At 65.0% G+C, this 228,238-nt stretch carries 209 protein-coding genes, 2 tRNA genes and 4 pseudogenes (1 of these 215 running past the window's edge); 95 read left to right on the top strand and 120 right to left on the bottom strand.

Translation table 11 applies throughout. The features are described from left to right. Nucleotides 1–138: 138 nt before the first annotated feature. The 6 genes from IAG41_RS15905 (at nt 139) to IAG41_RS15880 (ending at nt 4,654) form a co-directional block, all read left to right on the top strand. On the top strand, nt 139–525 hold the full coding sequence (locus tag IAG41_RS15905; protein ID WP_187729624.1) for a DUF3606 domain-containing protein: 387 nt from the start codon (nt 139–141) through the stop codon (nt 523–525). 76 nt (nt 526–601) lie between these two features. Beyond that, complete coding sequence (locus IAG41_RS15900; protein ID WP_262408690.1) at nt 602–916, top strand: hypothetical protein; 315 nt, start codon at nt 602–604, stop codon at nt 914–916. A 424-nt stretch (nt 917–1,340) separates the two neighbouring features. After that, complete coding sequence (locus IAG41_RS15895) at nt 1,341–1,667, top strand: hypothetical protein (RefSeq protein ID WP_187729623.1); 327 nt, start codon at nt 1,341–1,343, stop codon at nt 1,665–1,667. A gap of 540 nt (nt 1,668–2,207) precedes the next feature. Beyond that, nucleotides 2,208–3,470, top strand: coding sequence for a DUF763 domain-containing protein (locus IAG41_RS15890; protein ID WP_187729622.1), 1,263 nt, complete (start codon nt 2,208–2,210; stop codon nt 3,468–3,470). 290 nt (nt 3,471–3,760) lie between these two features. Then, complete coding sequence (locus tag IAG41_RS15885) at nt 3,761–4,312, top strand: transcriptional regulator (protein ID WP_187729621.1); 552 nt, start codon at nt 3,761–3,763, stop codon at nt 4,310–4,312. Between the two features lie 87 nt (nt 4,313–4,399). Next, complete coding sequence (locus IAG41_RS15880) at nt 4,400–4,654, top strand: hypothetical protein (protein WP_187729620.1); 255 nt, start codon at nt 4,400–4,402, stop codon at nt 4,652–4,654. Here the strand turns inward: IAG41_RS15880 and xth are convergent. Together xth and ligD are read right to left on the bottom strand one after the other, a co-directional pair. Continuing rightward, the gene (gene xth, locus IAG41_RS15875; protein ID WP_187729619.1) at nt 4,624–5,445 is read right to left on the bottom strand and encodes an exodeoxyribonuclease III; all 822 of its coding nucleotides are present in this window, start codon (nt 5,443–5,445) and stop codon (nt 4,624–4,626) included. The genes IAG41_RS15880 and xth overlap by 31 nt on opposite strands. Then, nucleotides 5,442–7,259, bottom strand: a pseudogene (ligD, locus tag IAG41_RS15870) (DNA ligase D); the annotation flags it as partial. The pseudogene ligD and the gene xth, both read right to left, overlap by 4 nt. Nucleotides 7,260–7,414: 155 nt before the next feature. On the opposite strand from ligD, the gene IAG41_RS15865 reads away from it, so the two are divergent. The 5 genes from IAG41_RS15865 to IAG41_RS15845 all read left to right on the top strand — a co-directional run bounded on the left by IAG41_RS15865 (nt 7,415) and on the right by IAG41_RS15845 (nt 10,743). Next, on the top strand, nt 7,415–7,591 hold the full coding sequence (locus tag IAG41_RS15865) for a DUF3606 domain-containing protein (RefSeq protein WP_187729617.1): 177 nt from the start codon (nt 7,415–7,417) through the stop codon (nt 7,589–7,591). 174 nt (nt 7,592–7,765) lie between these two features. Next, nucleotides 7,766–8,596 carry an aldo/keto reductase gene (locus IAG41_RS15860; RefSeq protein WP_187729616.1) on the top strand — a complete coding sequence of 277 codons (831 nt, stop codon included), beginning with the start codon at nt 7,766–7,768 and terminating at the stop codon, nt 8,594–8,596. Nucleotides 8,597–8,798: 202 nt separating this feature from the next. After that, complete coding sequence (locus tag IAG41_RS15855) at nt 8,799–9,095, top strand: plasmid stabilization protein (protein WP_187729615.1); 297 nt, start codon at nt 8,799–8,801, stop codon at nt 9,093–9,095. Continuing rightward, nucleotides 9,092–9,871, top strand: coding sequence for a histidine phosphatase family protein (locus IAG41_RS15850; protein ID WP_187729614.1), 780 nt, complete (start codon nt 9,092–9,094; stop codon nt 9,869–9,871). Before IAG41_RS15855 ends, IAG41_RS15850 begins: the two co-directional genes overlap by 4 nt. Next, nucleotides 9,868–10,743 carry an NAD(P)H-hydrate dehydratase gene (locus tag IAG41_RS15845; RefSeq protein ID WP_187729613.1) on the top strand — a complete coding sequence of 292 codons (876 nt, stop codon included), beginning with the start codon at nt 9,868–9,870 and terminating at the stop codon, nt 10,741–10,743. The genes IAG41_RS15850 and IAG41_RS15845 overlap by 4 nt, the downstream gene beginning before the upstream one ends. Here the strand turns inward: IAG41_RS15845 and IAG41_RS15840 are convergent. The 3 genes from IAG41_RS15840 to IAG41_RS15830 form a co-directional block, all read right to left on the bottom strand. Then, complete coding sequence (locus tag IAG41_RS15840; protein ID WP_187729612.1) at nt 10,740–11,882, bottom strand: glycosidase; 1,143 nt, start codon at nt 11,880–11,882, stop codon at nt 10,740–10,742. The genes IAG41_RS15845 and IAG41_RS15840 overlap by 4 nt on opposite strands. Next, on the bottom strand, nt 11,879–12,661 hold the full coding sequence (locus tag IAG41_RS15835; protein ID WP_187729611.1) for an SDR family oxidoreductase: 783 nt from the start codon (nt 12,659–12,661) through the stop codon (nt 11,879–11,881). The genes IAG41_RS15840 and IAG41_RS15835 overlap by 4 nt, the downstream gene beginning before the upstream one ends. A 105-nt stretch (nt 12,662–12,766) precedes the next feature. Then, entirely contained in the window at nt 12,767–12,979 is a 213-nt protein-coding gene (locus IAG41_RS15830) for a hypothetical protein (RefSeq protein WP_187729610.1), read from the bottom strand. Nucleotides 12,980–13,157: 178 nt separating this feature from the next. On the opposite strand from IAG41_RS15830, the gene IAG41_RS15825 reads away from it, so the two are divergent. Then, complete coding sequence (locus tag IAG41_RS15825) at nt 13,158–15,383, top strand: hypothetical protein (protein WP_187729609.1); 2,226 nt, start codon at nt 13,158–13,160, stop codon at nt 15,381–15,383. 614 nt (nt 15,384–15,997) lie between these two features. Here IAG41_RS15825 and IAG41_RS15820 read toward each other — a convergent pair. Continuing rightward, nucleotides 15,998–16,531, bottom strand: a complete 534-nt coding sequence (locus tag IAG41_RS15820) for a tyrosine-type recombinase/integrase (RefSeq protein WP_222950723.1) — start codon at nt 16,529–16,531, stop codon at nt 15,998–16,000. A 525-nt stretch (nt 16,532–17,056) separates the two neighbouring features. On the opposite strand from IAG41_RS15820, the gene IAG41_RS15815 reads away from it, so the two are divergent. Together IAG41_RS15815 and IAG41_RS15810 are read left to right on the top strand one after the other, a co-directional pair. Continuing rightward, nucleotides 17,057–19,237 carry an ATP-binding protein gene (locus tag IAG41_RS15815; protein WP_187729608.1) on the top strand — a complete coding sequence of 727 codons (2,181 nt, stop codon included), beginning with the start codon at nt 17,057–17,059 and terminating at the stop codon, nt 19,235–19,237. 86 nt (nt 19,238–19,323) lie between these two features. Beyond that, nucleotides 19,324–19,911, top strand: a complete 588-nt coding sequence (locus IAG41_RS15810; RefSeq protein WP_222950722.1) for a PAS domain-containing protein — start codon at nt 19,324–19,326, stop codon at nt 19,909–19,911. 384 nt (nt 19,912–20,295) lie between these two features. Here IAG41_RS15810 and IAG41_RS23505 read toward each other — a convergent pair whose 3' ends face one another. Then, nucleotides 20,296–22,038 (bottom strand): putative bifunctional diguanylate cyclase/phosphodiesterase, encoded by a 1,743-nt coding sequence (locus IAG41_RS23505; protein ID WP_187729606.1) that lies wholly within the window; start codon nt 22,036–22,038, stop codon nt 20,296–20,298. 313 nt (nt 22,039–22,351) lie between these two features. Next, nucleotides 22,352–23,008, bottom strand: coding sequence for a hypothetical protein (locus IAG41_RS23275; RefSeq protein ID WP_262408689.1), 657 nt, complete (start codon nt 23,006–23,008; stop codon nt 22,352–22,354). Between the two features lie 11 nt (nt 23,009–23,019). On the opposite strand from IAG41_RS23275, the gene IAG41_RS15795 reads away from it, so the two are divergent. Together IAG41_RS15795 and IAG41_RS15790 are read left to right on the top strand one after the other, a co-directional pair. Further along, nucleotides 23,020–23,379 carry a PRC-barrel domain containing protein gene (locus tag IAG41_RS15795; RefSeq protein ID WP_187729605.1) on the top strand — a complete coding sequence of 120 codons (360 nt, stop codon included), beginning with the start codon at nt 23,020–23,022 and terminating at the stop codon, nt 23,377–23,379. Between the two features lie 337 nt (nt 23,380–23,716). Next, the gene (locus tag IAG41_RS15790; RefSeq protein WP_222950721.1) at nt 23,717–25,228 is read left to right on the top strand and encodes a mannitol dehydrogenase family protein; all 1,512 of its coding nucleotides are present in this window, start codon (nt 23,717–23,719) and stop codon (nt 25,226–25,228) included. On the opposite strand, the gene IAG41_RS15785 is transcribed toward IAG41_RS15790, so the two are convergent. The 11 genes from IAG41_RS15785 to IAG41_RS15735 all read right to left on the bottom strand — a co-directional run bounded on the left by IAG41_RS15785 (nt 25,140) and on the right by IAG41_RS15735 (nt 38,624). After that, nucleotides 25,140–26,627, bottom strand: a complete 1,488-nt coding sequence (locus IAG41_RS15785; RefSeq protein WP_187729604.1) for an FGGY family carbohydrate kinase — start codon at nt 26,625–26,627, stop codon at nt 25,140–25,142. The two genes, IAG41_RS15790 and IAG41_RS15785, sit on opposite strands and share 89 nt — an antisense overlap. 75 nt (nt 26,628–26,702) lie before the next feature. After that, nucleotides 26,703–27,845 carry a glycosidase gene (locus IAG41_RS15780; protein ID WP_187729603.1) on the bottom strand — a complete coding sequence of 381 codons (1,143 nt, stop codon included), beginning with the start codon at nt 27,843–27,845 and terminating at the stop codon, nt 26,703–26,705. Nucleotides 27,846–27,990: 145 nt separating this feature from the next. Next, a complete protein-coding gene (locus tag IAG41_RS15775) occupies nt 27,991–28,725 on the bottom strand; it encodes an SDR family oxidoreductase (RefSeq protein ID WP_187729602.1) in 735 nt (244 codons plus the stop codon). 23 nt (nt 28,726–28,748) lie between these two features. Beyond that, the gene (locus IAG41_RS15770) at nt 28,749–29,786 is read right to left on the bottom strand and encodes a lactonase family protein (protein ID WP_187729601.1); all 1,038 of its coding nucleotides are present in this window, start codon (nt 29,784–29,786) and stop codon (nt 28,749–28,751) included. Then, the gene (locus IAG41_RS15765) at nt 29,786–30,838 is read right to left on the bottom strand and encodes a zinc-dependent alcohol dehydrogenase (protein ID WP_187729600.1); all 1,053 of its coding nucleotides are present in this window, start codon (nt 30,836–30,838) and stop codon (nt 29,786–29,788) included. The genes IAG41_RS15770 and IAG41_RS15765 overlap by 1 nt, the downstream gene beginning before the upstream one ends. A gap of 37 nt (nt 30,839–30,875) precedes the next feature. Continuing rightward, a complete protein-coding gene (locus IAG41_RS15760) occupies nt 30,876–31,616 on the bottom strand; it encodes an SDR family oxidoreductase (protein WP_222950720.1) in 741 nt (246 codons plus the stop codon). A gap of 2 nt (nt 31,617–31,618) precedes the next feature. Next, nucleotides 31,619–33,838, bottom strand: a complete 2,220-nt coding sequence (locus IAG41_RS15755; protein WP_187729598.1) for a hypothetical protein — start codon at nt 33,836–33,838, stop codon at nt 31,619–31,621. A gap of 124 nt (nt 33,839–33,962) precedes the next feature. Next, the gene (locus IAG41_RS15750) at nt 33,963–35,636 is read right to left on the bottom strand and encodes an ATP-binding protein (RefSeq protein WP_187729597.1); all 1,674 of its coding nucleotides are present in this window, start codon (nt 35,634–35,636) and stop codon (nt 33,963–33,965) included. Continuing rightward, nucleotides 35,623–37,149 carry an ATPase domain-containing protein gene (locus tag IAG41_RS15745; RefSeq protein ID WP_187729596.1) on the bottom strand — a complete coding sequence of 509 codons (1,527 nt, stop codon included), beginning with the start codon at nt 37,147–37,149 and terminating at the stop codon, nt 35,623–35,625. The genes IAG41_RS15750 and IAG41_RS15745 overlap by 14 nt, the downstream gene beginning before the upstream one ends. A 233-nt stretch (nt 37,150–37,382) precedes the next feature. After that, nucleotides 37,383–37,628: a hypothetical protein gene (locus IAG41_RS15740; RefSeq protein ID WP_187729595.1), complete on the bottom strand. Its 246-nt coding sequence runs from the start codon at nt 37,626–37,628 to the stop codon at nt 37,383–37,385. Between the two features lie 831 nt (nt 37,629–38,459). Beyond that, nucleotides 38,460–38,624 carry a DUF6894 family protein gene (locus IAG41_RS15735; RefSeq protein ID WP_187729594.1) on the bottom strand — a complete coding sequence of 55 codons (165 nt, stop codon included), beginning with the start codon at nt 38,622–38,624 and terminating at the stop codon, nt 38,460–38,462. A gap of 350 nt (nt 38,625–38,974) precedes the next feature. Between IAG41_RS15735 and IAG41_RS15730 the strand changes: the two genes are divergently transcribed. Then, nucleotides 38,975–39,733, top strand: a complete 759-nt coding sequence (locus IAG41_RS15730; RefSeq protein WP_187729593.1) for a Crp/Fnr family transcriptional regulator — start codon at nt 38,975–38,977, stop codon at nt 39,731–39,733. Between the two features lie 433 nt (nt 39,734–40,166). Here IAG41_RS15730 and IAG41_RS15725 read toward each other — a convergent pair whose 3' ends face one another. Then, on the bottom strand, nt 40,167–40,679 hold the full coding sequence (locus IAG41_RS15725) for a CinA family protein (protein WP_187729592.1): 513 nt from the start codon (nt 40,677–40,679) through the stop codon (nt 40,167–40,169). After that, nucleotides 40,676–40,879: a hypothetical protein gene (locus IAG41_RS15720; protein ID WP_187729591.1), complete on the bottom strand. Its 204-nt coding sequence runs from the start codon at nt 40,877–40,879 to the stop codon at nt 40,676–40,678. The genes IAG41_RS15725 and IAG41_RS15720 overlap by 4 nt, the downstream gene beginning before the upstream one ends. Before the next feature lie 901 nt (nt 40,880–41,780). Here IAG41_RS15720 and IAG41_RS15715 point away from each other — a divergent pair. Next, nucleotides 41,781–42,248 (top strand): hypothetical protein, encoded by a 468-nt coding sequence (locus IAG41_RS15715; protein WP_187729590.1) that lies wholly within the window; start codon nt 41,781–41,783, stop codon nt 42,246–42,248. A gap of 73 nt (nt 42,249–42,321) precedes the next feature. Continuing rightward, nucleotides 42,322–42,546, top strand: coding sequence for a hypothetical protein (locus tag IAG41_RS15710; RefSeq protein WP_187729589.1), 225 nt, complete (start codon nt 42,322–42,324; stop codon nt 42,544–42,546). A 100-nt stretch (nt 42,547–42,646) separates the two neighbouring features. Here the strand turns inward: IAG41_RS15710 and IAG41_RS15705 are convergent. Beyond that, nucleotides 42,647–43,818 (bottom strand): annotated as a pseudogene (locus IAG41_RS15705) (Nramp family divalent metal transporter). Between the two features lie 642 nt (nt 43,819–44,460). Between IAG41_RS15705 and IAG41_RS15700 the strand changes: the two are divergent. Together IAG41_RS15700 and IAG41_RS15695 are read left to right on the top strand one after the other, a co-directional pair. Beyond that, nucleotides 44,461–44,859 (top strand): BLUF domain-containing protein, encoded by a 399-nt coding sequence (locus IAG41_RS15700; protein WP_187729588.1) that lies wholly within the window; start codon nt 44,461–44,463, stop codon nt 44,857–44,859. Nucleotides 44,860–44,940: 81 nt separating this feature from the next. After that, nucleotides 44,941–46,092: a mechanosensitive ion channel family protein gene (locus tag IAG41_RS15695; RefSeq protein WP_187729587.1), complete on the top strand. Its 1,152-nt coding sequence runs from the start codon at nt 44,941–44,943 to the stop codon at nt 46,090–46,092. A 190-nt stretch (nt 46,093–46,282) separates the two neighbouring features. Here IAG41_RS15695 and IAG41_RS15690 read toward each other — a convergent pair whose 3' ends face one another. Next, a complete protein-coding gene (locus tag IAG41_RS15690; protein WP_187729586.1) occupies nt 46,283–46,534 on the bottom strand; it encodes a hypothetical protein in 252 nt (83 codons plus the stop codon). Between the two features lie 771 nt (nt 46,535–47,305). Between IAG41_RS15690 and IAG41_RS15685 the strand changes: the two genes are divergently transcribed. The 6 genes and pseudogenes from IAG41_RS15685 to IAG41_RS15660 form a co-directional block, all read left to right on the top strand. Further along, a complete protein-coding gene (locus IAG41_RS15685) occupies nt 47,306–47,812 on the top strand; it encodes an arginine deiminase family protein (protein WP_316251173.1) in 507 nt (168 codons plus the stop codon). Between the two features lie 102 nt (nt 47,813–47,914). Continuing rightward, nucleotides 47,915–48,508, top strand: coding sequence for an SRPBCC family protein (locus IAG41_RS15680; RefSeq protein ID WP_187729584.1), 594 nt, complete (start codon nt 47,915–47,917; stop codon nt 48,506–48,508). Then, nucleotides 48,508–49,698, top strand: coding sequence for a zinc-dependent alcohol dehydrogenase (locus IAG41_RS15675; RefSeq protein ID WP_187729583.1), 1,191 nt, complete (start codon nt 48,508–48,510; stop codon nt 49,696–49,698). Before IAG41_RS15680 ends, IAG41_RS15675 begins: the two co-directional genes overlap by 1 nt. Before the next feature lie 2 nt (nt 49,699–49,700). Continuing rightward, nucleotides 49,701–50,471, top strand: coding sequence for an SDR family NAD(P)-dependent oxidoreductase (locus IAG41_RS15670; protein WP_316251172.1), 771 nt, complete (start codon nt 49,701–49,703; stop codon nt 50,469–50,471). Nucleotides 50,472–50,521: 50 nt separating this feature from the next. Continuing rightward, entirely contained in the window at nt 50,522–51,520 is a 999-nt protein-coding gene (locus tag IAG41_RS15665; RefSeq protein WP_187729581.1) for an SDR family oxidoreductase, read from the top strand. A gap of 116 nt (nt 51,521–51,636) precedes the next feature. Beyond that, nucleotides 51,637–52,056: pseudogene (locus tag IAG41_RS15660) on the top strand (low affinity iron permease family protein); the annotation flags it as partial. A 21-nt stretch (nt 52,057–52,077) separates the two neighbouring features. Here IAG41_RS15660 and IAG41_RS23270 read toward each other — a convergent pair. Continuing rightward, a complete protein-coding gene (locus IAG41_RS23270; protein ID WP_262408688.1) occupies nt 52,078–52,212 on the bottom strand; it encodes a hypothetical protein in 135 nt (44 codons plus the stop codon). A 211-nt stretch (nt 52,213–52,423) separates the two neighbouring features. Here IAG41_RS23270 and IAG41_RS15655 point away from each other — a divergent pair, with 211 nt between their 5' ends. Next, nucleotides 52,424–52,597, top strand: coding sequence for a hypothetical protein (locus IAG41_RS15655; RefSeq protein ID WP_187729579.1), 174 nt, complete (start codon nt 52,424–52,426; stop codon nt 52,595–52,597). A 10-nt stretch (nt 52,598–52,607) separates the two neighbouring features. On the opposite strand, the gene IAG41_RS15650 is transcribed toward IAG41_RS15655, so the two are convergent. Beyond that, nucleotides 52,608–52,901, bottom strand: coding sequence for a UvrB/UvrC motif-containing protein (locus IAG41_RS15650; RefSeq protein ID WP_187729578.1), 294 nt, complete (start codon nt 52,899–52,901; stop codon nt 52,608–52,610). Between the two features lie 189 nt (nt 52,902–53,090). Here IAG41_RS15650 and IAG41_RS15645 point away from each other — a divergent pair, with 189 nt between their 5' ends. From IAG41_RS15645 to IAG41_RS15620, 6 genes are all read left to right on the top strand, one after another. Continuing rightward, nucleotides 53,091–55,379 (top strand): FdhF/YdeP family oxidoreductase, encoded by a 2,289-nt coding sequence (locus tag IAG41_RS15645; protein WP_187729577.1) that lies wholly within the window; start codon nt 53,091–53,093, stop codon nt 55,377–55,379. Continuing rightward, nucleotides 55,376–56,155, top strand: a complete 780-nt coding sequence (locus IAG41_RS15640; protein WP_262408720.1) for a formate dehydrogenase accessory sulfurtransferase FdhD — start codon at nt 55,376–55,378, stop codon at nt 56,153–56,155. The genes IAG41_RS15645 and IAG41_RS15640 overlap by 4 nt, the downstream gene beginning before the upstream one ends. Next, a complete protein-coding gene (locus tag IAG41_RS15635) occupies nt 56,152–56,679 on the top strand; it encodes a molybdenum cofactor guanylyltransferase (RefSeq protein ID WP_187729575.1) in 528 nt (175 codons plus the stop codon). Before IAG41_RS15640 ends, IAG41_RS15635 begins: the two co-directional genes overlap by 4 nt. Next, nucleotides 56,672–57,880, top strand: coding sequence for a molybdopterin molybdotransferase MoeA (locus IAG41_RS15630; protein WP_187729574.1), 1,209 nt, complete (start codon nt 56,672–56,674; stop codon nt 57,878–57,880). Before IAG41_RS15635 ends, IAG41_RS15630 begins: the two co-directional genes overlap by 8 nt. A gap of 206 nt (nt 57,881–58,086) precedes the next feature. Beyond that, the gene (locus IAG41_RS15625; protein ID WP_187729573.1) at nt 58,087–58,344 is read left to right on the top strand and encodes a DUF6894 family protein; all 258 of its coding nucleotides are present in this window, start codon (nt 58,087–58,089) and stop codon (nt 58,342–58,344) included. Further along, a complete protein-coding gene (locus tag IAG41_RS15620; RefSeq protein WP_187729572.1) occupies nt 58,341–59,060 on the top strand; it encodes a Crp/Fnr family transcriptional regulator in 720 nt (239 codons plus the stop codon). The genes IAG41_RS15625 and IAG41_RS15620 overlap by 4 nt, the downstream gene beginning before the upstream one ends. A 25-nt stretch (nt 59,061–59,085) precedes the next feature. Here the strand turns inward: IAG41_RS15620 and IAG41_RS15615 are convergent, their stop codons facing one another. Beyond that, on the bottom strand, nt 59,086–59,838 hold the full coding sequence (locus tag IAG41_RS15615) for a Crp/Fnr family transcriptional regulator (RefSeq protein ID WP_187729571.1): 753 nt from the start codon (nt 59,836–59,838) through the stop codon (nt 59,086–59,088). A gap of 220 nt (nt 59,839–60,058) precedes the next feature. Between IAG41_RS15615 and IAG41_RS15610 the strand changes: the two genes are divergently transcribed. The 3 genes from IAG41_RS15610 (at nt 60,059) to IAG41_RS15600 (ending at nt 61,257) form a co-directional block, all read left to right on the top strand. Continuing rightward, on the top strand, nt 60,059–60,265 hold the full coding sequence (locus IAG41_RS15610) for a hypothetical protein (protein ID WP_187729570.1): 207 nt from the start codon (nt 60,059–60,061) through the stop codon (nt 60,263–60,265). Nucleotides 60,266–60,306: 41 nt separating this feature from the next. After that, a complete protein-coding gene (locus IAG41_RS15605) occupies nt 60,307–60,579 on the top strand; it encodes a hypothetical protein (protein ID WP_187729569.1) in 273 nt (90 codons plus the stop codon). A 138-nt stretch (nt 60,580–60,717) separates the two neighbouring features. Beyond that, nucleotides 60,718–61,257 carry a hemerythrin domain-containing protein gene (locus IAG41_RS15600; protein WP_187729568.1) on the top strand — a complete coding sequence of 180 codons (540 nt, stop codon included), beginning with the start codon at nt 60,718–60,720 and terminating at the stop codon, nt 61,255–61,257. Nucleotides 61,258–61,567: 310 nt separating this feature from the next. On the opposite strand, the gene IAG41_RS15595 is transcribed toward IAG41_RS15600, so the two are convergent. The 3 genes from IAG41_RS15595 to IAG41_RS15585 form a co-directional block, all read right to left on the bottom strand. Further along, entirely contained in the window at nt 61,568–61,750 is a 183-nt protein-coding gene (locus tag IAG41_RS15595; RefSeq protein WP_187729567.1) for a hypothetical protein, read from the bottom strand. Nucleotides 61,751–62,270: 520 nt separating this feature from the next. Then, complete coding sequence (locus IAG41_RS23500) at nt 62,271–62,642, bottom strand: PAS domain-containing protein (RefSeq protein ID WP_187729566.1); 372 nt, start codon at nt 62,640–62,642, stop codon at nt 62,271–62,273. 99 nt (nt 62,643–62,741) lie between these two features. Further along, nucleotides 62,742–63,029, bottom strand: a complete 288-nt coding sequence (locus IAG41_RS15585) for a hypothetical protein (RefSeq protein ID WP_187729565.1) — start codon at nt 63,027–63,029, stop codon at nt 62,742–62,744. A gap of 403 nt (nt 63,030–63,432) precedes the next feature. Between IAG41_RS15585 and IAG41_RS15580 the strand changes: the two genes are divergently transcribed. From IAG41_RS15580 to IAG41_RS15570, 3 genes are all read left to right on the top strand, one after another. After that, the gene (locus tag IAG41_RS15580) at nt 63,433–66,945 is read left to right on the top strand and encodes a chemotaxis protein CheB (protein ID WP_187729564.1); all 3,513 of its coding nucleotides are present in this window, start codon (nt 63,433–63,435) and stop codon (nt 66,943–66,945) included. Then, nucleotides 66,946–67,326 carry a response regulator gene (locus tag IAG41_RS15575; protein ID WP_187729563.1) on the top strand — a complete coding sequence of 127 codons (381 nt, stop codon included), beginning with the start codon at nt 66,946–66,948 and terminating at the stop codon, nt 67,324–67,326. It abuts the gene before it with no gap. 65 nt (nt 67,327–67,391) lie between these two features. Further along, the gene (locus IAG41_RS15570) at nt 67,392–68,366 is read left to right on the top strand and encodes a chemotaxis protein CheB (protein ID WP_187729562.1); all 975 of its coding nucleotides are present in this window, start codon (nt 67,392–67,394) and stop codon (nt 68,364–68,366) included. A gap of 560 nt (nt 68,367–68,926) precedes the next feature. On the opposite strand, the gene IAG41_RS15565 is transcribed toward IAG41_RS15570, so the two are convergent. From IAG41_RS15565 to IAG41_RS15535, 7 genes are read right to left on the bottom strand one after another with little or no spacing between them, the layout of a single operon-like run. After that, nucleotides 68,927–69,352: a c-type cytochrome gene (locus tag IAG41_RS15565; RefSeq protein ID WP_187729561.1), complete on the bottom strand. Its 426-nt coding sequence runs from the start codon at nt 69,350–69,352 to the stop codon at nt 68,927–68,929. Further along, nucleotides 69,342–70,247: a cytochrome c oxidase assembly protein gene (locus tag IAG41_RS15560; protein WP_187729560.1), complete on the bottom strand. Its 906-nt coding sequence runs from the start codon at nt 70,245–70,247 to the stop codon at nt 69,342–69,344. Before IAG41_RS15560 ends, IAG41_RS15565 begins: the two co-directional genes overlap by 11 nt. Beyond that, on the bottom strand, nt 70,235–70,549 hold the full coding sequence (locus IAG41_RS15555) for a hypothetical protein (RefSeq protein ID WP_187729559.1): 315 nt from the start codon (nt 70,547–70,549) through the stop codon (nt 70,235–70,237). The genes IAG41_RS15560 and IAG41_RS15555 overlap by 13 nt, the downstream gene beginning before the upstream one ends. Then, nucleotides 70,546–71,163 carry a heme-copper oxidase subunit III gene (locus tag IAG41_RS15550; RefSeq protein WP_187729558.1) on the bottom strand — a complete coding sequence of 206 codons (618 nt, stop codon included), beginning with the start codon at nt 71,161–71,163 and terminating at the stop codon, nt 70,546–70,548. The genes IAG41_RS15555 and IAG41_RS15550 overlap by 4 nt, the downstream gene beginning before the upstream one ends. Further along, the gene (ctaD, locus tag IAG41_RS15545) at nt 71,160–73,070 is read right to left on the bottom strand and encodes a cytochrome c oxidase subunit I (protein WP_187729557.1); all 1,911 of its coding nucleotides are present in this window, start codon (nt 73,068–73,070) and stop codon (nt 71,160–71,162) included. The genes IAG41_RS15550 and ctaD overlap by 4 nt, the downstream gene beginning before the upstream one ends. Beyond that, nucleotides 73,067–74,068, bottom strand: a complete 1,002-nt coding sequence (coxB, locus tag IAG41_RS15540; protein ID WP_187729556.1) for a cytochrome c oxidase subunit II — start codon at nt 74,066–74,068, stop codon at nt 73,067–73,069. Before coxB ends, ctaD begins: the two co-directional genes overlap by 4 nt. Continuing rightward, on the bottom strand, nt 74,065–74,502 hold the full coding sequence (locus IAG41_RS15535; protein WP_187729555.1) for a c-type cytochrome: 438 nt from the start codon (nt 74,500–74,502) through the stop codon (nt 74,065–74,067). The genes coxB and IAG41_RS15535 overlap by 4 nt, the downstream gene beginning before the upstream one ends. Before the next feature lie 355 nt (nt 74,503–74,857). Between IAG41_RS15535 and cphA the strand changes: the two are divergent. From cphA to IAG41_RS15515, 4 genes and pseudogenes are all read left to right on the top strand, one after another. Further along, a pseudogene (cphA, locus tag IAG41_RS15530) lies at nt 74,858–77,640 on the top strand (cyanophycin synthetase). Beyond that, on the top strand, nt 77,633–78,523 hold the full coding sequence (locus IAG41_RS15525; protein ID WP_187729554.1) for an isoaspartyl peptidase/L-asparaginase family protein: 891 nt from the start codon (nt 77,633–77,635) through the stop codon (nt 78,521–78,523). Before cphA ends, IAG41_RS15525 begins: the two are co-directional and overlap by 8 nt. Continuing rightward, on the top strand, nt 78,516–79,337 hold the full coding sequence (locus IAG41_RS15520; RefSeq protein ID WP_187729553.1) for a cyanophycinase: 822 nt from the start codon (nt 78,516–78,518) through the stop codon (nt 79,335–79,337). Before IAG41_RS15525 ends, IAG41_RS15520 begins: the two co-directional genes overlap by 8 nt. Before the next feature lie 13 nt (nt 79,338–79,350). Next, nucleotides 79,351–80,331 (top strand): methyltransferase, encoded by a 981-nt coding sequence (locus IAG41_RS15515; RefSeq protein ID WP_187729552.1) that lies wholly within the window; start codon nt 79,351–79,353, stop codon nt 80,329–80,331. A 44-nt stretch (nt 80,332–80,375) separates the two neighbouring features. Here the strand turns inward: IAG41_RS15515 and IAG41_RS15510 are convergent, their stop codons facing one another. After that, nucleotides 80,376–80,852, bottom strand: a complete 477-nt coding sequence (locus IAG41_RS15510) for an Hsp20 family protein (RefSeq protein WP_187729551.1) — start codon at nt 80,850–80,852, stop codon at nt 80,376–80,378. A 246-nt stretch (nt 80,853–81,098) separates the two neighbouring features. On the opposite strand from IAG41_RS15510, the gene IAG41_RS15505 reads away from it, so the two are divergent. Beyond that, nucleotides 81,099–81,737: a MarC family protein gene (locus IAG41_RS15505; RefSeq protein ID WP_187729550.1), complete on the top strand. Its 639-nt coding sequence runs from the start codon at nt 81,099–81,101 to the stop codon at nt 81,735–81,737. Here IAG41_RS15505 and IAG41_RS15500 read toward each other — a convergent pair. Both IAG41_RS15500 and IAG41_RS15495 read right to left on the bottom strand, forming a co-directional pair. Next, nucleotides 81,734–82,009: a GlsB/YeaQ/YmgE family stress response membrane protein gene (locus tag IAG41_RS15500; RefSeq protein ID WP_187729549.1), complete on the bottom strand. Its 276-nt coding sequence runs from the start codon at nt 82,007–82,009 to the stop codon at nt 81,734–81,736. The genes IAG41_RS15505 and IAG41_RS15500 overlap by 4 nt on opposite strands. 81 nt (nt 82,010–82,090) lie before the next feature. Further along, entirely contained in the window at nt 82,091–82,420 is a 330-nt protein-coding gene (locus IAG41_RS15495) for a hypothetical protein (RefSeq protein WP_187729548.1), read from the bottom strand. Between the two features lie 238 nt (nt 82,421–82,658). On the opposite strand from IAG41_RS15495, the gene IAG41_RS15490 reads away from it, so the two are divergent. Continuing rightward, nucleotides 82,659–83,168 (top strand): hemerythrin domain-containing protein, encoded by a 510-nt coding sequence (locus tag IAG41_RS15490; protein ID WP_187729547.1) that lies wholly within the window; start codon nt 82,659–82,661, stop codon nt 83,166–83,168. 435 nt (nt 83,169–83,603) lie between these two features. Next, nucleotides 83,604–84,656, top strand: a complete 1,053-nt coding sequence (locus IAG41_RS15485) for an IS110 family transposase (protein WP_187729546.1) — start codon at nt 83,604–83,606, stop codon at nt 84,654–84,656. 490 nt (nt 84,657–85,146) lie between these two features. Here the strand turns inward: IAG41_RS15485 and IAG41_RS15480 are convergent, their stop codons facing one another. Together IAG41_RS15480 and IAG41_RS15475 are read right to left on the bottom strand one after the other, a co-directional pair. Continuing rightward, nucleotides 85,147–85,863 (bottom strand): alpha/beta hydrolase, encoded by a 717-nt coding sequence (locus IAG41_RS15480; RefSeq protein ID WP_187729545.1) that lies wholly within the window; start codon nt 85,861–85,863, stop codon nt 85,147–85,149. Nucleotides 85,864–86,735: 872 nt separating this feature from the next. Continuing rightward, nucleotides 86,736–88,484 carry a chloride channel protein gene (locus tag IAG41_RS15475; RefSeq protein WP_187729544.1) on the bottom strand — a complete coding sequence of 583 codons (1,749 nt, stop codon included), beginning with the start codon at nt 88,482–88,484 and terminating at the stop codon, nt 86,736–86,738. Nucleotides 88,485–88,561: 77 nt separating this feature from the next. Between IAG41_RS15475 and IAG41_RS15470 the strand changes: the two genes are divergently transcribed. From IAG41_RS15470 to cobA, 9 genes are all read left to right on the top strand, one after another. After that, nucleotides 88,562–88,972, top strand: coding sequence for a MarR family winged helix-turn-helix transcriptional regulator (locus tag IAG41_RS15470; protein WP_187729543.1), 411 nt, complete (start codon nt 88,562–88,564; stop codon nt 88,970–88,972). A gap of 65 nt (nt 88,973–89,037) precedes the next feature. Further along, nucleotides 89,038–89,343: a hypothetical protein gene (locus IAG41_RS15465; RefSeq protein ID WP_187729542.1), complete on the top strand. Its 306-nt coding sequence runs from the start codon at nt 89,038–89,040 to the stop codon at nt 89,341–89,343. 352 nt (nt 89,344–89,695) lie between these two features. Next, nucleotides 89,696–90,277, top strand: coding sequence for an ANTAR domain-containing response regulator (locus IAG41_RS15460; RefSeq protein WP_187729541.1), 582 nt, complete (start codon nt 89,696–89,698; stop codon nt 90,275–90,277). Further along, entirely contained in the window at nt 90,274–91,491 is a 1,218-nt protein-coding gene (locus tag IAG41_RS15455; RefSeq protein WP_187729540.1) for a CmpA/NrtA family ABC transporter substrate-binding protein, read from the top strand. Before IAG41_RS15460 ends, IAG41_RS15455 begins: the two co-directional genes overlap by 4 nt. 198 nt (nt 91,492–91,689) lie before the next feature. After that, nucleotides 91,690–92,964: a nitrate/nitrite transporter gene (locus IAG41_RS15450; RefSeq protein ID WP_262408685.1), complete on the top strand. Its 1,275-nt coding sequence runs from the start codon at nt 91,690–91,692 to the stop codon at nt 92,962–92,964. A gap of 255 nt (nt 92,965–93,219) precedes the next feature. After that, a complete protein-coding gene (gene nirB / locus IAG41_RS15445; protein WP_187729539.1) occupies nt 93,220–95,748 on the top strand; it encodes a nitrite reductase large subunit NirB in 2,529 nt (842 codons plus the stop codon). Beyond that, nucleotides 95,745–96,080, top strand: coding sequence for a nitrite reductase small subunit NirD (gene nirD / locus IAG41_RS15440; RefSeq protein WP_187729538.1), 336 nt, complete (start codon nt 95,745–95,747; stop codon nt 96,078–96,080). The genes nirB and nirD overlap by 4 nt, the downstream gene beginning before the upstream one ends. A gap of 1 nt (nt 96,081) precedes the next feature. Further along, nucleotides 96,082–98,688 carry a nitrate reductase gene (locus IAG41_RS15435; protein ID WP_187729537.1) on the top strand — a complete coding sequence of 869 codons (2,607 nt, stop codon included), beginning with the start codon at nt 96,082–96,084 and terminating at the stop codon, nt 98,686–98,688. Beyond that, nucleotides 98,681–99,460: a uroporphyrinogen-III C-methyltransferase gene (cobA, locus tag IAG41_RS15430; protein ID WP_187729536.1), complete on the top strand. Its 780-nt coding sequence runs from the start codon at nt 98,681–98,683 to the stop codon at nt 99,458–99,460. The genes IAG41_RS15435 and cobA overlap by 8 nt, the downstream gene beginning before the upstream one ends. Nucleotides 99,461–99,653: 193 nt before the next feature. Here the strand turns inward: cobA and IAG41_RS15425 are convergent, their stop codons facing one another. Beyond that, nucleotides 99,654–100,085 (bottom strand): MucR family transcriptional regulator, encoded by a 432-nt coding sequence (locus IAG41_RS15425; RefSeq protein WP_187729535.1) that lies wholly within the window; start codon nt 100,083–100,085, stop codon nt 99,654–99,656. 201 nt (nt 100,086–100,286) lie between these two features. Between IAG41_RS15425 and IAG41_RS22980 the strand changes: the two genes are divergently transcribed. Together IAG41_RS22980 and IAG41_RS15415 are read left to right on the top strand one after the other, a co-directional pair. Next, nucleotides 100,287–100,532: an excalibur calcium-binding domain-containing protein gene (locus IAG41_RS22980; RefSeq protein ID WP_316251167.1), complete on the top strand. Its 246-nt coding sequence runs from the start codon at nt 100,287–100,289 to the stop codon at nt 100,530–100,532. A 1,199-nt stretch (nt 100,533–101,731) separates the two neighbouring features. Continuing rightward, nucleotides 101,732–101,926, top strand: coding sequence for a hypothetical protein (locus IAG41_RS15415; RefSeq protein ID WP_187729533.1), 195 nt, complete (start codon nt 101,732–101,734; stop codon nt 101,924–101,926). Nucleotides 101,927–102,002: 76 nt separating this feature from the next. On the opposite strand, the gene IAG41_RS15410 is transcribed toward IAG41_RS15415, so the two are convergent. The 3 genes from IAG41_RS15410 to IAG41_RS15400 form a co-directional block, all read right to left on the bottom strand. Beyond that, nucleotides 102,003–102,647, bottom strand: coding sequence for an HD domain-containing protein (locus IAG41_RS15410; RefSeq protein WP_187729532.1), 645 nt, complete (start codon nt 102,645–102,647; stop codon nt 102,003–102,005). A 368-nt stretch (nt 102,648–103,015) separates the two neighbouring features. Further along, nucleotides 103,016–103,897 (bottom strand): alpha/beta fold hydrolase, encoded by an 882-nt coding sequence (locus tag IAG41_RS15405; protein ID WP_187729531.1) that lies wholly within the window; start codon nt 103,895–103,897, stop codon nt 103,016–103,018. Nucleotides 103,898–104,038: 141 nt separating this feature from the next. Then, on the bottom strand, nt 104,039–104,941 hold the full coding sequence (locus IAG41_RS15400; RefSeq protein WP_187729530.1) for a LysR family transcriptional regulator: 903 nt from the start codon (nt 104,939–104,941) through the stop codon (nt 104,039–104,041). Nucleotides 104,942–105,088: 147 nt separating this feature from the next. Between IAG41_RS15400 and IAG41_RS23255 the strand changes: the two genes are divergently transcribed. Beyond that, complete coding sequence (locus tag IAG41_RS23255) at nt 105,089–105,214, top strand: hypothetical protein (protein WP_262408684.1); 126 nt, start codon at nt 105,089–105,091, stop codon at nt 105,212–105,214. A gap of 547 nt (nt 105,215–105,761) precedes the next feature. Here IAG41_RS23255 and IAG41_RS15395 read toward each other — a convergent pair. Continuing rightward, a complete protein-coding gene (locus tag IAG41_RS15395; RefSeq protein WP_187729529.1) occupies nt 105,762–105,920 on the bottom strand; it encodes a hypothetical protein in 159 nt (52 codons plus the stop codon). Nucleotides 105,921–106,421: 501 nt separating this feature from the next. On the opposite strand from IAG41_RS15395, the gene rsgA reads away from it, so the two are divergent. After that, nucleotides 106,422–107,456, top strand: coding sequence for a ribosome small subunit-dependent GTPase A (gene rsgA, locus IAG41_RS15390; protein ID WP_187729528.1), 1,035 nt, complete (start codon nt 106,422–106,424; stop codon nt 107,454–107,456). Between the two features lie 272 nt (nt 107,457–107,728). Here rsgA and IAG41_RS15385 read toward each other — a convergent pair whose 3' ends face one another. From IAG41_RS15385 to IAG41_RS15365, 5 genes are all read right to left on the bottom strand, one after another. After that, nucleotides 107,729–107,968 (bottom strand): SOS response-associated peptidase family protein, encoded by a 240-nt coding sequence (locus IAG41_RS15385; protein ID WP_187729527.1) that lies wholly within the window; start codon nt 107,966–107,968, stop codon nt 107,729–107,731. 478 nt (nt 107,969–108,446) lie between these two features. Continuing rightward, on the bottom strand, nt 108,447–111,167 hold the full coding sequence (locus IAG41_RS15380; RefSeq protein ID WP_187729526.1) for a M16 family metallopeptidase: 2,721 nt from the start codon (nt 111,165–111,167) through the stop codon (nt 108,447–108,449). Between the two features lie 82 nt (nt 111,168–111,249). Next, the gene (locus tag IAG41_RS15375; protein WP_187729525.1) at nt 111,250–114,687 is read right to left on the bottom strand and encodes a TonB-dependent receptor; all 3,438 of its coding nucleotides are present in this window, start codon (nt 114,685–114,687) and stop codon (nt 111,250–111,252) included. 163 nt (nt 114,688–114,850) lie between these two features. Beyond that, a complete protein-coding gene (locus IAG41_RS15370) occupies nt 114,851–115,843 on the bottom strand; it encodes a FecR family protein (protein ID WP_187729524.1) in 993 nt (330 codons plus the stop codon). Beyond that, complete coding sequence (locus IAG41_RS15365; protein ID WP_262408719.1) at nt 115,840–116,298, bottom strand: RNA polymerase sigma factor; 459 nt, start codon at nt 116,296–116,298, stop codon at nt 115,840–115,842. The genes IAG41_RS15370 and IAG41_RS15365 overlap by 4 nt, the downstream gene beginning before the upstream one ends. A 367-nt stretch (nt 116,299–116,665) precedes the next feature. On the opposite strand from IAG41_RS15365, the gene IAG41_RS15360 reads away from it, so the two are divergent. Next, entirely contained in the window at nt 116,666–116,839 is a 174-nt protein-coding gene (locus IAG41_RS15360) for a hypothetical protein (protein WP_187729522.1), read from the top strand. A 93-nt stretch (nt 116,840–116,932) separates the two neighbouring features. Here the strand turns inward: IAG41_RS15360 and IAG41_RS15355 are convergent, their stop codons facing one another. From IAG41_RS15355 to IAG41_RS15330, 6 genes are all read right to left on the bottom strand, one after another. Next, nucleotides 116,933–120,001 (bottom strand): efflux RND transporter permease subunit, encoded by a 3,069-nt coding sequence (locus IAG41_RS15355; RefSeq protein WP_187729521.1) that lies wholly within the window; start codon nt 119,999–120,001, stop codon nt 116,933–116,935. Further along, a complete protein-coding gene (locus IAG41_RS15350) occupies nt 119,998–121,041 on the bottom strand; it encodes an efflux RND transporter periplasmic adaptor subunit (RefSeq protein WP_187729520.1) in 1,044 nt (347 codons plus the stop codon). Before IAG41_RS15350 ends, IAG41_RS15355 begins: the two co-directional genes overlap by 4 nt. Next, the gene (locus tag IAG41_RS15345; protein ID WP_187729519.1) at nt 121,038–122,384 is read right to left on the bottom strand and encodes a TolC family protein; all 1,347 of its coding nucleotides are present in this window, start codon (nt 122,382–122,384) and stop codon (nt 121,038–121,040) included. Before IAG41_RS15345 ends, IAG41_RS15350 begins: the two co-directional genes overlap by 4 nt. Further along, complete coding sequence (locus IAG41_RS15340; RefSeq protein WP_187729518.1) at nt 122,381–123,715, bottom strand: sensor histidine kinase; 1,335 nt, start codon at nt 123,713–123,715, stop codon at nt 122,381–122,383. The genes IAG41_RS15345 and IAG41_RS15340 overlap by 4 nt, the downstream gene beginning before the upstream one ends. Continuing rightward, nucleotides 123,708–124,385 carry a response regulator transcription factor gene (locus IAG41_RS15335; RefSeq protein WP_187729699.1) on the bottom strand — a complete coding sequence of 226 codons (678 nt, stop codon included), beginning with the start codon at nt 124,383–124,385 and terminating at the stop codon, nt 123,708–123,710. Before IAG41_RS15335 ends, IAG41_RS15340 begins: the two co-directional genes overlap by 8 nt. Nucleotides 124,386–124,580: 195 nt before the next feature. Next, nucleotides 124,581–125,735 (bottom strand): carbohydrate porin, encoded by a 1,155-nt coding sequence (locus IAG41_RS15330; RefSeq protein ID WP_187729517.1) that lies wholly within the window; start codon nt 125,733–125,735, stop codon nt 124,581–124,583. A 132-nt stretch (nt 125,736–125,867) separates the two neighbouring features. On the opposite strand from IAG41_RS15330, the gene IAG41_RS15325 reads away from it, so the two are divergent. Beyond that, on the top strand, nt 125,868–127,226 hold the full coding sequence (locus tag IAG41_RS15325; RefSeq protein WP_187729516.1) for a putative porin: 1,359 nt from the start codon (nt 125,868–125,870) through the stop codon (nt 127,224–127,226). Between the two features lie 56 nt (nt 127,227–127,282). On the opposite strand, the gene IAG41_RS15320 is transcribed toward IAG41_RS15325, so the two are convergent. The 4 genes from IAG41_RS15320 to IAG41_RS15305 all read right to left on the bottom strand — a co-directional run bounded on the left by IAG41_RS15320 (nt 127,283) and on the right by IAG41_RS15305 (nt 132,341). Further along, entirely contained in the window at nt 127,283–128,059 is a 777-nt protein-coding gene (locus IAG41_RS15320; protein ID WP_187729515.1) for a transcription elongation factor SPT4, read from the bottom strand. 20 nt (nt 128,060–128,079) lie between these two features. Further along, nucleotides 128,080–129,150: a YncE family protein gene (locus tag IAG41_RS15315; RefSeq protein ID WP_187729514.1), complete on the bottom strand. Its 1,071-nt coding sequence runs from the start codon at nt 129,148–129,150 to the stop codon at nt 128,080–128,082. Between the two features lie 76 nt (nt 129,151–129,226). Then, the gene (locus IAG41_RS15310) at nt 129,227–130,891 is read right to left on the bottom strand and encodes a hypothetical protein (protein ID WP_187729513.1); all 1,665 of its coding nucleotides are present in this window, start codon (nt 130,889–130,891) and stop codon (nt 129,227–129,229) included. A gap of 136 nt (nt 130,892–131,027) precedes the next feature. Next, the gene (locus IAG41_RS15305; RefSeq protein ID WP_187729512.1) at nt 131,028–132,341 is read right to left on the bottom strand and encodes a CitMHS family transporter; all 1,314 of its coding nucleotides are present in this window, start codon (nt 132,339–132,341) and stop codon (nt 131,028–131,030) included. A 153-nt stretch (nt 132,342–132,494) separates the two neighbouring features. Here IAG41_RS15305 and IAG41_RS15300 point away from each other — a divergent pair, with 153 nt between their 5' ends. Continuing rightward, the gene (locus IAG41_RS15300) at nt 132,495–133,412 is read left to right on the top strand and encodes an ornithine cyclodeaminase family protein (protein ID WP_187729511.1); all 918 of its coding nucleotides are present in this window, start codon (nt 132,495–132,497) and stop codon (nt 133,410–133,412) included. Here IAG41_RS15300 and IAG41_RS15295 read toward each other — a convergent pair. Next, nucleotides 133,409–134,440 (bottom strand): ornithine cyclodeaminase, encoded by a 1,032-nt coding sequence (locus IAG41_RS15295; RefSeq protein WP_187729510.1) that lies wholly within the window; start codon nt 134,438–134,440, stop codon nt 133,409–133,411. The genes IAG41_RS15300 and IAG41_RS15295 overlap by 4 nt on opposite strands. 122 nt (nt 134,441–134,562) lie before the next feature. On the opposite strand from IAG41_RS15295, the gene IAG41_RS15290 reads away from it, so the two are divergent. Next, nucleotides 134,563–134,985 (top strand): Lrp/AsnC family transcriptional regulator, encoded by a 423-nt coding sequence (locus IAG41_RS15290; protein ID WP_187729509.1) that lies wholly within the window; start codon nt 134,563–134,565, stop codon nt 134,983–134,985. Here the strand turns inward: IAG41_RS15290 and IAG41_RS15285 are convergent. The 5 genes from IAG41_RS15285 to IAG41_RS15265 all read right to left on the bottom strand — a co-directional run bounded on the left by IAG41_RS15285 (nt 134,982) and on the right by IAG41_RS15265 (nt 139,258). After that, entirely contained in the window at nt 134,982–135,278 is a 297-nt protein-coding gene (locus IAG41_RS15285; RefSeq protein WP_187729508.1) for a putative quinol monooxygenase, read from the bottom strand. The two genes, IAG41_RS15290 and IAG41_RS15285, sit on opposite strands and share 4 nt — an antisense overlap. Beyond that, nucleotides 135,278–135,670 carry a cupin domain-containing protein gene (locus IAG41_RS15280; protein WP_187729507.1) on the bottom strand — a complete coding sequence of 131 codons (393 nt, stop codon included), beginning with the start codon at nt 135,668–135,670 and terminating at the stop codon, nt 135,278–135,280. The genes IAG41_RS15285 and IAG41_RS15280 overlap by 1 nt, the downstream gene beginning before the upstream one ends. Then, on the bottom strand, nt 135,667–137,031 hold the full coding sequence (locus tag IAG41_RS15275) for an NAD-dependent succinate-semialdehyde dehydrogenase (protein ID WP_187729506.1): 1,365 nt from the start codon (nt 137,029–137,031) through the stop codon (nt 135,667–135,669). Before IAG41_RS15275 ends, IAG41_RS15280 begins: the two co-directional genes overlap by 4 nt. Next, nucleotides 137,028–138,068, bottom strand: a complete 1,041-nt coding sequence (locus IAG41_RS15270; RefSeq protein WP_187729505.1) for an isocitrate/isopropylmalate dehydrogenase family protein — start codon at nt 138,066–138,068, stop codon at nt 137,028–137,030. Before IAG41_RS15270 ends, IAG41_RS15275 begins: the two co-directional genes overlap by 4 nt. 98 nt (nt 138,069–138,166) lie before the next feature. After that, nucleotides 138,167–139,258 (bottom strand): PepSY-associated TM helix domain-containing protein, encoded by a 1,092-nt coding sequence (locus IAG41_RS15265; protein WP_187729504.1) that lies wholly within the window; start codon nt 139,256–139,258, stop codon nt 138,167–138,169. A 178-nt stretch (nt 139,259–139,436) separates the two neighbouring features. On the opposite strand from IAG41_RS15265, the gene IAG41_RS15260 reads away from it, so the two are divergent. Further along, nucleotides 139,437–140,876, top strand: coding sequence for a serine hydrolase domain-containing protein (locus tag IAG41_RS15260; RefSeq protein WP_187729503.1), 1,440 nt, complete (start codon nt 139,437–139,439; stop codon nt 140,874–140,876). Nucleotide 140,877: 1 nt separating this feature from the next. On the opposite strand, the gene IAG41_RS15255 is transcribed toward IAG41_RS15260, so the two are convergent. The 5 genes from IAG41_RS15255 to putA form a co-directional block, all read right to left on the bottom strand. Then, on the bottom strand, nt 140,878–141,909 hold the full coding sequence (locus IAG41_RS15255; protein WP_187729502.1) for a proline racemase family protein: 1,032 nt from the start codon (nt 141,907–141,909) through the stop codon (nt 140,878–140,880). Next, nucleotides 141,906–142,868, bottom strand: a complete 963-nt coding sequence (locus IAG41_RS15250; protein WP_187729501.1) for an ornithine cyclodeaminase family protein — start codon at nt 142,866–142,868, stop codon at nt 141,906–141,908. The genes IAG41_RS15255 and IAG41_RS15250 overlap by 4 nt, the downstream gene beginning before the upstream one ends. Nucleotide 142,869: 1 nt before the next feature. Continuing rightward, on the bottom strand, nt 142,870–143,679 hold the full coding sequence (gene proC, locus IAG41_RS15245; RefSeq protein WP_187729500.1) for a pyrroline-5-carboxylate reductase: 810 nt from the start codon (nt 143,677–143,679) through the stop codon (nt 142,870–142,872). Between the two features lie 62 nt (nt 143,680–143,741). Continuing rightward, nucleotides 143,742–144,668, bottom strand: coding sequence for a GntR family transcriptional regulator (locus tag IAG41_RS15240; protein ID WP_187729499.1), 927 nt, complete (start codon nt 144,666–144,668; stop codon nt 143,742–143,744). A 116-nt stretch (nt 144,669–144,784) separates the two neighbouring features. Beyond that, a complete protein-coding gene (gene putA / locus IAG41_RS15235; RefSeq protein WP_187729498.1) occupies nt 144,785–147,862 on the bottom strand; it encodes a bifunctional proline dehydrogenase/L-glutamate gamma-semialdehyde dehydrogenase PutA in 3,078 nt (1,025 codons plus the stop codon). A gap of 125 nt (nt 147,863–147,987) precedes the next feature. Between putA and IAG41_RS15230 the strand changes: the two genes are divergently transcribed. Next, nucleotides 147,988–148,440, top strand: coding sequence for an Lrp/AsnC ligand binding domain-containing protein (locus IAG41_RS15230; protein WP_187729497.1), 453 nt, complete (start codon nt 147,988–147,990; stop codon nt 148,438–148,440). A 43-nt stretch (nt 148,441–148,483) separates the two neighbouring features. Here IAG41_RS15230 and IAG41_RS15225 read toward each other — a convergent pair whose 3' ends face one another. From IAG41_RS15225 to IAG41_RS15200, 6 genes are all read right to left on the bottom strand, one after another. Next, on the bottom strand, nt 148,484–150,625 hold the full coding sequence (locus IAG41_RS15225; RefSeq protein ID WP_187729496.1) for a TonB-dependent siderophore receptor: 2,142 nt from the start codon (nt 150,623–150,625) through the stop codon (nt 148,484–148,486). 162 nt (nt 150,626–150,787) lie between these two features. Beyond that, nucleotides 150,788–152,407 carry a dipeptide ABC transporter ATP-binding protein gene (locus IAG41_RS15220; protein WP_187729495.1) on the bottom strand — a complete coding sequence of 540 codons (1,620 nt, stop codon included), beginning with the start codon at nt 152,405–152,407 and terminating at the stop codon, nt 150,788–150,790. Then, on the bottom strand, nt 152,404–153,213 hold the full coding sequence (locus IAG41_RS15215; protein ID WP_187729494.1) for an ABC transporter permease: 810 nt from the start codon (nt 153,211–153,213) through the stop codon (nt 152,404–152,406). Before IAG41_RS15215 ends, IAG41_RS15220 begins: the two co-directional genes overlap by 4 nt. Next, nucleotides 153,210–154,154, bottom strand: a complete 945-nt coding sequence (locus IAG41_RS15210) for an ABC transporter permease (protein WP_187729493.1) — start codon at nt 154,152–154,154, stop codon at nt 153,210–153,212. The genes IAG41_RS15215 and IAG41_RS15210 overlap by 4 nt, the downstream gene beginning before the upstream one ends. Continuing rightward, on the bottom strand, nt 154,154–155,728 hold the full coding sequence (locus tag IAG41_RS15205; protein WP_222950718.1) for an ABC transporter substrate-binding protein: 1,575 nt from the start codon (nt 155,726–155,728) through the stop codon (nt 154,154–154,156). Before IAG41_RS15205 ends, IAG41_RS15210 begins: the two co-directional genes overlap by 1 nt. Next, nucleotides 155,721–156,869 (bottom strand): C45 family autoproteolytic acyltransferase/hydolase, encoded by a 1,149-nt coding sequence (locus IAG41_RS15200; RefSeq protein ID WP_187729492.1) that lies wholly within the window; start codon nt 156,867–156,869, stop codon nt 155,721–155,723. Before IAG41_RS15200 ends, IAG41_RS15205 begins: the two co-directional genes overlap by 8 nt. 216 nt (nt 156,870–157,085) lie before the next feature. On the opposite strand from IAG41_RS15200, the gene IAG41_RS15195 reads away from it, so the two are divergent. Continuing rightward, nucleotides 157,086–158,750, top strand: coding sequence for a tannase/feruloyl esterase family alpha/beta hydrolase (locus IAG41_RS15195; protein WP_187729491.1), 1,665 nt, complete (start codon nt 157,086–157,088; stop codon nt 158,748–158,750). Nucleotides 158,751–158,757: 7 nt separating this feature from the next. On the opposite strand, the gene IAG41_RS15190 is transcribed toward IAG41_RS15195, so the two are convergent. Then, a complete protein-coding gene (locus tag IAG41_RS15190; protein WP_187729490.1) occupies nt 158,758–159,831 on the bottom strand; it encodes a lactonase family protein in 1,074 nt (357 codons plus the stop codon). A 150-nt stretch (nt 159,832–159,981) separates the two neighbouring features. On the opposite strand from IAG41_RS15190, the gene IAG41_RS15185 reads away from it, so the two are divergent. Both IAG41_RS15185 and acnA read left to right on the top strand, forming a co-directional pair. Next, a complete protein-coding gene (locus IAG41_RS15185; RefSeq protein WP_222950717.1) occupies nt 159,982–161,298 on the top strand; it encodes an MFS transporter in 1,317 nt (438 codons plus the stop codon). Beyond that, the gene (gene acnA, locus IAG41_RS15180; RefSeq protein ID WP_187729489.1) at nt 161,295–163,880 is read left to right on the top strand and encodes an aconitate hydratase AcnA; all 2,586 of its coding nucleotides are present in this window, start codon (nt 161,295–161,297) and stop codon (nt 163,878–163,880) included. Before IAG41_RS15185 ends, acnA begins: the two co-directional genes overlap by 4 nt. On the opposite strand, the gene IAG41_RS15175 is transcribed toward acnA, so the two are convergent. From IAG41_RS15175 to IAG41_RS15145, 7 genes are all read right to left on the bottom strand, one after another. Next, nucleotides 163,864–164,895, bottom strand: coding sequence for an alpha/beta fold hydrolase (locus IAG41_RS15175; protein WP_187729488.1), 1,032 nt, complete (start codon nt 164,893–164,895; stop codon nt 163,864–163,866). The two genes, acnA and IAG41_RS15175, sit on opposite strands and share 17 nt — an antisense overlap. A gap of 63 nt (nt 164,896–164,958) precedes the next feature. Then, a complete protein-coding gene (locus tag IAG41_RS15170; protein WP_187729487.1) occupies nt 164,959–165,927 on the bottom strand; it encodes a threonine/serine dehydratase in 969 nt (322 codons plus the stop codon). Between the two features lie 15 nt (nt 165,928–165,942). Next, nucleotides 165,943–167,043 (bottom strand): aminotransferase class I/II-fold pyridoxal phosphate-dependent enzyme, encoded by a 1,101-nt coding sequence (locus tag IAG41_RS15165; RefSeq protein WP_187729486.1) that lies wholly within the window; start codon nt 167,041–167,043, stop codon nt 165,943–165,945. Between the two features lie 33 nt (nt 167,044–167,076). After that, on the bottom strand, nt 167,077–167,856 hold the full coding sequence (locus tag IAG41_RS15160; RefSeq protein WP_187729485.1) for a helix-turn-helix transcriptional regulator: 780 nt from the start codon (nt 167,854–167,856) through the stop codon (nt 167,077–167,079). Nucleotides 167,857–167,870: 14 nt separating this feature from the next. Next, a complete protein-coding gene (locus IAG41_RS15155) occupies nt 167,871–168,740 on the bottom strand; it encodes an alpha/beta fold hydrolase (RefSeq protein ID WP_262408717.1) in 870 nt (289 codons plus the stop codon). A 114-nt stretch (nt 168,741–168,854) separates the two neighbouring features. Continuing rightward, nucleotides 168,855–169,670 carry an NAD(P)-binding domain-containing protein gene (locus tag IAG41_RS15150; RefSeq protein ID WP_187729483.1) on the bottom strand — a complete coding sequence of 272 codons (816 nt, stop codon included), beginning with the start codon at nt 169,668–169,670 and terminating at the stop codon, nt 168,855–168,857. Beyond that, the gene (locus IAG41_RS15145) at nt 169,670–170,575 is read right to left on the bottom strand and encodes a dihydrodipicolinate synthase family protein (RefSeq protein ID WP_187729482.1); all 906 of its coding nucleotides are present in this window, start codon (nt 170,573–170,575) and stop codon (nt 169,670–169,672) included. The genes IAG41_RS15150 and IAG41_RS15145 overlap by 1 nt, the downstream gene beginning before the upstream one ends. 89 nt (nt 170,576–170,664) lie before the next feature. Between IAG41_RS15145 and IAG41_RS15140 the strand changes: the two genes are divergently transcribed. From IAG41_RS15140 to IAG41_RS15130, 3 genes are all read left to right on the top strand, one after another. Next, the gene (locus tag IAG41_RS15140; RefSeq protein ID WP_187729481.1) at nt 170,665–171,018 is read left to right on the top strand and encodes a RidA family protein; all 354 of its coding nucleotides are present in this window, start codon (nt 170,665–170,667) and stop codon (nt 171,016–171,018) included. 67 nt (nt 171,019–171,085) lie between these two features. Continuing rightward, nucleotides 171,086–171,796, top strand: coding sequence for a GntR family transcriptional regulator (locus tag IAG41_RS15135; RefSeq protein ID WP_187729480.1), 711 nt, complete (start codon nt 171,086–171,088; stop codon nt 171,794–171,796). Between the two features lie 69 nt (nt 171,797–171,865). Then, nucleotides 171,866–172,897: a proline racemase family protein gene (locus IAG41_RS15130; RefSeq protein WP_187729479.1), complete on the top strand. Its 1,032-nt coding sequence runs from the start codon at nt 171,866–171,868 to the stop codon at nt 172,895–172,897. 58 nt (nt 172,898–172,955) lie between these two features. On the opposite strand, the gene IAG41_RS15125 is transcribed toward IAG41_RS15130, so the two are convergent. Both IAG41_RS15125 and IAG41_RS15120 read right to left on the bottom strand, forming a co-directional pair. Then, on the bottom strand, nt 172,956–174,992 hold the full coding sequence (locus IAG41_RS15125; RefSeq protein WP_187729478.1) for a TonB-dependent receptor plug domain-containing protein: 2,037 nt from the start codon (nt 174,990–174,992) through the stop codon (nt 172,956–172,958). A gap of 78 nt (nt 174,993–175,070) precedes the next feature. Next, nucleotides 175,071–175,367, bottom strand: coding sequence for a PepSY domain-containing protein (locus tag IAG41_RS15120; protein WP_187729477.1), 297 nt, complete (start codon nt 175,365–175,367; stop codon nt 175,071–175,073). Between the two features lie 108 nt (nt 175,368–175,475). Here IAG41_RS15120 and IAG41_RS15115 point away from each other — a divergent pair, with 108 nt between their 5' ends. From IAG41_RS15115 to IAG41_RS15100, 4 genes are all read left to right on the top strand, one after another. Next, nucleotides 175,476–175,832, top strand: a complete 357-nt coding sequence (locus tag IAG41_RS15115; RefSeq protein ID WP_187729476.1) for a PepSY domain-containing protein — start codon at nt 175,476–175,478, stop codon at nt 175,830–175,832. Then, on the top strand, nt 175,832–176,497 hold the full coding sequence (locus IAG41_RS15110) for a response regulator transcription factor (RefSeq protein WP_187729475.1): 666 nt from the start codon (nt 175,832–175,834) through the stop codon (nt 176,495–176,497). Before IAG41_RS15115 ends, IAG41_RS15110 begins: the two co-directional genes overlap by 1 nt. Beyond that, nucleotides 176,494–177,861: a sensor histidine kinase gene (locus IAG41_RS15105; RefSeq protein WP_262408681.1), complete on the top strand. Its 1,368-nt coding sequence runs from the start codon at nt 176,494–176,496 to the stop codon at nt 177,859–177,861. Before IAG41_RS15110 ends, IAG41_RS15105 begins: the two co-directional genes overlap by 4 nt. 825 nt (nt 177,862–178,686) lie before the next feature. Continuing rightward, a complete protein-coding gene (locus IAG41_RS15100) occupies nt 178,687–178,926 on the top strand; it encodes a DUF6894 family protein (RefSeq protein WP_187729474.1) in 240 nt (79 codons plus the stop codon). A gap of 210 nt (nt 178,927–179,136) precedes the next feature. Here the strand turns inward: IAG41_RS15100 and IAG41_RS15095 are convergent, their stop codons facing one another. The 3 genes from IAG41_RS15095 to IAG41_RS15085 form a co-directional block, all read right to left on the bottom strand. Further along, entirely contained in the window at nt 179,137–179,538 is a 402-nt protein-coding gene (locus IAG41_RS15095; RefSeq protein ID WP_187729473.1) for an acyl-CoA thioesterase, read from the bottom strand. Between the two features lie 571 nt (nt 179,539–180,109). Next, on the bottom strand, nt 180,110–180,526 hold the full coding sequence (locus IAG41_RS23550; RefSeq protein WP_187729472.1) for a PilZ domain-containing protein: 417 nt from the start codon (nt 180,524–180,526) through the stop codon (nt 180,110–180,112). A gap of 437 nt (nt 180,527–180,963) precedes the next feature. Then, entirely contained in the window at nt 180,964–182,106 is a 1,143-nt protein-coding gene (locus IAG41_RS15085; protein WP_316251166.1) for a GGDEF domain-containing protein, read from the bottom strand. A gap of 620 nt (nt 182,107–182,726) precedes the next feature. Here IAG41_RS15085 and IAG41_RS15080 point away from each other — a divergent pair. Together IAG41_RS15080 and IAG41_RS15075 are read left to right on the top strand one after the other, a co-directional pair. Beyond that, nucleotides 182,727–184,283, top strand: coding sequence for a putative bifunctional diguanylate cyclase/phosphodiesterase (locus tag IAG41_RS15080; RefSeq protein ID WP_187729471.1), 1,557 nt, complete (start codon nt 182,727–182,729; stop codon nt 184,281–184,283). After that, nucleotides 184,280–184,996 (top strand): hypothetical protein, encoded by a 717-nt coding sequence (locus tag IAG41_RS15075; RefSeq protein ID WP_187729470.1) that lies wholly within the window; start codon nt 184,280–184,282, stop codon nt 184,994–184,996. The genes IAG41_RS15080 and IAG41_RS15075 overlap by 4 nt, the downstream gene beginning before the upstream one ends. A gap of 263 nt (nt 184,997–185,259) precedes the next feature. On the opposite strand, the gene IAG41_RS15070 is transcribed toward IAG41_RS15075, so the two are convergent. From IAG41_RS15070 to IAG41_RS15055, 4 genes are all read right to left on the bottom strand, one after another. Continuing rightward, nucleotides 185,260–185,637 carry a response regulator gene (locus tag IAG41_RS15070; RefSeq protein WP_187729469.1) on the bottom strand — a complete coding sequence of 126 codons (378 nt, stop codon included), beginning with the start codon at nt 185,635–185,637 and terminating at the stop codon, nt 185,260–185,262. Further along, complete coding sequence (locus tag IAG41_RS15065) at nt 185,634–186,707, bottom strand: sensor histidine kinase (protein WP_187729468.1); 1,074 nt, start codon at nt 186,705–186,707, stop codon at nt 185,634–185,636. The genes IAG41_RS15070 and IAG41_RS15065 overlap by 4 nt, the downstream gene beginning before the upstream one ends. Beyond that, the gene (locus IAG41_RS15060; protein WP_222950716.1) at nt 186,704–188,143 is read right to left on the bottom strand and encodes an ATPase domain-containing protein; all 1,440 of its coding nucleotides are present in this window, start codon (nt 188,141–188,143) and stop codon (nt 186,704–186,706) included. Before IAG41_RS15060 ends, IAG41_RS15065 begins: the two co-directional genes overlap by 4 nt. 928 nt (nt 188,144–189,071) lie before the next feature. Next, the gene (locus tag IAG41_RS15055; RefSeq protein ID WP_187729466.1) at nt 189,072–189,284 is read right to left on the bottom strand and encodes a hypothetical protein; all 213 of its coding nucleotides are present in this window, start codon (nt 189,282–189,284) and stop codon (nt 189,072–189,074) included. Nucleotides 189,285–189,981: 697 nt separating this feature from the next. On the opposite strand from IAG41_RS15055, the gene IAG41_RS15050 reads away from it, so the two are divergent. Then, nucleotides 189,982–190,164 (top strand): hypothetical protein, encoded by a 183-nt coding sequence (locus IAG41_RS15050; protein ID WP_187729465.1) that lies wholly within the window; start codon nt 189,982–189,984, stop codon nt 190,162–190,164. A gap of 741 nt (nt 190,165–190,905) precedes the next feature. Here the strand turns inward: IAG41_RS15050 and IAG41_RS15045 are convergent. From IAG41_RS15045 to IAG41_RS15010, 8 genes are all read right to left on the bottom strand, one after another. Further along, nucleotides 190,906–191,745, bottom strand: a complete 840-nt coding sequence (locus IAG41_RS15045; RefSeq protein ID WP_187729464.1) for a rhamnogalacturonan acetylesterase — start codon at nt 191,743–191,745, stop codon at nt 190,906–190,908. After that, a complete protein-coding gene (locus tag IAG41_RS15040; protein WP_187729463.1) occupies nt 191,742–192,482 on the bottom strand; it encodes an SDR family NAD(P)-dependent oxidoreductase in 741 nt (246 codons plus the stop codon). Before IAG41_RS15040 ends, IAG41_RS15045 begins: the two co-directional genes overlap by 4 nt. Then, nucleotides 192,479–193,768, bottom strand: coding sequence for an MFS transporter (locus tag IAG41_RS15035; RefSeq protein ID WP_187729462.1), 1,290 nt, complete (start codon nt 193,766–193,768; stop codon nt 192,479–192,481). The genes IAG41_RS15040 and IAG41_RS15035 overlap by 4 nt, the downstream gene beginning before the upstream one ends. Next, nucleotides 193,765–195,948: an alginate lyase family protein gene (locus tag IAG41_RS15030; protein WP_187729461.1), complete on the bottom strand. Its 2,184-nt coding sequence runs from the start codon at nt 195,946–195,948 to the stop codon at nt 193,765–193,767. Before IAG41_RS15030 ends, IAG41_RS15035 begins: the two co-directional genes overlap by 4 nt. After that, complete coding sequence (locus IAG41_RS15025) at nt 195,948–198,170, bottom strand: polysaccharide lyase 6 family protein (protein ID WP_262408679.1); 2,223 nt, start codon at nt 198,168–198,170, stop codon at nt 195,948–195,950. The genes IAG41_RS15030 and IAG41_RS15025 overlap by 1 nt, the downstream gene beginning before the upstream one ends. 30 nt (nt 198,171–198,200) lie before the next feature. Then, the gene (locus tag IAG41_RS15020; RefSeq protein ID WP_187729460.1) at nt 198,201–201,161 is read right to left on the bottom strand and encodes a TonB-dependent receptor; all 2,961 of its coding nucleotides are present in this window, start codon (nt 201,159–201,161) and stop codon (nt 198,201–198,203) included. Between the two features lie 243 nt (nt 201,162–201,404). Beyond that, complete coding sequence (locus IAG41_RS15015) at nt 201,405–202,157, bottom strand: FadR/GntR family transcriptional regulator (protein ID WP_187729459.1); 753 nt, start codon at nt 202,155–202,157, stop codon at nt 201,405–201,407. 559 nt (nt 202,158–202,716) lie between these two features. Then, a complete protein-coding gene (locus IAG41_RS15010) occupies nt 202,717–202,917 on the bottom strand; it encodes a hypothetical protein (protein WP_187729458.1) in 201 nt (66 codons plus the stop codon). A 333-nt stretch (nt 202,918–203,250) separates the two neighbouring features. Between IAG41_RS15010 and IAG41_RS15005 the strand changes: the two genes are divergently transcribed. The 3 genes from IAG41_RS15005 to IAG41_RS14995 all read left to right on the top strand — a co-directional run bounded on the left by IAG41_RS15005 (nt 203,251) and on the right by IAG41_RS14995 (nt 205,080). Continuing rightward, complete coding sequence (locus IAG41_RS15005; RefSeq protein ID WP_187729457.1) at nt 203,251–204,255, top strand: GSU2403 family nucleotidyltransferase fold protein; 1,005 nt, start codon at nt 203,251–203,253, stop codon at nt 204,253–204,255. A gap of 266 nt (nt 204,256–204,521) precedes the next feature. After that, nucleotides 204,522–204,662, top strand: coding sequence for a hypothetical protein (locus IAG41_RS15000; protein ID WP_187729456.1), 141 nt, complete (start codon nt 204,522–204,524; stop codon nt 204,660–204,662). 40 nt (nt 204,663–204,702) lie between these two features. Next, nucleotides 204,703–205,080, top strand: a complete 378-nt coding sequence (locus tag IAG41_RS14995; RefSeq protein ID WP_187729455.1) for a hypothetical protein — start codon at nt 204,703–204,705, stop codon at nt 205,078–205,080. A gap of 830 nt (nt 205,081–205,910) precedes the next feature. On the opposite strand, the gene IAG41_RS14990 is transcribed toward IAG41_RS14995, so the two are convergent. Both IAG41_RS14990 and IAG41_RS14985 read right to left on the bottom strand, forming a co-directional pair. Further along, nucleotides 205,911–205,986 (bottom strand) — tRNA-Ala (locus tag IAG41_RS14990). Nucleotides 205,987–206,069: 83 nt separating this feature from the next. Next, nucleotides 206,070–206,393: a TIGR02300 family protein gene (locus IAG41_RS14985; RefSeq protein ID WP_187729454.1), complete on the bottom strand. Its 324-nt coding sequence runs from the start codon at nt 206,391–206,393 to the stop codon at nt 206,070–206,072. 100 nt (nt 206,394–206,493) lie between these two features. Between IAG41_RS14985 and aroA the strand changes: the two genes are divergently transcribed. From aroA to cmk, 3 genes are read left to right on the top strand one after another with little or no spacing between them, the layout of a single operon-like run. Next, a complete protein-coding gene (aroA, locus tag IAG41_RS14980; RefSeq protein WP_187729453.1) occupies nt 206,494–207,819 on the top strand; it encodes a 3-phosphoshikimate 1-carboxyvinyltransferase in 1,326 nt (441 codons plus the stop codon). A gap of 53 nt (nt 207,820–207,872) precedes the next feature. After that, nucleotides 207,873–208,121, top strand: a complete 249-nt coding sequence (locus IAG41_RS14975) for a CBU_0592 family membrane protein (protein WP_187729452.1) — start codon at nt 207,873–207,875, stop codon at nt 208,119–208,121. Next, a complete protein-coding gene (gene cmk / locus IAG41_RS14970) occupies nt 208,118–208,750 on the top strand; it encodes a (d)CMP kinase (RefSeq protein WP_187729451.1) in 633 nt (210 codons plus the stop codon). Before IAG41_RS14975 ends, cmk begins: the two co-directional genes overlap by 4 nt. A 10-nt stretch (nt 208,751–208,760) precedes the next feature. Here the strand turns inward: cmk and IAG41_RS14965 are convergent, their stop codons facing one another. From IAG41_RS14965 to IAG41_RS14955, 3 genes are all read right to left on the bottom strand, one after another. Next, entirely contained in the window at nt 208,761–209,621 is an 861-nt protein-coding gene (locus IAG41_RS14965; protein ID WP_187729450.1) for an alpha/beta fold hydrolase, read from the bottom strand. A gap of 71 nt (nt 209,622–209,692) precedes the next feature. After that, a complete protein-coding gene (locus IAG41_RS14960) occupies nt 209,693–210,160 on the bottom strand; it encodes a DUF1348 family protein (RefSeq protein ID WP_222950715.1) in 468 nt (155 codons plus the stop codon). Between the two features lie 2 nt (nt 210,161–210,162). Continuing rightward, nucleotides 210,163–210,789 carry a pyridoxamine 5'-phosphate oxidase family protein gene (locus tag IAG41_RS14955; protein WP_187729448.1) on the bottom strand — a complete coding sequence of 209 codons (627 nt, stop codon included), beginning with the start codon at nt 210,787–210,789 and terminating at the stop codon, nt 210,163–210,165. A gap of 121 nt (nt 210,790–210,910) precedes the next feature. On the opposite strand from IAG41_RS14955, the gene IAG41_RS14950 reads away from it, so the two are divergent. The 7 genes from IAG41_RS14950 (at nt 210,911) to IAG41_RS14920 (ending at nt 216,537) form a co-directional block, all read left to right on the top strand. Beyond that, on the top strand, nt 210,911–211,816 hold the full coding sequence (locus IAG41_RS14950) for a LysR family transcriptional regulator (protein ID WP_187729447.1): 906 nt from the start codon (nt 210,911–210,913) through the stop codon (nt 211,814–211,816). Nucleotides 211,817–212,100: 284 nt separating this feature from the next. Then, nucleotides 212,101–212,346: a hypothetical protein gene (locus tag IAG41_RS14945; RefSeq protein WP_187729446.1), complete on the top strand. Its 246-nt coding sequence runs from the start codon at nt 212,101–212,103 to the stop codon at nt 212,344–212,346. A 136-nt stretch (nt 212,347–212,482) separates the two neighbouring features. Then, complete coding sequence (locus IAG41_RS14940) at nt 212,483–213,535, top strand: HWE histidine kinase domain-containing protein (RefSeq protein ID WP_262408677.1); 1,053 nt, start codon at nt 212,483–212,485, stop codon at nt 213,533–213,535. After that, complete coding sequence (locus IAG41_RS14935; RefSeq protein ID WP_187729445.1) at nt 213,528–213,914, top strand: response regulator; 387 nt, start codon at nt 213,528–213,530, stop codon at nt 213,912–213,914. Before IAG41_RS14940 ends, IAG41_RS14935 begins: the two co-directional genes overlap by 8 nt. Nucleotides 213,915–214,233: 319 nt before the next feature. After that, nucleotides 214,234–215,955: a 30S ribosomal protein S1 gene (gene rpsA, locus IAG41_RS14930; RefSeq protein WP_187729444.1), complete on the top strand. Its 1,722-nt coding sequence runs from the start codon at nt 214,234–214,236 to the stop codon at nt 215,953–215,955. Nucleotides 215,956–216,124: 169 nt separating this feature from the next. Further along, the gene (locus IAG41_RS14925) at nt 216,125–216,406 is read left to right on the top strand and encodes an integration host factor subunit beta (RefSeq protein WP_187729443.1); all 282 of its coding nucleotides are present in this window, start codon (nt 216,125–216,127) and stop codon (nt 216,404–216,406) included. A 44-nt stretch (nt 216,407–216,450) separates the two neighbouring features. After that, nucleotides 216,451–216,537 (top strand) — tRNA-Leu (locus IAG41_RS14920). Between the two features lie 16 nt (nt 216,538–216,553). Here IAG41_RS14920 and IAG41_RS14915 read toward each other — a convergent pair. After that, nucleotides 216,554–216,790: a hypothetical protein gene (locus IAG41_RS14915; RefSeq protein WP_187729442.1), complete on the bottom strand. Its 237-nt coding sequence runs from the start codon at nt 216,788–216,790 to the stop codon at nt 216,554–216,556. A gap of 165 nt (nt 216,791–216,955) precedes the next feature. Here IAG41_RS14915 and IAG41_RS14910 point away from each other — a divergent pair, with 165 nt between their 5' ends. Beyond that, a complete protein-coding gene (locus IAG41_RS14910; protein WP_187729441.1) occupies nt 216,956–218,422 on the top strand; it encodes an ABC transporter substrate-binding protein in 1,467 nt (488 codons plus the stop codon). A gap of 1 nt (nt 218,423) precedes the next feature. Further along, nucleotides 218,424–218,855 (top strand): DUF4112 domain-containing protein, encoded by a 432-nt coding sequence (locus IAG41_RS14905; RefSeq protein ID WP_410468091.1) that lies wholly within the window; start codon nt 218,424–218,426, stop codon nt 218,853–218,855. Between the two features lie 298 nt (nt 218,856–219,153). Here the strand turns inward: IAG41_RS14905 and IAG41_RS14900 are convergent, their stop codons facing one another. The 3 genes from IAG41_RS14900 to IAG41_RS14890 are packed head-to-tail and all read right to left on the bottom strand — an operon-like array spanning nt 219,154 to nt 221,714. Continuing rightward, nucleotides 219,154–219,870 (bottom strand): ribonuclease T2 family protein, encoded by a 717-nt coding sequence (locus tag IAG41_RS14900; RefSeq protein WP_316251165.1) that lies wholly within the window; start codon nt 219,868–219,870, stop codon nt 219,154–219,156. A gap of 10 nt (nt 219,871–219,880) precedes the next feature. Beyond that, entirely contained in the window at nt 219,881–220,729 is an 849-nt protein-coding gene (gene nadC / locus IAG41_RS14895; RefSeq protein WP_187729439.1) for a carboxylating nicotinate-nucleotide diphosphorylase, read from the bottom strand. Nucleotides 220,730–220,748: 19 nt separating this feature from the next. After that, nucleotides 220,749–221,714, bottom strand: a complete 966-nt coding sequence (locus IAG41_RS14890; protein WP_187729438.1) for a winged helix-turn-helix domain-containing protein — start codon at nt 221,712–221,714, stop codon at nt 220,749–220,751. Nucleotides 221,715–221,843: 129 nt separating this feature from the next. On the opposite strand from IAG41_RS14890, the gene IAG41_RS14885 reads away from it, so the two are divergent. After that, entirely contained in the window at nt 221,844–222,227 is a 384-nt protein-coding gene (locus IAG41_RS14885; protein ID WP_187729437.1) for a helix-turn-helix domain-containing protein, read from the top strand. Nucleotides 222,228–222,407: 180 nt separating this feature from the next. On the opposite strand, the gene IAG41_RS14880 is transcribed toward IAG41_RS14885, so the two are convergent. The 8 genes from IAG41_RS14880 to IAG41_RS14850 all read right to left on the bottom strand — a co-directional run. Then, nucleotides 222,408–223,112, bottom strand: a complete 705-nt coding sequence (locus tag IAG41_RS14880; protein ID WP_222950714.1) for an alpha/beta fold hydrolase — start codon at nt 223,110–223,112, stop codon at nt 222,408–222,410. Nucleotides 223,113–223,261: 149 nt separating this feature from the next. Next, a complete protein-coding gene (locus IAG41_RS22975) occupies nt 223,262–223,663 on the bottom strand; it encodes a helix-turn-helix domain-containing protein (protein WP_222950713.1) in 402 nt (133 codons plus the stop codon). Next, entirely contained in the window at nt 223,612–224,187 is a 576-nt protein-coding gene (locus tag IAG41_RS22970) for an AraC family transcriptional regulator (RefSeq protein WP_222950712.1), read from the bottom strand. Before IAG41_RS22970 ends, IAG41_RS22975 begins: the two co-directional genes overlap by 52 nt. Nucleotides 224,188–224,295: 108 nt before the next feature. Beyond that, nucleotides 224,296–225,306, bottom strand: a complete 1,011-nt coding sequence (gene nadA / locus IAG41_RS14870; RefSeq protein WP_187729435.1) for a quinolinate synthase NadA — start codon at nt 225,304–225,306, stop codon at nt 224,296–224,298. Between the two features lie 51 nt (nt 225,307–225,357). Then, the gene (locus IAG41_RS14865) at nt 225,358–226,128 is read right to left on the bottom strand and encodes a hypothetical protein (protein ID WP_262408676.1); all 771 of its coding nucleotides are present in this window, start codon (nt 226,126–226,128) and stop codon (nt 225,358–225,360) included. A 247-nt stretch (nt 226,129–226,375) separates the two neighbouring features. Continuing rightward, complete coding sequence (locus IAG41_RS14860) at nt 226,376–227,086, bottom strand: DUF4230 domain-containing protein (protein WP_316251164.1); 711 nt, start codon at nt 227,084–227,086, stop codon at nt 226,376–226,378. Next, nucleotides 227,068–227,925: an MBL fold metallo-hydrolase gene (locus IAG41_RS14855; protein ID WP_187729434.1), complete on the bottom strand. Its 858-nt coding sequence runs from the start codon at nt 227,923–227,925 to the stop codon at nt 227,068–227,070. Before IAG41_RS14855 ends, IAG41_RS14860 begins: the two co-directional genes overlap by 19 nt. Nucleotides 227,926–228,053: 128 nt before the next feature. Next, nucleotides 228,054–228,238: the end of a M56 family metallopeptidase gene (locus IAG41_RS14850; protein WP_187729433.1), read on the bottom strand. Its footprint extends 1,369 nt past the window's final position; only the last 185 of its 1,554 coding nucleotides appear in the window; the start codon falls outside the window, past its right edge; it ends in the stop codon at nt 228,054–228,056.

Raw genomic sequence — 228,238 nt, 5'->3', positions numbered from 1 at the left:
CCGGCGGAATTGGTGTCGATGGTCTCAGATCCTGGCTGACAGCGAATGCCCGTCGACGCAACCGTTTGAAAGGCGGCGGTTCTCCCGCCGCAGGAACCACGGCCCGCATGGACGGTTGGTCGAGCGAGGAGAATGCAGATGTCGGACCGAAACCCCGCCCATACAGGACCTGCCGATCCCGAACACGCCGCCGATCTGAGCGAACGAGCCGGCATCGCCGACGAAGGCGCTGCCTTCTCCAATGCGATCGAACGTGACCCAGGCGGTGACCAAGTTGGGAACGTCGAAAACGGTTCGTCCGCCGCAGGCGCGAACCACCCGGCGATCGGTGCAGGCACCGCGGGGGATCCGGGCATAGTCGACCGACCTTCTGCCGCAATCGACTTGGCGGACGGGGACGCAGTCGAGCGCTGGGCGGACCGCTATTCGGTGACGCGCGCGCAGCTCGAGGAAGCGGTTAGTGCAGTCGGCAACGACGCACATGCAGTTCAAACCTATCTGCGCGGTCAGGGTGGCGGCGACTAGGTCGCGGGGTCTGTCCTTCGAGTTGTCCGTTGTGACGCTCGGCAAGACGATTTCAGAAATGACGAAGGAGGCAGATATGGACATTGCATCGACTGGCGCCGTGGAGCGGATCGCGCGGGTACTGGCAGGTCAGCGGCTAAGTTCGAATGCGGACGGCGACGATGCTCATGCCGGGAGCGCGGTCGATGGGGCGTGGCACAACTTCCAGGACGACGCGATTGCCGTGCTCAAGACGCTCCGCGAGCCCGACGCCGAGATGGAGCGCGCGGGCGACATCGCGGTCTGGCAGCGCATGATCGCTGCGGCACTGGGCGAACCGATCGACGCCCTGCGCCCTAGCCTGGCCGAACCGCCCGAGCCCGGCACCGATCCGCGGCACGAGGGCCCTTGAGGCCCCAGCCCAGGGCGCTGAGGTCGGCAAGGCGGCGACGGCTTCGGGCCACCCCGCGCCCGTAGCGTCCCTAACCGGCCGCCCCTATAGGGCCGGCCCGTAAGCTTCGCATGAAGCTCAACTTCCCGGTTTCATTTTCGATGCTACCGGACCGCTTGGCGCCGCCGGGCGTTGGGACCCGGAAAGGCGTGACACTGCGCATCACCGGAGACTTTCACGACCGACACCATCGCCCCAGACGCCACTACCAAAGCTACTAACGGAAAGACCGCGCTGACTGATGCCTTCCGCGAGCATTTCTCCGGGGATGCGCCGCTGACGGAGAAGGCGAAGGGCTTCGCCAAAGCGCGTCCCTGGACAAGCGCGGCCTTTGTCGGGATCGCCGCGATCGCGCTGCTGAATGCCCTACGCAGGCGTAGCTGACATGACCGAGGCGAACTGGGGAGACGGCGCCCTGTCTCCCGAGATAGACTGGCGAATGAGCGCAGCGCTGGAAAATGTACCGCGCGGCGATAGCGATCTGGCAGAAGTGACGAGCCTCGCCGGGGCAGTCATCGCGTGGCTCGAACTTGACCCGACCCATCGGGCACTGGCGCTGTTGACGCCGGAACGCGCGCTCGTAGTTGATGGCCAGTCATTGCCGAAACTTTCGGGCGAGGCGATCGCGGCCCTGGCAGAACGCCTGCCGGCCGAGCAAGCTCGGGCACGGGGCAAGCGGACGCCCGCAAGGGAGCGGCAAGGTGAACCGTAAGGAACGCCGCACTCTGGCCGCGCAAACCAGGACGCCTGCTGTACCGCACTGCGCCTGCTGCAGTGGGGCGATGGGTCATAAGACGGTTGAGACGCTGCCCAAGCGGCGCAGGGAGCCACAGGCCGCACCGGATAGGCTAGATGCCGGCGCTGCTCGCCTTCACGCAGGACCGGCGAATCCAGCGCGATATAGCGCGTCGTGACACCACACTCCTCCGCCCAGGCCCTACCCGCGGCCTCGGCGCCGTCCCGGCTCCCATAAAGAGTGCCATCCACGATTGCGCGACTCCCTCGCCCGTGAGCAGAGAGCCGGTCAATCGGGAACTGTCTGATACGGTGTCGATGCTAATGCGGTCGCTATCGACCGGCGCGGCCTCGCCCGCCGGCAACCGTACATCTCCATCGCGGTGTCCCCGCCGTCGCGCCGCAGCTCGTTGTTCACAATCTGTTCCTGATCTATTATGCTAATGATCATGAACGCGTATCCGCCCGCTTGGATCATCCCCCTCGACGCCATCGGGTCCGGCCGGACAATCCTGGCATGAGCCGCCGCGCAGGCAGCGCCGATCTGCCCCTCCATAGCGGCCGCGTGCCGGCCTGGCTCGGCGAGCGGATGACCAAGCTCGGGACGATTCTCGTGGAGGCGATCGTCCTTGAATATGGTCGCGACGAGCTGCTGCGGCGTTTTGCGCACCCCTTCTGGTTTCAGTGCTTCGGCGCAGTGATGGGCATGGACTGGCACTCGTCCGGCATCACGACGAGCGTGATCGGCGCCCTCAAGCGCGGGCTCGCGCCCCGCGCCCACGAGCTGGGGATCCATGTCTGCGGCGGCCGCGGCAAACACAGCAGGGCGACGCCAGCCGAGCTATTGGCGGTGGGGATGCGCACCGGGCTTGACGGCGCGCGGCTCGGCCAGGCCAGCCGGCTGGTCGCCAAGGTCGACAGCGCGGCGGTTCAGGACGGCTTCGAGCTGTATCTCCACGGTTTCATCGTCAGCGATGATGGGCGCTGGGTCGTTGTTCAGCAGGGCATGAACGGCGACCGGAAACAGGCGCGGCGGTACCATTGGCTGAGCGAAGGCCTCGAAAGTTTCACTGACGCGCCGCACGCCGCGATCGACGGGCGCGACCAGGGGGTCATCGTCAATCTGGCGGACCGCCGGGCGGCCGCTTCGCGGGAGGGCCAGCTCGAGTTGCTCGGCTCGATCGGCCCGGATGGGATCGCCCGCGAGCTCGCACGCTTCGAAGCCCCGGCGGTGCCGGCTGCGCAGGCTTTGCTGCCGCATCTCGTCCTGCCCGATCATCATGACGTCCGCCCGGAGAACATCATCGGCCGCAGGCTGCACGGCGCGCTGGCCGCGGCCGCCGAGCGGGGGCCGAAGGACTTCGCCGATCTGCTGCTCGTGCCGGGCGTCGGCGCGCGTACGGTACGTGCGCTGGCGATGGTCGCGGAGGTCGTCCATGGGGCGCCGTGCCGGTTCAGCGACCCTGCCCGCTTCTCGCTCGCCCATGGCGGCAAGGACCGACACCCCTATCCCGTCCCGCTCAAGGTCTATGACCGCACGATAGCGGTGATGAAGTCCGCAGTCTGCAACGCCAGGCTCGGCCAGAGCGAGGAGCTCGATGCCATCCGCCGGCTGGACGCGCAGGCACGCCGTCTCGAAGCGACAGCCACAGGCCCGTCGGTTGAGGCCCTCATCGCGCAAGAGCGCCACAATTCGCACCGCTATGGCGGACGCAGCGTCATCGGCGAGGAGCCGCCACCCGGTCATGGGGCGAGCAACATTGAGCATAGCACGGTGTGAAGACCGGTCGGTCTGAGACCGGGGCTATATTCCTCGTGTTGCCAATGCCTTGCGCAATTGCAATTCCGTGATCGTGACCCCACGTTCGAATTCTCGTTCAACAACGGAAAGGAGGTGGTCTGATGTCTCATTGTCACTTGCCGCACGCGGCGGATTTTCTGAGCATGACCTCCACCGCGGGGGTCCGGCTCGCCTGAGCTGTCCGCGTTCGGATGACAATGGAAGGGCCGTCCCGAAAGGGTCGGCCCTTCGCATATGGAGCCTGGGCGCTCCACGGTAGTTTCGGCTCCATGCTGGTCTTTCTCGATTTCGAAGCCTCGTCGCTTGGCAAGGGCAGCTATCCGATTGAGGTCGCCTGGGTGTTCGCCGATGGCCGTTCGGAATCCCACCTGATCCTCCCCGCGCCCGGTTGGACGGACTGGGACGATGCTGCGCAGGCGATTCACCGGATCGATCGGCGAACGCTGTTGCTAGAGGGCATGCCGCACCAACATGTCGCGCAGCGAATGGTCGAGGTCCTCACGGGGCACGACCTGCTGGCCAGCGCGCCTTCCTGGGACGGCAAATGGTTGAGTGCGTTGCTGCGGGCTGCGGGCTTTCAGCGCCATGGCCTCAGATTACGTCGCAGCGACGAAGCGATGGTCGAATCTGCCCGTTCCATTCTATCTCCAGCATTTGCGGATACGCAGCTGGCGTCGGCAGCCGATGAGGTCATGACGCGCAGCGCAAGCCCGATGGCGAGCGGCGTTCCGGCGCATCGCGCTCTGCCCGACGCCGAGGCGGAGCGTGCCCGTTGGCTCGCCGTATGCGCTTCGGCCGGGCGCTTGTCGCGGCTCAGATAAGACGTGGCTGAGCAAACGCATCTTGCCGGCGGACATCCGGTCACGCCCGATGGTCGCTATTTCTTGGTGCGCGGTCGATTATGGCGGATGTCCGACCCGGCCCTTCCGCATGATCGCCGGGAAGGGCTGGTCCGGGAATTGATGGCGGCGCGGCGCGCGGTGGGCACGGCGCGCCGTAGCGGCGATCACGACGCCGAGGCGGCAGCGCATGAGGCGGTCGATCGCGCCAAGCACGCACTCGGGGAGCGCGGGCCGGTCTGGTGGGGCGACGGTGCGCCGGACCTCAACCGACACATGGCGCGCGCCACGCCTTATGCCACTTGGTTCGCTGACCTTGGCTGACGCTTATTCCGTTTCGGCGTGTCGCTAAGCTCGACCCACACCGGCGCATGGTCGCTGGTCTTCTCCCAGCCTCGGACATGACGATCGACCTGCGCATCGACCAACTGATCGGCGAGCGCAGCGCTCAGCAGGAGATGATCGATGCGCAGCCCCGCATCGCGGCCATAGGCGTTCCGGAAATAATCCCAGAAGGTGTAGATCGTCTCGTCGGGGTGAATCGTCCGCAACGCGTCGGTCCAGCCCTGGCCAATCAGCCGGAAGAAGGCGGCGCGCACCTCGGGCGCGAACAGCGCATCGTCGAGCCAGCGCTCGGGCTTATAGACGTCGCGCTCGGTCGGCATGACGTTGAAGTCGCCGGCGAGCATCACCGGCAGGCCAGACTCGAGAAGCCCGGCGGCATGTTCGATGAGCCGGTCGAACCAGCGCAGCTTATATTCGAACTTGGGGCCCGGACGCGGGTTGCCGTTGGGCAGATAAAGCCCTCCGATCAGCACACCGTTGACCGCTGCCTCGATATAGCGGCTGTGGCTGTCTTCCGGCTCGCCCGGAAGTCCGCGTCGCGTCTCGTGGATCTCGCCGACCCGGCTGAGCATCGCGACGCCGTTCCAGCTCTTCTGACCATGCCAGATCGCATCATAGCCGAGATCACGGATCGGGCCTTCGGGAAATTTCTCCTGCGGCGCCTTCAACTCCTGGAGGCAGACCACGTCGGGCTGTGCTTCGGCGAGCCAGCGTAGCAGTACGGGCAACCGGCCATTGACACCATTCACATTGTAGGTGGCGATCTTCACAGGTCGGGCAGGACCTGGTCGGCGCGGCCCCAACCGGACAGTGCCTTGGAAGCCGCGCGCCTCACCAGTTCGGCAGCATCGCCGATGTGGAAATGCGACGGCTTGGGAATCGTTTCCATTTCCTTCCAGGTGATCGGTGCCCCGACCGGCGCCTCCGGCCGCGCGCGCACTGAATAGGGCATGACCGCGGTCGCTCCGCGCTGATTGCGCAGATAATCGACGAAGATGCGGCCCTTGCGCTGCACTTTCGGCAAGGCGGCCGTGAAGTTGTCGGGATCGCTCTGCGCCACCGCCTGGGCGAGACGGTGGGCGAAGTCTTTCACCTCGGGCCACTCGGCCTTGGGCACCAGCGGCGCGATGACATGGATGCCCTTGCCACCGGTCGCCATCGGGAACGTCTCGAGCCCGATCGACTTCAGAATATCGCGGAAATGAAATGCCGCCTTGCGCACCGCCTCAAAATCGAGCCCCTCATCGGGATCGAGGTCGAACACCAGCCGGTCGGCCTTCTCGACGTCTTCGATCCGCGCACCCCAGCCATGGAATTCGATCGTACCCATCTGGACGCAGGTCAGCAGCCCATCGGCGGTGTCGACGAACAGATAGGGTTCCTCATGTCCGTCTTTCTCCAGGATACCGACATGCTTGACGGTGTCGCCGAAGCTGCCCGCATCGTGCTTCTGGAAAAAGCATTTCTTGGCGCGGCCCTGCGGGCAGCGCACCAGGCTGATAGGCCGACTACCGCACCAGGGCAGCATGATCGGGGCGACGGCGGCGTAATAGTCGGCGAGCTCGCCCTTGGTGATGCTCGATTCCGGGAAGATCACCCGGTCGCGATTGCTGATCTTGACGCGGGTCGCCGCAGGCACTGCCGCCGAGGCAACCGGCGCCTCCACTTCGAGCACGACCGCCTCGGGTTTCTTGTCCTCGCGCAGCCCCAGATAGCTCGGGTGCCGAAGCGTCCCTTCGTTGGTCATCTCCGTATAAGCGATCTCCGCGACCAGCTTGGGCTTCAACCAGTGCGCGCCTCGGACCTCTGCGCGCGGCGCCTGGACGGTCGGCTGCTTTTGCTCGAGCGGCGCCATGATCTCCATCAGGCGCAGCAACTCGGCAGTGTTGAAGCCTGTCCCAACCTTGCCGGCATAGCGCAACGCGCCGTTTTCATGGACGCCCAGGATCAGCGACCGGAAGGTCCGCGACTTGTCGGACGGCGTCCAGCCGATGACGACGAATTCCTGGCGCTTGATGCACTTGGTCTTGACCCAGCTGCCGCTGCGCGAGCCGACATATTTGGCAGTGGCGAGCTTCGAGATCACGCCCTCGAGATTGGCGCTGCAAAAGCTGGCGAGCAGCTTCTCGCCATTGCCTCGGATATGCTCGGAATAGCGCAGGTGGAGACTGTCCTCGGGCACGATCGCGCGCAGCCGTTCCTTGCGTTCGAGCAACGGAAGGTCGGTGAGGTCCTCTCCGTCCAATTCGAGCAGATCGAACGCGAAATAGTCGATGGTGCCCGGCGCCCCTTTGAGTGCGCCCTGTAGCGCCTGAAAGCTCGACCGGCCGTCGCCATCGAGCACCACCGCCTCACCGTCGATCAGTGCGGAGCGGACCTTGAGCTTGGCGACTTCGCTAAGAATTGCTTCGAACCGCTCCGACCAATCCAGTCCCGAGCGGGTATAGGCGCGCGTCTCTCCGCCGCCGACCGCGACCAATGTGCGATATCCGTCATATTTCATCTCGTGGAGCCACCGGTCGCCGGCGGGGACCGCGTCGACCAGCTGGGCTAGCTGAACAGGGCGGAAGGGCGGCGGGCCCCCACGGGATACGGCGGAGCGGGGACCGCGAGCAACGGACGCAGAGGTTTTCATCCTCGCTAGACTCGATTCGGGTCCAGTTCGTTCCCTTTGTGTCAAGCGTCGGGAAACTCTTGTGAATCCGGGACGTTGGAGGGCCGAACAAGGAGGAGGTCAGCATGGCAGACAACAAGACGCTGCGGGCACCGCAGGACAGCTCGCGCATCGCAATGGGCGAGGAGTATGAGGTCGCCTATTGGACCGAGAAATTTGGTGTTAGCCGCGAGCGGCTCCAGGAAGCGGTCGATGCGGTCGGCAACGGCGCCGACGCGGTCGGGGCCTATCTTACGCGCTAGAGCGTACCTTGGTCAGGTGACCGACCGTCAGGCTCATCGTGCGGTCGGCCACGCTGGCGAACTCGCATGACGTGTGGTCGGTCTAAATGGCCGGCAAATGCTCGTGAGTTACGGCTGGGGTATGGGGCCGTCGCCAGTTTCGCGCGTTGCATCCCCCAAGTCGAGGGCTGAAGAATGCGCATGATTGAGCTGCCCGGTGGCGTACAAGTGCCATGCCTGGGACAGGGAACCTGGAAGATGGGGGACCGGCGGGAACGCCGCGGCGAGGAGATCGCGGCGCTGCGTGCTGGCATCGATCTGGGCATGACGTTGATCGACACGGCTGAAATGTACGGCGAGGGCGCAAGCGAGATGCTGATCGGCGAGGCTATCGCCGGCATGCGCGACGAACTCTTCCTAGTCAGCAAGGCTTACCCGCAGAACGCATCACGCGATCGTCTGGCGCGCTCGTGCGAGGCGAGCCTGAAGCGGCTTGGCACCGATCGCCTCGATCTCTATCTCCTGCACTGGCGCGGCAATGTCCCGTTGGCCGAGACGGCCGAAGCAATGGAAACCCTCAGGACCCAGGGCAAAATCCGGCATTGGGGCGTCAGCAATTTGGATGCCGACGACATGGCAGAGCTAATCGCCGCGGGCGGTGCTGCCTGCGCAACCGACCAGATCCTCTACAATCTGACCCGTCGCGGTCCCGAGCATGGCCTCCTGCCCTGGCTTTCCAAGCGCGGCATCCCGGCCATGGCGTACAGTCCGGTCGAGCAGGGCCGACTGCCGGCAAATCCGAAGCTCGCCGCCATCGCGGCGGAGATCGGAGTAACACCGTCCGAACTCGCCCTTGCCTGGGTATTGCGCCGTTCCGGCTTGATCGCAATTCCGAAGGCGAGCAGCGTCTCCCATGTCCGGGAAAACCGGGCGGCGGTCGACATCACACTGGACGACGCGACGTTGGCGAAGCTGGACGTGGCGTTCCCGCCGCCCCGCGCGCCGCGCCCGCTCGAGATGCTTTAGGCGAACGTTTCGCGAGCCGTACCTTTTGGGTTCGACGCGAATGAACCAGTCGCTGGCGAAGATGGGCGACCGGCAGCTCAGGTCCGTCTGCCGGCTCCGACACCAATGCGCCCCTCTGACCGCTGCCGTGCGCGGCAGCGCCGCGGATCGTTCGACCGCCAGCGTCGTTGGACTGCCTATCCGGGCGTCGATGGAGTGGACCATGCCGCAGGGCGACAAGAGCGCATATACCGACAAGCAAAAGCGCAAGGCGGAGCATATCGAGGAAGGCTATGAGAATCGCGGTACGTCCAAGAAGGAAGCCGAGCGCCGCGCCTGGGCGACCGTGAACAAGGAATCCGGGGGCGGCAAGAAGTCCGGCTCGGGACGCGGGAAAAAGGAACACCACGAGAGTGCCCGCAAGGGCGGCCGCAAAAGCGGGTCGAGCCAGAGCGCCGAAACGCGCTCCGCCGCCGCCAAGAAAGGTTGGGAAACCCGTCGCCGGCGCGACACTGCGTGAGCGGCTCGGAAGCGGCCCGCTGGCCGGAACGGCTCTGGTTGGTCCGCCATGGCCAGAGCGCTGGCAATGTCGCGCGCGACGCGGCCCACGCCGCCGGCCTGGAGCGGATCCCATTGGACACCCGCGACGTCGATGTGCCGCTATCGGTGCTCGGCGAGCGGCAGGCCGATGCACTAGGGCGCTGGTTCGCCGAAGGGCGCGGAAACGGCCGACCAGACGTCATCCTCTCCAGCCCGTATGCCCGCTCGCGCGAGACGGCGCGGCGTTTTCGGGACGCCGGGGGCGCCGAGCCCGACGAACCGGTCTGCATAGACGAGCGGCTGCGCGAGAAGGAGTTCGGCATCCTCGACGGGCTGACCACCGCCGGCGTCGCGGCCCAGCTACCGCAACAGGCGGAATTCCGCAGGCTGCTGGGCAAGTTCTACCATCGTCCGCCGGGCGGCGAGAGCTGGTGCGACGTGATCCTGCGGTTGCGCAGCCTCCTCGACACAGTCTCGCTTCACTATGGCGGGCGGCGCGTAATGATCGTCGGCCACCAGGTCGTCGTCCTGTGCATGCGCACCATCATAGAGAATCTGAGCGAGGAGGAGATACTCGCGATCGATGAGCAAGGTGACGTCGCGAATTGCTCGGTGACCGAGTACCGTTTCGACGCATCGAAAGGTAAGGACGGCGGGCTCGACCTGCTCCGTTACAACGAGGTCGCCCCAATCGAGGAGGATGCGGTGGCCGAGGTCACCAGCGCGCCCGACACGCTGGTGGCGGCGCGCGGATGATCACGCTCGACGCAGATTGGCTCGCCGAACATCCGCTTCCCGAGATCGAAGCGGAGACCGACAAGAATGCGCGCGGACGGGTTCTAATCGCGGGCGGATCGCGCACGGTCCCCGGTGCGCTGGCATTGACCGGCGAGGCGGCATTCCGCGCCGGCGCGGGAAAAGTCCAGCTCGCGACCGTCGATCCAGCTGCCCTTCCCCTGGGCATCGCCATGCCGGAAGCGGCGGTGTTCGGCCTGCCGGCGAACGAAGATGGCGAGATCGCCGCGGAGGCCGCGTCCAAGCTGCTCGAACTTCTGCAAGCCTGCGATACCCTGGTGCTCGGCCCGGGCATGGGCCCACAGTCGGCCGCCACACCCATCGTCCAACGGTTGCTCGACGAGAACGAGAGGAGGCGCACCATTCTTCTCGACGCGGCGGCGATCGGTGGCGCTCGTGACTGCGCCGCTGCCGTCCGCACCCATGCCGGTCGCATCGTGCTGACGCCGCATCCCGGGGAGATGGTGCAGTTGATGGGTTGCGACGAGGCCGAGGTGCGCGACGGGCCCGAGGCGCTCGCGCGGTCGGCGGCGGAGCGGTTCGGCACGATTGTCCTACTCAAGCGCGCGGAGACCTGGATCGCTGCGCCGGGCGAGCAAGTGCTTCGTTACGAAGGTGGTGGGCCGGGCCTCGCCACGGCAGGATCGGGAGACGTTCTGGCCGGCATTTTGGGAGGGCTGCTTTCGCGCGGCGCTGAGCCTCGAGTCGCTGCCGCCTGGGCCGTATGGCTCCACGGCGAGTCCGGACGCCGCCGCGCTGCGGCATCCGGAAAGATCGGCTTCCTCGCCCGAGAGCTGCTTGGCGAAATCCCGCGGCTATTTACGGCGGACTAGGCCGCTTCCTCTATCCTCGCCGTCTGAAACACCGACTTCGGGATATGCGTGATGCGGCAAGCCAGGTCCGCCTCGCCCGACGCCACGATGTAATGGTCACCCCCGTCGGCAATCCCGGTGGTGAAAACCACGTCCCGGACGTACATCTTGTCCTCCAGCGGCTTGGTGAGATCGGGCGCGGGCTCGAGGAGCGGGCTATGCTCGGTCCGAACAACCTTGGCCGGATCGTCCCGGTCAAGGATAGACCAATAGGTACGGTAGATGCCGACAATCTCCTTGGGCTCGACACCGTGCCACAATGTCAGCCATCCGTCGTCCGTTAGGATAGGCGGCGTACCGCCGCCCATGCGCGCGGTGGCGATCGTCGCGGCGTGCGGACGGATTCCTGGCTCGCGGTGCGGCTTCCAGTGCAGCGCGTCGGGCGAGGTAGCCAGATTGATCGAGGGCCCGCCGCGCCATTCGCTACCTGGCGGATAGGTGAAATAGAGGTCGCCGAGCGGGCGCGTCTGCGCCCAATATTTGCCGTCGATCAGCCCCTCGAAGATCAGCATGTCCTTGTTCTGGTGGTCGAGGACGATGTCCTCGAAGCGGAAGTCGAGACCGTTGTCAGAACTGTAAAGGGTGGTCGAATGACGCTCCGGGCTTACCGAGCAGGTCGTCATCAGCCAGCGATCCCCGACCTTGGAGACACGAGCGTCCTCGATGCCATAGCATTGGAAACTGCCCTCTGGCGCGATTGCCTTGTCATAGTGAATCTCGACGATCTCCAACCCATCGGGGCTGAGCTCGACCGGCAGGATCCAGGATAGCGATGTCAGCGCCATGACTTTCCAGCGTCCACCGCGAAGTAGGAATTTGCGAGGATCCGCGGTGTCGACGAGCTCGAGGGACCAAGCGTCGAGAACAAACCTGCCGTCTTCCCAGCGGATCGCATGAATATATCCGTCATAGATCGGCCGCCGCAGCGCTTCCGCCACGCGAACGAAGATGGCGAGATTGCCATTGGGAAGGCGCGTCAGCGCGGGATTGAACGCGCCGAGAACATAGGTCTCGGCATCGAAGTGTCCCGCCAGCGGGGAGCGGGACAGGTCGATATCGTCCGGACCGAGGATCAAGCGATCGACGGGAAAGCCGCTCATTCCTCACCTCGCGCGCGCGGCGCGATCACCACCTGCTGGACGTTGGCGCGGCGCGCCTGAGTGAGGACGAAGTGGACCGCGACTGCGATGTCCTCCGCGCGCAACATCGTTTCCTTGCGATTTTCCTCCGCCTGCTCCTCCGCCGTGAAGCTCGGATACTGGAAGTCGGCGCCGGTCTTGGCAGGCTCGACGTTGCAGACCTTGATTCCCTTTGGAGCCAGCTCCTTGCGGAGCGCTTCGGCAAAGCCGGCGACGCCTGCCTTCATGCCGGCATAGACGCTGGAATCTCCACCCAGGATATGGGCAGCGACAGAACCGATGAAGACGATGTCACCTTTGTCCTTCAAAACCTCCGCTGCGGCATGGGCTGTCGTGAGATAGGCAGTGAAGTCGGTAGCGATCGCATAGCGGAGTTCGTCGGCGCTCATCTTGGTGACGCCCTGCGCCGGAATCGCAGCGTTCACGATTGCGATATCGAAGTCGCCGAAATAGTCCCTTGCCGCCTGCACAAAACGATCGACACCGTCTATCTCTGCCAAGTCGATCGCAATGCCATTGCCCTTGCCGACCTCACGGATGCGTTCGAGTCCATCCTGGAGGTGCTGGGGGTCTCGACCGCAGACGAAAACGTCAACGCCCTCGGACGCAAGCAGCGTAGCAATGGCCCGCCCAATCCCCGTGGTACCGCCGGTGACGATTGCCTTGCGCCCCTTGAGGCTCGGCATGGCGGTATGTGCGTCGGAAAGGCTACGGGCGGGCGGGTCGGCTAGGATTGACATGAAATTCTCCCTCGCCGCTCGAACCCCATGCCGCGTAAGGAGTTCCGACAGGAGCTGAGATCAAAGGGAATTACGCAGGAGAATGCCCGCGGCGGTCTCTCGGTGCTATTGATCGGAGCCGGTGGTGGCATTCGGATTTTCAGGACCTTCATAGTCCTTGTGGCTCTGCCCGCCATCGAAATGACCGCCATCGCCGCCGGTATGCGGATTGGGATACGCACCGCCCTGGCTCTCGCCCTTTGACGCTGGCGTTTCGACCCCATCGGGGGCGCTGCGCTTGGTGTCGCCGTCCGCCTGCATCGCCTGCTTGTCTGCCATATCCGCCTCCACTTTCCTGAGCGGAACAAACCGATGGCGGGGCCACCCGTTCCGGCAGCAGGCCATTCTCCGAAAGAAACTACCTAACCTGCGTCAAGGACGGCAGCCGCGCGTGGAACATCGGTCTCGAACCGCTGTTCTCCGGCTGCAATCGGCGGTGCTTTCAGGGGAACAAGAAATGGCGACGACTGCTCTCCAACCGAAGAACTTCAGCGCGACACCGTTTGTCCTCGCCTTGCGCCGAGCGCTCGCCGAGGGCTCGACCAAGAAGATTGCGAATTGCGCGGTCGGAGCGCTCGACGTTGAGATGGTGCGCAGCCGGGATTCGGTTTGGGCCTTGATCCGCCGCCCTGGGCGCGGTGGGCTTGCGCTCCGCGCTGCCTTTCTCGCCGATGACTACGAAGTGACGAAGCTAAAGCCCGGAGCGGGCGAGGCGATCCGCCTGCGCGTGTCGAGTGTAATCGGCGAACACATGATCACCCTGCGCACGGGCGGCGATGCGCTCGAGAATCTACGCCTGACGGTGACGCTCACCCCTTCGGCGTCCTTGCTTGTGCCGTTCCTGCCGCGTGACTTGTACCCGCTTGACAACGATGACGATCCGCTCGGCTCGGTCGGAACAGTGGAAGCGGGCCAGCGCGGTCTCAATTCGGGCCTGCTCTATTTCCGGTTGGAGGAGCCCGCCTTCGGGAATGTCCTCTATTTCCAGAACCTGACCGCGATGAATCCATTCTACCGCGCGACCAAGACCAGTCCGGATGGCGCGGTCGGAGGGGTGTGGCCAGAACTGGGCTACCTGCCACCTACGCCGACCCAAAGCGGTACGCCGCCGACCCAGCCGCTGGCCGCAGGCGTCGAACTGACCTTGTCCGATGCGATCCTGGTCTTCCGGCACGAGACCAACTCGGAGGAGCGGGAGTCGGCGCGCCAGTTCCTGCAGATGCTCGGCGTCGCCTATAAGATGCTCGACTTGCCGCGCACCGAGTATCGGGACTGGATCGATCGCGCCGAACGCACCTTGCGCGACCTGGACGAGGCGCCCGAGGCCACCATCCGCCACTATGGCCATCGCTATGTCCATCCCTACACCGCAGCCGAATATCCCGACATCATGGTCCAGATGTCGATCGTCGCGGCGATCCACGACTGGGGCAAGTGGTGCGGGGAGCCGCATCCGCTCGAAGCCGAGTTCAAGGCCGGGCTCGGCAAGTTCTACGATACCAAACTCGACACGCTTCGGCGCTACCTGCCGAACGTCGGCGACGACAAGGACGCCGATGCTGTCGACAGCTGGTACCTCTACCATCCGATGCTCAATCTCGGGCGGCTCGCGCTCGACGGCGACACCGAGGCGCGCGCCCTGTTTCTCAAGTCCATCGAGTTCGGCATCAAGGCCGCGCACCGATTCAAGTACCGGTGGCCGATCCAGTATAGTGTGAAAGACTTCTCGGTAATCACCGAGACTGCCGGGGCAGATGGGCGCGGCCAAACCGACGTTGGGGGCGTCTTCGCCTGGGTCATGCTCCAGGCTTTCGAGCTGACCGACGACAAGCGCTTTCTCGACGAAGCGCGTGCTGCGATCGACGCCGCGATGGGCCTGCGCTTCAACGTCAATTACCAGGCCAATCTCACAGCATGGGGCGCCGCGGCCTGCATGCGGTTGTGGCGGATCACCTCCCAGGACGTGTACCTGGAACAGAGCTATGTCTATCTCGGCAGCTTCTTCCACAACTGCGAGATCTGGGAGAGCGAGCTCGAGCTGGCCGTCCATTACCGCAACTTCCTTGGGGCGACCTGCCTGCAGGATGCGCCGTACATGGCGATCTATGAATGTTTCGACGCCTATACCGCCTTTGAGAATTATCTCGACGATAGTGGTCCCGACCTTGAGCCTGCGGCGCGCATGCTGATCGCCGAATATTGCAAATATGCCCTTGATCGCGCCTGGTTCTATTACCCCGACGCGCTGCCTCCCGAAGCAATCTCGCCAAAGCAGCGCGAAACGAACGGGCATGTCGACCGCAAGCTCTCCTTTCCGATCGAGGACCTCTATCCCGACGGCCAGCTTGCGGGCCAGGTTGGACAGGAAGTCTATGGCGCGGGCGCGGCAATGGTCTTCGCGACGCGCTCCTTTCATCAGGTCGAGGACGCACCCTTCCTCCTCTACTGCGACCATTTCGTGCGCGCCCGCGAACGTACCGGCGATAATGCCCTCACTCTGACCCTGGATGGTGGTGAGACCTGCACGGCGGGGTTGAGCGTCGTGCGCCGGAAACGCCGCAAACTCCCCACCGTACGGCTCGTCACCGTCGGTGGAGATGCGTTGCGGCCGCATACCAGCTCCGCGGATCGCATCGACTTTCGCGTTCCGGCAAATGGACGGGTAATTCTCACCTGGACCTAGTGTGGCGAAAGCTCGGGGAAGAGGTCTCAGCCTAGCGCAGGTTCAGATTGCGTTCGGCGTGACATGCATGCCGCCGAATTCCATTGCGGGGAACCGCCCTGTTCTCCCATAGCAATACAATGGGAGGGGAAAATTCGGTACTAGCTCGCGTGCGAGCACTCATCGCGCGGCTAGCGCCCAACGCAACATGTGACGAATGTATTGCGGAGAAGCTCGAGCTCCCCTGGCCAAGCCAGGCCAATCAGGCTGCGCGCGAACTTGCCGGTTCAGATGGCTTTGCGAGAAGCACCGGCCCGTGCGCGCTATGCGGCGCCTCTAGGATCGTGACCATACGCAAAGGTTAGGGTAACCCCGTCATCGCGCAGAACCATTCGGCCTGTTGTCCTGCATCCGACAGCGCCCAGGCGTCGCGGGAGCATTGGGACAACCGAGTGGTGGCTAAGTCACGAACTCTACCTAAGCTTTCGAGGCGCATCGAGCACGACCTAGGCGGTACTGCCTCAGCAAGGTCGACGTGCGGTAAAATGGAAGCGGGCAATGACGGCTTCAAATAACGGCGGTGACCTGGCGGGATGGTGGCATTCGGGTGCGTAGCGGCAAAATATGGAGGCGGCTCATGCCGCCTTGGAGACGATCGGAACCACAGCGCGCGCGATTAGCTCGTCAAGGCCTTCGGTAATCCAGCGCGAATAATGCCGTTCGATCATCGCGACCGACGTATCGTGGAGCGCCGCAACCAGCCGGATCGGCAGTCCGGCGCGCAGCCCCCGCACAATCGATGAATGCCGCAGCGCATAGGGGATGATCGCGCTGCTGAGCCCGGCATCCTCCACGGCCTTGTGGAACGGCCACAGCATCGCCGAGGACGAAGCCCAGGGACCGCGGTCCACCTGCTCCCACTGGTTCGGCCCGACCTGCTTGTGGCGCCAATGCTCAAGAAGCGGCGCGGACGGGCTGCGACCGCGCGTGGCGGGCTCGATCGCGGCGATCGTGTCGGCGCCTACGGGCACGCGGATATAGCTGAGCGTGCGCTTGCGACCCTTGAACGATTGCGGGATCATCAATCGTGACTGGCTCAGTTGGACGTCGCCGACGGTCATCCGGGCAATCTGGGAGAAGCGCGCGCCGGTGGCGGCAAGCAGCACCACCAGCCTGGCTCAGGACTCCCCACTGCTTCTCGAATAGGATAGCGTCTCCATGGTACATCCCTATCAATTCCGAGGAGGACGCGCGACTGCAAATCCGCACGTCAGGTGAAGGCGAGGCAGGACTTGGCGGGCCCGGCGCCAACCTACAACGCTTGGACGCGCAGTTCGCCAGGCCGAGCCATCGCCGAAATGGTAGCGTGGCGGTACGCGATGCGACCGTCCGGCGGCGACCCCTTCGAGAAGCGGCGGCTTTATGGTCGATTGGGCGGCCTATTGTTCGTCGGCCTGCGACGCTGCCATGCACGCTGGGGGCAATTCGGCCCAAGACACAATGCTCGACCCGTACGCTGATACGAGGTTCTCTCGGGGCCGCCATTCCGACGGGCACCCGGACGGTGTTGCAAAGCAGCGGACCCCGCGCCCATTATTCTCCGCGGCGAACAACCGTTTTCCGTTTTGAGCGTTGGGCCATGATGGTCGTGTCCATAGGACATCGAGCGGGTGCTGATTGCATGAACAATCTAGATGATTGAGTTGAACGCGAAGACGCTGTCGGCGATCCTCGATAGTGCGGTCGATACCGGGATTATCACCCTCGATCCGGAGGGTGATGTCGTCTCCTGGAACGCGGGGGCCGAACGACTTCTCGGCTGGACAGAAGCAGAGATGCGAGGCGAGCGCCTCGAGCGCTTGTTCGACGCCGAGGACATCAAAGCGGGTCGCCTCGCCGCTGAGTTCGAAGACGCCCGTCGCACAGGGAAAGGCGGCCAGGAAGGTTGGCGCATCCGAAAGGACGGAGAGCGAATCTGGGCGATCGGCGAGATGGCGCCGATCCGGGACGGCGACGGCCCAATTGAAGGCTTTGTCAAAATCGTCCGCGACCGGACCGACTGGAAGCGCGCCGAAAGTGCCCTCCATGAGGAAACCCGCATCTTGGGCATCTTGCAACGCGCTGGGTCGGCCTTGAACCGCGAGCCCGATCTGGACCGCCTCGTGCAGACCGTGACCGACGCCGGTGTTGAACTAAGCGGCGCACAGTTCGGTGCCTTCTTCTACAATGTCGAGAACGATGCCGGCGAGAGCTACACGCTCTACACCCTCTCCGGCGCGCCGCGGTCTGCATTCGAGAAGTTTCCAATGCCGCGTAACACCGCGGTGTTCGCGCCCACCTTCAACGGAGAGGGCATCGTCCGTTCGGACGACATTACGCAGGACGCGCGCTACGGGCATAACGCGCCGCGGTCAGGCATGCCCGACGGCCATCTCCCGGTACGTAGTTATCTCGCCGTCCCGGTGTTCTCGCGTTCCGGAGAGGTTCTCGGCGGTCTGTTCTTCGGCCACTCGTCCGTGGGCGTTTTCAGCGAGAGCTCCGAGCGCGGTATGATCAGCCTTGCCGCCGAGGCGGGCGTTGCGATCGACAATGCCAACCTGAGCCGATCTGCCCAGCGCGAGCTCGATCAGCGCCGACGCGCCGAAGCGGCCTTGCGCGAACTAAACGCAACGCTCGAACAACAGGTCGCCGAACGAACCGAAGCCTTGCGTCGCAATGAGGAGGCGCTGCGACAATCACAAAAGATGGAGGCGGTCGGTCAGCTGACGGGCGGCGTCGCGCACGACTTCAACAACCTCCTTCAGGTCATCATCGGCAATCTCGACATATTGAATCGCAATCTCGAGGATGGCTCCCCGCGGCTGCAACGCGCGGCGACTCACGCTATGAAGGGAGCCGAGCGCGCGGCCGCGCTTACCCAGAGGCTGCTGGCCTTTTCCCGCCGCCAACCGCTGGATCCGAAGCCCGCGAACCTCAATACTTTGGTCGGGGGACTGTCGGAGCTCCTACAGCGCACCCTAGGCGAGGCGGTGTCGATCGAATCGGTTCAGGCGGCGGGCCTCTGGCAGGTCGAGGTGGATGCCAATGAGCTGGAAGCGGCCATCCTCAACCTTGCAGTCAATGCTCGCGACGCGATGCCGGAAGGCGGCAAGCTGACCATCGAGACGGCTAACACGCATATCGACGAGGCCTACGCGGCCGTGCATACCGAGGTCGCTCCGGGCCAGTATGTCATGGTCTCCGTTTCAGACACCGGAGTGGGCATGAACGGCGCCACGCTCGACCAGGTGTTCGAGCCATTTTTTACCACCAAGCCGGTCGGCAAAGGAACGGGTCTGGGCCTCAGCCAGGTATACGGTTTCGTCAAGCAATCGGGTGGACATGTGAAGATTTATTCGGAGCTCGGTCAGGGCACGACGATCAAGATCTATCTGCCCAGGCTGATGCGCGCCGCAATCGACGTTGAGACAGAGAAAATTGGTCCGATTCCCGAAGGGGCCGCCGAGGAAACCATTCTTGTCCTTGAGGACGACGATGATGTGCGGACCTATTCGGTCGAATGCCTGCGCGAGCTAGGGTACCGCGTCGTCGAAGCCCATGACGGACCGTCGGCGTTGCGCCTGCTGGAGCGGCAATCCCGGGTCGATCTGCTGTTCACAGACGTCGTGCTGCCTGGCGGGATGACCGGCGCGCAGGTCGCCGTCGAAGCGAGAAAGCTTGTCCCGACACTGAAGGTGCTGTTCACAACCGGCTACGCGCGCAATGCAATTGTGCATCATGGACGTCTCGACAAAGGCGTCCAGCTGATTACCAAGCCGTTCACGTTCAGCGACCTTGCCGCCAGGGTCCGGGACACGCTGGATGGTGCCGGATAGGGAACCATCCGCGCGCAACAGGGTTGCGAGAGCGGAGCGAATGGATGCGCGCTTCTCCAGCTCGCGGTGGGCAGTCGGGGTTTGACATGGGCGTTGATTTCAGGAGCCCGGAGGACATCATCCATAGCGCGCTCGGCGTTCTGGAAAATGGGGATCCGCAGCTTCTGGTAGCGCTCGATGAAATCGCCGCGCCGCTTTATGTCACCGACGCCGACGGCTTTGTCACTTACTTCAACGAGGCTTGCATAGAGTTCGCGGGCCGCACCCCGGTCCTCCGTGCCGACCGCTGGTGCGTTACATGGAAACTGTTCACCGACGACGGCGAGTTCCTGCCGCACGATGAATGCCCGATGGCTGCGGCGATCCGCGAGCGGCGGTCGATCAGAGGCCTGACTGCCGTAGCGGAACGCCCCGATGGTACCCGGGTGCCCTTCATGCCCTACCCGACTCCAATCTTGAAAAATGGCGAACTGGTCGGCGCGGTCAATATCCTCGTTGACGTTACGGACGCGAGTCAGGCAGCGGAACTTTGGATGCAAGCCGACCGGGCGCACCGCCTGGCGCGCGCCGGCTTCGACAAGACGACCGCGGAAACGCTTGGACGCCTCGCGGACGAGTATGCGGCAAGGGCCCTCGCGCTCGGCGGGCCCCGCAAGCCGAGCGCGATTCATTGAGCAGGCGCGACGGATCCTTGCCGAGCCGCAGACTTTCCTGTCAAAGCCAATTGCCATCCAAGATCCAAGCCTCGCGCCCAGCCGCACCCCGTCCTCCGCAGCGACCTGGCGGGATAGCGCGGCCGGCGCCACGACGTCATAATGCCTCGTGCTCTGGTTAAGAGGCGCCACCCTCCCCGACGGGCCTCCAGCCGTCGCCAGAGACATCTTTCCAGGGACCTCCTCGCACGCTTCTGATTACGGCAGTTCCGCAGCGCAGGCATGGTGCTCGCCAATGGACCTTATCGCAGTTCGAGCTTGCCCACTTGCCCTTGTGGCCGAGCAGCCTGCACCAGGGATTTCTTGCAGCGGACCTTTCACTTATCATTGCGTCCCCCCCGGGATTCAGGTCCGTGGCGCAAGCCCGACGACCGAGCAGCGCTCGACATAGGTTTCAATTATAGCGGGCGCCGGCATCGCGCGCCCGTAGCGATATCCCTGTGCTTCCTGGCAACCCAGCCCGACCAATGCAGCTTCCTGCTCGGCGGTCTCCACACCTTCGGCGATAACAGCGAGGTCAAGGCTTGTCGCCATACCGATTACGGCCTTGACGATCGCTGCGTCTCCGAGCTTGCGATCGATACGGGCAACGAAGCTTTTATCGATCTTGAGACGGGTCAGCGGGTATTTCTGGAGGAGGCTCAGCGAAGCGAATCCCGTACCGAAATCGTCGAACGCGATGCCGACACCAAGCGACTTGAGTCTGCGCAAAACCTTGGTCGACTGGTTGTTGTGACGAAGGACGGTGTTTTCGGTGATCTCGAGCTCAAGCTGGTTCGCAGACAGCCCATGACGCACAAGCGCGGACGAGACCACGCCGAAAAGTCGGCCTGAGCGCAGTTGCGCAGCGAACAGGTTTACGCCGACACGAATTGACCCCAGGCCAATGCGTTTCCAATCGGCTGCAGCGGCGCAAGCCTCTTGCACGACCCAGTCGCCGACCCTTTCGGCGATCGTACTGTCTTCGAGCACGGCCAGGAACGCCTGGGGAGCGAGAAGCCCGTGCTCGGGATGGCGCCACCGCAGCAGCGCCTCGACGCCTGACAGGGTCAGGTCCGTCAGCGAGACCTGGGGCTGATACCAGAGTTCGAACTCGCTATCGGCCAGCGCCCGACGCAGCTCGGCGCCGAGACGGTGCCTTTGCTCCGAGGTATTCTGCATCGAACGCGCGAAAAAAGCCCGCGTACCTCCCCCATCACCCTTCGCGCTGTATAGCGCGAGGTCCGCGCTGGACAGCAGTTGCTCGACATCCGACGCGTCTTTCGGAGACATTGCGACACCAATGCTCGTGCCGACATATATGGACTGGCCTGCGAGTTCGAATGGCGGATGCAGAGCGTCGAAAGTCCGTTTTGTCAGCTCCTCGATCCTGAGCGGGTCGGCGCAATCCGAAAGCAAGATGGCGAACTCGTCACCTCCGAGCCGGGCGACCAGGCCGGACGGGCCCACAACTCCGGTAAGCCGGGCAGCGACCGCAGCGAGCAGTTGATCGCCAACCGAATGTCCGAGGCTGTCATTCACATGCTTGAAGCCGTCCAGATCTAGCAGCAGCAACGAACAGGGAACCCGGTCGATGTCCGCGGCGAGGCGCTCGTGCAGCGCATTGCGGTTGGGCAGCGAGGTAAGCGCGTCACAATGGGCGAGATGCTCGAGACGTCGCTGCGCCGTGTGCCGGTCGGTGATATCGCGCAGGAGCGCGCCGAACATCGGCATGCCGGCTTCGAACCACATTGACAGCGACAACTCGACGGGGAGTTCGGTGCCATCCGCGTGAAGGGCCAGTATCTCGACCGAACGCCCGGCAAGGCGCGCACGACCGGCCTGGACGGCCCGGGCCAATCCCGCATCATGGGCAGCACGATGCCTGCTCGGGATTATGATCGAGAGCGGCTTACCGATCGCTTCCGGTGCGCTATAGCCGAAAAGCTGCTCGGCGGCGCTGTTCCAGGACAGGATGAGGTTGTCGGGTCCGGCACAAATCGCAGCCGTCGCCGAGCTGGCGAGCATCTGTTCGTAGCGCCCCTGCGCCGCGCGACCGCTGGCCGAATCCTCCTGTCCTGCGTCGGTAAAGTGCTGTCGGCTATCCACGGGCTCCTCCGAGGCCCGCCATATCCCCGTACGGTTAAGGCTTTGGAATTGCCGACGGATTCATTTCGATTTGCGCCTGCACCTGAGGCACGTACATTCTTCGCGCGGCGAGCCGAACGGCTTCGTGATATCGGAACAATGCCGAGGGCGACTGCGATGGAGACCAGCGGTCAGAGCCTCGACGGTGATCGCGGCGCGTTCTCAGGCATCAGCGACCTCTTCATGCCGCACCTCCCCGTCGAGAAAAAGCGGTAGGCTGGTCGGCCCTATCAACGCCCTCGTCCCCCCGCGTCACAAGGGGTGGACGCCGACTCTAGAAAGGGAGACGCCGAATAACCTTTTTCTTACCGCAGCACATCGAGCAGGTATCGACCCGGCGCTCGAATCCGTTCATCCCGGCCAGCTCAACAATCTTACTGTTCGCCTCAAGCCGCGCATTTGGAGAGAGGCGCTCAATAACACATTCATGGCAGATCGGCTTGGGCGTGAGCCGCTCGATCAGAGCCCGAACCTGCTGCAACGTGGTGAGACTTTCGCCCATCAGCCGGACATAGCGGAAGCGCTCGAAGCGTACAGCGGCTTTGCGGTGGATCGAACCCACCAGGATCGGCTGGGCCAATCTAGTGCCGGTGGCGTTTGGGAGATTTAGCGGACAGATAATGTCGGCCCCGGCGGTTTGTAGACGCGGCCGGGGACTTTTACGGATATGAAGGTCCGGGTGAAAGTCCGGGCGGTGCCCGAAGGTGTCGACTCGCTCGATCTCGAGTTCCAGTTTCTTTCGCCGACCGCGCCCAGCCAGGGCCGCGTGACCGTTGGGTCCAGCCTGCTCGACCTTCAGTGGAATACGCTCATCCTGTATCCGGCGGGTCACTTCGCCCGGCAACTTGCCTGGCCAAATGATCCCTGCGCGGAGCCCGGCCGACGGGAGCGGCGTGGCTCTCCGCGCGTTAAGGCAGTCCTGTTCCGCCAAGGATTTTCTTCATGGCTGATAACGAGGTTGCGATCGACGAGACCCCGAGGCTGATCTCGAACAAGATCGAGAGGGCTGCGTACGAACGCGACGGCGGGAAGCTCGGATCGGTTAATAATTTCCTGGTCGGCAAGCGACCGGCGCAGGTCGGATATGCCGTGCTCCCGTTCGGCAGCGTCTTCGGGATTGGCGGCGATGATCACCCGATGCCCTGGGACATGGGCAGCTGCGCGCGCGAGCAGGGTGGCTATGGCGCCGACATCGCCAAGTTCGTGCTCGGGCAGGCGCAACGATATGAGTGCGACACCGAGCCCGCCTGTGACCATGATTATGGGCAAGCGACCCACCGATATTGCGGACCGACTTCCTAGCCGATGGGCAAGCTCCGCGCCCATAGCCAAAGGATTCGGGACCGCCATGGCCCCGCCCTTCTGCCTGGTTGCGTAGGTCGCGATGCCCGCCCCGCGACCTCGCCCGCCGGCCCCTTGACCCTCGGCCAATCAGGCCGGGCGGTGAGCGCTACGGCCGCCGCAGCGCCGTGGCATCGGGGGATAAACGGCCCCGCCCGCCGGGACCGGCTCTGCCGCCGGGCTTCTGCGCGCGCCTGGCGATCGGTTGCGATTCAGCGCGAGCTGGACGGTTGAGGTGCCCTGCCATCTCGGTCGCGGAACCGACCCTGACATTTTCTCGGCGCGTTCGGAGCGCGCTATGATGACCTCGGCCGATCAGGTTCTGCCGCTATCGACCTCGGCCGTGCCTTTCTTGCCGGTGCCCGCGCCGCGCTATGACCGCTCCGCGGTGAGAACAGGCATCGTCCATATCGGCGTCGGTGGCTTTCATCGCGCCCACGAGGCGATGTATCTCGACCGCCTGATGAACGCGGGCCTGGCGCTGGATTGGGGCGTGTGCGGCATGGGAGTGCTGCCGGGCGATCTGGCGATGCGCAACGCGCTCGCCCAGCAGGATTATCTCTACACGCTGGTCATCAAACATCCCGACGGCACTACCGATCCACGAGTGATCGGATCGATCGTCGACTTCGTCCACGCGCCGGACGATCCCGAAGCGGCGATCGAGCGGCTCGCCGACTCCGCGGTGCGGATCGTCTCGCTGACGATCACCGAGGGCGGCTACAATTTCAATCAGGCTACCGGCGCGTTCGATGCCGCCAACCCCGATGTGGTCCACGACCTCGCCGCCGCGCGGAACGGCGTCGGCGGGCCGCGCTCGGTGTTCGGCCTGGTCGTCGAGGCGCTCCGCCGCCGTCGGCAGCGCGGCGTCGCTCCGTTTACCGTGCTTTCGTGCGACAACCTCCAGGGGAATGGCGACGTCGCCCGGCGCCAGTTCACCGCTTATGCCAGTTTGATCGACTCTTCGCTCGGTGCCTGGATCGGGCAGGACGTCGCTTTTCCGAACTGCATGGTCGACCGCATCACCCCCGTCACATTGGATCGGGACCGGCAACAGTTGGAGGCGATGCACGCAGTGCATGACCGATGGCCGGTCATATGCGAGCCGTTCGCGCAATGGGTCCTGGAGGACCATTTCCCAGCGGGGCGGCCGTCGTTCGAGGAATCGGGGGTGCAGATGGTCGAAGACGTCAGCCCCTACGAGCTGATGAAGCTGCGCCTCCTCAATGCCAGCCACCAGGCGCTTTGCTATCCCGGCTATCTCGCCGGCTACCGCTTCGCCCATGAGGTCTGCGCCGATCCCGCCTTTGTCGCTTATCTGCTCGCCTATATGGACCGCGAGGCGACACCGACATTGTCCTTGGTTCCGGGAATCGACTTGGCCGCCTATAAATGCCAGCTGATCGAGCGGTTCGCCAATCCCGCGGTTGGCGACACGCTGGCCCGGCTGTGCGCCGAGTCCTCGGACCGCATCCCTAAATGGCTGGTACCCGTGGTCCGAGACAATCTCGCTGCCGGGCGCCCCGTTGACCTCTCGGCCGCGATCATAGCTTCCTGGGCCAGATATGCCGAAGGCAGGGATGAGCAGGGGGCGCCGATCGATATCGTGGACCGGCGCAGGGAAGCGGTCATGGCCGCGGCCGGCCGGCAGCTGACCGGAGATCCGCTCGCCTTCATCCGCGATCGCGACCTGTTTGGCGACCTTGCCGAGCGGCCCGAATTCACCGCTCCCTATCTGCGCGCGCTGGACTCCTTTCACCAGCTCGGCGCCCGGGCGACGATCGAGAGGCTGGTCGCAGCGAGTCGCTGACAAGCGCGTCGCGCAACCGCGCATAGCGATCGCGGTATGCCGCTGCGCCTGGATCCAGGTTGGGCTCGAGCACCGCCTCGATGCGGCGCCCCCAGCAGGGCAGCCGGCCGGTTGCAGCCCATGCCGCCTGCCGTCCCGCGCCCAGCGCCACATATTCGCACGTCGCGGGCAGGATCAGCGATGCTGCGAGCGTATCGGGAAGCACCGCGCGTAGCGCAGCCGACTTCGCGCCGCCCCCTATCAGCAGCAGCCGGCCCACCGGCGCATCGATCGCCCGGAGCATGCCCACGCAATCGGCCAGCGCGTTCGCGACGGCGAGTACCGCGCCGCGCGCCAGATTCTCCGGCGTAAACGCGTCGCGGGTGAGGCCGTGCAACTGCCCGGTCGCATCCGGCAGGTCCGGGGTACGCTCGCCATCGAAATAGGGAAGCATCGTCAAGCCGCCGGCATCGTCCTTCCCAGCCAGCGCCAGCGCATCGAACCTCGCCAGATCGACCGAAAGCAAGGCCGCGGTGGCGGTCATCACCCGTGCGGCGTTGAGGGTGCATAAAAGCGGCAGATGGTCCCCTGTCGCAGCAGCGAATCCGGCGGTGATGCCGCTGGGATCGCACACCGGCCTGGCCGCCCGGGTGAATATCGTGCCCGACGTGCCGACCGAAATAACGACATCGCCCGGCTCCAGCTCCAGGCCCAGCGCGGCGCCGGCATTGTCGCCGGCCCCGGCCGAGACCGGGATGGGCCGCCCGCGGCCGCCCCATCGGGGCAGCAGCGTCCCCGCCGCTTCGTCGGGCCGCAGGACCCTGGGAAGCTGCGGAACCGCGCCGAAATACCGCTCGAGCAGGTCGGGTCGGTAGCGGTTGGCCTCGGCGCTGAAATAGCCCGTGCCCGAGGCATCGGAGCGATCGGTGACGAACGCACCGGTAAGGTGCAGCACCAGCCAGTCATGCGGCAGCATCACGCGGTGCACCCGTGCCGCCGCCTCGGGCCGATGCTCGCGCAGCCAGGCAAGCTTGGTCAGGGTGATGGCTGCGACCGGCAGCACATTGACCGCCTCCATCCAGCCGGCAATGCCCATCTGCGCGACCATATCCCGGGCCTGCCCCGCGCTGCGCAGGTCGTTCCAAAGCAGTGCGTCGTGCACCGGATGGCCGTCCCGATCGACCGCGACCATCCCGTGCTGCTGCGCGCACACGCCAACACCCAGCACGTCGGTGCGCTCCGCGACGCCGGCTGCGCTCCAGGCTGCGCCCAGCGCATCGATCCAGGCCATGGGGTCGACCGCGGTGCCGTCCGGGTGCGGGGCGCTTCCCGATGCGACGATGACGCCCGTATCCGCATCAAGGACCAGGACCTTGCAGGACTGGGTGGAGGAATCCACGCCGACAAGGACCCCGCTCATCGCAAGCGCTCCCGCCTCTGGCGGTGGCGGCCACGGCCAAGACCCAAGGACGCGAGGGCATGGACCGAGGCCATTTCAGCCGAACATGGCCTTGGGGATATGGGTGATCCGGCATGCGAGATCGGCCTCGCCGGAGGCGACGACGAAGTGGTCGCCCGCCTCCGCGATGCCGGTCGTGAACACGACATCGCGGACATATAGCAGCTCTTCGAGCGGCCGGGTGAGCTCCGGATTGGGCTCCAGCAATGGCTGCTCGCGCGTCGCAAGGGCCCTGGCTGGATCTTCCGGATCGAGGAGCGACCAATAGGTCCGGTAGACACCGATGATCTCCTTGGGTTCGACGCCGTGCCACAGCGACAGCCAGCCGCGCTTGCCCGCGATTTCGGTCAGGATCGGCGGTGCGCCGCCGCCCATCCGGGCAGCGGCGACGGTGCCGGCATAAGGCCGGATGCCCGGCGCGAGATGCGGCCGCCAGTGGATGGCGTCGGGAGAGGTTGCCAGGTTGATCGAGGGACCGGCCCGCCATGGGCTGTTCGGGGGATAGGCGAAGAAATGGTCGCCCAGCGGCCGGGTCTGGGCCCAGAATTGCCCGTCGACCAGGCCTTCGAAGATCAGCATGTCCTTGTTCTGATGATCGAGCACGATGCCCTGGAAGGCCCAGTCCAAACCGTTATCGGACGTGTAGAGCGTCGTCGAATGCCGTTCGGGGCTGACCGAGCAGGTGGTCATCAGGTAGCGCTCGCCGACCTTGCTGATCCGCGCGTCTTCGACGCCATAGCATTGATAGCTGCCCTGCGGCGCTATGGCCTTGTCGTAATGGATGCTGATGACCTCTAGACCGTCGGGGGTGAGCTCGACAGGCAGAAGCCAGGACAGCGAGGTCAGCGCGAGGACCTTCCAGCCGCCGCCGTTGAGCCTGAACTGACGCGGGTCGGCGGTGTCGGCGAGCTCCAACGGCCAGGCATCGAGGACATAGCCTTGCTCCTCGTCCCAGCGGACCGAATGGACATGGCCGTCGAAGATCGGCGAACGCAGCGCCTCGGCGACACGCACCATCAAGAGCAGGTTGCCGCTCGGCAGGCGCGTCATGCCGGGGTTGAAGGCACCGAGGACATAGGTCTCGGCGCCGGCCCGGGCCATGCCCGCCGCAAGGGGAGAGCGGGACAAGTCGATATCGGCCGGTCCGAATATCAGTCTGTCCACGTCATAGTGATTCATTGCGGAACTCCCAGGGGGCGGCATCAGCGCCGGGTAATTGTCTGTCTTCGAAGCGAGATCCTGCGCCTCGAAAAGAAACGAGGATCATCGAATGTTCCCGCCCGCAGTGAGGCGCTCTGAGCCTGGCAGCCTGCCCAAGATCGGCTCAGAAGATCTTCTGCACGAGCGGTTCGATCCGGAGCGTAACCACGTCCACGCCCGGCGGACGCGTCGCCGCGAACAGGATCGCCTCGGCCACTTCCGCCGGCGGGAGCATCTTGTAGGCCTGCATCTCGCGGTCGCGTTCCTCCGCGGAATAAGGCTGCATCGCCGAGCCGATCGCGCCGGGCTCGATCAGGGTGAGGCGGATGCTCTCGGGGATGAGCTCCTTGCGCAGCGTCTCCGCGAACGAAGCGACGCCGCCCTTGGCGGCGTTGTAGACGCTTTCGCCGACCGCCTTGATATGCACGCTGATCGACCCGACGAGGATGATCATGCCATCCTTTGTGCCGCTTGCCTTGATGCGGTCGATCGCGCCCTTGGTACACGCGACATAGCTCATGAGGTTGCTTTCGATGACGTAACGCCAGTCGGCGTCGTCCATCTCCATGAGCGGCCCGGAGCCGACGCCGGCGCAGGCAACCAGGATGTCGAGGCCGCCGAGCCAGCCATCGACCCGGTCGAACATCCGCGACAAACCCGTGGCACTCGAGAGATCGGCCGTGACAGCTTCGATCTCGCCCAATTGCGCCAGCCCCTCCACGACCTCGCGGAGCTCGAGCTCACCGCGATCGGCGATCAGCACGCGCGCGCCGGCGGCCGCCATGCGCTGCGCGACCGCGCGGCCGACGCCGCCGGCACCGCCGGTTATCAACACGCGTTTGCCAGCAAGATCTGACATGGCAGTTCCTTTCTCCGTCAAGCTTATGAGGCGGCGAACACGAAGGCGGGCGCTGGCACCGCCACCTCGCCACACTGGCGCGGCGCCCCGTCGGGAGCGATGTCGAACACGGTGATATTGTTGCCGTCTTCGTTGGCGACGAGCATCCGGCGCTCTGCCTCGAGCAAGCGGAAGAAGCGGGGCGATGCGCCACCTGCAGGCGTATGGCCGAGGAGCGCCAGATGGGCGTTCGCGTCCAGAGCGAAGGTCGCGATGCTGTCGTGCCCGCGATTGGTGACATAGACGCGGTCGACGGCTGCGTTGATCGCGACATGGCCGCCCAGGCTGTCTGCGCCGAACCCGCCGGGGAGCGTTGAGAGACATTGCCGCTGGGCGAGCGCCCCCTGCTCGACGTCGAACACCGTGAGCGTGCTAGCCAGCTCGCTCACCAGGAATGCGATCGCCTTGTCGGGGTGAAAGACGAGATGCCGAGGCCCGGAGCCGGGCGGGGCCGTGAATGCCACTTGGCGGTCGCCGGGCCCCCGCTGTGCATCGAATGGGAAGGCCAGCACCTCGTCGGTGCCGAGATCGGTCTGGTACAGCCATTTGCCGTCCGGGCTGAACACGGCGCAATGTGCGTGCGGTGCGTCCTGCCGATCAGTAACAGGGCCGTGGCCGCCATTCTCGTGCACGACCATGGGGTCGCCGGCCAGACCGGTGTCCGCGTCAAGGCGGAACAAGACCATGCTGCCCGACCCATAATTGGTGACGGCAAGCCAGCCCTCGTCCGGGCTGAGCGCAGCATAGCACGGCAGCGCGCCTTGCGTCGGCAGGCGCGCAAGCGGCTGCCATATGTCCTCACGGCGGAGCACGCGCAGCGCACCCATCTCGCGTTCATCGACGAGATAATGGAGGCCAAAACGCGGCGAATAGGTCCCGAACGAGGCATTGGGCGCGCAGGGGCTAGGTTCCCCGAGCTCCCAGCCGCCATCGGCGTTGGGGTACAGCGGATAAAGGCCGCCGTCCCCACCTCGGGCATAAGTGCCGACAAAGAGCTGGGGCGCCCTGGTCCCTGCGCCCATCAGATCAGGACCGCGACAAACGTGGCGGCGGTCTCGTCCTTCGCGGCCGCCGCCTCGAAAGCTTCGTTGATCTGGTCGAGCCTGAAACGATGCGTGATCAGCTTGCTGGCATTGAGCTTACCCTTGGACAGCAGCTCGAGCGCCATGCCCTGTTCGGCGTCGAGGCCATGGAAGGAGAAGCTGGCGCTCGGGATCAGCTGAATCTCCGACATCTGGATGCGCTGCCACTCCAGGCCGATCTCGATCACGCCCTTGTCGAAGCCGCCGACCAGCACGACCTTGCCGCCGCGCCGCGCCATTCGGGTCGCCTGGGGCAACGTGGTCGGCATCTTCTCCCCGCCGCAGCATTCAAAGGCGATGTCGACGCCGCGTCCGCCGGTGAACGCCATAGCCGCCGCCACGGGATCCTCTCGGCCGCTGTTGAGCACGACATCCGCGCCGAGTTCGAGCGCCAGCTCCAAAGCACTGTCGACGACGTCGAGGATCAGCACATCGGCGCCGCTGGCCTTGGCGAGCATCAGCTGCCCTAGTCCGATCGGGCCCGCCCCGATGATGGCGACCTTGTCATTGATGGAGAGGCCGGACTTATGCTGGGCATGGAGGCACACCGAAAAGGTATCGATCAGCGCCGCTTCCTCGAAGCTGACATGGTCGGGCAGCTTGTAGAATTTCTTCGCCGGGCCGGTCACGAACTCGCCATAAGCGCGCGACACGCATTTGGTACGGACCTCGTAGAGGTTGGGACACAGGTTATATTGCTGGACGCGACACCATTCGCATTCGCCGTCGCCCATTACGCTTTCGATGACCACCCGGTCGCCGGACGCCACATTGGTGACCGCTGCCCCGACCTCGACGACTTCGCCGGCAAGTTCATGACCCATGATGTGATGCTCGAGCTCGGGTTCGTGCTTGCCCCAGTGGCGAAGATCGGTGCCGCAGATCCCGGCGACGCGCACGCGGGCCAGCACCCAATCGGCGCTGGGTATCTGCGGACGATCGACCTCGCTGACTTCGAACCGTCCTTCGGCGGTCTTCAACGCTGCCTTCATCAGTATGATTCTCCCTTGGGTTGGCCCACGGACAAGATCAGCTGGTCTTTTGAAGCCGCGGCTCGATGCGCAGGTTGAGCACATCGGCGCGCTCGGACCGGGTCAGGACGAACTCGATCGCCTCGGCGATTTCCTCGGCATGGAGCATCTCGTCATTGGCGATCGCCTCGCGCTTCTCGGCGTCGCTGCATTCCTGCATAGGCGTCGATACGGAGCCGGGCTGGACCACGCTCACCTTGATATGCTTCGACGCGACTTCCTTGCGCAGCGTCTCGGCGAAGGCCTGGATCCCGGCCTTGGTCGCCGAATAGACGCTCTCTCCCTCCGCCTTGATCTCGGTGCTGATCGATCCGACGAACAGCAGATGCCCGCCGCCCTGGGCCTCCATGCGTTTGATCGCCCCGCGTGCGCTCGCCAGGGTGCCGATCAGATTCGTCTCGACGACCTGGCGCCAGTCGTCGTCCGCCATCTCATGAATGGGCTGCGCGCCGATTGCGGCGCAGGTGACGAGTATGTCGATGCCGCCGAGCTCGGCGTCGACGGCGGCGAACACCGCCTCCATTCCTTCCTTCGTGGAAACATCTGCGGTGATGCCCTTGACGGTGCCGCGGCTGCCGCCTGTGCTTGCCAGGACATCGTCCAATCCGGCCTGGTTCCGGCCAAAGGTAAAGATCCGGGCGCCCTGGTCGGCGAGGAGCCGCACGGTCGCGAGGCCGATCCCCTTGGTGCCACCGGTCACGAGGATACGCTTGCCCTGAAGCGTGGTCCCGGCTTTCATCGTCATGTCCAATTCAGCACGAGGCGGCCATTCGCCGGGACGCGATATTCGATGCGGTCGGCGGAGGTGTCGCGCGGCCGCAAGACATCGCCGCCGATCGTGGTGACGCGGGTCTGGCACAGCTTGCGGCGTTTCAGGCGCACCAGGCTCAGGCCGGCGGAGCAGGTCTCTCCGCCATCGAGCGTGAGGGTGAGGGACTTGTCGCCGGTACGCTCCATCGAGCGTACGAACTGGTCGCAATACAGGCGAAACGGTGCTCCCTCGACATGGTGGAAGGCACGCGTGGCGAAGATGAAGGCGGCGCCGGCGCCATAGACTTCCTGTCCGACTTGGCCGGCCTGCTGGCCGTCGGCGTATAGGTCCTCGAGCGGGAAGGAGAGCTTGCGGTCGATATGCCCGTTCGCCTCGCGCTGTTTCGGCGAGAGCACCTCGGGCGGCAGCGCGTCGGGATAATAGTACCAGGCGCGGTCGAGCGCGTATTTGCAATATTCGGCGATCAGCATGCGCGCGGCGGGCTCGAGGTCCGGCCCGCTATCGTCGAGATAGCGCTCGAAGGCCACGAACGAGTCGAAGCACTCGTAGATCGCCATATAGGGCGCGTCCTGGAGGCAGGTGACGCCCAGGAAGTTGCGATAATGGACGGCGAGTTCGATCTCGCTCTCCCAAATCTCGCAATTGTGGAAGAAGCTGCCGAGATAGACGTAGCTTTGCTCGAGATAGACCTGCTCGTTGGTGATCCGCCACAGCCGCATGCAGGCGGCTGCGCCCCAAGCGGTGAGGTTGGCCTGGTAATTGACGTTGAAGCGCAGGCCCATTGCCGCGTCGATCGCGGCACGCGCCTCGTCGAGGAAACGCTTCTCGTCGGTGAGCTCGAATGCCTGGAGCATCACCCAGGCATAGATGCCGCCGACATCGGTCTGGCCGCGGCCGTCCGCCGCGACGTCCGTGATCACCGAAAAGTCGGTGATCTTGTACTGGATCGGCCATTCATAGTTGAAATGGTGCGCCGCCTTGATACCGAAGTCGATCGACTTCAGCAGCAGCTTACGCGCGTCCTTGTCCCCGTCGAGCGCCAGAATGCCCAGGTTGAGCATCGGGTGGTAGAGATACCAGCTGTCGACGGCGTCGGCGTCCTTGTCTTTCCCGACATTGGGCAGGTACCGGCGCAGCGACTTGAGCTTGGGGTCGTAGAATTTATCGAGCCCCGCCTTGAACTCCGCGTCGAGGGGATGCGGCTCGCCACGCCATTTTCCCCAGCTATGGACCGCGGCGACGATAGACATCTGCACCATGATGTCGGGATATTCGGCGGCGGTGTAGGGGTGGATGTAGCGATGGCCATAATGCTCGATCGTCGCTTCAGGGGCCTTGTCCAGGTCCCGCAAGGTGCGCTCGGCGCGATCGACCCAGTCGCGATAATGGGTGTGCGGCAGATCGATCATCTTGTAGGCGACGCCCAGCATCTGGAGGAACTGCCGGGCGGACTCGCGCTCGTGCGGCGGCGCCTCGTGGCGGAAGACGAGGATGGCGTCGGAGAGGGTCACTTCCTTGCCGGCGGGCAAGGCGTCGGTCGGCGGCGTTCCGCTCTGGTCGGGCGTCGGAAGCAGATAGCCCAGTTCGGGCCATTCGCCGCCCACCGCGCCGTCCGGCGTGGTTTTCGTGGCGCGACAATAGTCGTTCATTGCCGTGAGATTCTGGAAATAGAGGACGTTCCCGAAGGCGGGCTCATCGATGCGGAAATACAGTACGCCGCCGTTGAGGCCGCGCTGGGTGGCCTCCACGGTCCCGCGCGCGCAAAGCGGGTCGCCGTCGGCGTCGAGCGGGTACAGGTCGCGAGGCATGAACGGGATGGTGATCGGCGCGGCCGGCGTGAGGCGGACGGTCATCCGGAAATGCTCCAGCGCCTCGCCGCCCGTCCGGAACACGATCAGATGCTCGCCTTGCGCGCTGCTCACCGTCAACCGCGCTGCCTCGCCGGCCTCGGCGTCGACCTTGGACCAGGTGAAGTCTCCTGCGAGATACGCAGCGCGCAAGGCGAGGCCGCCCTGGCCAGTGCGGCGGATGAACGCCCAGACTGAATCGCCGCTTGCCCGAACCTCGATCTCCAGCTCGCCGACGGCGATCTTCGTAATCAGTTCGCTCGATCCCTGACTGACCTGGCGCAGCCCAAGAACATAGGGACTGATGCTCCGAATATTCGAATCAAGCGCAAGTGTCGCCATTTCCGTTCCCTGCCTTTTTATTGGCGTTTCGAACATCAACCGGGCCGAGGCCGCTATGTTCCAGGAAAAAACGGTGCCATTTAACTAGGTTAAACTGGCTTGATTAAACTGGCTTGCTCTGCAGCTAATGTGCGTGCTGGCGGCTCCCGGCCGAGCTCAGGGCTGCTGCGAGTTCGTCGAGACGGTAAGGTTTCGCCAAAATGCGCACGCCCAGAGCTTGGGCTGCCGCCCGGCCAGCTTCGGCGTAGCCGCTCGTCAGCAAGACCGGGAGACCCTCGTGGCGCATCCGTATCTCACGCGCAAGTTCAACACCGTCCATCCCGCCAGGCATCATGATGTCCGAGAAGACGACATCGACCGCGCGGCCGTCCGCAAGGGCGCCGAGGGCAGCGCGAGCGCTCGCGACCCGCGTGACGCCGTAGCCGAGCTGCTCGAGCATTTCTCGCACGAGCGCAGCCACCTCGTCATCGTCTTCGACCAGCAACACGTTCCCGCTACTTTCGGCCGCTTGGCGAGCGAAATTTAGGTCACCATAATTGTGCTGGGGTTCCTTTGCTGCGTTGCGGGAGCGCGGGAGGAAGATGCTCACGCTGGTACCGCGGCCGATCTCGCTCTGGATCTCTACCGATCCGCCGGACTGCTGCGCGAAGCCATGTACCTGGGGCAGTCCAAGCCCCGAACCCTTGCCGATATCCTTTGTCGTGTAGAACGGCTCGAATACCCGCGCCTGGACCTCCCGAGACATGCCGGTGCCGCTGTCGGTGATGGACAGCTGGACGCGATCGGCGCCGACATCATCGGGCACGTTTTGGGTCCGAACCAGGATGGTGCCGCCGCTCGGCATGGCGTCCCGCGCGTTCACCGCCAGATTCAGGATGACCAGCTCGAGCTCTCCGGGATCGACCTCGACCGGCCAAAGATCATCGGCAAAGTCGAAGTCGACGTGCACATCTCCGCGCAGCGTGCGGTCGAGCAGTTCCCGCATGCCGCCAATTTGGCGCGTAAGATCGATCGATTCCGGCTTGAGTTGCTGGCGCCGCGAGAAGGCGAGGAGCTGTCGCGTCAACCCTGTGCCACGCTCCGCAGCTTGCTGCATCCCCTCCATCAAGCGCTGCCGGCGCGCCGGATCGGCTTGCCGGTCGAGCATCGCCAACCCCCCGGAGATAACCATCAGCAAATTATTGAAGTCGTGCGCGACCCCGCCGGTCAGCTGACCGATTGCCTCGATCTTTTGCGCCTGGCGAAGCGTTTCCTCGACCCGGGCGCGCTCTTCGATCTCTCTGCGCAGCGCGCTATTAGCTTCCTCGAGTTCCTGGGTCCGGAGAGCGATCTGCACCTCAAGTTGCGCCGCGGCGTTCGCTTGGGTCTCGAGCAGCGCTCGGACCTCATACTGACGCGCCCGTGCGCGCAGCGCGGTCGCCACCGCGCTCGTGAGCGTCATTGCCTGGACTGGGCGCTCGAGCAGAGCCACGTTGCGAAGGGCGACGACGACCTTGCGCCTCCATTCCATGACGGCTGGCTGATCCTGGTTGCTGGTCAACAAGATGAACGGCAACTCGGACCAGCTCGGCTGGCGCCGCGCCCAATCGAACAAGGGCGCGGTACGCTCACCGAACAGCCCCTCTTCTGCGACGAAGACAGCTCCTGCACCCAGGGCAAGTTCCCGGGTGAGGATTTCGATATTGAGGCAGGTCTCGGCAGCTATGCCACTTCGACGGAGAAGCTCGGCGGAGGCCGTTCCGTCGCGGCCGATCGGAGCAAAGACGAGGACACGGCCATGCTTGTCAGCCGGGCGCATGTTCACCGTCTTCCATGAGGGGGAAGTCATCCCCGGTGTACCGCGGCGTGCCCGTAAAAACGCCACTGAACTTCCGCAGTGGGGGGCCTACCGTGACGCCGCCTGTGCTCAGACGAAATTCGCGGATGGTGTGCTCGTGATTTCCGCTGCGCTTCTTTACGACGGACAAAGCCCGGCGCACCGTCCCGCCGACCTCGAAATAGCGCAGCATGAGGACGGAGTCGCTGAGATAACTGATGTCCAGCGGAGTGTCCATCGGTCCGACCAGGCCGTGCTGGGCGAGGACCAGGATGGTTAGCACGCCGCGTTGGCCGAGATAGGTGAGCAGTTCATGCATCTGCAGGATCAAGAAGCGCTCGTCCGGCATGGCGTTGAGATAGCCATTGAGGCTGTCGATAACGATCACTCTCGCGCCCTGTGCCTCGACGCTGTGCCGGACATTGGCGGCGAATTCTCCTGGAGACATCTCTGCAGGATCGATCTGCTGGAAGCGGATCATACCGTTCTTGACCTGGTCTTCGAGCGGCAAGCCAAGTGACCGTGCCCGTGCGGCGACGGTCCCGCGCCCCTCGTCAAATGCGAACAGCACCGATCGCTCGCCCCTCTCAGCAGCCGCGATCGCATACGTGAGAGCGAGCGAGGATTTGCCCACACCGGCCGCTCCAAGCAGCAGGGCGTTGGTCCCATATTCCAGCCCGCCACCGAGAAGCGTGTCGAGTTCGACATTGCCGCTCGATGCGCATTCCGCGACGGCCACCGTGTCATGTTCGGATGCAACAAGCCGGGGGTAGATTGCCAGTCCCCCCTTCTGGATGGTGAAGTCGTGGTACCCGCCGCGAAATTGAATCCCGCGCATCTTGACGACGCGCAGCCGCCGACGCTCGGCGCCATAATCGATGGCGAGCTGTTCGAGGAGCACCACCCCATGCGCAATCGAGTGCAGCTGAAGATCATTCTGCTGGGAGGAGAGGTCGTCGAGCAGCACCACTGTGCAGGCCCGTGCGGTGAAGAAGTGCTTCAAGGCCAGCACCTGGCGACGGTATCGCAGGGGACTTTGGGCGAGCAGGCGCAGTTCGGAAAGGCTGTCGAGAACGACGCGCGCGGGATTGAGCTTTTCGACCTGGTCAAAAATCAACTTTGTCGTTTCGGTGAGCTCCAGCTCGGCCGGATGAAAGACGGTGAGTTCGCGCTCCGGGTCCAGTGTCGCCTCCGGTGGCACCAGTTCGAAGATGTCGAGCCCTTCGAGGGACCAGCCGTGGCGTCGAGCAACGAGCTGCAGTTCCTTGCGCGTCTCCGAAAGCGTAATGTAGAGAACGCGCTCGCCCAAACGGGCGCCTTCGAGCAGAAATTGCAGAGCGATGGTCGTTTTGCCGGTGCCCGGCCGCCCTTCGTAGAGATAGAGCCGGTCAGCATCGAACCCGCCGCCGAGGATGGCATCAAGTCCTTCACTGCCGGTTGAGATGCGTGGGGTATCCCGCACCTCTTGCTCGATATCATCGCGTGCGTCAGCCAATTGTACCTCCCGCAGGCCGTGGCAAAGACAAACGCCAGTGCAGCGGTTCGGTTGCTGAGCTCGATCGCATCCCTATTTGCGGAATGCTGGCCGCCTTGGCCGCTTCTCGCCGAATACTAAGCGAGGGAGCAACCCCAAGCCTGATCGCGGGCTTGGAACAACGTCACGCGCTTCGGTGGGCGCCTGAACATCCGGCTAAGGATTGCATCGCGCCCTTTCCCTGCATGATCTCCTCACCCGATTTGCGAGTCTGCAACCTCGGGCTCTGGCCGGCGCTTGCGCGGACCGACCGACAGGGCGGCCTCGTGGATCTGTGCCTCGTTCAGCGTCTCACCGGTCTTCAGATTCGTGAGCGTGACCCGCGTTTTCATATTCCGCTGTTCGATGAGTGCGAGGGAGAGGTGGATCGCGTCGTCGAACTTGTCCTCGACCCGCGGCGGCGCCTTGTCGGGACCCTTCTGCTTAATTTCGAATGCCATGGTTACTCCTGCGTTTCCAAGGATATGGGCATCACGCGGCGGCTATGAAAGGTCGCCGGCCGATTGCTGCCTCCCGTTCGGCAGATGGTGCGCGCACTCAAAATCGCTGATGTGCCGTATGCCGCCGGAGGACAGCGGCCCCCGTTTTGCCTGCCATGCTCTTTCAGGCGCTTTTGCAAGCGACGCTGCTCGTCGCCGCGCCGTCGATTCTTATCGCAAAATCGCGCCGTCGCCGCCCGGTCTCATCCTAGGCGGTTCGAGCCGAAAAGGAGGTACCCGATGCTGATTCGTCCAATTCTCTATCCGCTTCGTTTCTCGCCGCCGCGACCCTTGCCCAGCCTTGCCACGCGCAATCGGGCGGGCAGCTCGTGCACAGCCACGTCGACCTCATTGCGGCCGCCGCTCCGGCGGTCATGGCAATGACATTCATGGTCGAGGCCATGTGATTGAGCACCTTGTCCAGGGAATCTGATGCGGTGCCGGAAGACTGGCACGAGCCTTTCGAAGGTTAGGGTCCCGACTATGCAAGCCGGCGCCAGCTTCGCCGGCATTCGATCTAGTCCTGGGCCCCTGCGCTGTTGACAATGACGACGCATGGCGGTCGGCTCGACGATGCCACATCGGTGGGAAGAACCCGTCAAAAGCCGCAATGAGAGCCATGCGCAACGGACGGCCGCCGGCGTCTCGTTCGGATTTCGACGCCGGCTCCAGGCGTGGCCGGTGCGTTTTAGCGGTGCAGGGTCGTCAGACTGGCTCGGGGATTATGATAAAAGCATCTTTGAACGCCAGGGTATGCAGCACCTCGCCATCGCGATTCTCGGCTTCGATCCGCTATCGCAAGTCCAGGACACCCTTGCTCTTGAGCTCGCTAGAAAGCAGGTCGCGAGCGCTTTCCAGCACCATCTTTCCTAGCGCCTTAAGATCGCTCAGCTCCAAGCCTTCCGCATCGAGCATTTCATCGGTGTCATCACGCAAGTGAAGAAAATATCGATCCACGATGCGGCTCCCATCAGCAAGGCGGAGCAATCATGCTCTTAGCCGCCGAAGCCCAAAAAGCGTGTTTCGACGATGCCTGCGTGTAGCACGAAGACGTTGCTCCCGCACCATGGATACGGACTAACGCAGGTTTCCATTTCCGGATTCGGCTCCGCTGATATGGCCGACTCCCGAGTTTGATTTTCACATCTGGAGCTTCGGTCCGCGCCCTACGCTAGGGTAACGTAGAGCAGTTGTATTTCCGTGGGGGGCCTTGTCCGACTATGGTACAGGTAGCCGATCACCGGCTACGATTCGAGGCGCCGGTGGCTGCGAGACCTGTGCGCTCCCGCCTTTGGCCGGAGCTTCATATGGTTTTTTCACATGCGCCTGCCCTCCAACCATTCGTGAATCGACTTGCGTCGCGTTCGCTGCTCACCGACGAGGAGGCGAGCGCCGTCCTGAGCCTCAAGGGGCAAGTGAGGCAGGTCGCGGCGCACTCCGACTTCGTCCGGCAGGGCGAGCATGTCGATCACGCCTGTCTCGTAGTCGATGGGCTGGTCGGCCGCTTTGGCCAAAGCGGAGAGGGCGCTCGCCAGATCACGTGCCTTCACATTCCAGGCGACATGGCCGATCTGCCGTCGGTGGTCAGCCCGAAGTCCGCATGGGGACTGATGGCGCTTACCAACACGACGATCCTCCGATTGCCGCATGCCGAGGTTCGCCGCGTCGCTGCGAAGCATGCGGGTGTCGCCGAGGCGCTATGGCGCGACTGCGTAGCGGACGGATCGATCTTCTCGGAATGGGTCGTAAATGTTGGCCGAAGGGACGCACTCGCCAGACTCGCGCATCTATTGTGCGAGATGGCCATCCGGTGCGAGCGAGCGGGACAAGGCGACAGGCACGCCTTCGCGCTGCCAGCGACCCAGGCCGACCTGGGCGACGCCACCGGTCTGACGAGCGTTCACGTCAACCGTACCTTGAAGGAATTGAGAGAGCGCTCCGTCGCAACCATGCGGTCCCGGCAAGTCATCGTCGAAGACTGGGATCAGCTGGTTTCGATCGGGGACTTTGACGAGGGCTTCATGCTGCTGGACGGCCCGTCGCCTCGTTTCTCCGAGGTGGCATGATCGGTTTGCGCGCGTATCCTCTCATAGCGGTGCTTCCAGCTCGTAAGCCCGTCCCCTAAAGATCGGGGCGATCTTCGGGCTTCCGGCGCCTCTTCAGCGCCTCCTCCTTTGCGGATTTGGCGGTGCGACGCCTCGCCGCTACCAGGCCCCCAATCGCTAGCAGGGCTACCAGCAGGCCGATCATCATGTAGAAACCAAACGGCATGCCGTTACCCCGAAATTTGCGATTGACTGTGCTATCTCTTGTGTCGGGGAGCCTAGTCACGTGAATCTAAAGTTCGCCACATAAGGTCTGCTGTGTTTTCTGGCAGAAGCGCTTGACCGAGGCGGTGCTCGGCCCGGTCCTATTGAATGGTAGGACCGTCAATCCGGCATCTTCGACCCGCACAGCGGCGCTCCTTAAAGACTCGCCAGCTTGCTGTCGCAATCGGTATCAGTCCGCCGTTTCAATAGCTTTGCGCAGCATGTCGATGGCAACCGCGAGACACCGCAGACGCACGGGACCGCGTCCGATATCGCCGAAATGCTCTTCGCGGTGGCAGGTGACTTCGTCGGAGCGCGCGCAGGCAAAATGCACGAGTCCCGGCTCGTCGCCAGGGCCGGCGGGGCCGGCGAAACCGGTAATCGCAATCGCGACGTCGCCATGCGAACGACTTAACGCTCCTTGTGCCATGGCGATTGCCGTTTCGCGGCTGACCGCGCCGCATCGCTCGATCATCCGGCTGTCGATCGCAAGCAATTCGCACTTGGCCTCATCCGTGTAGACGACGAAGCCGCGTTCGAACGCGCGGCTCGCGCCCTCAACATCCGTCAGGAGAGATGCAACAAGACCGCCGGGGCAACTCTCGGCGCTGACGATGGCCAGTTCCTTCGCGCACGCCAGTTCCAGGAGTTCGCGTGCCGCCACTTCGACCTCGTCCGGTACGATCGCCAACAGCTCGCTCATTTGTTCTCCCCGCGCTCCTGCAGCTGATAAGATATCCAGCGCAGCAACATGCCCGCCGCCGAGGCCAGCATCCCTCCAATCAAGCAAGCGATGAGGACCGGCTCCTCGGACGCCGCCTTCCATGATACGGCGCCAAGCAACACGACGCTGAGCGTCGAAATCAGATAGCCTGTAGTCTTGATCGTATTGGCTGCTCGCATTCTACGGTCAGTTCGAGATCGGATAAGGTATCGCGGCCGTATCTTCGGCTCGCCTGGCATATTCGTTAGCTAGCGTGAGGTGCACCAGCGCGGCGGCGCTGTCCTCACAAACCCCAGCCTTGTCGCGCTCTTCCCTCGCGCGCCTGGCAAAATACGCCCGATCCGCACCATTTTCTCGCATAGGCATTCCCATTCTCCAAAGATGAGCCCCGGTCCGGAACGAGGGAGGATGCGTCGGGCCATTTGCGACGTCATTAAACTCAAGCAACTTTCTGCAGCGAGCCGATCCGGCGAGCGCGCAGAGCAGTACGCCGATCCGAAGCAAGCCGAAGAAACAGATCGGCCAGGTGGGATCTTAGCGCGAGCGCGCTTGATCTGCCGGCAGCGACGGCCGCCGCTCCGCGCGTGTTTCCAGTCGCTTGGCGCGTTCGGCCATATCGATCCATCGCTGCGCTGCCTGCATATGCACCAGCCGCCGCGTGTGGAGTTGCTCTTCTTCAGCGAGGCGCAGGCTTTCCCGAGCGCGTGCGATGTAGAACGCGGACCCGCCACGCGCGTCAGCTTCCCTGTGGCTTGGTACCATTATCATAGCGCTCTCCTCGCGCCCGCCCCTACCTGGCGGCTAACCTGCGAAGGCGGTGGATGCAACAACCTGCCGCAAGTTATAGGCTGCTGCTTCGCGAGCGAAAAGCGAGCTTCGGTCGGATCGGGGACAGTCCCCTCGTGGGAGGACTGCGGGGGCACTGGATGATAGGACGAAGTCGTAAATGCCGAACATGGGATTGGACATCCCCCGGCGTCGATAAGGATCGCGCTAGCCCATTAGCCTCCGCTTGTCCTCGAGCTGGCCGTACGGCACTTATCCGACACGCCTTCGTTGGAAGGCCAAGGAGGTTCGCTCATGCCGGCTGACCGTATCGTTTCCATTGGTTTCCTCACGCAACACGATCTCGACCGGCTGGGCTCAACCTTCACGAGCTACATTCCTGTGGCGGATGACGACCTGTTCACGGATCTTTTGGATAAGCTCGACCAGGTGGACGCCGTGCCCATCGGGGATGGTGTTATGCTGACAGCGCACCGTGAAACCTGGCTCCGCCCGTTCGGGGCGTGGGAGCGTTCCACTATTCCGAAGCTTGGTGCTCGTCCCGACGTGCGCTGGCGGCTCTTGCGAAGCCGGCAGGGTTTCGATGCCTTTGCGCGGGGCACGCTCGGTCCCGCCGAAAAGCGCGCAGCGGCTGGCGCCCAGCTCCGCTGGCGGGACAGCAGGCCCGGTTCGACCGTGAGGCCCTTTTTACGGCTCCGCGGCAGCAGCTCCACCTCGCGCAAACGGGCGCTCCGGCGCGGCAATGCCGACGCGTGCCGTTGAAGCCCGTATCATTCCAAGATGCTTTGACGCACCGTTTCGATGAGCCCAGGCGCTGACACTGCAGGGCTATGCCATGGATGCAGGCCTTGGCGACGCTCCCGCCCTGTCGGCGGCCTTGCACGCGCGCGTCTCGTCGCTCGCCAAATGGACCGCAGCGCATGATCCTTCCCGCCAGTCCGATCCCGAGGCGGTGCTCGCGGCAAGCGCGCAGTTTCCCCTGAGCCGCCTCGTCGCCGGCATCGGCTTCGAACCGGCTGGCTTCCAGGAGATGATCCTGTTCGAGGAACTGCCCTGGTGATCGCGCCGTAGCGGTATCTGCGATCCCGGCAAGCAACTGTTGTCCACGGCTGCTTAACGGCACCAAACAAAAAATGCAGCAGGGACAGCCGCGGCCGATCCTAAAGCCAGCTGGAAATGAGCCACAGATTGGCGATCACAATCAGGCCGAACAGGCTCCACGCAAGCGCACGCACCCAGAAACCATTCGCGAACTCGCCCATTATCGCCTTGTCGCTTGTGAAGCGGATGAGCGGATAGATCGCGAACGGTAGCTGCAGAGACAGAACTACCTGAGTGAGGATCAGCAATTTGCCCACGGCGTGTTCGCCTAGCCAAAGTATCCCAATCAGGGCGGGGATCAAAGCCAGGCCGCGGGTGATGACGCGACGAAGCCAGCATGGGATTTCGAAGTCGAGAAATCCCTCGAGGATCACTTGGCCTGCGATGGTGCCGGTGAAGGTGGCGCTTTGGCCGGACGCAAACAGCGCGATCCCAAAGAGCAGCGCCGCTGCGGCGGCGCCGGTAAGGGGCTCCAGCAACCGGTAAGCATCCTCGATCTCGGCTACGCCCGTGTAGCCGCTGACGTGAAAGGTCCCCGCGGCCAAGGTCAGGATCGCCGCATTGACCAAGGTTGCCAGGCAAAGTGCCGCAACAATGTCGATCGTCCCGAACCGTAGCGCCTCACGCGTTGCTGCCGATCCCGGCGCCGGCAAACGGGTTTGCACAATCGAGCTATGGAGATAGAGATTGTGCGGCATTACCGTCGCACCGAGAATGCCGACGGCCAGGTACAGTGCATGCGGGTCACCGAAGATCGCGAGCTTCGGCACCGTCCCGTGCAGCACGCCAGCCATGCTCGGTCCAGCGATCACAAGCTGGGCGATGAAGCAGACGGCGATGGTAAGAACAAGCCCGAGGATGATCGCCTCGAGCTGTCGAAAGCCACGCCCTTGGAGCGCGAGAACAATCAGCGTGTCGAAACCGGTCAGCAGCACCCTATCCACAGCGGAATGCCGAGCAATAAGTTGAACGCGAGCGCCGATCCGAGGACCTCAGCGATATCGGTCGCGACAATGGCGACCTCGGCTAGAATCCAGAGGGTGCGCGTCGCAGCCGTGCTGTAGCGTTCCCGCGCCATCCGCGCGAGATCGCGCCGGGCCACTAGCCCCAACCGCATTGCGAGCCCTTGCAGCAGCATCGCTGCGACGCCGCAGAGGAGCACCACGAAGAGGAGATCGTAACCGTAGCGCGAACCGGATTCGATGTCGATCGCCCAGTTGCCGGGGTCCATATAGCCAACCGCGACGAGCAGGCCTGGTCCGGCAAACCGAAATAGCTTGCGCCAACTAGGTATCGTGGGTGCGACGATGACGGTGCCCTGCACCCGAGGGGGGCAGAAGGGGGCGGTTGCGACGGGGGGCAGCTGGAAGCGCATGCCGCCCCTAACGCAGGGCGCTCATACGGTGTCCGGTGCGGCGGCCCGCACTATCTAGATTTTCCAGCTCCATCACTCACCAGCTCCATCACTCAACAGTCAGAGCGTCGATAGCCATCATGCTGCGCGGAGGGCGCATCTCCGGCACCCACACGCGCCACGATACTTCAGGCACGCGCGATTTGCCGTCGGCCTCGGCGGGTCTAGCCGGGAGTTCCGGCTACTTCCCGCTCGACGGGAGAAGCACATTAAATACTTGGCTGCGAGAGCGGCTCCTCCGCTGTCCAACGGGCGTCACCTTGCGGCCGAGACCGCAGGCTCGGTGGCGCGGAGCCGTCGGACGGTCCTGCGCCGTGGCACTCGGTCGCGAAACGCGAGTCGCGCCGGCTTTTAGAAATTGCGCCTCCAAAAAGAAGCAATGCTCCCGCCGATTGGAAGCGTTTTCACGAGTTTCTAACGGCTTAGCCCTAGGCCAAGGCGTCTCGCCCGGAGGATTGCATGCGCCAGATCGTCTATATCAGCACCGCCGCCGGCGATGTCGGCCCGGCCGCCCTCACCGGGATACTCGCCGCCTCGCGGGCCAACAATCGCCGCGACGGGATCACCGGCCTGCTCTACTCGGACGGGAAGCGCTTTCTCCAGGCGATCGAAGGGGAGGAACCCGACCTCACCCGCACGCTCGACCGCATCCGCGCAGATTGCCGGCACCGCGCCATCGTGATCCTGTCGAACCGTGCGATCGAAGCGCGCGAGTTCGGCAGCTGGGAAATGGCGGAACGCCGCCCCGGCGTGGAAGCCCAAGCATTTCTCACCCAAGTCTCGACGCTGGTCGCGGGCGCCTCCGCAAATGTCCGCGCCACCTTCGAAGGGCTCGCGAACGTGCGCACCGCCGCCTAGCCAAAGCACCATCGGCCAGGAGATTTACTGCGTCGCAGCGAAAAGCGGGAACCCCCGCCCGCGCTCATGATTTCGGGCCGCATGAGCAACTCCAATACGATAGCCCCGCCGATCGAAGGCCTTCATAGAGGCGACCTGATCGCCCAGGTCCGCGGCGTGGCGGGCGACGCCAGCGCATGGTTCACCACGCACTGGCTGGCGATCGCCGTCGCGATCGCCATCGGCGTCGGGATCTTCGGTCTCCTCCTGCTGCTGCGCGGCTGGGCGATACGGCTCTGCAAACGCGGAGAGGGCGTCGCCACCTGGTACAGCATTATCGGACGGGCGCTGGCGAAGACCGGCACCTTCTTCATGATCATGACCTCGGCGCGGCTGGTAATCGGCTATGCCGATGCGCCGCCACTCATCCACGCGACAATCGTCTTCCTGTTCACTATCGCCGCGGTATTCCAGGCGGCGATCTGGGCGCGCGAGATCATCTTCGGCGCGATCGAGCATCGCACCCAGGCCGACCCCGGCCACGACCATGGCCTTGCCAGCGCGCTCGGGATCATCCGGCTGCTCGTAACGATCGTCCTGTTCGCGATCTCGGTGGTGCTGGTGCTCAGCAATCTCGGCGTCAACGTGACCGGTCTCGTCGCCGGGCTCGGCGTCGGCGGCATCGCTATCGGCCTGGCCGCCCAGGGTGTCTTTGCAGACCTGTTCGCGGCGCTGGCCATCATCTTCGACCGGCCGTTCCGCTTGGGCGACTCGATTTCCTATGACAAAGGGTCGGGGGCCGGGACGGTCGAGGCGATCGGCCTCAAGTCGACGCGGGTTCGCGGCGGCAATGGCGAGGAGCGGATCATCGCCAACCGCAAGCTGCTCGACTTCGAGATCCTCAACACGACCCGGCGCGCGCGCAACCGCTTCAAGTTCGACTTCCATCTCGGCTACGGCATCGATCCCGACCTCGTTCGCTCGCTGCCCGGCTTGCTCAAGGAAGCCGTCGAGAGCGAAGGCTATGTCCTGGTCCATGGCGGGCTGAACGGCTTCTCCGACGCCGGCCTAAGCTACGATCTCGAGTTCGAATCGGTCGAGATCGATTTCCCGGCCGAGGCACGCGACCGTGTGGCGGCGGCGGTGCTGGAGCGTTTCCACGCCAACCATATCGACTTCGCCTATCCGACGTCGGTCAACCTCATCGCCGGGGACGTCGAGAAGATCCCGACTGGGACGGCGAAGGCGGACTGACGGCACAGAGTCGAAAACGGGATCTGGATCAGCCGCCCTGCACCGTATCGACGCCCCATCAGCGAGAGGCATGCGGCGCGCCGCAACGATAGGCTGGAACGCGCGCAACTCGACGAGGGCTGTACGGACGCACAATGACAGCACAGATGGCGGTTGTCCTCATGACCAAGCGGTCCCGTGCCGCCCGGCCCTAGTTTCGGAACAGCGGGATCGGAGGCGACGATACGCTCGGCCGAGGCCGGTCGACGAACTGGCGGGCCTGATCGTCCGCGAGGCTCGACGCGGCGGCGGCGCCGTCCGGTGCCGCGCCGTCCAACCCCGCGCGCTGCTCATAAGTCATAGCGAGGTCGCGGTGTATGCGAGCGCTGGCCAGGTCGGCGGCCGCCCTCGCCGCGGCGCGCTCGGCCTGCGCGCGCGTCGCGAAATAATGCCTGTCGTCCATATGCATCCTTCCAGTCGAGGAACGCTAGTCCAGGCGGACGACCGACGCACTAACACGGTATAAGTTCGCGTATTCGGCCGGCAACTAGTTCCGCAGCGCCGTACGGCGCCTGCAACAAAAATCGGCGATTACCCTGCGCCCTAATCGTTATAACCGAAGTTAAGGTACCGGTCGCGCAGGCAACTTCCGGGGCGCCGGTGGGTTAGGTCGAGCTCTAACGGGAGTGCTTCATGCCAGAACGCAAGATGGTCGATCGACCTTGATAGTGTTGCGAGCTCGCTGCGTACCCTATGCCCCTTTTGCCCCTGCCGCGGCAGCGCAGTGATCCAGTTCGACCCGGGCAATCATGGCACACCATTCTTCATTGAGACTCTATGAAACCCGAATTCCTCAGCATCCCTGCCGGCCTGGCGACGCGGCACAAGTCCACCCGCTGGGCGGTGCGCAGCGAGAGCGACCGGCTGTCAGACGTCCTGTTGTGCAGCGCCGCGCATCTCAGTCCGGTTCCGTGCTGCTCGGTCACGTGCGAGAGTTTGGACCACGGGTACGAGACGAACACTGCTAGGGCGCTCGGGCAGCATCGCCAGCTCCGGGCAACGCTGGAGCAGCTGGGCGTGCGCTGCCATATGCTGCCGCCCAAGCCGGACCTTCCCGATCTTTGCTTCACGCGCGACTGCGCCGTCATGACGCCCTGGGAGCCAGTGCTGCTCAACCCCGCCCTGCCGGCATCGCGGCTACGAGCGGGCGCATGTCGAGCGCACCCTCGCCACGATCACGGGCGCCCGGCCGGGCGTGATCGAGCGCGGCACAATCGAGGGCAGAGACGTCTGCGTTGCTCGCGATCGTCTTGCGGTCATCGGCCTGTCCGGCGAGCGCACCACCGTCGTCGGTGCGCATAGCCTGGCCGACCAGTTCCGCGCGCGCGGCTGGGAGGTCCTCTTCTGCCGGTTCGATCTCGAGCACCTGCACCTCGACACGCTCTTCTGCATGCTCGACGCCAACACGGCCCTGGCGTGGGTGGAGGCGCTCCCGCCGGAATTTCTCGCATCGCTCGAGCTGCGCGGCATCCGGATCTTGCCGGCACGGGTCGAGGAGGCGCGTCAGCTCGGTTGCAACATCCTGTCGCTCGCCGGACGTACGATCCTGGTCGCCCAAGGCCAGGAGCGCCTGATCGCGATGCTCGAAGCAGCCGGTTTCGAAACGGTGCCGGTCGATACAACCGGCGCGGCAGCAAGGAGAGCCAGCTTCGATGATGCGCCGCTTGCTAACCCAGGTTAGTATTTGATAGAAAAGCGTAATTTCGTTGCGCTTGGGCGCGCTTTGGCGGAACGGCCAGCGCGCGAGGGGGTTCTTGGGTGGACTATATCCAAGGAGCCGCCCATGCCCGACACCCTCGATCCTGCGCGGCAGGACGACGCACCGCTTGCGACTTCGAAACATGCCTCCGCCGCGGTCGACATTGCGACCGAGCAACTCATCGAGCCGCGCGGCGATACGCTGATCGGGCGCGCCGTGACGATCAACAGACCCCGTAACGAGCTCTATGCCTTCTGGCGCGACTTCGGGAACCTCGCGGCCTTCATGGACAATGTCGAGCGGATTGACGTGGTCTCGCCCAGCCGTTCGCACTGGGTGGTCAAGGCGCCCGGCGGCAAGACCGTCGAATGGAACGCCACCGTCACCGAAGAGATCGAGGATGCGTTGATCGCCTGGTCCTCGGACGAAGGCGCCGAGGTGCCCAACAGCGGCCGGATCGAATTCCGCGACGCGGGCGCGCGCGGCACGGTGGTCACGGCGACCATCCTCTACGATCCGCCTGCCGGCGTGATCGGCAAGGTGATCGCCAAGATGTTCCAGCGTGAGCCCGCCATCCAGGCGCGGCGCGACCTACGCCGCTTCAAGCAGCTCATGGAAACTGGCGAGATCGCCACGTCGTCACGCACCCGGGCGCAGCTCGAAGAGGAGAAGAACTGATGCGCGCGCTCACTTGGCACGGCAAGCACGACGTCCGCGTCGACACGGTCGACGACCCCGAGATCCTCAACCCCCGCGACGCGATCATCAAGATCACCTCGACTGCGATCTGCGGCTCGGACCTCCACCTCTATGACGGCTATATCCCGACGATGATGGCCGGCGACATTCTCGGCCATGAATTCATGGGCGAAGTAGTCGAGACCGGCGCCAAGTCGACGCTGAAAAAGGGCCAGCGGGTCGTGGTGCCGTTCACCATCGCCTGCGGCAGCTGCTATCATTGTGGCAAGCACCAATATTCGGCGTGCGACAACGGCCTTCCCGCCGACAATCAGGATATCGGCCAGGAAATGTACGGCACGCCGATGAGCGGGCTGTTCGGTTACAGCCACCTGACCGGCGGCTATGCCGGCGGCCAGGCGGAATATGTCCGCGTCCCCTTCTCGGATGTCGGTCCGATCATCATTCCGGACGGGATCGAGGACGAGAAGGTGCTATTCCTGTCGGACATCCTGCCCACCGGCTGGATGGCGGCGGAAAATGCCGGGATCGAGCCGGGTGACACCGTCGCGGTTTGGGGCTGCGGCCCGGTCGGCCTGTTCGCGGTCCAGTCGGCCTTCCTGATGGGCGCGGAGCGCGTGATCGCGATCGACCATTTTCCGCACCGGCTGGAGCTCGCGAAGAAGTTCGGTGCGGAGACGATCAACTTCGAGGAAAGCGCGACCTATGAGGCGCTGATGCTAATGACCGGCGGGATCGGCCCCGATGCGGTGATCGACGCTGTCGGGCTCGAAGCGCACGGCTTTTTCGTCGACAACGTCATCGACCAGATCAAGGCGTCGACTTTCCTGGGCACCGACCGCATCCATTCGATCCGCCAGGCGATCCATGCCTGCCGCAAGGGCGGCCGGGTCTCGATGCCGGCAGTCTATGGCGGCTTCGTCGACAAGTTCCCGCTCGGCGCCTTCATGGAGAAGGGCCTGACCCTCAAGACCGGCCAGACGCACGTCCAGCATTACATGCCGGCATTGCTCAACGCGATCATGGAGGGCAAGATCGATACCACCTTCCTGATCAGCCACACCTTGCCGCTGGAGCAGGCGCCCGAGGGCTACAAGATGTTCCACGACAACCAGAACGAAGTGACCAAGGTCGTGCTCAAGCCCGGCCTTGCGCTCGCAGCGGAATAAGCATCATGGCGAAATTCGGAATCATTACCGGCGCCTCGAGCGGCATTGGCGCGCAGCTGGCGAAGCTCGCCGCAGCGGACGGCTATGCGCTGCTGCTCGTCGCCGACACGCCCTTCGTCGATCCAAGCGCCGGCATCGCCGGTGCAGAGACCCTCGAAGTAGATCTGTCCACGGTCGAAGGCGTTGACCGGCTGCTGAGCGCAGCCGAGGGCCGCCAGATCGACCTGCTATGCGCCAATGCCGGCCACGGCCTGGGCGGCGCGTTTCTCGATCAGGACATCGCGGACTGGCGTCATGTGATCGACACCAACATCACCGGCACGGTCTATCTGCTCCAGAAGGTGCTCAGGCAGATGGTCGCGCAAGGCCAGGGCAAGGTACTTGTCACCGGCTCGATCGCCGGCTGGATGCCGGGAAGCTTCGCTGCGGTCTATAATGGCACCAAGGCGTTCGTGGACAATTTCACCGCGGCGATCCGTAACGAACTGAAGGAGCATGCGGGCATCACGCTCACCACGCTCGAGCCAGGCCCGGTCGAAACCAATTTCTTCCACCGCGCCGGGATGGACGACACCAAGGTCGGTCAGTCGGAGAGCAAGTCCGACCCGGCCGATGTCGCCAAGCATGGCTGGGACGCGCTGATGTCCGGCAAGGACACGATCATCTCGGGCTGGAAGAACAAGCTCCAGGTCGCGGCGGCCGGCGTGCTGCCGCAATCGGTGCCGGCGCAAATGCACCGCGGCATGGCCGAGCCCGGCAGCGGCGACGCGTGACCCCAACTGCCAGGCAGGCCGCGCACCCGATTGTCGGGCGGCATCCTGAGATGCCGCCAATCGGCGACCAGACAATTCTCATCACCGGGGCGAGCTCGGGCATCGGGCTCGTCACTGCGCGCCTCGCCGCGTCGCGCGGCGCGAAGGTGATCCTGGTGTCGCGCAACGAGGCGGCACTGGCAGAAATCGTGCGCGGCATCGAAGCGCAAGGCGGTCAAGCCTGTTTCGCGGTCGCCGATGTCGGCGACCGCGAGGCGTTGGCGCGGGCGGCGGCAGCCGGCATCGCCCGGTTCGGCCGCATCGACACCTGGGTCAACAATGCCGGCGTTGCCATCTATGCGACGCTCGCCGACACGCCGGACGATGAACATCAGCGCCTGTTCCGCACCAATTATTTCGGCGTGGTCAACGGGTCGCATGTCGCGCTCGAGCTGTTCGGAAGCCGCGGCGGCGCGCTGATCACGGTCGCGTCGATTGCCGCGGAGATGAGCTCGCCGATCATGGGCGCCTATGCGGCGTCGAAGCATGCGGTGCGCGCCTTTGTGCAATCACTGCGCATCGAGCTCAAGGCCGCGGGTTCGCCGGTGTCGGTCTCGCTGATCAAACCCTCCGGCATCGCGACGCCGATCGGCGTGCATGCCGCGAACCACCTGCAAGGCGAAGCGATGATCCCTCCCCCGCCCTATGACCCGCGCCTCGTCGCCGAGGCGATCCTGCGCTGCGCGGAGCACCCCCGGCGCGAGATCACGGTCGGTGGCGCCGGAAGGGCGCAAGTGCTGTTCGCCGAGCATTTCCTGGCGGTGTTCGAGCGCCTCGCCCCTATCATCGTCCCGTTCCTCCACAAGCGCGGCATCCCCAAGAGCGAAGGCAGCAATCTGTTCGCGCCCGGCAGCGATGGCGACGAGCGCTCGCCGAACGAGGCCGGATTCAAGATCAGCCCCTACACCAAGGCCGCGATGCGTCCGCGGCTGACGGCCGCCCTTGTCGTATCGTCGGCCGCAATGGCAGGTGCCTATGCGATCTGGCGGTCACGCCGCGCGCGGCCGTGAGCCTCCATCCCGCCGGTCCACCGCAATGAGGCCGATCCAGGCTCGTCTTCGCCGCGCGACACCATAATGCGTGCGAAACGTTCGCCGGTGATCAGGAAGGAGGATGATCGCCAGCGAACCGATTCTTTACCGCGCTCGCATCGCGCAGCGCCGCCTTGATGGGCCACCCGCTGGCGTTCATCCTGGCCACGCTCTGCTGCATCCTCTGGGCAGTCAGCGGGCCAGTATTCCACTATTCGAACACATGGCAGCTGGTGATCAACACCGCGACCACGGTACTGACCTTCCTCGCCGTGTTTCTCATCCAAAAACAGCCAGAACCGCGACGGGCGGCGATCCAGGCAAAGCTCGACGAGCTGCTCCGCGCGGCCAACAAGGCGCGCCCGGAGTTCATCGGGATCGAGCACCTGACCGACGGGGAAATCTGCGCGATTCGCGATGCGCCCGAGCGGGAAGCGGGCAAGGGCGATGCCGAAGCCGAGTCCGCCGATGCCTCGGTCGACGAGCTGCTCGCGCGCCGCAGCGGCGCGGAATAGAGGCGAGCCGGCCGGCGGTGATCAGGCGGCCGGCGGCGGCGGGGGCCAGCGCACCGCGTCCAGGAACCGCAGCAACCTGCTCAGCTCGCTTTCGCCTTCGACGGGAAAGGCGCGCGCCAGCTTCTGTCCCCAGCGCTCGAGGTCCAGCTTCGACATGTTCTTCCTCGAAATGGTGCATCATCCATGGCCAGCGAATGCCGCATCGCCCAAAACGTGCCATCCATTTCGCGCCAGGAACGGCATATACTTCCGTGACTTAGCTGGCCGTATTGCCTCCGCGGCGATGCAACCCATCTAGCGCCCGCCCGCGATCGCAAGCGGACGCGTGCGGGCCATTGTGGAAAGCCTTTTGGATAGGGAACGATCGATGACCGACAGTCCATCGGACTATTATGCCCGCCGCGCCGAGGCCGAGCGGGCGCTCGCGGACAAGGCGCGGGACCCGGCGATAGCCCGCCCCAACCGCGAGCTGGCGAAACGCTATGACGATATCGTCGCCGGCAAGCTCCCACCAATCTCCGAGCCGGCCAGCCAGGCTTGAGCCCCGGGGCTCAACGCGGCGCTTTCCTCGCCTGGCGCCGGCCGGTGCCGCGGGTCATGGGATCGGGCTTGGGCGGCGGCTTCCAGCCTGCAGGCGGGACGGCACGCTGCTGGCTCGTGCCCAGGCCCATTGCGCCGGGCCCCTGACGCTGCAGCCCGGTTGTGTCGGCCTGCGCCGCTTCCTCCGGCGTAGCGCCGCCGCGCAGCAGGTTGATCCGGTCGCGCAGCGTGCGTGCCCGCTCGAAATCCATTGCCTCGGCGGCTATCTCCATCAGCCGCTGCAACTCCGCCACGGTCTGTGTCATTGCCATAGTCCCGTCATGGTCGCGCCGGGCCGGGGCGAGGATGCGTGATCGCCGCGACCGGCTTCGGTCCGATCGGCACCACGGAGGGGCGGTACCAAACCGGTCGAATCACAACGAATTTCCTTGCTGTTGCATGCACATGAACCATTATCCCGGCCGACCGTTCCGAAGATGGCGAAAGGTTGGATCATGGCCAAGCAGCGTTCGGACAAGCCGGAGATCAAGCCCTATAAAGGTCCGGCGGGCGGCTGGGGCTCGGTCCGCTCGCTCGCCGAGATCTTGCCGCGCGAGCATGTCACGCCCGACACGATCCGCCAGCTCGCCCGGCAGAACAAGCCCGACGGCTTCATGTGCGTGAGCTGCGCCTGGGCGAAGCCCGCCGATCATCACCCCGCGGAATTCTGCGAAGAAGGCGCAAAGGCGACCGCCTGGGAACTGACGACGCGCCGCACGACGCCCGCGTTCTTCGAGCAGCATACGCTGAGCGAATTGCGCGGCTGGCGGGACTACGACCTCGAGCAGCATGGCCGGCTGACCCATCCGCTGCGCTACGATCCCGCGACCGACAAGTATGTCGCGTGCGGTTGGGAAGAAGCTTTTGACGGGATCGGCGCCGCGCTGCGGCCTCTCGACCCCAAGTCGGTCGTCTTCTATTCCTCCGGTCGCACCAGCCTGGAGGCCTCGTACATGTACGGCCTGATGGCGCGGATGTTCGGCAACCAGAACCTGCCCGACAGCTCGAACATGTGCCATGAGTCCACCTCGGTCGGCCTCAAGGCGGCGATCGGCGTGCCAGTCGGTACCACGCAACTGAAGGACTTCGAGGCATGCGACTGCATCCTGTTCTTCGGCCAGAATGTCGGATCGAACGCACCGCGGATGCTGCATGACCTGCGCTCGGCCCGGAAGCGCGGCGTCGAGATCATCACCTTCAATCCCTTGAAGGAGCGTGGGCTCGAGCGCTTCACCGATCCGCAGAATCCGGTCGAGATGGCGACCGGCGGCGAGACCCAGATCTCGACCCAATATCACCAGGTGAAAACGGGCGGCGATATCGCGGCGATGCTCGGCATCGCCAAGTTCCTCGTCGAATGGGACGATGCCGCGCTGGCGGTGGGCGATCCACCGGTGCTCGACCGCGACTTCATCGCGCAGCACACCAAGGATTTCGAGGCCTTTGCCGACCATGCGCGCAAGGCCGAATGGGCCGATATCGTCCGTGAGTCCGGGCTGGAGCAGTCGGCGCTCGAAGAGACGGCGCGGGTCTATGCCAAGGCCAAGGCGGTCCTCGCCATCTACGGCATGGGACTGACCCAGCATGTAAAGGGCGTCGAGAATGTCCGGGTGCTGGTCAATTTGCTGCTGCTTCGCGGCAATATCGGCAAGCCCGGCGCGGGGCCGACGCCGGTCCGGGGTCATTCCAACGTCCAGGGCCAGCGCACGGTCGGGATCACCGAGAAAACAGAGCTGGTGCCGGTCGACAAATTGAAGGAGCTCTACGGCTTCGATCCGCCGACCGAGAAGGGCCTCGACACCGTCGAGACCTGCCGCGGCGTGATCCAGGGCTCGGTAAAGGCTGTGATCGGGCTGGGCGGCAACTTCCTGCGCGCGGTGCCTGAGACGGAAGCAATGGAGGCGGCATGGCCGCGGCTCGACCTCTCCGTCCAGATCGCGACCAAGCTCAACCGCAACCATCTCTTCCCGGGCAAGGTTACCTATTTGCTGCCCTGTCTCGGCCGCATCGAGGAGGATGTGCAGGAGAGCGGGCCGCAGGCGGTGTCGATGGAGGATTCGACGAGCTGCATCCATGGCTCGCGCGGCAAGGCCAAGCCGGCCAGCCCGCACCTCCTTTCCGAGCCGCGCATCGTCGCCGAGATCGCCAAGCGCATCCTGCCGCCCAACCCGCGCATCGACTGGGACGGCTGGGTCGCCGACTATGGCCGCATCCGCGACGCGATCGAGGCGACCTATCCGGCGATCTTCCAGGACTTCAACCAGCGCCTGTTCACCCCCGGCGGCTTCTGGAAGGGGAACAAGGCGGCCGAGCGCATCTGGGAGACGCCGAGCAAGAAGGCGGAGTTCCTGGTCCCGACCGGATTGAGCGCGACCGGGTTCGGCGACGCGGAAGGTCGGTTCCGGCTGATGACTCTCCGCTCCAACGACCAGTTCAACACCACGATCTATGGCTATCACGACCGCTTTCGCGGCGTGAAGGGCACGCGCGACGTGCTGTTCATCCATCCTGAGGACATGCCGGGCGCGGGCGTCGTCGAGGGCCAGATCATCGCGCTCGAAAGCGACGCCGGCGACGGCACGCTGCGCCGGCGCGAGGGCCTGATCGTCACGCCCTACGACATCCCGCGCGGATGCCTGGGCGCCTATTATCCCGAGGCCAATGTGCTGATGCCGGTCGAGCATCATGCCGAGCAGAGCCATGTGCCCGCGGCCAAGTCGGTGCCGGTCCGGATTTGCGCCTGAGCGGCGCGTCTTCCTTTCGCTTCGAGCAGGTCGGGGCCGATGGCGCGACCCAAGCGCGCAGCCGCGCCATCGCCGAGGAAGTGCCGGTCGCGATCGAGTGCAACGGCCTCGGCTATGCCGTGCTGATGGCCAGCCCGGGCGATCTGCTCGACCTCGGCTATGGCTTCGCGCTGACGGAGCGACTGATCGACGGCGCCGAGGATCTGCTCGACGCCGAGGTCCACGCGCTCGAGCATGGCATGCTGCTGCGGATGACGCTCGCCCCCCACGTTGCCGGGCGCGTCCTGGACCGGGTCCGCCATCGGACCGCCGATTCCACGTGCGGCCTGTGCGGCGTGGAGAGCCTCGAACAGGCCTTGCGGCCGCTGCCGCAGCGGACGGCAGAATGGGGCGGCCAGGATCGCGCCATATTCGCCGCGCTCCACGCACTCGAAGGCGCACAGCCGCTCGGCGCCGCGACCAGGGCGGTCCACGGCGCGGCGGCCTGCAGCGAACAGGGCGCGATCCGCCTGGTGCGCGAGGATGTCGGACGCCACAATGCGTTCGACAAGCTGATCGGCGCGATGCTGCGCGCCGGGCTTGCCTGGGACGGTGGCTTCGCGCTGCTGACGTCGCGCTGTTCCTATGAGCTGGTCGAAAAGGCGGCGCTCTCCGCCTGCCCGATGCTCGCCACGATCTCCGCGCCGACAGCGCTCGCCCTCGCCCGCGCACGCGAGGCGGGACTGGCGCTGCGGGTCCTCGCCCGGCCCGACGCGCTGTTGCGGCCCCTACCGTGAGGGTGCTCGGCGCGATCCTCGCGGGCGGCCAGTCGCGCCGCTTCGGCAGCGACAAGGCCGGGGCGCTGCTGGATGGGCGGACGCTGATCGATCATGTCCGCGCCGCGCTGTCCCGACAGACCGCAGCGATCATCGTCTGCGGCCGCCCGGGATATGGTCCGGTTATCGAGGATCGCCCGCGGTCCGGGCTCGGTCCGCTCGGCGGGCTTTGCGCGGCGCTGGCTTATGGCGGAGCATCCGGCTTCGATGCCGTGCTGAGCGTGCCCTGCGACACCCCCGACTTGCCGGACGACCTCCTGACCCGGCTCTCGCGCGCCCCCCTCCCCGCTTTCGTCGCAGAGCTTCCGGTCATCGGCCTTTGGCCCTGCGCGCTCTCGCCGCTCCTGGACGCGCATCTGGAACGAAGCGAGGATCGATCGCTGCGCGCCTGGGCCCGGGCCGCCGGCGCCCATGCGGTCGAGCTCGTAGCCGTGCCGACCAACATTAATTCACCCGACGACCTGTCGGCCTATCGGCATGGCTAGCGCGGACCGCCTCACCGTCGCCGAAGGCCTTGCGCGTATTCGCGGGCTGACGCCGCGGCTCGGCGTCGAGACGATCGCCACCAGCGAGGCCAATGCACGGATCCTCGCCGAGACGGTGCATGCGCGCTCGAACGTACCGCGCTTCGCCTGCTCGGCGATGGACGGCTATGCGCTTCGCAGCGCCGACACCGAAGGCGCGAGCGAAGGCGCTCCGGTCGCGCTTGCGCTGAACCCGCCCCTTTCGACCGGCGCCGCGGCGACGACGCTGGCTCCCGGGACCGCCACGCCGATCAGCACCGGCGCGCCCATCCCCCCTGGAGCCGACACCGTCCTGGTCCGGGAGCGCGCGACGATCGAGGGGGACCGCTTGCGGCTGCCCGCGCCGATCGCCGCCTGGACCAACATTCGCGCCGAAGGCGAGGATGTAGCGCGAGGCGCCGTGCTCGGAACCGGCGGCGTACGGCTCGATCCGGAGCGCATCGGCATGCTCGCCGCCGCCGGCATCGGCCAGGTCCTGGTCCGGTGCCGTCCCCGGCTCGGCTATTTCTCGACCGGGGACGAGCTCGCCGAAAGTATCGCCGGGTCGGCCAGCGCGATCGCCGATGCCAACCGGCCGATGATCGCCGCGCTTGCCGAGGATGCCGGCCTGCGCCTGCTCGATCTCGGCCATGCCAGTGACAGCGCGGCCGACATCGCCGCCAGGATCGAGCGGGCCGACGGTCGGGTCGACATCCTGTGCTCGAGCGGCGGCGTCTCCGGCGGTGCATTCGACTTCGTGCGCGCGTGCATCGAGGCGAGGCAGGGAGAAATCGCCTTTCACGGGCTGGAGATGCGCCCGGGCAAGCCGCTATTGTTCGCGCGCCTTCGCTCCGGCACGCTTTACTTCGGATTGCCGGGCAACCCGGTCGCCGCGCTGGTCGGATTCCGGTTCTTCGTACTCGAGGCAGTCCGCACCGCGCTCGGCCTGCCGCCCGAGGCCGGCCAGGCGATCTTGCATGGCGAGGCCGAGGGCCAGGGGCCGACGCGCTTCCTGCGGGTGTGTCTGGATGCCGATGGGGACGGCGCTCCGCGCTACGATGCTTCGCTCGACCAGCGATCGCATATCCTGTCGTCCGCCGCGCGCGCCGACGGCTGGCTCAGGTCCGACGATGCAAACGGCACCAGCACATTCTTTCCGAAGCGGTCCGGTCGCCTGACCTGATCGATCTCCCCCGGCCGCGAGGCAGCGGCCCAGCGGTGCGGTCCACCCTTTCGGTTTCCAATGCCGGACCGGCAATTCGTCATAATCGAAATCAAGTCCGCGGGTTCGCGCGCAACCCGCGGCACGCAGGAGGGTTGGCTCCCCACGACCGGGAAGCCAGCGGCGATCTCGGCAGGCTTCACCTCCGGACCGAATGGGTAGATTCGATGCAGCGCTATTTCTTCAACGTGTACAATGGAACGGGGCTGACGGAAGATCTGGAGGGCCTGGAATTGCCCGACCTCGAGGCCGCACGCGTGCAGGCGCTGAGCGGCATACGCTCGATCATCGGCGAGGAGCTCGCATCGGGCCTGGTCGATCTCAACGGCCGCCTCGAGATCTGCGACGAAGCGGGATCCGTTCTCCTGTCAGTACCGTTCAGCGATGCGGTCGAACTTCGGACACGCAGCGGGGACAAGGAATGATCGAGAAGCATCTACGCAAGCTTCGAGCGCGTGACGAGGTCACGGCCGAGGAGGAACGGGTCCTGCGTGCGCTCGTCGCGGAAGTGCGCGAAGTGCCGGCCAAGGCGACGGTGATCCGCGCGCGCCAGCGGCTCACCACCTCCACTTTGCTCCTCGAGGGCCTGATGTGCCGCTACAAGGATTTGAGCGAGGGCCAGCGCCAGATAAGCGAGCTGCATGTCGCGGGTGACTTTGTCGACCTGCACAGCTTCACGCTCAAGCGGCTCGACCACAACATCATGGCGCTCACCGCCTGCAAGATCGCAGTCGTCCCGCACGAGCGGTTGCGGGCGCTCTCCCACGACCATCCGCACCTGACCCGTCTCTACTGGTTCACGACGAACATGGACGCAGCGGTGCACCGCGAATGGGAGCTTTCGCTGGGCCGCCGCTCGGCGGTCGCGCGGATCGCCCAGCTTCTTGCGGAGATGCATGTCCGGCTCGGGCTGGTCGGGCTGACCGACGGACTGGAGTTTCGCTTGCCGCTCACGCAGGTGGATCTCGCCGAATGCGTCGGCCTGACCCCGGTGCACGTCAACCGCACGCTCAAGCTGCTGCGCGAGGACGGCGCGGTCGACATGCAGCGCGGGCGTGTGCGTATCCTCGACCTGGCGAGGCTTCATGCGATCGCAGAATTCAACCCGGACTATCTCTATCTCGAGAACGAACCGCGCTGATGCGCAGACGCGTATCGCCGCCAGGTCACGCGACCAGGCTGCGCTCGCCTTCGGCGAGTTCCAGATAAAGATAAGCGGGATCGAAGTCGCCGGCGACGCGCAGCGCATCCCAGTCGGAAATCGTCACCGAACGGCGGTTGCGCGAGATAAGGCCTGCCTGTTCCAACGCCTTCAGGGTCCGATTGACATGTACCGGGGTCAGGCCGAGCGCGTCGCCCAATTGCTCCTGCGTCATCGGCAGATCGTATCGGCTGCGCGCGGCCAGTCCGGCGCGCTCCTGGCGCAGCGCGAATTCGCAGAGGATATGCGCGGTCTTGGACCGCGCATCGCGCCGGCCGACATTCGCGATCCATTCGCGGAAGATCGAGCCGTCGATAAGCGTGTCGAGCCACATCGCGATCGCGACGTTCGGCCGGGCGGTGGCAAGCTCGATGATCGCGCGGCCCGAAATCAGAACGACCTCCGCCTCGGTCAACGCCTGCACGTTGTGATCCGCGGTCTTCAGCAGCGAGTTCTGCATGTTGACCATGTCACCGGCCATATGGACCGACACGATCTGGCGGTGCCCCGCAGCGATAATCTTGTGCCGGCACAGGAAGCCCGATCGCAGCAGGCACGAATTCTCCGCGGGCTCGCCTTCGCGGATCAGATGCTCGTGTGGGCGAAGTTTGCGCACCGTATAGGGCAGCGCTAGGACCGCGGTACGGTCCTCGGCGTCGAACTGACGGTGCCGCTCCAGTCGCTCGAGCATAGTATTGAGGATTGCTGGCGAATTCATGCGTGTCTCCCGCTGGCGGGAGCACGAGGCTCGCAGTCACCGATAGGCCAAGAAGGACCGGCAATGCCGCATGATAGCCGATACCAGGCTCGAATGATACCGCGCCGAAAGGCACGACCGGGACAATCTTCAGGCATTCGTAATCCAGTATAAGGTTCCAGACCGACGGGCGCTTTAACTTGCCTCGATCCCGAGCTGGGCAGCTATGGTGAGACGAGCAATGAAAAAAGACAGCGACAGGCTTTATTATGCGCGGCGCGCCGAGATCGAGCGGGCACGGGCGGAGACCAGCAAGGACGGTGCGGCCGCGATCGCACATTCGACGATGTCGGCCGAATATGAGCGGCGTGCGCGGGAAGCCGATGCCGAGACCAGGTTCGACGCGGTGCCGTGGTCCGCGCCCGGGCAAGCGCAAAGCTTGCACTAGGCCGGAACGTTTGCCGGGCAACTCACGCAAGGATCTCGAAATTGAAGACGCAATTCGTGCCTGGAGCGGCAAACGCTCCGGCAGCTGCATCGCGGATCAAGGGTCCGGCGGTTCAGCTGCTGCTCGTTGCCGGCTCGGCAATATGGATCGTCACCGGCGCTCCGCTGCATATTCTCGCGCTGCTGCTCTCGGCGTCCGCGCTGTCGCTCGCGCTGGTGCTGCTGGACGGCGAGAAGCGGCGGAACGCCGCCTTGCATGCGACGCTCGACAAGCTGTCGCGCGAAGTCAGCGTCAAGACGACCGGACAGGACTGAAGGGCGCTGCAAACCGGCCGCCTTTAACCGTGATGCGGCGATACCCGCCGCCGTCGGGACGGCGAAGACAGGGTGACCTTGGCGGAACGCGCGGCGGCGCGACCGGTTTAGCGCATACGAGAAAGCTGGAGGACGAGCATGTCGATACTGGACAAAGCGATAGCAGCGATCACCCCGCCTGAGAGCGACGAGGCACGCGCCAAGGCGCGGGCAAAGGCCGAGGCTGCGGCCAGGCCCGGCGACTGGCTTTCGCAGATTCTCGGCCATCACCGCGGCATCGAGGCGCAGTTCGCGGCGGTGAAAGCTGCGCCTGACGCGGCGACGCGGCGCGCGGAACAGAAGAAGCTGGGTATCCTTCTCACCGGACATTCGATCGCGGAGGAAGCCGCGATCTATCCGGCGCTGGCCGCCGACAAGCAGGTCGGGCATGCCGAGCTCGCTTATCAGGAGCAGTCGGCCGCCAAGATGGAAATGGGCCTGCTGGAGCGGCTCGATCCGATGAGCGAGGACTATCTCGACAAGCTCGGGCATATCGAGGGCGCGGTCGCGCACCATGTCTATTCCGAGGAAGGGACATGGTTCACCGAACTCGCCGAGTCGGTAAGCGCCGAAGACCAGGCACGGATCGCCCTGCGCTATGCCGAGGAATATGGCCGCTATATGGGCGCCGGCGCCTAGCGCCGCCGGGCCGGAGCCTGCCGGGACACCGTCATTTGTCCGGGCGCGCCGCGCGCAGCGTGTAGAGATAGGCGGCGATGTCTCGGGCCTGTTTGTCGCTGAGGCCCATGTCGGGCATGCCGCCTTGGCGATCGATTGCCTGCGGTTGCTTGCACCCAACGGATCATGTTGCCCGGCGTGTTGCCGAGCCGGCCGGCCAGTTCCGCCCATTCGGCAATGCCGGCCAGCGACGGCGCCGCGCGCCCGCAACGCCCGCAATCACGTGACAGGAACCGCAACCGAGCTCAGAGACCGCGTCGAGCTAGCCGGATCAGGTCCGCAACTCGTCTTGCTCGGGAGATCCGTAGACCTTGTCCAGGTAAAGGCCCGCAAGCAGGTAATGCGCCTTCGCTGCGGCAGGATGGTCGGCACGCTGCGCTTGTTCCAGTTCCTGCTCGGCGCGACGATAGAGATAGCCAATCTCTTGATCGAGCGGTGTGATAGAGCTCGCCATATCCGGCTCCTTTGGACTTGCTAGCGTTCGGCGGCGTCCCGCGCTCGGGACGTCGATGGGAAGGCCAAGAGTGTGGCGACTGGGGTAGCTGACAATCGTTCGAGCGCCTGCGCATAGGTTTGCGCAAATTCCTGGTGCGTTCGCGAGACGCCAGGATCGACGGAGCGTTGCGCCTGCTCTACGGACTGCCGATATCGCTGTTCGAGATAGTCTCGGTCGGCTGCGTCGTTCATCACGTCCTCACTGGTTTCCCCGCAAGCCCCATTATGTCGCCGCTTTGCGAGCCAGTTCCTTCGCCTAGGTTAGATATTTGCGATTTCCGGCAGGTGGAGATCCGGATCGTACGGATGCTGGCAAATCGCTGGATGATTGCATAGAGATCCTCTTGGTCTCGCGCTTTCAATACTGATCCAGGATAGTGCACTCGCTTCGGCATATGCGAAATTGTGCTATCGCCGATCGGGACTTGAGCGTCGGCGGCTGAGAGCTGCCCGTGCTCCCGCTCGTTGACCGGAGTGATCTACATGTCCGAGCGCGATTCCGCCCTGCGGCCGTTTCTCAATCGTCTTCTCGATCGATCGCAACTCCGCGAGGAAGAGCAGCGCGTCATCGTGTCAGGACCGTTCAAGAAGTGGGGCTGCTGTCCCAGCACTTCCTCCATGCTGTAGCCCGAGAGAATGAGAAAAGCCTCATTTGCGAATATGATCGGGTTTCCGGACAAGGATGGATCGGTCACGGTCATCGGCATCCGTGTAGCGCGGACCGCCTCGACGAAGATGCCGCCCTCGCCACGCAATACTTCGATTCGATCTTGAGCTTGCGAACGCGCGGCCGTTCCCGTCTTGTCGATTTCGAACGCATTATGCCGCAGCTTCAAAGCCTCGCCCTCCATCGTCCGACTTGTGCAGCCGCCCTTGGGAGTTCAATTCGCAAATAGTCACCGCCGCCTCGCGCGGCCCAGGGCCTAGGTTGGGCAGTGAAGCGCCCGCGCTCAATTGCGCAGCAACGGCATCGGTCCAATACGACTCCGTCGCCCACTCCGAAGTTGTTGCGCGGCTTGCTCTTGAGCCAAGCTGGATCCGCGAGTCGGACTTTCGCCCGCCTCCGACAGGGTTTCCCGCGGTATTTGGGAGAGGCTGGTTCGACGCTCGGCGATCAAACGCAATTCATAGGCATTGGCAAGATCCATATGGATGCGAAAATTAGCCATGTCCTTGGCGGTCATCGCGGTCTCGCGCGCGGCAAAAGCGCGCCGCGCCCAACTATCCCCGTCGTCCATGTACAGGCCTCCATGCGTTTCTGCCGTAGATATGCGACCCTCGGTGGGGGCTCACACTAACAAGTGATGGTTTTTCGCGAATAATTACTGATATCTACGATTCTGGGTTCGAAATCGGCTGTCCAACCGTAGTTGTTCGGAAGCTATTCTCTGGCGGGCGAGAAGGTGAGTATATCTGGTCGACTGGCACTGTCATTTTGACGTGCGCGACGATCACCTTGTCTGCGACCGCCTAACGCTTGAAAAAGGCGGCGGCGCGGGTCAGACATTTCCGAATGGAAGGCTGTTGAAGCGTCAGAACATTGGCAGCTCGGGCCGCTGCTCAGCCGCAATTCCAAATGGCGCCCCCCCTGCGCAACTCGCGCTATAGGAACTTCGTCGAGGGGCTAAGGATTGCAAGATAATGAGCGAGAAACGCGAAAGACCTAAGCCGCTTGAGTTGATCGTCGGCATCGGCGCGTCCGCAGGGGGCCTCGAAGCCTTCACGACGTTCTTCTCCCATCTGCCGCAAGACAGCGGGATGGCATTCGTGCTGGTGCAGCACCTTTCTCCCGATCATGAAAGCTCGCTGGCAGAGATTCTAGCGCGGTCCGCGCCAATCCCGGTGGTCGAGGCTGTGCATGGCATGCGCGTCGAACCCGACAGGGTTCACGTTATCCCGCCTGACGCCACCTTGACGATCGAGGGCGGCAGGCTCCTGGTGATCAAACCTGCGCCCCCACGGTCGGACCGCCGACCAATCGATTCTTTCTTCACCTCGCTTTCGAAGGACCAGGGCGATAACGCCGTGTCGATCGTGCTGTCGGGCGTCGGAAGCGACGGGTCTGCCGGCCTCGTCGCCGTCAAGGAAAATGGCGGCCTCACGATCGCCCAGGCCGAGTTCGACCATCACGCCCTGCCCGGCATGCCGCAAAGCGCGGCGGCGACCGGGCTGGTCGATTATGTCCTGCCGGTCGAAGAGATGCCCGCGAAGTTGGCGGAGTATCGCGATCACCTGGCGCTCGTGGCCGGCCGCAAGGACGGTGACGGCACACGCATGGATGCAGCCGAGCATGTGGCGACAGTCCTTTCCGTCCTTCGCGCAAAGACCGGGCATGATTTCGCCAATTACAAGATCAAGACCGTCACCCGCCGCATCCAGCGCCGGATGCAGGTGCTCCAGGCCGATACCGTTGCCGCCTATATAGAGCGTCTGCGTGAGGACCCGGCGGAGCCTGAGTTGCTGTTCCGCGATCTGTTGATCGGCGTCACCGAATTCTTCCGCGACCCCGGGGCCTTTCTCGGCCTGTCGGCGGCGATCGAAGCCGTTCTCGAGCGCGGGGGCGGCGCCCAGTCGCTGCGCGTATGGGCGCCGGCCTGTTCGACAGGCGAGGAGGTCTACAGCCTGGCCATCACCATTCGCGAACTGCTCGAGGCGCGCGGTCTCAGTCTGGACGTCCAGATCTTCGGTACGGATGTCGACGACCAGGCAATCGAACACGCCCGGGCGGGGCGCTACCAGCGCACGACCGGCCTCTCGGCCGAACGCCTGCGGCGCTGGTTCTACGAAGAAGAGGGCGCTTTCGTCCCGATCCGGCAGATCCGGGGAATGTGCATCTTCTCTGTCCACAACGTTACCAAGGATCCGCCCTTCTCGAGGCTGGATCTGATCTCGTGCCGCAACCTCATGATCTATATGGACAATGATCTGCAGGACCGCATCCTGCGCACCTTTCACTATGCCTTGAAGGCTGACGGCCTCCTGTTCCTCGGGCTGTCGGAAGGCGTGAGCCGACACACCAAGCTCTTCACCCTCCAGGACAAAGCCGCGCACATTTTCCGCAGGCAGGACGCGGATGCGGCCTTCCCGGCCTTGCCGATGCCTGCGCAGGCACCTGCGCCAAACCGTTTCGTCGGCGAGCTCGGGCGCGGAGCCGGCGACCGCGTCGACCGAGCGGTCCGCGCTGCGCTGGCAAAGCATTCACCGGTATTTCTCGTGGTTGATCGGCAGAGCAACATATTGCGTTACTCGGGCGGCGAAGTTGCCCGCTACCTCGAACCTTCACCTGGGGTTGCCAGCCTCAGCCTCCTTTCCAACCTGCGCAAGAGCCTCCGGATCGCGGTACGCGAGGCACTGCAGGCGGTCCTGAAGACCGGAGAAGGAACGGTGATCGAGAATGTCTCCCTCCTCGCCGAGGGTCAGCAAAGGATGGTGAGCGTCATTGTCGAGCCGATCCAGGATACTGGCGGCGAAGGACTCTTTGCCGTTGCGTTTCTCGAGACGCGCATGGCGGGGACCACGCCGTTGGCGGCGGTCGAGGGCATCCCGAGAAGCCCGGAGGTGCTCGCCGCCGAGCAGGAGCTCCGCACGGCGCGGGCGCAGTTGCAGGCGACGATCGGCGACCTCGAAACGGCAAACGAGGAGATGAAGTCCTCCGCGGAGGAATATCAGTCGGTCAACGAGGAGCTGCAATCGACCAACGAGGAACTGCAAACGTCGAAGGAGGAAATGCAGTCGATCAACGAGGAGTTGCAGACCGTCAACGCCGAGATGATGGCAAAGAACGATCTGCTCTCCACCCTGAACAGCGACCTGCAAAACCTGCTGGACAGCACGCAGATCGCAACGATCTTTCTCGACGAGGATCTGCGCATCAAGAACTTCACGCCAGGCATGGTGGACATTTTCAGCCTGCGGGAGGGAGACCGGGGCCGTCCGCTCACGGACATCGTCAGCCTGCTTGCCTATGACGATTTGCGGCGCGACGTGGCGAAGGTCCTTCGCGAGCTGACCGTCATGGAGCGCGAGCTCGAGCTACAGGATCGCGGGGCATCCTATGTCATGCGCATTCGCCCCTATCGCAGCATCGAGCGGGTGATCGACGGCGTCGTCATCACCTTTGTCGATGTGACGGACCGGAAAAATGCTGAGCTGGCCAAGGGCCTTAGCGAGCGCCGCTTTACGGCGATCGTCAACCAGGCCACCGTCGGGGTCGTCGAGACGGATACCGCCGGACGCTTCCAACTGAGCAATGGCGCGTTCGAGACGATGGTCGGCAGGTCTGCGGAAGCGCTCCAACGGCTCCGCCGTCAGGAGTTGATCCATCCAGAAGATGCCGAGGAAATCGACCTCCGCTTCGATCGGGCCACCCAGGACGGGCAGCCGTTCGAGGCCGAGTATCGGCTACAGCGGGCCGATGGCGCGACGATATGGGTGCATGACAGCGTCTCGGTGCTCAGCGACAGCGACGGGCACGCCACTAGCGTCATCTCGGTGACGCTTGAGATCGACAAGCGCAAGCGTGCCGAGGAGCAAGCGGCGTTGCTTCTGGGAGAACTCGACCACCGGGTGAAGAATATCCTGGCGATCGTTTCCTCGATCGTCGCCCAGACCCTTCGGGCAGGTCTTTCGCCCGAAGCTTTCACCGAGACGATCGCGGGCCGGATCACGGCGATCACACGCGCACACAGTCTTCTCACGAACCGCGGCGCCGCCAGCGCCGGGACGCTGCGCGACCTTATCGAGACCGAGCTCGAGCCCTATCAAGGCCGCAATCTGCGGATCGACGGCCCGGTCGTCGTGCTTACGCCGAAGGCCGGCCTCTCGATGGCGATGGCGATCCACGAATTGGCCAGCAACGCGGCAAAATACGGTTCGCTTTCCGATCCGCAGGGTCAGCTCTCCGTGCTGTGGACGCTTGGCGAAGGCCCGGAACCCCATCTGCGATTGTCCTGGACGGAATCGGGCGGTCCCCCTGTCGCGGGCCCCCCTTCCCAACGGGGTTTCGGCACGACAGTCATCGAGCGCTCGCTGGGCTTCGAATTCGACGCGCAGGTCGAACGCAACTTTGCTCCGACCGGTGTCGTTTGCACCATTGACTTGCCCTTCACCTCCGAAGTCGGCGAGCTGCGCTCCGAGGAACCAGGAAGAAACTAGATGGTGGACCAGCGCATCGCAGAAGGCCGGCGCGTACTCGTCGTCGAGGATGAGATGACGATCGCGCTGGTGATCGAAGAGGCGCTGTCGGACCTCGGCGTGCAGGTCGTCGGACCTGCATCGCGTCTTGACATGGCACTGCGGCTCGCCAGAGAGGAGCGCATCGATGCCGCGATCCTCGACGTCAACATTCGGGGCGGTAACTCCTACCCCATTGCCGATATCCTGACTGAGCGCGGCATCCCGTTCCTGTTCTGCAGCGGTTATGGCGAATGGGCGCTCGAGGAACGGCATCGCGAACGCCCGCGCCTGACAAAGCCCTACAGCTCGAAAGACCTTGAGAGCCGGGTGCTCGAATTGTTCGGCTGGCCCGACCGGTAGCTCCTGGGCGAAAGTCCAGGGTGCAGGAGGCGGTCCGCCGACCCACACAGAGAGAGGAGGTCCCCTTGGCCAGGCGCGAGGTTATAACGATTGGTGGGTCGGCAGGGTCGATCGAGGTAATCAGGCGGATTTGCCGGGAATTGCCAGCGGACCTTCCCGCCTGCGTGCTGATCGCGGTCCATGTCGGGGCCGGCAGCCAGGACCTCCTAGCAGGCATCTTGGACAGTGGCGGACCGCTCACCGCCCGCACCGCAGTCGATGGCGAACCGCTCGAACGGGGTCGCATCTACGTCGCTCCGGCAGACCGTCACCTGGTCATCGACGGAGGGTTCGCACGCTTGGGGCGCGGACCGCGCGAGAACATGGCGCGCCCCGCGATCGACCCCCTTTTCAGGTCGGCCGGGATCAGCGCGGGACCCAGGGCAATCGGCGTCCTGCTTTCCGGCATGCTAAATGACGGGGCCTCTGGCTTGGCCGACCTCAAGCGGTGTGGGGGAGTCACCGTCGTGCAAAGCCCACTCGATGCGGTCGAAAGCGAGATGCCCCGCACCGCGCTGCTCGCCAGCGACATCGACTATCGGGCCTCGGCGAGTGATCTCGCCATTCTCCTGAGCCGGCTTGTCGATGAGGAACCCGGCCCGGCCCCTGCCCTGCCCGAAAGCGTTGCGCTTGAAGTGGCGATCGCCATGGGGCGGCCGTCCGACACCCCGCTGATCGCCGAGATTGCCGATCCCGTCCCGCTGAATTGCCCAGGTTGCGGCGGGACATTGTCGCAGGTCCGTCGCTCACCGCTGCGGTTTCGCTGCCAGGTGGGGCATGGCTACACTGCCGAAGCCTTGGCGCACGAACAGGAAAGCTCGGTCGACGAGGCGGTACGCATCGCCCTTCGGGTCGTCGGCGAGCGCGCCGTCCTGATGGAAAAGATGGCAGCCGACGCGCACCGGGCGGGAAGGAGCGCCGCGAGCGCAACGTTCGGCGAACGCGCCGAGGAATATAGGCGCTCCGCCACCGTGCTGATGAACGCCGTTGTCACGGGATGACCAATTGCGAAAATTGGGGACTGGTCGGCGGCCCATCAGCAGCCGGTCCTGTCCTTTTTCGTAAAAGATGCGGCGTAACATTGTCCAAGCATCCGCGCCCTAGGTCTCGACACGCAGATCGCCGGGTCGTTTGTCAGGCGCTCGGGGCTTCGGCTTCCGCCGAGCCCGGCCGGCGCTTGCGAGGGCCAACCGCGAGCGCAGCCTCGCCGATCTGCGCCTCATTTAGCGTTTCACCTGTCTTCAGGTTCGTACGGTAATTCGGGTCTTTGGAATACGCCTCTCGATCAAGGCAAGCGCTGCGTGAATTGCGCCTTCAAACCTGTCTTCAATCTGGGGGGCGCCTTGTCAGGTCCCTTAGTCTTGATTTCAAATGCCATGATTGCTCCCGCGATTTCAATGATATGGGGTGAGCGACCGGTAAATGTAAGCGTCCGCCGGGTCCGCGGCGCGGATAGGCGCAAGCTGCTGATCAAGCGACGAATTTACGCTACGATGGCTGACGTCCCTTTGCCCGATGCGGGCAGACATCGGCACCGCGATTGCTGCGCCGGGAGGCCCTCTCATTTGTCCGGGCGCGCCGCGCGCAGCGTGTAGAGATAGGCGGCGATGTCTCGGGCCTGTTTGTCGCTGAGGCCCATGTCCGGCATGCCGCCTCGGGGATCGATTGCCTGCGGTGCCTGCACCCAACGGATCATGTTGCCCGGCGTGTTGGCGAGCCGGCCGGCCAGTTCCGCCCGTTCGGCAATGCCGGCCAGCGACGGCCCCACGGCGCCGCGCGCCCCCGCAACGCCGGGAATCACGTGACACGAACCACAACCGAGCCGCTCGATATCCGCCCGGCCGGCAGCGCTGTCGCCACCGGTCAGCTGCTCGGCGTTGGTGCGTGCCTCCTCGTGCGACTGGTGGACAAGGACGGTCGCGCAGACGATCGCGAGAAGGACCGCCGCGGCGAGCAGCCCGAGCACGAAGCGCAGGCTAGCGGGCATCTGCGCCCCCCATGGTCCGGCCCGGGCCGAGCAACGTCGCGACCAGCGCGAGCGCCGCGAGCGCGTGCACCAGCCCGCCCGGAATCCACATGATGAGGCCCGCGACCTGCTGGTCCTCCGCCGGCGTCAGGCCATAGGGCGCCATGCCGAGCTCTGCGTAGCGCGCGTACCAGGGGCTTTCCGAGAAGGCCATCAGCGCACCGAGCGCCCCCGAGATCAGCGAGGTCGCGAACAGGCACAAGGCCGCGAGCGCGCGGCCGCCCGACGCCTTCCGGCTGGCGCCGAACATGGCGCTCCAGAAGAGCAGCGCAGTAAGGAGGAAGCTCAGGTGCTGGACCCCGTGCCAGCCCTCATGCGCAAGCGCCAGGTCGAAGAGCAGCGGCATGTGCCACAGCCACAAAGCGGCAGCCTGGAGAATCGTGGCGGTAACCGGCGCGGTCAGTGCGTGCCACGGCGCAGCGAGCACGGGGCTCCGGACGGCGGCGCCGATCGCGCGGCGCGCCGGCGCAGGGAACCCCCACAGCAGGAATATCATCGGCTCGCCGACTACGAGCAGGGGCGCCGCCGCCAGCATCAGTAGCTCATGCTCGAGCATGTGCGCACAGAAGCTGCGTTCGCCCGCTTCGTGGAGCGGTGAGACTAGCGCCGCTGCGAGCAGCAACCAGCCGGCCGCGAAGAACAGGCCACGGCGGCGATAGTCCGCGCGGCCCGCCCGGCGGCTCAGCCGCACATAGCCGATCGCGAACAAGAGCAAAGACGCAGCAAGCGGCACGGTGATCCACGGATCCCGGGTCCAGCCGGGCGCCTGGCCGTGGGCATGGCCATCATGCGCCAGGGCGGGCATGCCGAGCACCAGGAGCTCGGCGGCAAGAACCAGCCGGCCTAGCGGGCGCATGGCGGGATGATCATGGTCGCGACCGACTGATAGAAGATCGCCAGCGAGAAGAGTCCCGCCGCCAGGACGCCGAGCTGTGACAGAAGCCTGTCGCTGGACTGCTGTCCGGGCCGCGGCCGGGCGAACCAGCCGGCGCCGATGCAAAGCGCGATGCTTCCCGCCCCCCATAGAGGCCCGAGCGGCACGCCGGCTGCCCCGCACGCGCCGCGCAGCGTCGTCGCCAGCCCCTGTTGGAAGCCATACCAGGCAAGCGGCGGGACAACGAGCGCGAGCCAAAGCGAGGGGCGCGAGCGGATTGTCATAGCCACCTCGGCACCCAGTAGAGCACGAGATAGAGCGGCAGCCATGCGAGCACGACGAAACTCCAATATTCGCTATTGTCCTGGACGTCCGAGAACTGGTCCGTCTCGATGCGATGGGTGAACAGCCAGACCGACTGGACGCTGGTCTCGCCAAGCTCGGTCACCAGATGCGAGGTGTGCAGCACCATCAGCATCCACACGACCGAGCCATAAGCGTCATGATCCCAGCGGATGTTGAGATGCCCCAGCTCGAAAGCACGGATGCCGAGCAGCACGATGCCGATCAGCGCCATCCCCAGCGTGCCCCAGCGGACCCCGTGCGGGTCCTTCGCCCGTGCGCGCGCGCAAACCAAGCGATTGGGGATCTCGCTCGCGAGCATCGCCGCGGTGAAGATACTGCCCCAGAGGAGGTCCGGCGGCGCATCGCCTTTGGGCGGCCAGCCGGGCGACTGGCTCTGCAGATAGAAATAGGCACCGATCGCCAGCGCGAAGGCGGTGCCTTCGATCAGCATGAAGCCAAGATTGCCCCACCAGACGAGGTTGGCGGGCCCCATCGCGCCGTCGGGAAGCCCGGAGACGTCGCCGACAATCGTCTTGCGAAGCGGCGCGGTCATTGCCCCTCCCCCCTGCTTTGGCGCGCCCAGGGGCGGGTGGGCCAGAACCAGGCCGCCAGTGCAACGCCGACGGGAATCGCGCCCCAGATCAGAGCCCAGGGCGTGAAAATGCTGCCGATGAACAGGACCGAGGTCGCGATCGCCGCGACCAGCGGCCAGATCGACGGTTCCGGGCTCTTGTGGCGATATTGTGGGACGGCATCGACGGCGCTGCTGATTAGCACCTCCCGCCGATCGGACGCGAGTCCGGTCATCACCGGCAGCTCGCCCGTGCCGCTCCACAGCGGCACGGCATTGTCGACCACCGGGCTGTCGTCGAAATTGTGCGCGGCCGGCGGCGACGAGGTAGCCCATTCGAGCGTGCCCCCGCCCCAGGGATTGTCGCCTGCCGGCGTGCCGCGCTTGAGGCTCAGGAACGCATTGGCGACGAACAGGAGGCCGCCGGCCGCGGAGATGAACGTGCCGATCGTGGCGATGAGGTTGAGCGTGCCCCAGCCCATTTCCGGCCCATAGGTATAGATACGGCGCGGCATGCCTTCGAGCCCGAGCAGGTGCATCGGGAAGAAGCCGACATTGAACCCGAGGAGGATGAGGCCGACGCTGACCGTACCCCAGCGCTCGGACATCAGCCGGCCGGTCGCCTTGGGATACCAGTAGCAAAAGGCGCCGAAGAGCGGGAACATTGCGCCCCCGACCAGCACATAATGGAGGTGGGCGACGATGAAATAAGTGTCGGTCAGCTGCAGGTCGAGCGGCGCCGACGCCGCCATCACGCCCGAGAGCCCGCCAATGACGAAGGTTAGGATGAAGCCGATGACCCACAGGAGAGGCGTCGCGAAACGCAGCCGCCCGGTCCACAAGGTTGCGATCCAGCAGAAGATCTGCACGCCCGCGGGCAGCGCGATCGCCATGCTCGCGGCGGTATAGAAGGAACTGCCGAGCCTGGGCAGGCCTACCGCGAACATGTGATGGACCCAGAGGCCGAACGCCAGCACGGCGATCCCGAGCATCGCCAGCACCATCGGCACATAGCCGAACATCGTTCGGCGCGAGAAGGTCTCGACGATCGCCGAGACGAAGCCGAGCGCCGGCACGAAGATGATATAGACCTCGGGATGGCCGAAGAACCAGAAGAGGTGCTGGAACAGCAAGGCGTCGCCGCCGCCTACGGGCGTGAAGAAATGGGTGGAGACCATCCGGTCCGAAATCAGCATGCTGGTCACCAGCATGACCGAGGGCAATGCGAAGACGGTCATCACCGACGCCACCAGCATCGCCCAGACGAACAAGGGCATCCGGGCAAGCGTCATGCCGGGAGGCCGCATCTTGAGGATCGTCGCGATGACATTGACCGAGGCCGCGAGGGCCGCGACTTCAGTGAAGGTGATCATCTGCGCCCAGATGTCGACCCGGTGGCCCGGCGAATAAGCCGGGCCCGACAGCGGCGGATATTCGAACCAGCCGAGGTCCGGGGTAATGTCGATCGCGTGCGAGATCCACAGCATCAGGATGCCGCCGAGATACAGCCAGTAGCTGAACGCGGCGAGCCGGGGATAAGCGACAGTGCGCGCGCCGAGCATCAGCGGCACGAGCCACATCGCCATGGCCTCCATCACCGGCACCGACACGAGGAACAGCATCGTTGAGCCGTGGAGCGCGAAGGCCTCGTTATACCCCTGCGGCCCCATGCGGCCCATGTCGGGCTGGGCGAGCTGGAGACGCATGTCGACGGCGAGGAGCCCGGCGAGGAACAGCAGCGCCACCGCGGTCAGCACATAGCGCGCGGCGATGCGCTTATGGTCGACGGTCGTAAGAAAGCCCCATAGCCCCGGCGCGTCGCTCCAGGTCGCCAGCAATTGCCGATGGCGGGCATCGGGGCCCGGCCGGTTCGGGGCCTCGAGCGTCATCGGAGCGATTCCAGATAGCGCGCGACGGCGTCCGCGTCCGACGGCGCCAGCGCGACCGCGGGCATCAGCGTCCCCGGCTTGACGGCCTGGGGCTGTGCGATCCACCCCTGCAGCCCGCCGCGGCTGAACGGCAGCGTGCCCGCCGCGATCGACCGGCGCGCGGCGACATGGGTCAAATCGGGGCCGGCCCGGCCGCCCGCGCCCGTCCCGCGCACGACATGGCAGGCGGCGCATTTGACCGCGAAGACCTGTGCGCCCTGCGCCAGGACAGCATTGCCCGGCGCGGAGGCGCCGCGCTCCTGCCCGGCGAGCCAGGCCTGGAACTCGGCCTGGTTCTCGACCTTCACGTCGAACGCCATATGGGCATGCTGGAGCCCGCAGAACTCGGCGCACTGCCCGCGGAACCAGCCGGTTCGCCGGGGTGTGATATCGATCACGTTGATGCGCCCCGGGATTAGATCCATCTTGCCGGCGACATTGGGGACCCAGAAGCTGTGGATCACATCGGCCGAGCCGAGCTCGATGCGAACCGTGCGGCCAACCGGCACATGCAGCTCGTTCGCCGTCTCGATCCAGGTGCCCGTTGCCGGATCACGATATTGGAGACGCCACCACCATTGGTGCCCGGTCACCCTCACCTGCAGCGCCTCGCGCGAACGGGCATCGGCAAGGCTGCGATCGACGAGGAAGCTCGCGACGATCAGGATGGTGAGCGCACCCACGATCAGCCCGGACCATAATATCAGCGTGCGGCGCATCGCCGGATCGCTCGGTTCGACCGATGGCCGGTCGGCGACGGACAGCGCGCGGCGGGCCCGCCACAGGCTGATCCCGAGAAAGCTCAACACGAGCAGATAGACGATGCCGCTGATCCAGGTCGCAAGCCCCAGCAGCGAAGCGAGCGAGCGCGCCTGGTCGCCCGCCGGGTTCAGCACCGACTGGTTGCCGGCACAAGCAACAAGGCCGAACAGGGCTAGAAATGCCGGGACGCGCTTCATAGCACCGGCCCCGACCAGTTGGATCCCTGGGGCTCGCCTGCTTGATCCACGTCCTGGCGGTGGCGGTTCACGGACGGCAAATCCTTCAGGCTGCGGACATAGGCGGTGATCTGCCAGAGCTGCTGCGCGGGAATCGTTTCGCCATAGCTTGGGGTCCGGCCGGGATGGTTTGCGATCGATCGATAGACCTGGTCGAACGCGCCGCCGCCCCGCCAATTGTCGTCGCCCAGCGCGAGCACCCCGTGCGCCTCGGAACCGTGACAGGCGCCACAGCCATTCCAGCTGAAATAGCGGCCGCCCTGCCCGACCTGATATTTGTTGGCCTCGACGCCCGCGATGCGCCGATCGCCGGGGCCGTTGGGTGCGCTCTGAGGTTGGTCCGGGCCCGCGGGCCGCTTCTCGGCACCGCATCCGCCGAGCGCTAGCGCAAGCAAGGCGACGACCCCGGCGCCTGACAGCCGGGGCCGGGGCGCGGTGGCCCGAAGCCGGAGGCCTGCCGGCACGGACGCATCCGATCGGGAGCGGTTATGCGCTATCTGCATCATCCTCGCTCGCGCCGGACCCTGTTCCGACGCGACCACGTTAAGAGCCGGAACCTCGCAACACATAATCTTGCATTAGGTTTCACGCACCGGTCACGCGATCGCCTTTCTGCCCATGCACCCTCCACGGCTGCGGATTTTTCTTGATAACAAGGGTTAAGGTCAGCTCAATTCTCCGGAACCTGGCTGCGCGCCCCCTTGTTACGCCCCGACTACGGCCTGGTTCGGCCGATCACATGGGGCAGATATGACGGCGTTGGAGCGGCGAGCGGGCATGGCCCGAGCGATCGAAGCCGATGGCGCGCGCGGGATGAGGGTGCTGGAGCGGAGCGTATACCGCGGCCCGCACCTCTATTCCGTGCGGCCGATGGTCCGGGTCCAGATCGACCTTGGCGAACTCGAGGGCTGGCCGAGCGATCGGCTGCCCTGCTTTGCCGAACAGCTGGTCGAGCTGCAGCCGGGCCTCTCCAATCATGGTTGCAGCTACCGCGAGCCCGGCGGGTTCCTTCGCCGGCTGCGCGACGGGACCTGGCTCGGCCACATCATCGACATGTAGCGCTCGAGCTACAGACCCTGGCCGGCAGCCCGGTTACGCGCGGAAAGACCCGCTCGGTGAAGGACCGGGCCGGCGTCTACAACATCCTCTACGAATATCGCGACGAAACCGCGGCGCTGGCCGCCGGCGCCTACGCGATCCAGCTCATCGCCGCGCTGCTCCCCGAAGGCCTCGACCGGGTCGAGGGCCTCCGCATGCTGGGCGCGCCCGCCATCGAAGATGCCCGCGACGTGCCAGCGATGGTCGAGGCACTCAGACTGCTGCTCCGCAAGACGGCGCTTGGCCCCACGACCCGCGCTCTGGTCGAGGCCGCCAGGGCGCGCGGCGTCCCGGTGCTGCGTCTCGACGACTACGGCCTGGTCCAACTCGGCTATGGCAGCCGCCAGCGGCGGCTGCGCGCGAGCATCACCGGCGCGACCGCGCACATCGCGGTCGAGATCGCCGCCGACAAGAGTTTGACCAAGCGCCTATTGGCCGAGGCCGGCCTGCCGGTGCCTCGCGGCACGGTCGTGCGCACCGTCGATGCGGCTGCCGAGGAAGCAGCGCAGCTCGGCTATCCCGTCGTGGTCAAGCCGCTCGACGGCAACCATGGCCGCGGCGTCAGCACCGATCTCCATTCCGAAGCCGCGGTCCGCTCGGCGTTCGAGCGCGCCGCCCAACATTCGCGCCGGGTGATCGTCGAGCAGCAGGTGGCCGGCAACGATCATCGCATCCTCGTCGTCGGCGGCAAGGTCGTCGCAGTCGCCGAGCGCGTACCCGCGCGCGTGATCGGCGACGGGATGCACCGGATCGAGCAGCTCATCGCCGATGTGAACGCCGACCCGCGCCGTGGCATGGGGCATGAGAATGTCCTGACCCGGATCGTATCCGACGCGGCGATGGAGGCGCTGCTCGCCAAGAGCGGCAAGACGCTGAACAGCGTGCCAATGGCGGGCGAGCAGGTGGTGCTGCGCGAGACCGCCAACCTCTCGACCGGCGGCACCGCGGTCGACCGCACCGATGTCATCCATCCCGACAATATCGCGGTCGCCGAGCAGGCGGCGACAGTGGTCGGGCTGGACGTTTGCGGCATCGACTTCCTGTCGAGCGACATCACCAGGCCGGTCACCGAGACCGGCGGCGGGATCGTCGAGGTCAACGCCGCGCCAGGCTTCCGGATGCATCTCGAGCCGTCGGGCGGAAGCTCGCGCGATGTGGCGGGCCCGGTGATCGACGCGCTGTTTCCGCGCCCTTCCCGCAGCCGCATCCCGATCTTCGCGATCACCGGGACCAACGGCAAGTCGACCACGGTGCGCATGGTCTCGCGCATCCTGTGCGAGCACGGCCAGACCACCGGCATGAGCACGACCAGCGGTATCTATATCGACGGCCGGCTGACCAAGGCAGCGGATGCCAGCGGGCCCAAGAGCGCGCGCAGCATCCTGCGCCACCCGAAGGTCGACGCCGCGGTGCTCGAGACCGCACGGGGCGGCATCCTGCGCGAGGGCCTGGGGTTCGACCGCTGCGATGTCGGCGCCGTGCTCAACGTCACGCCCGACCATCTGGGGATCAAGGGCATCAACACACTCGAGGACCTGGCCGACGTCAAGTCGGTGGTCGTCGAAAGCGTAGCGCGGCGCGGCCACTCGATTCTCAACGCCGACGATCCGATGTGCCGGCGGATCGCCAGGCATGCGCGCGGAAAGATCGTTTGGTTCTCGATGTTCGGCGATACGCTGATGCCGAGCTGGCTGCGCGATCATGTCCAGGGCGGTGGCATGGCGGTCGTCCGGGAGGCCGGAGCCTATGGCGGCACGATCGTCCTCCATCGCGGCGGCGCGCGCGCGTGCATGATGCCGGCGGCGGAAATCCCGGCGACGCTGGGCGGCATCGCCGAATTCAACATCGAGAACGCGCTGTCGGCCGCGGCGATGACGCTGGCGCACGGCGTGCCCGTGGACACGGTACGGCGTGCGCTGGCGAGCTTCACCTCCTCGTTCGAGGAAAGCCCGGGCCGGCTCAATGTCGATGACGGCAACGGCTTTCGCGTGATCGTCGACTATGCCCATAATCCCGCCAGCCTCAGCGCGCTCGGCCAGGTCATCGACAAGATGCGCGAACGCTACGGGCGCGTGATTGGCATGGTCAGCATCCCGGGCGATCGGCGCGACACGGACATCGCCGAGATGGGCCGGCTGGCTGGCAAGATCTTCGATGAGATCGTGTTTCGCGAAGCGCCCGACGGGCGCGGCCGGCAGGAAGGCGAAGTCACCTCACTGATGTCGGACGCAGCACTACGTTCCGGGCTTTCGCCGGACCGCATCCGGCGGATCGTCGACGAGCATGAGGCGGCCGAGGCATGCCTGCGCATGGCGGCACCCGGCGATCTGGTCGTGCTGATGCCGACGGCGGTCGAGCGCGTCTGGCGGCAGGTCCTTGATTTCGAGGCCGCCGCTATGGCCTTCGCCGAACCAGAGGCCGCAGCCCATGCATGACGCGGATGGATGCTGGGCGCTGATCGTCCATGGCGGCGCGAAGTCGGTCGCACCCGACCAGGCGGAGGCGAACCGCGCGGGTTCTCTGGCCGCCGCCCAGGCGGGTGCCGAGGTCCTGCGCTATGGCGGCAGCGCGCTCGCGGCCGCGGAGGCCGCGGTGCGCTGTCTGGAGGATGATGCCAACTTCAATGCCGGAATCGGATCGGTTCCGAACGCCGACGGCGATATCGAGATGGACGCCGCTATCATGGATGGAACGACGCTCGCTGTCGGAGCCGTTGCGGCGGTGCGCAGGATCCGCAACCCGATCGGCACCGCCGCCAAGATGCTCGAAGCGGTGCCGGTGCTGTTGGTCGCCGAGGGCGCCGAGCGCTTCGCCCGCGACCAAGGCGTGCCGCTATGCGAGCCGCGCGAGCGCCTTTTCCCCCTCCCGGCCTGCAGCATCGAGCATGACACCGTCGGATGCGTCGCGATCGATGCCGCCGGGCACATCGCGGCAGCGACTTCGACCGGCGGGCTAAGCGGCCAGCATCCCGGGCGGGTCGGCGATTCTCCGATCCCCGGCGCGGGTCTCTACGCCGACGACCAGCTTGGCGGCGTCGCCTTTTCGGGTGACGGCGAGAGCATCCTGCGCACGCTGCTCGCCGCGCGGGTCATGCAGGCGCTGGAGACTGAGACGGCGACACCCGCCGCCGAGGCAGCGATCGCGCGGCTCGCCCGGGTTGGCGGCGAAGCGGGCGCGATCGTGATCGACAAGACCGGCCGCATCGGGGTTGCCCATAATAGCGAACATTTCGCGCTCGCCCTCCATGCAAGCTGGCTGCCCGACGCACGGGCCGCGCTCCATTCCAGCGAACTAAAGGATGTCCTCGACCATGACTGACCAAGCGGGGCCCCTCATCATCATCGGGGGCCATGAGGACAAGAAGGATGATCGCTTGATCCTCAAGCACGTCGCCGACCTGATCGGGGACGGAAAGCTCGTCATCGCCACCGTCGCCAGCCACGAACCGGAAGGCTATTTCGACGCGTACCAGCAAGCCTTTGCGGCGCTTGGCGCGACCAACCTGGTCGAGCTCTATGTCAACGAACGCGGCGAGACGCGCGAGGAACGTTTGGCGGAGATCTTGCAGGATGCGGCCGGCGTCTTCTTCACCGGCGGCGACCAGCTTCGCATCTCGAGCCAGATCGGAGACACTCCGATCGAGCGCATGATTCGCGACCTCCATGCGCGCGGCGGCCTGATTGCGGGCACCTCGGCTGGCGCCTCGGTGATGAGCGAGACGATGCTGGCCAAGGGCAGCAGCTCGGAATCGCACCGGGTCGGCGATCTCCACATGGCCCCGGGGCTCGGCCTCCTACCCAATGTGATCATCGACCAGCATTTCGCCGAGCGGGGGCGGATCGGGCGGCTGCTCGGCGCCGTCGCGCAGAACCCGCGCGTGCTGGGGATCGGCATCGATGAGGATACCGCCATCGTCGTCGAGGGTTGTTGCTTCGGCGTGATCGGCGCCGGCGCCGTCTATATTGTCGATGGTTCCGGTGTTACCCACTCCAACATCGCCGAGGCCCGGCCCGAACGGACCTTGTCGATGCACGATGTGCGCCTTCATGTACTGAGCGACGGCGACAGGTTCGATCTCAAGCGCGGAATCCCCGGCGTGGCCGCCACGCAATCCGAGGAGACGGCCGATTAATCCGCTGGATACGATGCGACGCGAAGGACCCGCCGGCCTCGGCGGACGATTCGCCATCGATCCCGAGGATGGAGTCCTGCTCCAGCTGATCGATGCCTTGCGCGAACGCAGTTATTGTTTCGTGACGCCCACGCCTGCCTCGCACGCGCGCGTCGTGGCACGCCCGGGCCGCGAGACGGCGCGCTCGCTTGCCGACGTGCTCGGATGGAGCCTGCCCTTCGCACCACAGCTGCTGGAGCCCGAGCTGCTTGCCCTGCTCGACCTGGCCGGCATGCTCGAACCGGCCGGAGACGGCCGCTTGCGCAGCCGCGTGCGCGCCTCGTCGTTGATGGACGAACTGTACCTCCATTCGGCCTATCCCACCGATGGACGCGACGCCGTGTTCTTCGGCCCGGACAGCTACCGGTTCGCGGCGCTGATCGAGGCGGAACTTGCCAGCCAGCCTGCGCGACCGCACGCCCATATTGTCGATATCGGCACGGGTGCCGGGGTCGGCGGCGTGGTTGCCGCCAAGCTGTCGGGCGCGGGCGCGGCGACTGGCACCGACGTCAACCCGCTAGCCCTCCGGCTCGCCGCGATCAACGCGCGCGCAGCGGGCGTCGCGCTTCAGACCGTGCTGGGCGACGATCTCGCCAGTGTCGGGCGGCCGATCGACCTGGCGCTCGCCAACCCGCCCTATATCGTCGACGAGACCAAGAGGCGGTACCGCGACGGCGGCGGCATGCATGGCGGCGAAGTGGCGCTCGCCATGGCGCGTGCGGCGATCGAGCGGCTGGCGCCGGGTGGGCGGCTGATCCTCTATACGGGCAGCGCGATCGTCGCGTGCGAAGATGCGCTTCGGACGGCGCTTGGCGAAGCCGCGCAAAGGTGCAGTTGCACGCTGCGCTATCGCGAGATCGATCCCGACGTGTTCGGCGAAGAGCTCGAGCGCCTCGCGTACCGTGACGTCGACCGGATCGCGCTGGTCGCGGCAATCCTGACCAAGGCGCCCTGACGTCGGGGCAATGGGCCCGCCGCCGGGGCGGCGGGCCTTCATCCTCAGGCGGCTTCCTGCTCGGAGCGCGGCCCCTCGAGCCGATCGTTGGCCGGCGGGGCAGAGCCGATCGCGATGCGGCGCGGCTTCATCGCCTCGGGGATTTCGCGCTTCAGTGCAATTCGGAGCAGGCCGTTGTCGAAATCGGCACTGCGCACCTCGACGAAGTCAGCCAGCTGGAAGCGGCGCTCGAACGCACGCGTCGCGATACCGCGATGCAGATAGCGCCCGCCATCGCTGTCCTCGGCCTTGCGGCCGCTGACGGTCAGCTGGTTGTTCTGCGCGACGATATCGATCTCGTCGGCACGGAAGCCCGCCACCGCGAGCGTGATCTGATAGCTGTCCTCGCCCATGGTCTCGATGTCGAAGGGCGGGAAGCCGTCGCCGCTATCGGCGCGCGCGTTCGATTCCAGCAGGTCGAACAGCCGGTCGAAGCCGACGGTCGAGCGGCGATAGGGCGAAAAGTCGAAATTGGTCCTCATTTGCAAATCCTCCTATGAGCAACTTGGTCACAAGGAGCGCCGGAGAGAGCCGGCGCCCTCAATGCCGGCCGCGAGAACGCACCGGCGATGGCAGAATTAGGAAGCGCAAGGCGCGCTTCAAGACCGTCCCGGCCAAAAAATTGCACCTTCGCATGGCGGCGTTTGTTGCGCCTTCCCAGGGGCTTGCGGCAGACCGAAGCGATCCTAAGTGCGCGATTTTGAGTAAGGAGCCGTGGAGTTTCGCCCATGCATGTCTCGCCGTCCGTCCTCTCCGCCTTCGTGACCGTGTTCGTGACGATCGGTCCCGTCGAGACCGCCGCCATCTTCGCTTCGCTGACCGCCGATGTGCACCGGCCCGACCGCTTCCGGCTGGCCGCACGTTCGATCGCGATCGCCGGCATGGTGCTCCTGCTCTTCGCCGTGGCCGGCCAGATCCTGCTCTCGCTCCTTCATATCTCGATGCCTGCATTCCGGGTCGCCGGCGGCATCCTGCTGCTCTTGCACGCGCTGACCCTGGTCTTTTCGAGTCCGGGGCTTTCGTCGATCAGCGAGCCCGAAAAGCGCGACGCCCGCCGTCCGGGCGATATCGCGGTATTCCCCCTCGCCTTCCCGCTGATTGCCGGGCCCGGCGCGCTGTCGGCTATCGTCCTGCTGATGGGGCGGACCGGCACAATGATCGAAGCCGCGGGTGTGCTCGCGATGCTCGCGCTGTGCCTGGTCCTGACCTATGCGGCGATGCTGGCATCGGAGGGCCTCGTCGCCAGGCTCGGCCGCACCGGTGCGGACGTGGTGGGCCGGGTGTCGGGAATCCTGCTCGCCGCGCTCGCGGTGCAGTTCATCTTCGACGGCCTAAGCGAGGCGCCGTTCCTGGCGCGCCTCGCCTAGGCCGCGCGCCGGCCCAGTCCTGCGCCGAGCAGCTTGGCTAGTGCCAGAAACAACACCGCGCCGCCCGTCGCCCAGGCAATGGCCTCGGCATCGAAGTAATTGACGTGATAGGCCTTGTCGCCGAGCAGACGCGCGACGAGGACGCCGCCGACGATCGCGCCGACGATCCCGATCAGGACGTGCAAGAAGACCTGCCGCTTGCCCGGGCCATCCAGAAGCGCCGCGATCAGGCCGAAGGCGATGCCGATGCCGAACAGGATCAAGATGCTCATCCGACTCTCCCTCGTTGCGCGCTCCTTGCGCGGGGTCGAGAAAGCCTTGGGCATCAATTGGATAAGGGTACACAACGCAGGTTAGGGTTCGCCGGCGATTTTGTCCTCGCCTTCCACGCCGGTACGCGGACAGCCCGAGCCGTTCCGGCTGTCGTTATCGTAATCCTCGCCGGGATTGCCGCCGCCGGCGCCAGCGCCGCTGCCATGGACTGTGCCGTCGGCCGGCAGGGCGCGGCGCGCCTGCTCGGCGCGCCATTCGGCCTGGCCGGCGGAATCATATTCCTGGCCCGAATAGCCGTTCTTGTCGGTGCCGATCTCGGCGCCTGCCTCGGGATCGAGCGGCGTAGCGAAGACGGGACGCTTGCCTGCCTCGGGCGGAATATCGGCGTCGGAATCGCGTGGGTTCGTCATGGCGGCACTCCTTTAGGACACAACGCATGGCGGGACGATCGTTCCTCCGGGAGGCTGCAGCTATTCCGCGCTCAGCGGGCCGCCGGGACATTGTTCGCCCGCCCGCCATCTAGTTCCATAACCTGGTTAGGTTTGGTTCTCTGGGCCTGGGGCCCGCCATGCGAACGACTCGCAATTGACACGCAATCGGAACGACCGGTCGCGACGTCTGTTGTTCTGCATGAAAAGGAGCTTTTCCATGGCCGATTCCAAGCAGGATGCGATCGCCCTTCTCAAGGCGGACCACCGTACGGTGGAAGATCTGTTCGAGCAGTTCGAGAAGGCGAGCGGCGACGGCAAGAAGCAGAAGCTGGCGCTGCAGATCTGCCTCGAGTTGACCGTCCATGCGCAGATCGAGGAAGAAATCTTCTATCCGGCCTGCGAAGGCAAGGTGGAGGACGACCTGCTCAAGGAAGCCTATGTCGAGCATGACGGCGCCAAGGTGCTGATCGCCGAGATCGAGGCGGGAGCACCTTCCGACGAATTCTACGACGCCAAGGTCAAGGTGCTCTCCGAGCAGATCGAGCACCATGTCGAGGAAGAAGAAAAGCGCATGGAGGGCATGTTCGCCCAGGCCCGCAAGGCGGGCCTCGACATGGACGCCCTCGGCGACCAGCTGCGCGTGCGTAAGGAAGAGCTCATTGCCCAGTACAAGGCGGGCGGCCTGACCAAGCCGGAGACGACGACGCTCACCGAAGTGCAGGTCTGACCGCGCGCAACCACGCCCATCTCGGGGCGTCGAAAGGCGGCGGCCGCCCAGCAGCATCCGCCAGCCCTCGCGGCCATGGCCCGTGCCTCGGCTGCGCGCCGGCGCAGTCGCAGCACCAGGAAATCGGACCTGCCTCTCCATTCGGCGCTTACAAGCGCCTCGCCGTACAGCGCGGAAGCAATCTGGCGATAGGATGCGCCCGCGGCGCCAGAATCCGAGATCTGATTGGGGCGTGAGGCCTCGAAACCTGCGTTCGAACATCTGAAAGCAGCTGAGCGCCCAAATGTCGCCATTCGAGAGCGATCGCGACGATCCCGAAAGATGGTGTATCGCGGCGGCTGCAGCGCTATCTGGGATCGGGAGACTGCAGCCCTTCACGTACGATGCTGGTGAGGTCGCACATGACCTCATGCATTGAGGGAAGGAGCGACGGCGATGGCGCATTTCGTGGGACTGGATGTGTCGGTGCAGGAGACGTCGGTGTGCGTCGTCGACGAGGCCGGCAAGGTGTTGTGCGAGCAGAAGGTACCGTCCGAGCCGGACGACATCGTCACGCTGCTGACGTCGGTCGGCGTGGATTATGGGCGCGTCGGGATCGAGGCCGGGCCGCTCTCGCAGTGGCTGGTGAACGGCATGGCAGAGGCTGGCCTGCCCGTGATCTGCGTTGAGACCCGGCACATGAAGTCGCTGCTGAAGGCGCAGCAGGTCAACAAGTCCGACCGGCACGATGCGCGCGGCATCGCCGAGATGATGCGTGTCGGCTTGTTCAAGCCGGTGCACGTCAAGACTTTGGCGAGCCAGGAGAAGCGGATGCTGCTGACCGCGCGCAAGCTGGTTCAGCGCAAGATGCTTGATGTCGATGCCGATCTGCGCGGCACGTTGCGCAACTTCGGCCTGAAGGTCGGCGTGGTTGGCAATGCCGGGTTCGAGACGCGTGTCCGTGAGTTGGTCGAGGGGCTGCCGAGACTGGCCGTCATTGTCGAGCCATTGCTGACCATCCGGCGCGTCATGCGGCAAGAGTTCACCAGGCTGCACAAGATGCTGCTCGATGTCGTCCGTCACGATCCTGTCTGTCGGCGGCTGATGACGGCTCCTGGCGTCGGGGCCGTCGTCGCTCTCACCTACCGTGCGACCGTCGATCAGCCGCAGCGCTTCGTCCATTCGAGGGCGGTGGGCGCCCATGTTGGCCTAACGCCACGGCGCCACCAGTCGGGTGAGATCGACTATGACGGCGGTATCTCGAAGTCGGGCGACACCATGCTGCGCACGATGCTGTACGAGGCAGCGCAGATCCTGCTCACTCAAAGCCGGAGCTGGTCATGGCTGAAGGCGTGGGGCATGCGGGTCGCACAGCGTCGCGGCCAGCGCCGCGCCATCGTCGCGGTAGCCCGCCGGCTGGCGGTAATCCTCCACCGTATGTGGACCGACGGCACGGACTTCCGCTGGGGCAGCGAGCCGCCGCAGCGATCGCCTGATCGTCCACGATAGGAGCTTTCAACCGGTTCTGTCCCGGCAGCAAAGAGGTCCTCACGGGGACGAAGGTGGCGTGAGATCGTAACGACCGCAGCCCAGCCGCCAGCGGCAAGGGCGCCCGAAAGATTGATCCACTCCGCCATTCTTACCCCATCATGGGGCGGCCCGCAGCGTCGACCCCGGAGAGAAGCGCGAGCCCCGTTTGGCACGACCTCATGCCCGGCAGGACACCTAATACCCTCGTTCCGATCGCCGGCGCCTACCATCGTCAGTCGTGCCGCCTTCCGGCGGCATTCCATGGTGCGCGACCCTTGACACAAACCGCGATAGAGAAGCGGTCGTTCAATCGGGCAGTGAAAGGGTCTGAGATTAGATGGTTGCTGACGCGCGGCGCGATTTACTATCTTCCCAGAAGCGGTCTGCCATCTGGTCCCCATCGGAACGGTGCCCGGCGCGCCTGCGAACGCATCTCTCGAAGACGAGGCTGACTTCGAGCCCCGTGAGGTCAAGCGGGGGCGGTCGCCACTCCGATCAGCTCTGCCGTGAGGGTTTCCGGGCGGTCGAGCATGACGTCGTGGCCGCACGCGATCTCGCTCGTCGTCCAGCCGCGCGCCCTTGCGCGGTCATAACAGGCGGTGAATGGTGTACCCTCCCAATCCGATGCATAGATGAAGTGGTTGCGCGCGACTCGCGAGGGACCGCCGCGCAGCCGGAGCGGCTGTTGGAAGGTGGCCAGGGGCTGTGGCGTGCACTGCCGGTCCACCCAGCCGCGGTCCACCGCATTGACGTTGAAGATCTCGGCCGGGATCGGCGGCACGCGCCAACCTTCGCCATGTTCATTCGCGAGGCTGACTTGCAGCTCCCGGTGCTCGGCGGGAAGCAGGTCATGGAGGCATTCGCCCTCTTCCAGCAGGAAGGCGTCCAGATAGATCAAGGCAGCGATCCGTTCGGGCACCACGTCCGCGACGCCGCTGATCACGCAACCCCCATAGGAGTGGCCGCACAGGATGACGGAATCGAGCTCTTCCCAACGGATCAGGTTAGTGACATCGTCGACGTGCCGCTGAAGGTCGATGTCGGGGGACAACGCATGGCTTTGCTCCGCAAGCCCGGTGAGCGTCGGCGTAAACACCCGGTGTCCCTGCTCGTGGAGCGCCTGCCTTACCCGCGCCCAGCACCAACTGCCGTGCCAGGCGCCATGCACCAGGACAAAAGTCGCCATCAGCTATCTCCCCCATCCGGGGTCTGTTGATAACACGGATGGTCCCGAGGGCAATGCGGGGGCCGCAAACTCGGGTGTGTCCATGGCATCTTTGCGCCCCAATGTCAGTCGTCCACCTTCTATTCATCGAGCCTGAAAGCGGTCTTCATCACGTCGCCGACCATGGATACTTGCGATGGGAGGCCATTCGTTAGCGGCCACCACGAACGCGAAGGACGCATATGACGTCAATTGTGCGTGCGCATTTATCCGCGCGGCCGCGGATCCGCCGTGGACCTGATCCACGCGCAGATCGAAGGGCTGTACCCGAAGGTCAACTACCGCTTCCGCCAGTTTGACGTCGGCCTCGATCAGGTCGTCGTTGGGGGTGCTCGGCGTGCAGGTGAAGCGGTATCGCCGGCTGCACCGTCACCTGCCCGTGTCGAGGCTGCGGCTGGCGCGGCAGGCTCAGGTCGAATGATGCCGGGCCGGCACCCGAGGGTCGGGCAGTGTGCCCCTATCAAGCCGCCTTGTCCTTTGCGGGCGACATGACGGTCGCTATGTCATCGGCACTGGCGCGACCGCCTTCGAGACGCCCTGGTCGAAGGCTAGCGATTCCAGCATCCATCTTCTGAATGACCCACCATCAATCCACGGCGTCGCGATCGCGCGCGGCGCGAGCGACTTCGCCGAGATCACCGACGCCTCGGCCTACGACTTCACGTCGCGATCCCTGAGCTCGCCAGGTTAGTGCACTGTCGGTGCCGCAGCTTCGGACAGGCCCTGCCGCGCAAGACGGTCGCCCATTTGAAATCAGCCGAGACGCAGGGCGCGGAGTCCACCGAGGCCGCCGGTTCTGCCACGTCGGGTCATGCCAGAACGACCCTGGCCGATCAGGATCGCTCCATCTCAGCACGCTTCAGCGCGCTACGAGCCTTCAGCAGGTCGTGCCGCGAGAGGATGCCGATAACCTTCGCCGTGTCCTCGTCGACGATTGGAATGCGCCCGATGCCAGTCTCGACCATCATGTCGGCAACCTCGCCGATGGGGGACTGGCCATAGGCGAAGGGCTGCATGGGATCGGACAGGGCCTCCGCCAGCAGAACGTCCTGCAGCGTGCCCTCGACCTGCCAGCGCAGCGCATCGGACCGCGATACCAGACCCAGCAGACGCCCCTCCCCGTCGATCACCGGATAGCTGCGATGCACCGCGCTATCGGCGAAGAAGGCGACGGCCGCGCGGATCGGCATATCTCCAGCGAGCGTGTCCGGCTCCGGGGTCATCAATTGCGCCGCCTGCATGAAATCGAGCGGATCGACGGTATATTCCTGCAGGATGTGCCGGCCGCGCCGCGCGATCTTCTCGGTCAGGATCGAGCGTCGCATGATCAGCACGCTGATCGCATAGGCGCCGGCGGACGCCGCGATCGTCGCCGGAAGCGCGTCGAAATGCCCGGTCAGCTCGACCGCGAACAGGGCGCCGGTAAGCGGCGCCCGCATCGCGCCGCTCATGATCCCTGCCATGCCGATCATCGCCCAGAACCCCACCGGACCCGGCAGGAACTGGCCGAGCAGCACGCCCAGCGCGCCGCCCAGGATGAGCAGTGGCGCGAGAACGCCGCCCGATGTTCCCGAACCCAATGCGACCAGCCAGACCACCGCCTTGACGACCAGGAGTGCCAGGACGACCCGCATTGGCAGCGATCCGTCGAGCAGCGCCTGGATGTTCGAATAGCCGGCGCCCAGCACGTGCGCGTCGATCAGCCCGCCCAGCCCCACGACGACCGCGCCAAGTGCTGGCCACCACATCCAGTGCAACGGCAGGTGGTGGAACGCGTCCTCGACGCGGTACAGCAGCGACGAGAGGATCGTCGCCTCGAGCCCGACGATGACCCCTACCGCCAGCGCGAGCCCGCTCGTCTCCCACCCCCCGACCGACGCCGCGGCGAAGGGGAAGAGCGGCCCCGGCCCGAGCAGGAACGGGCGCAGCCCGAACGATACCAGCACGGCGACCACTACCGGCACGAAGCTGCGCGGCTTCCACTCGAACAGGAGGACCTCAATCGCCAGCAGGATCGCGGCAAGTGGCGTGCCGAAGATCCCGGTCATCCCCGCTGCGGCGCCGGCCACCAAGAGGGTCTTGCGCTCCGCCGCGCTCAGCTTGAAGCATTGCGCGAACAGCGATCCGATCGCACCGCCGGTCATGATGATCGGCCCCTCGGCGCCGAACGGCCCGCCGCTGCCGATCGATATCGCCGAGGACAGCGGTTTCAGGATCGCGACCTTGAGCGACAATCGGCTCTCCCCGTACAGTATCGCCTCGATCGCCTCCGGAATGCCGTGCCCCCTGATTTTCTCCGAGCCGAAGCGCGCCATCAACCCGATGATCAGGCTGCCGATCACCGGGATCGCTACGATCGCCAGCCCCACCTGCGCGTCGACGATCTCGGCGGGCGCAACGGAGACTCGTCCGAACCAGAAGAGATTGGTAGCGATCGAGATCAGCTTTATCAGCGCCCAGGCGCCGCACGCCGCGCCTGCCCCGATGACGAGTGCCGCACCGGCGAGCGGCACCAGCCTCCAGTCGGCGCTGTGGTCGCCGAGCGGCCGGGATTTGCGGCGATGTGGGGTATTGGAAGACATGACGAACTCGCCTGAACAGGAAAGCTCGGGCAGGTATATCGCAATACGATATTATTCAATGGAAGGATCGCGTGCCCATGGCCGCTGCGGAAGAATTGACCGACGACGACTATGTCGCGCTGGCGGGATTTCGCCATGCGCTGCGCCAGTTCCTCGCCTTCAGCGAGGGGCGCGCCGCCGAGCGCGGCCTGACGCCGCAGCAGCATCAGGCGCTGCTCGCGATACGCGGTGCCGTCGGCGCACCGGTCAGTGTCGGCTATGTCGCCGATCGTCTGATCCTGAAGCCGCACAGCGCGACGGGGTTGGTGGATCGGCTCGAGGCGCTGGACCTGGTCACGCGCAAGCCCTCGCCCGACGACCGGCGCCAGGCACTGCTCGCCCTGACCCCCAAGGCCGAAGCGCTGCTCGGGCAGCTCTCGGCGACCCATCGCGAGGAGATCAAGCGCCTGCGCCCGATGCTTACCGAGCTGCTCGACCGACTCGGCTGAACGCTGGCGCCGCCCTTGCAAACTATATCGTTCTACGATATAGTTTGCCTCAAGGAGTCGGCTGCATGCACACGATCCTTGTAATGATCTCGTCGGTCGGTCTGGTCATCGGCGGTCTCGCGGCGGCGGCCGCCTTGTGCTGGCTGCTCTGGCAACTCTTCGCGCAGATTCGACATCCCGATTGGGCGCCTTCGATCATTCTGGTGCTTGCAGGCTTCGGCATGACTGGCAACCTGCCCGACAGCCAGTTCCTGCACGTCGCGCTGGCCTATGCGCTTGCCGCCGCGATCCCGCTCTGGATGGAAGGCAGGGCATGGCGACGGCATCGCGCGATCGAGGTTGCGGCCGATCCCGGCGTCACGGGCTTGTGATGTCGGACGCCTCGTCGCTACCCTTGCATTCCGGCATATGGCACTATCCGGCGATCACGGCCTGCATCTCCCAGTCGCGCCTACCGACGCGGGATGAGATTCGGATTGTCGCCGAACGGCTTTGGCGCGACGGGTTCGGACAGCGCTTCGGTTCTGGGAGGATTTCGAACAGCTTTGCCGTGCGCCGACTCCTTCTACGCGTTGCCAAGACTGCGCTCACAGGTACTGCAGAAGGACAGGAAGCTCGAAGGCGGCCGGCGAGAGTCTAGCGTTTTCCGTCGAATGACATCCAGGCCTTGCCGGGTGTCCGCCAACACAGCATAGGCTTGCCCAGGACTGCGGGGACCTGCCGTTGCGCATCGCCATCATCGACGAAAGCGGACTGCGCGCGACGATCCTCGAGGAAGGCCTGCGAGAAGCCGGGTTCGACGATATCGAAGTCGTCCCGGCCCAGGGAGCATTTGTCGCGCGGCTCGAACGGATGGCACCGGACGTGGTGCTGATCAATCTCGGCAATCCGAGCCGCGACTCGCTCGAGGACATGCTGGCGGTCAGCCGGGCGCTGGCGCGTCCGATCGCGATGTTCGTCGATCAGTCCGACGACGCCATGATCGGCGCGGCGATCGATGCCGGCGTATCGGCCTATGTCGTGGACGGGCTGCGCAAGGACCGGGTGAGGCCGATACTCGACCTGGCAATCCGCCGCTTCCATGCCTTTGCGAAGCTTCAAGGCGAACTCGACGAGGCGCGCACCGAGCTTGCCGAGCGCAAGACGATCGACCGCGCTAAGGCGATTTTGATGGAAAGCCGCAAGCTGCGCGAGGCGGAAGCCTATAGCCTGCTTCGCACCACGGCGATGAACCAGGGACGCCGGATCGTCGATGTCGCAGACGCGCTTATCACCGCAGCCGGATTGCTGGGAGGCAAGGGATGACGCCGCTTTCGATCGCCTTCCTGCCATTGACCGACAGCGCGGCGATCATCGTCGCGGCGGAGATGGGCTTTGCCGAGGCGGAGGGCATCGCCCTCGACCTGGTGCGCGACACGAGCTGGGCGACCGTGCGCGACCGGCTGGTCTATGGCCAGGTCCAGGCGGCCCATCTGCTGGCGCCGTTGGCGGTGGCGGTGACGCTCGGACTGAGCCAGACGCCCTGCGCGATCGCGGCGCCGTTCAAGCTCAACGACAATGGCAATGCGCTGACGCTCTCCGCCGAGTTCGCTGCCGCGCTCGATCCCTCGCCCCGCAGCCGGATCGACGATCCGATCGCCACCGCGCATGATTTCGCCACCGCGATCGGCCTGCATCACCGCAAGCCGGTGATCGGGATCGTCCACCGTTTCTCGAGCCACGCGCTTATGCTCCGCTACTGGCTTGGTTTCGCCGGCGTGAACCCCGATCGCGACGTCATGCTGCGGGTGCTGCCGCCGTCACTGATGACCGAGGCACTGCGCGCCGGCGAGATCGACGGATTCATCGCCGGCGAACCGTGGAGCAGCGTCGCGATCGACCAGGGTCTGGGCGAGATCGCCGCGGTGGGCGTCAACATCTGGCAGCGCGGGGTCGAGAAGGTGCTCGGCTCCCGCGCCGACTGGGCATCGGCTAATCCCGACACGCTCGATCGGTTGATCCGGGCGCTCGCTCGATCGGCCGCGTGGTGCGACGATCCGGCCAACCGCGAGGCAATGGCGGGGCTGCTCGCCCGCCCCGATTACGTCGGACAGCCGGCAAAGCTGATCGCGCAGGCGCTCGCCGGACGGATGCCGCTGCGGCAAGGCGCGGAGCCGGTCGACATTCCCGACTTCCTGGTGTTCCACCGCGGCGCGGCGAACTTTCCGTGGCGCAGCCAGGCGCTGTGGATCTACTCGCAATTTGTCCGCTGGAACATGATCCAGGCGAGCCCCGACTCGGAGCGCGCGGCAGCGGATGTGTTCCGCTCCGATCTCTATCGGCGGGCGCTCGCCGGTGAGGGCGTTCCGATGCCAGGCGCAAGCATGAAGGTGGAAGGCGCGCTCAACGCCCCGCTGGGCGCCGGTACGCACAGTGGCAGCCTAACCCTTGCGCCGGACCGGTTTTTCGACGGCCGGAGCTTCGATCCCGACGCGATTGCGGCCTATCTCCGGGCGCTGGAAATGCCTCTGCGCGATTGATTATTTTGCACTTGCGAAGAGAACGCTGCCCGGTCAGCCTATAGGCGTCGTCCGAGGCCGGACGATACCATGGGAACGCCCGCCAATGCCGGCGAGCGATCCATCGGAGACAGCAAAGCCGCTGTCCGACCCCCGCCGTGACGCGGGAGGTCGGACGCGGCTTTTTTCGTGTCTGCGCGACACGGGGGAGCACGGGCGATGAAGATAGCCGAACTGATGCGCGAAGGCTTCGACTATGCCGGGGGCGGCTGCGACGTCGATCCCATCCCGGTGCGGGCCAGATCGGAATTCTGGCGCAGCGGCCACACGCCGACGCTGATCGCCGCCTTTCTATATTTCGACCTGGCCTTCATGGTCTGGGTGCTGCTGGGGCCGCTGGCACCCGACATCGCCGCGACGCTGCAACTGACCGCCGCGCAGAAGGGGCTCATGGTGGCGACGCCGACCCTGGCCGGCGCGATCCTGCGCGTCGTCAGCGGATTGCTGGTCGATCGCATCGGTCCCAAGCGCTCGGGCGCGATCAGCCAGGTCATCGTGATCGCCGGCCTGTTCTCCGCCTGGCTGCTGGGGGTGAACAGCTTCGCCGGCACGCTGGCGCTCGGCGTCGTGCTTGGATTCGCAGGCGCGAGCTTCGCGATCGCGCTGCCGCTTGCCAGCCGCTGGTATCCCCCCGAGCATCAGGGCAAGGCGATGGGCCTTGCCGGCATGGGCAATTCGGGCACCGTCCTCGCCGCCCTGTTCGCCCCGACTTTGGCCAAGCTCTTCGGATGGAATGCGGTGCTCGGGCTCGCCTGCATCCCCCTCGCCTTGGTGTTCGTCGCTTATGTGCTGATGGCGAAGGACGCGCCCGATGCGCCGGCGCCCAAGAGGTTCGTCGAATACTTGCGGCCGCTTGCGACCGCGGATTCCTGGTGGCTGATGGGGTTCTACGCGGTCACGTTCGGCGGGTTCGTAGGGCTGGCGGCATCGCTGCCGATCTATTTCACCGACCGCTTCGGCCTGACCACCATTGCGGCAGGCTATTGCACGGCCGCCTGCGTTTTCGCCGGCTCGCTGGTGCGGCCGCTGGGTGGCGCGCTGGCGGATCGGATCGGCGGCGTGAAGGCATTGTCTGTCGTCTATGCCGTCGCCGCCCTGGCGCTCGCGGCCGTCAGTATCGCACCCACAGTCGCCGCCGCGCTCGCGGCGTTCGTCGTAGCGATGCTCGCGCTGGGAACCGGCAATGGCTCGGTATTCCAGCTGGTGCCGCAACGTTTCCAGGCTGAGATCGGGGTGATGACCGGACTGGTCGGCATGGCGGGGGGCATCGGCGGCTTCTATCTCGCTTCGTCCTTGGGCGTAGCCAAGCAGCTGACCGGCAGTTTCGCCTCCGGCTTCCTGATCTTCTCTGGACTGTCTTTGCTCGCGCTGGGCGGACTGACGTTGGTCAAGGCGAAATGGCGCGCGAACTGGAGCAGCGGCGCGCGGATCTGACATTCCGAGCGCTGATTCACTGTCATCCTTGCTGCAGTGCAAAATTCGCACTTGAAGAGACGGCACGAATGGGCATGATGACAATCTTCGGGCAACGATGCACGAATGAGACATAGCCACCGGTCCCAAGGACGGGAACCGGAGGCACATCGGCCGGCAGCAACGCCGGCCAAGGTGATTGGCAAGGTCGCCATGCAGGCGCTGGATTTCTCCAGCGGCCGCATGGCGGCCTTTTTGCGTTCTGGAGCAAGGCAGATGGAGCTTTTGGGCGAAGGCTGGAACGGCGAGGAAGCGGAGGGCTCTCCTGAAATCCCCGCCACACGCGAACATCTGGTGGTGATCGGCAACGGCATGGCCGGGTGCCGTGCGATCGAAGAGCTGCTAGCGCGCGATCCCGCGCGCTACCGGGTCACCATCTTCGGTGCCGAGCCGCACGTGAACTATAACCGGATCATGCTTTCGCCGGTGCTGGCGGGTGAGAAGGCGTTCGAGGACATCATCCTCAACGGGCAGGACTGGTATCGCGACAATCATATCGAGCTGATCGCGGGTGACGCGGTCGTCTCAATCGACCGCGAGGGCCGCCACGTCACGGCAGCTTCGGGCCGGACGGTGACCTATGACCGGCTGCTGATCGCGACCGGCTCCGACCCGTTCATCATCCCGGTCCCCGGCCACATGCTCGACGGCGTGATCAGCTTCCGCGACATGCACGATGTCGAGCGCATGCTGGCAGCGGCCGAAGCCGGCCAGGCGGATGGCGGCGGCCATGCGGTGGTGATCGGCGGCGGCCTGCTCGGGCTGGAGGCCGCGCATGGCCTGACGCTGCGCGGCATGAAGGTGACCGTGCTCCATCTGATGCCGACGCTGATGGAGCGCCAGCTCGACGAAGCAGCCGGCTGGCTGCTCAAGTCCGCGCTCGAGGCGCGTGGACAGACGATTCTCACCGGTGCCGACACCGCCGAGATCACGGGCGAAAGCTGTGTCGAGGGCGTGCGGCTGAAGGACGGCCGGCTGATCCCCGCGAGCATCGTCGTCATGGCGGTGGGCATCCGCCCCAATGTGCGGCTGGCGCGCGAGGCCGGGCTGGCGATCGGGCGAGGCATCCATGTCGATGATCACATGGTAACCTCGGACCCCGCAATCCTCGCGGTCGGCGAATGCGTCGAGCATGACGGCAATGTCTACGGCCTGGTCGCACCCTTGTTCGACATGTGCCGCGCGCTAGCCGACGGACTGGTCGGCAAGCCGAGCGGCTATCGCGGCTCGGTCACCTCGACCAAGCTCAAGGTCGCCGGGCTCGACGTTTTCTCGGCCGGCGATTTCTCGGGCGGCGACGGCGCCGAGGACATCGTGCTGCGCGATGCCGCGCGCGGCGTCTACAAGCGGGTCGTGGTCAAGGACGACCGTATCGTCGGCGCGGTGCTCTATGGCGATACCGGCGACGGCGGCTGGTATTTCGACCTGCTGAAGCGCCGGGACGATATTTCCGAGCTGCGCGACCTCCTGATCTTTGGCCAAGCCTTCGCCTCGGGAGGAGGGCTGGCGGACCCTAAGGCGGCCGTTGCGGCGCTCTCGGACGATGCCGAGATCTGCGGCTGCAACGGCGTTTCCAAGGGGCAGGTGTTGGGATGCATCGGTAAGGGCGCTGCGACGCTCGATGCGGTGCGCGCCGGATGCAAGGCATCGGCGTCGTGTGGTTCGTGCACCGGACTTGTCGAGACGCTGCTCGCGGTGACGCTGGGCGACGATTATGCCGGCGAACGTGAGGTTCGGACGATGTGCAAATGCACCAGCTTCGGCCATGACGATGTCCGCCGCGAGATCGTCGCGCAGGGAATGCGCTCGATCCCCGAGGTGATGCAGCGGCTGCACTGGAACACGCCCGACGGCTGTTCGTCCTGCCGCCCGGCGCTCAATTACTATCTGCTCTGCGCGCTGCCGGGCGACTATGTCGACGACCAGCAGAGCCGCTTCGTCAACGAGCGGATGCACGCCAACATCCAGAAGGACGGCACCTATTCGGTGGTGCCGCGGATGTGGGGCGGGATCACCAGCCCGCGCGAGCTGCGCGCGATCGCCGACGTGGTCGAGAAGTTCGACGCGCCGATGGTCAAGGTCACCGGCGGACAGCGGCTCGATATCTTCGGGATCAAGAAAGAGGATCTCCCGGCGGTCTGGGCCGATCTCAACGCCGCCGGGATGGTCTCCGGCCATGCTTATGGCAAGTCGCTGCGCACCGTGAAGACCTGCATCGGCTCCGAATGGTGCCGCTTCGGCACGCAGGATTCGACCGGGCTCGGCGTCAAGATCGAGCGGATGACCTGGGGCAGCTGGATGCCCCACAAGTTCAAGATCGCGGTCTCGGGCTGCCCGCGCAACTGCGCCGAGGCGACGATCAAGGATTTCGGCGTGGTCTGCGTCGATTCGGGCTACGAGCTGTCGGTCGGCGGCAATGGCGGGACCAAGGTCCGGGCGACCGACTTCCTGTGCAAGGTCGCAACCGAGGCCGAGGCGATGCATGTTTGCGCAGCCTTGGTGCAGCTCTACCGCGAGGAAGCGCGCTATCTCGAGCGGACCGCACCGTGGATCGAGCGCGTCGGCGTCGACTATATCAAGGCGCGGATCGTCGAGGACGAAGCGGGCCGCGATGCGCTCGCCGAACGCTTCCTCCTTTCGCAGAGCTTCAGCCAGGAGGATCCCTGGGCCGAGCGCGTCGCTGGCGCCGAGCGCGGCCAGCACGCGCACCTCGCCGAATTCCATCCGCAGGGAGAATTTGCATGACGCCGGACTGGCTCGATATCGGCCGCCTCGACGAGATCCCCGTGCGCGGCGCGCGTACCGTGCCGGTCGCCGGGGGCGAGGAGATCGCCGTGTTCCGCACCGGCGACAATCGCGTCTTCGCTTTGGTCAATCGCTGCCCGCACAAGAAGGGGCCGCTGAGCCAGGGCATCGTCCATGGCCACAGCGTCGCCTGTCCGCTCCACAACTGGAACATCGCGCTCGCCACCGGCGAGGCGCAGGGCGAGGACAAGGGATGCACGCCGACCGTCCCGGTCAGGATCATCTCGGGCCGAGTGCTGATCGGCCGCGCGGCCGCTCTGGCGGCGGCGTGAGATGAGCGCGGCGATCCGCACCACCTGCGCCTATTGCGGCGTCGGCTGCGGGATCGCCGCGACGGTGACCGGCGCGCGCGAGGTCGCGATCGCCGGCGATGCGGAGCATCCGGCCAATCGTGGCCGGCTCTGCTCCAAGGGAACGCATCTCGGCGAGACCACCAGCCTGGAAAGCCGGCTGCTCCATCCCGTGATCGGGGGGAAGCGGGCAAGCTGGGACAAGGCGCTCGACCTGGTCGCCCGGCGCTTTCGCGACACCATCGCGCAGCATGGCCCGAACAGCGTCGCCTTCTACGTCTCCGGCCAGTTGCTGACCGAGGATTATTACGTCGCCAACAAGCTGATGAAGGGGTTCATCGGATCGGCGAACATCGACACCAATTCGCGGCTCTGCATGTCGAGCGCCGTCTCAGGGCATATGCGCGCGTTCGGCGAGGACGTGGTGCCGGCGGGCTATGACGACCTCGAAGCCGCCGATCTGGTCATCCTGGTCGGATCGAACACGGCCTGGTGCCATCCGATCGTCTATCAGCGGATCATGGCTGCTCGTGCCGCGCGCGGCACCAAAGTCGTCGTGATCGATCCGCGCCGGACCGAGACCTGCGAGGACGCCGATCTGCATCTGGCGATTCGGCCGGGGAGCGACGTCGCATTGTTCAGCGGCCTGCTCGCCTGGTGCCGCGGAGCCGGGCTGACCGACAAGGCTTACCTGTCCCGAAGCGTCGATGTTCCGGACGACTTCTGGGAGAAGGTGGGAGAGGAGAGCGACCTGTGGTCGGTGGCGCGGACCTGCGACGTGCCGCCTGCCGACCTCAGGCGCTTCTTCGATCTGTTCGCCGCGCATCCGCGCACGGTCACGATGTTCAGCCAGGGCGTGAACCAGTCGCTGCGCGGCACCGACCAGGTCAACGCGATTACCAACCTCCATCTCGCCACCGGGCGCATCGGCAAGCCAGGGGCCGCTCCCTTCTCGATCACCGGCCAGCCCAATGCGATGGGCGGCCGCGAGGTCGGCGGGCTCGCCTCGACCCTCGCGGCGCACATGGATTTCGCGCCCGAGAATGTCGCGCGCGTCGCAAGGTTCTGGGGCAATGCCGGCATCGCTACGAAACCGGGCCTGAAGGCCGTCGACCTGTTCCGCGCAATCGGTGAGGGCCGGATCAAGGCGCTGTGGGTGATGGCGACCAACCCCGCCGTATCGATGCCTGACGCCGGCGCCGTCCGCGCGGCGCTCGCCGCTTGCCCTTTCGTGGTTGTCTCCGATTGCATCGCGGATACCGACACGACGTGCCTCGCCGAGGTGCTGCTTCCGGCTGCCGGCTGGGGCGAGAAGGACGGCACGGTCACCAATTCGGAGCGGGTCATCAGTCGTCAGCGCGCTCTGTTCGCGCTCCCCGGCGAGGCGAAGCCCGATTGGTGGATCGTCAAGGAGGTCGGCCGTCGCATGGGCTGGACCGGCGAGTTCGCCTTTAGCCGCCCCGCCGACATCTATCGCGAGCATGCCCGTCTCTCGACCTACCAGAATGAAGGCAGGCGGCTGTTCGACATCGGCCGCCATTCGGCAGTCTCGAACCTGGACTATGACGAGATGGCCCCTTGGCGCTGGGGTGGGGCGGCCTTCGCGGACGGCCGGTTTCCCACGGCGAACGGGCGGGCCCGCCTCGTCACTATCACCCAGGCCCCGTTGCCGGCGCCCCTCGCCGACTGGCCGATGACACTCAATACCGGGCGCTACCGCGACCAGTGGCACAGCATGACCCGCACCGGCCTCTCGCCGAAGCTTGGCGGCCATCGCCGCGAACCGCTGGTCGAGCTGCATCCGGCCGATGCCGACGCGCTGGGCCTTGTCGAGGACGACCTGGCGCGCGTCGCCACCCCGCAGGGCGAAAGCATCTTCCGCGCCACGCTGAGCGAAGGGCAACGGCGGGGCGAGGTCTTCACGCCGATCCACTGGACCGATCGTCAGTCCACCGGAGGCCGGACAGGGCTGCTGCCCCGGCCGCTGGTCGATCCGCATTCGGGCCAGCCCGGTTTCAAGTCGACGCCAGCGCGGGTCGAGCGCGTTGCGGTGGCGTGGCGCGGCTTTCTCGTCGCGCGCGATGCCCCTGGCCAGTTCGATGCGCTCTGGGCGACACGCATCCGGATTGCCCAGGGTTGGCTGATCGAGCTTGCGGGCGACCGTGACCCCGCGAAGCTGGTGCGTCACCTGCTGCCCCGGGGCGAGCGGATCGAGACTGTGGACGCCGCGCGCGGCCAGATGCGGCACGCGGTCATCGCAGACGATCGCCTCGTCGCCGCGCTCTATCTCTCGCGAACGGGCAGCCTGCCGTCACGCGACTGGCTGATCGCACAGCTTGCCGAAGCCGAAAGCGCGTCGTCGCTCGAACTACTCGCCGGTCGCCCGGCCCAAGCGCGACCCGATCGCGGGCCGATCGTCTGCGTCTGCTTCGATGTCGGCATGAAGACCATCATCGCAGCCATCGCGAACCAGGGCCTCGCCAGCGTCGAGGCGGTCGGCGTTGCGCTTTCGGCCGGGACCAATTGCGGATCGTGTCGCCCGGCGATCCAGCGCCTCCTCGGAAATGGAAAGGAGACCGTAAATGGTTGAGATGATCGCACCGGGCGAAGTCTGGCTGGTCGGCGCGGGTCCCGGCGATCCCGACCTCCTGACCCGCAAGGCGGAGCGGCTGATCGGGGCGGCCAGCGTGATCTTCTACGACGCGCTGGTCGGCCCCGGCATACTCGACCTGATCCCCCCGCATGTCCGTCGCGTCCCCGTCGGCAAGCGCTCGGGGCGCCATTCGAAGGATCAATCGAGTATCAACAACCTGCTCGTCGTCGCCGCGCAGGATGGCGAGCGCGTGGTACGCCTGAAAGGAGGCGATCCCTCGATGTTCGGGCGTTCGATGGAGGAGATCGACGCGCTTGCAGCGGCCGGTGTCCGCACGCGGATATGCCCCGGTGTGACCGCCGCCAGCGCCGCGGCGGCGTCGGCGGGTATTTCGCTATCCTTGCGCGGCCTCGCCCGCAGGGTCCAGTTCGTGACCGCGCATGCGCAAGCGGGTGATCCACTCGAACTCGACTGGGCGCAACTCGCCGATCCCCGTTGCACCACCGTCTTCTACATGGGGCGCTCGGCGGCGGGCGAGATAAGCCGCCGGTTGATTGGTTCGGGGTTGGACCCGGCGACACCCGTCCTGGTCGCCTGCGACGTCAGCCTCGCCGGGGAGCAGCTGTTGCAGACGCGCCTCGATCTCCTTCCGCTCGCCGCGCGGACGTTTACCGAGGGCAAGCCCGCATTGATCCTGGTGGGCGACGCTGTCGGCAACCGCACGGTGCGTGACGCCAGATTGATCGCCGCTGCGGAGCGCGCCTCGTAACGGCCGCGCGAGCCTTCGCTGATGAAGCGGATGCCTGTGCCGCGGTTCTCACCTCCAACGATGCTCAAACCATTGGCAAGTCCTGCACTGGCAGGTCGATCGCCACGGTCGCCTCCTGCGCGCCGGTCGGCAGGATAATCATGCAGCCCGCCCGGCCCGCCTCGCCAGCGGGACCGGACGCCCGGAAGGAGGATCAGATCGGCTTTGGCGCCGGCCTGCGCTGGCCCGGCCTGCGCCCGAGACCGATCGCCTTTGCCAGGGCGCTGCGGGTCTCGGCGTAAGCGGGTGCGACCATCGGATAGTCGGCCGGCAGATTCCACTTGGCGCGATATTCCGCCGGGGTCATGCCGTGATCGGTCGAGAGATGCCGCTTGAGGGTCTTGAACTTCTTGCCGTCCTCGAGGCAGGTGATCGCGTCGGGCCTTACCGACGACCGTATCGAGACGGCGGGCTTCTGCTCGGGCCCCGGTACCTCGGCAACTGGGGCACCGAGGCCGGCAAGTGCCGCATGGACATTGGCGATCAGCGCAGGAAGATCGCCCAGCGCCACATTGTTATTGGCGACATGCGAACTGACGATATCGGCAGTCAGCGCCAGCAGGTCGGACGCGGTTTCATCGGCCATGACGGCTCCATGTTAGAGGTTCGTGCCCGACTACTTGGCGCTGGTCAGGTACACAATCGATTGTTCGCACCAAGCCTTAAAGGATTGGCAAGTGCCAGGTGCGAGGCTCCAGGGCATGGCTCGGCAATTCATCCGCACCGACACCGCCGCCCGCGCCGATCGCATGGCGGGAGGGAATCGCGTGCCACATTCACTCGCACCGTGCTGCTGGTCTGGGGCGCCGTCGCCGTCGGCACCTGGGCAGCGATGCCGCAGCTGCTCGCGTTCTCGAGCACGGTGACCACCACGCCCGAGCAGCGCGCGGCCGTCGAAAGGTCCGTCTATTATGGCAATTGCGACGCGGCGCGCGCGGCCGGCACTGCCCCCATCTACCGGGGCCAGGCAGGTTATCGCGAGGGGCTGGACGGGGATTTCGACGGCATCGCCTGCGAGCCCTACCGCTACTAGGTCGCGTAGCCGCAAACGGCGATGATCGCTGCCGATCGCGCAGCGGACATCGCCGAAGCGGGAGACGGCGGACTAGCCCGCAGAAGTCTGCGGCCCCGGCTCCATAACGGCTCGCCGCTCGTAAAGCTTCGCCAGCTCAATATGGACACGCCAACTGGAGTTGTCTCTCGCCCTCACGGCAGCGGCCCGCTCGGCTTTCGCCCGGCGCCTGAAATACTCGCGATCATCCATGACAGCGCCTCGAGTCGTGACGCCTGATTTTGCTTACTCGGAGCAGGAATCACAATATTTGGCACCACCTCAAGCTGGTCGAGCTTGGCGAGCAATCGTCAAACGAACTGTCCAAGATGGGGGAATGGCAGTCGATGGTGCAACCCATCGCTAAGCAAGATGTGCTCGAGCGGGTCCTCGCCGCGCAGCACTGTGGAGAAGACTCGGAGCATTTGCGCAGGCGGATGCCGCGGAAAATTCGACGGGCGCGCAGGATCGGAACTTCAGAGAGTTCGGTGGTGCCAGGCTCCGTTGCCGCGGAGGCGGCCTCGGCTCGATTCATCTGACGACTGCGACAGGACTCAGCCCATCAATAGAATACAACGTGACCCATAGTTGTCACTCGCCACGTCGCGGGTGGGAACGATGCGAGCAATTGCCAACCGCATATGCTCCCTTTTGCCGGGCCGAGGTGACGCTATGGCGCGCCGCATATTGAAAATGACTCGCATTTGGTACGCTGGCAGAACGGAACTGCTCTGTTTGGGTTACGGGCAGGCGTGGACAATTCAATGGGCCAGAGCAATTTGACCTGGTCATTCGAGCCTAAATCTGGCGGACGAGGCGCGTATCATTTTCGGCAGCACGAGTAATGACCTCATGAAGCAGATTAAGCATGGGAGGCCGGATTGTAGCTAACCCTACACTGTCCGGATCCGGCGAGGATGGAGCCGCTCGCCGGATCACTCCGCCTGCTCTGCCCAGCCTCACGCCCCCCATTACGTGGGACAATCTCACCCGCCCCATCTCTTTCCGCCCCCTGCCCGACATCTTCCCCGGTCTGGGACGGTAAGAGCACTTAAGGCCCCCATATGACCTCCGAAGAAGCGTCGGCGATACGAACGCTCGTAGCCACAGTCTCAGCGCAACACGATGCCTTAACTTCAATAACCCAAAGCTTGGAGACTCTGACCGAAGCGACCTCCCATATGGCCGCGGCGATGGAGGCATTGGTGGAAGAAGCCCATGGTGCTCAACCCATGAAGTCGCCCGAAATCGCGCAAATGATCGATGACCTGCGCCGCAAGGTAGACAAACTCACGGACGCAACTCCAGCAGTCAGGTTGGCATCCAAGCAGTGGCTGGGGACCGCTCAGGATCTCGGCAAGCGGTTCGGCGTCTAACGGTCAAAAGCCGTCATCAGCGGAGGAACAGCGCGGTAACTTCGTGGATCGAGCGCGCCCATCCTCCCCATTCAGATCAGATCGGCCAGGCAGATCCGAGAATGATCGAGCAGAAATTGCCGCGAACGAAATTCTCCGGATCCTTGAGAGCGAGGACATCCGCCTTGACGTTGCCAAAGGTCGTCTCCGGCTTCTTGATGATGCCCTGCGCGAAATGATCAATTATGCCTTCCTTGAAATTCCGCTCGCGGGGATGATGCTCGCATACATGATCACGCTGCTCGTGCGTGAAGTCGTGATAGGCGATGCCGAGCACGTCCATCTCCACGCCGGCGGTTACCAGCGCGATGGTTGGACGCATGTGCTCAGGGACTCCGGGCGTGGTGTGCAGGGCGATCGACGTCCAGACATCCTCGATGTCGCGCTCGTCGACGCCGTAGCTCTTCATGAAGTCTCGTGCGGTGTTGGCGCCATCGACCTCGAAACGCAGGTTCGGACTCGAATATTTCTCGGTCAGCCCCATGTCGTGGAACATCGCGCCGAGATAGAGCAGCTCAGGATCATATTTCAGGGCGCGCCGGTCACCGGTGAGAGCGCCCCAGAAGAAAACGCGGCGGCTGTGGTTGAATAGCAAGTCGTCTTCAGTATCGCGCACCAATTGTGTCGCTGCGCGGGCGATTGCGCTATCGGGAACCCGAATTCCGGCAATGATATCAGACATCGTAATGCTCCTCTTTCAGGCAAGGCTCCGCTGACGCGTGAATTCTAGCGCTTCAAGCCTTGAGTAGTCTTTGAGCGGGTCGCGCCCGGGGGCCGTGGATCAGCGCGGTCCCGATGCTCTGTTCTAACGAATGCCGCGATGACGACAACTCGTTCGGGCCCCTGGTCGCTGAATCGGATCCGGGCGGGCCTCCCGCCCGCCCGGGCAATCCGCTGCCAAGCCGCTTCGGGGAACTGCGCGCCGGTACCGGTCGGACCCTCCCGCGCGCGCACCCACATTGCCTCGCGGCTGTAGAGCACCGGGGCGACCTGTACCGCCGCGGCCTTGACTATTCTGCTCATGATCCTGGCTTTCGGAATGAGGGATGATCAGCGCGCGGCGGCGCGGATGACCTCGATCACGCGGGCGGGCGCCTGGAGATGCGCATAGTGGCCGACACCGGGCAGCAGCGTGAGTTCGGCGCCGAGGCGTTCGGCGAGCTCGATGCCCATGTCCCGGCTGATATACATGTCGTCCGCGCCCCAGAGGACGCGCACCGGCGTGGCGACTTCGTCCAACCGTGCATCGAGATGCTCCTGCGCGGCGGAGAAGTGCGAATAATAATGGTAGAACGCATCGACCGAAGTCATCGTGCCATGGTCCCAGCCGAGCTTGGCATCGTCGCGGAATTCCGGGGCGACCTCGTAATGCGCCTCGGCAGGCAAACCGCGCGTGAAGGTATTGGCGAGGATTTCGTCGCGGTTGGCGTTCATGAACGCGCGAACCCGGGTCGCCGCGGGCTCAGCCTTCAGCGCCTGCAGATTCTCCCACATATGCGCCGGGCGATTGAGCGGTGCGAAATCGCCGACGACGATCACGCGGGCGATGCCCGGCTCGTCGAGTGCGGCGAGCAGTGCCGGCAGGCCGCTGATGTCGGTCGCGTAGATGGTCAGCGTCGAACGATCGATGCCAGCGCGATCGATATAGGCACGCAGGATGCGCGCATAGTCGGCGGGGGCGTAGGAGAAATTCTCGACCGCAGGCCGCGACGAGAACCCGTGGCCAGGCCAGTCGAACGCATGGACTTCATAGTCCGCGCCGAGAGCGAGCGCGATGTCCTTGTACGCGTAGAGCGTTTCGGGAAAGCCGTGCAGCAGCAGCACGGTGCCCCTGGGTTCCGGATGTTGCACAACCATCCGGCGAAGCGTGATGGTGGCATCGATTACGAATTCGCCGATATCGGCTTTCGGCTGCAGATCCTGCTGCAACATGGTCTCGTTCCTGTTCCTTGGCGGTGGTGACAGGCCGGACCGAGCGTGCATTCGCCCGTCAAACCTGCGAAGTGCTGCAGATGCGCTTTTGGAGGCGTCGCCGGTAGAACGGGATTTGGCAATCGAGCCTTAGCGAAACTGCTAAGGCTGGGGATGGGCGCAGCATGTGGCGCGCAGCTGCGGTGCGGCGAAATCGATGAACGCCCGCACCTTGAGCGGCAGCAGCCCCTGGCGCGAATAGACGAGATGTACCGGCCGCGGCGCACCGTCATACTCGGTCAGCACCGGCACCAGGGCGCCCGTGGGGAATTCCTCGCGCAGCTGGAAATCGAACACCCGCGCGATGCCGACGCCGCCGAGCGCCGCGATGCGGTTGCTCGCCGCTGTGGTGACGATCAGCCGCGCGCGCGGTGTCGCGACCAGCGGCACGCCGTCCACATGATAGGTCCAGAAGCGCTCGGGATTGCCGAACAGGATTCCGTCGTGATCGGCTAGGTCGCGCGGGTGTTGCGGCGTTCCGCGTCGTTCGAGATAGGCCGGGCTCGCGCAGCTCAGCATGCGATAGTCGCCGACCTTGACCGCGAACAGCGGACTGTCCGGCAGCGGCCCCAGCCGCACCGCGACATCGACCTGTTCCTCGACCAGATGCACCATCCGGTCCGCGGCGATCAGTCGCACGGTGACCTCCGGATGCCGCTCCAAGAACGCGATCACGATCGGCAGCACCTGATGCGCACCGAACTCGACCGAAGCAGTGACCGTCAGTTCGCCGCGCGGTGCCTGATATTCGCCCGAGGCGCGCCGCTCGGCGTCGTCGAGGTCGGCAAGGATTCGCCGCGCGGCGTCAACATAATCGCGACCCGCGTCGGTCAGTTGCACATTGCGGCTGGTGCGAATGAGTAGCGTTGTGCCGAGTTCGCGCTCGAGCTCGGCGACCTTGCGGCTGACGCTCGGCAGCACGGTGTTGAGCTTGCGCGCGCCGGCCGACAGGCTGCCGGCATCGACGACCGTAAGAAGCACGCGCATTGCGTTCAGACGATCCATTATGTTCCGCCGATCGATAGCTAATGAACCTTGGCTTCATTCGCAGGATACAGGCGTCTCTTGAAAAATTTCAATCTGGTCGTCGCGCGATTTTGGATGAGCTGCCGATCGGCAGTGCGCCCGCTTGCAGTCGTTGGACACCGCCCCATGAGCCACATCGCCATCCAGGAGTCGCTGAACGGCTCGCCCGTAACCTGGATGGAGCAAGTCACCGACGAGCAATATCTCGCTGGCCCCGCAACCGGTTCGGAGGGAAGTGGCGGATTGGTGTAAGTTTCGAGGCGGGCGAATTGGCACGTGCCCCACGGATGTTACCCGGATTGGAACAGGCACCGTGCAAATAGTCTACGCGCTCTGTAGTATGGCGGGATGGACAGGCGGCTTTCCGACGATGCGCTAGCCCTATATCGGGATGCGGCAGCTTACCGGGAGGCGCACGGCGACCGTTGGCCCGACGAGGCCGTTGCTCACCTCAAACGCCTCTCGCAGAACACCGACAGAGCTACGTTCGAGCGCTGGGTCGATATGATCGATATCATGACCGAGATGGACCAGTCGAAGCACTAAGCCGAGGGCCGGGCCTTTATCCTATCCGGGCTTCTCCGCTGCGTCGCGTTCCAGCGTATCGGTTTCAGCTTCGTACTCGAGCGCCATCTCAAGCAGCGTGGTCTGGGTCTAACCCGCGAATGAATTGTCAGCTAGCCAGCGGCATTTCTCGGCGCGCTTTCGCAGATCTGCAATTTCACGCTGCTCCATAAGGGCTCAATGGGTGGCGATCGGTGGAGTTGCGGCGCCACGAACCATTACCCAAAGTTGCCAGTCACGCCTGCGAGCGCATTTCCGATTGCAGACGCTGCTCATATCGGCGCGCCATCTCGGTGTGCAGCTTGTGGCAAATGGGGTTGCCCGCTTCCTCGGCTCGCTTGCGCTCATCCCGCGCGCGACGCTCGAAATAGGTTCTGTCGTCTTCGGTTGGCATGATCGTCTCCAAACTTCCCCAGCTCGGAACACTTTCACGACTACAAATATCTTTCCTCGAAATGGCGCGCAACTGATTCGACCAAGCTTATCGGCTCATTCGCTTCAATCCGTCGCCTATACGGAGCGGCGGTCTGGACGGCCGCTTTAGGGTCGTCCACTATGCGATGAGATCCATCCCTGGTTATGGTTGAAGGACAGGCTCGGCCCGAGCCAGCACCTTTGCGGCCCCTCGCCGCCAGCCTAGTCGCGACCGACGGATCAGTGTAGCCGGGACGTAAGGGTCCCTAGGTCGAGCGATTTGCTCAAGCCGAAACCCCGAGTTCTGGAGCGACCGACATACCACGCAAACCGAATTACGAGTTCGAGCGCCGCGAGCGCGAAAGGGCCAGGGCGGCGGAGTCCGCAAAGAAGTTGCAAGCCAAGGCGGACAAGCGGGCTGTCGAGCAGGGAACGCCGGATGCGGTTGAACCAGGCGGTCCGCAGATCGACTGAAGCGACGATGGAAACGCCCGATCTCACTCTCGCGCAGCTCGGCTGGAAGCCCTTCTTCAGCGAGCAGGTCTCCGCCGAACAGAGCCACAATTACCAGCCTGTTCGCGTCATGTCGGTTCATCGCGGAAGGGTGACCGTCTCGGGCAAAGGGTTCGGGGACTCGATCGCGTCCAGCTTGCCTGCGCGAGGGGGAGCGGAGGACCGGCCCACCGTCGGCGACTGGTTGCTGATCGATCGGAGCACCCGAAGCATCGTGCGAATCCTCGATCGGACGAGCCTGTTCAAGAGGCCTACCCCGGGCGACGACCGCCGGGTCCAGCTCATCGCGGCGAACGTTGATACGCTTTTCATCGTCACGTCCTGCAACCAGGACTTCAACATTGCGCGTATCGAACGCTATCTCGTGCTTTCGCGCGAGACGGGTGTGCGTCCGGTGGTCGTTCTCACGAAGGCCGACCTGTCGCCTGCTCCTGACCGCTTGGTCGATTCAGCGCGCGCACTCCAGTCGGCGTTGCGGGTGGAACTGGTCGACGGGCGCGATCCGACGAGCGCCGCTCGCCTCGCAGCGTATTGCGGCCTGGGCGAGACCGTCGCGCTGGTGGGATCGTCCGGGGTCGGCAAGTCGACCCTCGTGAACACGCTGAGGGGATCGGACAGCATCGCTACGCAGGCCGTCCGCGAGGACGACGGCAAAGGCCGGCACACGACGACCGTGCGCGAGATGCATCGCCTCGCAGGGGGCGCGGATGAGGGGGGCTGGCTGGTGGACACGCCCGGCATGCGCGAGCTTCAGATGTCAGACGTGGCCACCGGCGTGACCGAGGTCTTCGACGACGTCACGGCCGTCACGCTCGAGTGCCGGTTTTCCAACTGCACCCATGTCGACGAGCCCGGATGCGCCATTCACGCCGCGATGGCGAAAGGAACTCTCGATTTCGCTCGCGTCGAACGTTGGCGCAAGCTCGCTCAGGAGGATGCGGTGAGCAGCGGCGCGGCGGCGGCTCGCCGCTCCCGCCCTGGGAAGGCCGGAAACAGGAGATGACGATCGGGTGATCTCTACCTGCTCGTGAGATCGAGATGAACCAATGTCCGAAGCTGGGGAGCACCCAGTCGCTCCCGATTAACCGCGAATGGGTCAAACGCCCACTTTCCGAGCGCTAGAGCGTTTTTGATAGCGCCGGTCCGGGAAGTGAGCGGAGGTCGGCTTTCTCGTCATCGTCGTCCGAGAGCTGCCAGCCGGCGGCTGGACCAATCCTGGCCGTTCCGCAATTCCATTTGGCTGGGGACACTGGACGAAGAAGATATGTCGGAACGCTAACCGACCTGAGCGACGCTCAGACGGCCTGCAGGGAGCGTCTTCAATTGGTCGCTCGCTGGAATGCCCGGATCAAGCCAGTCCGCCCAGTCGGTACGCTCGATCACCGCGATCTGCCGGTCGTGGTAGGGCGCAATGTCCGGTACCGGCGGCATGGTCAGCATCGTGAATGCCTCGCCGAGCTGGGGGTGCGATCGCCAGATGCCGGCGATGCAGAAGATCGGCTCCAGCTCCTGCATCCGACCGACGGTTGCGGACTATCGTTCTCAAGTACCGTTCGCGCATCGCCGGCGCCGCATCGGTTAGCGCGCGCCATGGCCCGACCTTGCTGTGAAAGCGTCATGGCCGCACTGAGCTGGGAAATCGTCAAACGTGCGAAATGGAAGACCGCGCCATTCTGCCCGTTGGGCCTACCTGTCTATCGGAATTCGCTGCTCCTCATTTGTCTTGACGCTGGAGAGGCAACGGCCCCGCCTCGATACGAAGACGAGGATCGTCTGCTTCAAGCAGATATTCACAAGCGTTGAGAAACTCAGTCCACCCTACCGTATACGGGCCGGAACCCAGTTCGGGGCGGCGGTCCAGGCCAGGAGCCTCACCCCGGTCACGGCCAATAGCGCCTGCAACGGCGAGCGCCAGAAGCGACCGCTGCAATTGAGACGTTGAACCGCCCGGCGCGCTTCCAGGACCAATCGGGGCGCGCCGGACCTTCTTCGGTCAGCGGAGTTTGCGACCCTCTGCATCCCAGACCTCGACCGCGCCCAAGTTGAGTGCGCGGACCTTCGCTTCGGTCTTGGAAAGGTCGCCCACCACGACCCAGGTCAGCGCGTCGGGATGGAGCAGCGTGTTCGCCGCGGTCGTGATCGTCTCCGGGCGCAGTCCGGCATATTGGCTCGGCAGCGTCGTGATATAATCATACGGTTTCGCGAAGCGGTTCACATACTGGAGATAGCCAACCATGGCCTGGTTCGTTTCGAACTGGCCGGGCAGCGCCAGCACTTGGCCCTTGGCAAGCAGTTCGAGCTCGGCCTGGCTTGCCGGCTTGGTCTTCTGGATCGCGTGAATCTCCTTGCTGATCTCCGCTAGCGATTCCGCGGTCTTATCGGTCTGAACGCTGGTCGCGACGCCGAAGGCCTGCGGGCCCCGCGCATCGGCGATGAAGCTGTTGACCCCGTACGACCAGCCCTTGTCCTCGCGCAAATTCATGTTGAGGCGCGATGTGAAGGCGCCACCTAGCACATCATTCAGCGCGCCTAGCTCGAAATCATGCGCATCAAGGCCCGTCGGCATGGTCTCGCCGACACGGATCATCGACTGGATGGCGCCGGGCCTGTCGATCAGGATGATCCGCGCCGCTTTTTGCGGGGCGATCGGATCGAGCGTCTTCACGCCCTTTGGGCGTGCGGACGCCTTCCAGTCGCCGAACCCCTTTTCGAGGGCCGCGACCAGCACCGACATCGTCGTGCTGCCCGATGCATAGATCACGGCATTGTCGGGGCGGATCCAGCTCTCGTGGAACGCGACCAAATCGTCGCGCGTGATCGACTTCAGCGTCTCCGCACGTCCTGCCAGCGTCGTGCCATAGGCATGGTCCTTGCCGTAGAGCAGGTTGTTAAAGGTGCGCTGGGCCATCTCGCCCGGATTGACCAGCGACTGCGACAGGTTCGAGAGGTTCAGCGCGCGATCGCGCTCCAGGTCCTCGGGGCGAAAGCCCGGGTTGCGGATATAGTCCGCCCAGAGCGCCACGGACTCGGGCAGCGCGCGGGTGAGCGCGGAAAGCGCAAAGTCGGTCGTGTCACTGTCGCCATAGGCGTAGATGCGCGTGCCGACCATCGCCTGGCGCTCGGCAAAGGCCCGCGCGTCGAGCGTCTTGGTGCCTTCGTCCATCATGCCCAGCGTGAAGCCGCCGAGGCCCTTCTTCATGTTCTGCTCGGCGGCATGGCCGGCGTCGAACACCACCGCCATCTCGACGGTCGGCGTGCCGGGGCGCTCGGACAGCACGACGCGGATGCCGTTCGAGAGCTTCGCCTCGTGCACCGTCGGCAGCGTCAGCGACGGCGATGCCCCCAGCGCCGGGATCTGGCCGCGGTCCGCAGTGTCGACGCCGGTCTTGTGGCTGCCGAAGGGCAATACGGTCAGACGGTACGAGCCCTTGGCGAGCCAGTTGCCGGTCGCGCCGCGCACATCGGCATTGGTGACGGTGCCGAAACGGCGTTCGTCCTCGGCATATTGGCCGGGATTGTCGGCAAACATCGTGCCTGCGGTCAGCGCCATCGCCTTGACGAAGATCGACTCCATCGAGCGCGCATTATCGCCATAGGAGCCGATCTTGGCGCGCTTGAGCTCGTCCTCGGTTGGGCCGGTCTTCATGAAATCGGCAAGCACTTGCTTGATCGCCGCCTCAGCCTTGGTGCGGTCGACGCCGTCCTTCAGCCGAACATCAACTGAAAAAGTGCCGGCGATTGCGAAGCTGTCATAGCTGGCGGTCGCCGAGCTTGCGATCTGCTGGTCGCGAACCAGTGCCTGGTAGAGCCGCGAGGTCTTGCCGCGGCCGAGCACATAGGCCGCCATGCGCAGCGCCGGCGCTTCAACGGTTCCGTTGCCCGGGACCGGCCAGTTCCAGGCGATTGCGGTCTGCGGCACGTCGTCCTGCATCACTTCGCTCTTGTCGACCGGGAGCGTCGGCACCCAGGCCTTGATTCGGCCGGTGGGCGGGCCCGCGGGGATGCTGCCGAAATACTTCTCCATCAGCATCTTCGCCTGCGCGACAGTGACGTCGCCGCTGAGCGTGACGACCGCGTTGGCTGCGCCATAATATTTGCGGAACCAGTCCTTCACGTCCTCGAGCGAGGCGGCGTTCAGGTCGGCCATCGATCCGATGGTCGAGTGGTAATAGGGATGGTTGGACGGGAAGATGCCCTCCGCCTCGAGATCATTCATCGCCGCATAAGGCTGGTTCTCGCCCGTGCGCTTCTCGTTCTGGACGACCTTGCGCTGCTCGTCGAGCTTGGCCTGAGTGATCGCGCCTAGCAGGTAACCCATGCGGTCCGATTCCAGCCACAGCACGCGCTCGAGTCCGCCGGTCGGCACGATCTCGTAATAATAGGTCTGGTCGAGCGAAGTCGCGCCGTTGACGCTCGACACGCCGATCTCCTGGAGCGGCGGCATATATTCCTTGTCGTGATGTTCGGAGCCGTTGAACATCAGATGCTCGTAGAGATGCGCGAAACCGGACTTTCCGGCGGGCTCGTTCATCGATCCCACATGGTACCAGACGGTGAACGCCACCTTGGGCGTCTTGTGATCCTCGTGCACAACGACGCGGAGGCCATTGGCCAGGGTGAACTGCTCATAGGGCACCACCTCCTGCGCGCGGACGGGTTGCGCGGCGGCGAGGGCGATCGCCGCCGATGCGAGGAGCAGCTTCATGGACTTCATTGGGAGTTCTTCCTTGGAGTAAAGGGCCGGTTCCCGCGGGACAAAGGGAACCGGCCGGAACACGGCCGCCGGATCGGCCGCCTCAGAAAATCGCGGCGGCGCCGATTTTGAACTTGCGCCCACCGAGATAGGTAGCGCGGGTGTAATAGTCGGCGATCAGCTGCTGGACGTCGGGCGTCTCGCTGCCCTTGAGCAGATCCGATCCCTCGATGTAGATTCGGTATTTCCGGGCACGATCGAGATAATATTCGCCTCGCAGATCGAGCGTCTGGACATCCTGGTTATAAACCGAGAGGCCGCGCGGATAGAAATTGTCCAGCGTCTTAGACTGGAAACTATAGGCCAGCGTGCCGTCGAACCCGTATTTGTTGTAAGTCAACGCTAGCGTGCCGGAATGCTTGGGCTGCTGGTTGAACGGCAGGCCAGAGAATTCATAGATGCTGCTCTGGCCCGCCGGGGCATAGGCCCAGCTATACTGTTGATAGCGGCTGCTGTGCGTGTAGGTGTAGTTGGCGATTACGCCCAGGCCGCCAAGCGCACCCGGCAAGAAATCGAACTGCCGCTCGAACCGGCCCTCGATGCCCCAGATGATCGCCGGATGCTTGCTGTTGATCGGCGAGCCGCCGTTGATGAAATAATTCTCCGGATGCGCCGGATCGAAATAAGGCGGCCCCTGGAAATAAGGGCTGTCGGGCAGCGTCACATTCGCCAGGTTGGCCGGACCGTTGGTCTGGTTGGCCTGGAGCAGGTTGGTGATCCGCTTGTAGAAGCCGCCCAGCTTGATGATGCCGATCTTGTGATAATATTCGGCGCTCAAGTCGAAATTATGCGTGGTGGCCTGCTTCAGGTTCGGATTGCCCGAACTGATCTGCAGGACCGGTTGCACGCCGTTCGGACCCGGGATCGGAATGTTGATGAAGCTGATCCGTGTCTGCTGCGACAGGTCGTTGATCTGCGGTCGGGCGACCGACAGGAAATAGCCGCCGCGGAAGATCAGATTGTCCGTCTGGCGGAAGTTGAACAGCACGCGCGGCAGGAAGTCCTCGGACTTCGCCTTCTCTGTCACTAGCCTGCTGAACTGGTTCTGGAAAATCGGATCGTTACCGAAGCCGCCCCCATTCTCGGGCAGGATCGGGCCGATATAGGTGGGGAACACCAGGTTCGTGGCCTGCAGGTCGGTGCGGTTGTAGCGCAGGCCACCGATCACCTCGAGCTTGCCGAACTGCAGCTGGCTCTGGACATAGGCGGCGTAATTGTCCTCGCGCGTTGCCTGCTTGTCCTGGCCGATTGCCGGGGCGATCGGCGCGAGCGTGAACTGGGGGTATCTGGCGAGATAGTCGCCCATATTGTTGAAGAAGCCAATTGCGGTACCTTCACTCATTGCGGTGAAGTTCGCGCCGGTTACGCCCACGCGGCTGAGATCGGTCGGCGAGAAGGGCAGGCCCAGCGAGGCGATGGACGCATTCCCGCCGAACTGGGTGCGGCGCAGATCGTGCTTGAACTCGGTGCGCTCATAGCGCCCGCCGAACTGGACGTACTTCAGGAATCCCCAGTTCATGTCCCAGCGCAGACTGACTTCGCCCGTGTAGCGGTTGTTGCTCCCGGTGGTGGTGTCGATCCCGCCAGTGCCGTTCTGGATCGTGTAGAGCGAGGGATCGTTGATCAGCGCCCAGCCGGCGGTGCTGAGCATCGGGATCGGAATCGCATCCCCGCTGCGCCGGCCGAAAGGCGTGATGATATAGCCGAGACTGGCATCGGTGGCGCCCGGCTGGAACAGGCCCGCACTTGCATCGCTGTCCGGCATGCGCAGATCGAGCGAGCTGTTGCGGTCGTGATCCTCGCTGCCATGGGCGTAGCCGGCGAGATAGTTGAAGGTCAGCTTGCCCGCCGTGCTCTTGCCCGAAAAGCTGTAGGTATCGGTGATCGTCTTCGCGTCGGGGTCATAGCCATAGGCCTGCTCGCGCTGGATCGCGAGATTGCCGGGCGTCAGATCCAGATGCAGTGCCGAGACCGCCTGGCCGCCGGGCACGTCCGAATATTTGCTGAGCGCGGTAAAGCTGTCGGTCATCGAATAGGTGGTTCGATTGGCCTGGGCGTGCTGGAAATCGAACTTCAGGTTGGTGTGGTTGCCGATCTGCCATTCGGCAGAGACCGTTGCCGCCAAGGTCGACTGCTTCACATGGTTGAAGCTGGTAAAAAGCTGGGTGACATAGGCACCGTCGTCCCCGGCCACGAACGGAAATGTCGCGTTCGGATCGACCGCGTCGCCCGCGGTCAGTGTCGGCGTGCCGTTCGCTGCGTTCGGCAGGAACGCGCCGAACTTGGTAACAGTGTTGTACGAGACGTTGCGCACCGAGTTGCGGCGATACTGGACCGAAGCGCTCAGTCCGAAATTGTCCTGCGCACCGAACTTGCCGGCGACGGTGCCCGAGACCAGGAAGTCCTTGCTGAAATCCTTCCCGCTCAGTCCGCCCTCGACCTGAAAACTGGCATATCGATGCGGCCGGTTGAGCGGCGACAGCGTCTCGATCTCGATCAGGCCGCCGGTGCCGGCGCTGTCCTGGCTGGGCAGAAGGCTCTTGCTGATCGTGATCTTGCTCACCGAATCGGCAAGCAAATTGCTGAGATCGGCCGAGCGGCCGGTGCCGTTGCCCACGGGGAGCTGCAGCCCGTTCAGCTTGACGTTGTTCATGTCGGGATCGAGCCCGCGCACGATCACGTTGGTGCCGTCGCCGGTCACGGTGTCGCGCTGGAACGAGACGCCCGAAGTGCGGCGCAGCGCATCGGCAAAGGTGGTCCCGGTGAAGTTACCAAGGTCGTCGGCGGAGACGACTTCGGAATTATTCTCGGCGGTGCGCTGGAGGTTGAGTGCGTTGGCGCGCGCGCTGCGCGAACCGTAGACGACGATTTCGGCACCCGGCCCGCCCGGCTGGGCGAGCGCGAGGTCGATGCTGGCGGTATCGCCAGGGGGAACCAGGATCGTCTGGCTCAGCGGCTCGAAACCCAGGAACGAGATTTCGAGCGTGTATTGCCCGGCGCGCAGGTCCGGAAATCTGAAGTTGCCCGAATCGTCGGCGCTCGTGGCCTGGCCCGTTTCGACGATGCGAACCAACGCACCGGCGATGTTCCGATCGCCGTCTGCGCGCGCGACATGGCCGATGATCGCGCCCGAGCCGCCAGTCGTCGCAACCGGCGTAGGCGTTCCGCCCGATTGCGGCGTACCGACGACGTACGAGCCGCCGCCGGTGACGCTTAGCGCTAGCCCGCTGCCCTGAAGAAGCTTGCGATAGGCATCGACGGTGCTGAATTCGCCGTGCAGTGCCGGTGCCGCCTTGCCCCGTACGGCGGCCTCCGAAAACACGATGTTCGAGCCGGTCTGGGACGCCACGGCGCGGAGCGATTTTTCGAGCGATTGCGTCGGAATGTCGAACGAGAAACTTGCCTGTGCATGCGCCGCCAGCGGAACGGCAACAACGCAGCTTGCGAGCGCGTACGCCGTCAGCGAAACTTTCGATACCATCGATTTCCCCCCTGAGAAATCGCGCGGATCGCGGCCCCTCAAGTCCTAGACGATGCGGCAACACGAAACCGACATGCGCCGGCAATAAAAATGTAATTCGCAGTTAACCGTGGTTTTTTATGTCCACTGGCGGGGCGCTGCGGCGTAATTTAATGATGCAGCCTTAGCGGATAATCCGCAATTCGCCGCCGACCTGCTGCACATGCAGACCGTGCAGCGCCGCGATGGCGGATGCGAATTCAGCGGTGTCATTAGTCGCGAACACGCCTGACACGCGCAGCGACGCCAGCCGGGGATCACCGATGGTAATGCGCGGACCGCCATAGCGGTTGAGCTCACCGACGGCGGTCGACAGCGGCACGTCGGTGAACACCGCCTGCCCCCGGCGCCATGCCGTGGCCGCCTCCATCGAAGGCTGGTCAATCAACGATGGCGCATCGGGTGTAATCGTCAGCCGTTCCCCCGCGCGCAGCATCGTAGGCGCATCGACCGGCTGCGATCTGGCCGCCCCGATCTGATTGATCACCACCTTGCCTTCGATCAGCGTCACCACGACGCCGCCGTCCGCCCGCCGCACGATGAAGCTCGTCCCCACCGCGCGCACCGTCCGGTCGCCGGCCGTCACGATGAAAGGACGGTGCGCATTGGGCGCGACTTCGAACATCGCCTCGCCGCGATCAAGACGCACGCGCCGGAAATCGTCCTCATAGTCAATCGCGAGCGCGGTATCGCTATTGAGCGCGATCCGGGTCCCGTCCTTGAGCGTCGCGACTTTCTGCTCGCCCAACTGGGTCGAATAGCCGAGCGACCGATTCGTCATCCACCAGCTCGCGCCGCCGCCTAGAACCACCAGCAACAGACAGGCCGCAAGTGCCAGGCCCCATGCGGGCGGTGGCCGCAAGCTACGCGCCGGACGCTGCATCGCGGACCGGACCGAAGGCGTCCCCGCCCCATTTGCCGCGACCAATGCGGCGCCGGGCAGGATGCCCCATATCTCCGTAGCCCGCTCGAACGCCTGCTCGTGCGCGCTATCGGCATGGAGCCAGGCGCGTAGCGCATCGTCTGTGGCATCGCAGCGATCGGACGACTGCAGCCGGGCGATCCAGGCGGCCGCCTCGGCATCGATGCGCCACTGCTCGGGCGTATGGTGGCTCACCACTCGGACATCCATTGCATCAGTTGCAGCGTCGCCCGCGCAACCTGTTTCTCGACCGCCGCGACCGACATCTCCTCCGAGGCCGCGATCTCGGCATAGCTGAGATCCTCGAGCCGGCGCTTGAGCAGGATGCGACGCGTACGCTCGGGAAGCTGGGCAAGCCCGTCCGCGGCGTGCCGAAGCCGCGCCTGCTCCTCGACGATTTGGGCAGGATCCGGTGTACGGTCGGCGATCCCATGAATGTTGTCGAGATCGACGAACGGCGCGCGCGCCCTGCGCCGGGCGCGATCGATGGAAAGGTTGATCGCCGCGGTCACTAACAACGCCTCCTGCGAGCGCGCTGTGTGCACACGCTCATATTGTTCAACTTTCAGGAAAGCGTCCTGCACGAGTTCATCTGCATCCTCTTCGGAAACGCCGCGCCGGAGAACGGCCCGTCTGGCTTTCGCCAGCATCTCAGCCAAGCTCGGCATCGTGCGGTCCGTCTCCTTTAATCTGCTAGACGCCTATATCGCTGAAACCTGACATCCTAGCGCCTTTTTCTAAGCGAGAGCCGCTACTGCTCTCGGCCGCAATCGCGAGGATGGAGCCGCCCGGCTGGCGTCTTGGGGCCCTCCGCGAGCTGACCGGCGTCTGCGCGCCGGTATGTGCACGGAATTTCTACGGGCTGATGTTCGTGCCCAATCAGTGCTTTATCGAACAAGGAACTCGATCGCGTGCCTGATAGCCACGGCGTCCTCGTCGCGTCTGCCGAGATACACGGCATCTTCAGTATCGGACGAAAGCGCCTCCAGGCTAGGCCGGGCGACAGTGAGGTCCGGCATGACCATCCTGATGATCGCGATGAGCGAGATGAACGACGACCTCGGCGACGACATCACCTTCCTCGAACCGGGCATCTTAATCGGCGCGTTCACGCGCGTCGTGAAGACCTCACCGAGCATATCGCCAAACCTGACCTCTTCGCGGAAACCGGGCTCAAGGAAGGCAGCTTGAGGATTCAGGGCGCCCGACCGCTTGGTGACACCCGTCCTCGGCGCCGGAACGCGGAATAGCGCCTGCTTGCATTCCATGCCGCGGCGTCGGGCATCAAGCTGTCGCGGGGTCGGCGACCTTCTCCGTCCTGGTACGCCGGCGCGTCAGCACCAGAACGAATGTCGGCAACAGGGTAAGCACCAGTGGCGCGCCGATCAGTAGGCCGAAGATGATCGCGGTCGCAAGTGGCCGCTGGAGGCCCGAGCCGCGTCCGATGCCCAGCGCGAGCGGGAGCAAGGTCAGGATCGCGATCAATGCCGACATCACGATTGGCCGCAGCCGCGCCTTGCCCGCTTCGAGCAGGCTCGCAGCGGTCACGGGTGCATCGGGCACGAGTTCGGCGAGATAGAAGATGGCGAGCTCGGTGATCATGCCGACCACCATCGTCAGCCCCATCAGCGCCGAGATATCGAGCTCGGTGCCCGTCACCCAGAGGCCGAGGAACACCGAGGTCGTCGAAAGGAGCACCGTCGCGATCACCGCTGCGGTGAACGCCCAGGTCTCGTAGAGCAGGGTCAGTAGCAGGGCCGACAGCAGCAGTGCTGCAATGAACACCGTTGTCAGATCGCTGAAGGACTGCTTCTGCTGGGCATAGAGGCCGCCATAATCGACGCGGATCGTCGCGGGCAGCTTCAATCCCGCAACCGCCGCCTGCACTTCCTTCATGCCCGTGCCAAGGTCCTTGCCCTCGAGCCGCGCCGTAACCGGAATGAAGGGCGCGAGGTCCTCGCGCGTGATCTGGCGTTGGCCAGCCGCGATGCTCACAGCCGCGATCGCATGCAGCGGCACCGCGCGCCCGTCGGGCGCCCGTATCGTCAGCGCGTTGAGCGCATCGGCGCGCTGACGCAGTTCCTGCGGCAAGCGGATACGGACGTCGATCACCTGCTCGCCGGACAATATCTGCGTCGCCACGGTGCCGCCGATCTGGGTTTCGACCTGGGTCGCGACGGCACCGGGATCGAGCCCCGCCAAGGAGGCAGCGGCGCGGTCGACCTTGATGATGATCGCGTCGCCCGCCACGCGCAGGCCGTCCTGCACCTCGACCACGCCCTCGATCTTGCCGATCGTCTCGGCTACCTTGCCCGCCGCGTCGGCAAGCTGGACCTGGTCGTCGCCGAACAGCTTTACCTCGATAGGCTGGGGGACAGCGGTCAGATCGCCGATCAAATCCTCCATCAGCTGTACGGTCTCGATCTCGAGACCCGGCACCTGCTCGGTGGCCTTGTCACGGATCTCGGTCATCACTTCATCGATCGGGCGGCGCGCGCCCGAGCTCAGCCGGATGAAGAAATCGCCTTCGTCGGCTTCGGTCAGGCCGCCGCCCAGCTGGATGCCGGTACGCCGCGAATAGCCCGTTACCTCAGGGGTCTCTCGGATGATCTTCTCGACCTGGCGGAGCAACCGGTCGGTGTCCGAGAGCGCCGCGCCGGATTTTGCCTTATAGTCGAGGACGAAGCCGCCCTCGTCCATCACTGGCATGAAACCGGACTGGAGGTTGTTCCAGGCAAACACCCCGGCAATGATCAGCACGCCCGCCCCTATCGCGGCGAAAAGCCCCGGCCGCGCGAAAGCGCGGGCCACGCCCTGCTCGTAGCGGTGACCGATCGCGCCGGTGAACTTGTCGGCCTTCTCGGCCGCCATGGCGTCCTTCTCGGTCAGCCAACGGTCGGCGATGATCGGCAGGACGAAACGAGCATAGAGCAATGACACGACCAGCGCCGCGGTCATTGTCACCGCCAGCGCCTTGAAGAAGCCGCCGGTCACGCCCGAGATGAAGGCAAGCGGCAGGAAGACCACGATCGTCGCCATGGTCGATCCGAACAAGGGCTTGGCCATCTCTCGCGCTGCCGCGAGCATCGACGGACGCGCTTCGTCCGGCCTCGCTTCCTGCAATCGCCGCATCAGATGCTCGAGCATCACCACGGCGTCATCGACGACCAGGCCCACCGCCGCGGCCATGCCGCCCAAGGTCATCATGTTGAAACTCATATGAAGCGCCAGCAAAGCGAGGCAGGTTGCTGCGAGCACCGCGGGCAACAGCACTGCGGTGATCACCATCAGCCGCCAGCTGCGGAGGAAAAGGAAGAGCACAAGCCCGGCGAGCACCGCACCGAGCAGGATCGCGTCGCGAACCGAATTCGCCGCGCCCGTCACGAGCTCCGACTGGTCGTAGAAGACGCTGACCTTGACGTCGTCGGGCAGCGCAACCGCCTTCAGCCGCTCGTCGACATTCTGGACCAGCTTCACCGCATCCGCAGTCGGCGTCTGGCGAATGTTGACGAGCACGGCGTCGGCGCCGTCGGCGGTGACCTTGGTCCAGGCCGGCGCAGGTGCGCGGCGAACCGTGGCGACTTGCCCCAGCGTCGCGACGCCGGCACTGGCGGCGCTTCCGGCCTTGATCGGAATCGCGGCGATATCGCGCTCGCTGGTCAACCGGTCCTCGACCAGCGCCAGATACAACCGATGGCGGTCCTCGATCTTCCCGACCGCGGCGACACTATTGGCGCTGCCGAGTGCGGTCGACACATCGGTGATCGTCAGACCAAGCGTCTGCAGCCGCGCAGGATCCACATCGACTTCGATCTCCGGTGTCGAGCCTCCGAGGACATCGACACCCGCCACGCCGGGCACGGTCGACAGAACGGGACGAAGTTTGAGCTGGGCGATCTGCTGGAGCGCCACGCCGTCGCGCTTCGCGGAGGTGAGCGAGATGCCGAGCACCGGGAAGATCGTGGGATCGGAGCGTCGGACACTGAAGCGGGTGCCGGTCGGCAGGTCCGGCGCGATCGTCGCGAGCGCGCCCTGGGTCGCCAAGGTCGCCGCGACCATATCGTCGCCCCAGTCGAAGCTCAAAGCGACTTCGGCGGAGCCCCGGCTCGTGGTCGAGCGGATTTGCGTAACCCCCGGGATCTCGCGCAGGGCAATTTCCGCTGGCCGCGTGATATCGGCGGCCATCTGTCCCGCATCGCGCTCGCCTGCATCAATCGAGACCACGACGCGCGGATAATCGATATGGGGAAACAGCGTTACCGGAAGCCGTGTCGCGGCGACCAGCCCTGCCAAGGTGATCAGGAAGACGCTGAGCCAGATCGAGCGTCGGTGGCGCTGGAGCAACTCCCTCACTTCTTTGCTCCCGAGCCCTGCTCGGTGACCTTCATGCCATCCTCGAGCGCGGTACCTCCCTCGGTGACGACCTTGTCACCCGGTTGAAGTCCCTTGAGGATCTGGATGCGGTCGCCCGACGAATTGCCCGGGGACACATCCTGCGACTTGGCAATGCCGTCGCGGACGACGAACACGTAGCTGCGCCCGCCGTCATCGAGCAGAGCCGAATAGGGAATAGTGATTCCGCTCGAAGTCGCCCCGACCGAGAGCGTGGCGCGGAGCGGCTCGCCGGCGCCGAGATGCATGGCGGCCGGTATCCGGACATAAATCGAAGCCAGTCGCGTCGTCGGATCTACCTGCGGGTCGATGCCGACAACGGACACGGTCGTCCGTGCGCTCCCGTCGACAGCACTGATCGCAATAGGCTGTCCGTAATGGAGGCGCTGCGCCACCGCCGGTTCGACGCCGAAGCGCGCACGCAGATCGCCCGGCGCGCTGATGGTCGCCAGCGTCGTGCCTGCCGCGACCTGATCGCCGGGCTTAGCGGTAAGGTTCTGGACCGTGCCCGCATGCGGCGCGCGGAGTGCCAGCCTCCCGCCGGTGATGCCGAGATTGGCGCGGGTCGCATTGGCCGTAGCCGCCGCGGCGCGCGCGGTTTCGACATCGGCGTCGCTCACAAGTCCGTCGGCACGGAGGCGAACCGCACGCTGATATGCCGATGCCGCCGCCGCGGCATCGGTGCCCGCCTTGGCGATCTCTAGCCGGGTCGCAGGGCTTGGCCGCAGCACGATCACGGTCTGGCCGGCGCCAACCGAAGTGCCCGTCGGCGCGACCACGGACGCAACGATCGCCTCCGCGGACGCAACGAGCGCGCTGGTGCCACCCGGCCCCGCCTCGGTCGCGCCGTAGACGGTGACCTCGTCACTCGAAGAACCGGTTTCGGCCGTGCCTGTCCGCACCAGGGCGGTCGGTTCGGGTTCCGCGGGATTGGCATCGGGTTCAGCTGCGCCCCCACAGCCGGCAAGAAGGAGCAGAGAAAGCAATGCGAGCGACTTCATCGGGTCCATCCTTCGCTGGGGCCGCCCGACAGGAGTTCGAGCGCGATGGTTTGTTCGGCGATCTGCTGGTCCAACTGGAGCAGCGCGAGGTGGCGGTCCCGCAGGGCTTGCGCGGCGGTGTCGGCGGCAGCGGGCGCCAAGTCGCCGCGCTTCGCGGCACGCGCTGTCGCGTCTGCGTAGCGCTCCAGAGCTGGCATCTGCGCGACCAGTTCGGCGCGTTGGCGACGCGCGGTTGCCACGCCGGAAATAGCGGCATCGATTTCGGCGCGGGTCTGAAACAGGCGCGCATCATATTCGGCGCGGAGCTGTTCGCGGGTCGCCTTGGCGATGGCGATACCCCCGCGATTGCGGTTCCATAGCGGCAAGGTGAAGCCGACTGCGGGCCCGACCGTCCAATTGTCGGCGGTATCGCGGGCACCGGCCAGCGTCAGCGACAGGTTGGGGAACTGGTCAAGCACCGCCTTGTGCAGATCCGCTTCCGCCACGCCATACCCCGCCCGCAGCGCCTGGAGATCGAGCCGCCGCTCGAGCGCCTGCGCCACCAATATCGGGCTGTCGGGGGGCGTCACCGGCTGCGCGGGTGCTGCCAGCCGCAGTTGCACGTCCGGCGCAAGACCGAGTACCTTGTTCAGTTCGCCCCGCGCCGTCGATAGCTCGCGCTCGGCGACGCGGACTTTGTCGGTCGCGTCGAGCAGGGCTTGGCGGCGCGCATCGAGTTCGCTCGCAGCCAGGTCGCCGCGCCCGACCGCACGCTGCGCCGCGCCGAACAATTTCTCGGCGGATGCGGCGCTCTCTTTCGCGATAGCCAGCTGGTCGGACAGCGCGAGCACGCGCACGCCCATCAGCCTCGCCTGCCCGGCGGCCTGCCATTCGGCCCAGGCGAGATCGAGCCGCACCTGCCGCTTGCCGGCCTCGCTCGCTTCGCGGGTAACCCGCGCGGTACGCAGCGCGCCCAGATCGAAGCCCAGCTGCGCGCCGAATGCATTGAGCGGATCCTCGCCCGAGACGAGCTTGTCGAAATTGGCGCCAAAGGTCGGATCGGGCAGAAGCCGCGCGGCAAAGGCCTGGGCATCGGTCACGCCCGCCTTGGTCCGCTGCGCCTTCAGGTCCGGATTCTCGATGACCGCAATCACCGCCAGCGCGTTGGGCGTGAGCGGGCGCGAAAGATCGATCGGCTGTGGGGTCAGATACGGCCGATCGATCTTGGCCGCATCGGCTGACAGGATTGCCGGATCGGGCGCCGAAAGAATGTCGGACGCGGTCGGCAGCGGCGCGGCCTGATAGCTTGCGCAGCCGGAAAGCGCGCTCCCCGCAAGGAGTAGGGCAAGCAGGGACCGATTCAATTCGGCCTCCGGGGGAAGGTGACCATGGCTTTCACTCCGGGATGATTGTCTTCGAGGGTCACCGACCCTCCATGCGCCCTGACGATCGCGGCAACGAGGGCAAGGCCAAGGCCGTGCCCCGGGGTCGTGCGACTCCGCTCGAGCCGCGTGAAGCGCGCGAATACCCGCTCGCGCTCCGTCTCCGGAATGCCGGGACCGGCATCGCTGATCGTCAGCGTGACCGCTTCCCCGTCGTCGAGACTGATACCGATCGCGGCGCCGTTGGGGGTATGATTCAGCGCATTGTCGAGCAGATTGACCATCAATTGCGCGAGCAGCTCGCGATTGCCGTCGATCATCACGTTCGGTGCGATGTCGCGGAGCAGCTGGCGGCCGCTATCTTCGGCCGATGGCTGATAGCTGTCGGCGAGGTCGGCAATCAGCGCGCTCAGGTCGAGCGGCGCCATGCGCGCGCCGCCGCCGGCTTCGACTTCGGAGATGCTCAGAATTGCCGCAAAGAGCTCGAGCATGTCTTCGGTCTGCGCAATCGCATGCCGCATTGCTTCGCGCAGCTCGGCTTCGCCGCCGCCCGCCGCGAGCGTAAGATCGAGCTTCTGCCGCAACCGCGCGATCGGCGTGCGCAAATCGTGGGCGATATCGCCGGAAACCTGGCGAAGATTGTCGAGCAGCCCGGCGATGCGGTCGAGCATCAGGTTGAGCGTCGCGGAGAGGCGATCGAACTCGTCGCCGCCGCCGGTCAGCTTCATGCGCCGCGACATGTCGCCGCCGATGATCGCATGGGCCGTGCGATTGATGGAATCGAGCCGCCGCCTCAGTGCCCGGCTCAGCAGGAACGCACCCGCGATCCCGATTGCCGCGATCAGCCCGAACGCGATCGCGAACATCGGTATCATGCGCTCGTCCAGATCCTCGATCGCTTCGGGATCGGCGCCGACGATCAGAAGCCCGCCATCGGCGGTCGCCGAGACGAACGCCCGGGTATCGTCGGGCTCCCCATTGTCCTTCAGGAAGTCCATCTTGACCCAGCCCGCCAACGGCGTCCGCACTATCCGGCGGCCGGCCAGCAGCCGGCCCGAGGCGCCCAGCAAGGCGTAGCGCATATCGCCTTGCTCGTGTCGCGCCCGCTCGGCGACGACGCGCGCCAGTCCGCCGGCCGCCGCCTCACGCAGCACCGCGCCGCGCTCGGTCGTCACACGCTGGTCGAGATCGTAGCGAAGCTCGCTTCGGATCGCCCAGTACATTGCGGCGCCCAGCGCCAGGATGAGCAGCGTGAAGGCCAGGCTGTAGAATGCCGCGAAACGAAACGCAGTGGAGGACGGCAGCTTAGGCATCGGTATCGAACAGATAGCCAGAGCCGCGGACGGTCTGGATTGGATCGCGATCGAAGCCGGCATTCAATTTCGAGCGCAATCGACTGACATGCGTTTCGACGATGTTGGTCTTGGGATCGAAGTGAAAATCCCATACCCGCTCGAGCAGCATCGTTCGGGTGACGACGCGCCCGGCATTGACCATCAGTTCCTCGAGCAGCGCGAATTCCCGCGGCTGGAGCTCGACACGCTGGCCGGCGCGACGCACCTCGCGCTTCAGCAGGTTCATCTCGACATCGCCGGCTCGCAGCATCGTCTCGGCGGCCACGGCGGCAGGCCGGCGGGACAGTGCGTTCAGTCGCGCCGTCAGTTCGGTGAAGGCGAACGGCTTGACGAGATAATCGTCGGCACCGGCCTCCAGCCCTTCGACCCGGTCTTCCACTCTCGCCAGCGCAGTCAGCATGAGCACGGGGGTAGCGACGCCGGCGCCGCGGATGGAGCGCAGGATCGTCATGCCGTCCAGGCCCGGCAGCATGCGGTCGAGGATGATCGCATCGAACGGCTCGCTGGTCGCGAGGAACAGCACGTCGCGTCCGTCAGCGGCAGCGCTGACCGCATGACCGAGTTCGCGGAGCCCGCGCTCGATATAGTCGCGCGTCTCCGCGTCGTCTTCCGCTACCAGCACCTTCAGCACCGCGCCCTCCTTGTCCCACGCTCTTGCACAGCCCGAGATTGGCGACGTCTTTCCGGAAATATACAAATCGCCAATGTGGCCGCCCGGAGGATATTTCACCTCGCGGCGCCAGGATCCCAGCCGATGCCCGAGGCCAACAAGTACGGCGCGCAGACCCTGATCGCCAAGGTGGCGAGGAGAATCCCTGGCACCTCATCTCCGGTCGTCGCCCAGGCCTAAGCTCGTACTGAAATGCAGCCGCACCCCCAGCACGAGCGCGTCGGGTGTTCCGCGCCATCCGGGGTGCCGGACATATTGCAGGTCGGGTTGGACCGCGAAGCTATCGTTGATCCGGTGGAAGGCAGTCGCCTCGATCGCTGTCTCGGCGCGATGCCCGGGTTCGGCGCGCAACGCCGGGTCGCCGCGCCGCGCATGGGCGAGCCCGAGACCGAGATGACTGCCCTCGGTGCCCCAGCGCAGCCCGCCTCCGAGATAGGTGCCGATCTCGTTGACCGCTGGGGCGGCGCGACCGACCCGAACCCAGGCGTCGAGACCGCGCCCCTCGCCGTTATCCACCAGCCGGTGCTCATACTGGACATAGGCGCCGTGGCTGGCGCCGCTGCCGCGGTTGTCCAGGCGTGTAAAACCGTTCGTATAGGCCCACCCGCCCAGTTGCAATTCGCCGCCCGCAATGCGGACATCGGCCTCGGCGACCAATAGCGCGCCGCCGCGCCCGGGGGGACCGGGCAGGAACCGGGATGGATGATCGACATAGCCGGGGACCGCGTCGAAGGCGGCGACGCGCACCGTCCATCCCTTATGTTCGACGGCGAGCAGCGCCCCGGGAGAGGTCACGGGAAAAATGGACGGTCCGTTCTGGCCCGACTGCGAAAAATCGGGCGCGATGCCGAACGAGCTGTTCAGAAAGCTCGCGCCGACTGGCTGGAGATCGAACTCGCTGTTGAGATCGATATAGCCGAGTTTCAGGCGTGTCGTCCGGTTCAACGGCGCCTCGACCCACGCTTCGAATGGCCGCAGCACCGACGGCGCGTCGACATTGCTCACCACCTGCGCGTCGCCGACCATTTCTTGCGAAAAGCGACGGCCATGCACGAGCATCATGTCGAGATAGGCATGGGCACGCGGAATCCCCAGAAAGTCCGCGTCGCTGCGGACGGCCACATCGAGACGCCCCAGCCAGGCAGCGTCGCGCTCGACACCACCGTCGACCACGCCGACCAGGTCGGTGATGTAGCGCAAGTCGAGTTCCCTTTGCGGTGCTTGCTCGTCGGGATCGGCATGCGCTGCGCATGACAGCAGGAGGTGGCAGGCGATCAGCGCGCCGCGAATGCCGCGTGGAATCTGCACCGAAATGCACTGTGCTCTCGTATCAAACATAATTGCTTCTTTATCATCGAAAGTACATTATGCCATTTAAAATCACGTCAAACGCGCCGTGGCGATGGAGAGGATTGGATGCGGAAAAGATCAAAAACCGGCATGTGCCGATCGATTCTGATCTGCTGCACCGCTTTGTGCTCGCTCCCCGCACATGCCCAAACGGCAACCGGCGTGGTGGACCTGCGTGCGGAAATCGAGCGCCTCCGCGCGGAAACCGATCGCAAGATCGCCGAACTGCGCGCCGAGACGGATGCCCGGATCGCCGGGCTCACCGGCCTGCTAGAGCGCGGCGGCACCGTCGCCGCCACGACGCCGCCCCAGGCGAACCCGCCTCAGTCGATGACGGCGCATCTGCCCCCGGCCGACATCCAATTGCGCGCAACGGTCGACAATTCTGCCATACCCGCCCGACGTCCGGCCACTGTCGTCGGCAGCGCGACCAGCCCGCTCCAGTTCTCGGGCGATCTGCGCATGCGCTACGAGGAGAATTTCGGCGAGAGCGGGCGCCACGATCGCAGCCGCGGCGTGGTTCGCGGACGCCTCCGCGCGACCTATGCCTTCGACAAGAATTTCAGCATGGGCGCGCGGCTCGTCACCGGCGACCCCGACGATCCCAACAGCGCCGACCTGACCCTCACGCAGTTCGACGACGACCTGCTGGTCAGCGTGGACCAGGCCTTCGCCCGCGCCACGTTTGGCGGGCTCGATCTCTACGCCGGCAAGTTCGACAATCCGTTCATCCGCACCGATCTGGTATGGGACGGTGACGTCAATCCGCAGGGTCTCGCCGCCATCTATTCCGCGCCGGTCGCACCGGGCGTTCGGCTGCGCGCGAGTGCGCTCCATTTCATCATCGATGAGAGCTCGGCCGGGCGGGACAGCTCGATGGACGGCGGCCAACTCGGCATCTCGGCGAAGCTCGCGCCCCAATGGGACGTGGAGCTTGCGGGTGCCTATTATGGTTATGCGCTGCCGGTCGTGGTCGACGCGGATCCGGGCGATTTCCGCAGCAACCTGTTGAGCGGGGGACGCTATCTGTCCGATTTCCGGATCGTCGATGCGGTGGGCAGCATCACCTTCTCGGGGCTGGGTCCGAAGATGCCGATCCGGCTGGTCGGCAACTATGTCCACAACCTCGGCGCGGCAGTCTCCGACGATACCGGCTATGGCGCGGATATCTTCATCGGCCGCGCCGCGCAGAAAGGCGATTGGCGCTTCCAATATGGCTATGCCGAGATGGGCGTCGACGGCGTGCTGGCAGTGTTCAGTCACGACAATACCGATCTCGCGACCAACTATCTCCAGCACACGCTTGCGGTCGATTTCGTGCCCCGCTCGCGCGTCGTGCTCAATGCCACCTATTATCGCTACCGGCTGAAGAACCCGATCTACACCGGCGCCATCGCGCCCGGGGACTGGGCGAACCGGCTGCGGCTCAACTTCATCTACGCCTTCTAGAGTACGGAAAAGGGCGCCGGTACATAGCCGACGCCCTCTCCGGGGGGACCTCAGGCTCAGCGGGCGACGAGCTCCGCGATGGTATTCTCGGTCTCGGTACGGATGCCCGCCTTCTTATCGCTCCATGCCTTCCATTCGGCATTGCCGCGCAGCTTGTCGCGCGTGGAGGCGGTGAGCTTCTGCCGCTGACCGAAGGCGTCCATGTCGCGATAGTGCTGGATGAACAGCGCATCCCAGGGCGTGCCGACCGAATAGCGGTTCATATAGAGCTCGTAGCCAGTCATCGCGCCGGCATCGATCCAGCCGTCGAACTGCGGAAGCACATAGCCCTTCACATAGTCGCGATACTCGCCCGCTTCGCGATATTCATAGGGGATCACATAATAGACTTCGCCTTCGCGCAGGTCGTCGGCATTCTTTCCCCAGGACAGATCGGCCGAATAGGTCGCGACCGGATCGCCGAGCTTCTGTCCCCGCGCGTCCAGCCCGCCGGGCGTGGTGCGCTCGAGGGCGTTCCATTTAGCGACCGCCCGGAAGTTCGGGAAGCGCAGGATCACCATCCCGTCCCACACCGCCGGCTGGCGATACCAACTGTAAAACATTCGAAAGTCGGTCAATTCGCCGCGCGCGCGCATCGCCTTGAGCTTGGGCGCGAGCGTCTCGGTCAGGTAGCGCCGGAACGGCACGCGATTCTCCAGGGTCGCCCGGTACTGGATGATCAGAGTCTTGGGACCGTCTTCCAGCTCGGCCTGCGCCGCCGCCGGCGCGATTGGCGCCACCGAAAGCCCGACAGCGAATGCGCCCAGCAATGTGCCCAGGATAAGCTTGTTCATGAGACGGTCCCTCCCTTGGTTCAGCGCGGCGTATAGGTGAGCACCCTAAAGGTGCCCGGGTGGAATGCCGGCTCGGTTACTTCTTCATCATTTGTACCATTGGCAGGTATAGTACAATCTGCGGTCACCAGAAACAAGCGCCCCGTCTTGCGGTCGATCTGCATGGTTCGGGCGTTGGGCTGCGTCGTAACCGTGCCCAGCGCGCGAAAACCCTGGGGTCCGAATCCGATCACCGTCAGCGTCGCATCGATCCCGTTACTGGTGACGATACGGCCGCGCGCCTCATCGATCGCCATGCCGTCGACGCCGTGGCCGATCGGGATGGTGGTGAGGATCTTGCCGTCCTTGGGATCGATAGCGATGAAAACCGGCTTGTCGCCCCGGCACGCGACGAAGAGCTGGCCGGCTTCCTGCACATATTCCACCGCGACGGGCTGCTGACAGGCCCCAACGTCAAGGCGCTTCTCTTCGGACAGGTCGCTCGAGCGCAGCTTCAGGATGGTGTGCTGATCGCGCACCGGTGCGTAAATCGCGCCCTTTCCGTCCGGCGCGGCATCGTCCATCTTGATCGCATCGAAGTCCTTGCGCGCGATCAGCTTGCCGGTCGCCGCGTCGAGCACGAACCAGCTGCTCGTCTTCGGGCGCCGTCCGGTCGCCATGATCACGTGGCGGCTCGCGGGGTCATAGACCGTGCCATTCATCTCGCCGCCTTCCGGATCGAGCTTGATCCGCGCGATCGTCGCCAAGGTCTTCAGGTCGAAGATCAGCGCGGTGCCGTCGGTCATCGCGACATAGCCGCGATTATAGTCGGTGAGCGTCAGCGGACCGTTGGCGCCCAGCCCGCCCGGCACCTGGCGCACGGGCTTGCCGGTCTTGATGTCGTAGACGGTGAGGCCGTCGTCGTGTCGCGCGATAAACAGCCGGCCGGTGTCCTGGTCCAGCCGCAGATAGTCCCAGTCGGGCACGCCTCCCGGCAGCGTGACCGAAGAGGTCATCGTATACAGCAAGGGGGGCTGCGGATCGTCGTCGGCGATCGCCGCGTTGGATGTTGCAAGGGCGAGCATCAGGCTCGCCAGTTTCCAGGACTTCATTGCACTCTCCTGACTGGATGAATCGGTGCGCCCGCGCCGTTCCCCCGACGGAGCTCAGCCGCGGCGCGGGGCAGGCTCAAGGGATCACGGTGGGCTTGGTCGAGGGTTCCCACACGTCGCTGGTGGTGGCGACGAGCTGCTTCATGTCCGACCATGGACGTCCGCCCGGAATGCTCTTCCGGCCGAAGGTGACGGCGCGACCATAAGCGATCATCCGCTCGACGACGCGCGCGCGCTCCTCGTCCGGCCAGACCGCGAACGGGTGCGGCCCGCGCACCACGACGAGCTCCTTGGGTCCGTTCACGCGTCCATAGGAGTCGATCGACCCCTCCAGGGAGTCAGCGTAGCACCAGAGCCCACGGGCCAGGAATATACTCGGCCATTTATGCATGCTGGCAAGGATCGCCGAACTGGGAAAGAACACGATGTTGTGCTCCATCTCGATGCCGCCGATGAACAGGCCGCGGTCGCGTCCGGGGCCCCGGCCGTCGTCCTTCGGGGAGGTCTCACGCGGCAGATAGCCGACGCCGCTCGAGAATTCCGCAGTCAGTATCGCGCCCTTGACCGTGGGATCCCGACGCGGCGCGGTGCAGCTGATCTTGGCCAGGTCGTAGCTGCAATCCTTGTCGAAATTCATCGTCATGGCCCAGCCGCTCGCCATCGTGCCACGCGACGAACCGGAGAACATCACTGGCAGCGGACCGGGTGCATCGCCCCGCAGCGCGGCCACGGCAGCCATACCCTTGGTAAGCTTGCCATCGGGCGAGAGCACGCGCATGCCCTTGCCGGTACGGAGTGCCGCGACGGCGTCGAGCAGGTCGCGGCCCTGTTGCAGGGTGTTGGTGTCGCTATACCCGCCCGAGATGCCGATGCCGCGCCGGTCCAGCGCAAGGACATCGAAGCCCGCATCGTGCAATTCGCGCCATGCGGCGCGCCACTTGCGCTGGCCCTGCACGCCCGTGGTGGCATTGGGCCAATCGTCATTGGGGATGGTGACGCCCGTCTTGGGATCGACTGTATAGGCAACGTCCATCGGGTCATCGATGGCCGCGATCCGGTCGCCGCCGCCGCCGCTATGGATGATCAAGGCGCGCTTGCGGCCGCCCTTGCCGTCATCGATTCCCTTGCCGCGGATGTACCAGCCGCGGATGCGGATATCCCCGCTCATCTTGCGGTGGATCCGCTCATAGGCTTCCACCGGAACGGTGAATTCGACGATTGACGTGTCGGCATCGACCGCCGCGATCGGTTCACTATACGGAGCGCGGGCAAAGAAGCCCGGGCGGCGCACGGTCGCGAGATCGGTATCGCCGCCGCGCTCATCGATCTTGCCGAGCAGGAATCGCCCATGCTTGTCCGCGAGTGCGTATTCGCGGTTCGGCGGATGCCGCTTCATCACCTGCTCGAAGACGCGGTCGTGGCACGACTTGTCCTTCTTGCAGGTCTCCCAGCGTTCGCGGAGCTTCGCGTCGGTGAATTCATCGACATAATAGTCGGTGCCGCGATAGTCCTTGGGAGGCTGGAAGCGCGCCGAAGTGAAGGGCACGCAGGTCCGCTCGCCTGCCGACGTCCGGATCAGATAGCCGGGCAGCTCCATGTCACGGTCATAGGCGGCGTAAGCCTTGCACTCGGACGGCGGCACCGGCGCGCGCGTGGGCACGACCCCCTTCTCCCCGCGCCCGTAATCGGAGTTCCCCGTGGCGAGCGCGCCCGCCAGCAGCGCCAGTATCGCAATCCGCATCGCCACCGCTCCCTGTATATTGTTTTCTGTAGCCGCGGAGTGCACCACATAGCTTTATTGACGTCAATAGTACAAATTGCAGATTCACGCTTATGAGCGACCGACGGCACCGGGCCTCGGCCTCGATATGAGGGCATCATCCCCGCAACGGGAAGACGCCCGTGATGAACCCCGTCAGCATGAATATGCCGCACGCACCCAGCGCCCATTTCCACGTAAAGCGCTGATGATCGCCCAAATCGATGCCGCTCTGCCCGACAAGCAAATAAGTGGAAGCCACAAGGGGGCTGAGGAGATGGATCTGCTGCCCCACCAGCGAAGCACGGGCCATCTCCACAGGGGCTATACCATAGATACCGCCGGTTTGGCTGAGCACCGGAAGCATGCCGAAATAGAAGGCGTCGTTAGAGATCAGCACCGTAAAGGGGATGCTGACCAGCGCCACGATCCCGGCCATATAGGGACCCAGCCAGGGCGGAATCATCTGCAGCACCGTAGCCGCCATCGCATCCACCATCTTGGTTCCCGACAGGATGCCGGTGAACACGCCGGCGGCGAAAACCAGACTCGCCGTGCCCATCGCGTTTCCCGCATGCGCCGCGATGCGCGCGCGTTGCATGTCGAGCTGCGGATAGTTGATCATCGCCGCCAAGGCGAAGGCCAGCATGAAGAGCGGGACCAGCGGGATCGCCCCGGTGATCAGCAGCGCCAGGAGCGTGCAAGTCAATGCCAGATTTGCCCAGAAGAGCTTGGGCCGCTTCAGGCTCAGGTCGCCACCGGCTTCCTCCGCGACGATCTCTTCGATGATTTCGCGGTCGGGTTCAGGCGTCATGGCCGCCAGGCGCCGGCGCTCTCCCAGTCCAAGCCGCCACGCGGCGAAAAAGGTCCATGCGGCCGTCGCCACCATTGCGGGAATAAGCGGCACGAAGACGTCTCGCGCGTCGACATGCAGGGCAGTTGCGGCGCGGACGGTGGGCCCGCCCCAGGGCGCGATGTTCATCACCGCGCTCGACATGATCAGCAGGCAGGCGAGAACGCGCCGGTCCATCTGCAGGTGCCGATAAAGCGGCAGCAACGCGGCGATGCAGATCATATAGGCGGTCGTGCCGTCGCCATCGAGGCTGACGATCAGGCAGAGCGCGACCGTGCCGAGCGCGATCCTTACCGGATCCCCGTGCACCAGGCCGACGATCGCGCGGATCAGCGGGTCGAACAGCCCCGCATCCATCATGATCCCGAAATATAGAATGGCGAAAAGCAGCATCACGCCGGTGGGCGCCAGGCTGCGAATCCCATCGAGCATCATCTCGCCCAGCCCCGCATGAAAGCCGGCGGCCAGGGCAAAGAGCGTCGGGATCAGCATCAGCGCAAGCAGCGCGGAGAGCCTCTTCGTCATGACCAGCGTCATGAACGTCGCGACCATGGCGAAGGCGATCAGCGCCAGCGGCATCCATTCATCCCCTAGGTTGGCGCGCGTATCACGACCGGTACCGGCCTGTCGCTGGACCACCGCCAGACCGGATCATGCATTTTCGTCGAGGATAGGGGTGGATTGTATTCTGTAAAGATATAAATACAAACAAGGTCGAACGAGGGGACGGATATGCGGATCATCGAACTCGAAGCGCTTCTCGATGCGGTCGACGAGGCGGAGCTGATGCAGGAGCTGGAAGCCGCCTTTGTCCGGTACAGCGCGGGGCAGGCGCAGGTCATGGCAGTCGGCCATCTGGGATTCGACGCGCGGTCTGGTGACTGCCACGTCAAGGGGGCACACCTGGCTGGCGACGACCTGTTCGCGGTCAAGTTCGTCAACAGCTTCGCGGCACCCGCCAATGGCGAGCCCGGGAGCGACGGCTTCATCATCCTGTCGCGCGCCCAGACCGGGCAAGTCGTCGCGCTGCTGCGCGATCGCGGCGCGCTCACCGACATCCGCACCGCGCTCACCGGCGCGATCGTCGCGCGTGCGATAGCGGCCGAGGGCACGCGAACGCTGGGCATCGTCGGCTCGGGCAAGCAGGCACAGATGCAGGCCGAGGCCATTCAGCGCCATCTGCCGATGGAGCGTGTCCTGGTCTCGGCACGGCGCCCCGATCGTGCGGATGCGCTAGCGGCCTTGCTCGGCGGCGAAGCTACCGATCTGCAGCGGCTCTGTGCCGAAGCGGATGTCATCGTCACCGCCACTGCCGCGCGCGCGCCGCTGATTCCCGCCGCATGGGTGCGGCCGGGAACCCGGATCATCGCGCTCGGCGCGGACGCACCGGGCAAGCAGGAGCTCGACCCGGCAATCGTCGCCTCGGCCACCGTCGTGGTCGATTCGCGCGCGCAATGCTTCGATCATGGCGAGGCGGGGTGGGCAGTGCGCGACGGCCTGCTCGATCCGGCCAGTGTGATCGAGCTTGGGGAGCTGCTCGCCCGGCGGGAGCGATTTCCTGCCGATCGAACCGTCGTGGTCGATCTCACCGGCGTCGCCGTGCAGGACCTCGCCATCGCCACGGCGGTCTGGAACAGGCTGCCGGACTAGGCGGCGGCTTCGACCCGTACCGGACCGACCAAGCCATACAAGTCGCGCGGATCGGCGGGTTGCGCCAGCAGGTCGATCTGTCGGTGAAAACGCGGATCCTTCGTAACGTCGGCCAGATAGCGCAGCGCCGCGAAATCCTCGATCGCGAAGCCGACCGAATCGAACAAGGTGATTTCGTCCACCCGCTGGCGGCCCGGCGCCTCGCCTGCGATCACGCGCCACAACTCCGTAACGGGGAAATCGGCCGGCATCTGCTGGATCTCGCCCTCGATCCTGGTCTGCGGCTGATATTCGACGAAGACGCTCGCGCGCTCGAGGATCGCGGGCTGGAGCTCGGTCTTGCCGGGACAGTCGCCGCCGATGGCATTCAGGTGGACTCCCGCACCGACCATATTGTCCGAAAGGATGGTCGCCAGCTTCTTGTCGGCGGTGACGGTGGTGACGATGTCCGCCCCTTCCACCGCTTCCGGCGCCGATCGCGCGACATGGATGCGGAGGCCCATGCCCTCCATGTTGCGGACGAACTTGGCGGCGGCGGCCGGATCGACGTCATAGACGCGCAGCCGGTCGATTCCGAGCAGCGCACCAAATGCAATCGCCTGGAATTCGGATTGCGCGCCCAGGCCGATGATCGCCATGCTCGACGCATCCGGCCGGGCGAGATGGCGCGCGGCGAGCGCCGACATCGCGGCGGTGCGCAGCGCCGTCATGATCGTCATTTCGGCGATCAGGTGCGGATAGCCGGTGGCGACATCGGCAAGCACCCCGAATCCGGTGACGGTCTGCAGGCCCGCCTCGAAATTGCGCGGGTGACCGTTGACATATTTGAAGCCGAAAGCCTGAGCATCGGCGATCGGCATCAGTTCGATCACGCCGTCGCTCGAATGGCTGGCGAAGCGCGGCGACTTGTCGAATTCGGCCCAGCGCCGATAATCCGCCTCGATATAGTCCGCGAGATCGCAAAGCACCTCTTCGACTCCGCGTGCGCGCACCAGCGCCGCGACATGTCCGACTTCCACCAATCGCATAGCCTGCCTCCAAATCCGACAAGGCCAGAGTGGCGGCAACAAGTGCTGCTTGAAACTGCACTATTGCGTCAGAAAGTGCAAAAATATTGACAAATTGCGGTGGCGGGTCGAGCATTTCGTGCATGCAGCCGCTGGACTCGCTCGACCGCCGCCTGATCGCCGAATTGCGCATCGATGCGCGTGCGCCCGTTTCGCACCTCGCCGAGCGGCTCGGCATTTCGCGCGCGACGGTCGAAAAACGCATGGCACGGATGATCGCGACGGGCGCGATACTGGGCTTCACGGTGCGCGCACGCGACGATGTGCGGGGCGGCGTCCGCGCGGTGATGCTGATCGAGGTCGCCGGGCGATCGACGAGCGCGGTGATCCACAGCCTGAAGGGCATGCCCGAGTTGCGGACGCTGCACACCACCAATGGCGGCTGGGACCTGGTCGCGGAAATCGAGACCGAGACGCTCACCGATTTCGACCGTGTGCTGCGCGAGGTGCGCAGCATTGACGGCATACTCAACAGCGAAACGAGCCTGTTGCTGAGCTCGGTCTAGAATGAAATGCCGATGGGGAGGCCGTGCTCGACCGCCGGCTTCGCGGCGAAGAAATCCCCTACCAGCGAGCGCCAATACGCAAAGCCTGGCGTGGCGCGAAACGCCTCATGGGCAGCGACATCGGTCCATTCGACGATCAGCCAATAGCGGCTCGCGGTCTCATACGAGCGCAGCAGCCGCATCGCCGAGCATCCCGCCGCCGCGCTGAATTCCGGCACGGCCGTGTATGCACCAGCCTCGAAGGCCGCCTCGCTGCCGGGGCGTATGTCGATACAGGCGATCTCGGTCGCCATCAGCGTTCCTCGTCGATCCGCGTCGTCACGCCCGTCGCGACGATGGTGCGAGTGGCGTCGATCGAGGCATAGGTCCAGAAGATCGCCATCGGTTCGGTGTCGGAAGCGTTGCGGAAGCAGTGCGGCACTTCCGCCGGAATCCAGCTGGCGTCGCGCGGCTGCACGGGATGATCGACGCCGTCGATATGCGCGAAACCGGTCCCCGAGAGCACCACGACGCATTCCTCGCAATTGTGCGTGTGCAGCGGCACCGCGGCGCCAGGCGCGATCTCGGTGATGCCGGTGAGCATCGCGCGCGATCCGCGGCCGGCGGTGACCAGAGGCGTGGTGACGATGCCGCCGCCGCGATCCTTGACCGGAAGACCGGCGGGACGAAGGAGTATGCCGGTCATGCTGCCACCTTGATCGTTTTCGCGTTGACAAATTCCTTGAGCCCCAGCTCGCCGAGCTCGCGGCCATAGCCCGAATGCTTGATGCCGCCGAAGGGCACGCGCGGATCGGAGGCGACGACGGCGTTGACGAACACCGCACCCGCATCGATCTCGCGCGCCAGCGCAGCACCGCGCTCCGCATCACGCGTCCAGATCGACGCGCCCAGCCCGAACGCCGTGCGGTTGGCGAGCGCGACCGCCTCCTCCGCCCCGGCCGCGCGGACAATCGCGGCGGCGGGTCCGAACGTCTCTTCGTCGAAAGCGGCCATGCCGGGACGCACATGGTCGAGCAGGGTTGGCGCGTAGAAGAACCCAGGGCCCTCCTTGCTCGTGCCGCCGCTGACCAGCTTCGCCCCGCCGTCAAGCGTTCGGCCGACCTGATCCTCGATCGCGGCGCGCAGATTGGCGCGCGCCAGCGGCCCGAGCGTCGTCGCCGGGTCGACCGGATCGCCCAGCCGCAGCCGCGCGTCGATGGCGGCGCGAAACGCGTCGACAAAGGTATCGGCCACGGCCTCGTCGACGATGAACCTTTTGGCGTTGACGCAGCTCTGGCCGGCGTTGGTGAAGCGTGCGGTCACCGCCTGCGCGGCGGCATGCTCGATATCGGCGTCGGCGAGCACGACGAACGGGTCCGATCCGCCGAGCTCGAGTACCTGCTTTTTGAGCGCCGCGCCCGCCTGCGCGGCGACGATCATGCCGACCTGTGTCGATCCGGTGAGCGTCACTGCAGCAATGCGCGAGTCGGCGATGACGCCCGCGATCTGGCCGGGCTCGACGAAGAGATTGGCGAACAGCCCGCGCGGGGCGCCCGCTTCCTCGACGAGCTTTTCGATCGCCAGCGCGCATTGCGGCGTGTTCGCGGCATGCTTCAGGATGATGCCATTGCCCGCCGCAAGCGCCGGTGCGAGGAACCGCACCACCTGCCACAGGGGATAGTTCCACGGCATGATCGCGAGCACCACGCCCAACGGCTGGTATGCGATACGCGTCCCCGGCACGGCCGCGATGACGCTGTCCGCCACCATGGCAGGCGCTGCGCCCGCATAGAAATCGCAGTTGGTGGCGCATTTCTCGACCTCGGCCACCGCCTCGCCGATCGGCTTGCCCATCTCGACGGTGATAATCGCCGCCAGCCGATCGCGATCGCGCCGGAGCAGCGCGGCGATCGCAGAAAGCAAGACGCAGCGCGCCTCGACCGGAACCTGCCGCCAGCCGCGCTGCGCTGCAGCCGCCTGCTCCAGAACCCGATCCACGCCATTGCCGTCGAGCCCGTCGAACCGCGCCAGCGTTTCACCTGTCGCGGGATTGATCGACGCGATCATAGCGCTCGCACCACGGCATCGGCGAAAGCGGCGGTACCCAGCGTGCCGCCGATGTCGCGGGTCCGGCTCGCGGGATCGTCGAGAACGCTGTCCACCGCGGACCCGATCCTGCGCGCGGCCTTCGTCAACCCATCGTCGTTCGCGCGCCGTCCCATCCAGTCGAGCAGCATTGCCGCCGAGAGGATCAGCGACGTTGGATTGGCGATCCCCTGCCCCGCAATGTCGGGCGCGGAGCCGTGCTGCGCCTGGCCGACGCAGATATCCTCGCCCGCGTTGATCGAGCCGCCGAGCCCCAGGCTGCCGCTCAGCTCCGACGCTTCGTCGGACAATATGTCGCCGAACATGTTGGTCGTGACGATCACGTCGAAGCGCGCCGGATCGCGGATCAGGAGTGCCGCTGCGGCATCGACGATCACCTCGTCCAGCGTCACACGCCGATGCTGTGCCGCGACCGCGCGCACTTCACGGAGAAACAGGCCGTCGGTGAGCTTGAGCACGTTCGCCTTGTGCACCACGGTCAGCCGGCCGCTTCGCGCCTCGGCGATCTCGCACGCCACCTGCGCGACCCGCCGGGTCGCGGCGCCCGTGATCTTGCGGATCGAAAAGGCGCTGTCGGGATCGGGCATGAACTCGCCAGGCCCCATGTGCATGCTGCGATCGGCGTAGAAGCCCTCGGTATTCTCGCGCACGATTACGAGGTCCATCGGCTTGCGCAGGATCGAAAGATCGGGCCGCGAACGACAAGGACGAATGTTCGCGAACAGGTTGAACCGCGTGCGAAGCGTCGCCGATGGATTGGGCTGTCCGGCCGGGTAGGTATAATGCGACACGGGCCCGAGCAGCACGCCATCCATGGCCGGGATCGCTTCGAGCACATCGTCGGGAAGGGTCGATCCGGTCGAAGCCAGGCTCGCCTCGCCGATCAGCATCTTCTCGAACCGGATCGCGCCCTGCGTCGCGGCCTCCAACACCGCCAGCGTAGCATCGGTTATCTCGGGTCCGATGCCATCGCCCGGCAGAACCAGGACCGTCTTCAATGCACTTCCCGGCGACGCTGCCGGGCTTCCTGCTGTGTCATCTGAACTCTCCGCATCGGTTCGGCGCGAATTGCATTATTGATTTTAAAAGTCCAGTCTCATTGCACCGCAGCGGCTGCTCGCGCCGCGCGATTTTCGCGCACGCGGCGCGCGCGTACATACCAGAGCCAGGCGCCGCTGCCCGCCAGTCCGGCGAGCACGAATCCGGTCAGCACCAGCAGCGTCCGCGTCAGCACGCCTCCCCAAAGGCCGGTATGGACCGTGTAGATCCAGTCGATGAATTCGCTGCCTGCAGGCATCTCGCCCGATACGTAACGCCCGACCGCGGTGCCGCTCTCGGCATTGTAATAGAGTTGGATCGTGCCGTCGGCCCGCATCGTGCGATCGCTGTCCAGATAGACGGCAACCACGCGTCCGCCGCTGGAAAAGCGCAGCTGGCGCAGCAGGGGGCCGGGATAGGCGGCATGCGCCTGGGAGATCAGCCGGTCGACGGCGACGAGCGGGACCTTATGGTCAGGAACCTTTGGCGCGGGCTTGCCGTCGGCGCGGGTTACCGTCCCAAGCGCATCGCGGAACGGCTCCTTCCAGACCATCAGCACGCCGGTAACAGCCGAAAGCAACAGGAAGACGGCGGCCCCGGCCCCGACCGCGCGATGCAGCGACCGCCACTTCGGATCGGGCTTGGCGTCCAAACGGACCTTGAAGCCTTGCCTCAGCCGCCGCCGACCCGGCCACCACACGATCGGGCCGGTGATCGCCATGAACAACAAGCCGAGCCCTTCGATCCCGACGACCGTTTCTCCGACCGGCCCGATCAACAGATGCTCATGAACCGCGAAGATCCACTCGGTGGGCCAGCTTCCCAATCCGCCATCTCGCACGATCACGTTGCGATACGGGTCGACGGCGACGAGCAGCAGCGCGTCGTCCGCCTTGCGCTTGAGCTTGAACAGCACCGTCTGGTCGTCCGCGCGCGCGAACTCGGCGCGCTGGACCACCGCTTCGGGATGGCGGGCACGAACGGTGTCGAGCAGCGCTTGGACTGGCTGGCGTACCGGGCCCGGCTGGACGATCAATGCGGGATGGATGATCCGCTCGATCTCGTCGCGGAACACCAGCACGGTTCCGGAAAGCGCCTGCACGACCAGCAGGATTGCGAGTATGCCGCCAATCCAGCGATGTACCTTCAACAGCGACTGCTTCGACACCGTTCAATACCCTCCCTTTTCGCAGCCGGGGCCGCGCCCGCCGATCAAATGATTTTGGATTTTGAAATTCAACAATACAAAATTCTTGACCGCGCGGCAATGCAATTCTAGCCCGTCAGGCATCGGCAAGGTTGAGTCCGAGCGAATTTGGAGCGCAGGGGTGATCGAGGAAATCGGGGCAAACGAGGCGGAAAGAGGCGACGGACTCCGCCGTGCCTCCCCTATGGGCAAGCAGATCGATGCCACAGCGATCCAGCGATTCCTCGATGATGTCGAAGGCGCGGGACTCGAACTGCAGAGCTTGATGTTGTGGCGCGACGGCGCGGTCGTGGCCGAGGGCTTCCACTGGCCCTATGGCCCGGACCGGCTGCGGATGAGCCATTCGATGACCAAGAGCGTCACCGCTTGTGCGATCGGCCTGCTCGTCGATGCCGGGAAACTGGCCCTGCAGGATCGAGTCGCGAGCTTTTTCCCCGAGGTCGCTATCGATCCCGCCTCACCTGCCGCACGCATGACGGTCGAAGACCTGATCACCATGCGCACCGGCCATGCGCGGGAAGTCTCCGGGTCGATCTGGCGCGGGATCGGAACGAGCTGGATCGCGGAGTTCTTCAAGATCCCGATCGTGCACGAACCGGGCACGCACTATCTCTATTCAAGCGCGGCCAGCTACATGCTCTCCGCCATCGTACAGCGCGTAACCGGGGATACGATCCACGCCTATCTGACGCCGCGGCTTTTCGAACCGCTGGGCATGCGGCGCCTCCGCTGGGATGTCGGGCCCGACGGCATCAATCCCGGCGGGAACGGGATCACCTTCCTGCCCGTCGACGCGCTCAAGCTGGGCATCCTGCATGCCCAGAAGGGCGTATGGGAAGGCATGCAGATCCTGCCCCTATGGTGGGTCGAAGCCGCGACGCGCGCTCAGGGCGCGGACGATTATGGCTATCACTGGGTGATCGGAGATACCTATTTCACGGCGCTTGGCCAGTTCGTGCAGATGGTGGTCGTCTATCCGGAACATGATGCCGTGCTCGCGATACACTCGGCGATGGAAGAGAGCGCCGTGCTGCTCCCGCACCTCAAACGCCATTTCCCGGCGGCTTTCGCCGGGGGCGACGCCGAAGCGGATCGCACCCTCGCGAAACGGCTCGCCGGATGGGCCGCGGAGCCCGCTTTGCGCTCGTCCGCGACGGGCGATCCCGCGCGCTTGGAGGGTGATTGGACCGTGGCGCCAAATGAACTCGACATCGAGCGGATCGGCCTGCGTTTCACGGCGGATTCGGTCCGGTTGGCGCTGGCCGATGCAAGCGGAGAGCATTTCCTCGCCGCACCCCTTGATAGCTGGCGGACCGCCCCCCTCACCTTCCCCGGCGCGTCGCTCCATCACGGCTACGTGATGGCCGAAACACCGACCGTCGCCGGTGCCCGATGGACTGGCGAGCATGCGCTGGAGATCACGCTCCACTTCGTCGAATCCGCATTTCGCGACACGCTGACAATCGCGCGTAACGGCGATGCCCTGACGCTCGACCGGCGCGTCAACATCAACAGCGGTGCTCGTGCCTGGCCGACGCTGCGCGGCAGTCGCGTCGGTTAGACTAGAGCTCGCTCAGCTTCGCTGGCAGCGTGAAGCCGTGGGCGAAACGGTCCCCCGCCTCGGCAATGAACTCGCAGCGCGCCGCATAATGGGACCGCCCGGCGACCCGCACGCGGGATAGGATCCCGTCCGGACCCGGCTCGGCGGCGGTGAGCGTGCCGACAAATCCCTCACCCGAAACGCCGCGTATCTCGCAGAACTGGCCGATATTCATCTCGTCCCGCGCCGCGGCGAGGGCGATGCGCGCCGTGACGCCGCTGCCGGTGGGCGACCGGTCAATCTGGCCTTCCGCGAAGATGCACAAATTGTAGCTCGGCCGGCCACCATGCGCGCCTAGCGGCACGTCGTCGGTCAATATCGTACCGTAAAGAAAGCCGAGATCGGGCTCTGTCGAATGACGGATCGTCAGCGCTGCCCGAACCGCGGCAGTAATCGCGGTTCCGGCGCAGACCAGCTCGGCGAGCGGGGTCTCCATCAACGAGAGGCCGATCCGCGACGCCGGCAGGATTGCGTAGAAAGCACCGCCGAACGCGATGTCGAAGGTCACACGGCCAAGTCCGGGCAGGTCCACTTCCTGGTCGAGAAGCATCGCGAACGACGGGACGCTCTCGAACGCAACCAGCGGCGCGCCCTCGCCTTTCTGCTCCACTTCGACGCGAACGACGCCACACGGTGCCTCGAGGCCGAACGCCGCGCGGCCATCGACCAGCGGCACGCGGCCGCTGTCGACCGCCCAGCGCCCAATCGCGATGGTGGCATGGCCGCACATCGTGCTATAGCCTTCCTGGTGGGTGAACAGCACCGCGAGATCTGCCCCCTGCGCGCACGGCGCCGTCGGGATCACGCCATACATTCCGTCATGCCCGCGCGGTTCGAGCATCAGCATCGTCCGGAGCGCGTCGAACCGCGTCAGCGCGTCGCGTCGCTTCTCGAGGATCGTCGTGCCTCGAAGCTCGGGATACCCGCTCTCGACGATGCGGACCGGTTCGCCGGCAGTGTGCATGTCGATCGTGCGGACCACGGTGTCCGTCATGCCGACCTCTCGGTACTTTCGAATACGAGCCCTGCCGCCGCAAGATCGGCCAATGCCGTGCCGACTGCTTTGAACAGCGTGATCTCCTCATCCGTGCGGCGGCCTGCGAGGAGTCCGCCGCAAAGACCCGCGAGAGTGCCGACCGATTCGGGGCCGGGGATCGCACCGCTCGCCAGCGGGCCGATCAGATCGCCCGATTCCTCGAAACCGCGCTCGCTGTCGACGAACACGCGCGCCCGCGCGAAGCAGGCATCGTCCGCCTCGCGCATCGCCGGCGTGAAGCTGCCGATCAGATCGACATGGGCGCCGGGGCGCAGCCATTCGCCGCGGATCAGCGGATCCGCAGAAAGCGTCGCGCAGGTAACGATGTCGGCTTCGCCCACCGCCTGTTCGAGCGACGGGGCCTGGACGGCCTCAATTCCTTGCTCGCGCAGGGTTGCGGCAAGTGCTATCGCCCGGTCAGGCCGGACGTTCCACACCGCTACCCGGTCGATCGGCCGAACCGCCCGGAACGCATGCGCGGCGAGCCCGGCCAGCCGCCCGGCGCCCACGATCAGCAACGACCGGGCATCCTCGCGCGCCAGATAGGAAGCCGCGAGCGCCGACACCGCAACCGTTCGCCGTGCCGTGATCTCGTTCCCATCGATCATCGCAAGCGGAGCGCCGGTCGATGCGTCGAACAGCAGATAGCCGGCATGGACGCTGGGCAGCCCGAGCGTGGTGTTGCCCGGGAAGATATTGGCGAGCTTGACGCCCAGATAGCCGCCCTCGCGCCAGGCCGGCATCACCAGCAGCACGCCGGGGGTCCGGCCTTCCACCGGCACATAATGGTGATGCCGCTCGGGCACAGTCGCGCCAGCCGCGAACGCGCCGCGGAGCACAGTCACCAGTTCGGGGAACGCCAATGCCCGCGCCGTGGCGGGCGCGTCGATCACTACGGGCGCGCGAGCGGGCCCCATGCTAGCCCGCGAGTTCCCGAGCCCGCGCCGTCGCCGTCGCGACCGCGCGCTCGATCAGGCCCGGGACCAGTCCGTCGGCCATGAGCACCTTCAATCCGGCCTCGGTGGTACCCGCGGGCGAGGTCACGTCGCGGCGGAGTTGTTCGGCGCTCTTCTCGCTCACCCTCAGCATCTCCCCCGCGCCCGCGATAGTCTGTCGCGCGAGGCGCTCCGCGATCGGATAAGGCAGTCCAGCGGCAAGGCCCGCCTCGGTCAGGCAATCGCACAAATAGAAGAAATAGGCAGGTCCCGAACCGGACACCCCGGTCGCCGCATCGATCAGGTCCTCTTCACCCAGCCATTCTAGCGTTCCGGTGCTGCCCAGCAGCCGCTCGGTGAAAAGCCTATGCGCAGGTGTAAAATCGCCCGATGTCGCCGCAACCGTGGCGCCGCGGCCGACTGCCGCGGGCAGATTGGGCATTGCCCGCACGAAGGAACGGGCCTGCGGAAACAGCCGCGCCAGATCGGCGAGCGTCTTGCCCGCGATGATCGACACGATCAGTGTGTCCTCGCTCGCCATCCCCTCATATTGCGCGGCGAGCTCGGCAATCTTCTGCGGCTTCACAGCCAGAACGAGGGCCTGCCCTCCTTGCGCTTCGATAGGCGCATTGAGCGCAAAACCGCACGCGCACGCCAGCTCGGCGAGTTCCGGCAACGGGGCTGGATCGACGACGTTGATGTCACACGCATTGACGCCGGCGGCCAGCCAGCCGCGCAGCAACGCGGAGCCCATGCGCCCTCCGCCGAAGAGAATGATATTGTACTGATCCATCGCCCCGCCTCTCAATTGGCGAGTCAGATTGTACTATTAGATTCAATAATACAAGTAATAAATCAGGAGATGGTCGGCTCGACGTCCCTGGCGCTGGTCAGATGCGCCTTCATCAGGTCGTATGCCCGGCGATTGTCCCCATTGGCCAGCGCATCCATGATCTGCACATGCTCGTCAATCGAATCGAGCACGCGCTCGACGCCGTTTACCCACTGGATGTTGAGGAACGAGCGAAGCCGGTTCTGGCGCTGGACTGCGTCCAGGACGTAGCGATTGCCCGAGCAGCGGGCGAGCTGCTCGTGGAAATCGGAATTGATCTCGAACAACTCGACCGCGAGCGTGTCGCGCCATTTGCGCTTGCGGAAGGCAATGTGCCGGGCGCGGCTGCGTTCGTACCACTCCAGATCGAGCTCGAAGGTTGGTTCGATGAGCCCGGCAGGCTCGACGATGCTGCGAAAGGAGTAGCTGTCCTCACGTGCCTGGCCCGAATTGATCGGAAGCGCGAACGACCAACCATTGCCCGGCTTGCGCTCGACCAGCCCCAGATCGGCGAGCTGGCGCAGCACGCGAACGACAGGCCCCAGCTTCGCGCCCAGGATACGCACAATCTCCTGCTGGCTGCACTGGTCGGGCAGGCGGCCAGCGTTGCGCGCCTCCGCGATCGTGATGAAGAGGCGCTGATCCTCCTCATTGGCGGGGTTTATCACTTCGACTTCGGGCGCTTCGATAATCGGGCCGCGAAGCACATAGCCGCGATTGGCGCGCTGCTCGACTGCGCCCTGCTCCGCAAGCAGCTTGAGCGCGCCGCGAACCGGGGTGCGCGAGACGTCGAACAAGCGGCAAAGATCCAGCTCGACCAAATGATGGCCGGGGCCTGCCCCCTGTTCCTTGAGCATGCGGAGGATCCGTCCGGCGAGATCGGACTGGAGCCGGCTGGCGCGCGGTTGCTCCGTCGCGTGGAGGTCCTCTTGCAAGACAGCGGTATTCATCTTCGAGCAAATCCTAGCAATCGCGACGCATGCACGCGCATCGATCCTCCGCCCGGAATATACTTTCACGCGCCAAAATGCAAAGTCCTGCGGCCGCCGTGGCGGCAAGATGTCCGCTAGAGGCCGAGCAGCGCCGGGTCTCCTCCCTGGGCGGCGATATTGATGGAGACCGCGCGCTCGGTGGCGTAGCGGAGCAGCGCGTGGGGACCTCCCGCTTTGGGTCCCGTTCCGGAAAGGCCTTCTCCGCCAAATGGTTGCACGCCTACTACTGCGCCCACCATCGAGCGGTTCACATAGACATTTCCGGCCGGTACTGCCGTCCGCACGCGATCGGCGAAGCAATCGAGGCGGCTATGGATGCCCAGGGTCAGGCCATAGCCGCGTCTGGCCAGCAATTCGGCCACCGAGTCGAGCTCACCCGCACGGTAGCGATAGACGTGCAGGATCGGACCGAAGACTTCGCGTTCCAGGAAATCGGGCCGCGGCACTTCGGCAAGGATCGGACCGAAGAAACTGCCCGGCCGCGATCCGGACTCTAGTCTGCGCACGATCCTGGCTTCGCGATCGAGACGGAGAGCATGCTCGGCCAGTGCCGTGCGCGCCGCGCCATCGATCACCGGGCCGATATCGGTCGAGGGGTCGGACGGGTCGCCGATCCGCAATTGGTCGATTGCCCCCGCGATTGCCTCGATCGTCGCATCGGCATTCGCTTCGGGCACGAACAGCATGCGCAGCGCAGAGCAACGCTGGCCGGCCGACCCGAAGGCGGACAGGATCACATCGTCGACGACCTGTTCGCGGAGCGCAGTCGTATCGACGAACATGCCATTGAGGCCGCCCGTCTCGGCGATGAACGGCAGGATCGGGCCCTCGCGGAGCGCAAGGCTGCGGTTGATCCGCCATGCCGTCTGGGTGCCACCGGTAAAGGCCACCCCGTCGATGCCCGGATGCGCGACCAACGCGGCGCCGGTCACACCCCCTTCGCCCGGAAGCAGCGCCAGCACGCCCTTCGGAAGACCGGCCCGATGGAACAGGCGAACCGCTTCCGCCGCGATCAGCGGCGTCTGTTCGGCGGGTTTGGCGAGGACCGTGTTGCCGGCCGCGAGCGCGGCGGCGACCTGTCCGGTGAAGATCGCCAGCGGGAAATTCCATGGGCTGATGCAAACGAAGATGCCGCGGCCATGCAACTCGAGCGCGTTGGTTTCGCCGACCGGACCGTCCAGGATCATCGGCGCACCGAATTGCCGCTCCGCGAGCCCGGCATAATAGCGGCAGAAATCCACCGCCTCGCGGACCTCGGCGACGCCATCCTCAAGCGTCTTTCCGGCTTCGCGCGCGAGCAGCGCGATCAGATCGTCCATCCTGGCTTCGAGGGCCTCGGCCATTCGGCGCAGAATCGCAGCGCGTTCCGTGCCGCCGCGTCGGTCCCATTGGGGCTGCGCCTGGCGAGCGGCGGCGACAGCGCGATCCACATCGGCGGCGGTCGCATCGCGGATCAGGCCCACAAAGCCACCATCTACAGGGCTTCGCAGCGGCCGCAGCGGCTCGTCGCCGGCATTCTCGCCGCCGATCACCGGTCCGCCCAGCGGCTTGTCCTGGCAAAGCCGAGCGGCCGCCTCGCCGGCCGAAGCCCGCACCGTGGCTACGCTGTAATCGCGGCCGAGCGGATTGGCGCGCGCCGAACCATAAAGCTGCGACGGCAGCGGGATCTTCGGGTGCCTGCCGGGTGCGGCGGCTAGCGCCTCGAACGGATCGCGGACCAATTCGGCCGGCGGCACTTCCTCGTCGAGCAACGCGTTGACGAAGCTGGAATTGGCGCCGTTCTCGAGCAGCCGTCGCACCAGATAGGGAAGAAGCTCCTCGTGCCCGCCCACCGGCGCATAGGCGCGGACGCGAAGCGGTCCCGATTTCGCCGCCGCCGCGTAGAGCGATTCTCCCATGCCATGCAGCCGCTGGTGCTCGATCGGGACGCCGCGCGCCGCAGCCATGTGGCGCACTGTAACCAGCGTATGCGCGTTGTGCGTGGCGAATTGCGGATAGAGATGCGGGCTCGCAGCGATCAGGCGGTCCGCGCAGACAAGAAAGCTGACATCGGTCGCTGCCTTGGTGGTGAAAACGGGATAGTCGGGCCGGCCGGCGATCTGGGCGCGCTTGATCTCGCTGTCCCAATAAGCGCCCTTGACCAGGCGGATCATCAGCCGCCGGCCACTGCGCCGCGCCAGATCGTGCAGCCCATCGATCACCGCGCAGGCGCGTTTCTGATAGGCCTGCACCACCACGCCAAGTCCGTCCCATGCATCGAGATCGGGCTCGTGCGCGAGCCGCTCGACCAGCTTGAGCGACAGCACCAGCCGGTCCGCCTCCTCGGCATCGATCGCGAGATTGAGATCATGCGCCGCCGCCATCACCGCGAGCCGCTTGAGCCGCGGATAGAGCTCGTCCCAGACGCGGTCCTCCTGCACCGCAGCATAGCGCGGGCAGAGCGCCGAAAGCTTGACCGAGATGCCGTGCCCTTCCTCGGGAGGGAGCCCGCTATGGTCGCGCCCCACCGCCTCGATGGCCGCGGCATAGATATGCTCGTAGCGCACGGCATCGGCTTCGGTGCGCGCGCCCTCGCCCAGCATGTCGAACGAGCAGAGAAAGCCCCGTTTCCTCGCGCGGCGCAACGCCTCGCCGATCGTCCGGCCAAGCACGAACTGGTTGCCCATTTGCGCGACCGCCGCACGCACCGCGCGGCGGATCACCGGCTCGCCCACCCGTGCGGCGAGACGCTTGAGCACATTGTCGGTGCCGGCGCGGGCACCGAGCAGGTCGTCGGCAAGCGCCAGGCCACGGGTGGCGAGATTGACGACGGTATTCGGCGACTGGCCGCGATGCGCATGCCAATCGCCCGACCCGATCTTCTCGGCGATCAGCAGGTCACGCGTAGCGTTGTCGGGCGTACGGATGAGTGCTTCGGCGAGGGTCATCAACGCGAGACCTTCGTCCGTATCGAGCGAGAATTCGGCGAGGAAACCCTCCATCAAGCGTTGCCCGCCCGCGAGTGCCCGCGTTTCTTCCACGAGCCGAATCGCGTCCTCCCGGGCCTCGACCCGCTCGGCTTCCGGGAGCGCCGCATCCAGCAATGCGGCTACCGCCACTGCCTCGTCGAGATATTTGCCGCCGTCGATCCGATCCCACGAAGAAAATTGCATCCGTGCCGCCCATGACAATTGATTTCCGGTGTCTGGCAGCAAATATGCAGAATGTGCTTCGTTATTAGCGATATCTTGCCTTATTATATTTGTCCAACTCCACGCCAAACCGAAGATCGCGCACGATGGACGAAATGGACCGCAAGCTGCTCCGCGCGTTGCAGGAGGATGGGCGGATGACCAACCAGGCGCTCGCCCAGCGCTGCGGCATCTCACCCGCGGCTTGCTTCGATCGCGTCAAGCGGCTGCGCGCCTCGGGCGTGATTCGTGGCTATACCGCACTGCTGGACCCTGGACAGCTCGATCGGGCGATGCTGATCTTCATCGAAGTGCTGCTCGATCGGACCACCACCGACATCTTCCAGGCGTTTGCCGATCACGTCCGGGAGCTGCCCGAAGTGCTGGAATGCCACATGGTCGCGGGCGGTTTCGACTATCTGCTCAAGGTCCGCGTCGCCGACATAGCGGCCTATCGCAGCTTTCTGGGGGACACGCTGGTCGCGATGCCGGGTATCCGCGAGACGCGGACCTATCCGGTGCTCGAGGAGGTCAAGGCGACCAGTCACCTACCCGTTTAGGACCTCGGGCCGCCCTATCGTGAGGCAAACGGCCCGGGCCAGTTCAATATTTGAAGCCCAGCGAGAACTTCACCGTGGCGGGAAGCGATTCGGCAAGCGAGTTGCCGCCGACCGAAGCCCAGTAGCGCTTGTTGGTGATGTTCTGGCCGTTGACCCGCGCGACGACCTCATGGCCGCCAAGATCCAGAGTATAGGACGCACCGACGTCGAACGTCGTGTAGCCAGACGTGAAGGCCACGTTGTCAGCGTTAATCGCCTGTGTCCCGGTATGGTAGACACCGGCCGTGACCCTGAGATCGGGATCGAGCCAGGACGGCTGATATTCGCCGGCCAGCGACCAAGTGTTCTTGGGCGTGCCGTCCACGCGGTTCCCCGCGATCGCACCGTTGTCGCGATAGCGCGCAGACAGGATCGTCGCCGTCGCATAAATTGCGAGATCGGGAAAGACATAGCCAGTCAGGCTCGCCTCGGCGCCTTCGTATACCTGCTTGCCGTTGGTATAATAGTGCAGCGTGGTCGTGCCCGGCAGGTTCGCCGAATAGGCCGCGCCGCGCTCGATCTTGAAATAAGCCAGCTGGATCAGCAGGTCCGACTTGGGCTGCAGCTTGAGGCCGCCTTCATACTGCTTGCTCGTGGTAGGTGCGAAAACCTCGGTCGCATTGTCGGTGGTCGACGGTGCCGCCGGCGTCTCTTCGAGGCCTTCGATATAGGTGCCATAGAGGCTCGCCCACTGCACCGGCTTGAACACGCCACCGACCGAATAGGAAGTCGGCTTGGCCGTGTACGGGGTCTTGGTGGCAACGTTGATCGAGCCGTCGTTCTTGTAATCGCTCTTGCGGACGCCGCCGAGCAGCTGGATCACATCGTTGAAGCTCAGGCGATCGAAGATGTAGACGCCCTTGTCGTCTACCTTCGAAGATGCCGGAAGCGGCGTGTAGATCAAATGTGGATCGGCAATGTAGCGGGGCGTCGCGAAGTTCTGCGTGAACTGCGTGCGCACGTTGGGCGACGAGGAGAGGGAGCGAATGGAGCGCGATACGCCGACCAGGATCTCGTTTCGAATGTTGCCCATCCGGATCGTGCCGGCCAGTTCGGCTGCATAGTTGATGTTCTCGAACTCGGCCTGCTGCGCGGAGAACTGGACGCGGCCGGCGCCATAGGTCGGGCTCGTGGGGTCGATCGACGTCGTCAGGTTGGTCGGCGTGAATTGCGGGTTGTTGCGCTTGCGCGAGAGCCGCGAGCGTCCCCAATACGCAGACACGTTCCAATCGCCCGAGAATTTGTAGACGGCCTTTCCGAGCAGGTTCAGCTCATGGGTCTTATTGGCGTCCCAGTCGGCACCGCCGATATTGACCTTCGGATCGAGCAGCTTGACGTCCGGAATCTTGACCGACTTCACACCCGTCGGGATCGTCAGCAGGAACAGCGCCGGCTCATCGATCGACTTCTCGAAATATTCGACGTCGGCGGTCAGAGTCAGCTTGTCGATCGGCTTAAGGTCGAACGTGCCGGCGGCGGCGTAGCGGTGGCCCTTCGACATGTCCACGCCGGTGTCCAGATATGCCGCCACGCCATTCAGACGGTAGCCGAACGGTCCGACGGTATCCCCGACATCGACGTGCCCGCCCATGCCGCCGTTCGAATCGAAGAAGGTATTCTCCGCGATGTACAATTCCGGCGTGGCGCGCTTCATTGTCAGGTTGACGATGCCCGCGGGCGAAGAAAAGCCGTAATAGAGCGCCGACGCGCCCTTGAGGACTTCGATGCGGTCCTTGTCCTCGAGCGGAAATGCGGTTGCCGACAGCATATTGAGTGCGCCGTCGAGGCGGAAATTGGCGCGCGTATCGACGGCGATGCCGCGGATCGTCAGATTGTTGTAGGCGACCGTGCCAGTACCGGTGTTGGACACGCCGGCGGTGTTGCGGACGGCATCGATCAAGTCGATGGCCTGCTGCGACTTGAGCACCGCCGAGGGGATCACCGAGATGGTGAGCGGAACGTCGAGCACCTTCGCATTGCGGAAGCTGCCCGACTGGACGACGTCCGTGCCGTACCTGTTGTTCCGGTCACCGGTGACCAGGATCTCGTCCGTTGGCTCGTCGGCCTCCGGCTTCTCCGCCTGCTTGGCAGGTGCCGTCTGCGCCTGTGCCCAGCCTGTGGTGGGGAATGCCAATGCGGCGGTCATGGACAATGTACGCAATAGCTGGTCGCGACGAGACATGTTCAACCCTCACCTTTAGATACGCATGGATCCCTGTCCGCAGCTGCCGCTGCGATGTATTATTATCTACGATAGTGATGGAATGTATTTTACGTGCTGTAAAGTACAAAATGTCACACGATTGTCTCAGGCCGTCGCTATTCCGGCCAGCGCCAGTCCGGGCGTCGCGGCAAGGAGGCGGCGCGTATAGTCGTGCGACGGCGCATCGAACACGGCTGCGGTAGGTCCCTCCTCGACGATCCTGCCCGCCTCCAGCACCACCACACGGTCGGCAATCTGCTCCACCACCGCTAGATCATGCGTAATGAACAGGCAGGCGAAACCTCGCTCGGCCTGGAGCTTCTGGAACAATGTCAGCACCTGAAGCTGGATCGTCAGATCGAGCGCGGAAACGGGTTCGTCGGCGACAACCAATCGCGGCTCGGAGACAATCGCGCGCGCAATTGCCACGCGCTGACGCTGGCCGCCAGACATCTGGTGCGGCATGCGGTCCCCGAACCCGTCGAGGCCGACATCGGCCAGCGTCGCGCGTATGCGCGCGCGCCGGCTGGCGCGATCTAGCCCTGGCACATGGCGCAGCGCCGCGCCGACGATCTCGGCGATGCGCAATCGCGGGTCCAGCGAGGAGAACGGGTCCTGGAACACCAGTTGGGCCGCGCGACGAAATCCCGAACGCTGCGCACGGTTCATCTCATTCAGCGCAACCCCTTCGAAACGGATCGCGCCGCTCGCCAGCGGCTTGAGTCCCAGTGCCGCGCGGCCGAGCGTCGTCTTTCCCGACCCACTGGCACCGACCAGTGCGACGATCTCGCCCTCGCGCACGTTCAGGTCGACGCAATCCAGGACACGGCTGGGCTTTCCCGCGCGCAGGATGCCGGGCCTGCCGGCATAGTCGACGCAAACATTTTCGATCGAAAGCAGTGCAGACGCATCCGCCGCCACCGGTGCGCGGCTTTCGTCGCGGCGCGGAAGCGATCCGACCAGCTTGGCGGTATAGGGATGCTTGGGCGCGGACAGCACGTCACGCGTGGCGCCCTGCTCGACCAATACGCCTTTCTCGAGCACCAGCACGCGCTCGGTATATTTGGCGACCAGGCCCAGATCATGCGTGATCAGCAGCAGCGCCGTGCCGGTCTCGGCGGTCAGCTCAACCATCAGGTCGAGCACTTCGCGCTGGCTCAGCGTGTCGAGAGCGGTCGTCGGCTCGTCGGCGATCAGCAAGCGGGGTTTCAGCAACAGCACCGACGCGAGCATGATCCGCTGGCGCATGCCCCCGGAAAATTCGTGCGGATATCGCTTCAGGCAGGCTTCGGGATCGCGGATATGGACACGCTGCAGCATTGCAATGCTGCGCGCCCGGATTTCCGCGTCGCTCAGAGCGCAATGCAGCGTGAGGCCTTCGGCAAGCTGGCGGCCGATCGCCAGTGCCGGATTGAGAGAAGTCATCGGCTCCTGGAAGACCAGGCCGATCCCTGCCCCGCGCACGGCGCGAAGTTCCGCTTCGCCAAGCTTGGCCAGGTCACGACCCTCGAAGCGGATGGCGCCGGCGGCGCGATGCGTGCCCGTGGCGAGCAGCCCGGGTATCGCACGCGTCGCCATCGTCTTGCCGCTTCCGGACTCGCCCACGATCGCCATACGCTCTCCAGCGGCGAGCGTGAAGCTCAGCCCGGCGAGCAGCGGCGGTCGCCCCGGCTGATCGGCTTCGATCCTCAGATTCTCTATTTCGAGAAGCGGCGCGCCGGTCATCGCTTGCCTCGCGGATCGATCCGATCGCGGAGCGCATCGCCCAGCATGTTGATGCCGAGCAGCGTCGCGACGATGCACAGGCCGGGCGCGACGCTGAGCCAGGCGGCAGTGTACATATAGGGCCGTGCCGAGGACAGCATGTTGCCCCAGGTCGGCGCTGGGGGCGGCACGCCGACACCAAGGAAGCTCAACGCGCTTTCCGAAAGTACCACCCAGCCGAACAGGCTGGTCGCCAGCACGATGATCGGCGGCAGCGCATTGGGAAGGACGTGACGCCACATTGTATAGAGCGCGGCGTCGCCAGCGACCTTCGACGCCTCGACATATTCGCGCTCGCGGATCGAAAGCACCGCCGATCGCACCACGCGCACGGTCGCGGGCAAATAGGCTATGGCGAGCGCGATCACGATGCTGTGCCGGCTCGATCCCAGTACGGCGATCAACGCCAGCGCGAGCAATATGCCCGGAAAGGCGAGCAGCGCGTCGTTGACGGTCATCAGCAACCGGTCCGTCCAGCCGCGAAAGAAGCCGGCGAGCACGCCCAGCGCCGAACCTACGACGATGGCGATCGCCACGGTCTGGACCGCGATCGTCGCGCTGATCCGTGCACCAAGCATCGCCCGCGAGGCGACGTCGCGGCCGAACTCGTCGGTGCCCAGCCAATGCGCGTACGACGGCGCCTCGAGCGCATGATCCAGATCGATCGCTAGCGGATCATAGGGCAGCCAGACCAGCCCGACCAGGATGGTCGCGGCCAGCAGGCCGACAAGCACATAGCCGATCACGGCGTTGGCATGAATCTTCATGCGGCCGTCACCCGGGGATCGAACAACGGATAGAGCAGGTCGACGATCAGGTTGATCAGGACATAGACGAACGCCGTGAACAACAGGCATCCCTGCACCACCGGATAGTCGCGCGACAGCACGGCATTGACCATCAGCCGCCCCAGTCCCGGCAGCGTGAACACCGTCTCGATCACTGCGACGCCGCCGAGCAGATGGCCAAGCGTGAGCCCGACCAGCGTGAGCGTCGGAGCAAATGCATTGGGAAACACATGACGCCGCAGGACGACGCTTTCGCGCAAGCCTTTGGCGCGAGCATGGGTCACGTAATCAAGGCTGAGCACATCGATGGCGCTCGATCGCATCATCCGCGTCAGGACACCGCTTTCCGATATGGTCAGCGTCACGATCGGGAGGACGAGAAACAGCAAGGCGGCAAGGCCACCTTCGGACACCGGCAGATAGCCGACCACCGGAAGCCAGCGCAGCGTCACGCCAAAGACCAGAAGCAGGACCAGCCCCAGCCAGAAGCTCGGCACCGCGAGCACCAGGCTCGCCGCCCCGTTCACCGCCCAATCGAGCCGGCGGTTGCGCCGCCACGCCGCGAGCAGGCCGAACAGCACCGCGATGCATGTCGCCAGCGCGACCGCGATCATGACGACGGTCGCGGTGAGCTCGAAACGCGTGAGGACGAGACCGGTGACCGGCTCGCCCGTGACGATCGACGTCCCAAGATCGCCTTGGAGAACCTGCCCCAGCCAGGCGAAGAACTGCACCGGGAGGGGCCTGTCGAGCCCCAGCTCGATTCGCAGCGCGGCGATCGCGGCTGGGTCTGCGCCCTCGCCCAGCATCACTTGCGCCGGATCGCCGGGAATCAGACGGACAAGAAAGAAGACCGCAAGCGCGACGAGGAACAGCGTCGGCAATGCGAGCAGCAGGCGCTTGAGGACATAGCGCAGCATCAGTGCTCCCCGAGCCCGACATTCCACAACCGCTGGGACTGCGCGGACCAGGGCCGAAACCCCGTCACGCCCTCGCTTAGCGCCGTCACCCGGCGGCTGTTGTAAAGGATCACCGCAGGGACTTCGGTACGGAATCGCCGATCCATCGCGTCGAATACGGCCTGGCGCGCGCGCGGTTCTTCAGCCTCGAAAGACTGGCCCAGCAGTGACAGTGCGGCCGGCGTATTCCACACCTTTCGCGGATCGACGCTCCTGTCACCAATGAAGGCATTGAAGAGCAGTGACGGATCGAGCCGCGCCGAATAGCCGAACAGCATCGCCTGGTACTGACCGCTCGAATAGCGCGCGAGGTGCGTCGCCCAGTCGAGCGTGACGATCTCGAAATTGATCCCCGCTTCACGCGCCATCGCCTGGACGACGATCGCGGCGTCGTAGATCTCGGGCGGCGCATGGCTTGTGATCAACGTGATCGGCCGGCCATCATAGCCTGCGGCTTTCGCCAGCGCGCGCGCGGCAACGAGATCGCGCTTGATCAGCGGCCGCTCGACATCGCCAAAATAGGGGCTGGCGACCGGTATCGGCGAACTGTCGGCCGTACCGGTACCGTGCGTTGCAGCGCGCGTCAGGCTAGCGACGTCGATACTGAGCGCGATCGCGCGGCGCAGACGCGGATCGGCGAGCACGGGGTCCTTGGTCTGGAAAAGGATGCCGAAGAAATCCATGCTCGGTGCGTCGACCAGACGCACGCCGGCAGCACCTTTCACGGCACCGAGTTCGTTGGGCGAAAGCCCGTCGAGGATGTCGAGGCTGCCGCGCAGCAGCGCCGCACTCGCGGCAGAGCCGTCCGGGATAGCGACGAAGCGAACGCGATCGACAAGCGCCTGCTTGCCGCCGCCATTGCCGTCAGGGGTGCCAGGGAGCGGCTGATAGCCGGCGAAACGCTCGAGCTCGACAAACTGGTTGCGCCGCCACTCACCCCACTCGAACGGCCCGGTGCCGATCGGGCGAATCCATTTGCCGTCCTTGCCCACCGAATCGCGGTGGACAATGCCTGTGCCGCCACAATCGGCGCGCGCCAGCGTCTTGAGCAACAAGGGTGCGGGTCGGTCGAGCACCAGGCGCACGGTCAGCCGATCAGGAGAGGTGATCGATACGATCTGCGCGATTCCCTCGGGCCCCAGATCCGCGCGGCATCGCCAATGCGTGGCGGGAGCGAGATAGCGCTTGAGCGACCAGACCACGTCGCCCGCCGTGAGGAGGGCGCCATTGTGAAAGCGCACGCCTCTGCGGAGCTGGAAACTATAGGTCCTGCGGTCCGGCGATATCGTCCAACTGCTTGCCAGCATGGGCCCGATCGACCCGTCCTCGCGCGAGGCTACCAGCCCCTCGACGACATGGAGCAGGACCGAATCGGTGTTCAGATCGCGCTTGGTGCCAGGATCGGACGAGATGATATCGGCATTCAGCCGCGCGCGCAGGGTCGACCCCCGTTCCTGGGCCGGCATGCCCGATGAGCACCCCGCCAGCGCGAGCGCCGTGATCGGCCATAGGCGTCGGATCCGGACCCTAGGCATTGGTGGCTTGTGATTGCACGATAGCTGGCTGCGATTCGAGCGTGTAGCGCACATAGTCGCCGCCCAGCGCCGGCATCATCGCCAGTTCCATCTCGCCCAGACCCGGCCGCATGATGAGCGACGCGACGGTGGCGGAGGTCCCGGTCATCGTCGACGGCCGCGGTGGCACGCAGATCGCGAGCGGCGACCCGACCTGATCGAGCAGCACGCCGCGGATGTCGTCGATCTCGATCCGATCGCGGCGGGCCAGCAGCCGTTCGGCGCGCTGCTGGCGCCAATGGGTACACGGGGAATCGGGCACGCCGGTTTCGCGCAGCTTGGTGAGTGCGATCGGGCTAAGCCAGTGATTGGCGTGGACGAGCAGGCCATCGGTCGGTTCTATCACGAAGGTCTCGTCGGGCGCGCATTCGAGATCGTGGACGATGCCAGTCCCGGCATGGCTCAGCGCCAGGTTGTTCGACGCCGACTTGGGTGTCGCATAGACCGACTTGAATGCCTCCGAATAATTGGGCTCCTGCAGCACCTTCCTGCGCAGGAGCGCGAGCGGCACCCCGATCTGCCGATAGTCGCGCTCGCATTCCAGATAGTTGCCGGTGATCGCGATTCCCGCCGAATTGAAGCCGAACCGCGCCAGCCCCCCGGCCTCGGTGAAGGTCAGGATGTCGGGGCCATTCTCGCCGCGGATGCGAAGCACTACACATGTCTCGGCGCAGGTCGCCTTCCAGTCCCAATTATGGGCATGCACCAGATCTCCGTTCGCGGTCCGCTCGGGCTGGACGATGATGGTCGTGCATCCGTCCATGCCGCGCTCGGCGACCAACCCCTCGCGCAGCACCGGGTTGCCGGCCATTTTGAGCAGCTCGGTTCGCGCGTTGAGCAACACGATATGCGCCATCGGTACGTCCGCGCCGGCCGCGATGCCGCGCATCTCTTCCACATGGCCGGTGTCGAAGGCTTCGATGATCGGGAGATAGGCTTCGGTCAACTCCGCGAGCCCCGCTTCGGTCAGGCCTGAGCGCGCCATCTGGGCGAGATAGTTGCCCACGCCGGCGCGAATTTCACCAGCCGTTTCAGCGCCGTAGCGCTCTCCGCGTTCCCGCGCCGTCCCCCAGATCTCGACTACGCGACATGCGCTGGCCATTCGCCACCCCCTCGTTCGTGACTCGGTGCGTAACACTGTTTTGCTAGTTTTAAAAAGACAAAAATGCACTCTCGGCGATACAATGTTTCGCCCCGGCCGCAGGTTCCGGCAACGGAGGAGTTGTATTTCTAATTTCAGTGATACATGATTGCGGACACGAGAAAAGGGTCGCCGATGTCGTCTACAGAGCTGCGAAAACGCGTAAAAGGGCATGTGATGCGACGGACGCTTCTCGGATTGCTGGCAACGAGCTTTCTCGGCGTAGCGCCCGCATTGGCACGCAGCCCGACCGACGATTGCGCGAAGCTCAAGGAACTCGCGATCCCGCATGTCGAGATCCTCATAGCGAAGAAGGTCTCCGGAACCTTTGTCGAGGATTTCGTCGCCGATCGGGGCGGGCGCACTTACACGGGCCTCAAGCCGTTCTGCCGCGTGCGCGGGATCAGCCGGCCGGTACCCGGCTCCGAGATCGGCTTCGAGGTCTGGCTGCCGGCGGCCGGATGGAATGGCCGGCTCCACATGATCGGCAACGGCGCCTATATCTCGAACATCTCGTACAAGCAGATGATCGCGCGGCTCGACGACGGCGACGTGGCGGTGGCGACCGACACGGGGCATCAGGGATCGGACCTGCGCTTCGGCTGGAAGCGCCCCGAACCGATCGTCGATTTCGGACATCGTGCCGTGCACGAATCGGTGGTCGCGGCGAAGCAGGTGGTCCGCGCCTTTTACGGCCAGGCCGCGCGCTGGTCCTATTTCAGCGGCTGCTCGACCGGCGGTTATCAAGGTCTCAGCGAAGCGCAGCGCTACCCGGACGATTTCGACGGCATCATCGCAGGCGCGCCGGGCAACAACCGAACCAACCTGACGCTCGCCTTCCTGTGGAATTACCTTTCCAACCATCGCCCGAACGACGACGAGCATCCGATCCTCGGCGCGCCCGAATTGCTACTGATCAACCGTGCGGTGACGAAGACGTGCGACAAGCTGGACGGGGTCGCCGACGGCGTGGTGAGCGATCCGCGGATGTGCGGATTCAAGCTGTCGACACTCAGCTGCGAGCCCGAGGACGGCCCGGGCACCTGCCTGACCGGCGAACAGGTCGCCGCCGCGCAGCGCATCTATGACGGGCCGAAGGACGCCCGCACCGGCGCGCAGATCTATCCCGGCTATCCCTTCGGGACCGAAGGCGTGACGAGCAGTACCGCCGACGACCATCCCGGCTGGACCGGCTATTGGTCGGAGACCAAGCGCACCGATGAGCCCTCGCGCGCGGACATGTTCCGCTACTGGGTATTCGACGACCCCGAATGGAATTGGTGGAAGTTCGACTGGGGCGCCGACGTCGACACAATGCATGCGCGGCTCGCCAGGGATTTCAATGCGACGAGAACCGATCTTCGCGCCTTTTCGCGCAGCGGTGGCAAGATGATCCTGTTCATGGGCTGGCAGGACCCGGTGGGGTCTCCGTTCGAGGCGATCAACTATTATGACGGCGTGCGGGCGCGGATGGGCGGCGGCCAATCCAAGACGCAGACGTTCCTGCGCCTGTTCATGGTGCCGGGCATGGACCATTGCGCGGGCGGGCCGGGCGCGACCAATTTCTCGACCGCGACGCGCGACTCGACGCCGCCGGTGCGCGACGCACGCCACGACATGCTTCTCGCGCTCCAATCCTGGGTCGAGCATTCGCGCCCGCCGCAGTCTCTGATCGCGACGCGCTACGCCACCGAGGACACAAGCATTCCTGCCGGCCGCCGGCCGATCGCTTTCCAACGCCCGGTGTGCGTCTATCCGGCCGAGCCGAAATATGCCGGCGGGCCGACCCATGCGGCGACGAGTTTCCGCTGTGTGGCACCGCCGCCGGCGAAGCGGCGCTAGACCGGGCTCAAGCGAAAAGGATGCAGGTGGGACTGCCTGTCTCGGCGACCACTGCGCCCGCTTTCGGCACGCCGTCGGCGCCGATCGGCAGCCGGACGATGTTGTGGCTCTCCTCGTTCGCGACGAACAATGCTTGCCCTCCAGGGGCGATCGCGAAGAAGCGCGGTGTCCTGCCCCCGGTCGCGGTCCAGCCGCGCGCGGTGAGGCGCCCGGTGCGTGCGTCGATCTCGAACGTCGCGATGCTGTCGTCGCCGCGGTTCGACGCATAGACGAAGCGCCCGTTCGTCGACAGCGCGATCTCCGCACCCCGGCTGTTGCCGGTGAAGCTGTCGGGCAGCGAGGACAGGATCTGGAACGGGGCCAGCGCACCGCTGGCCCCGTTCACCGCATAGGCCGTCACGGTCGAATCCAGCTCGTTGATCGCATAGGCGAAGCGCCCGCCTGGGTGGTATGCGATATGCCGTGGCCCCGAGCCCTCGCGTGCCACTGCAGCAGCCTTCTCGACCGCCGCGAACTTGCCACCCGCATCGACGGTATAGACGTCCACGCGATCGCATCCCTTGTCGGGAACCGCGAAGAAGCCGCCCGCGCGATCCGGCTCGATCTGATGCGGCTTCGGGAACGGCTGCTCGACGCGGTGCGGGCCCACCTTGCCATCGAAGGCCACGATATCGAGCGGTTGCGGGGTGAGCGTCCCGTCGGGCCGGATGCCGATGCTCGCAATCCCGGATCGCACATCGCCGGAGACGACGTGATTGGCGACGAGCAGCACCGGGTGATGTGGATGGATGACGAGGTGGACGGGATTGCGCCCGCCCGTCGTGGCGCGCGTAACCTTTGTCAGACGCCCGCTGTCGCGCTCGATGCGGAATCCGCTGACTTCGCTGCCGTCGCCATGGACGGTATAGAGCATCGTCCCCGCGGCATTCAGGGTCAGATAGGACGGGTTGACCAGATCGCCCAGCAGCTGGATCCGCTGCCAGCCGCCGCCCGGAGGATCGGCGCGATAGACCCCGATCCCGTCGCCTTTCGCATTGCGCTCGCGGCTGGTGCGGCAACCGACATAGACGATCCGCGGCATTGCTTTCCCTCCCTGAGCCAGCGCCCGATTCCCGAACAACGATAGGCCGAGCGCTGCGCCTCCGACCATCGCTTCCCGCCGCGTTGCCATCCGCCACTCCTCTCCACACAAGCCTTGCACTTTGTATTCTCGAATGTCAAAGAACAACACATGGAGATGGAAAAAACAGGGGTCGGCGTCAGCGCCGTAGATGAACGCGCGACGATGCGCCGGGTGTTTCGGCGGATTGTGCCCTTGTGTTTCGTGCTCTACATCGTGTCGTACATCGACCGCGCCAATATCGGCTATGCCGCGCTCCAGATGAATGCCGAGCTGGGGCTTACCGCCGACGCGTTCGGCTTCGCCGCGGGCATCTTCTTCATCGGTTATTTCCTCTTCGAAGTGCCCAGCAACATGCTGATGGCGCGCTACGGCGCGCGCATCTGGATCGCGCGGATCCTGATCGGCATGGGTGTCGTCTCGATGGCGACCGCGTTCGTGCAGAACAGCGGGCAACTCTATTTCGTCCGCTTCCTGCTCGGCATCGCCGAGGCGGGCTATTTCCCGGCGATCATCATCTATCTGACCAGTTGGTTCCGCGCCAAGGAACAGGCGACGGTGGTCGCGCTGTTCACCTCGGCCATCCCGGTTTCGTACATCATCGGCACACCGATCAGCACCTACATCATGGACCATGTCAGCGGCTTTGGCCTCACCGGCTGGCGCTGGATGTTCCTGATCGAGGGCGCGCCGGCGGTGATCGGCGGGCTGCTCACCTATCGTCTGCTCGTCGATCGCCCTGCGAATGCGCGCTGGTTGCGGCAGGAGGAGCGCGACTGGCTGGAAAGCGAGATCGCGCTCGAACATACCGCGCGCGACGGCGTGAAGCATCTCGGCACCTGGGCAGCGATCACCGATCGCAAGGTACTGTATCTGTCGATGGTCTATTTCGTCTACCAGGCGGGCAGCCTGGGCGTCGGCTATTGGCTGCCCCAGATCGTCAAGGGCGCCGCCAAGTCGATGAGCAATGTCGAAGTCGGGCTGGTTGCCACGATACCTTATGTGATCGCCACGATCGGCATGATCTGGTGGTCGCGCCGATCCGACAGGACAGGCGAACGCCAGCGGCATGCGGCATGGCCCCTGCTCGTCGCCGCCATCGGGCTGGCAGCGGTCGTGGCGGCGGCCGGCGTGATCGCATCGGCCGCCTTGCTCGCGCTCGCTCTGACCGGCTTCTATGCATTCAAAGCGCCGTTCTGGACGCTTCCGGGACTTTTCCTTTCACGGAGCACCGCCGCCGTCTCGATCGCGGCGATCAATTCGATCGGCAATCTGGGCGGATTCGTCGGTCCCTATGCCGTAGGGCTCGTCGCGAAGGAGAGTGGGAGGCCCGCACTCGGTCTGATCTTCCTCGCCGCGCTCACGCTCGTCGCCTTCGTGATGGTGTTGCTGGCCCGCCTCGCCCCGCGCGCGGAAAGCGCCCGATGATCCGCACCAGTACGATCCGCAATCACGGACTCGAATATCGCATCGTCGATCTGGCCGGTTACGATGTCCGCCGCCTTCCCTATGTCCATCGCATTCTGCTCGAGAACCTGCTGCGCAAATCGGCGGATGACGAGCGCGCGCTCGCGCCGGTGCAGGAGTGGCTGGCGACCGGGCAAAGCGATGCCGAGATCGCCTTCTGGCCCGGCCGCATAATGATGCACGACACGACGTGCGGACCCGCCTTGGTAGATCTGGCCGCGGCGCGCAGCGCGATCGCGGAAGCTGGCGGCGATCCCGCCACGATCAATCCCGTGCTTCCGGTCGATGTCTCGACCGATCACAGCCTTGCGATCGACGTCTTCGGCCCACCCACGTCGGCGCGGACCAACATGGCCCGCGAGATGGTGCGCAACGCCGAGCGCTATCGCTTCATGAAATGGGCATCGTCGGTACTCGACGGCTTCACGGTGCATCCCCCCGGCACCGGCATCATGCACACGATAAATCTCGAACGGCTGGCGCGTGTCGTCACGTCGAGCGCCGGGGACGACGAACTCTGGGCGATGCCCGACACACTGATCGGCACCGACAGCCACACGCCGATGGTCAACGGAATCGGGGTGCTCGGCTGGGGCGTCGGCGGGTTGGAAGCGGAGAGCGTGATGCTCGGCATGCCGGTGATGATGCGCATTCCCGAAGTGGTCGGCGTGCGCCTTGCCGGACGGTTGGCACAAGGCGTGACCGCGACCGACCTCGCGCTCCACATCACCCACTGCCTGCGTCAGCTTCCGCTTGCGGGCCGCTTCGTTGAATATTTCGGCCCGGGCGTCTCGACGCTTTCGGCAGGCGACCGTGCCACGATCGCCAACATGGCACCCGAATATGGTTCGTCGACCGGCTATTTCGCGATCGACGGTGCGACGCTCGCCTATCTGCGCCAGACCGGCCGCCACGATCAGCATATTGACATGGTGGAAAGCTACGCCCGGGCGACAGGCTTGTGGTTCGATCCCGCCGCCAAGCCGGTCTATCACCAGATCGTCGACATCGACCTCGCCGCGGTCGGGCTCTCGCTGTCGGGGCCCCGCCGTCCACAGGATCTGATTGCGCCCGCCGATACGCACGCGCTGCTCTCCGGTGGCTCCAGTGCGCGCGGCATCCCGGCGCATCCCGTGGCCATCGCCGCGATCACGAGCTGCACCAATACCTCCGACCCGCGCCAGCTAATTGCTGCCGGACTGTTCGCCCGCAAGGCGCGCGCGCTCGGCCTCAAGCCACCGGCCTGGGTCAAGACGGTGCTTGCGCCGGGCTCGCCCACCGCTGAGCGGATGCTGACCCGCGCGGGGCTGCTCGCCGATCTGGAAGCGCTCGGCTTCGGCATCGCCGGCTATGGCTGCGCCGTGTGCATCGGCAACTCGGGGCCGCTCACCGACGCGATGACGGCGGTGGCGAAACCAGGAGGGGTCCGTCCGGCGGCGGTGCTTTCGGGCAACCGAAACTTTCCCGGGCGCGTCCATCCGCTGGTGGACGATGCCTTTCTCGCCTCGCCTGCCTTGGTTGTCGCCTATGCGCTGCTCGGCGACGCGAGCGGGGATGTCACGCGCGATCCGCTGGGGTTCACGCTGGACGGCAAGCCAATCTTCCTCGCCGACCTCTGGCCGAGCGGCGCCGAGATCGATGCCGCCTCAGCCGCCGCCATCCGCCGCGACGATTATGCCGCCGCATATGACGCGGCTGAAGACAGCGCGGACTGGGCGGCGCTGGATGCGCCCGCGACGCCGCTCTATCCCTGGGATGTGCGCTCCACTTATCTTCGCCGGCCGCCCTTCGCGCGGATCGAGGCCGAGAGCCGCCTCGGCAGCTACGCGGCGCACCCCCTGCTGGTGCTCGGCGACGACCTCACTACCGACCATATCTCGCCCGCAGGCGCGATCCCCGCGGACAGCGATGCGGCGCGCTGGTTGGTCGAGCAGGGCGCCGACCCGGCCGACCTCAACGTCTTCTCGTCGCGCCGCGGCAATTGGGAAGTGATGCTGCGCGGACTTTTCACCAATCGCAGCGTCCGCAACCTGCTCGGCGAAGGAATCGCGCCAGGCGCGACGATCCACGCGCCGAGCGGCGAGCGTGTGCCGCTATGGCAGGCCGCGGCGCGGTACGCCGAAGCGGGCCAGCCGGTCGTCATCATTGCGGGCGAGCGCTACGGCATGGGTTCCTCGCGCGACTGGGCCGCGAAAGGCGCGAGCCTGCTCGGCGCCCGCGCTGTGCTCGCCAGCAGCTTCGAACGGATCCACCGGTCCAACCTGATCAACATGGGCATCCTGCCGCTGCGCCTGCCCGTCGACCGCCATCCAACGGCGCTCCAGCTGATACCCGGCGACACGATCCAGATTGAGGCGATCCCCGATCAGCTCGGTCCGCGCACCCTTGTGCCCGTGACGATCCGCTACGCTGGTGGCGGCATTGTGCAGTTCGACGCGCACGCCGAGGTCGAGACCATGCTCGAGACCGCGGTGCTGCGCGCGGGCGGGATTATCCCAATGATCCTCGCCGACCGGCTCGCATTGCTCAGCGCCGCGCAGTAATTTTCGCGAAGAAGTCGAGCGTCCGCTGCAGCGCCTGAAGGTTGGCGGCGCGCGTTGCCGCGGCCGTCCTTCCGATAAGGCCGTGCCCCATCTCCGGGATCAGCAGCACATCCACCGGCCGCCCGGCCGCCTTGAGCGCTGTGGCCATCTCCTCGGTCTGCTGATAGGCCACCTCGTCGTCCGCCGTACCATGGATCAGCAGGATCGACGGTGTCTGAGCGCCGATATGGTGGATCGGGCTGGCCGCCTCGGCCTTGTCTTGGCACGCTGCAACGTCGCAGCCGAGAAACGGCGCGACATTGCCGAGCGCCGAGCCGCGTTGGCCAACCTTGCCGTGCGCGGCAAGATCATAGACTCCGTACCAGAGCGCGGCGCCCTGGACGCAATCAGACACTGCAAGCGGCTTGGCGCCCTGTGCCGCCGAGCGCCCAAGCCGGCCAGTCGATGCGGGAGGATCGAAGTCGGCGACGCCGCAGGTGGTCGCGGCCAGCGCCGCGAGATGCCCGCCGGCCGATCCGCCCCACAACACGACGCGCTCGGGGTCGATGCCATAGTCGCCGGCCTTGCTGCGCAGATAGCGGATCGCCGCCTTCACATCCTGAATCTGCGCAGGAAAGCGCGCCTCACCGCTCAGTCGATAGTCGACCGAGGCGACGACATAGCCACGCGCCGCAACCATCGCGAGCACCGCCGGGAAGTCGGTGAACGCCCCCGATCCGCGCGCATCGCCGCGACTCCACCCGCCGCCATGCACCCACAGGATCAGCGGGCGCGGCTTCGTCCGGGACCGATCGGCGTGCAGGTAAAGATCGAGCTGGAGCGGACGGAAGCCGAGATAATTGGCGAATTCGACATGCGGCCGCGCGACGATCCCGTCGGGATAGTCCGCCGCGACCTGTGGGAAATGATCGTCGCGAACCGATGCGGCGGATATTTCAACCGTGTCGAGCGCGCGATCCTGGGCGTGCGCCTGACCCGTCAGCGCGAGCATCCCTAAACAGACCAGCCCGCGCATCCTGCATCCCTCCACCTTTGGCGTGCGATTGATGCATCACTCGCCTCAATAATACAAACCGGTTCAGCTCGCGCCGAGCTTCATAGCGTCGAGGAAGGTTTCGAGCCCGACATTCCGGCCGCACAGCACCACCGCGACCTTCTTTCCGCGATACGCTTCGGCTGCCTGCATCAGGCCCGCCATCGCCACGCCCGCCGCGCCCTCGATCATCCAATGCTCGGCATCGGCGACAGCACGCATCCCGCGCGCGATCTCGTGCTCGGTGACGGTCAGCGTGGTGTCGATTACCTGCTGGCAGATCGGGAACGTCACCGATCCGGGCTCGACTGCGCCCGTCGAGCCATCCGACAGCGTGGGATATTCCGGCGTCGCGATAATCTTCCCGGCATGGAGCGAGTCTAGCATGCAGGTCGAAGCCTCGGGCCAGACGCCGACGACCTGGGTCCTGGGCGAGAGCGCCTTGAGCGCGGTGCCCACGCCGCTGATCAAGCCGCCGCCGCCAACGCAGATGAACACCGCATCGAGATCCTGCGCCTGCTCGGCGAGTTCGATGCCCATCGTGCCCTGTCCGGCGATCGTATCGAAGTCGTTGTACGGGGCGACATAGGGGATGCCGTTCTCCTGCGCGACGCGGCGCGCCTCGAGCTCGGCTTCCAGGGACTCACCGTCGATCGTCACGAGGGTCGCGCCCTCGGCCCGGATCGCATCGGCTTTGACCGGCGGCGTGGTGTTGCCGACATAGACGGTCACCTTGATTCCGAACTGCCGCCCGGCATAGGCGACCGCGCGGCCATGGTTGCCGGTCGATGCGGTGACCACCTCGGGATGCCCGCCCTCGTGCGCCAGCAGCCGCACCTTGTTGGTGGCGCCGCGCAGCTTGAACGCGCCGGACGGCTGAAGATGGTCGCATTTGAGCAGCACCTCGCAGCCGAGCGCCGCGGAAAGCGCCGCGCTATGTTCGAGCGGCGTGACCCGCACATGCGGACGGATGCCGCGATGCGCGTCGTGGATGCGGTCGATGAGGGATGTCATGGGTCTGTGTCCTGCTTATCCGCGAAGCGCGGCCGAGATGCCGGCCAGTCCGCCTTCGAGTTCATCCGCCGTCGGCCAGGCATAGCCGAGCCGGAAATAGCGATCGGGCATTTCGAACCAGTGGCCCGGCCCCACATAGGTGCCGTGCTGTTCGAGCAGGCGGCGGTAGAAGGCGTCGGTGCCGCCCGGCGGGTCCGCCTTCATCCGCGGGAAGCACACCACGCCGCCAGCGGGCCGCACCCATTCGAGGTTGTCCTCGCCCGCGATCCACTCGGCCACCCGATCCAGCCGACGGCGCCACTCGGCGAGCGTCGGGGCGAGGAACTCTGCGCGGCGCGCGAGCATCTCCTCCGCTACCCATTCGTTGATCACGCTGCCGCAGATGCTGATCTGCTCCTTGGCCGCCAGGAAGATCTCCTGCAGCGCGGGATCGCGATTGATGATCCAGCCTACCCGGATGCCGGGCACGCCGAACGCCTTGGACAGCGACGCGACGCTGATCACATGGTCGCCCATCGACGCCGCGATCGGCAGCCGTTCCGTCAGCGAGAGGTCGCGATAGGTCTCGTCGACCAGTAATAGGCACCTGCGCGCCTGGGCAAAGGCGGCGAGCCGCCGCAGTTCGTCTTCGGACATCATCACGCCGGTCGGATTGTGCGGACAAGTGACGCTGATGAGCTTGGTGGCCGGTGTCATCGCCGCAGCGACCCTATCGAGATCGAGCGCGAAGCCGTCCTCGAACGCCAGGTCGACGAACCCGATGCCGCAGCCGATCGCGCGCGGAGTCTCCAGATTGGTCGCGTAATTGGGCCGCACCACCACCAGATGGTCCTGCGCGCCCAGCAACGCGGTGGCGATGATGAACAGCGCCCCCGCCGCGCCTCCCGTGATCAACACGTTATCAGCCGACACGCCCGCTTCCCCGGCCACCACGAGCTCGCGCAGCCGCGCGCTGCCGCGATGCTCGCCGTAGAGCAACACGAGATCGGGAACGGTCAGCCCCAGGCTGTCCAGCGACTGGTCCGCTATCGAGCTTTCGGAAAGATTGTAGCGGATATTGCCATAGCCATATTCCTCCGGCGATTCGACTTCGATCGGCATGCGGACATAGCGCATCTTCGTGAGATCCTTTCTGCTGAACCCCGATTGTCACGCAGACGCGGAGCGGGCGCCATCCCTCCAGAGAGGGGGGCAGCGGGCAAGGGCGAACAGTTCTGCGAGGGATCCCGCGCCGAGTTTTCGGAATATCTGCTTGCGATGATCCTTCACAGTATGGCGGCTGATCGCGAGGCGCAGCGCGATCGTGTCGCTCGAGCAGCCCTGCAGCAGGAGCTCGCAGACCTCCAGTTCGCGCCCAGTAAGGGGCGCGCGCCATTGGGCGGCTCCATACAGGGCCAGGTGCCGTTCGAATGCGGCCGCGATCGGGGCGCCAAGCGTATTGAGCGCAGCGATCATGCGTTCCGGGGCCGCCCGTCGCGCCCGCTCGCGGTAGAAGCCCAACTCGATGAGTCCGTCCCATCCCTTGAAGTAGAGACAGACTTCTTCCTGTCGCTCCGGCCAGCCGAGCGTCCGATATCCCAGTTCCTCCTCCGGCGCCCGGACGAGGAACGGGAGAATTGTGCGGTCGATGCGCGGCGTGGCGCTTGCGAAATCGCGCGCGCGCATTGCTCCGGCACCGCGCCACGCGGCGAGCATCGGATTGATGCGATAGGTCCGCCGCGCATAATTCTCGATTCCGGTGCGGTAGCCGATCCGGCTGAAATCGTCCGACAGCACTTCGCCGCCGTCGCGAGGACGGTGCAGAAATGCCGCCGCATGCTCGAAATCGCTGAAGCGGCACAATGCCTGCGCGACGCGGGGCACGAAATCCGGCGTACCGATCGCACCGATCGTCTCCGCCAGCGCGGCCTCGAGGGTCAGCCCATTCATTCGACAGCGAACGCCTATTCCAGCGCTTTCGAGGTGGCGGCAGACGCGTCGATCCAGGGGAAATGTCCGGCGCGCGGGATCGTAAGCAGGCGCGCGCCCGGCCAGGCCGCGCCGAACGCCGGCTCATAGCCCCGGATCCAGTCCACGTCGCCGGCAACGATCACCACCGGGAAGCGCGGCCGCGCGGCGTCCGCCGGAATGGAATAGTGGCGCTGATAATCCTCCGAGAGCGGCGCGACATCCAGATGGATCGCGGAATCGACAAGCTGCTTCGCGAAGCGCTTCCCCTGCCCTACGTCGTAGAAGCTGGCAGCGAACTTGATCCGCATCGCCGCGATCCGGTCACCTCCCGCACGAGCGGCATCATAAGAGGAAAGCTGCTCCGGCGTGAGCCGCTCCCGCCAGCCATCGATCGGCAGCGCCGGCCGGCCCAGAGTGGGTCCAACCGAATCGAGCAGGATTAACCGGGCCACGTTGCGGGGATAGGCGGCGGCATAGGCCTGGGCCGTCGCACCGCCGAACGAATGCCCGATCACCGTCACCCTGTCCGAGCGGACCGCCTGGCGCAGCGCCTCGACATCAGCGATCGAGCCGGCCACCGTCAGCCTGCTGCCGTCGCCCAGAGCTGCGCGCGATGCGCCGGTCCCGCGGGGCTCGAACAGGATCGCCCGCCGCCCGGACCGGGCGACCATCCGCGCGAAGTCCAGCATATAGTCGGCATCCAGCCCCGGCCCGCCGGGAAGGATGAGCACGATCTTGCCGGTTCCGCAGCTGCGATAGGCCAGCCGGCCATTCTCCGCGGCGAAATGGCGCAGCGTGCATGCCGTGGCGCGTGCGGATGCGGGCGCATCCGTGGTGGCAAGGAGCGCTGCCGCCGCCAACATGCTCCGCAAGAAGATCGCGCGATTCCCCATCGGTCCAGGCTCGCATGTATGTATTTTTAGCGCCAATAACGCATTGCGTATCGCACTCGACAGGCGGGCTCAAGCAAAACCCGACTAGCCGTTGCTCGGTATCCGGTCCTGCAGCGTCGCCCGCCCGCCGATCCGGGCGCGGAGCAGATCCAGCGCCTCCGTCGACAGTCCGGTCCAGCCCGCAGCCTGCAGTTCGCGCCATGCCTGTTCGTTGAGGCCGCCGGGCGTGGAATGGTCCACGATCAGCTGGTCGAACCCTTCCTGGACCCGTTCCTCGGCGGTCGCGCCCACCGCATTGAAGAGCGACGCCACGAACGATGCGGCCCGTTCGCGCGCCACGCCCTGGTCCGAAAGCCATGTCTCGATCGATCCGAGCAGGCCGAAATAGCTCGCCATGAACCCGGTCACCGCCCAGAGCGCGTCCAACTCGCTTTCATCGCCCAGTTGAATGAGCTGACCCAGTCCTTCGAGCAGCGATGCGATCTCGGCCGAAGCTGGATAGAGCATCAGCGGGCCCATTCGTCTCGCGACGGCCGGCAGCGGGGTCACGCGGTGGATCGCCTCGGCCGGTGCCACCAGCGGACGAAGCCGGGCGGTATCGAACGTCGCGATCAGGCTGACGATCCGTTGGCCGGGACGGAAGACGAGCGGGCCGAGGACCTGCTCGACGATCTGCGGCGTCACGGCAAGGAACACGATCTCCGCACCCTCGACCACCGCCTGGTTACTCCCTGCCACCGTCACGAAGGGGTAAAGCTCCCTCAGCCGGCGCACCCGCTCTGCGCTGCGCGGCGACAGCAGGAAATCGGCACGATGCTCGCCATGCGCACACATTCCCGTGATCAGCGCCTCGGCGATCGTGCCCACGCCGACGAACCCGACGACCGGCGGTTCGCGCATCAGGCGGGCGCCTTCGTCCGCTCGAGCGCGTCGATCGCCGCATGGATCGTGGCGATCACGCGCTCGCGCTCCTCCCCCACCAGCGGCAGGCGCGGCGCGCGCGTCCATTCGGGAGCGCCATAGACGAGATGCTCCGCCATCTTGATGTACTGGACCAGCTTGACGTGCGTATCCAGATGGAAGCTCGGCGTCAGGATGTGATAGAGGTCGCGTGCCTCGCCGTACCGCTGCTCGCGGCAAAGCTCGAAGATCCGGACGCATTCAGCGGGCCAGGCATTGGTCATCCCCGAAACCCAGCCGGTCACGCCAAGCGAGGAGCTCTCCACGATCAGGTCGTCGACGCCGCAAAAGACACTGAACCGGTCGCCGAACTCGATATAGGTGTCGGTGACGCGGCGGATGTCGCCCGTCTCTTCCTTGATGCAGACGATCTCGGGCACATCGGCCAGCTGCCGCAGCACCTCGGCCGTGACGTCCACGCCGTAGGCGATCGGGTTGTTGTATATCATGATGGGCAGGTCGGAAGCGCCGGCGACCTCGCGGTACCAATGCGCGGTTTCGCGCGGGTCCGTCTTGTAGCCCAGGCTCGGAAACACCATCAGGCCCTGCGCGCCGAAGCGCCGATACGCCGCGGCATTGGCCTTGGCCGTTTCCAGGGTGATTTCGGCGAGCCCCGACAGCAACGGGACCCGCCCCGCCACCGCTTCGCTGGCAGCGCGGATCAGCGCCTCGCGCTCGTCCAGGCGGAGCGACGCGTTCTCGCCGAGCATCGGCAGCACGATCACGCCCGAGACGCCGTTGCGGATCAGCCGGTCGAGGCTCGCCTGGAACGCGTCCAGGTCGATGCTCGAATCCTGTTTCATTTTGGTGGTTACCGCGGGAAATACGCCTGACCAGATCGCCATTTTTCACCTCGCCAAATTGCGTTGTATCCAATATACAATCCGTCAACAGGCGCAAGCGTGATCTTCGCCGTCCAGCCAAGGAGACCATTATGTCCGATATTCGCCGCCTGCACCCGACGGTCCGCATGAACCAGGTCGTCATCCATGGCGGGCTGGTCTACACCGCGGGCCAGGTCGCGCAGGACAATCCCGGCGCGAGCATCGCGGTCCAGACCACCGAGGTCCTTGGGCGCGTCGACGACCTGCTGCGCGAGGCAGGCACCGACAAGACCCGCATCCTCACGGCCTATCTGTACCTGCCCGACATGGCGGATTTCGAAGAAATGAATCGCGTGTGGGACGCGTGGGTGGCGCCCGACGCCAAGCCGGCCAGGACGACCGTCGCGGCGGGGCTGACCGAGCCGCACTATAATATCGAGATCGGCGTCATTGCCGCGCTTTGACGACGCGCGTGGCAATGCCCGCGTGCGACCGCTAGTGAGGGACGAACCAAGGTAAGCAAGGCATCCCATGCGGCACGGTCAGGAGACATCGCGAACCCACCGGATCGAGCGGCGCAGCGTTCCGGAAAATATCCGGGATTCGCTCCAGGAGCGCATCCTGAGTGGCGAATTCCGCGAGGGTGACGCACTGATCCAGGACGTGATCGCCGAGGAATATAATGTCAGCCGCATCCCCGTGCGCGAAGCGCTCCGGCAATTGGAAGCCAGCGGGCTCGTCGTCATCCAGATCCACAAGGGCGCGGTGGTGGCGTCTATCCCCACCGAGCAGGTAGAAGAAATCTTCGAACTGCGCGCGCTGCTGGAGGGCGATCTGCTCGAACGTGCGATACCGAGGATGACCGATCAGGACATCATTGAAGCCAGCCAAGTCCTGACCGAGCTGGAAGCATCGTTCGCGCGCGGCGACATGGCGAGCTGGGGCCGTTTGAACTCGGCATTCCACCGCAGGCTCTATGCGCCGGCCGGCCGGCCGCAGACGCTCGCCATCCTGCAGGGCATCAGCCTTCAGGCGGAACGCTATATCCGCCTCCATCTCGTGTTGACCGACGGCCTTGCCGAGGCGCAGCAGGAGCACCGCGAGATCCTGCGCCTCTGCGCGATTCGCGATGCCGCCGCGGCAACCCGGTACCTGCGCGATCATATCCTTCACGCCGGCCGCGCTTTGGTCGCGGAATTGCGGGCGGAGCGCGCGGGCAGGTCAGTCCGATCCGCGGTTTGACCAGCGATTGTATCCAATATACACGAAGCCTTGCCGGGGCGCGGACTCCTGCTTGAGGATTCTACTCCTATGCGATTGCAACAGATTGTGACGGTGGTCGGCGTGCATGCCGAAGGCGAGGTTGGGCGGGTCATCACGGGCGGCGTCATTGCGCCCCGCGCCGCTTCGATGTTCGAGCGGCAACAAGCATTCATCCGTGACCAGGACTGGCTGCGCGGGATGCTGCTGTCCGATCCGCGCGGCAGCGTGAACGCCGCGGTCAACCTGGTCACCCCGCCGATCGATCCGCAAGCGGATGTCGGGATGATAGTCATCGAATCCGACTATTATCCCCCGATGTCGGGATCCAACCTGATGTGCGCGGTCACCGCCGTGCTCGAGACGGGCATGCTTGCGATGGTGGAGCCGGTGACCCGGCTCTGCGTCGATACACCGGCCGGTCTCGTATATGTCGAGGCCGAATGCGGCGACGGGAAGTGCCGCCGCGTCTCCTTCCGCAACGTCCCCGCCTTCGTGATGCACCGCGACCGCCAAATCGAAGTCCCGGGCTTCGGCACGATCACCGTCGATGTCTCCTATGGCGGGATGATCTACGTGATCGCCTCCGCCGAACAGCTCGGCCTCACCCTCGCGAAGGACGAAGCGCGCGCGCTCGTCGAGACAGGCGAACGCATCAAGCTCGCGGCGGCCGACCAGCTGCCGTCGGTGCACCCCGAGAATCCCGGTATCCACACGATCAACCAGACGCTGATCGCGGGGCCGCTGAGGGAATGCGATGGGGTCAAGACCTCGAAGAACGCGGTCATCGTCTCCCCCGGCCGGATCGATCGCAGCCCCTGCGGAACGGGCTCTTCGGCGCGGATGGCACTGATGCACGCCCGCGGCGAACTCGCGGTCGGCGAGCGGTTCGTACACCAGTCCATCCTCGACACCGAATTCGCCTGCTCGATCGAGGATATCGCCAGCGTGGGCGGACTGCCTGCGGTCGTAACCCGCGTGGGCGGCCGCGCGTGGCTCACCGGCGTCTCCTATTACGGCGCCGATCCCGAAGACCCCTTCCCCCATGGCTACCGACTAAACGACACCTGGCTGGCCTGCTAAGCGGCGGGCGAGTGGTGCGCTCCGCGGTCCTCTCGCCGACTGCCTGCCTTTTGCCGCTTCACTTGCCGAAGGTGCGCTGTACCGAGAACCCGTAATAGGCGCCGCTGCGGAGCTCGCGACGCTCCATGTAGGTCTGCACGCTGGCACCGCGCAGCCCGGGATAGACATAGCGGTCGCGGCTTGCGGGGCTGTCGGTGAGATTCCTGCCGAACATCCGCAAAGTCCAGCGCGCATCGGGCTTATACTCGACGAACGCATCCAGGCGCCCGCCGAGCCGGTCGCTCTGCAGCTCATCGATCTTGAACTGGCGCTCTTCGGTCGCGAACGCGTAGTTGACACCCCAGCGCAGGTTCCAGCGAGGTAAATCGTGGGTCAGCCCCAGCGTGCCCTCGAAGGGCAAATCTTCCGAAATCGAGCGGCGCGCGCCGGTAGTCGGATCGGTCACCCGGCTGCGGCGCACCAGGCCGTGCGCCTGGACGGTCACGCCCGGGAGACCCAGCCCTTCCATCGGCAAGTTTAGATCGGTCTGGAGCTCGGCCCGGGACCCGCTGCCGATATTGCCGACGGCATCGAAGATATCGGTCCCGGCAACCACCGGGATGCGATCGACGACATTGCTGATCGCTTCGTAGCGCGCGGTGAGCACGAGTGAACCCTTGCCTAGTCTGCGCTCCCAAGCGAGCTCGGCGCGCCACAGGCTGTCCGGCTCCAGGTCCTTGTTGCCCGCGGTTACCGTGCCGGTGGTCAGCGAGGCGCTGCTGACGAAGTCGGCGAAATCGAGCTGGCCGACTTCGCGCTCGAGGAGCAGGCGGAATTCGCTCAACCGAGACGCCGCCCAGGTGGCAAGCAGGCGCGGCTTGAGGAAGGCGAGCGACTTGGACAGATCGCTGTCGCCGCTCTGGCGCAGCCGCGAGATTTCGCCGCGCAGGCCGGTCTCGACGGACAACTTTCCCGACGGCCGCAAGCCGAGCGTGACGAAGCCCTCGGCACGGTCCTCGGCAACGCGGACATTGGCGGCGGGTAGCGGCACCGCCACCCCATTCTCCTCGAGCGCGGTGCGGCTGTCGAGGACGTTGCGCGCACCTTCCACGCCGCTCTCGATCGAGACCGCGCCGGCACTGGTCCTAATCACGGCCCGCACGATCGTCTCGCTGGCGTCGGAATTTTCGTGACTGACTTCTTCGTCACCACCTTCGACCGAGCGGTCGGTGCGGCGTACGGCAGTGTCACGACGGATTGCGAGCAGCTCGAGCGCGGTGCCGCCGAACTGACGATCGAAACGCGCGCCGCCTTCCGTCGCACGGCTGTGGTTGCGTTCGGTGCCCAGGATCTCCGTAACCGTGGGGAAGCGGATCGAGTCGGAGATGTCGGCGAACATCCGGCTGTCCTTGATCAGCCCGTTGATGCGAACCTTGCCCCCCAGCAGGCCTTGGCGATAGCTGCCAGAGAGTTGCTTGATGGTTGTGCCTTCGGGCTGGCCATAATCGTCGAGCCGGACGACGCCGCCGTCGGGGCCGTAGCGGTTGCGAGTGCCGAAGCCATGCTCGTCGTCGATCTCGCGGTAGATCGTGCCGGACAGCTCTAGCTGGCGGTCGCCATTGCCATAGGTGATCTCCCCGGACAGCTTCGGCGCGTCGAAGCCATGTCGGAAATTGGCATATTCCGCTTCGAGACGGCCGCGGACGGTGGCCCCGCTCTTGCGCACGACATTGGCGATCAGGCTGTAGCCCTGCATGTCGAAGCCGGCCTCGGCGCTGCGAACCAGCTCGATCCGCTCGACCGAACTCGCCGGGATGCGCTTGAGCTGCTGCTCTATCGTCTCCTGCTTCGTGGTCGGTCGCTGACCGTCGATCAGCACATTGCCCGCTGCGCCGGCATAGCCGCGCAGTTCGGCATTGCCCTCCTGCAGGCGAAAGCCCGGGACCAGCGCCATCATGTCGAATGCGGTGCTCGGCTGCGAGCCGTTGAAATAGGCCCGCGGATAGATCGAGACACCGCGCCGCGCGTCGATGGTGGCTTCGGTCTGGGCAAAGGCCGGGCAAGAGAAGGCGGTCGCGCAAAGGGCGAGCGTGGAGAGGTAGGTGCGGGCGGGCATGACAGGACTTTCCGATGCGGAGAGGATGCTGGCGGGTGGTGGAAGGCCCGGTCGCGATGCGGCCGCGCCTTCCCTGCCTCAGTCATCGAGTTCGCGGTGCAGCACTTCGCCGGTACGGAGATCGAGCCTGATCTCGACCTCGCGACCTTGGCTGTCACGGCCTTCGATCTTGGCGGTGTGTGCCTTGATTTTGAGTTCCGTCGGGCGAAGGCCGCGGGCGATGGCGCGCCGCTCGAGCCCGGCGAAGGTAATCGGCGCGGGCTGGGCAAGCTGGGCCGTGCGATTCGGATGGGCTGCTGCACCCGTCGCGCCAGGCGCGGCAATTAGCAACGGGGCGACCGTTATGGCCGCGACGCGAACCGGGAAAATGGTCATGATGTGCCTCCTCGGGTTTGGAGAAGGCCGGATAGCTGGGCGTCGCTGACGGCCCCGCTGCGGCGGGCGTCAGCGAAGCGTCAGACGCGCTGTGCTAGGACATCCGCCATGATCGACCGAACGAAAGCCCACGCCGCCGCATTGATCGGCGTCGTCCTCGCCGCCACGCTGGGGGCCGCGACCGCATCGGCCAGCGATTCGCAGGACAAGCGCACCAAGGAGCAGCGCCGGGCCGAGGAGGCGCAGGCGATCCGCACCGCCGTTCAGCGCGGTGAGGTGATTCCGCTGCCGCGTATCCTGGCGCTGGCGCAAGCCCGGGTTCAAGGTGAGGTGCTCGAGGTCGAGCTCGAGCATGAGCAGAAGCGGCTGCTCTATGAGATCAAGATCCTTGCCGGAAACGGCCGGGTCCGCGAATTGAAGCTCGACGCCCGCACGGGTGCGCTGATCAAGATCGAGGACGATTGATGCGCTTGCTGGTCGTCGAGGACGATCCCGACGTCGGAGACGATCTTGTCCGTTCTCTGCGCGACGCCGGTTTCGTCGCCGAACTCGCCACACAAGGCGACGACGCGTGGTTCCGCGGCGATACCGAGGATTATGCCGCCGTCATCCTTGATCTCGGGCTGCCGCGGCTCGACGGATTGAGCGTACTGCGCCGGTGGCGCGGCGCGGGGCGTGACTTTCCCGTGCTGGTGCTGACCGCGCGCAGCGACTGGACCGAGAAGGTGGAGGGGATCGAGGCGGGCGCCGACGACTATCTCGCCAAGCCGTTCGCCATGCCCGAGCTGGTGGCGCGAGTGCGGGGCCTGCTGCGGCGCGCGGCGGGGCATAGCTCGCCGCAGATCCGGATCGGCCGGCTGACCCTCGATACCAGCCGGATGTCGGCGCATATCGACGACCGCGCGGTCCGCCTCTCGCCGCTCGAATATCGTTTTCTCGAATTTCTCGGCCATCGGCCAGGCAGCGTGACGCCGGCGCAGGTGATCGCCGAACATCTCTACGGTGTGGCCGATTGCGGCGACACCAATGCGGTCGAAGCGCTGGTCACCCGGCTCCGGCGCAAGATCGGGCCCGATATCGTCGAAAACCGTCGGGGCCTCGGCTATGTCCTGTCGGACACGAAGCAATGATCGTTCGCTCGCTGCGCCTGAGATTGCTCGCAGGCGCGGCCCTGGCGATTTTGGTCGCGCTGGGTGTGGCTGGGGTCGGGCTGATCTACATGTTCGAGCGCCACATCGAGCACCGCGAATCGCTGTCGCTGGAGGCCAAGGCGGTCGAATTGCTGGCAGGCCTGCGCATTGACGCGTCCGGCAAGCCCCAGGCGGACATCTACCCAACGGACAATCGTTTTAACCGGCCGGCGGGAGGGCTCTACTGGCAGGTGTCGACGCCGAAGGGGAGCGTCCATTCGTCCTCCTTGTGGGATCAGTCGCTGAGCCAGGTAACGAGCGCGCCCAGTGACGGCTGGGCGACGCGGCGGGCGGACGGACCTTATGGCCACGGACTGCTGCTCATCGAGCGGCTGGTTCGGCCCGACCCGACCAAGCGCCCAGTCCTGGTCCAGCTTGCCACCGACGACGACGCGCTGCTGCAGGCGCGGCGCGAGTTCAGCTGGGAGTTGCTCGGCTCGCTTGCCCTGTTGTGGGCCGTGCTGGTGCTCGCCGCCTACGCCCAGGTCGGCTTGGGCCTCCGCCCGCTGCTGCGCGTCCGCAAGGAGATCGAGCGGCTGCGACGCAATCCCGGCGCCCGTCTCTCCACCGAGCATGCCGTCGAAATCCGTCCGCTGATCGACGCGATCAATGGCCTTGCCGAAGCACGCGCCGCGGATCTTTCGCGCGCGCGGAGCCGCGCAGCCGACCTTGCCCACAGCCTGAAGACGCCGCTGGCCGCGCTCGCCGCGCAGAGCCGCCGCGCCCGTGAGGCCGGCGCTATAGATGCGGCGGACGGCCTCGACCGCGCCATCGCCGCTGCCGGCGCGGCGCTGGAGGCCGAACTTGCCCGCGCCCGCTCGGCCATCGCGCGCGAAACCAATCGCGGCGCCACGTCGCGGGCGCTGGACGTGGTCGAGAGCGTGGTTTCGGTGCTCGAACGAACCGACGCAGGCGAGCGCATCGTGTTCGAAATCGCTGTGCCGGCCGGACTGGAAGTGCCGGTTGCAGCCTCGGACCTGACCGAGATCCTGGGCGCACTGATCGAGAACGCGGTGCGGCATGCGCGCCGCCAGGTCCGGATACACGGAGAGTCCGCGGCGGATCGGATCATGCTGAGCGTCAACGATGATGGTCCGGGCCTCGCCGGCTCCCGGGCCGAGCTGGCGATCACCCGCGGTGCGCGGCTGGACGAATCGGGGCCGGGGCACGGCTTCGGCCTTGCGATCGCCAAGGACCATGTCGAAGCGACCGACGGAATTTTCGCTTTCGCTACCGGCGCCCTGGATGGCCTCGAAGTGCGTGTCAGCTGGGCAACGCGCCGGTCAGGCACGCACAGGGCCTAACGATCCGTTGGGCGTCTCTTCGCCGCGACGACTGCGGCCGGCCAGCGCCCGCGTCTCCGCTTTCCTGGCCAATCTGAAGAAGCTCTTTCCAAAGGGGACGCCTGACGAACTGGCGGGATTTCTGGAATAGCGGTGTGTTTGGGTAGCGATTCCGAGCATCGTGTTCGAGTTCCTCATCGCCGCCGGCGATAGCTAACCTGATGGGTCGATCAATATAGCGACGGGGCTAGCGAGGATTATCCTAGATTAAGTTCGCCTGCGCCGAGCCTCGAGACCTCAGGTCATCTGACGCTCCGCGCGCGACGTCGGGCTAAAGTTGAATCTCATCGAAACATCGGTGATCAAACTAGGTCCAAAACGATACCGGCCAAGGTTGTGCGGAACGTTTTCTGCTGTACCATAATGGCTTGAATGCGAACTCTTCCTAAGCCGCCGCCTCCACGGGCGGCGGTTTTTTCTCGGGAGACTCTTTCTCCGAAGGTGGGTGAGAATGATTCGTTTGCGGGTATTCGCCCACCCACACCACAGTCTTCGGTTGCACAACGCTTCCAGCCCCCAATAGGCGGCGGGCGGCAGGGTGTTACGCTCGCTCGCCCCGGCTCCAGGGCCAGCCGGGTGCGGATCAGCGCGGGCCAGTCGTTGCTGCCAGAGCCATCGTTGCGACACGGTGCGGGACGCGGCACGCGCCGATGAAACCGCGCTTGCCCTCAGCGGAATGACGAGAGATGCGCCCGGGGCGGCCGTAGCGCCTACCATCCTGCGCGGATTTTTTTCCAACCTAGCTTAGGTTGCATCGGTGCTGCCATTCTCGCGCTATGCGGCGCCATGGCTCAGTATTTCTTTCGGCTGCGAAACGGCGGCATCGAAACCGACGACGAGGAATCGCTGGACCTGCCGGATGACACCGCAGCGCGTGAGAAGGCGATGATATCTGCGCGAGAATTGCTCGCCGCTGCGGTGCTTGAAGGCCGTCTCGCCCTGCGGGAACGTCTCTTGGTCGAGGATGAAAGCCGGCGCCTCGTCCTGAGCATGTCGCTCGGGCAATCCGCAGGCCTCTCCGAGTAGCCTGAGGCGCGGGCGTCCGGCGGCTGTAACGTCGGCGTCGCCTCGCAGCCTGCATCGGCGGTCCCCACCAGGCATCGCCTTGAGGTGCATAGTGGCCGGCTCCAGTCCCGTCTGTCGCGGCCAGCGCCGGAGGGGTGTCCCCGCGCCAATCTATCATCGTTTCGCAAGAGACGGCGCGCGGGATGATCGTCGACGAGGCAGCGACCCGACCTAGCCGCCTTGGCTGATGAACTTGTCGATGACATGCTCGGGCAGACGGACGGGGCGCAGGCTTTCAGCGTCCAGGCAGCACCAGCGCGACCTGGCCTCGGCGAGAAGCTCGTCTCCCCGCGTGATCGCCGTCTCGTAAAAGGCGCTTTCGCGACGCACCTGCTCCAGCTGGACGATTGCGACGAGTGGATCGTCCAAAAATGCAGGCTTGCGATAGGTAATTTCGTGCTTCACGGCCACCCAGACATAGGCGTCGATCGCTTCGGGCGGCGCGAGGTGGCGCCAGTGATCGACCACGGCCGCCTGAACCCACTTCAAGTAGGTCGCGTTATTGACGTGACCCATGAAATCAATATCGGATTTCTCTACTTCGAGCGGGAAATGGTAGGGGTCAGAAGCCATTAGGTCCGTCTGGTCGCGTGATTGGAGGCAATTTCGCGGGCCCCTAGCCTTTCGCTGCGCAGCGATCCACCCAAAATTCAGGTCAGACGCCAGTTGGCCGATTAGCTGGTGCCCGGTACGGCCGGCGGCAAGCAGCAAGGCCGCATTGCCGGATCGCGATGGTCGCGGCAGTGCACGACAGATCGATACAGATGCACACGGACCCGGTCGCCGCCCGCTCGCATGCTGGCCGACAGAAACAGTTTGCGCCGCGGCGACGCGCGCATATGCCGCGCGTTCGACCCGGGATATCCAGGTGATCCTGCCTCAAGCTCCACAGGCGGCTGAAATCTCGCGAGGCAGCTGGGTCCAAATAGAATGAGGCTAATATTTGTTTACGGTCGCACCTGTTTAGGGCGCCGCAAACTTAGCAGGCGGCCCGCTCAAATGTCGGGTCAGAGCGAACTTATTGACCATCAAATCGGTTTCAGTGCCGGGTCCGGTCCAGCCTAACTCGGCATCTGGCATGCAGCCGATCGAACCTGGGCACAGTCCGTGACTGATGCTTTGAGAGGCTACCTAATGAGGGCAATTACTTGCGATAGGGGTTATTTAAGTCGGCAACCCATCCCGCACGCATCGGATCAGCGACCGGCGTATGTCTTTCGGCGTTGCTAGGCTTGTCACTCCGCTGGCTGCGAAGCGACAAAAACGTATTTGAACGTGCGGCATCTGGGTCGATCGTCTCCACGAAACGTAGGCCAGCGACGTCATTTTTCACCCAGACGACGGTTGCGCCGACCTCCTGTAGGCCCCCTACCGATACGAGGACCGTAGCTCCAACCTGGAGCGAGCCGGCACGATCGACGCGCGCGCCACCGGTGGAGAGATTCCGTATACGATGGTGCGTCGGACTGCCGCCGCCGAAGCCCGCGATCTGGGCCCCGAGCAAGACGTTCGATCGTTCCTCCCGCGGGCCAGCACCTTCTGGCTTATCGGTTCCAGACACAGGGTCCTCCAAAAACAATCGTGCCGACCATTCAGCTTCACGATTACCTCTCTAGGTCGAGCGGCGCCCTAATGTTATCGGCGACCTTGGCGTGCGCGGAGACATGTGCGCGGTGGCCGTGATCGACATGGCGCCAATGGCGCTGGGCCGCCTCAAGGAATTGTGCAACAAACAATATTCGCCCTGCCCTCGTCGTTCGATTCATTTCACGCCCGCTGCAACTGCCCAGAACGGCCTCACACAAAACAAATGGTTGAACCGACTTAGCGTCCGCGCGGCCGCGGTCTTTTCGTGGCCGAGAGGCGAGGCGGCGTTGCCCCTAACTAACCTCGGAAGTTACGTGGTGCCGCGCAGGTGGATCGCAAGATGATGGCCGCCCCAAGGCTCTGCGCCCTTACGAAGCCTCGTCGGGGGAGGACGTTTGAAGCGGGGGTCGATCAGGCGCGCATAACGGCTCCGGGGGGATGCAACTCCGCCTGGGCCGAATCTTCCTCAGTGCAGAACGCTGCCCGGCCCTTGCCCGCAGCCTTTGCGCGATAAAGCGCAGCATCCGCGCAGCCGAGCAGGCGCTCCAGGTCGTCGCCGGCGTCTGGGCTCAGTGCGATGCCGATGCTGGCGGACAGTCCCAGCGTCTTTCCGTCAATCGAATAGGGCACGCTGAGATTTCGGATAATGCGGCGCGCCAGCATTTCGGCCTGGTCGGCATGGTCAATACTGCCCTGGATGACGACGAACTCATCGCCGCCCAGCCGGGCCACGGTGTCTTCGGCGCGCAGCATCGATGCGAGCCGGCGCGCCACCTCGACGAGCACGGCGTCTCCGGCGGGGTGGCCCTGATTGTCGTTGATCGCCTTGAACCCGTCGAGGTCGATGAAGTGTACGGCAAGCCTGTCCTTCCCGCGTGCGGCTCGGCTTGCCTGGAGGCGCTCGCGCAAGAGCAATCGGTTGGCGAGCCCGGTCAGAGGGTCGTGCTTGGCGAGCTGCGCCATGTCATGCCGCGCGGTATGATGCTCGACAGACGAGCTGTAGAGATGCGCGACGGTCTGCAAGCTGAGGCTAGTGATCATCAAGACAAGAATCGCCTCGATCGCGAAGAGCTCGCCGTGGAGCACGGTCTCGTGCGCGGCACCGGCGTGCCAGCCGAGCGCGGCGATCGTCGGTACCGTTGCCAGCAAGAGGCTGGCGACGCAGATGCGCGGCCGAACCGAAATTCGCGATACGATGCCCGCCCCGAAACTGAACACCAGGCTTACTGTGATCAGGTGCAGCAATGGATAGTGGTAGGTAAGCACGCGCGCGTTGAGGACGCCGAGCAACAGCGCGAAGGCGTAGTTTCCGGCGGCGTACCGTTGTTCCCATCGTGCGAGAGCAGTGACACCGAGCACCGGTCGTGCGCGTCGATAGAGTTCGAGAACGAACAGGCGCGCAAGCGTTACGAAACCGCCCAGCCCGGCGAGGGCGGCCAGTAAGGAGTCATCGAGCTCGCGCGCTGCAAGGGATGCCACGCCGACAAAGATCAAACCCAATCCGAAGACGGGCAAGCGCATGCTGAATAGCATTTCGACGAAGTCGCGCAGCACCGGCAGCGGGAGCGGTCCGGATGCGATAAAGAGCCAAGGTGGCCGTCGCCGGCGGACCGGCACAAGCTGGTCGGAACGTCTCATGACCTAGGCTATCGCTGACAGGGGTTAACGCGGCATCGACCTATCACTCCGCAATTGCCGCGCGAGTTGCCCGAGGTTGTCGCATCGGGCCTAAGAAGGCCTAGATTCGGGGCAACGGCAATAAATCAGCATTGCGCCCATCTAGCGGCGCAACCGACCTACGCAGCATCGGCAGTCAGCTCGGCGGGAGTACTGCTGATAGCTCGATCGGTGCCCGGCGCGAGCTTTCCGGCCACTGCCGTCATCTAGTCGCTCTAATGAGGCCGGACATCAATTCTGCGGTCCTTGTCCTGTCGGCGTTCGATCATCGGCTTGGCCACCGACAACGCGTGGCGCGGCCGATTGCGAGAACCCGCCGGCGGAGCCCCAGGCGGCCTGTCCGCCGAGGTTCGTCCGGCAGCCTTTCGGTTGCGTCCATGGGGCTTAACCGGAGGTCCCCGTTAACGCGCGATTGCGCCTAACTCTCTAGGTCGAAGGGAGAAAACGGCCGTGGCGAGAGGAATCTGCACTTGGACACTCATAGCGGCCTAGGCTCGATGATCAAGCGCGCCGAAGGTTTGACGATCCTCGTCGCGGCTTTGGTACTTGGCGTGGTCTTCGTCCGTCTAAACGCATTTGACGCGTTCGAGGTGTTTGTCGCTAGCCATGAAGCCTGGCAACTCGACGAAGTTTTCGCGGTGGCATTCTTCGGCGGTTTTGCAGCACTCGTTCTCGCCTTTCGCCGAGCCCAGGAATTGAGCCGTGAGATGGTCAAGCGCGAGGAAGCAGAAGAGCACGCCAACCTCCTGGCCCGCCATGACCCGCTGACCGGCCTTCCCAACCGCCGAATGCTCAAGGACGCGCTTAGTGCGGCCATCGATGAGGTGCGCAACTCCGCTAGCGAATGTGCGGTGTTCCTGATCGACCTCGACCAGTTCAAGCCCGTGAACGACGTCCATGGTCACGATGTCGGCGACGCCGTGCTGGTCGAGGTTGCCAGCCGCCTCTCAGGCATATGCGAGCCGGACTCAACGATCGCCCGACTGGGTGGCGACGAATTCGTGTGCGTCATTCGCTACCAAGCGGGGTCGGATATTCCGGCTCGGACCGCCGGGCAGATAATCCGTGTCCTGAGCGAATCCATCTATGTTGGCGGCGCCCGGCTGGAGATCGGCGCGACCGTCGGGATCTCCAGGTGCCCGCACGACTCGACGACGGCGGACGAGTTGCTGCGGTCGGCCGATGTCGCCATGTACGAGGCGAAGCGTGCCGGCCGGGGCCGCTACCACTTCTTCGAGGCGCAAATGGATGTGCGCCTGCGTGAGCGCGCCAGTCTCGAAGCCGAGCTGCGCGCAGCGATCGAGAATGGCCAAATCACCGCCCACTATCAGCCGGTGATCTCGCTCGCCGACGACAGGATCACCGGATTCGAGGCACTGGCGCGCTGGGAGCATCCGGTGCGCGGTCTGCTGGCGCCCGACCTGTTCATCCCGATAGCCGAAGATCTGGGCCTTATCGGTCTGCTGTCCTATGACATCCTGCGCAGCGGCTGCATCGCCGCGCGCGCCTGGCCGCCTTATGCGACGCTGTCGATCAACATCTCGCCGCTCCAGCTTAAGGACCCTTGGCTCTCGGGGCGACTTCTGGCGATCCTTGCCGAAACCGGGTTCCAGCCGAGCCGACTGATCGTCGAGGTAACCGAAAATGCGATCATCGACGACATCGACCTCGTCGCCGAGGTGTTCACCTCGCTCCAGAATGCGGGAATCCGGATCGCGCTGGACGATTTCGGGAAGGGCTATTCCAGCCTCAATCACCTGCGCCAACTCCACTTCGACCATCTGAAAATCGACAGCTCCTTCGTTCTGTCGATGGACAGCGCGGAAAGCCGCAAGATCGTCAGTGCGATCGCTGGCCTCGGTAAGGCGCTCGGCATGCCCGTGACTGCGGAAGGGGTTGAGACCATGGCTTCCGCCGAGGCGCTCCGCGCGCTCGGCTGCGAGCAGGCCCAGGGCTTCCTTTTCGGCCGCCCGATCCCCGCTGACGAGACGCGCGCACTGTTCGAGAACGCCGAGGAGTCAATCCGCACGATCAAGTCGGGGTCTAGGCGTTGACGGAAAAGTGGCTGGCGGCTGTTTTTATCCTGAGCGGCCTGGCCAGTCCGGCCTGGGCCCAAGGTCCCGAACAGCTGGAGCAGCTTGAACCTGGGAAAGGCGAATGGCAGGTTGAGTATTTCGGCCTGTTCGGGGGCGGCGGGGACGAGCGGGAACATTCGCTCCAGGTGATGGCTGGCGTCACCGATCGCCTAGCACTCGGCGCCGAGCTTGAATCCAGCTGGGCTGCCGGCTCACTGATGATGGAGGGCATCGCGCCTACCGCCCTTTACAAGTTCAGCGATCCGGACGCCCCCGTTGGCGTCGGCCTCGAAATCCAGTTCGGTCTGGACCGGTATGCATTCCTCACCGGCGCCGAAGCCCGGCTCATCGTAGAAAAGCGCGCTCGCGCCTGGTGGGGCCAAGCCGACCTCATCTTGCGCAGTGCGCGGGATGACGGAGCATCTGCTACCAGTATCGCCTATGGTTGGGCGCTCGATCGTGCGGTGACGGACCGCCTTTGGCTCGGCCTAGAGGGCTCCGGGCAGACCGTCCGGTTGGGTGGCCGCGCCGCCCTGGCTCCCGCAGGTGAACACTTTCTCGGACCCGCGCTCACCTACCAACTCGGACTCAGCGCGAAAGGCGACGCGGAAATCGGCATCGCCTATTTACGACGCGTGGCAGGCGCCGGTCCGACCGGCACGGCGCGATTCTTCGTCCAGCTGGGCTTCTAATCCGCAGCTCACGCTGGCAGCACTGACGGGCGCCAGCGCGCCGACCAGATCGGCTTCGATGGCTGGCTCCCCGACAACCCGGCTGCGCCGACCGAAGGTTCTCAACTGCGGGACGTAACAGACCATGGCGCGGCGACATTGACCTTCGCGAAAGCGTCGCGTCTGGGCTGGTGGTGTGGGTAAAGCCGCACGATCCGCCATTTCGGCGAGACCATCGACGATGAACCGGTCGCAAGGCGCGGGCCCCGAATGGCCTCGCGTGATCAGTCCTCGAGAAGCATGAGCTTATCGGCGAAATCGGTAGTGACGATCGGCTTGACGATGATGCCCCGGGTCACGTCGGGATAGCGCGCGGCGATGCCCTCCTGCCCGGTTACGAAGAGAGACGGAACGCCGCGCGCCTTCAGCCAGGCCGCGGCCTCGGGTCCGGTGGCGCCGTCGGCCAGATCGATATCGACGAGCGCGCCATTGATGTCGGTAATTTCAAGATCGGCCTTCAACTGGGAAAAGCTGTTTGCGGAGCCGACGAAGATATGCCCGGCGTCCTCGATCAGCTGTTCGAGGTGGAAGACGATCAACGGATTGTCCTCGACGCAATAGAGGCGAAGGGACGGTGCAGTTGGGCTCTTTGCGCTCGTCATGCGCCGGAAACGCCGCCCCCGTCCTCCGGGTTGCCGGCCACGCGCGAAAGCGGACCCTGGACCGCGCATCGCAGGCCATCGGCCGCGAAATCGATATCGGGTTTACCACCGAGCAGACCCGCCAGGGCCGCCCGCAGATATCGCGTACCGTAGCCAGAGCGCGCCGGCGCGACGACCGCTGGACCGCCTTTTTCCTCCCATTCCATTGAAAGATCCGGGCGAAGATCGGCGAGAATCTCCCAGCGGAACCTGACCCGCCCTTCCGGGCGAGAGAGGGCACCATATTTGATGGCGTTGGTCGTCAGTTCGTGCAGGCACAGCGCCAGCGTCGTGCCGGCGTCGCGGCGCAGCGTGACCGGCGGCCCGTGCGCCTCGATCCGGCTGATCCCCATCTGGCGATACGGGTCGAATGTCAGAGCGGCGATCTCTGCGATGGAGATCGTTTCGCCTTCGGCCTGGAAGACCGCCGAATGCACCCGGGAGAGGGCATGCAGGCGCGCGCCGAAATCTTCGGCGAGCGCATCGACGTCGTCGGCCCCGCGGCGCGTCATCTCGAAGATCGAGGACACGCTGGCAAGGATGTTCTTGACCCGGTGGTTGAGTTCGCGGCGAAGTTCGACCTCGCGATCGATATGGTCGCGCACGTCGCGCTGGCGTAACCGGGCCAGCAGCGCCGACTGGACGCCACTGACCAATTCGACGGGCGCGAGCGGCCGCTGATAGAAGAGCTGCCGCGACCTTAGCCAAGCCGTCTCGAGCGTCGCCCGGATTCGGGCGTTTGGCGACGCGCGGTCGAGCAGCACGACGATGGGCATTTCGGACCAGGGCGGCTGGATGCGCAGATAATCGGCGATCATGACGATCAGCGCCGGGGTCAAGGCTTCATGGGTGGTCACGAGCACCCCGGGGCCGGTCGCGAGGTGGGTGGCTAGGTCGCCCGCCGTACAAGGCACGACGGCGATGTCGTGCTCGGCGAGCAGCCGGCCCATATACTCAGCGTCTCTCCGATAGGGCGCGAGGATCAGGACTTGGTCGAGCGCAGCCGGTTCGTCCTCATGCGGTACGCTCATGCAGTCGGCAGAGGATTGAACGGCACCACCGTGATGCCGGAACTCTTGATGAAGAGCTCGTGGACATCGAGGTCGTGGGGACCGTGGCGCTTTTTGACGACGGTGATGTTGCGGCGCAGGCGGCCCTCGTCCTCCATGATGCGCAGCAGCAGCACCGTGTCGCCAAGGAAGCTGACATCGACATCGATCCCGACGTTCTGACCGAGCAGGCCATGCTGGGCAACGATCAGCATCGTCAGTACGCCCGACCGGGCGAGGTATTTCAGGAGCGACTGGATGTCGCGCACCGCTTTGTCGCGGTGCGGGAGCGAGTTGAGATAGCCCGTGAAGCTGTCGATGACGACGACGCGCGTCTTGAACTCGGTGACGATCGATTGGACGATCTGGGCGAATTCCCCCGGCGAAATCTCGTTCGGACTGAAATCGCGGATGATCAGCTGGCCGTCCTCGTGGAACTGCCGCAAATCCATGCCGAGCCCTTCGGATCGCCTGAAGAAGGTTTCGAGGCGCTCCTCGAACAGGAACAGCGCGACATTCTCGCCGCGCTTGAGCGCGGCGGTAGAATAGAGCGAGGCCATCGTCGACTTGCCAGTCCCCGATTGTCCGATGACCAGGGTCGTCGTGCCCGACTCCTGTCCGCCGCCGAACATGTCGTCGAGCGTATCGACGCCCGACTTGATAAGCTGGGCCTTGCGCGCATCGACCGCGTCGCCGGGAACGATGCGCGGAAACACCACCACGCCTTCGCCCTCGCGGATCGCCATGTCGTGATAGCCGTCGGCGATCGGCACGCCGCGCATCTTGCTGACCTCGATGCGCCGACGCACCGAACCATAGTCCTCAAGCGACTTGTCGAAGCGGATGACGCCATGGGCGATGCCCTCGACCTCTTCGCCGCCGGTGGCCGTCTCGCTGGTCTGGGTATCGAGCAACAGCGCGACGACGTTGCGTTGGGCGAGGAAGGCCTTGAAGCCGAGCAGCTCGCGACGGAAGCGCGGCGTGTCGCCGGTGATCAGCCGGATCTCCAGCAGCGAATCATAGACGAGCCGTTGGGGCTTATGCTCCTCGATCGCCTGCTCGATTGCCTGGCGAGTCTCGTCGAGCCGCAACTCGGCGGTCTGGAAGATCGTCTGGTCGGCCGCGCCGTTCACTGCGTCCGACGCCGATAATTCTTCGATTCGGATGCCGTCGAGCGTCCAGCCGTGCGATTGGGCGATCGCCGTCAGTTCCGCCGCGGTTTGGGACAGGCTCACATAGAGGCATCGTTCGCCGGCCTCGACGCCTGCGCGCAGGAATTGCAGCGCGGCGGTCGTCTTGCCCGCGCCCGGCGCGCCCTGCATGATGTAAAGATTGGACGCCGGAAGGCCTCCACGAAGAATTTGGTCCAGTCCGGCGATGCCGGTCGAGACCGTTCTTTGTGCTTTACGCTTATTCACGCCGGACTCCTTGCAACGATTGGGCGGCATAGATCGAGAACGCTTCCAAACGGTGTCGGGGCGAGTGGGTGATCGACGCGTCGGGCTACAATAGCGGCGAGGCTACCGCATGTGAACGGCGTTGGGGCCTTCGATCGATGGCCATGAAATGGCCGGCCAATCAGGCGGCCGCTCGGTCAGACCCTCGGTCGGCCGTATTGCGGTCACAGCAATCAAGGCGGCGATGAAATCATTATCCAATTTCGTAACGGAGGCGGGACTATCTGTGTTTGAAGCAGGTTCCCTTCCGCGCCTACCTCGGACCCAACCACCCGCGATTCACGTCCGGTTCTTATCAGACCAGGAACGTGCGAGAGAATCCGTGCGACAGCTATGTCGAACGCAGCTGGCGCGTCTCCTAGGGGGCGGGCTTTCCTGTCTCGGGTTTTCCACTTCTCTTGCTCGGGTCTTGATCGAGCGCTTCGGCCTTGGATCGGTAATCCTCTGCCAAATCCAGCAGCAGTTTGCGAATGTCGGGGGCTGTCGCCGCTTGCGCATAACGGCGACAGCGTGCGGCCTGTGCTCGGAAATAGGAAGCATTGCCAGCCATAACCCGGTGCGAACGCCGCTATCGCGAGCGCGTTGCAATCGTTTCGGCAAGCAATCTCACCGAGCATCTCAGTCAGCACATCCGGCACCCGCCGACTCCGCTCCGTCCGAGGTAGAACATCATGAGCAGCGTCCCACTTACAACCGCCGATGAGGTCACCGCCGCACGTGAGTTACTCGCGCGATCTGCAAGCTCCAAAGCTGACGCGGCAAGCGCCGCGTTGATCGCGCTGGTGACGGCGCCGGAATATTCTGCCGTCGCCGATGCCATGCACGGCGCTCGGCCGCCGCGAGCCGGTGTCAGCTGAAATTTTGGAACCGATTTCCTAGGGCGTCGCCCCTAGTGGGCCACAAAGGGGTGTTCGGCGCGGACGATCAGCTCAGCCGCTCGAACGGTCTCTAGTTGCGAATTAGTCCCCTTCGGATTGATCATCCAGTTCGAGCCGACAATGACGGGGAGCGGCAGCTTTTCGATTTCGCCGACGACGGCTGCCCACTCCTCGCGCGTGCCGCCGGCTGCGCCGGCCAGGATCTCGACGAGGATGTCACGCAACTGGTCCGGCGTCGGGACCATCAAGTGACGAGACCGCGGCGCTCGATCTCGGCGGCGAGCGCCTCGGCAACCGTGTCGACGGGTTCGCCGTCGGTTTGTTTGTAGGCGTCGAGGAGGTCGGTAGCGGACATGCGACGCGGGTCCCGGCCGCTTCCGCCACATGTCGGGCAAACCCGAGGAGACTTGCTTTGGTGGACCATCATCGCCGGTGTGGTATCGTTGGCGTGCAGGCTCCTCCCCGCGCCATGGCATAGCAGGCATTCTGCATCTGACATCGCTCCGTCTCCCCAGCGGAGATCGGAAGCTACGCCTGGACGAGCGCCGGTGGCAAGGTCTGGTCGACCGACAGTTGGCAGCATCGCCTCGCTTATCATCTCGCGATTCTCCGCGATGATCGAGAACGCCTGGTGTCCCTCAATCGCGGGAATTTTGTCGCGTACCCTCAATTGGACGAAGCACGACAGCCGCTGAAGCCATGAACCTTGCCGCTTGAGCCATAAGTTCCTGCGATAGCAAACCTTAGTTAGCGGGGACGCCTCGCACCTGCGGTACAAGGGACGCAGGTCGCCCAGTCCCAACAGGCGACTTAGGGCTGGGCGCTTCTCTCCCCCTCTGAAGCGCTCAGTCCGCCTGGTCGGGTTCGCTACCATTAGCGTAGATCGCAGCGGCCTGGGTTCATCCGTATTACCCAGCATAAATGATCGAGAAGACCATATTGGAGCGCGCGTTCGAGCTCGCCCGGAACGGCGACTGTCAGTGCCTGGACGACATCCGACGCAGACTCTCGGCCGAGCGATATTCGCATGTCGATGACCACCTTGCGGGGAAGATGATCCAGAAGCAGCTCAGACGCGAGATCAAGGGGGCGCTGCGCAGCTAGTGAGGTCGGGGATACCTCTTCGCGTCCCCGGGCTTCATTTCGATTTCCTGGCCTTTGGCTTGGCCGGCGGCGAGCAGAAGGCGGTCCGACATCTCAGCCGCCGCCTCTGGGGTGAGCGAAAGGGCAACGCCGTCGGGACCATCAACGAGCACTTCGCCCTGTTCGGCGGACACATCGCTCGGTGTCGAGTGCGGTTTCCGTTTCATGTGGCCAAAGCGCACGAGATTTTTGCCGGTTCCAAAATGCTTTAGCACCGCGGCTTGAAAGATTCGTCTCGCTTACTCCAGATTTGGACGACTCAATTGCTAAGGTGTAGGCCGGCGCCATGTCATTCCGAGCTGGGCATAGGTTTGGAGGCAAATTGCCAACGACGAGGACAAACCCATTTCGAGCGCCGCGCGCGCGACCAGCGCCTGAGGCGCGGAACAGACGAATGATCCTATGCCTACCGCCTGCACACCGGACTGGCGCGCCGGGTATGAGCAGCGTGTCCTCGCGCAATTGCGGATCAGAGCCTGAGACAGAACGGGGGGCTGGCCGCAATGGGGTATTGTTCGTTGATGCCGCAACCCCGCCGCGCGCCAGCCCTTCCGTCACGATGGAACGAGATGAACTCGCGGCGCTGCGAAAGCGGGCGGAGACGTCGCTGGTTAGCCGATCAATCATCGCAGCTTCGACCTCGATGTCGCGTCGACAGGACGCAGGACTCTCCTAGCGGTTGCAAAGCCGCACATTTGTGAATCAAGGAAGAAGCTGGCTCCGTAATTCAGGAACCGTCGCGGCAAGCTCGTACGTCACAATCCTTGCAAAGGTAGTTGCGCCGGCGCTGCCGAGATGCGTGTAATCGAACTTGCGAACGATCTGGCCGCGGGGCCCGTTGGAAGCGGTCGCGACGTCCGGTAGCCTGGCATCGGCCGCCGACCGAGGGGGCAGCGTCGTGCCGGTCTTCGCTGCCGCGATCTCCGAAGGGAGCGGCGGCGCCATAGCGAAGGTCATGGCGTCCACTGGGCCCATCTTCTGGATCAGCGCAGCGCTGTCCGCGTTCAGGTCGGCCAGCGGCACCTTCATCTCTTGCGCGACTTGCCGGGTGGCCACCGCCCATGGTCCGAGCGTATTATCGAGCTGTCCATCCTTGAACGCGCGACGCGCCAGCGGCGTGACCAGCACCGGGATGCCTCCCGCGGCCCGAACCTCGTTCACGAACCGCCGGAGGTTGGCCGGAAACTCTGTGGCGAGGTCGGTCCAGCGCTCGGCAATATCCGACTGGTCGTTGTGCCCGAACTGAATGAGCACATAGGTCGAGCGATAGCCCTTTAGCTTCAGCTCGCCGAGAATGAGGTCCCACGACCCTTCGGTGCGATAGCTGCGCGTGCTGCGACCGCCCCGCCCCATGTTGAGGCAGGCGACCGAGGATTTCACATGCTCTGCGCAAAATATGGATCCCCAACCGCTCGACGGCGCCATGGTCGAGTCGCCGACCAGGATGATGCGGTCGGCAACGAGGGGCGGCGCATCGGTGCGCTGGGGCTTGGCGTCCTGCCCGGCCTGGCCGAGCAGCAAGGCCAGGACGAGCGAGATCATGAGAAGGCCAGCCCGCCATTGATGTCCATGTTGACGCCGGTCAGGAACGCCGACTCATCCGAGGCAAGGAATGCCACCGCGGCGGCGACCTCGTCGGGATGGCCTTCGCGCCGCAGCGGCGTGTTGCCAGCGGTTGCGGCGCGGCCTTCCGGCTTCGAGAAGGTGTCATGGAAACTGGTGCCGATCAGGCCAGGGCACAGCGCGTTGACGCGAATGCCCTGCGGGCCGAGCTCCTTGGCAAGGCCGCGGGTCAGCGTCATCAGCGCCCCCTTGGCGGTCGCATAGATCGTCGCGCCCGGCCCGCCGCCGTCGCGTCCCGCCAGCGAGGCGAGATTGACGATCGCGCCGCCTTTGGGGATGCGCGGCAGCGCCGCCTTGGTAACGAGGAAGGCGGACTTGAGGTTGAGCGTCATCACCGTGTCGAAGAACGCCTCGTCCATGTCGGCCAGCGTCTTGCGCGCGACCATCCCGCCGGCGCAGTTGATCAGGATATCGATCCTGGGTCCGGCGGCCTCGATCAAGGCGGCGACTGCGACGGGCCGTGTCACATCGGCGCGGAACAAGGTGGCGCTGCCGCCTGCAGTCTCGATCGACTTGAGCGTCTCCTCAGCCGCTGCGGTGTCGCTGTGATAGTTGATCACGACATGTGCACCATCGGCTGCCAGGCGCTGCGAAATCGATCGCCCGATATCGCGCCCGCCTCCGGTGACGATTGCGACTTTTCCCGTCAAACTCATGCATTACCCCTTTTCGTGACATCAGGATCGGCGAGCGGCGCTGTGCGCCCGCCCAGAAAGAAGATCGCGCCGACCGACACCGGCACGATCGCCGCGGCGAGGATGAAGATCGGCGCATAGCCATGCCCGGTCATCACCGGCACCAGCCAGGTGGTGATCAGCGTGCCGGCGACCGCGGCCGAGCCGCTGATCCCGGCCAGCGAGCCCACCGCGCCGCCGCCGAAATAGTCGCTCGGCAGCGTCTGGATGTTGTTGATGGCAACCTGGAAGCCGAACAGGATCGCGGCGATCAGCAGCACCGCATACAAGGGCGTCGCCGCATTTGCGGTCAGCAGCAGCGCGGGCAGCATGATCGCCCCGCCCAGTGCGATCATCGCCTTGCGTGCGGTCAGCACGTGCCAACCACGTCGGATGAGGACGCCGGCCAGCCAGCCACCACCCAAACTCCCGAACATCGCGCCGACGAAGGGCACCCAGGCGAACAGCCCGATCTTCTGCACGTTGAACCCGAAGGTTTCAGCAAGGTAGATCGGCAGCCACGAGACGAACAGCCACCACACCGGATCGAGGAAAAAGCGCGAGAGGATGATCGCCCAGCTCTGCTTGTGCCGCAGCAGGTCGCGAACGCGCGGCGCATAGTCCTGCCGCACGGCATCGGCGGTTCTGCCGGTGATATGCGCGCGCTCGGCCTCGCTCAGCCAAGGATGCGCGCCGGGATCGCCGCGATAGACCAGGAGCCAGGGCAGCAACCACGCCGCGCCGAGCACTCCGACGACCAGGAACGTCGCCTGCCAGCCGAACCTATCGAATAGCAAGGCGACCAGCGGGGCGGCGATGATCGCGCCGATCGCCGCGCCCGAATTAAAGATCCCTTGTGCGAATGCGCGCTCGTTCGACGGGAACCACAGCGCATTGACCTTGACCGCGCCAGGCCAGTTGCCGGCCTCGCTAACACCCAGAGTCGCCCGCAGCACGCCGAATGTGCCGAGCCCCCGCGCGACCGAATGGAGCGCGATCGAGGCCGACCAGACGAGGATCGAGACGGTAAAGCCGAGCCGCGTGCCGATCACGTCGAAGAGCCGCCCGAACAGGGTCTGGCCGCACGCATAAGCGAGCATGAAAATCGTGACGAGCAGCGCGTAGTCGGCCTTGTCCGCGCCGATGTCCTTCGAGATTGCCGGCCACATCACCGCGAGCGCGTTGCGATCGATATAGTTGATCACCGTCGCCACCGCGACCAGACCGATGATCCACCAGCGCAAGCCGCCTTTTGCCCCTGCCGTCATTGCCCGGCACCATCGAAGCGGGCGAAATGCCCTTTCCAATCGATCGTCCGGCCCGCCACCGTCGCGCGATGGCCCGCATTGGGATCGGCGCTGTCGGCCACCGCAAGGATCACCGTGCGTCCCTTGACCAGCTTGATCGTGACGATTTCGGCGTCGGCGCTGCGGGCCCGCGTCAATGCGGTGACCTTGCTGTTGCTGCCGGTCGTGGTTTCCGCCGATGCGTCATAGGCGCCATGCGGCTCGAGCAGGTTGAGGAAAGTCGCATCCTTGGCGCCGGCGACGCGCTCGATCAGAAGCGGCTCGCGACGCAGGTTGAAGCGTGGGTCGTTGGCGCCGCTCTCGCCAAGGATCACCTGCGCCCCTTCGGGGGGCAGCATGCGATAGGTGTAGAAGCGATCGCCATTGAGCCAGGTCAGCGTGGCATTTGCCGTAGTCGGCGTGCCGGTCGCATCGACCCAGATGTGCTGATAGCCATTAGCCTTGCCGAGGACGGGTCGCTCGGCTCCGTTCGACTTCACCGCAAAGCCGACATCCATGATCTGCCCCAGATAATGGAGCGGCAGGTCGTAAGTCGCAGGCTTGTCGCCGGTTACCCGGAGCAGGTCGACGATCAGCGGCTGCTTGAGCCCTTCGACGGGCAGCAGCACCATCGTCCGGCGGAAGACGACCCCAGGCCAGGCGCCGGCCATTTCGGCGGTGGACACCTTGGTCGGCTGGTCGCCCGAGAAATAGAGTTGGCTGGGCGCGAGCGTCTGGCCGACCTGCCACTTGCCGGCGAAGTTGCTGGTCTCGTTCACGATGAGCGTGTTGTGGGCGACGGTCTGCTTGGCCCAGCTCTCATTTTCCTTGAGGTAGCGCCCGCCGTCCTTGCTCTCGATGTTGAGGAAGCGCGCGGCGCCATAGTCGGTCACGATCGGATTGCCGTTGTCGTAGAAGATCCACGCCAGCTTGTCGAAATGGCCATGCCCCATGCCCATGGCGCTGTTTTTAGCGACCAGCACCGCGGCATCGTCGTCGGAGCTCGAACGCATCACGGCGACGCCGCCCTGCCCGCCATCGGGCCCGTCGCGAAATAGCGCGGAGCTGTAGGGGAAAGGCTGCGCCTTGCCCGTCGCAAGATCGCGTGCGATCGCCAGTCCCTCGGGCGTCAGGATCGTGCGCTTCTGCCACGCGGCAACCGACAGGAACCCGGGATCCCTGGTCTGGGCATAGCCGATCGCCACGGCTTGGTAGAGCTCGTCGGTCTTCAGGCTCTTGTCGGGCATCGCGTCATTGAGCGGGAAGAAATAGCCGTCATAAGTGAGCTGGATCGTCGTCCGGATCGCCTTCACCAGCACGCCGCCGCGATAGGCGAAGATGGCGCGCCCCGGATCGTTGGCCTGGATCGCCTGGGCGAACAGGACAAAGGGCTGGAGCGCGTAGCGCTGATAATAAGGACCCTCGGTATAATAACCGTCGGGCGAGAACAGCTCGTCGATCTGGCGCAGGAAGCCGGTTTTCCCGCTGCCGTCGCGGCCTTTCATCGCCATGGCGACCAATGCGGGATCGCGCAGCACATAGCCGGTCATGCCCACGCCCGCGCAGGACCAGGTCGCGTGGTTGTGGATCCGGTCGAAAGTCGCGGCATCGTCGCTGGACAGGAACTTCGCCATGCGCCGAAAGACATTGTCGTCGATCGTCCTGCGGTCGGCGGGGCTCAGAGTATCTCGGATCGCATCGTAACCCTGGACGGCATAGACCAGCCAGACGGCGTCGTTGAGGCTTTGCCAGAACAAGCGCCCCGGCGCCTCGTTGGCCTTGGCCGGATGGGCGCCGAGCTTGGGGTAGAGCGTGGCGTATTCCAGCAGCATCCGCCGGACATAGTCGGCATAGGCCTTGTCGCCGGTCACGCGGTAGAGCAGCCCGGCGCCGTAGATCGCCTGGTAGTTCTTCTTGTGCTGCTCATGGGTGTAGCCGCCACCTGGATCCCTGGGCACGGGCACGTCGATCCCGGCCTTGATCGCGGCATCCACGACCTTGCGGGTCCGTGCGATCTCCGCGGCGAACAGCGGGTAGCGCGCACCGTCCCTAACCATGGCGGCAAATGCTGCCGCGTCTGACAGCACCGGGCGCGCGTCCTGCGCCCAAGCGGGCGTCGCGCTCAGCAGGGCAAGCGCGACGAGAGGGACCAGGGAACGCATCAGCCGCCACTCCGATTGTCGGCGACCACCGCCCGCGGCGCGCCCTTGTAATAAAGTTCACGAATTGTCGGCAGCGGCGTCGCGGCGAAGAGGTTGCCCGTGACGATGGTGCTGGGCGAGCCCACGCTATGGATGATCTCGATACCGCGGCTGTTGGCGAAGCGGTTGCCGGTGATCCTGGTCTCCTGCACACCCGAAAGCAGCAAGGGGCCGCTATTGGCGATGCTGGCCCCGGTCATGACGAATTGCGGGCCATAGGTGCTTTCGTCGGTACCGCCGCGGAACAGGTCGACGATCGTGCCGACGCCCGCGAACGCGGCCGCGTCAATCGTCACACGCTCGGCACCATAATAGCCCTCCTTGCCGGTCTCGGCATGCCCGGCGATCACCGCGCCCGAGATATTGGCGAATGCGCCGCCGCGTATAGTGATCGCCTGGGCGAGCGTCGCCGGCGTGCTCGCGATGACGTCGAAGCGCGGGCTCGAATTCATGTCCCGAAAGGCGCAATCGATCAGCTCGATCGTGTAGTTGGCGAGCATCGGCCGGGCACTGCTGCGGATCGCGGCATTGCCCGCGCGGCGCGGCGCCTCGGCGCCGCTGATCGTCAGCCCCTCGAGCTGCAGGCGGCCACCTTCCTCGATCTGAAACAAGGTCCCGCCGGCAAAGGTCAACGTCGCCTGGCGGCCGATCACGGTCAGCGGCCGGTCGACGACCAGTGGCCGCGTCACATGGTACCGGCCCGCCGCGAGCATCAGGATTTCGCCAGGCTGGACCCGCGCGATCGCAGCGGCGAGGTCGGCCCCTGCGGACAGCCGGGTCGTGACGCCCGCCGACGGCGCCTTGTTTTCCGCAGGCTTGGTATACCAGGAGGCGCCGACCGCATCCCGCGCGATCGGCGTCAGATCCCGCGACGCTCCGACCCCGGCCAGGGCCGGATCGGTCGGGTAGAGCAGACCATTTCCAGCGCGCTTCAGGGTGACCGCGCGACGTTCGACGGACACGCCTGGAACAGCCGGAGCGACGCTCGCAACGTTGCCCGAAAAAGCAATGCCGGCGATCGATGCCTCGGCGCGGAACGGGTTCACCCTGCCTACGATCAGATTGTTCGAGAATCGCGTCCCGGCGGGCGGCTGCGAGCGCTCGTCGCTGGCTCCGGCGCCGAGCGTGATCGCCGCGGCATCGAGGATCGAGTTGCGTTCGATCACGGCATCACGCACCGGCAGATAGCGATTGATCGGCGAGTTGGGCACGCCGTTCATCACGGTGATCGCGCTGGTGAAGTCGCCTCCGGCCAGCCCTTCCAGATAATTGCCGCGCACGGTCTGGCGCTCGTTGATCACGCGTACGCCGCCGGTATGGGCGACGCCGCGTCCCAGGAACACATTATCCTCGACAAGATTGCCGTTGCCGTGGCGCAGCACGACCGATCCCTGGCTCTCGACGAAGACGTTGCGGCGAATGATGTTGGCGCCCGATTTGACCGAAACGATCTCGACCTCGCCGTCGCACTGCTCGAAGACATTGTCCTCAACGATCGAGCGCGAGTCGCTCTGCGATTCCGTCGAGGTCCCGATGCGGATCGTCTCGCCGCCGTTTGATCCGAGCGGGGGGCGCGGCCCGAAATAATTGTGATCGATCCTGACCGCGTTATCGAGAGGCCAGGGCTTTTCGCGCACGATAACCATCATCGCGCCGTTGTTGCTCTTGCCCTCGAAATGCGAATGGTCGACGCGGATATCGCGGCCGTACAACGCGACCCAATGATCCTCGAAGCGGCGGTCGGGATTGTTGAAGCGATCGATGACGATGCCCGTCAGCCGGACATGGTCGGCCCATCGCTTGCCGACCCGGGTCGCCACGACTTCCTCGCCCGCGGCATAGCCACCGCGGAAGACCAGGTTCGAAACAGTGATGTAGCTGCCCGCGACGGCGAGGCTTGATCGCCCGGTAAGGATCACCTTGCCGGGATGCTCAGCGGTGAGCGTCACCGGCTTCGCCGGGGTGCCGTCCGCGACCAGCTTCGCCGCGAAATCGCGCCACTCGCCGTCGGCGAGCACGATGGTGTCGCCGGGTTGCAGCCCGGCCGACGCCTCGGCAAAGGCCCGTTGATCCTTGACCAGGATATCGCGCGCCGCGGCCGGGGTCGCCACGACCGCCGCCAGTCCAATCCACCACGCCCACCACTTGCTCACCCGCAGCCCCTTATTGGCCATGCCATTCATGCGGCGCTGCCCGCGAGCAGCGCCATCCGGTCAGAACCTGATGGTTGCGCCGAAGAAATAGGTCGCACCGTAATAGCTCGCCTCCTTGAAGCTGCCCGGCACCGGCATGTCCTGATAGCGCGGCGTATCGGTGATGTTGGTGCCCTGCAGCTCGAGGCTCAGATTCTTGTTCACGCGATATCGCAGCGCAATGTCCCAGGTGCCCTCGTCGCGAACGACGCGGTTCTGGGCGGGATCGCCGACGAATTGCTGGTAATAGGCCGAGCGGAACTTGTAGATCGCCGAGGCCTCGAAGCCCTTGTACTGGAAATAGGGCGACAGGGTAAGGACGTTCTTCGACAGGCCGAAGATGCCGACCGGATCGGCAAGCGCGGAATAGACCTTGCCTGTACCAAGATCGACCTGCTCGCCCAAACGGAGGTCCTGCTGCTTGAAATTGCTGGCGGCGTGCGCCCAGCTTCCCCGGAAGCCCAGACCGCTAAGCGCGCCCGGCAGGAAGGATGCGCGATAGCTCGCCGCGACCTCGAAGCCATTGATCCAGTTCGACTTGTCGCTCGACTGCAGCACGTTGACCGGGACGGTGAAAGTCTGGCCGCCAACCGTATAGGTCTCGTCCTGCAGGACGTTGACGAACGCGCCCTGGAAATCCTTGTGGAACAGCCGAACCGAAAAGACCGAATCCTTGTTGAGATAATATTCGAGCGACAGGTCGTAGTTCCACGACATCAAGGGATTGGTGCGCGGGTTGCCCGCGGCGGTGATCGAGGAGATCGCCGACCGCACATCGGGAAACGAAGTCTGCGACGCGTCGAGCGCGAATGTCCGACCATTGGCGAGGCTCGCCGGGTCCGGCTTGGTCATCGAGCGCGAAAACGCGGCCCGTGCGCGGAATTTCGACGTGACGTCGAACGACAGGTTCAGGCTCGGGAGCCAGCGATTATAGTGGTACTTGTCGACGAGATCGACGAACTGGCCGTTCGACACAAGGCGGATCGTGCCGTTGCCGTTGTTGACCACATCGAACCCGCCGCGCAGCCCGCGAGAGGTGACGTCGGTCGAGACATAGCGCAGGCCGACATTGCCGCTGAATGGCACGCCGCCCAGATCGCCACCGAAATTCGTCATCGCATAGCCGGCCCAGGTCTGCTCACGGACATTACGGTTGGCGATCGAGCGGGTGTCGCTGCTCGCGCCGGGATCGTCGGTTCCAAGGAAGTTCTGGAACAGGCAGCGCGCATCGAAGCTCGCCCAGGACGTGATCGTGTTGGTCTCGTCGGAAGACAGGAAGTCGTCCTGCTGGAACGGCTCGCGGCAGGCGCGGTTTGCCGCGGCCATCTGCGCCAGCGAAATGGTGTAGGTCCCCGGTGCGCCGTTGAACGAAGACGGCGTCGCTCCGACGTTGAAATTAAATTCCTTGCGATCCTGTTCTATGCTGCGGAAGCGCATGTTCGACCAGCGTCCGCCGAAGGCAAGCGACCGCAGGAAGCCGTCGAACTTCCAATTGCCGTCGAGGCGGATCATGTCGTTGTCGTGCCAGCGGATCTGCGCGTCACGGCGCAGGCGCGCCGCCGCGCTGAAATTGTCGGGATCGGTCGGGTCGAACGCCGGATTGAGCGCCAGCGCCTGGGTGCCGTCCGGATAGTTGATGAAGTCGTAGGTGATGCGCCCGCCGGTTGAACCGGTCGTGACACCCGGCACGACCGCGCCATCGATATCGGTCGCATTGGTGCGCAGCCGCACCGAGCGATCCATGCGTTCGCGTCGGGTGCGAGACAGCGCGCCGTCAGCGGTCAGCGTAAAGCGTTCGCTGACCGGAATGATAACATTCAGCCCGCCGCCGCGATAGGTTTCGTCCTGGACCCGGTAGGTCGGCGTCACCTCGCCATAGCTGTTGCCGCTATAGGAATCGAGGATGTGGTCGGATCCGAACACCAGGTTGGTCATGCCGCGGGTGGTCTCGGACAGGTTGAAGATCTGGCGATCCTCGTTGAACTTATAGTCCGAGATCTGGACGTCGAAATTCACCTCGACCCCCGAGGTCGACCGCCATTGTAGGTCACCGATCCATGCCAGGCGCTTGTCGCCGGTCTTGAACTGAATGTTGTTCCGGCTCGTCGTCGCGAAATAATAAGGCGTGCCGGCGGGGACCGCTGTCGTACCGTAGTTTTGCGGCGTCACCGACGTGCAGGTTTGCGACGCCGTGTAGGCGACATCGCCGCGGCAGGCATTCCAGGTCGAGCCGCCGCCAAGCAGCTCCTCCGGCTCGTTGGCGCGCTGATATTGCACGCCGAGCACGATGCCGAACTCGCCCGCCGACCCAAGATCGAACTGGTCGACATAGCTGCCGGTCAGGCGGTAGCCGAGGCCCGCGGGGTCGTTGAGCTTATGGTCGTAGCCCGTGAGAATGCCGCGCCCGCTCAGCTGGATCTGGCGCTTGTTGCGGTCGAGCGGCTTCAGCGTACGCGAGTCGATCGTGCCCGACGTGCCGCCCTCGATCAGATCGGCGCGCTGGGTCTTGTTGACGGCGACGGTATTGATGAGCTCGGATGGAAACAGATAGAAATTGACCGAACGCTTGCCGTTGCCGGTCGTGGTCTCACGGCCATTGACGTTGACGTTCGACAGGAACGGCCCGAGCCCGCCAATCGCGATTTCCGATGCCGCTCCCTTCTCGCGGTGGGTGGTCGCGCCGGGAATGGTCGCGATGGCGTCGCCTAGATTGGTCGCGGGCAGCCCGTCGATGTCCGATGCGGATAGCGAATCGGAGATGATCGTCTCATTGCGCTTGTTTGCAATCGATCCCTGAATCGACGCGCGTACGCCGGTTACGACGATCTCCCCTGACTGGGGCGGGCTCTCCGGCGCCTGCTCCTCGGCCGGCGCGCTTTCGGCTGGCGCGGCCGCGGTCTGCGCATGCGCGACGGCGCCCGGTGACACGGCCGCCAGAAAGGCCAAACTCGCGCGGCTCAGCAAATTGGATGATCCCCTCACGCATTCCCTCCACATCGGTAACGACCTTTTGGTCTGTCCGGTGGTATGTCAACTGGACTGGAATTTATGTCAACCCCACAAACTCAATTGGTCAACCAATTTTCGGGAGGGTGCAGAGGCTATCGCTCGCAATCGCCGCGCGTCGCTCTGATCACGCGTGCATCAACAGTTTGAAATTAGCGTCCAGGCGCGCTTCGCCAACATCTACGACGTACGTTCCCAGCCTACAGCACGATAAGGAATTCAGATGTGTGTAGCTTGCAGGAACCGTTGACGGTCCTCGCCCAGCGAGCGCCGCAATTCGGCGAGCGCGGCGTCTTCGCGGGCCACCAGCATCGTCTCGAAAAGGCGATGGAAGTGGTCGCGCATCGCGATACGCGCCGCCGTCGAGTCGCGCCGCTTGAGCGCCTCGAAGATGGTGCGATGTTCGGCCGCGCGCGATGTCGCGTTCGCATCGCACACACCGGCATAAACCTCGCGCACGCGCGGTAACTCGCTACGCATACGCCACAACTGAATGACGAGAAATTCGACGGCCGGATTCGCAGTCGCCTTTGCGATCGTGAGATGGAAAGCCTGGTCGAGATCTTCCGACGACTTGGACTTGCCGGCGTCTTCCTCAGCCATACCGTTGATCAGGCGCTCGAGTTCGGAAATTTCGGCGTCCGATATGTTTACGGCAGCAAGCGCCGCGGCCTCTGCTTCAATCACGGACCGTGCGGTCGTCAGTTCAAAGGCCGACACGTCCGGCAGCGGCCGCCCGCCTACCGAACGATCCTTGCGCACATAGACGCCGGAACCCGTCTTGACGACAATGTAGCCTTGCGCCTCAAGCGCTATTTCGGCCTCACGGATGGTAACACGGCTGACGTCGAATTCTTCCGCCAGCTCGCGTTCGCCAGGTAGGCGCGTTCCGGCAGGATATTCGCCGCCGGCGATCCTATCGATAATTGCCTGCGCAATCCCCTGATACAAACGCGTCTTGCCGGGTTCCATCGAGTACCTCCAGCGCAGATAATGACCGTTTTTTCGTATGGAGGTCAAGGTGGCATGAAAAAATGGTCAACCAATTGAGCGACTATGCCATGGCGAATTCGCTCGGATTAAAGATGTCGTCAACGAACTTACTGAAAGATTGAAATTACCCACCCCCGACGAGAATGCCGGGCACGAAGGAGGCGTCGTGGCCCGTCGGCTACCCGACGGAAACGACCCGAACATTGGCTTCAACGCCCAGACCGAAATCTATGAGAATCTCGTCAAGGCCTGCGTCATCGATCCCACATTGGTGGTCCGATCTGCGCTTCAGGACACAGCATCGGTTGCCAGCTGTGCTCACCACGGAAGTCGCGATCGTCGATTTTTCGGACAACTCACCGAACGCGGCGGTTGCCGGCGGCTTTTGGCTCATGCATGCCCCCAGTCGGGGAGGTCCCATGTCGGAAAAAAGCCGCGCTTTGGCAGTGCGCTCGATCCTTTCGCCTCCTTCGGACTAGTTCTGACCTTGCGACGAAGCCGGGGCCGGTCCGGCCCCCGTTAGGGCAAGCCCGCATTGCTATCTCCTTGGCGTCACCCAGACCGAGACCGGCACCACGACCTTGCCCGGCGCAGGCTTGCCAATATCCACGCGATCGGCGGTGACAAGTTCGCCGCTTTCGAGCGTGAACGAAGCCCAGGGCTTGGGCATGCGGCCGAAGCGCATCTTCTGGATTGGCTGGCCGGTGACGGAATTCATGATGGTGGCAATGACTGGCATCGGCTGCCGATAGCCAGCCGGTCCACATACTGTCCAGCCATGCCATCTGGCGCCGGCCTCTTTTGCAGAAAGCTGACCAGCACCCCCTATTCTGGGGCCCTCGACGCCTATTTGAGGCCCGATTGCCGCAGCGGATCTAGCCCCGGCGCTTTGGGATTCTTATCGCCGGAAAACTCCAAGTCTCAGCGGCGTAGCTGCAATCGGGGTATTATCCCACATTTCTATATTCTCGAATAATTGTGGAACAACACTGATTCGAAGAGGATATGGTCTATTGAACGACGTGGCGTTATCCCACATATATTGTTTTCGAAAACATGTGGGATAATGTTTGTGGACGCGATAACGCTATTCTCCGACGAGCAGCTTCGCACCCTCGTCAATCTGCGCCAACGCTACGAGGTATGGATCGCGGCCGAGCGGGCGCTGGCAGGGCTTCCCTATGACCTCCGGCGCAAGGAGGTGAAGGGCCATGCCTATCTCTACCAGATCTTCGACCGGGGCGGGAACGGCAAGAGCCTGGGGCCATGGTCCGACGAACTTGCCGCGCGGCTCAAGACCTACCGGGCAGCGAAAGCGGACGCGCAAGCCCGCCGCGACGCAAGCCGAGGGCCACTTGATGAGACGGCGCGGCTGGCGCGCGCGCTGCGCCTGCCGATGATCGCGAGCGAGGCGGGCCCGATCCTGCGCGAAGCCGACCGACGCGGGCTGCTCGACGGGGCCTTGCTGGTTGTCGGCACCAACGCGGTCGCGGCCTATTCGATCGCGGCGAACGCATTGATTCGCGATCTCCCCGACGAAACCGCCGATTTCGACCTCGCCTGGATCGAGACCGAAGCCAGGCACGACGAGCAGGTGCTGTGGCAGTTGCTCAAGGCGGTGGATTCCACTTTCACCGTCAATACCGAGCGAACTTTCCAGGCTCGCAACGCCAAGGCCTATGAAGTGGAGGTGCTGGTCGCCCCTTCGCGTGCCGACACCATGGCGCGCACCGACCGTCCGCGTCCGGTTCCGCTTCCGGAGCAGGAATGGCTGCTGGCGGGCACGCCCGTGGATCAGGTCCTTACCTGCCGCGACGGCAGCCCTGCGCGGATCGTAGCGCCCGATCCGAGATGGTTCGCGCTGCAGAAGCTCTGGATGTCGGAGCAGTCCAAGCGCAACGGGCTCAAGCGCGGCAAGGATTTGAAGCAAGGGATGCTGCTGCTTGACGCCGTTGCGCTCGCTATGCCGCATTATCCGCTCGACGAGGCGTTCGAACGCACGCTCCCCGGCGAACTCGCGCCGCATTTTCTACGCTGGGCGGAGCAGCGGCCCAAAGCCGCACCGCCATCCTGGTGAGCGCCCCCTGTTTGATCCGCCAACGCGTTCGCGAGCCAGGCGCTGCGCGACTCGATCCCGGCAAGCGCTCCAGTGAAGGTCCGAGCACAGCGGGCCGGATCCCGGCCGGCCATTATTCGCCATTGTCATGGCTGTACCGCCCATGACGGCCGCACATCACAAAGCCGCCCGGCGACATGATCCCTCCACTCGGCCGCTCCTCGCTCCTCGCCGTGGAACAGGCGGCGCTAGTAGTGGTTGGTCGTGGCATCAGCTGGAGAGGCCCGATGATCGACGAACAGAGCTATTTCCAACATCGGGCCCGCGAAGAACGCGCTCGGGCCGCCGACTGCAGAAATTCGGTGATCGCATCCACGTTCAGGCGACGCGCCGAGGAGTTTCAGCGGCGTGCCAACGCGTTGCTCTAGTTCGATCTTTTCCGCGCGGCGCAGGCACCGAACCAAGCTTGTGTCCGGCCGGGTTGTTGGCGGCCAGCCATCCGATCCTCGCGCATCCGCCACTGGATCGAAAGGGCGTGCGGACACCGCCGAGGCGGAGTGCCGCGCCGGCCTGTACGACCAGGGACTGGAGAATTCGCGCGCCGCGTTGGTGATTGCCCGCGCGGCACCGGGATCCGACCGCACCAAGGTATCCGAACTGGTCGGCGATCCGGCATGGGGCGCAAATCTCGATCTCGCGCTCGCCAGGGTGGAACTCGCCAAGGGCGACAAGTCTGGCGCACGCACGCATCTAGCTGCGGCGCGCAACGGCTTCGCCGATCATGCCGATCCCTTTCAGAAGCAGCTCCTCGAGCAGCTTTCGAAGGCGTTGGCGGGCGCTACCTGATCCTGTTCGACCTCGGACATCCCCGCGTGGAGAGTAGCCCCGCAGCGCTCCAATGCCCGGCGCGCGACCGCGCACAGGAGTTGAAAAATGCCTCTTGGCGCAGTCGCGCCATCGAGAAGCGCGAATGAGGTCAGGACCGGGGTTCGGCCTCGGGTCGCTGACTCGGCGGTTGCATTCCTCTTGGACCCTCCAGTCCTTGCGGCTCGACGGCGCGCGGCGTTGCGCGCATCTCCGGCCCCGGATCCTGCGCCACGCTCTCCAGCAGGAGGCCAAACCTTCTTAGTGTCATAGTTCGGCAATGGCATGGTCCGGGGGAGCTGCGAACGCTTAATGGCGCAGTTACCTGACCGGGCGTTGCGTATGTCCGCCGAACCGCGCCCATGGGTCTCACCGGACATCGTCGTCGCGGATCCGGGCTCTGCCTCAGTTTCGGGCCACATGCGCTGTTTAAGCTTTAAATCCCATTCCTCTCCAGCAGCATCTGCTATCCAAGGCCGCGCCGTTCAGGCGTAATTTCTCGTCCGGCGATGCCTAAAGCCGTCCGTCGGCTACTCGGTGCAAAATCTGGAAATTGGCCGGCCCGAGATCCCCCGCGCCGAGATAGATAGCAGAAGGGCTCGGCGCCATTGACGAGCCTTTCCGAGCACTCCCTCAGATGCCGAGATTCGAACGATCGTCCTTCGCTTCAATGGGCACGCAGCATGCGAAAAACAGTTCGCTGACGCTCGCCCAGGACCGTCAAAAGCCGATATTTTGTGGCGGCACGATTGGTGGAACGATCTACGTCCCGCCAAAATTCCGAAGCGATCTCAATTGCTTAGGAGGGGAAATGGTGGAGCCGAGGGGGATCGAACCCCTGACCTCTGCAATGCCATTGCAGCGCTCTCCCAGCTGAGCTACGGCCCCATTCCCCGGGAAGGCAGGCCCATTAGAAGGGCCTCGCGGGTTTGGCAAGGACGGTTTTTCACGTCCTCGCCAATCCGGTTCACTTATTGCTCGTCGTCGTCGCCGCCGGTCTCGACGCCCAGGTCGTCGTCGCCGCCCAGATCGACATCATCGTCGGGCGACGGCTCTTCGTCGTCGGCACCGATGTCCAGATCTTCATCCCCCAGATCCGCATCTTCCGTCTCGGGCTTGGCGGCGTCGGGCTTGACCGCTTCGAACGGAAGCGGCTGCTTGGATTTCAGAATCGGTTCCGGCTCCCAGGAGAAGGAGCAGTTAATGCAAGTGACGGGCTCGTCCTTGGTAAGATCGTAGAAACGCGTCCCGCACTTCGGACACGCGCGCTTGGTGCCCCATTCCGGCTTCACCATGTGTTGCCTCTTGCCTTTCGAATATCTTGATTTCGGGTGTGACCCGTCAAAGTGGGGCGCGCCTTGCCATGGCGCAAGGCGGCTGTCAAAGCCGCGGGCAATGTCGCACGCAGTTCCCCGCCCCCTCACCCTCTCCGCCCGTGGTCCGCTCAGAGGCACCGTCACCGTCCCCGGCGACAAGTCGATCAGTCATCGCGCGCTGATGTTCTCGGCGCTCGCGGTGGGCGAAAGCCGCATCGAGGGGCTGCTCGAGGGCGAGGACGTGCTCGCCACCGCCGCCGCGATGCGGGCAATGGGGGCACAGGTCGAGCGCGGCGCGGATGGCGTTTGGCGCGTCCACGGCGTCGGCGTCGGCGGGCTGCTCCAGCCCATCCAGGCACTCGACATGGGCAATTCGGGCACGTCGACTCGCCTGCTGATGGGCCTGGTCGCGAGCCATCCGATCACCGCCACCTTCATCGGCGACACCTCGCTCTCGGGTCGCCCGATGGGCCGCGTGATCGATCCCCTGTCGAAGATGGGTGCGGACTTCACCGCGAGCCCCGGCGGCAAGCTGCCATTGATGCTGCGCGGGCTCTGCCCGGCGATCCCGATCGAATATGTGCTGCCTGTCGCCTCCGCGCAGGTGAAATCGGCGGTGCTGCTCGCCGGGCTCAACACGCCCGGCATCACGCGCATTATCGAGCCGGTGCCGACACGCGATCACAGCGAGCGGATGCTGCGCGGCTTTGGTGCCGAATTGACGGTCGAAGACGGGCCGAACGGCAAGATCATCTCGATCACCGGCGAAGCCGAGCTCAAGCCCCAGCATATCATCGTCCCCGGCGATCCCTCGTCCGCCGGCTTCTGGATGGTCGCCGCATCGATCGTTCCCGGTTCGGAAGTGACGATTGCCAATGTTTGCATGAACCCTACGCGCACCGGACTGATCCAGGCGCTCAAAATGATGGGCGCCGACATAACCGAGGCTCAGCCGCGCGTTGTGGGCGGCGAGCCCGTCGCCGACCTGATCGTCCGCCACGCGCCGCTCAGGGCGATCGAAGTCCCGGCCGAACTCGCCCCCAGCATGATCGACGAATATCCGATCCTGTTCGTTGCCGCCGCGCTGGCCGAGGGCCGCACCGTGGCACGTGGGGCGCACGAGTTGCGCGTCAAGGAATCGGACCGGATCGCGACGATGCGCACCGCGCTTGAAGCGATTGGCGTCACGACCGAGGAATATGAGGACGGGCTGGCGATCCAGGGCTCGGGCGGCCAGCCGCTGCGCGGCAATGGAGCGATCGCCTCGAAGCTCGATCACCGCATCGCGATGAGCATGGCGGTGGCCGGCCTGGCCGCGTCGGGGCCGATCACGATCGACGATGTCGCGCCGGTCGCAACCAGCTATCCCGATTTCTTCGCCACGCTGGACAATCTGCTGGGCTGACCGCCTCGGCCGTTGCTAGACCGTCTGGCGCACTCAGGGACCGGCAACACCGCATGACTTCGTCGCTCATCGCAAATATCGCCGGCTTCGCAGGGATCTTCGTCATCGCCGGCGCCTATCTTTATCTCAGCTATCGCCCGGTTCGACCCAACCGACTGTATTTCTCGCTTAACATTGCCGGATCAGTGCTGCTGGCAATTTCGCTCTCCATCGAGGTCAATGTGCCATCGCTGTCGTTGCAGATATTCTGGATTGCCGTCTCACTCCTCGGCCTGTTCCGCCTGCGCGGGAAGCCGGCATGATCATCGCCGTCGACGGCCCCGCCGCATCGGGCAAGGGCACGATCGCCCGGGCGCTCGCCAGGCACTACAAGCTTCCGCATCTCGATACCGGCCTGCTCTACCGCGCCGTTGCCGCCACCGTGCTGCGCGAGGCGCAGGATCCCGAGAAGGAAGCAGACGCGGTCTCCGCGAGCAGCTTCGAGGATCGCCTGCTCGACGATCCCTGGCTGCGCAGCGACGAGGTCGGCAAGACCGCCTCGATCGTATCGGCCCACCCGCTGGTCCGCGCCGCTCTGCTCAATCGCCAGAAGAAGTTCGCGCACCAGCCCGGCGGCGCCGTGCTCGACGGCCGCGATATCGGCACGGTGATCGCGCCCGACGCGGACGTGAAGCTGTTCGTCAAGGCGACGCCGATGATCCGCGCCCAGCGTCGCCACCTCGAGCTGCGCAAGAACGACATCGCCACCAGCCTCGACAAAGTGCTGGCCGATATCCGCGCCCGCGATGAGCGCGATTCGAAGCGCAGCGAGGCGCCGATGGCCCAGGCTCCCGACGCCGCGCTGCTCGACACGAGCTTCCTGTCGATCGACGCCGCCATCCAGCGGGCGATCGCGTTGGTGGAAGCCAAAGTGAAGGCAGGCGCGGCGTAAGGCGGCCGATTCAGTCGCCGGATTTTAGGAAGCCCGCGATGGCGTCGGCGATTTCGGGGGCATGCGTCTCCAGCGCGAAATGGCCGGTATCGAGGAAGCGCACCTCGGCATTCGGTAAGTCGCGCTTATAGGCTTCGGCGCCCGGCGGGAGGAAGAACGGATCGTTCCTGCCCCAGATCGCCAGAAGCGGCGGCTGATGCTCGCGGAAATAGGCCTGAAAGGCGGGATAGAGCGCGACGTTGCTCGCATAGTCGAGGAACAGGTCGAGCTGGATTTCATCCACCCCGGGGCGCTCCAGATAGTACACATCGAGCGCAATCCCGTCGGGCGAAACCGCAGCGGCGTCTTCCACGCCATGCTCATACTGCCAGCGAATCGATTCAGGCGTGAGCATTTCGCGCAACGCCTGGCGATTGGCCGCGTTCGGCTCGCGCCAATAGCGCTCGATCGGATTCCACCCGGCGCTCAACCCCTCCGCATAGGCGTTGCCGTTCTGCGAGATGATCGCGGTGACGCGCTCGGGGTGCGCGAGCGCCACGCGGAATCCGGTCGGCGCACCATAATCGAAGACGTAGATCGCGTAACGAGGGAGCCCGATCACTTCGGTGAAGCGGCCGATCACCTTGGCGAGATTGTCGAAGCTGTAGGTGAACTGGCCGCGCGGCAGCAGCGCAGTACGACCGAACCCTGGCAGATCGGGCGCGACCAGGTGGAAGCGATCGGCAAGCAGCGGGATCAGCTCGCGAAACATGTGGCTCGACGTCGGAAAGCCGTGGAGCAGCAGGATGGTCGGGTTCGCGGGATCTCCCGCCTCCCGGTAGAAGACTTCGTGACCGTCGACATTGGCGGTGCGGTAGGTGGCATTCGACATGACGTGCTCCTTCACTTCCGGACGGGAGGTCGTCCGGCGGGTTGCAATTCGGCGGTCGTGAGCAGCAAGGCCTAGAATCCCAGGTCGCTCAATCCGGGGTGATCGTCGGGCCGGCGGCCGAGCGGCCAATGGAAGCGTCGATCAGCCTCGGCTATCGGCGCGTCGTTGATGCTGGCGATGCGAAGCCGCATCAGGCCGTGTTCATCAAATTCCCAATTCTCATTGCCATAGGACCGGAACCACTGCCCGGCGGCGTCGCGGCATTCATAGGCAAAGCGCACGGCGATCCGATTGTCGCGGAATGCCCAGAGCTCCTTGATCAGCCGATAGTCGAGTTCGCGGCTCCATTTGCTGGTCAGCAAGGCCTCGATCGCCTCCCTGCCCTGGATGAACTCGGTACGGTTCCGCCACCGGCTGTCCACCGTATAGGCAAGCGCCACGCGCTCGGGATCGCGGCTGTTCCAACCATCTTCGGCCAGCCGCACCCTCTGGAGCGCGGTCGCTTCGGTGAAGGGCGGCAGCGGCAGGCGTTCTTCCATCGTCATTCCCCCGTAGCGGACAGTTCGGCGCGCAGCTTCGCATTTTCAGATTCGAGCAGCGCCAGGCGCTTGCGCAGCGGCTGTACGGCCGCATCGATCTCCGCCTCGGTGAAACGCGGCGTGATGTGCTGCGGGCAATTCCAGTCGAAACTTTCGAGCCGGAGGCGCAGCACCCGCTCGAGCTTCGCCTTGTACTCCGGGACGGTGACCAAAGCGGCGAGTTCGGGATCGTCCTCCAGCGCCACCATTTCGACATGGGCAAAGATCTTGAGCCGCGCCCGGCGCGCGTAATCCATCAGGATCAGCGAGACCCGGTCGTCCGCAGCCAGATTGCCCAGGCTGATATATTGCCGGTTGCCGCGATAATCGGCGAAGGCGAGCGTCCGGTCGTCGATCACCTTCAGAAAGCCGCGCGGACCACCCCGATGCTGGACATAGGGCCAGCCGCTTTCCGACACCGTCGCCATGTAGAAGCTGTCTCGATCGGCGATGAACGCCCGTTCGTTCGCCGTGAAGCGGTCGAATTCGCGATGGCCCTTGAAGCCGGACCACATCGCGTCGCTTCCCATTGCCTTCTGCACCGCCAGCACGCTTGGCGTGACGGCGATGTCGAGAAAACCGTAAGCCATGGCCCATCTCCTGCGAGCACGCCGCCTCATTCGACCTGTCGCCTCCACATGTATCTCTTTTCGATTTCCAGGATAATCAGCTAATATCGGAAATCATCCTTCCGAATTATGGAAAGATCACATGGACCGGTTCGAGGCGATGTCGATGCTGCTGGCGGTGGTCGAGAAGGGGAGCCTTTCGGCTGCCGGACGCGCGCTGCGCGTGCCGTTACCCACGCTCAGCCGCAAGATAACCGATCTCGAGGCGCTGCTCGGCACCCGGCTGCTGATCCGCACTACCCGCAAGCTGACCCTTACCGATGCCGGCCTCGCCTATGTCGCAGCGGCCCGGCGCATCCTCGAGCAGCTCGACGATGCAGAGCGCGAGGCTGCCGGCGAGTTCACGACGCCCAAGGGAGACCTCGTCATCACTGCGCCCATCCTGTTCGGCCGGCTGCACGTGCTGCCCGTGGTCACCGATTTTCTCGCCGATTTTCCGGAGATCAACGTCCGGCTGATTCTGTCCGATCGCAATGTCGATCTGGTCGGCGACCATGTCGATATGGCGGTGCGCATCGGCGCCCTGCCCGACAGTTCGATGGTCGCGACGCGGGTGGGATCGATGCGCAGCGTGGTCTGCGGCGCGCCCGCGCTACTCGCGCGCCACGGAACACCCGTGACACCCGATGATATCGCCCGGTTTCCATGCGTCAGTATCGATACCTTCCTTTCGGCCACCGTCTGGCAGATGCGCGTGCCCGGCGCGAAGTCGCTCGCGGAGGTGCCGATCCGCCCGCGTCTGCTCGTCTCGACCGCGGAAGCCGCTGCCCAGGCGGCCGTGATGGGCGTAGGCCTGACGCAACTGTTCCAGTACCAGGTGGCCGACGCGGTCGCCGCGGGAGATCTCAGGATCCTGCTGGCCGACTATGAAGTCGATCCGGCGCCGATCAATCTGATCCACGCAAGCCGTGGTCAACTGCCGCTCAAGATGCGGCGCTTCCTCGATTTCGCGGCGCCCAGGCTAAGGGAACGCTCGGTGCTGACGTGAAGGATATCCTGGAATAGCCGGGGCGGTGGATGGTCCACGCAAACACGTGTCTAGACAATGCGATAGCGACCATTGTGGCGCAAGTCAGATAATATTTAGCCGGATCAAACCTCTAAAGATCCGATATGGTTGAATTATTGCAAATACCCCCACAAATAGCGCAACCGACGAAATATATTGTCGTGTGGCAGGTAAGTTTGTGTTATTAAGCATTATCGTCATTGCCAACGGCCCGCTGACGCCTGAGAGACATTGGAGAGCTCCCGCCCTTTTTAGGGATTCCGATGCTCTATTATCGTCTATACTTCATGGATCCTCAAACCGATCACATTGACCGCTTTGCCGAGATCAATGCGCCCGACGATCAACATGCATTGGCGCATGCGAAGGCACACGAGGGATGGCAGCCCCTCGAATTATGGTGCGGCTCCCGAAAGATCATGCGGCTGGAGACGGGTGAGAATAAAGTAGCTGCGGAGGGCTCGAATGTGGAGATCCCGACCTCGACACGATCTTCCCACTACGGATGAGATGAATTGCATATTATTCGAGAATACATCTCAGAATATTCTCTAATATAATATGCACACTATCGAATTGTAATACTTCGGTGGTGTTTGGTAAGTTACTTGGGTAAATTATGATAAATCCGCGTAGATCAATATCATGACCACCATGGAAACCGAGTCCGGCGGGCAGGAAAGCGCTGAAGCCGAGGTAGACGATTTCCGCAGGAATCTCGACCCCTTTGTCGTAGCCGCGCAGACAACTAGAATGCCCATGGTTTTTACGAACGCTCGGCGCGCGGATAACAGAATTATTTTCGCCAATGATAGCTTCCTTGAACTTACTGGATATAGTCGCCGGGAATTACTCGGGATAGTTTTCGATTTACTTATCGAGGAGGGACCCGATGCACCGACAATTTCGCAGGTAAGGCAAGAATTTAACAGCGATCATAACAGCAATCTCGAAGTCCACTATCACCGCAAGGATGGAAGCGACTTCTGGGCGTCAACGTTCGTCAGCCCGGTCTGCGACAAGAACGGAAAGATCGTGCAGCACTTTCTGTCGTTCGTCGATCTTACCAAGCACAAGCAGGAGCAGGCCCATTCGAAGATGCTCATCGACGAACTGAGCCATCGCGTTAAAAACACGCTGGCAACGGTGCAGTCGATCGTGTCTCAGGCGATGAGAGCCCCGCTTGATCCCGAGGATCTCCGGGAAGCCATCGAGTCCCGCATCTTTGCCTTGTCGCGGTCGCACGACCTCCTCACTCAGGTCAGCTGGCAGGGCGCAGGGCTGCACGATCTGCTCGACGCAGCGCTTGAGCCGTTCGGAGCTACCCTGGGCTGGTCGGCGCGCTTCCTTATCGACGGAGACAATATCCGGGTGCCGCCGAACATGACGTTGGCGCTGGGCATCGCCTTCCACGAACTGGCAACCAACGCCGTGAAATACGGGGCTCTATCTAACGAATCGGGCTCCGTCCTGATCTCATGGTCGCTTCAGCCCCCCGACGAGACGCGCCTCGTATTCGTCTGGCAGGAAAGAAATGGGCCTCCCGTGGCTTCGCCTTCCATAAAGGGATTCGGGTCGCAGGTGATCGAGCGCGGTTTCGCGCATGAGTTGCATGCCAAGGTGCATCTGGAATTCGCGCCCAGCGGCGTGACCTGCACGATCGACATGCCCGCACCGAAAGGATCCGATGATGGGTGAACTCTTGTCCGATCACCGCGTACTTGTCGTCGAGGACGAGATGATGGTCCTGATGTCGATCGAGAACATGTTGGCCGAACTTGGATGCCGGTCCGTGACGGTCGCGGCGACGGTGACCGATGCGCTCTCCCTGATCGGCTCCCAGATTTTCGACCTCGCAATGCTGGATCTCAACCTGGGCGGCACGAGAAGCTATCCCGTCGCCGATGCCCTCGCCGCGCGGGGCGTGCCGTTTCTGTTCTCGACCGGCTATACCGAGCATGGCGTGTGTGCCCGTTATTATCCTGGCCGGCCGGTCCTCAACAAGCCCTACCCGTATCGAAAGCTTTCCGCGGTGCTCACCACGTTGCTGGGAGAAAAGCCGCCGGTCCCCGCATGAAACCACTTTATGGATTCGCCAGCCCACCGGCTTCGGCGGACAGCTGACCCGTTTCACCTCCAGCCGCCCCTCTCCGCCTTGCGGTTCGACCCGCTTTACGCTAAGGGCGCGCCGTCCGGCGAGCAGGTGCTCGTGAAGGAAGGCGCGAGGAGGGATTCTCTCACGCGCCCTTTTCGCATTCTAACGATGTGAATTCCTCCACCGCATCCGCGCGACGAACGCCGCGTCCGGCATCCGGCCGCCGCGGTCAATCTGGCCTACAAGACCGTCGGATCCAACCGACTGGCCGGAAAAACGTGAACTAGGAACGAACCCTCTTATGGCCACTACGGCAAACCCCAGCCGCGACGATTTCGCGGCGCTCCTCGAACAAACTCTCGGCGGCGCAGAAAGCTTCGAAGGCCGCGTCGTCATCGGCACCGTCACCGGCATCGAGAATGATCTCGCCGTCATTGACGTGGGCCTCAAGTCCGAAGGCCGCGTGCCGTTGCGCGAATTCGCCGCGCCGGGCCAGAAGGCCGACCTGAAGGTCGGTGACGAAGTCGAAGTCTATGTCGACCGCGTCGAGAACGCCCAGGGCGAAGCGATGCTCAGCCGCGACCGCGCCCGCCGCGAAGCCGCCTGGGACAAGCTCGAAACCGAATTCGCGAAGACCGCCCGTGTCGAGGGTGTCATCTTCGGCCGCGTCAAGGGCGGCTTCACCGTCGATCTCTCGGGCGCCGTGGCCTTCCTGCCCGGCTCGCAGGTCGATATCCGCCCGGTCCGCGATGTGACCCCGCTGATGGACATTCCGCAGCCCTTCCAGATCCTGAAGATGGACCGCAAGCGCGGCAACATCGTCGTCTCGCGCCGCGCCGTTCTCGAAGAGACCCGCGCCGAGCAGCGTTCGGGCCTGATCCAGTCGCTGGCCGAGGGCCAGGTGATCGACGGCGTCGTCAAGAACATCACCGATTATGGTGCGTTCGTTGATCTGGGCGGCATTGACGGCCTGCTCCACGTCACCGATCTCAGCTACAAGCGCGTCCAGCACCCGAGCGAAATGCTCAACATCGGTGACACGGTGAAGGTGCAGATCATCCGCATCAACCGCGACACGCAGCGCATCAGCCTCGGCATGAAGCAGCTCGAGAGCGATCCGTGGGATGGCGCCGCCGCCAAGTATCCGGTCGGCGCGCGGCTCAGCGGCCGCGTGACCAACATCACCGAGTATGGCGCGTTCGTCGAGCTGGAGCCGGGCATCGAAGGCCTGGTCCACGTCTCGGAGATGAGCTGGACCAAGAAGAACGTCCATCCGGGCAAGATCGTGTCGACTTCGCAGGAAGTGGACGTGGTGGTGCTCGAGGTCGATCCCGAAAAGCGTCGCATCTCGCTGGGTCTCAAGCAGGCCCAGGCCAATCCGTGGGAGGCCTTCGCGGCTGCCCATCCAGTTGGCACCGAGGTCGAGGGCGAAGTCAAGAACGCCACCGAGTTCGGCCTGTTCATCGGCCTGGACGGCGACGTCGACGGCATGGTCCACATGTCGGACATCGCTTGGGGCATCTCGGGCGAGGACGCGCTCAACCTGCACCGCAAGGGCGAGACCGTGAAGGCCATCGTGCTCGCGATCGAGCCGGACAAGGAGCGCATCTCGCTCGGCATGAAGCAGCTCGAGCGTGGCGGCCCGTCGGCGGCTGTCGCAGCGGGCGGCGCGAGCGCCGGTGATCGCATCAACAAGAACCAGGTCGTCACCGTCACCGTTCTCGAAGTCCGCGATGCGGGCCTCGAGGTCCAGGTGGGCGAGGACGGCGCGACCGGCTTCATCAAGCGCACCGATCTCGGTCGTGACCGCGACGAGCAGCGTCCTGAGCGTTTCGCCGTCGGCCAGAAGTTCGACGCGATGGTGACCGGCTTCGACCGTTCCAAGAAGCCGACCTTCTCGGTCAAGGCGATGCAGATTGCCGAAGAGAAGCAGGCGGTTGCCCAATATGGTTCGTCCGATTCGGGCGCGTCGCTGGGCGACATCCTCGGCGAGGCCCTCAAGGCCCGCAACGAGAAGAACTGATCGGAATTTGGGGAGCGGTTTCAACCGCTCCCCATGCCGACAAGTTGAATTATTTGCAGAATTCCGTAAATGTTCGGGTTGATGCATGTTACAGAAGGGCGCTAGGGTCCTCTGAAGGGGACGCGTTGCGCAGAGGCAATCGCCTGCTGCGCGCCATGGGAGGGTACGGATGATCCGATCGGAACTGGTGCAGTTGCTGGTGCAGGACAATCCCGGCCTGTCGATCCGGGAGGTCGAGAAGATCGTGTCGGTCTTCTTCGACGAGATCACGGACCGGCTGAGCGAGGATGGCCGGGTCGAGCTGCGCGGCTTCGGCGCTTTCTCCACGCGCGCACGCGATGCGCGTACCGGGCGCAATCCCCGTACCGGCGAGACCGTCGATGTCGATGCGAAGCGCGTGCCCTATTTCAAGCCCGGCAAGGAAATGCGCGGCCGACTGAACGTCGACTAACGCGCGCTTGACGCGCCAGCCCGCATCGTCTTCGTGACGGGCATGCGGACGTGGCGGAACCGGTAGACGCCGGAGACTTAAAATCTTCTGCCCCTCGGGGCGTGCGGGTTCGAGTCCCGCCGTCCGCACCAAAGTTAGAAACAGCGGTTACGGGCTGTCCGGCTCGTCGTCGTCGTCGGTCGCGATAATGATTACGCCGGCTGCGATCGCGGCCGCGGCGATCAGCGGAATGATTATCCCTCCGCTCAGCTGCTCCCCATGTTCAGATTTGGTCGCGGCGCGCAGCGATAGTTTCGAAGCAGGAGACTGAGACGCAAGGGCCGGCGTCGCAGCGAGCGAGAGAGCCGCCAGGCTGGCGGCCGTCTTTCCAAGGAAACGCGACATTTGTAAATCCTCCCAAAATGTCAGGTGCTTAACCCGATATCCATTTGGCTGTTCCGTTGCAGGCGCCGCGCTGCGACAGAACGGCGCGGTTCAACGATAGCCCGCGGGGTTGGCAGTCCGGTGGCGAGGCCATACACCGCCTTGGTCGCCCCCGCCGGAAACACCATGCAACGATTTGCCCTGCCCGTTCTGACCCTCGCCCTGCTCTTGGGCGGGTGCGGGACTGCGGGCCAGCGCAAGGACAATGCGCCGGTGGTGGTCAGCGCGATCGGCGGCACGGCCGAACCCGGCGATCCCAGTGCGGGCGAGATGCCGATGGCGCGCCGCGTGCTGATGGACGCCACTGCCCAGGGGCTGGTCCGCTTCGATGCCGCGGGCCAGATCGAGCCGGGCCTGGCCGAGCGCTGGATCGTGATCGACGACGGCCGCAGCTATATCTTCCGCCTGCGCGACGCGGTGTGGCCCAACGGCGAGCCGATCACCGCCGAGCAGGTGGTGCGGGTGCTGCGTCGCGCCGCCGCGTCCGGGAGCCGCAACGCGCTCGCGCCGTTCCTCGCGGTGATCGAAGAAATCGTCGAGATGACGCCGCAGGTGATCGAGGTCCGGCTCAAGCGCCCGCGGCCCGATCTGCTCAAGCTCTTCGCGCAGCCCGAGCTCGCAGTCTTCCGCACGCGCCGCTTCGACGGCAGCGGACCTTTCCTTGCCGATCGCGACGGAGGCAGCGGCCTGCGGCTTCGCCCGGCGCCTGATCCCACCCGTCCCGAAGACCGCACCGCGCCGGCGCCGGAGGAGACGGTGCGTCTGTTCGGCGAACGCGCGGCCGTAGCGCTGGCGCGCTTCCGCGCCCGCGAGTCCGACCTCATCCTCGGCGGCACCTTCGCCGACTGGCCGATCGTGGGTCGGGCCGGGATCGCCAGCGACAATATCCAGATCGACCCGGCGATCGGGCTGTTCGGGCTCGCGGTGGTGCGCCCTGAAGGCTTCCTGGCCGACGCCGGCAACCGCGCCGCGATCGCGATGGCGATCGACCGCGCCGCGCTGACGAGTGCGGTACTTCCCGACTGGGCGCCAGTCGAGACGCTGTTGCCGGGGCAGCTCGATTCGGCGGCCCCTCCCGCACAGCCGAGCTGGGCGCCGCTTTCGTTCGATGCCCGCCGCGAGAATGCGCGAGCGCGGGTGGCCGGGTGGAAGCGCTCGCATCCGGGTCGCATCGCGGTGCAGATCGCGCTGCCCTCCGGTCCGGGCGCGACCCTGGTATGGGCGCATATCGCCGAGGCGCTGCTCAATATCGGCATCCAGCCGCAACGCGTCGGCCTCGACGATTCGAGTGCCGATCTCCGCTTGATCGACGCGGTCGCGCCCTATGACAGCGGCCGCTGGTTCCTCGCCACGGCCTGCCGGGCCTGCTCCGACGATCCAGCGACGCTGGTCGCGGCGGCACGCGACGCCCCCGATCTCTACAACCGCGCGCATCGCATCGCGGAGGCCGACGCTGCAATCACTGCCGACGCAACCTATATTCCCATAGCGCAACCGCTGCGCTGGTCGGTTGTGGCACTGAGGCTCGGCGCCTGGCAGCGGAACACGCGCGCCTGGCACCCGTTGAATCACCTGCGCAACGACTCGGAGTGAGATGGTGGTAGTGAAGACGACACGGATGGCCTCGGGGCCGATAGCAGGCCTGCCGCTGGGCAAGGACCCGGCCGATGTCCGCCGCCGGATCGAGGCGATGGAGAAATTGCTCGAGCGCGCCTTCGTCATCCCGGGCACGAAACAGGCGGTCGGCCTGGACGTGGTTCTCGATCTCATTCCCGGCATCGGCACCACCATCGCCGCCGCGATGGGCGCCTATCTGGCGTGGGAAGCCCGCAATCTCGGCATGTCGAAGACCGCGATCGCGCGGATGGCGGGCAATATCGGGTTCGACTGGCTGCTGGGCATGATCCCCTGGGTCGGCGCGATTCCGGATTTTTTCTTCCGCTCGAACTCGCGCAACCTAAAGATCATCCGAAAGCATCTCGACAAGCATCATCCGGCCACGGTGACGGTCGACCAGGTCGGCTAGGGCGCGAAATTCACCGAGGCTCACGCCAACGCGCTTTCGTGGCACGGCAGGTCGGTGCGACGTTGCAATCGGCGGAAATTCCCGGCTTTTTTGACTCCCGGATTGGAACCGCGATCTGCTTCGGTTGACACGGTTGACACCTGCTATGTCGAAAAAAATTCCTTCCCGGAAAATGAGTTTTGCAAGGTCTCGATGATGAGAAAGAGCCGATCCGCGATCGCCTTTCAAATCCTACATTGCAAGATCGCAGGCCTGGGCGTTGCTACAAAGCGGAGCTAGCCGCCCCGGTCGATCCGTCCTAGCGCTCGCCGCGCCAGATCTTGACCAGCGCCGATGCCGGCGCGCCGCCGGTGCCGGGCTTGCAGCGTTCGTAGCGGAAGCTCTTGTCGAGGCAGAGCCAAAGCTCGTCTAGCCAGTCCTGTCGCGTGGTGGTCACGCGGATCGCATCCGTCGGCAGGCCCGGATTGGCCGCGGCGAAGGCGTCCTTGAATTGTGCAACGGTGAGCGCGCGGCGGGACAGCCTTGCCATGTCGGGGAAGCGCAGCGCGCGGAACATCCTGGTCGACCGACCGAAATATTGCTGCACCGACATTGCTGTGCAGGTGCCGTGCTTGGCCCATTCGTGCTGGATGAGCTGCGCCGACGGCGTCGAGCACATCGTGCTGCGCAGCACGGGCGGCGGGACGATGGCGGCCCTAGTGCAATATTGCGGCCAGTCCTTGCCATAGCCGTCGGGCCACAGGCCGTGCAGCGTGAAGCCGAAGCGAGCCGTTTCACCACACTGGAAGCGCGCACCCGGCTCGTCGGCATGGGCGCGGCACCAGCCCGGGTTCCAGGTCAGCGCGAGCGTGTAGCTGCCGATCGGGAGCACGCGGCGCGGCTGATCGGCGCTCGGCAGGTCCGGCCGCGGCCGCTGGATCCTGGCGGGCGGCACGCACGACAGCGCCTGTGCCGCCGCGATGCCCGGAAGCAGCGACAGTACCGACGCGAGAACGCCGAACAGGGACTCGCGCACGCTTTTCTCCTCAATCGGCCTGAGCGAAATCAAGCCCGATATCGGCGGCGGGCGCGGACTGAGTGAGCCGCCCGACACTGACATAGGTCACCCCGCTTTCGGCAATGGCGCGGATCGTGTCGAGCCGCACCCCTCCCGAAGCCTCGGTCGGCACACGCCCGTCGACCAGGCCCACGGCCTCGCGCAGCATTTCCGGCCCCATATTGTCGAGCAGCAGGTGCGTTGCCCCTGCCGCGAGCGCCGGCTCTATCTGCGCGATGCGATCGACCTCGACGATGATACTGGCGATCCTGGCATCGACCGCTCGGCGAACCGCCTCGCCGACCGACCCGGCGACCGCGACATGATTGTCCTTGATCATCGCCGCGTCCCACAGGCCCATGCGATGGTTGGTCGCGCCGCCCATCCGCGTCGCGTACTTCTCGAGCACGCGCAGGCCGGGCAGCGTTTTGCGGGTGTCGAGCAGGGTCGCGCCGGTGCCGGCCATCGCATCGACATAGCTGCGCGTCATCGTCGCGATGCCCGACAGATGCTGCGCGGTGTTGAGTGCCGAGCGCTCGGCGGTCAGCATTGCCCGCGCGCTGCCGCGCAGCCGCAGCAGATCGGTCCCCGCCGCGACCCGGTCGCCGTCCTGGACGAGCCGCTCGATCGCCACGCCGGGATCGAGCGCGCGGAAAAAGGCTTCGGCGATCGGCAACCCGGCGACAATGATCGCATCGCGGCTGTCCATCACCCCGTCGAACAGCGCATCGGCCGGGATCACCGCTTCCGACGTGATGTCGCCGGCATCACCCAGATCCTCGGTGAGTGTCTCGCGCACGAAGCGATCGAGGTCGAAATGGTCGAGCTGGAAGGTCATAGGCCAGCCTCTAGGCGAGCTATTCGAACGACACCAGCGGCGGCCGCCCGTCGACATAGCAGCTCGCCGGATCGTCGAAGCGGAACCCGCCGGCGGCGAGCCGGATCAGGATCTGGCGGGTGTGATCGGTCCCCGTCCTGCTATCCTCGATCGTGAGCGGATCGTTGAGCACGATGTCGGAAATCATCAGCCCCTTGGGCTTGCGCACCACAATGCCCTTCTTGATCATCGCGCTCACACGGCGATGCGTGGTCGATGTCGCGAGCCCGAGCGCACGCGCCAACGCGCCCGTCGAAACCGGGGCGCGCATCGCTTCCCCGGTTATCCGCGCAAAGGACGCATAGGCGAGCGAGACTTCGCGGTCATAGGTATAAGGGCGGGCATTGGCGCAGCTGATCGCCACCAGGATCGCCATGTCGATCCACGCCTGGAAACGATGGGCATTGAATTCGATGCCGGTCAGCAGCACGTCCTGCGCCGCCGCCAGGCCGGTGCGCCAGTCATAGCCGGTCTGCGGCCGCTGCTCGGGAAGCGGCACGCCGAACCACGCCATGTCCTCCACCAGCCGCACCAGCGCGTCGTGATGGACATGGAAGAGCCCCGCTATCGCCGGCCGGTCGTGCACATCGGCGGGGACGGTGACGCCCGCCCGCGTGCGGAGGCATAGTCCCTGGTCGCACAGCGCATGGATGTGCCTGCGCACCGTTTCGAACGGCCGGGCCAGCGAGGCTGCGAGCGCATTGATGCTGATCGCCTTGGGCCCACGATCTCCGTGCCGGGCATAGCCGGCGGAATGCCGCGACAGGAGCTCGCTCTCACGCGCCACCACCATGAAGATGATCGCGCGGTCGAGATCGCCGTCGAAGGTGCGGATTCCCGATGCCAGCGCGCTCGTCTGCATCTCGGCGAGCAGGCGCACGAGCAGCCGCCCCTGATCGGAGGGCTTTGCCTTGCCGGATGCGGATGGCGACCTGGGGGGCTGCATCGGCGCGCAACATCTCTCTGAGATACACGCCGAACAAGGCCGGAAATTTCAAATTGAGTAACGAAATATTTGCGAATCAGCGCAACTCTGTCCCAGAACGGTGCGTGACGCACCGGGGGGCGCGCTCTAATGCATAAAACGGGATCGCCAGAAGGCTGGATTTCGACCGCCGACGCACTGCGTCAGGCGCGCGAGGCGCGTGGGCTGTCGCTTGATGAGCTTGCCGCGTGCACGCGGATTTCGCACCACCATCTCGACGCTATCGAGCATGCCGAGTTCGACCGCTGCGGCGCCCCGATCTATGCGGTAGGCTTCGCGCGCAGCGTCGCCCGTACGCTGGGCGTGCCCGAACAGCCGGTGGTCGATGCGATCAAGGCAGGGATCGCGCAGCTTGCGCCGGTGCCCGTCGCAAAGCCGACGCCCCGCTCGTTCGGCTTCACGCTGGGCCTCTCGGCCGTTGCTGCATTGGGGTTGACGGTCGCGTCGTCGATGATCCCGGGTTTGCGGCCTTAGCTTGAGGCGCCCGCGGCACCTGCTTCTCAGCGAGCCGCCAAAATCGATCAAGTTCACGATAACGCGCGCAATCTCGCAATGTCGTGCCGAGAGGTTTTCAAGGAGCAATCGGGCCAACCGCGAACGCCAGCCAAACGGGCGCGCCGATCTCCGCGACAGACGCGCCCGCTCGAGTGAATCTCAAGCGACTTCGAGCGCCGATTCCTGCACGGCTTTGGCTGCCTCGCGAATGACTTCATAGACGCGCTGCGGCTGCGACAGCATCGGCACATGGCTCGACTGCAGTTCCGTAATCTTCGCGTTCATCCGCTCCGCGACGAAATGCTGCAATTCGGGGTGCACTGTCTGGTCATCCAGTCCGAGCACGTAATAGGTCGGTTTCGACCGCCATGCCGCACCACGCACCGGCTGGTTGAACAGGTCTGCCAGCGGCGCCGTTTGCGTCGCCCAGACCATCTTCTGCTCTTCCTCGGAAAGGTCGCCGCAAAAATTCTGTGTTCCGGACGGTTTCAGCCAGATCCGGCCGTCGGCAAGTTCGATATTGCCGAAGACGGCGGTCTTGGGGTGCCGATCCTGTTCGAATTGCGACGTCTCGCCTTCGTCAGGCGCAAGCGCGCATATATATACCAGCGCGGCGACACGATCGTCCGTTCCGGCTGCCGTGATCACCGTGCCGCCATAGGAATGACCCACAAGGACCGCAGGACTGCCGACACGACTCAGCGAAGTGCGGACAGCAGCTGCGTCGTCTTCAACGGTGTTCAGCTGGTTCTGGGTCGAAATCACCTCATAGCCGTCGGCCTGAAGCAGTTCCATGACCTTGGCGTAGCATGATCCATCGGCCCACAGGCCGTGAGCGAATACGATACTTGGCTTGTCGGACATGAGCACCTCCATGAAAAGGAGTGTTGCCGTTCGGCCAAGCACGCCTGGCCAATGTTCGACGCGGAACGTTGCTCGGGCGAACGTGTGGGTGAGCAATTAGTTGGGGCAGGCGGTTTCGCCTATGCCAAAGATGCCACCTTTTCGGACTCTCAGATCGTAGCCAGCGGAAATGCCGTGTTGCGTACCGCGCGCGGGCTCTGACCGTAGCTCCTGAGAAAGCTCCGCCTCATACGTTCACGGTCGGAAAATCCTGTCGACTTCGCAATTTCCGCGATCGGAAGGCGCCCCTGCTCAAGCAGAAATCGTGCCTTCTCCAACCGAAGATTCTCGATGACCCGAGCAGGTGTCGCCCCGGTCTCGGCCCTGAAAAGACGGCTGAACTGGCGAACACTGAGGCAGGCGACCTCCGCTAGCTTCTCAACCGACAAGTCCGTGTCGAGATGCGCTCGAACATAATCCAGCACCTGCTGAACGCGGTCGGATTCGCTGTCGACTTCAATCAGCGCCGAGTGCTGCGATTGCCCGCCCGCGCGCCGGTGATGGACCACCATCGTCCGGCAGTTTCACGCGCCAGGTCGCGGCCGAGGTCATGCTCGACCAAGCCCAACGCCATGTCGATTCCGGCCGTCATTCCCGCCGAGGTCCAGATCGGACCGTCGGCAATGAATATCCGATCGATCTCTACGCGGGTGCGTGGATAGCGCGCTTGAAGCTCCTCCCCGAACATCCAATGCGTCGTTGAACGGCGGTCATCGAGGAGCCCCGCCTGACCCAGAATGAAGGCCCCCACACATATGGAAGCAACCCGCCGATATTTGGACGGAGCGTCCTTGAGGGCCGCAAGCATGCCCTCGGGCGCGGGTTGCGCATCCGGCGGCGAACCGACCAGAATCGTGTCGAACTCAAAATCGGATATGGATTGCGTCTCGATCGCCATGCCGAACGAGTTGGCCAGAGACCCGCCCCCAGCGGTCACGACGTGCACGTCGTACAGAGCGTCTCCCAGCACCATGTTGGCGGCTTCGAATACAGTCAGCGGCACGAAGCTGAGCGTCGTGAAACCGGGTGAGAGCAAAAGGCCGATATTGGGAATGGAATCCTCCCAACAGCTCTGACGATGATCGATGGAATAGAGCCTTACCGCAGCCCGTGCCCGCTTTCCACCAATAGCGGACGCGGACGCCTAGTCCCCCGTAACCCGCACCGGCCCCAGATCGCCCTGCCCCACCGTCGCGTTCGCCATCTCGAGCATCCGATCGAGGCTCTTCTTGGCCTGGAGGCGCAGCCCTTCCTCGATCTCGATGCGCGGAGTCAGGTCGCGCAGCGCGAGGTAGAGCTTCTCCATGTTGTTGAGCGCCATGTACGGGCAGATGTTGCAGTTGCAGTTGCCGTCGGCACCGGGCGCGCCGATGAAATTCTTCTCGGGCAGCGCCTTTTCCATCTGGTGAATGATGTGCGGCTCGGTCGCGACGATCAGCGTGTCGCCGGGGAAGGACTTGGCGAAATCGAGGATGCCGCGGGTCGATCCGACATAATCGGCATGGTCGAGGATGTGCGGCGGGCACTCCGGATGCGCCGCGATCGGCGCGCCGGGATGCTGGGCGCGCAGCTTCAGCAACTCGGTCTCGCTGAAGGCCTCATGGACGATGCACACGCCCGGCCAGAGCAGCATCTCGCGCTTGAGCACGCGCTGGAGATAGCCGCCGAGGTTCTTGTCCGGCCCGAAGATGATCTTCTGGTCGAGCGGGATCTGGCTGAGGATCTTCTCTGCCGAGGAGCTGGTGACGATGATGTCGCTCAGCGCTTTCACTTCGGTCGAGCAGTTGATGTAGGTGAGCGCGATGTGATCGGGATGCGCCGCGCGGAACGCCGCGAACTGATCGGGCGGGCAGCTGTCCTCCAGGCTGCAACCGGCATTCATGTCGGGCAGCACGACGATCTTGTCGGGGCTCAGGATCTTGGCGGTCTCGGCCATGAAGCGCACACCGCAGAACGCGATCACATCGGCATCGGTCTCCGCCGCCTTGCGGCTGAGATCGAGGCTGTCGCCGACGAAGTCCGCCAGGTCCTGCAGCTCGGGCTTCTGGTAGTAATGCGCGAGGATGACGGCGTTGCGCTCCTTGCGCAGCCGATCGATCTCCGCGCGAAGGTCCAGCCCCGCCAGGCTGCCGCCGATACCGTTACGCGCGTCCATGTCCATACTCCCGCAAGCTTGTCCGGCACATGGCCCTGACGGCGGGCGGGATCAAGGGAGCGGTGACGGCGGATAGGCCTGGGGCGCGATGGCGGCGCCCGGTCCGCCAGCCACGACAGCGTCGTAATAGGCCACGCCGAGCGGGCTTGCGGAGAGGGTGACGATCGCAAGCTCGGTCGCCGCCATCGCGCCCGCGCCCCACCACCAGGCGGGATGCACCGATCCGGTGCGGCGCTTGTCGGCGAGAATGCCGATCACCGGGAAGATCATGATCGCCGCGAACACCGCCCAGCCCGCATAGGGAATGAGGAACGGCAATGGCAGCAGCCGGCCGAAGCCGGGCCCGGTCAGCGTCGCCATGCCGCAATAATGCAGACGCCGATGCCATTCGGTCTTGCGACGCAGCAGGATCGCGGCGGTGCTGAGCCCGGCGAAGGAGAGCACCGCGAGCGTATCCATCACCAGGAAATAGGCCGGCGTGAAGAAGAAGGGCACGCCGCCGCGCCGCACCATCATCGCGGTGACATAGACGCCCACCACCACCATCGCGCCCATCCAGGCGACACCCAGCCAGCCGAGCCGGCGATGCAGCGCGACCGACCCGTTGGCGATCAACGCATTCTGAGTGACGTACAACACCGTCCAGCCGAAGAAGAGGAAGGCGTGGACATGGACATGAATCGGCGCGCCGAAGCTTGAGCGCCCTGCGGCAAGCTGCATCGAGAAGCCGGCGACGAGAACCAGTGCCATGACGATCGCCATGGTCAGAAAGAATTTGTGATCGCGCGGAATTGCCGGCGTCGGCTCGACGATGGTCGCCATTCGATTCCCCCCAGAACTTCGAAGTCGTGAAGGTAGCGAAGAATGGGTGTGAAGGAAATCGCTCCCAGGTGAAGGCCTACCACCCCTAGGTGCACCCCACACCGTCACCCCGGCCGAAGTGCCGGGGTCCACTGTGCGGCTGGGCGAGCCCCCAAGCCTCTAGCTGCTCTCTTGCGGAGAAGTGGACCCCGGCACTTCGGCCGGGGTGACGAAAAGGGAATCTCGATCCGTCGGTGGGAAGAGGAGATCAGTTGCGGTTGCCCAGCACTTCCTGGACCGAGCGCGAACGATCCCATTGCTCGCGATCGCGCGCCCCAGGTTCGTCGGGGAAATAGACCGCGACCTGCGCCTCGAGCCCCGCCGCCTTGAGCGGCATCGCGAAGCTGTGCTCGACGGCGCGCCTTGTAGCCTCGCGCGCGAGGCGCATCGGCATCTCCTCGCGCGCCTGGCGGACGAGTTCGGCCTGGCCGGCCTTGCGGTTGGCGGCGTCGAGCTGGTCTTCGGCATTGGTCAGCCGCATCAGGATGCCGCCGCCCGAATATTCGCGGATGGCGTTGATATCGACATCGGGGCCGACGATCTCGATCGGAGGCAGCGTGACCGTAAGGCGCTTGTTCGCGGCGTCCCAGACGACGTTCTTCTGCTGCAGCTTGGCGAGATCGACTTCGTAGCGGACCATACCGGGCATGATCATGGTCTTCTCGGCGCTCAGCCCGACCCGGCTCTGCTTCGAGGTGACCACCGCGACATAGCGCGCGGCGAAGGTCGAGAGCCGGTTCTGCTCGCGCAGGCCCTGCAGGCTGGACGAAGCGATCGTCACCGGATCGGGCGCGAGGAAGCGGCTCTTGAGATAATCGCCCGCGAGCCACAGGCCGGCGCCGAGCACGAGTAGCAGCACGATCAGCGCGGCCACGGCCTTCAAGCAGCCATTGCCCGGCTTCACGCCGCCGCCTTCCACGCCTCGCCCTCCTGCGCGACTAGTCCGCGCGCCTCTAGATCGATCAGATGCGCCAGCACCGATCGGCCCGCAGCGCCGGTCAGCCGCGGGTCGAGCCCGACATACATGCGCTCGACCATCGCCGGGATCGCGCCCACATCCTGCCTGAGCAGGCGGAGGATCTGCCCCTCGCGCTGCTTGCGATGCCCGATCAGCCCGCGCACGAAGCGGTGCGGCCGCTCGACCGGCTCGCCATGGGCGGGGAAATAGATGCGGTCCTGGCGCGCCATCAATTTGTCGAGGCTGGCCATATAGGCCGCCATATCGCCATCGGGCGGCGCGACGACAGTGGTCGACCAGCCCATCACATGATCGCCGGTGAACAGCACGCCGCTTTCGGGCAGCGCGAAGCAGAGATGGTTGGAAGTATGCCCGGGCGTCGCCACCGCCTCCAGCGTCCAACCTTCGCCAGACACGCTCTCGCCGTCCGCCAGCACACGATCGGGCGCGTAGGTCGTGTCGAACGAGGCATCGGCGCGCGGCCCCAGATCCTCGATCGCCAGCGGCGCGCAACCGATGATCGACGCGCCGGTCGCCGCCTTTACCGCGGGCGCGGCGGGGCTGTGGTCGCGGTGGGTGTGGGTGCAGAGGATCGCGGTCACCTTCCGCCCGCCGATCGCGGCGAGCAGTGCCGCGATGTGCTCGGGATCGTCAGGGCCCGGATCGATCACCGCCACGTCGGTGGTGCCGACCAGATAGGTCTGGGTACCGGTATAGGTGAAGGGCGACGGGTTCGGCGCCAGCACGCGCGTGACCAGCGGATCGACCGCGATCGCGATGCCGGTAGGGGCGTCGTTCATGTGCCTGCAGATGGCGGCTGGCGGCACATTGCACAAGAGCGACGAGTAACGGGGCCGGCTGCGAAGGAGTTCAACCGGCCCCGTGTGAAGGGCTCCCGCCGGGTGGCGGGTTTACCCTTCCCCTCTCGTCAATCGTCGTCCTTGTCGTTTCTGTCGGCCTTGTCAGACTCGATCTCGGCCAGCGCCTGATCCAGACCGGCCAGCGCCTTGGCACGCTCGGCTTCGGACATGTCACGCTCGCTCTCGATCGAGCGGCGGGCCATGCGGATCCCCATCCGGGCGCTCTCGATGCCCATGCGCTTGCCATGCATCG

The organism is Sphingomonas sp. JC676 (assembly GCF_014489075.1).
GTDB lineage: Bacteria > Pseudomonadota > Alphaproteobacteria > Sphingomonadales > Sphingomonadaceae > Sphingomonas.
The sequence above is the reverse complement of the archived record's forward strand: the minus strand, read 5'-3'. Positions and strand labels throughout refer to the sequence as shown.

Excerpts from the sequence above, each read along its gene's own strand:
- IAG41_RS15905 (WP_187729624.1), top strand. The coding sequence starts at position 139 with ATGTCGGACCGAAACCCCGCCCATACAGGACCTGCCGATCCCGAACAC.
- IAG41_RS15900 (WP_262408690.1), top strand. The coding sequence starts at position 602 with ATGGACATTGCATCGACTGGCGCCGTGGAGCGGATCGCGCGGGTACTG.
- IAG41_RS15895 (WP_187729623.1), top strand. The coding sequence starts at position 1,341 with ATGACCGAGGCGAACTGGGGAGACGGCGCCCTGTCTCCCGAGATAGAC.
- IAG41_RS15890 (WP_187729622.1), top strand. The coding sequence starts at position 2,208 with ATGAGCCGCCGCGCAGGCAGCGCCGATCTGCCCCTCCATAGCGGCCGC.
- IAG41_RS15885 (WP_187729621.1), top strand. The coding sequence starts at position 3,761 with ATGCTGGTCTTTCTCGATTTCGAAGCCTCGTCGCTTGGCAAGGGCAGC.
- IAG41_RS15880 (WP_187729620.1), top strand. The coding sequence starts at position 4,400 with ATGTCCGACCCGGCCCTTCCGCATGATCGCCGGGAAGGGCTGGTCCGG.
- IAG41_RS15865 (WP_187729617.1), top strand. The coding sequence starts at position 7,415 with ATGGCAGACAACAAGACGCTGCGGGCACCGCAGGACAGCTCGCGCATC.
- IAG41_RS15860 (WP_187729616.1), top strand. The coding sequence starts at position 7,766 with ATGCGCATGATTGAGCTGCCCGGTGGCGTACAAGTGCCATGCCTGGGA.
- IAG41_RS15855 (WP_187729615.1), top strand. The coding sequence starts at position 8,799 with ATGCCGCAGGGCGACAAGAGCGCATATACCGACAAGCAAAAGCGCAAG.
- IAG41_RS15845 (WP_187729613.1), top strand. The coding sequence starts at position 9,868 with ATGATCACGCTCGACGCAGATTGGCTCGCCGAACATCCGCTTCCCGAG.
- IAG41_RS15840 (WP_187729612.1), bottom strand. The coding sequence starts at position 11,882 with ATGAGCGGCTTTCCCGTCGATCGCTTGATCCTCGGTCCGGACGATATC.
- IAG41_RS15835 (WP_187729611.1), bottom strand. The coding sequence starts at position 12,661 with ATGTCAATCCTAGCCGACCCGCCCGCCCGTAGCCTTTCCGACGCACAT.
- IAG41_RS15830 (WP_187729610.1), bottom strand. The coding sequence starts at position 12,979 with ATGGCAGACAAGCAGGCGATGCAGGCGGACGGCGACACCAAGCGCAGC.
- IAG41_RS15825 (WP_187729609.1), top strand. The coding sequence starts at position 13,158 with ATGGCGACGACTGCTCTCCAACCGAAGAACTTCAGCGCGACACCGTTT.
- IAG41_RS15815 (WP_187729608.1), top strand. The coding sequence starts at position 17,057 with ATGATTGAGTTGAACGCGAAGACGCTGTCGGCGATCCTCGATAGTGCG.
- IAG41_RS15810 (WP_222950722.1), top strand. The coding sequence starts at position 19,324 with ATGGGCGTTGATTTCAGGAGCCCGGAGGACATCATCCATAGCGCGCTC.
- IAG41_RS15795 (WP_187729605.1), top strand. The coding sequence starts at position 23,020 with ATGGCTGATAACGAGGTTGCGATCGACGAGACCCCGAGGCTGATCTCG.
- IAG41_RS15790 (WP_222950721.1), top strand. The coding sequence starts at position 23,717 with ATGATGACCTCGGCCGATCAGGTTCTGCCGCTATCGACCTCGGCCGTG.
- IAG41_RS15785 (WP_187729604.1), bottom strand. The coding sequence starts at position 26,627 with ATGAGCGGGGTCCTTGTCGGCGTGGATTCCTCCACCCAGTCCTGCAAG.
- IAG41_RS15780 (WP_187729603.1), bottom strand. The coding sequence starts at position 27,845 with ATGAATCACTATGACGTGGACAGACTGATATTCGGACCGGCCGATATC.
- IAG41_RS15775 (WP_187729602.1), bottom strand. The coding sequence starts at position 28,725 with ATGTCAGATCTTGCTGGCAAACGCGTGTTGATAACCGGCGGTGCCGGC.
- IAG41_RS15770 (WP_187729601.1), bottom strand. The coding sequence starts at position 29,786 with ATGGGCGCAGGGACCAGGGCGCCCCAGCTCTTTGTCGGCACTTATGCC.
- IAG41_RS15765 (WP_187729600.1), bottom strand. The coding sequence starts at position 30,838 with ATGAAGGCAGCGTTGAAGACCGCCGAAGGACGGTTCGAAGTCAGCGAG.
- IAG41_RS15760 (WP_222950720.1), bottom strand. The coding sequence starts at position 31,616 with ATGAAAGCCGGGACCACGCTTCAGGGCAAGCGTATCCTCGTGACCGGT.
- IAG41_RS15755 (WP_187729598.1), bottom strand. The coding sequence starts at position 33,838 with ATGGCGACACTTGCGCTTGATTCGAATATTCGGAGCATCAGTCCCTAT.
- IAG41_RS15750 (WP_187729597.1), bottom strand. The coding sequence starts at position 35,636 with ATGCGCCCGGCTGACAAGCATGGCCGTGTCCTCGTCTTTGCTCCGATC.
- IAG41_RS15740 (WP_187729595.1), bottom strand. The coding sequence starts at position 37,628 with ATGGCATTCGAAATTAAGCAGAAGGGTCCCGACAAGGCGCCGCCGCGG.
- IAG41_RS15730 (WP_187729593.1), top strand. The coding sequence starts at position 38,975 with ATGGTTTTTTCACATGCGCCTGCCCTCCAACCATTCGTGAATCGACTT.
- IAG41_RS15725 (WP_187729592.1), bottom strand. The coding sequence starts at position 40,679 with ATGAGCGAGCTGTTGGCGATCGTACCGGACGAGGTCGAAGTGGCGGCA.
- IAG41_RS15720 (WP_187729591.1), bottom strand. The coding sequence starts at position 40,879 with ATGCGAGCAGCCAATACGATCAAGACTACAGGCTATCTGATTTCGACG.
- IAG41_RS15715 (WP_187729590.1), top strand. The coding sequence starts at position 41,781 with ATGCCGGCTGACCGTATCGTTTCCATTGGTTTCCTCACGCAACACGAT.
- IAG41_RS15710 (WP_187729589.1), top strand. The coding sequence starts at position 42,322 with ATGGATGCAGGCCTTGGCGACGCTCCCGCCCTGTCGGCGGCCTTGCAC.
- IAG41_RS15700 (WP_187729588.1), top strand. The coding sequence starts at position 44,461 with ATGCGCCAGATCGTCTATATCAGCACCGCCGCCGGCGATGTCGGCCCG.
- IAG41_RS15695 (WP_187729587.1), top strand. The coding sequence starts at position 44,941 with ATGAGCAACTCCAATACGATAGCCCCGCCGATCGAAGGCCTTCATAGA.
- IAG41_RS15690 (WP_187729586.1), bottom strand. The coding sequence starts at position 46,534 with ATGGACGACAGGCATTATTTCGCGACGCGCGCGCAGGCCGAGCGCGCC.
- IAG41_RS15680 (WP_187729584.1), top strand. The coding sequence starts at position 47,915 with ATGCCCGACACCCTCGATCCTGCGCGGCAGGACGACGCACCGCTTGCG.
- IAG41_RS15675 (WP_187729583.1), top strand. The coding sequence starts at position 48,508 with ATGCGCGCGCTCACTTGGCACGGCAAGCACGACGTCCGCGTCGACACG.
- IAG41_RS15665 (WP_187729581.1), top strand. The coding sequence starts at position 50,522 with ATGCCGCCAATCGGCGACCAGACAATTCTCATCACCGGGGCGAGCTCG.
- IAG41_RS23270 (WP_262408688.1), bottom strand. The coding sequence starts at position 52,212 with ATGTCGAAGCTGGACCTCGAGCGCTGGGGACAGAAGCTGGCGCGCGCC.
- IAG41_RS15655 (WP_187729579.1), top strand. The coding sequence starts at position 52,424 with ATGACCGACAGTCCATCGGACTATTATGCCCGCCGCGCCGAGGCCGAG.
- IAG41_RS15650 (WP_187729578.1), bottom strand. The coding sequence starts at position 52,901 with ATGACACAGACCGTGGCGGAGTTGCAGCGGCTGATGGAGATAGCCGCC.
- IAG41_RS15645 (WP_187729577.1), top strand. The coding sequence starts at position 53,091 with ATGGCCAAGCAGCGTTCGGACAAGCCGGAGATCAAGCCCTATAAAGGT.
- IAG41_RS15630 (WP_187729574.1), top strand. The coding sequence starts at position 56,672 with ATGGCTAGCGCGGACCGCCTCACCGTCGCCGAAGGCCTTGCGCGTATT.
- IAG41_RS15625 (WP_187729573.1), top strand. The coding sequence starts at position 58,087 with ATGCAGCGCTATTTCTTCAACGTGTACAATGGAACGGGGCTGACGGAA.
- IAG41_RS15620 (WP_187729572.1), top strand. The coding sequence starts at position 58,341 with ATGATCGAGAAGCATCTACGCAAGCTTCGAGCGCGTGACGAGGTCACG.
- IAG41_RS15615 (WP_187729571.1), bottom strand. The coding sequence starts at position 59,838 with ATGAATTCGCCAGCAATCCTCAATACTATGCTCGAGCGACTGGAGCGG.
- IAG41_RS15610 (WP_187729570.1), top strand. The coding sequence starts at position 60,059 with ATGAAAAAAGACAGCGACAGGCTTTATTATGCGCGGCGCGCCGAGATC.
- IAG41_RS15600 (WP_187729568.1), top strand. The coding sequence starts at position 60,718 with ATGTCGATACTGGACAAAGCGATAGCAGCGATCACCCCGCCTGAGAGC.
- IAG41_RS15595 (WP_187729567.1), bottom strand. The coding sequence starts at position 61,750 with ATGGCGAGCTCTATCACACCGCTCGATCAAGAGATTGGCTATCTCTAT.
- IAG41_RS23500 (WP_187729566.1), bottom strand. The coding sequence starts at position 62,642 with ATGGAGGGCGAGGCTTTGAAGCTGCGGCATAATGCGTTCGAAATCGAC.
- IAG41_RS15585 (WP_187729565.1), bottom strand. The coding sequence starts at position 63,029 with ATGGACGACGGGGATAGTTGGGCGCGGCGCGCTTTTGCCGCGCGCGAG.
- IAG41_RS15580 (WP_187729564.1), top strand. The coding sequence starts at position 63,433 with ATGAGCGAGAAACGCGAAAGACCTAAGCCGCTTGAGTTGATCGTCGGC.
- IAG41_RS15575 (WP_187729563.1), top strand. The coding sequence starts at position 66,946 with ATGGTGGACCAGCGCATCGCAGAAGGCCGGCGCGTACTCGTCGTCGAG.
- IAG41_RS15565 (WP_187729561.1), bottom strand. The coding sequence starts at position 69,352 with ATGCCCGCTAGCCTGCGCTTCGTGCTCGGGCTGCTCGCCGCGGCGGTC.
- IAG41_RS15560 (WP_187729560.1), bottom strand. The coding sequence starts at position 70,247 with ATGCGCCCGCTAGGCCGGCTGGTTCTTGCCGCCGAGCTCCTGGTGCTC.
- IAG41_RS15555 (WP_187729559.1), bottom strand. The coding sequence starts at position 70,549 with ATGACAATCCGCTCGCGCCCCTCGCTTTGGCTCGCGCTCGTTGTCCCG.
- IAG41_RS15550 (WP_187729558.1), bottom strand. The coding sequence starts at position 71,163 with ATGACCGCGCCGCTTCGCAAGACGATTGTCGGCGACGTCTCCGGGCTT.
- ctaD (WP_187729557.1), bottom strand. The coding sequence starts at position 73,070 with ATGACGCTCGAGGCCCCGAACCGGCCGGGCCCCGATGCCCGCCATCGG.
- coxB (WP_187729556.1), bottom strand. The coding sequence starts at position 74,068 with ATGAAGCGCGTCCCGGCATTTCTAGCCCTGTTCGGCCTTGTTGCTTGT.
- IAG41_RS15525 (WP_187729554.1), top strand. The coding sequence starts at position 77,633 with ATGCATGACGCGGATGGATGCTGGGCGCTGATCGTCCATGGCGGCGCG.
- IAG41_RS15520 (WP_187729553.1), top strand. The coding sequence starts at position 78,516 with ATGACTGACCAAGCGGGGCCCCTCATCATCATCGGGGGCCATGAGGAC.
- IAG41_RS15515 (WP_187729552.1), top strand. The coding sequence starts at position 79,351 with ATGCGACGCGAAGGACCCGCCGGCCTCGGCGGACGATTCGCCATCGAT.
- IAG41_RS15510 (WP_187729551.1), bottom strand. The coding sequence starts at position 80,852 with ATGAGGACCAATTTCGACTTTTCGCCCTATCGCCGCTCGACCGTCGGC.
- IAG41_RS15505 (WP_187729550.1), top strand. The coding sequence starts at position 81,099 with ATGCATGTCTCGCCGTCCGTCCTCTCCGCCTTCGTGACCGTGTTCGTG.
- IAG41_RS15500 (WP_187729549.1), bottom strand. The coding sequence starts at position 82,009 with ATGAGCATCTTGATCCTGTTCGGCATCGGCATCGCCTTCGGCCTGATC.
- IAG41_RS15495 (WP_187729548.1), bottom strand. The coding sequence starts at position 82,420 with ATGACGAACCCACGCGATTCCGACGCCGATATTCCGCCCGAGGCAGGC.
- IAG41_RS15490 (WP_187729547.1), top strand. The coding sequence starts at position 82,659 with ATGGCCGATTCCAAGCAGGATGCGATCGCCCTTCTCAAGGCGGACCAC.
- IAG41_RS15485 (WP_187729546.1), top strand. The coding sequence starts at position 83,604 with ATGGCGCATTTCGTGGGACTGGATGTGTCGGTGCAGGAGACGTCGGTG.
- IAG41_RS15480 (WP_187729545.1), bottom strand. The coding sequence starts at position 85,863 with ATGGCGACTTTTGTCCTGGTGCATGGCGCCTGGCACGGCAGTTGGTGC.
- IAG41_RS15475 (WP_187729544.1), bottom strand. The coding sequence starts at position 88,484 with ATGTCTTCCAATACCCCACATCGCCGCAAATCCCGGCCGCTCGGCGAC.
- IAG41_RS15470 (WP_187729543.1), top strand. The coding sequence starts at position 88,562 with ATGGCCGCTGCGGAAGAATTGACCGACGACGACTATGTCGCGCTGGCG.
- IAG41_RS15465 (WP_187729542.1), top strand. The coding sequence starts at position 89,038 with ATGCACACGATCCTTGTAATGATCTCGTCGGTCGGTCTGGTCATCGGC.
- IAG41_RS15455 (WP_187729540.1), top strand. The coding sequence starts at position 90,274 with ATGACGCCGCTTTCGATCGCCTTCCTGCCATTGACCGACAGCGCGGCG.
- IAG41_RS15450 (WP_262408685.1), top strand. The coding sequence starts at position 91,690 with ATGAAGATAGCCGAACTGATGCGCGAAGGCTTCGACTATGCCGGGGGC.
- nirB (WP_187729539.1), top strand. The coding sequence starts at position 93,220 with ATGGAGCTTTTGGGCGAAGGCTGGAACGGCGAGGAAGCGGAGGGCTCT.
- nirD (WP_187729538.1), top strand. The coding sequence starts at position 95,745 with ATGACGCCGGACTGGCTCGATATCGGCCGCCTCGACGAGATCCCCGTG.
- IAG41_RS15435 (WP_187729537.1), top strand. The coding sequence starts at position 96,082 with ATGAGCGCGGCGATCCGCACCACCTGCGCCTATTGCGGCGTCGGCTGC.
- cobA (WP_187729536.1), top strand. The coding sequence starts at position 98,681 with ATGGTTGAGATGATCGCACCGGGCGAAGTCTGGCTGGTCGGCGCGGGT.
- IAG41_RS15425 (WP_187729535.1), bottom strand. The coding sequence starts at position 100,085 with ATGGCCGATGAAACCGCGTCCGACCTGCTGGCGCTGACTGCCGATATC.
- IAG41_RS15415 (WP_187729533.1), top strand. The coding sequence starts at position 101,732 with ATGGCCGCGGCGATGGAGGCATTGGTGGAAGAAGCCCATGGTGCTCAA.
- IAG41_RS15410 (WP_187729532.1), bottom strand. The coding sequence starts at position 102,647 with ATGTCTGATATCATTGCCGGAATTCGGGTTCCCGATAGCGCAATCGCC.
- IAG41_RS15405 (WP_187729531.1), bottom strand. The coding sequence starts at position 103,897 with ATGTTGCAGCAGGATCTGCAGCCGAAAGCCGATATCGGCGAATTCGTA.
- IAG41_RS15400 (WP_187729530.1), bottom strand. The coding sequence starts at position 104,941 with ATGGATCGTCTGAACGCAATGCGCGTGCTTCTTACGGTCGTCGATGCC.
- IAG41_RS23255 (WP_262408684.1), top strand. The coding sequence starts at position 105,089 with ATGAGCCACATCGCCATCCAGGAGTCGCTGAACGGCTCGCCCGTAACC.
- IAG41_RS15395 (WP_187729529.1), bottom strand. The coding sequence starts at position 105,920 with ATGCCAACCGAAGACGACAGAACCTATTTCGAGCGTCGCGCGCGGGAT.
- rsgA (WP_187729528.1), top strand. The coding sequence starts at position 106,422 with ATGGAAACGCCCGATCTCACTCTCGCGCAGCTCGGCTGGAAGCCCTTC.
- IAG41_RS15385 (WP_187729527.1), bottom strand. The coding sequence starts at position 107,968 with ATGCAGGAGCTGGAGCCGATCTTCTGCATCGCCGGCATCTGGCGATCG.
- IAG41_RS15380 (WP_187729526.1), bottom strand. The coding sequence starts at position 111,167 with ATGAAGTCCATGAAGCTGCTCCTCGCATCGGCGGCGATCGCCCTCGCC.
- IAG41_RS15375 (WP_187729525.1), bottom strand. The coding sequence starts at position 114,687 with ATGGTATCGAAAGTTTCGCTGACGGCGTACGCGCTCGCAAGCTGCGTT.
- IAG41_RS15365 (WP_262408719.1), bottom strand. The coding sequence starts at position 116,298 with ATGCTGGCGAAAGCCAGACGGGCCGTTCTCCGGCGCGGCGTTTCCGAA.
- IAG41_RS15360 (WP_187729522.1), top strand. The coding sequence starts at position 116,666 with ATGACCATCCTGATGATCGCGATGAGCGAGATGAACGACGACCTCGGC.
- IAG41_RS15350 (WP_187729520.1), bottom strand. The coding sequence starts at position 121,041 with ATGAAGTCGCTCGCATTGCTTTCTCTGCTCCTTCTTGCCGGCTGTGGG.
- IAG41_RS15340 (WP_187729518.1), bottom strand. The coding sequence starts at position 123,715 with ATGCCTAAGCTGCCGTCCTCCACTGCGTTTCGTTTCGCGGCATTCTAC.
- IAG41_RS15325 (WP_187729516.1), top strand. The coding sequence starts at position 125,868 with ATGTGCCGATCGATTCTGATCTGCTGCACCGCTTTGTGCTCGCTCCCC.
- IAG41_RS15320 (WP_187729515.1), bottom strand. The coding sequence starts at position 128,059 with ATGAACAAGCTTATCCTGGGCACATTGCTGGGCGCATTCGCTGTCGGG.
- IAG41_RS15315 (WP_187729514.1), bottom strand. The coding sequence starts at position 129,150 with ATGAAGTCCTGGAAACTGGCGAGCCTGATGCTCGCCCTTGCAACATCC.
- IAG41_RS15310 (WP_187729513.1), bottom strand. The coding sequence starts at position 130,891 with ATGCGGATTGCGATACTGGCGCTGCTGGCGGGCGCGCTCGCCACGGGG.
- IAG41_RS15305 (WP_187729512.1), bottom strand. The coding sequence starts at position 132,341 with ATGCCGCTGGCGCTGATCGCCTTCGCCATGGTCGCGACGTTCATGACG.
- IAG41_RS15300 (WP_187729511.1), top strand. The coding sequence starts at position 132,495 with ATGCGGATCATCGAACTCGAAGCGCTTCTCGATGCGGTCGACGAGGCG.
- IAG41_RS15295 (WP_187729510.1), bottom strand. The coding sequence starts at position 134,440 with ATGCGATTGGTGGAAGTCGGACATGTCGCGGCGCTGGTGCGCGCACGC.
- IAG41_RS15290 (WP_187729509.1), top strand. The coding sequence starts at position 134,563 with ATGCAGCCGCTGGACTCGCTCGACCGCCGCCTGATCGCCGAATTGCGC.
- IAG41_RS15285 (WP_187729508.1), bottom strand. The coding sequence starts at position 135,278 with ATGGCGACCGAGATCGCCTGTATCGACATACGCCCCGGCAGCGAGGCG.
- IAG41_RS15280 (WP_187729507.1), bottom strand. The coding sequence starts at position 135,670 with ATGACCGGCATACTCCTTCGTCCCGCCGGTCTTCCGGTCAAGGATCGC.
- IAG41_RS15275 (WP_187729506.1), bottom strand. The coding sequence starts at position 137,031 with ATGATCGCGTCGATCAATCCCGCGACAGGTGAAACGCTGGCGCGGTTC.
- IAG41_RS15255 (WP_187729502.1), bottom strand. The coding sequence starts at position 141,909 with ATGACGGACACCGTGGTCCGCACGATCGACATGCACACTGCCGGCGAA.
- IAG41_RS15250 (WP_187729501.1), bottom strand. The coding sequence starts at position 142,868 with ATGGGGCCCGCTCGCGCGCCCGTAGTGATCGACGCGCCCGCCACGGCG.
- proC (WP_187729500.1), bottom strand. The coding sequence starts at position 143,679 with ATGGATCAGTACAATATCATTCTCTTCGGCGGAGGGCGCATGGGCTCC.
- IAG41_RS15240 (WP_187729499.1), bottom strand. The coding sequence starts at position 144,668 with ATGAATACCGCTGTCTTGCAAGAGGACCTCCACGCGACGGAGCAACCG.
- putA (WP_187729498.1), bottom strand. The coding sequence starts at position 147,862 with ATGCAATTTTCTTCGTGGGATCGGATCGACGGCGGCAAATATCTCGAC.
- IAG41_RS15230 (WP_187729497.1), top strand. The coding sequence starts at position 147,988 with ATGGACGAAATGGACCGCAAGCTGCTCCGCGCGTTGCAGGAGGATGGG.
- IAG41_RS15225 (WP_187729496.1), bottom strand. The coding sequence starts at position 150,625 with ATGACCGCCGCATTGGCATTCCCCACCACAGGCTGGGCACAGGCGCAG.
- IAG41_RS15220 (WP_187729495.1), bottom strand. The coding sequence starts at position 152,407 with ATGACCGGCGCGCCGCTTCTCGAAATAGAGAATCTGAGGATCGAAGCC.
- IAG41_RS15215 (WP_187729494.1), bottom strand. The coding sequence starts at position 153,213 with ATGAAGATTCATGCCAACGCCGTGATCGGCTATGTGCTTGTCGGCCTG.
- IAG41_RS15210 (WP_187729493.1), bottom strand. The coding sequence starts at position 154,154 with ATGCTGCGCTATGTCCTCAAGCGCCTGCTGCTCGCATTGCCGACGCTG.
- IAG41_RS15205 (WP_222950718.1), bottom strand. The coding sequence starts at position 155,728 with ATGCCTAGGGTCCGGATCCGACGCCTATGGCCGATCACGGCGCTCGCG.
- IAG41_RS15200 (WP_187729492.1), bottom strand. The coding sequence starts at position 156,869 with ATGGCCAGCGCATGTCGCGTAGTCGAGATCTGGGGGACGGCGCGGGAA.
- IAG41_RS15195 (WP_187729491.1), top strand. The coding sequence starts at position 157,086 with ATGCGACGGACGCTTCTCGGATTGCTGGCAACGAGCTTTCTCGGCGTA.
- IAG41_RS15190 (WP_187729490.1), bottom strand. The coding sequence starts at position 159,831 with ATGCCGCGGATCGTCTATGTCGGTTGCCGCACCAGCCGCGAGCGCAAT.
- IAG41_RS15185 (WP_222950717.1), top strand. The coding sequence starts at position 159,982 with ATGGAGATGGAAAAAACAGGGGTCGGCGTCAGCGCCGTAGATGAACGC.
- acnA (WP_187729489.1), top strand. The coding sequence starts at position 161,295 with ATGATCCGCACCAGTACGATCCGCAATCACGGACTCGAATATCGCATC.
- IAG41_RS15175 (WP_187729488.1), bottom strand. The coding sequence starts at position 164,895 with ATGCGCGGGCTGGTCTGTTTAGGGATGCTCGCGCTGACGGGTCAGGCG.
- IAG41_RS15170 (WP_187729487.1), bottom strand. The coding sequence starts at position 165,927 with ATGACATCCCTCATCGACCGCATCCACGACGCGCATCGCGGCATCCGT.
- IAG41_RS15165 (WP_187729486.1), bottom strand. The coding sequence starts at position 167,043 with ATGCGCTATGTCCGCATGCCGATCGAAGTCGAATCGCCGGAGGAATAT.
- IAG41_RS15160 (WP_187729485.1), bottom strand. The coding sequence starts at position 167,856 with ATGAATGGGCTGACCCTCGAGGCCGCGCTGGCGGAGACGATCGGTGCG.
- IAG41_RS15155 (WP_262408717.1), bottom strand. The coding sequence starts at position 168,740 with ATGTTGGCGGCGGCAGCGCTCCTTGCCACCACGGATGCGCCCGCATCC.
- IAG41_RS15150 (WP_187729483.1), bottom strand. The coding sequence starts at position 169,670 with ATGCGCGAACCGCCGGTCGTCGGGTTCGTCGGCGTGGGCACGATCGCC.
- IAG41_RS15145 (WP_187729482.1), bottom strand. The coding sequence starts at position 170,575 with ATGGCGATCTGGTCAGGCGTATTTCCCGCGGTAACCACCAAAATGAAA.
- IAG41_RS15140 (WP_187729481.1), top strand. The coding sequence starts at position 170,665 with ATGTCCGATATTCGCCGCCTGCACCCGACGGTCCGCATGAACCAGGTC.
- IAG41_RS15135 (WP_187729480.1), top strand. The coding sequence starts at position 171,086 with ATGCGGCACGGTCAGGAGACATCGCGAACCCACCGGATCGAGCGGCGC.
- IAG41_RS15130 (WP_187729479.1), top strand. The coding sequence starts at position 171,866 with ATGCGATTGCAACAGATTGTGACGGTGGTCGGCGTGCATGCCGAAGGC.
- IAG41_RS15125 (WP_187729478.1), bottom strand. The coding sequence starts at position 174,992 with ATGCCCGCCCGCACCTACCTCTCCACGCTCGCCCTTTGCGCGACCGCC.
- IAG41_RS15120 (WP_187729477.1), bottom strand. The coding sequence starts at position 175,367 with ATGACCATTTTCCCGGTTCGCGTCGCGGCCATAACGGTCGCCCCGTTG.
- IAG41_RS15115 (WP_187729476.1), top strand. The coding sequence starts at position 175,476 with ATGATCGACCGAACGAAAGCCCACGCCGCCGCATTGATCGGCGTCGTC.
- IAG41_RS15110 (WP_187729475.1), top strand. The coding sequence starts at position 175,832 with ATGCGCTTGCTGGTCGTCGAGGACGATCCCGACGTCGGAGACGATCTT.
- IAG41_RS15105 (WP_262408681.1), top strand. The coding sequence starts at position 176,494 with ATGATCGTTCGCTCGCTGCGCCTGAGATTGCTCGCAGGCGCGGCCCTG.
- IAG41_RS15100 (WP_187729474.1), top strand. The coding sequence starts at position 178,687 with ATGGCTCAGTATTTCTTTCGGCTGCGAAACGGCGGCATCGAAACCGAC.
- IAG41_RS15095 (WP_187729473.1), bottom strand. The coding sequence starts at position 179,538 with ATGGCTTCTGACCCCTACCATTTCCCGCTCGAAGTAGAGAAATCCGAT.
- IAG41_RS15080 (WP_187729471.1), top strand. The coding sequence starts at position 182,727 with ATGATCAAGCGCGCCGAAGGTTTGACGATCCTCGTCGCGGCTTTGGTA.
- IAG41_RS15070 (WP_187729469.1), bottom strand. The coding sequence starts at position 185,637 with ATGACGAGCGCAAAGAGCCCAACTGCACCGTCCCTTCGCCTCTATTGC.
- IAG41_RS15065 (WP_187729468.1), bottom strand. The coding sequence starts at position 186,707 with ATGAGCGTACCGCATGAGGACGAACCGGCTGCGCTCGACCAAGTCCTG.
- IAG41_RS15050 (WP_187729465.1), top strand. The coding sequence starts at position 189,982 with ATGATCGAGAAGACCATATTGGAGCGCGCGTTCGAGCTCGCCCGGAAC.
- IAG41_RS15045 (WP_187729464.1), bottom strand. The coding sequence starts at position 191,745 with ATGATCTCGCTCGTCCTGGCCTTGCTGCTCGGCCAGGCCGGGCAGGAC.
- IAG41_RS15040 (WP_187729463.1), bottom strand. The coding sequence starts at position 192,482 with ATGAGTTTGACGGGAAAAGTCGCAATCGTCACCGGAGGCGGGCGCGAT.
- IAG41_RS15035 (WP_187729462.1), bottom strand. The coding sequence starts at position 193,768 with ATGACGGCAGGGGCAAAAGGCGGCTTGCGCTGGTGGATCATCGGTCTG.
- IAG41_RS15030 (WP_187729461.1), bottom strand. The coding sequence starts at position 195,948 with ATGCGTTCCCTGGTCCCTCTCGTCGCGCTTGCCCTGCTGAGCGCGACG.
- IAG41_RS15025 (WP_262408679.1), bottom strand. The coding sequence starts at position 198,170 with ATGAATGGCATGGCCAATAAGGGGCTGCGGGTGAGCAAGTGGTGGGCG.
- IAG41_RS15015 (WP_187729459.1), bottom strand. The coding sequence starts at position 202,157 with ATGGAACCCGGCAAGACGCGTTTGTATCAGGGGATTGCGCAGGCAATT.
- IAG41_RS15010 (WP_187729458.1), bottom strand. The coding sequence starts at position 202,917 with ATGCCAGTCATTGCCACCATCATGAATTCCGTCACCGGCCAGCCAATC.
- IAG41_RS15000 (WP_187729456.1), top strand. The coding sequence starts at position 204,522 with ATGATCGACGAACAGAGCTATTTCCAACATCGGGCCCGCGAAGAACGC.
- IAG41_RS14985 (WP_187729454.1), bottom strand. The coding sequence starts at position 206,393 with ATGGTGAAGCCGGAATGGGGCACCAAGCGCGCGTGTCCGAAGTGCGGG.
- aroA (WP_187729453.1), top strand. The coding sequence starts at position 206,494 with ATGTCGCACGCAGTTCCCCGCCCCCTCACCCTCTCCGCCCGTGGTCCG.
- IAG41_RS14975 (WP_187729452.1), top strand. The coding sequence starts at position 207,873 with ATGACTTCGTCGCTCATCGCAAATATCGCCGGCTTCGCAGGGATCTTC.
- cmk (WP_187729451.1), top strand. The coding sequence starts at position 208,118 with ATGATCATCGCCGTCGACGGCCCCGCCGCATCGGGCAAGGGCACGATC.
- IAG41_RS14965 (WP_187729450.1), bottom strand. The coding sequence starts at position 209,621 with ATGTCGAATGCCACCTACCGCACCGCCAATGTCGACGGTCACGAAGTC.
- IAG41_RS14960 (WP_222950715.1), bottom strand. The coding sequence starts at position 210,160 with ATGGAAGAACGCCTGCCGCTGCCGCCCTTCACCGAAGCGACCGCGCTC.
- IAG41_RS14955 (WP_187729448.1), bottom strand. The coding sequence starts at position 210,789 with ATGGCTTACGGTTTTCTCGACATCGCCGTCACGCCAAGCGTGCTGGCG.
- IAG41_RS14950 (WP_187729447.1), top strand. The coding sequence starts at position 210,911 with ATGGACCGGTTCGAGGCGATGTCGATGCTGCTGGCGGTGGTCGAGAAG.
- IAG41_RS14945 (WP_187729446.1), top strand. The coding sequence starts at position 212,101 with ATGCTCTATTATCGTCTATACTTCATGGATCCTCAAACCGATCACATT.
- IAG41_RS14940 (WP_262408677.1), top strand. The coding sequence starts at position 212,483 with ATGACCACCATGGAAACCGAGTCCGGCGGGCAGGAAAGCGCTGAAGCC.
- IAG41_RS14935 (WP_187729445.1), top strand. The coding sequence starts at position 213,528 with ATGGGTGAACTCTTGTCCGATCACCGCGTACTTGTCGTCGAGGACGAG.
- rpsA (WP_187729444.1), top strand. The coding sequence starts at position 214,234 with ATGGCCACTACGGCAAACCCCAGCCGCGACGATTTCGCGGCGCTCCTC.
- IAG41_RS14925 (WP_187729443.1), top strand. The coding sequence starts at position 216,125 with ATGATCCGATCGGAACTGGTGCAGTTGCTGGTGCAGGACAATCCCGGC.
- IAG41_RS14915 (WP_187729442.1), bottom strand. The coding sequence starts at position 216,790 with ATGTCGCGTTTCCTTGGAAAGACGGCCGCCAGCCTGGCGGCTCTCTCG.
- IAG41_RS14910 (WP_187729441.1), top strand. The coding sequence starts at position 216,956 with ATGCAACGATTTGCCCTGCCCGTTCTGACCCTCGCCCTGCTCTTGGGC.
- IAG41_RS14905 (WP_410468091.1), top strand. The coding sequence starts at position 218,424 with ATGGTGGTAGTGAAGACGACACGGATGGCCTCGGGGCCGATAGCAGGC.
- nadC (WP_187729439.1), bottom strand. The coding sequence starts at position 220,729 with ATGACCTTCCAGCTCGACCATTTCGACCTCGATCGCTTCGTGCGCGAG.
- IAG41_RS14890 (WP_187729438.1), bottom strand. The coding sequence starts at position 221,714 with ATGCAGCCCCCCAGGTCGCCATCCGCATCCGGCAAGGCAAAGCCCTCC.
- IAG41_RS14885 (WP_187729437.1), top strand. The coding sequence starts at position 221,844 with ATGCATAAAACGGGATCGCCAGAAGGCTGGATTTCGACCGCCGACGCA.
- IAG41_RS14880 (WP_222950714.1), bottom strand. The coding sequence starts at position 223,112 with ATGTCCGACAAGCCAAGTATCGTATTCGCTCACGGCCTGTGGGCCGAT.
- IAG41_RS22975 (WP_222950713.1), bottom strand. The coding sequence starts at position 223,663 with ATGGTGGTCCATCACCGGCGCGCGGGCGGGCAATCGCAGCACTCGGCG.
- nadA (WP_187729435.1), bottom strand. The coding sequence starts at position 225,306 with ATGGACGCGCGTAACGGTATCGGCGGCAGCCTGGCGGGGCTGGACCTT.
- IAG41_RS14865 (WP_262408676.1), bottom strand. The coding sequence starts at position 226,128 with ATGGCGACCATCGTCGAGCCGACGCCGGCAATTCCGCGCGATCACAAA.
- IAG41_RS14855 (WP_187729434.1), bottom strand. The coding sequence starts at position 227,925 with ATGAACGACGCCCCTACCGGCATCGCGATCGCGGTCGATCCGCTGGTC.